Here is a 230686-nt window from a genome sequence, read left to right on the forward strand (position 1 = left end):
ATCTTAACGGTGACCGGGCAGGATTTCATTGAAGCGGCCAAAGCATGCGGCACTCCGGACCGGTATATTATCCTGAAGCATATTCTGCCCAATGCTATTGGTCCCGTGATTGTGCAGACCACAATGTCGGTGGGCAGCATGATCATTTGGGCAGCGGCCATGAGCTTTCTGGGCATGGGCATCCAGCCCCCCACTCCTGAATGGGGCTCCATGCTTTCCGAGGGCAAAGACTATATGCTCTATTCACCTCATCTCGTCATATTTCCCGGCATGGCCATTGTTTTGACCGCGCTTTCCATTAACCTGATGGGCGACGGGCTGAGAGACGCCCTGGACCCCAGACTAAAGGATTGAGGTGGATAGGATGGATGACAAGCTTTTAGAGATAAAAAACCTCAGTGTAATTTATAAAACCGATGAAGCCATTGTGCATGCGGTCAATAGAATCAATTTCGAGATCGGCACGAAGGAGACGATCGGACTGGTCGGTGAAACCGGAGCAGGAAAGACCACAACTGCCCTGGCGGTCATGCAGCTTCTTCCGGAGCGGACCGGAAGCATTTCCGAAGGCGAGATATTCTTTAAAGGAGAGAACCTCTTAAAAAAATCCAAAAACGAAATGAGACTGACGCGGGGGGCCAGAATGTCTATGATTTTCCAGGATCCCATGACATCCCTGAATCCCATTGTCCCCGTAGGGGAGCAGATCAAAGAATCCCTGGAGATCCACAATCATGATAGAAAGAATAAAAAAGAGCTGGAAGCCCGGGTGGATGAACTGCTTACCCTGGTGGGGATCCAGCCCAGGAGAAAAGGGGAGTTTCCCCATCAATTCTCCGGGGGCATGAAACAGCGGGTGGTGATAGCCATTGCCCTGGCATGCAATCCCGAGCTACTCATCGCCGATGAGCCCACCACTGCTCTTGACGTTACCATCCAGGCCCAGGTACTGGCGCTAATGGCAGAACTTAAAGAAAAGCTGAATACTTCCATGATTATGATTACCCACGACTTGGGTGTCGTAGCGGAGACCTGCGACAAAGTAGCGATCATGTATGCGGGAGAGATTGTAGAAAGAGGGACGGTACAAGATATATTTGAAGGAGAGCAGCATCACCCCTATACCCTGGGCCTTTTTGGCTCCATCCCTGATCTTGAGATCGAAACGCCCAGGTTGAGCCCCATAGACGGATTGATGCCCGACCCGACCAATCTGCCCACCGGCTGCAAATTCCATCCCAGATGCAAATCATGTATGGAGATCTGTAAACAAAGGCAACCCGAGGCATATTCCTTTGATGCGCATGTCATCGCCTGTCATCTCTATGCTAAGGAGGTATAAGCAGTGGAGCCATTACTCAAAACCAAAGATCTAAAAAAATATTTCAAAGTAAACAGCGGCCTTCTTCATGCGGTAGATGGGGTGAATATTGAGATCAAAGAAGGGCAAACCTTAGGTGTCGTCGGTGAGTCGGGCTGCGGCAAATCCACACTGGGGAGAGTAGTGCTGCGGCTTTTAGAAGCGACTTCCGGCGAGGTGCTTTTTCAAGGCGAAAACATCCTCAAATATGACCGGCAGGAAATGCAGAACATCCGCCGGCAAATGCAAATCATCTTTCAGGACCCTTTCTCCAGCCTGAATCCCCGCATGTCGGTATTTGACCTGATTGCCGAACCCCTGGTCATGAACCATATCTATAAAAATAGCCGGGAAATGACGGAAAAAATACTTAGCCTCATGGAGACGGTGGGACTGGCGGAACGCTTTGTCAATACCTATCCCCACGAGATGGACGGGGGACGCCGGCAGCGGGTAGGCGTGGCCCGGGCCCTGGCCTTAAGCCCCAAATTCATTGTTTGCGATGAGCCCGTATCTGCCCTTGATGTGTCGATACAGGCCCAAATTCTAAATCTGCTCATGGACTTGCAGGAAGAAATGAAACTGACCTACATGTTCATTACCCATGACCTTTCCGTAGTCAAGCACATTTCCAATGAAATCGCCGTGATGTACCTGGGACAATGTGTAGAACGGGCAGAATCAAAAGAATTATTTAAAAACCCCATGCATCCATATACCAAAGCACTGCTTTCGGCCATACCGGTGCCCAGGCTGACGGGCAAGAAAGAGAGAAAAATTATCCGTGGTGAGGTATCGGATCCCATTAATCCCAAGCCGGGCTGCCGATTCGCTTCCCGGTGCGATTATTGCACAGACAACTGTCTGGGACAGGATATTCCGCTGAAAGACCAGGGCAACGGTCATTTTGTGGCATGCCGTCTTTATCCGTGATCCAAACAGCCTTCAGGCTGGGGATATAAAAAAGAGGGGGTTAAAAATTTATGAGAAGAAAAATGGCATTGCTATTGGTTGCTTTCATGATTGCCGCATTCTTCACAGGATGTGGTCAGAAAACAAATGAACCGGCGGCGACGGCAGATCAAGGGAAAGCGGATAAAGAGTTAGTCGTCGGGGTGGTAAAAGCCAATTCCAATTTTGATCCCTATGGTTCCTACGGAGACGAAACTTATGGCCATATGCAGGTTTACGACACCCTGGTGCTCAAAGACAAAGATGGAAAAATGGTGCCCTCCCTGGCAGAAAAGTATGAGGTTTCTCCGGATGGCAAGACCATTACCTTCTATCTCAGAAAGGGCGTCAAGTTTTCCAATGGCACAGAGTTTAAGGCATCAGATGCCAAGTTTTCTATTGATCAAGGAATTAAATCTTCCTACACCAGTTGGGCGATGGTGAGCGCTGCGGGCTGCGATGTGGTTGATGATTATACCATCAAAGTCTACTTGAAGAAACCGGATGTCAGTTTCCTGGAAAGATTGACCTGGATTTACTTAGTCAGTGAAAGCGCATATCAGCAATACGGTGACCAATATGGCAAAACGGTAGAATCCACGATTGGAACCGGCCCATATATCCTGAAAGGGTGGCAGCCTGGAACGGAATGTGACTTTGAAGCGAACTCCAGCTATTTCCGGGGTGCGCCTGGGATCAATAAGGTCATATTCAAGACCATATCTGATCCCAATGCCGCCGTAATTGCCTTGCAAACAGGCGAGATCGGATTGTATTTGAAGGATGTTCCCGGTATGGCTGTGGAGACCCTTTCCAATAACGATAAAGTAACGCTTACGCCTTTTTCGTCCTATGTCTTTATGGACGTCCTGATGAATTGCAAAACCGGTCCCTTTGCCGATGTGAAGCTGCGCCAGGCGGTAGCTTATGCGGTTGATCGGGAAAAGATGCTCCAGGTGGGCACCGAGGGTCAAGGGACGATTGTGGATTACCCCGGCGGTCCGGATTATATCGGCAATCCCAACCTGAAAACATGGTATCAAATGGATCTGGAGAAAGCAAAGCAGCTGGTTAAGGAGGCGGGCATGGAAGGAAAAACCGTGACGATTAAAACCATGGACACAGACCCGTGGCCGAAACTTGCGACCGCATTGCAGGATGATTTGAGCAAGATCGGTTTGAATGCAAAAGTGGAGCAATTAGAGATCAATGCTTACAGCGATAAAATATGGCAGAAAAAAGACTATGAAATCGCCATTTCCCGGTACTGGTCCGGTACCAAGGATATGAGCGAAACCATGGGATTGCTGGAAACGGGTGGGAGCATGAACCATTGCCAATACTCCAACCCTGCGATTGACCCATATTTGACGAAGGCTTCCGCGGAAATGGACACAGAGGTCAGAAAGCAGCTTTATACCGAGGCCATCAAGATATTTACCCAGGACATTCCCCTGATTCCCCTCTATTATACGCAAGGGACCAGAGCATATACCAAGGGCTTGACGGTTGATGCAGGTAATGTCCAATATGATCATATTTATGACTATCGGTGGAACGACTAAAGCGGATCATGTTAAACCTATGTAAATTGTGTGCTTCAAGGCGGAAGGAGGGAAAAATGGCTCGGATACGCATCGTAACCGAAGTCGGCGATATCGTTGCCGATCTATATGAAAATCAGGCACCTAAAACCGTAGGCCATTTCCTGTGCTACGTAGATGAAGGCTACTATAACGGTGCAACCTTTTACCGGACAGTGCGGTCGGCGGACAATCAGCCGAATAATGAGGTTAAAATTGACGTGATTGAAGGCGGGTATTACAACGATTATTATGATCAGGCCATGAGGGTAGATATGATTGAAGGTAGGCCTTATGACGACAGTAAAGGAAGAAAGGGCCCTCATCCCCCGATTATGCTGGAATCAACAAAGGAAACAGGGATTAAACATGTTGACGGTGCCATTTCTTTAGGACGTACCACGCCGGACTGTGTAGACGACAATATCGTGATTTGCGTGGGCGACCAACCGGCACTGGATGCAGGGGGAATGCGCCATCCGGACGGCTTGGGGTTTCCTGCTTTCGGCAAAGTAGTAGGGGGCATGGAAGTGGTCCGAAACATCCACGCCATGAAGGCGGAAGGGCAAAAGATTATCTCCGAGGTTAGGATTTTGTCTATCGTCCGTGAATAACGGCATCCCGTTTTTAACCTGACTAACTTGGCGTAAGTCTCCCGCCATCAGCGGTCAGGGGACACAGTAATTGGGGACATTCCTCTGTAAGAGGTGTGTCCCCTGACCGCTGCAGGAATGCCCCCAAATATGCGGGAGTCAAACGCCAACTAAGTCATGCATTTGCAGTTCTAAAATTCAGATGGAGTAAAAGAATCTCCATCTGAATTAAGAACTTGCTTCAATCAGAACCCAGCTTAGCCTGAAGTAAAGGTTAGGAGTCAGCAGGGAGGAACGTTGGCTTCTTCTGTACGAGGGCGGTAAGTTGCTTGCACCCATCCCGGAGCATTCCGGATTCTGACTACTCGAGCAGTAGCTATGATCTAGGCGGCGTCAAGCTGTTAGATAAAAATGAGGAGGAGAAGAATATGAAGAGAAAAATGGTATTGCTATTGGCAGCTCTTATGATTGCTTTATTTGCTGCAGGGTGCGGCGGCAATCAGGATAGCGGTTCCACAAGTGAGCAGACTCAGTCCGCTGCGGACAAAGAGATGGTTGTGGGTATTCCCAAAGTTACGGATAGTTTTGATTACTACAATACTGCCAACGGTTTTGAAAGCATCAGTATGCTCCAAGTTTATGACACTCTTGTGATCAAAGACAGCGACGGCAAAACAGTTCCTTCCCTGGCAGAAAAATATGAAATTTCTCCTGATGGCAAGACCATTACTTTCTATTTACGAAAAGGCGTTAAGTTTTCCGACGGTACCGAGTTTAAAGCATCCGACGCCAAATACTCCATCGACCAAGCCATGGCATCATCCTGGACTTCCTGGTGCTATGTGTCTGTTCAAGACTGTCAGATTGTTGATGACTATACCATTAAAATCAATATGAAAACACCCAATGTAGGCTTCCTGGAATATTTGGCCAACTGCATGTACAGTGCTATGCTCAGTGAAAATGCCGTTAAAAAATATGGTGCGGACTATGGGAAGTCGGTCGAGGCGATCGTGGGGACCGGGCCCTATATCCTGAAAGAGTGGAAGCCGGGTCAAGAGTGCGTCTATGAGGCCAACCCCAACTATTTTAAAGGCGCACCGGCGGTCAAAAAAGCCAGGCTCAAGACCATTACCGATGTGAATGCCGCCATTATTGCTCTGCAAACCGGCGAGATCAATGCCTACTTTAACGACATTCCCGGCATTAATTATGATGCCGTTGCCCAGACGGATAAGCTGAATATGGTCACCTACCCGTCCACCATTTTATTTCAATGTATGATGAACACGAAAACCGGATTATTTACCGACGTTCGTTTGCGCCAAGCCGTGGCTTATGCGGTTGACCGCCAGCAAATGCTGACTGTTGGCGTAGAAGGCAAGGGTGCGGTAGCGGACTACCCGGGTAACCGCCAAGGCTATACGGAAGGAGACCCGGTTCTTAAAGATACCTGGTATCCGGTGGATTTGGAAAAAGCGAAACAATTGGTAAAAGAAGCCGGCATGGAAGGCAAGCCGGTCACCATTAAGACCTATGCTACCGATCCCTATCCCAAGCTTGCTACCATCCTTCAGGATGCCCTTACCAAGATTGGTTTAAAGGCGGAAGTGCTGCAGATGGAGCGAAGTGCCTTTATCGACGACGTAACAGTGAAAGGAAACTTTGAAATAGCTGTTTGCCGCTGGGCGGCTGGTACAAAAGACATGGACGAGATCATGTTTGGCAGTTTCGCTACTGCCAGTATTGGCCCTGCCGGCAACTGGAGCTTATACTCCAATCCTAAGGTGGATGAACTTCTCGTGCAGGCGCAAGGGGAAACAGATCCCGAAGCGAGAAAACAACTTTATGCTGAGGTTATTAAAATTTTAGACCAGGATGTACCGGAGATTCCCCTCTATTATCCAAACGGCAGCCGTGCTTATTCCAAGGAATTGGTTGCTGATCAGGGAAGTGTAGAATACGACAGGCTCTTCGACTATTCTTGGAGCAACTAAACCTAAGCATGCGAACCAGTATGATAGAGACCCAATAACCCCCCTCTTGATGATAGATAACGTCGCATGGGATATTGCGGCGTTATCTATCAATTAAACTAACTTCTGAGTCGGTTTTATCAACGAGGCCAAACATGGAACGACGGATACTTTCATGGCGAATTTTTTGAAAGGGGCAAAGGAATATGGTAAAGGCAGATACTAAATTCTTTCAGATCTTGCCGGACCAGGAAATTGATCAGATTCACCAGGCCAGCCTTTACATTTTAGAGAATTTTGGGGTACGCGTGGATGACCCCCAATTAAGGAATGAGCTGTATACAAGAGGCTGTGAGATTGAACGGGACCGGGTAAAATTTAAAGGGGACTTAATCCGGCAGGTGATTGACAATGTAACCCGGGAAATTACCTTTACCGGCCGGTCAGGAAAAAAATCGGAGGTGAAACCGGGCCATGTGATTGCCCATTCTACCGGGGGAATACCCGCCATGCTCGACGGGGAAACGGGCCGGAAAAGAAATGCCCGGCTGTCCGACTTTATCCAGGCGATGCGACTCGTGGATCATCTGGACCAGTTGGATATGCCCTGCGCCTTGTTGTATCCGGAAGATGTACCGGCCCAAATCAGCCAAATCAGACAATTGGAACATATGCTGAAATATTCTACGAAGCCGATCTATGGACCTGGCGTATCCTCCGCCGGGGAAGCCAAATATATTGTGGAATTGTTCCGGGTCTTTGCCGGCACCGGTGCTTCATTGACAGAGAATCCCATCGGGTTAGTGGGCATCTCTCCGGAAAGCCCCTTGTATTTTCCTCAGGAAATCACCGATACCATGAAGTTTATTATTGCAGCGGGTATTCCCACCGTGATTTTGTCCGCTCCGGTAGCCGGCATTTCAGGTCCTCTGACCATTGCCGGAGGAATTGCCCAAATGAATGCGGAAATATTGGCCTTTGCTGCCATTGCCTATTTTATCAATCCCCAAACCCCTTTGATTTATGGTTCCCGGCTAAACTACCCCAACATGAAAAACGGCACTTCCATTTGGGGCCTTCCTGAAGTGGGGATCGGCAATGTGGCTGTGGCCCAGCTTGCCCGCCGGTACGGATTTCTAACAGATGTCTATGGCTTGTCCTGCACCTCCTGTACCTTCGATAATCAAACGGGATATGAAAAGGCGATTAACGCTATTTTACCTCTGATCGCAGGAGCGCATATGTTTTCCGGTTTTGGCAGCATGGCCAATTTAATCGTGGCCTCTTACGAACAATTGGTCATCGATAACGAAACCTTTGCCATGCTCCGCAAAGTGAAGCGAGGAATGGAAGTGAATCCGGATACCTTGGCATTAGATGTGATTTCCAGCGTTTTGCACGGGGGTACTTTCCTGGAACAGGAGCATACGGTACGCCATTTAAGAGCCGGAGAGATATTTATGCCCAAACTGGGTTTTGATCACGCATGGAGCGAATGGGAAGCCACCGGGAAAAAAGATATTCGCATCAAGGCGAGAGAAGCCGTAAAAGAAATCTTAGTCAATGACCGGTTTGAACCTCTTCCGGGAGAAATAGAAAAGGAAATAGATAAAATTGTGCAACATGCTTTTCAAGAACTGGTAACCAGATAGTGTTCTTTCCGTTAACCCCCCATAACTAGATAAACTGAAAAAAGCGGCAGAAGTGCCGCTTTTTTCAGTTGTTTTGGCACGGTTTCAAACTGAATAAAAAGGACTGCGGGGATAACCGAAGGTTTTTCAATAAAGAATATAAAAGGAAATGTGGGAACCTAGTAGAATATAAATGGGATGTCTTAAAATAATATGGCTTAAAAAACAACTAAGGTCATTGGTATACACGGAGGACGATCTATGCAGGAACTAATTTTTGGGTTGATTGGCGGCACGGCTTTGCTTATGTATGGGGTTGACAAAATGGGCGATGGCTTGGAAAAGGCTTCCGGCCGGATGATGAAGAAAATTTTGGCTGTTCTTACCGGCAATGTCTGGAGTGCTTTTTTTGTGGGCACCTTTTTGACCGCCCTGGTTCAGAGCAGCACGGCCATTACCGTCTTAACCGTGGGCTTTGTCAATGCCGGATTAATGAAGCTTCCCCAGGCTATCGGCATTATTTACGGTGCCAACATCGGCACGACGATTACGGCTCAGTTGATGGCCTTTAGTTTCCATTTTAAATTGACGGATATCGCACTGCCTATTCTGGGATTTGGGTTTGCCCTATCTTACTTTGCCCGGCGGGATTTTACCCGGCATTTGGGGGATGCCTTGATGGGGTTCGGGATGATGTTTTTAGGTCTGAAAATCCTCAATTCCGGGGTTCCTTTCATGAGAGACAGTGAAACCTTGAAGTTTTTCTTCACCCATTATGCCTCCATCCCGCTTGTAGGGATTGCTTTGGGCGCCCTGGCAACTGCCCTGGTGCACAGCAGCAGTGCCACCGTCGGTTTGGTGATGGTCTTGGGCATTGCGGGCTTGCTGGATATCAAGACGGCGATCTTAATTATGCTGGGGGACAATATCGGCACCTGTATTACCGCCCAACTGGCCAGTATCACCGGAAATATACATGCCCGCCGTACGGCTTGGGCCCACACCATCTATAACATTTTCGGCGTAGTGGTGGTCGCTTTGTTCCTGCCCTGGTTTATCGACATCGTGCTGAGCTTCACGAATTATCTCCAGCCCGGCGCAAACATCAGCGCTCAAATCGCGAACTCCCACACCATTTTTAATATCTTGAGCGCAGTGGTGTTTCTACCCCTGAGCAAGTATTACGTAAAATTCCTGGAAACCGTGATCCGGGGGAAAGATGCCCGGTCTCCCAAGTCTCTCGATAAACTGCTGCTGGATACGCCGGTAGCCGCGATTAAAGCCGCCCAGTCCGAGATTGTTCGGGCAGCAGAAATTGCCCGGGACATGGTCGCCAGTGTGATGGACGGTTTGTACAACAATGATACCCACAAGTTTGCGCGGGTAGCGAAAGATGAAGAAACCCTCAACAAACTGCAACGAGATATTACGTCCTATACGGTGGACTTATCTAAACGCCCCATGTTAGAGACCCAATCTGTAATGATACCGGCCTTGATCAACAGTATCAACCATTTGGAGCGGGTGGGGGATCACGCGGAGAGTCTTGTCGACCAATCCAAAGTTAAAATGGATCACAACCTGCAATTCAGTGATGTGGCCGTTCGGGATTTAAAAGAACTGGAAGCAAGTATCATTGAGATGTTCAATAAATCGATCATTGCCGTTCAGGAGTACAACCCGGTCGCAGTGCGGGAAGTCTACGAGCTGGAAGAAAAAGTGGACGCCATCTCCGCTAATCTGGTGGAAGGGCATATTAAGCGGCTGGAAGCGGGCAATTGCACGGTAGAGGCCGGTGTCATCTTTATTGATATTGTTAACTATCTGGAGAGAATTGCTGACCATGTCTATAAATTCAGCAAAGAAATTTCTGTAGATTTTGTGGAACAGAAAAAGGTTGTCTAGTTCTTTTACTTTCTTTAATTTAAAACCCTTTTTTAAAAATTCTCCAGGTAATGGCAATTAACAAGATGAAACAGACAAGACCAAAAAAGGGATAAAGAACAAAAATGAGTTTGGCAAACCGGATTTGTCCTCCTAAAAATATGACCACCCAGAAGAGGATCAAAAATCTTGGGGATATCAACTTTGTGATGCGGTTTCTCACGGCAAATACCGTACTGACTAGGGTTGAAAAAATTTCCCCCCACAATATTACCGAAAAAAAGAGGTTTAATAAGCGATACTGCTGAATGGTGGCCAAAAGAGGGATCTCGGCATGAAGGCTGCCGGCCGACATAGATTGTAAGGAAAAAAATATGCCCAATAATAAAATACCAAGAATCATCGCTCCTCCGGCAGCTCCTTGGATACATGTACTTGGATGCAAGGCCTTTTTTCCTACCGGGAGCAAGACCCCCAGAGATAAGCCAATATTATAGGAGGCGTAAAAAAATGTGGATGTTAACCAACTGGAGGGGCTGGGAGGATCTATCGGCATGGAGGTGGGGAAACTAGAGGGAAAATGGATGGTAAGGCAGGACACAGACAGGATAAACAGAATCAGACCCGGAACAATCAGCTGATTCGCCCGGGTAATCCCCTTCAGTCCGAAAATGATCACCAGCCAGGTGAGAAATATAGTCAGGCAGGAGCCAAGGGCAGGTTGGATCTGAAAAGTGTTTTTCAAGACAGCACCGGAACCGGCTACCATGATAGCGGAAACACCTATGAGAAATAAGGTGAAAATCATATCAAAGATGAAAGATATTCGTCTGCTAAAGAGATGAGAGAATAATTCATTATAGGTATCCCACTGTTTCCGATGGCCAATGACCATCACAAAGGATCCGTAAACAAAAAATAATACTGAAGAAATAAAAATCCCGTAGACACCCTGCTCTTCATAGATACCAAAGAACCTTAATACTTCCTGCCCTGAAGCAAAGCCCGATCCCACCACTGTGCCCACAAATGTCAAGGCGATTGACCAGCCGGCGATGTTTTGTTTTGATTCCATTTGAGACTTTTCCTCTCTTTTAATCTTCTTCCCATATCCTTTTGTTAAGGCTGCCTCATGCCGCTACCTTCCCATATAGCTAAATCTTTTTCTTGCATTTTTCCAATTTATTCTTAAGATAAATGTTGTATTAAATATTTTAGAAAGATAATTCTTAGCGAAAAGCTCGCGGGGAAGGTAGAAAAAACGTGAGAAAAACTTTAAAATCCTTGTTTCTGGGTGAGAAACTGGCTTCCAGCCAATTAACGGGAGAAAAATTCAATGTCTTCTGGGGACTCCCCATGCTGGCAAGTGATGCCATTTCTTCCGTAGCATATGCTTCAGAAGAAATATTGTGGGCCTTTATTCCGGTGATCGGTGTCGCTTCCTATTTTTGGATGACAAAAGTGGCGGGCGCGATTATTGTCTTGCTGATCATTCTAACCATTTCCTATCGCCAAATCGTCGATGCCTATCCTTGCGGAGGAGGCGCCTATATTGTCGCGAAAGATAATTTAAGAGTGATTTTTGGTCTGATTGTAGGGGCTTCTCTTTCCGTAGATTACATTCTCACAGTTGCCGTGAGTATTTCCGTCGGAACGGCTGCCATCACATCCGCCTTTCCGCTCTTATATACGCATAAAGTAGCTATAGCAATTATCATTATCCTATTCATGACAGTGGGAAATTTGCGCGGTGTAAAAGAATCATCTAAGCTATTCAGTATCCCTACCTACGCCTTTCTGTTTTCCATTGTGGTCTTAATCGCTGTAGGGATCTGGAAATCCCTGAACGAAGCCGTTCACCCCGGCCCGGTTACCATCGCATCTCATGTTAGCTTTGGAACCCAGGCAGTCACCTTGTTTTTGATTCTCAAAGCTTTTTCCTCAGGATGTGCCGCTGTAACCGGTGTAGAAGTTATTTGCGATGCGGTACCCAACTTTAAGGAGCCTTCGGCAAAAAATGCCAAACGGGCCTATGTTTTGCTGGCGGGCGCCGTATTGATTACTTTCGGCGGCATTACCTATCTGGCTGAACTTTATCGGGCCGTGCCGAATGAACACCAAACGGTGATTGCGCAGCTAGCCACCCTCATATTTGGACCGGGACTGATGTTCTATTTTATTCAAATTACGACGGCCATCATTCTGGCCATGGCAGCAAATACCGCCTTTGCCGGTTTCCCTACATTGATATCGATTATTTCCAGAGATGGTTATGCGCCAAGACAATTAGCCAGCAGAGGGCATCGATTGAACTATTCCAATGGCATCTTGCTCTTGGCATTAGCCGCGGCTCTCTTGGTAGTTATTTTTCAGAGTGATACCCATGCCCTGATTCCCCTCTATGCCATCGGTGTTTTTACCTCATTTACCCTTGCGCAAGCCGGTATGTTTATCCGTTGGAAGACCTTAAAGCCAAAGGGCTGGCACTACACTATAAGGCTTTGATCAATGGACTCGGATGCGTGGTAACCTTTGTTACCGTTGTGATCATTGGTGTGACGAAATTTATGGGGGGAGCCTGGATTGTTTTCATTATTATTACAGTACTAATATATGTGATGTTGAGAATCAAAAGTCATTATAATACTGTCGTCAAACAATTGGACCTGCCCAATGAGGCGATTGGAAAAGTAAAATTAAAGGAAAAACAATCGACTTTTGTCATGATTCCCATTGACACCTTAAATAAAATGGTGATTAAATCATTGAATTATGCCAAGAGCATATCCCCCAACGTGGAAGCTTTTCACGTAGAAACCTACGAAGGGGAGGCAGATAAGCTCCGTGATAAATGGAAAATGCTGAAGACAGATGTTCCCCTTGTGATTAAGCAATCCCCTTTTCGGGAAATAGTGAAATCTCTTGTTGAACATATTGAATCTGAAGAACATTCATCCAAACCAGGAGATATTATTACCGTACTCTTACCCCAATTTGTTGTTTCCAAACGATGGGAGATGGCCTTACACAATAATACAAGCCTTTTTATTACCGGTGCACTTTTAAAAGAGAAAGATATTGTCGGTTCCATCCTGCCGTTTCAATTTGAGAAGGATCAGGGAGGGACTGAAAATAGTAATTCTTAATAGGGAGGAAATCGAACAGAAACCGATAACAACCTGGCCGGCTTAGGAATCACACAGGCCCAATACCATGTGTTGCGTATTCTGGATGATTTGGGTACCATTAACATGGGCGAAATCAGCAAGCTTCTTTTCAAGGGAAGAGCAACCTGACCACCCTGATTGACCGCATGGAACGAGCAGGCCTGGTGGAGCGCGTCTCTGACGAAGAAGACAGGCGGATCAACAATATTTCCACGCTGGGCGCGCTGACCCATGTGGATTAGCCGGTGATTTCGACAGAAGGGTATCAAGTGTTTAGGGAGTGGTAGAGATTGGATCAGGACATCATGAAGCAAATCAAGGACATTGTAGGTGCTGAAAATGTGTTGGAAAGCCGGGAAGAAAGAATCTGTTATTCCTATGACGGCACATTTCAGAGAGGGGTTCCGGACTTAGTAGTTTTTCCCGGTGATACCCGGGCAGTCGCCCGCATTGTCCAGCTGGCGAACGAGAAAAAATTTCCCGTCTTCCCCCGGGGAGCGGGCACCGGTTTGAGCGGCGGTTCCATCCCTATAGGTACCGGTGTCGCCTTGGTTTTAACCCGCATGAATCAAATCAAAGAAATTAGCCTGGAAGATATGCTGGCAGTGGTAGAACCGGGTGTGGTGACAGGTGTTTTCCATCAAGAGGTAGAGAAACTGGGCCTGTTTTATCCCCCGGATCCGGCCAGCCTTGCCACATGTACCATGGGCGGCAATGTGGCGGAAAATGCCGGGGGCCCCAGGGCCTTTAAGTACGGGGTCACGAAGGATTACGTGCTGGGACTGGAGGTTGTGACCCCCCGGGGAGAAATTATGCGTACCGGAGGCCGCACAGTAAAAAATGTCACAGGCTATGATTTGACCCGTTTGCTCACAGGAAGCGAAGGCACTTTAGGCATCATCACAGAAATCACCCTGCGCTTGCTGCCGAAACCGAAAGAAAAAAGAACGGCCCTGGTGGTCTTCGACCGTTTGGCGGAGGCTGCGGCGGCGATTACCGCCATTATTGCTCATGGGGTGATTCCGGGCACCCTGGAGTTGATGGATAATATCACCATCCGCTGTGTGGAAAAACACCATCCCATGGGACTGCCCCTGGATGCGGAAGCTATTTTGCTTATCGAAGTGGATGGGGGAAAAAGCCAGGTAGAGGAAGACATTCAAGCAATTGAAAGAATTTGCCGGGAAGAAAACTGCCGGGAGATTCAGGTAGCCTCTTTGGCCCAGGACAGGGAGAAGCTCTGGAAGGCTAGGAGAGCGGTGTCTTCGGCGGTTGTCCAGTTGAATCCGACCAAGATTTCCGAGGATGCCACGGTGCCCCGGAGCAAAATACCGGAAATGGTCAGGCGGCTGCGGGAAATTGCCGCCAAGTACAACCTGCATATGCCGGTATTCGGACACGCGGGAGACGGCAATTTGCACCCAAATATTCTAACGGATAAAAATAACCAGGAAGAAATGGAACGGGTGGAAAAGGCTGTGGCTGAGATCTTTCAGGCCGCCTTGGATTTACGGGGCACCCTGTCCGGGGAACACGGCATCGGCATCATGAAAAAACCTTATCTAGCCTGGGAACTGGGGGATGCCGGCCTGAACTATCTTCAAGTGATCAAGCAGGCGGTTGACCCCAACAACATTCTAAATCCGGGAAAGATCTTCTAGGTGGCAACTATGGACGAAAAATATTTGGACAACTTAAAAAAATGCAGCAGGTGCGGGGGATGTCAGGCCCATTGTCCTCTTTTTTCGGCAACCGGCCGGGAACCCTATGTGGCCCGGGGAAAAGTGGAGCTTCTGGATCATGTGCGCTCCGGCAACCTGCAGTGGAATGACAAACTGGCCGAGATATTTTCCACCTGCTTGCTATGCGGTTCCTGCGCGGAAAACTGTCCCAACGGCGTGCAGGCGGACCGTCTGGTGATGATGTGCCGGAAAGAACTGGTGGCGGACCGGGGACTCCCCATTATTAAAAAGAATATTTTTCAGCACTTGTTAAAATATAACGGGCGCCTCAATGCCATGGGGATATTATTGTATTTGTACCAAAAAACCGGCGTGCAAAAGCTGGTCCGGACTAGTAAAGTCTTGGAATTAATGCCCATGGATTTGGCCCGGATCGAAACCTTGCTTCCCCCGGTTGCCGGCCGCTCTTTTCGCAAAACGGTTCCTTTCTTAAACCCGGTAGATCATCCCCGGCTGCGCGTGGCTTATTTTACCGGTTGTGTCACCAATTTGATCAGCCCTCATGTGGGCCTGAGTGTTTTGCGTGTGCTCCAGGCAAACCAAGTGGAGGTAGTGATTCCGGAGCAGTATTGCTGCGGGGTTCCCGCCTTTGCCAGCGGAGATTTTGCCACGGGAAGCTTCCTGGGCCAAGCGAATGTGCGGGAGTTCAGCCGGTATCCCGTGGATTATATCGTCACAGATTGTGCCAGCTGCCTCTCCACCTGGCTGGCCTATCCGGAATGGCTGGAAAGCCAGGGAGCGGATCAGTTAGTGCCCAAAATCATGGATATCAACCGGTTCTTGGTGGAGGTGCTGGATATCAAACTAAATCCCCAGGAACTAGGCATCAAGGTCACCTATCATGATCCCTGCCATCTCAAAAGGACGACCGGGGGCAAATCAGCGCCGAGGGAATTGTTAAAACGGTTAAGCCCGGCTTACGAATTTGTGGAAATGGGTTTGGCGGACCGGTGCTGTGGTTCGGCAGGCTCCTTTAATCTGAGCCATTACCGCCTGTCTCAAAAAGTTGTGGCCCCGAAAGTAAAATCCATTGAGGAAAGCGGCGCCGGACTAGTAGCCTCTGCCTGCCCCTCCTGCCTGATGCAGCTAAACCATGCCTTGCGCAACAATGAAAGCCCGGTTCAGGCCAAGCATGTGGTGGAGCTGGTGGCAAATGTCATGTAAGTAAATTCAGGGACGGTTCTTGAATTTACTGCTGATGTTATAGAAAAGCTCCTATTGACATCCATCCCGGGTTTTGGTAGTCTAGTTTTAGAAAAGGTGGGGGATAATCCTTCATACATAGATATTGATTCGGTTTAGGGAACCGGGTGCAAGTCCCGGACGATCCCGTCACTGTAACCGGGAGCGACCTTCAAAGCATAGCCACTGGACGAAAGTTAGGGAAGGCTGAAGGAAGCGATGAACCGGAAGTCAGGAAACCTGCCAATCAATGGGGAGTGCTCCTGCGCAGAAAAGGGGCAGTCAACCAGGAATGATGGTAAAGTTCTCGGTCAATTTTTTATTGATCGGGAGCTTTTATTTTTTCTCCCTAATATTCTTACAAAAAATGAGGAGGTCGTATGTGATGACAAAAAAAGAGGCAGGGGGAAGTCCAAACACGAATGTACGGAGGTTAGTAAGAATTGCTTTGTTGGTAGCCTTAAGTGTGGTGGGGGCTAACATTAAAATCCCCAGCATTTTGGGGACGCCGGCCCTTGATTCCATGCCCGGTTATTTTGCGGCTGCCGTACTGGGCGGGAAAGAAGGAGCCTTAATTGCCGCTTTAGGTCATATGTTCACAGCGCTGACGGCAGGCTTTCCTTTAACGGTACCGGTTCACCTGTTGACCGCGGCGGAAATGGGGATCTGCGCCTTTGTGTTCGGATTTCTTTTTAGAAAAACTAATCCGCTCATTGCCGTGATCATTGCTACTGTGCTAAATGGGGTAGGCGCACCTGCTTCGATGATTCCCATTATGGGCGTGGGTGTTTTTTATGCGCTGTTGGCTCCTTTGCTGATTGCCTCCGGATTGAACATAGTGCTGGCGGCAGTTTTGGCTAAAATACCCGGAATCAAGATGGTGGTGCGGGGACATGAAAATGCCTGATACGTGGCGAGTACGGGATTTGAGTTTAGTGGCCCTGCCCGGGGAGATGTTTTTAGTTACGTCCTGTGATTCTCTCGGCGCTATTGGGGCCAAAGAGCTGGATGTGGTGAAGGTAACGGGAGAATTTGTCGGGAGGGGAATAACCCGCGTTCCCCTAATGGAGATTCTCGCCACAGGCGCGGAACCGGTAGCCGTATACAATACCCTGGCGGTGGAAATGACGCCCTATGGGGAGGAAATCATCCGGGGCATGACTGCTGAAATCGCCGGGGCGGGAATAGATCCCGGCCTGGTATTAAACGGCAGCACCGAGGAGAATGTCCCTACCCGGCAAACCGGTGTCGGTGTGGTCGTATTAGGTTTAGCCGCCAAAAAGGATCTTTTATTAGGAACCGCAGTTCGAGATGATCTGATCGTGGTTTTTGGCCTCCCCAAGGTTGGTCATGAAGTAGCAGAAGGTGGTCCGGATGATCCGGAGGTGGCTCATCCATCCCTGATCAGGGATTTGATGCAAAAGGGATATGTCCATGAACTTTTGCCTGTGGGTTCGAAAGGAATCCTTTATGAATGCGGGGAATTAGCCCGCACGGCCCGGCTGTACTTTCAACTTCAGGCAGGGGTGACTTTGGATGTACACAAATCTGCCGGCCCGGCAACCTGCCTCTTGGCTGCTATCCCCAGGGAAGTACTTCCCGTGCTGCAGAAGGAAAAATGGCAGGTTCCCTGGCAAGTAATCGGTTCTTTAGATTGAGTAAATTCAGGGACGGTTCTTGAATTTACTCAAAATAATATTCGTTCTAAGCCATAGCCTGAGAGCTATGGTTTTTTCTTGTGGCGATTTTAGATCCCGGAGAGGAGTTTGTAGCATTTTGTGGAAATATCAAAAGAATGAAATGGGGACTGTTCTCTTACCCTAATTATATAGAAATATAAACGGAAAAATGGAGTCAAACATGAGAAGACTATTACCCTATCTGTCCGCAACAGGAATGGCGCTAATCTTTGGATTTTCCTTTCTGTTCACCAAAAATGCCCTGGAGACTCTGGACACATTTCAATTGCTTTTCTTAAGATTTTTGATGGCATTCATTGTCATGTCCTTGCTGGTTTTATTTAAGATCATCAAAATAAACTTTCAGGGTAAGAATCTGAAGCCCTTATTGCTGGTGGCTATATTGCAGCCGGTAATATATTTCATTATGGAAACCTTTGGGCTGAAACATGCCACTTCTTCTGAAGCAGGGGTGATGATGGCCTTTATCCCGGTGATTGTTGCCGTAGTCGGCATGATCATACTGAAGGAAAAAATCACTCAAAAGCAGGCCCTCTCCATCGTCTTATCTTTTATGGGTGTGATCATCCTTGTGGTGATGAGCGGAAAAGAGGAAACGGGCGGAGAGTTTAAGGGAATCATGTTTCTCTTAGGTGCTGTTGCCACTGCTGCATTTTATAATATTTACTCAAGAAAAGCTTCTTTTCAATTTACTCCTTATGAGATAACTTATTTCATGATGTTGTGCGGCACCGTATTTTTCGGGTTGGCAGCTGCTGTTGCCGGCCTGATCAACGGTAATATCAGCAATTTATTTGTGGTTGATTCCACAGCCTTTGCATCACTGCTTTATCTTGGGCTATTATCTTCTGTGGGAGCCTTTTTTATGGTAAATTATACACTGTCAAAAATACCTGCGTCACAGTCAGCCATTTTTTCTAACCTGATTTCGGTGGTATCGGTCTTTGCCGGTGTCATGTTTAGACATGAAGCCTTTGAATTATATAAAATGTTTGGAGCGGTGCTGATCATTGCCGGCGTGTTTGGAACAAATTATTTTGGCAGCAAAGACTCAGAGAAATGTTTAGAGGAGTCCTTTTCCTAAGTGGGATCAGGACAGAGGGAGGAAAAGATGATATGGACAAGGGAATGAAGATTGTTTTAGCAATATTAGCAGTAAGCCTGCTGCTGAATATTCGTACCTATATGGAGGTAAGTGACTTGAACTACCGGTTGAACGACCTTACCCAGAACCGGACTACCATAATAGACGAAATGAACGATATGAGAGAGATGATCAATGAAATCAAAGAGCAGCAACAGTGGATTACCCCTGTTCAAATCGAGCCAGGAGCTTTGGTGGACGGAAAACAAAATGTACGGTTTTCCTGGCAGATAAAAGACTATCCTTTGGGATCACCGGTTTCGTTTTGCTATCGTCAAGTAGGTAACCAGGAATTTCAGGAAATAGCAGCGATCTCCCAAACCGGGGGAAATTTTGAAGTGGAAGTAGGAATTGAGCAGGAAGACCAGCCTTCCTGGTCTGTAGAGTACAAGGATAAAGTTCTTAGTAAATATGGCGAACAATCTGCCTCCTCTACCTATGAATATTACATCACTTTAAAAGAGGGAGCCCGGCTTAAAAGCAGTGAGATGGACCGCGTTAACCTGGAAAAGCTGGGAAAGAAATACGCATCTTTAGAAGTAACCGTAGTGCCTGAAAGAACAAACAATGAGTTTGAAATTATGCTGTATCTTGAGAAGCATGGAATGATGCCGGAAAAAACATATTTGGAAGTGTACAAGGGCAACCAACTGGTAGAAACGAAGGAACTGAAGGATCGGGAAGAAGAGGCGAATGAAAAGATAATTTCTTGGCAAGGGGGAGAAAAACAGTTTGACCGCCTTTTACTGTCTGTAGAATACGAAAATCATAAAGTGTTTAAAAAGGAAATCTGGAATAAAGAGATAAGTGAGCGCAGCTAGCGTTTTAAAACATACACAACGAAGGAAAGGGGATTGGTCATGCCTGTAAAGATCAAGGATTTGGTTGATGAAATGGAAGGGCAGATGGATGAGTACAATAAATATTTGAATAAGGAGACCGGTCAAATTATCATGGTCAGTGTGGAAGACTTGTCCGTCGCAGAGGAGTCGGAAGAGGAAGACGATTTTTCACAATATCCCGAGTGGCAGAGAGAAGCCCTGCAGGAAGCCTTGGATGTCATTATAAGCGGGGAGAAGTATGTTGAGCTGCCCGATAAATGGGAGATACACGAATACAGCATCATGGAGAGATTCTGTGCCTCCATTGAAAATGACAGTATTTCAGATGCACTATTTTCCGCAATTAGGGGCAAAGGAGCGTTCAGGCGTTTCAAGGATACCTTGCATCGATACGGGATTGAGCAAGAGTGGTATCGTTTTTATAAAGAGGCACTGACTGTGATTGCAATCCAATGGTGTGAAGAAAATGGTATTGTTTATGAGCCAGAGGCATGAAAAACAATTGGCGGGACTATTTGTCCCGCTTGTCATTTTAGCTATTAAATGCCTTGTTTCAATGGAGTCCAATGCTGCTAAGGAAATGGATGTTAGCAAGGAATGTCAGGTAATTTGGCAAACTTGTTTATATAATATATGGTGAGAATGAGTTGAGGAGGAATCTCATGGACAATAAGCTAAAAATCCAAAATTCCATTGACTATATTGAAAAGCATTTAGGAGAAAAAATTAAACTGGACCAAATTGCTAAGCAATCGTATTTCTCGGAATTTCATTTCCACAGACTTTTCCGTGAAGCCATAGGGACTACGGTAATGAATTACATAAGAACCAGGCGGCTCTCCGAGGCGGCGCGGGAACTGGTGAAAACGGATGCGAAAATTACGGATATCGCTTTTAAATATCAATTCAGCTCAGAAGAGTCGTTTTCCAGGGCGTTTAAAAAATTATACGGTACAACCCCCAGAAATTTTAGGAAGACAGAAAGAGAAATCTACTGCAGTAAAAAATCCAATACCATTACTAAAGGCCCAAAGATTTTCTCTTCAAATACTACCCTATTGTCCAGAGCGGCTTAAAAAGTCCTTTGCCAAAAAATGATGCAACTCAACGTTGAAGGAGTGATATGATGAGCACGGTTCCATTTGTGATTGAACAGACAAATCGTGGAGAGCGTTCTTATGATATTTTTTCCAGGTTATTAAACGACCGGATTATCGTATTAAGTGACACAATTAATGACAGTACAGCCAGCGTGATCATTGCCCAAATGCTGTTCCTGGAGGGGTCGGACCCTGATAAAGATATCCATTTCTACATTAATAGCCCCGGCGGATCCATTACTGCGGGTTTTGCCATCTATGATACCATGCAGCATATCAAGCCGGATGTATCAACCATCTGTATGGGCATGGCGGCAAGCGCCGGATCCTTTTTACTGGCGTCCGGAGCAAAAGGAAAAAGATTTGCTTTACCCAACAGTGAGATCTTAATTCATCAGCCATGGATGGAAGGCGGAATCAAGGGACAGGCGACCGATATCAAAATACATTCCGACTGGCTGCAGAGAACAAAAGCAAAACTTAATAGCATCTATAGTGAATTAACAGGGCAACCGCTGGAAAGAATTGAGAGAGACATGGAAAGGGACTATTATATGACGGCGGAAGAAGCAAAAGAATATGGGCTTATTGACGCTGTGTTGACAAAGAAGTAAAGAGGGCGGTGAAGAGATTATTGTCCGGTTCGATGTAAACTTTGCTTTCTCATATAGCCTTCTCGGCCAGGTCAGGCAATAGTAAAAAGACCTTAATACCACTGGCCACTTTGCCCGAAAGGAATTGCTTGGCGCGAGAACAGTATGGTCAAAGAGGCATTGCATACATAATGACTTCTGGCTTCATTGGTGTCACTCCTTAATGATCTTTTTTTCTTTAATGTACCACAATTTAATTTCCCTGTCATGTAATTCCAATTTTGGGGGTGTCGGGGATGGGGTTGTTGCTATTGTTTAGTATCCCAAAAAATTTCTGTCAATAACCCTGTCCCCCGACATCTTAATATTAGTATATTATATGATGGAATTGAAGCAAAACAAGCAGGAATGAAGCTTAATGCTTAGAAAAGTAAGAGAAAAAAGTAAAAGCGTGATATACATATAATGATGAGAGGCATTAACAAACAGGAAATCTTTCATGATGACGAGGATTGGAAGCGAAAGAACCGTTCCGTTGCTTCCCGTAAAAGGAATGACTTGGAGTGATGATATGAATGACCAAATAATGTTCGAAAATAGGGAACGCTTCAGAAAATGGCTGTCAGAGAACCATAATAGCAATAAAGGTATATGGCTATTATTCAGCAAGACAAGTAAAGTTAAAACCATTAAACCAGATGAAGCCTTGGAAGAGGCGCTATGCTTTGGGTGGATTGATGGTCAGGTCAAAAGTATTAATGAAGACAAATATGTAAAGAAATTTAGCCCCAGAAGAAAAGAAAGCCGATGGTCAGAGAAAAATAGAAATTTAGCAAATGTTCTTATAGAGACAGGTAAAATGACTGAACATGGTTTGGCAGCAATTACTGAGGCGAGACGCAGAGGTACTTGGGACATACCTAGAAATGAACCAATTAATGAGAAAGAGATCGAAATATTAATTAAGGCCTTATCGGGTACAGAGAAAGCATTATTTAACTTTCTAAATATGCCAATGTCTGTAAAAAAGACGTATACGGGATTTTATTTAGATGCTAAAAAGGAAGAAACAAGAATTAAGAGACTCGAAAAGATTATAGAAAGACTTAATGAAAATAAAAAACCTATGTGAGACAATCAAAAGTTTAAGAGTGCGACATCCGGGCGTATTCTGGCTCCGGGGGCCTCATAGATCCGGAAGCTGCAGCGGCAGCTTCGTCCGATAATGAACCCATTTCTTGCGAACGAACTAAGTGGCCTCTTACTGATAAGCCATTTTATGAGCTTGGGGCTTGGCTAAATCTAGAACTAATGAAGAATGCTGCAGAGATCGGTTATTGTCGCTTCCTTTATGCAACTCGGAAATAGTAGTTGTCAGGGGAAAACTCTTCCCCTGACACCATAGTAGTCTTGATTAATTCCCGTGACATTCCGGAGATAAATACATTGTTTTGTACAGGAGTGATTTTTATTATAATGATTCCAGATGACAAAGTTTTAAAAGGTAAGGTTGCAGTTGTTACCGGGGCAGGACGTGGGATTGGAAAGGCAATAGCTATTGCTTATGCAAAGGCGGGAGCTAATACTGTCTGTGCGGCACGGACAGCTGCGGAAATTAGGGAAACCGTAACTGAAATATCAAAAATGGACGGAAGGGCTTTGGCACTAGAAACAGATGTTACCTGTATTGAATCGGTTAATAACATGTTTGCAAGAGCCGTTGAGCATTTTGGAGGTATTGACATCCTGGTTATCAATGCAGGAGCAAACTATGATCGTGAAACTGTTGAAAATAGTAATCCGGACAATTGGAAAAGAACGCTGGACGTAAATCTGTTCGGAGCCTATTATTGTGCCCATTCGGCTATACCATTTTTGAAGCAGCGGGGTGCCGGAAAAATAATAACTATTGGGTCAGGGCTTGGACACCGCGGATATGCAGGGGGATCAGCATATTCCTGCTCAAAAGCTGGCTTATGGATGTTAACACGTATCTTGGCTCAAGAGCTCATGGAATATAAAATTAGTGTAAACGAGCTGATTCCGGGACCAGTTCAGACATCAATAGATGATAATGCCAAAACGGGTATAAGCAAAGGGAATGTTTCATATTTCGTGTAATTAGTTATCCCTAACAAGGTTTAAGACCTTGCAATAATGGGTAAAATTGTAGTACAGCCAGAGGGACAAGGCTCTGCCGGAGGGCAACCTGAGGATCTGACTGTGGAACTCAAGCAATGGAAAATGCAGTCTTAAAAGGGGCTGCTTTTTCATTGCTTAGATTCCCAACCCGAAAAACTCCGGAGGTTTCGGGGGCAGAGCCCCCGAAGAGCTATGCGCTTTTGTTGCCCGACAGACGTTCCTCAAAGAAAATAGACATCTGTCCCATTATTATTCCCCAATCGCGCATGGGTAATCCCCATTTTTTCTCAATTTCCATAATAGATAGGTAAACTGATTTCTTGAGCGCCTCATCGCCGGGGAAGGTGGTCTTGGTTTTGGTAAATTTCCGGAGCATTCGATGAAATCCTTCTACGGCATTTGTCGTATAAATCAGCCTTCTGACATTCTCCGGATACTTAAAATATACCGAAAGCTCGCTCCAGTTATCTCGCCATGACTTTGAGATTTGAGGATATTTTTTGCCCCATTTCTCCCCAAATTCCTCAAGATGATAAAGGGCGTCCTCCTCACAGGGAGCCTGATAGACTGTCTTTAAATCCGCCATAATAGGTTTTAAATCTTTATAGGAAACATACTTTGTTGAGTTTCTGATTTGGTGGATGATACAAAGCTGTTGCTCAGTCTTCGGGAACACGCTGTTTATCGCCGTCGATAATCCGTTTAAATTGTCATGACACGCAATGAAAATGTCGTTGATGCCCCGGTTTTTCATCTCATTGACCACCGTTGCCCAAAAGCTTGCACTCTCATTTTCGCTGATCCAAATACCTAATATCTCTTTCCTGCCTTCCATGTTAATCCCTAATACTGTATAGGCACACTTGTTGATGATCTTGGTGTCCTTACGCACTTTGAAGACAATTCCATCAAAGAAAGTTACAGGATATATGCTCTCCAACGGTCTTGACTGCCACTCCATCAGCTGCGGCATGATTTTGTCTGTAATGCGACTGATCAGGGCCGGTGATGCGTCTACCCCATATATATCACGAAGGTGTGCCTCTATATCACGGGTAGACATCCCTTTTTGGTACATGGCTATCACTTGCTGCTCCAGATTGTTAGATTTTGTCTGATATTTCTCTATAAGCTGCGGTTCAAATTCTCCGTTTCGGTCTCGCGGAACCTTGATTTCCGTCTTTCCCATTTGCGTTTGAATCGTTTTTTGGTTGTAGCCGTTCCGGCTGTTTCCGCTCAGATCTCCTGCCGGACTGTGCTTATCGTATCCTAAATGCTCATCCATTTCTGCTTCCAGCATCTGCTCAATGGTTCCGCTGAACAGATTTTTCAGCATTGTATGGATGTCCTCCATGCTGCTGCATTCCTGCGCCAATAGTTTTACTAGTTCATTTGCTCTTTCGTTCATTGATAACATCTCCTTTGTGGTTATTATTACCAATTACACGAAAGTTTAAACGTCCTCTAAGCAAAGTTAAAGCCATAGAAGGCGAGTGGCTAAAGCAACCTGAAGACGTTATACCTCTGGCTTTATTCCTGGCAAGCCAGCCTGATATTGGGCCTACAGCTCAAAGCTTTAGCTTAATGCGCAGAGATAATTAGCTTCCTACGCAAATCCAGAGGACAGGTACCTCAATTCTTTTATCTACATTCGACTAAACTATAATATCAATCCTATTTTTTTCGTCAAACTGCACATTGATAGATTTAGAAAAGCGCTTAACGATTAACAAGGACATGTCATCCTCGGCCGCGGCTTCAAAGGGATCAAAACGTTCCCCATCAAAAGAAATCGTGATTTCGCATTGATCATCAACCTCTGAATAGGCAACATTAAAATCCAGCTCAAATCCCCGTTGCGGCATCTTCTTTAAGATATGCCCGATACACAGCTCCTCCAGCACCAACTGGATGGCTGTAACCTGTCGCGGGGATAACAACTGCTTTCTGCCAAACTCCTCGATTTCCGTATTCAATCCAAATAGATCGAAATTATTTGAGATAAGCCTTTTGGGAAAAAGCTTCATCCGTTTTACAAAGGAACTGGTTTTCTCCTTTTGCGGGTGATCAAAAATCTGCTCGGGAGTACCGTTTTCATAAATAATGTCCTCCTGATAATATCGCTCATTTTTGTCAAGTCCTTGATCGCGATGTAGCCCACCACCGATGTCATCTTGACCATGGAGATGAATTCACCCTTTAGTACCGGAAGAAAATGCCTTGCCGCCTGGGGGAAAATAGTTCATTGGTTCGTTAAGTCCACTTGTGCCCATAACCAGCTTCATGGTTGGATTCTTCGGTTTTTCAATCTCCGGCATGGTAAGATCGCCGCCTCTGATCCAGCGGTCGTACATATCCTTATATAGGCCTGATGACTTGTAATCCGCAATAAAAGCGTTAATTTCCTTCATCAGTGCCTCCTTGCCGAAAGGCGAACCAATGACGATGGGCTCATCCGCAATTTTGTCATCCAGCTATGATTCGGTGCTTGTTGGTCTGTTTAAGTCAGCGCCGTCCTTGGCGTCCTCTGTATATGGGGGTGCAAGGTTCGTATAACAACAGCCCCCAAAATCTGGTATAATATGAATGTAGTAACCAGACTTCGGGACCGGCGAGACGTCCACTTGTCGTTTATACTTTTTCGGGTCATATAGATAAACTAATTCTTTCATAATAATAAGGATCAGGGGAAAGGGGTGTGGTAATATGCCGCGGATATTTGGAGACAACATCATGCTGAGAGAATACCAAAAAGAAGATCTGTCCGAGATGAGAGAGTGGGTAAATGATCCTGAAATTGTTGACAACTTATCTGATATTTTTATTCATCCTCATACCCTAAATGAGACTGAGAATTACTTGAATAGCATTCTGGAAAGAAAACTGGAGAAAGAGGAACACTTTGTTATTGCCGAAAAGCAAACCGGAAATTATATGGGACAAATTGGTTTGATTAACATTGATACAAGAAACCGAGTGGCGGAAATTGGGATCGTAATTGGCAAAAAGCAGCTAATGGGGAAAGGAATTGGAATGCAAGCATTACGCTTAATCCAAAGATATGCATTCGATAGCTTGAATTTAAATAGGTTAGAACTGCGGGTATATGCTTGCAATACAAGAGCCTACAGATGCTATGTGAAAAGCGGGTTCCAAGAGGAAGGAAAACTGAGAGAGAGATTTTATATTCACGGACGATATGAAGATGTTATCCTATTGGGAATGTTAAAAAAAGATTACGAGGAACTAAAAAATTAGTGATTGCGGAGTGTCAGAAACCGCAGGGTGTCTAGGTCTCCAAGCTAGAGACTGCTGAAAAAAAGGGTACTTTTTCAAAGGTAGGCTTTGATTACGAGGATGCTCAGGCTGATGTGATCAGGGCAGTGACGAAACTCCAATTTCGTTGCTGCCCCTATTCTTGCCTGGTTAAAATAATCATAAAAAAGCCTGTAATGAAAGCGCTTTTTTTTCGTATAACAGGTGAAGGATAAAACATTGCGCAATGTTCAATTCATTGTCCGAAAGGAGGAAGCCATGGAGTCTGCCGTGTTGGTTGCAGAAAATGCGCCAAAAGAACAAAAGTGCAGGATGGATATTGATGCCGGTACATTTAAAGAAATATACGAAACCCATTATAAACGTGTGTATAACTATATCAGCTATAGAATCAATAACCATCACGATACTGCGGATCTTGTAAGCCAGGTTTTTGAGCGGGTGATCCAAAAGTATCGTACCTACGAGCCGAAATGCGCGGTATTTGAAGCTTGGCTGATTGGCATTGCCCGTAACACCGTAACGGATTATTTGCGTAAGCAGAAAAAGAATTTTAGTATATCCCTGGATTACGTGATTGATTTTATTTCCGGAAGCAGTCAGCCGGAAGAAGTCATTGTCATCAATGAAAACAATAAAAGCCTGGTAAAAGCCCTGGCAAAACTCAGCGATAAGGAGAGGAATATTGTAGCATTGAAGTTTGCCGCTGAATTGAAAAATAGAGATATCGCGGAACTTATGGGGATCTCGGACTCTAATGTGGGCGTGATTCTTTTTAGAAGCTTGAAAAAGCTGCGCAAGGAATTAGAAAAGGAGGTTTAGTTATAATGGGTAAAACCGACAATAACCTGCCGATAGAGGAATTATTAAAAACGGATTTTAGTTCGGAAGACAGTGCTAAAGAAAAAATACTAAATCAATTGCTGTTGAAAATTAGCAGCCAAGAGTATTTTGATCATAGAAAGGAGAATTTTACCATGAGAAAATTATTGATAAAGCCGGTTTTTATTGTTGGGTTGGTAGCCGTATTCCTGATGGGATTTACCATGACTTCTTACGGTCAGGATTTCTATAGGGTTATTAAAGAAGTAATCGTAGGAGAGCATGCTAAATATGTCGTGACCGAGCAAACAGGTGCGCCGGATTTAACGATTCCTGATGAACTGAAAGGCAAATTATACGACAAAGACGGCAATGTACTTGACCAATTCCCCCAAAATGGAGAAATCTATAACCAAAAGGGTGAAGAATTGATCATCTCGGCGGTAGCTACCGAGGATGGCACCGGGGGTGTTAGCACAAAATTGGAAGCACTAACCAAAGAAGAGCATGATGCGCGGCAAAACAGTAAAATGACGACTACGACCGATCCGGAAGAAGCCAAGTCCTACCTGGCATTTGACTTTTCATTGCCTGGCTATATGCCGAAGGGCTATGCATTTGACAGAATGCAACTGTTTAACGATGAAAACGGAAAGCCTGTGGAAAATTGCGAATATGCTGAAGTTTATTTTAGCAACGGCGACCACGCCAAGGATATCTATTTGCAGCTCAGGTTAATGAATGAGGAAACGGCCTATGAAGCAGGTATCGGCGATGTTGAAGAAATTGAGATTAACGGTAATCAAGGAGTTATTGGTGAAGGCGGTCTTGATGTAGAAATTGACGGCGTCATGTACATGTTTAGGGCCGGTACTTCCGAAATCAGCAATGATCAATTGATTAAAATGGTAGAGTCTATTCAACGATAGTGATCATCCCATTTCATTGCAGTCCATGAATGGAGGACATCAGGGGGACGGAGGTTATGCCAATAACCCCGTCCCCCTGACATTGTCCCCCTGACATTTAATGAACACTGTTATGTTTTGATTCAATGTACTCGTTTAATTTTAAATAACCCCAGGTCGCATAAGAAAACCATAAGGTGAAATTAGCCAATCTTAGTAAGAACCCAGGCTCAATAAACATCCCTAAATTGACTAATACTCTGGAGTATATCATGCTCATTACTATCCCTAATACAGGAAATATATAAACTAATGGCTTATGTTTGGGCAAAAGATAGAAATACATAATAAAAAATGCGCACCAAGATACTGGTGAGTCTATTGGTAAATAACCATAGCCAAAGGGACCAAAGTTAATCCACCTAAAAAGGTTTGTTAGATGTCCAATTGTAAGTCCTATTATATCATACATGCTACCAAATATGATTCCGTATACCGCGAGACGTCGAATCTCAGTTCTTGGAACAAGTGCCACAAGTAAGAGAAGAAATATTGCTAATTTTATTAGATGCAGAAAGTAAATCGGCATCTATTTTAAACCTCCTTAGTATGGAACTTCATATATTCTGAGGTAGGTTTTAATTATTCCTGGAAAGAAATATGCTAAAACCTTTATTTTTTACTCTAATAACCTAATATAGGGTTATTGTTCCCAGTATTTATGAAATGATGTAAAAGGGGTAATGAAGACGGTCTATGCTAACAGACCATCCCCTTAACATTGTTAGAGGGCTCACCGAAGTGAAGCCCTCTTAAGAATTGCATGATACATTGTCTGGTTTGCTGACGCATCATCGTATCCTCAAACTTTGATTACAATGGTGCGTTCCCGTCTACGGGCAGTTAAAGTAGGAGATGTTTAGTCAGCTTCAATCTGAAATTACTTTTACCCACACAGGATCAGAGATCGCCATTTTACCTGCCGTGTTGGTGACCACAATGTTGTACCAGGTACTGGTGGCAGGGGTAAAGGTGAAGGAGAAGCTTTCCTTATTCATGCTGGCATCAGTAAATAATTTAGAGTCGGCTACTACTTTGCCCGCAGTATAGATCTCCACCTTGGTAATCCCCTGGACATCCTGGGCGTCGAAAGTTAAGGTAAATTGTTTACCCTTATTGATGGTATAAGTTTGGCCCAGTCCATCCGCCCAAAGAACGGGACCCATTGTCACATAGGCATGACCACTTCGAAGCGCATTCAAGTAGCTTTCCCTGTTGAGGTCTCCCGGGATATTAACGAAAGTCCGGCAGTTGCCGCTAAAAACTGCTGTTGTCATATCCGGTACCAGTACATCATGGGTGTCGCTACCGCCTGTCAAATAATATATCTTTGAGTCTCCCGCGAGGCTGTCCGTCCAGAAATCCATAGCACTATTAAGGGCTTTTAAGTTCAGAGCCGTTGAAACACTCCCATTGATTTCAATAAAATCAAAATCAGCATCATAACCCCCGGGAATAGCATTTGCCGCTTGTGCCGTAAACAACCCATAAGCAATCCACGGGTGATTGGCCACCATTAAAGCTTCGGAATCATGCACTTTTTTAACCATATCCGGGAAGTTCATATAAGGATCAATACTGAAGTTGTCGCTCTTCATATTGTCGTAAGTTAATTGGGCCACTGGCAGAATGTTGAAGTGAGCCCAGCTGGGGGATACCTCCAGAGAAGGAGTATAAGCCACATCTCTGACTTCCGCATATCCCGCAATTTCTTTATTATTTCCAATCGAATCATGGTCGCTGGTAAAGACCATATTTAAGTCACTGGCTAGCTGAGATTTAACAAGGTTTTCCGGTATCGTGCTTCCGTCCGACTTGTTGGAATGATGATGCAAATCAGCCGAATACCAGTTGTCCCTTGACGGATCAATTAATTTGTTAATTGTTACTGCCAGATCATTATTGGTTGCGGCATTGCCTTCGACAGTCACGGGGAGGGATTCAAAATATGCCCCGTTGCTTATTTGAATTTTATAATCGCCCTCTGCAACAGGAATTTTTGCCACCCCAATATTATGCAAATCCGAATAAAATACGGTTTGGGCCACATAGCGAACGGCGGGGTTCGTTACACCCAAAAGTTCAAGTCTGGCGTCAACCGGTTTACCTTTATTGTCTTTTACATGAACGGTAATTTCCCGGGTCTTAGTTAGCCCTATGGATCCAGTATTATATCCGCCTCCGGCCAAGGTTAGCCCAGTCTTGGCGCTGGGTGAATAAAGTTCCTTCAGGGCATATACCTGATAAGCATTCATATCATCGAGAGCCGGCAAGGAAAAGCTGAATGTTCCGTCATCTGCCCCGATGATCCAAGTAAAAGTCTTTTGCCCTTTTTCTACGACGATAATGGGATTTTTTACCGGCTGATTAGTGGCGGTATCAACTACCGTACCGGCGACAGTCGCTTTTTTTGCCCCAGCTTCGTCCATTAATTGATTGAGCGTTCCTTCCAGACTGCCTTCATCATCTATTCTGAAAATTGCGCCAAACTGGTATTCATGACCAGGCTGGTAAACAGTAGGTTTTACGGTATCTTTGTATCCGGAGCTTCCCCACATGTCGTTAATCTCACAGCCTAAGTCAATCAGGCTCACATTGTAGTCATTATTATAGGTAGTTACGTACTTGTTATATGGATCCCCTACGCTTTTGTCCGGAGCAAACATGTAGGCTCCCTTATTTCCTAAGGAATAACCTGTTTCTAAGCCGGGTTCGCTAAGGCTTCCGTCCGCTGATGTATCATAGACGCTTCCATTTGTCAGGTTAGTCACAATGGTGTTGATCCGGACATAATTGTCCTCGTTCCCCAAAACGTAATAGGTAACTACATCCATAGGGGTCTTATTGGATTGACCATATTTTCTGGTGGATACGATTCCCTGCAGCCCGTCTTTGGTTCCATTTCCATCGAAGTCAATATTATCATCAACCGTGATATCTCTTGGTTTGGAATTTGACGGGCTCCAACTATCCCAATTGTCCATCAGAAATTCCATATCCCAGATGGTATCTTTTCCTGCCTTTAGAGATCCGTCTTTTACTCTTTCCCAAAGGCTTTCATTGACGTTTTTTGGAGGTTGGGATGCGCTGTTGTCAATCATTAAGGAGGCATCCAGGATACTGCTGGGCGGATATCCCCAGGGGTTGGGTGTCCCCACGGAGACGGCGATAGCGATTTTTTTATTAAACATTACTAAATCCTGGTCATTTAGTGCTTCCCCGTTTTCGATAAAGGTTCCCTGAATGGGTACTCCGGCAGCCTTTAATTCTCCCACGGTTTTAATTACAACCTGGTCATTGGTGGCGGCAAAAGCTTGTACTAGAAAAGCAAAAGACATACATCCCATAACGAAACATAAAAATAGAACCTTGCGCACGAATCCTGTCTTCTTCAAATTACTACCCCTCCCATAAATAGATTTTTCAACACGGACAAATAAGATTAAATGATAATCCCCCCTTAAAAGATATTTTTTTGGTACGGTTTCCAGACACTTTTGCTGAATAAGAGATGTTGTTTTTTAAAATCGGAACAATAGGGATAAGACTGTTAAATTTATGATTGCTTTCTAACAAAAATTACAGGGAAGTTTTCGAGGAAGAATATGGAGATGGAGTAATGTGAAGAAAGTTTGAAATAACTAGAATATCCACAGATGGAATTTTATTCTTTAACTATAGCAATAAATCTTTTTTTAATTAATGTGTAAAATTAACTTTTTTTATCAAGAATTAACCAATAAAATTTAAGCATAATCTCAGTTGCACTTTAGATTTTTGCACGATATAGGGGAGTGATCTTTGTATGAGCTTTAACATACATAAAAGGGGACATTAATCGTAGTAAGTATTAAGGGAGAACAATTATCCAATGGAGGATGAATTCAGAATGATTGCATATAAAGAAACAAAAGATTTTACAGCAGCAGAACTGCAAGAGTTATTTTTGTCTGTGAGCTGGTTATCCGGCAATTATCCAAAGAGATTGGAAAAAGCAATTAACAATTCCGACACAGTGATTTCTGCTTGGGATGGCGAGCAGTTAGCAGGATTGGTAAATGCTTTAGATGATGGAGAAATGACAGCGTATGCACACTACCTTCTTATTAATCCGAAGTATCATGGAATGGGGATTGGCAGAGAACTTGTAGGCAGATTAAAGAAAAAATATCAGGGATACCTGTATTTGATTCTGATTCCGGAAGATAAGAAAAATGTGGCATTTTATGAACAATACGGGTTTGAAGTGATTGAAGGCGGGACACCGATGCAAATAAAAACACTTTAGTCGTCTTTTCTTTTTCCTGCTGATGTAGTAAAATAATAAAAAAAGATGGGAGTTGAAAAGATGCGTAATTTTTCTTGCTAAAAATAAAAAAAGCATTATGAAAATACGGTAACGGTCCGGTTGCCGCTGGTTTTCTTATGCTTCATGCAAGAAAGTTACTATTTCTTTTCACTCGAATAATACAATCCTCGCCATCCCTGTCAGGGACGGGTTTTGCTGTGTATTTGCGAGCTGCAAGAATGTGCTTTCTTGCAGCTTATTATTTTTACACAGGAGGACAAAATGATGTCGCTCGTCAATGTTACAAATCTAACCTTTTCCTATGAGGGGACTTACGATAATATCTTTGAGAATGTATCCTTTCAAATTGACACCGACTGGAAATTGGGATTTACAGGAAGAAACGGCAGAGGGAAGACGACCTTCCTTCATCTGTTGCTTGGCAAATACCAATACAGCGGCAACATTTCCGCCGGTATCAGCTTCGAATATTTTCCCTTCGAAGTACAAAACAAGAAAGACAATACCATCCACGTAATCGACAGCATCTGCGGGGATTATCTTCATTGGCAACTGATGCGAGAGTTGAATCTCCTTGATATTGCCGAAGAAGTTTTGTATCGGCCCTTTGATACACTCAGCAACGGGGAACAAACGAAAGTGCTGCTGGCAGCCTTGTTTTTAAAAGAAAACAGTTTTTTGCTGATCGATGAGCCAACCAACCACCTGGATATGAACGCAAGAAAGCTGGTCAGCGATTATTTAAAGTCGAAGCAGGGTTTTATTTTGGTCTCCCATGACAGGACTTTCCTGGACAATTGTATTGACCACATCCTTTCCATCAACAAAATGAATATCGAAATTCAAAAGGGCAATTTTTCTTCCTGGTGGCGGAATAAAGAAATGCAAGATAATTTTGAGCTTGCGGAAAACAGGATGCTGCAAAAGGATATCAAGCATTTGACACAGGCGGCAAGACAGGCTTCCGACTGGTCGGATAAAACGGAAAAAACGAAAATTGGAGGCAAGCAATCGTCCGGAGTCAAGGGCGACAAGGGTTATATCGGTCATAAAGCCGCGAAAATGATGACGCGGGCAAAAGCCATCGAAGCGAGACAGCACACGGCAATTGAAAAAAAATCACAGCTGCTTAAAAATATCGAAAGGGTGGACGACTTAAAAATATCTCCCCTTCCGTATCACACCGAAAGACTGGCAGAACTTGAAAACATCTCCATCTCCTATGGCAACAAGGCCGTTTGCACCGGCGTAAACCTGACCATTGAACGGGGAGACCGGATTGCCCTTTGCGGTAAAAACGGTTCGGGGAAATCAAGCGTCCTGAAACTAATTTGCGGAGAGCAAATAACCTATGCAGGTTCTTTCAGAAAAGGCAGCCAGCTGAAAATATCCTATGTTGCACAGGATACAGGTTTTCTGCGCGGAAAATTAACTGAATATGCCTATGCCATGGGGATCGATGAAAGTCTTTTCAAGGCGATACTTCGAAAGCTGGACTTTTCCAGACTTCAATTTGAAAAAGATCTATCGGATTTCAGCAGAGGTCAACAGAAAAAAGTGCTTATTGCCAAAAGTTTATGCGAACAAGCAAATCTCTTTATTTGGGATGAGCCGCTGAACTATATTGATGTACTTTCCCGTATCCAGATCGAAGAACTGCTGTTCAAATACCAGCCGACTATTTTATTTGTTGAGCATGACAGAACATTCAGCCAGAATATTGCCACCAAGTTGGTAAACATCTGATTGCTGTTTTTGAAAATAGGCTTAGTTTAGACCGGTGATAAGATTTTAATTTATCGGTTAATCAGCTTCCCGGTGTTTTTCAGAAGAAAGCCAGCAGCCCTGAAGCTGCCGGCTTTTTCGTGCATGTGCGCCACGCATGACGCGTAACTAGGCGGTGAAAGTCCGCTATGGGGGCTGGCAGTTGCCAACCATTAGCCAATGGCAAGGGTGTCCTTCGCGAGGAGGAATCTGAAGGAAGCCTACGGCAAAGTTCCGACCCGAGGAACACGAATCGTATCAGGCATCCGAAGTGGGATGAGTCTGCATGACAAGACAAATCCAATAAACTGCACGGACACGGGGATGTAAATACGGCGGGTACATGGGATGAAAGTTACGTGTCTTACCGTGGGAGGTCTCACGGACGCATGGAACGAGTTAGCGAAATGCGGTTGAAACAAGATTTACCGTGAGAAGTCAGCAGATACCATAGTAGTAACGCAGTCGACGGCGTTATGAAGGGTTGAACCTAAGGAGGTGTTAGTCAATGAATGTTACCAAGGTCGGGATAAAAGAAAGCAGAATACCTTGCTGTGGCAAGGGCTGCTCGCAAAGAGATAGTGCGGAACACGAAGGGTATGCGGGAGCGCTCACCGACAGGAGGATAACTGAAAACAACAACACCAATGCCGACAGTGAAGAGAACGGACTTTTAGAGAGAATTTTAAACCGAGACAACCTCAACAAAGCATACAAGCAGGTTAAGAGAAACAAAGGCGCACACGGAGTCGATGGGATGGAAGTGGAGCATATTTCGCAATATCTCAAAGACAATGGAGAGGAACTCGTAAAGTTGGTTCTGGACGGAAAATATCGTCCTAATCCAGTCCGAAGAGTAGAAATACCCAAGGACAAGGGAAAAATGCGGACGTTGGGGATACCAACAGCAGTAGACAGAGTGCTGCAGCAGGCAATCGCACAAGTACTGTTACCCATCTTCGAACCCCAATTTGCAGAAACTAGCTACGGCTTCAGGCCGAAGAGAAGTGCTCATGACGCGCTGAGGAAGTGTAAGGAATACGCGAACGAAGGGTATACCTACGTTGTAGAGATGGACCTAGAGAAGTTTTTCGATACGGTAAACCAATCGAAAATGATTGAGATACTGTCAAGGACAATCAGAGATGGTAGAGTCATATCCCTAATACATAAGTATCTCACGGCAGGAGCAGTAAACAGAGGGAGATTCGAGGAGACAGAACTTGGTCTCGTTCAGGGCGGAAACGTCAGTCCCTTATGTAGTAACATCATGCTGAATGGACTTGACCATGAACTGGAACGTAGAGGAATCAGATTTGTCAGATATGCGGATGATGTGCAACTCTTTGCAAAGACGAAAAGGTCAGCGCAAAGGATGCTGGAGCACATCCTACCTTTCATTGAGGACAAACTGCTTCTAAGGGTGAACAGAGAGAAAACGGTGGTTGCCTATATCGGCAAAGTTAAATTCCTAGGATACGGATTCTATCCATCAAAAGATGGAATCAAACTTCGTGTCCATGCTAAGAGCATCAGTAAGATGAAAGCAAAAGTAAAAGAGATCACGTCTAGAAGTAACGGACTCGGATACGAACTACTGAAACTTAAATTAAAACAATTCATAACGGGGTGGGTAAATTATTTCAAACTCGCGGATATGAAGAAGATGCTTGGGGCAACCGATAAATGGCTGAGAAGGAGAATTCGCATGTATATCTGGAAACAGTGGAAGAAAATCCGCACCAGATATGCAATGCTGAAGAAACTCGGACTCAACCATGACAATGCCATTAAGTTTGCGTGCACAAGAAAAGGCTACTGGCGGATCGCCAATAGCCACATTCTAAATGTCACCGTAACCGATGCCCGCCTCAGACAGGCAGGTTACGTATTTTTCTCGGATTACTTAAAATCTGTCCAGGTGTAAACTTGGGAACCGCCACTTGCGGAACCGCTTGAGTGGTGGTGTGAGAGGTCGGCTACTCAAATAATGGGTAGCCTCCTACTCGATTCGGTATACGGCATATGGGGACCGTTCCGGTGCTTATTCATGTAACAGATAAGGTTTTCTATAAAGATCCTTTTTCTTCAGACCGTTTTTGCGGGCGGCCGAAAACCATCCTCTGTTGCCCATGAAAAAGTAAAGGCGCTTGGGAAAATTCATACGAATATAGATCTCATCCGTGCCTGCCTTATCCTTGTTTTGCAGGTCTTTGGCAATTGCCGAAAAGGCATTGTCCAGTTTGCCCAGAGTCTTTTTCATAAAAGGAGCGTCCTTGGCTCCAAGTATCATGCCGCCGCCCCCGATAAGCACACCGAAACGAAAATCGGCGTTAATATGACGGCAAAAGCTCCGGATTACTCTAACCGCCTCCCGGTTGATCTCCGGCTCAGGAAAACCGCAGTTGACAATGGCATATACCTTGGCAGGGCTATTTACCTTTCCTTTTTCCGTAAAAAATTGATAGTAGTCTTCCAAAAAACGCATCAGGATGCCGGGCAGGCAAAAAACATAAAGCGGGAAGGCAATGATTACGGCATCGGCCTGGGAGAGGGCCTCAAAATCATCCAGGGTTTTACGCTTGGATATGCTTTGCCGGACGTCGATGAATGTTTTATGGGCGTCTTCTGTCTCCATATGCCGCTTGGCCATCTGAATCAAAAATTCTGAGACGGATTTTTCATTAATTTTGGGGCTGCCGCTGATGAAAACGATATTTTTCATAATTGCCCACCTACCATTCCGGGGTTTATTCTTTTTAATCTCTCGTTGATCTGCTGATCATCGCCCTGATAAATAAGAACCTCTACATTTCTGCGATGTTTTTTGATAATATCGATGAAAAGCTGTTTATCCTCTTCTGCAAGTTCATTGCCATAACCGATGACAAATTGCCCGGGATATCTGTCGTATCTGGGCGGGTGTATCGTGGAACCGTCGGGCCTGGTTTCAAAGAAGGGCAGCATATTAGGAATCCATCTGTCCAAGGAATTTTTTATATTTGCGCTGAACTGTCCGAAGATGATGGGGCTGAGATAAATGACCACAGTGCTGTTGATAAAATTGCGGTTAATTTGGGTCATCCTGTCATTGATAACACATTCTCCGGGCTTTTTGACCCAGCAGCCAAAACAGCCCATGCAAAAGGTAAGGTCTTCCTTTCCCACTTCAATAAGCTCTGCTTCAAAGCCCTTTTCTTTCAGAAATGAGCAAATCAAATCTTTCAGACGGCGGTAGGTTTCGGTTTGATAATCCTTATCCGAAATTAATAAGGCATTCATGTTTTCACCTCTCATGTTTACATTGTCAACATGATTATAATCCACCATGTTTACACTGTCAACATAGTGTGCTATAATTATTTTTATAAAAAAGTCAAATTAGGATCAGACAATTACCTCTGAGAAAGGATGAACATCCGGTTGACACAAAAGAATAGTTACCATCACGATGATCTGAAATCCGAATTAATTGCCAAGGGCTTGAAGCTTTTGGATGAAGAAGGATATGAAGGCTTCTCCCTCCGCAAGGTGGCGAAAGCTTGTCATGTGAGCCATACGGCTCCCTACAGGCATTATAAGAATAAGGACGACCTGATCATGGCCATTGCCTTTGAAACCATGGATAAGTTTAACCGAAGCCTGCAGGAAGCTGTTGATCAATATCCCGATGACCCGAAAAGCCAGCTAAAGGAAATGGGGTGCGCCTATATCAAGTTTTTTGCGGAAAACCCGGAATATTTCCGGTTGATCTTTTTAAGTGACATCAATAAAAAAATCAATCATTACCAGGCCAATCCTGATCAGGGGCATTATTTTACGGATCAGTACAGCAGCGGGCACCCCTTTGGCACGCTCTATCGAGCGGTTGAGCGCTACTTAGGAGAAAGGCAAAGCGCAGGAAATTGTACGATGGATCAAGATGCGCTGACACTGTATTGCTGGGGACTGGTGCACGGCATTTCCATCCTCATTGCCAGAAAGGAATTTTCGTATCAGGGCGATTATTTGGCCCTTACCCGAAGAATACTTTGGAACCACGAATTTTTAGACTGAGGTTGTTGAGGAGTTACCATATCGATTGATTGTGGGAAGCAAAGATGAAAGATAAACTTAAAATGATGAAGGAGGTAAATGAACCATGTTAATTCTACCGGAACTATTGTTATTAATTGCCTTACATGATGAAAAGGGAACCATCCTGTCACCGGCTGCCACGTCCATTAATTATGGTCTGGCCGGCGCTGTCATTATGGAGCTTGCGCTCCGAAAAAAAGTTGAACTCCGGGATAAAAAAATAACAGTAGTTGATGACTCTTCGACGGGGGATAGTGTTCTAGACCAGGCATTATACAATATGAAAAGTCAAGGAAAGAGCAAAAAGCCAGGATACTGGGTCAATAAACTTTCCGGCCAGATGACAATAAAGGATTTCATGACTGACAGGCTGGTGGAGAAGGGAATCATACGCGTGGAGGAACATAAGATCCTCTGGATATTTGATTCTCCCCGTTATCCCATGAAAGATCCACTAGAGGAACGGGAAATAAGAGAGCAAATCCGCAAAATCGTATTACATGGGGACAGTGCGGAACCCAGAACAGCGGTTCTGATCGGGTTGGTCAACGCATGCCGATTGACAAATGAAATATTCTCAAAGGAAGAAAGAAAGGAAGCGCAGATAAGAATTAAGGAAATAATCAAGAAGGACATATTATCCAAAGCTGTGGCCGACACAGTAGCAGCAATAGAGGCAGCGGTTATGGTGGCGATTTTCAGCGCTGCAGCGGCATCTCCCACAAATTCATAGAACAAAAAGATGCCTAGAAGGGGTAACAGGGCAGGGTTTTTCTCTGCCCTGGCCAATATCGGAAAGTCCAGGAAGCAAAGATCAATTTATGCTTCCTTTATTTTTTTGTGGTCATAGTTTTATTAATTGGGGTTCTGGGGGTTAATGACCTGAAAGGCAGAAAAGAAGAAAGACAAAATTAGAAAATGTATACATGTATGCAGGAATATGTAAATATTTGCCGAAAGTTAAGAAAAGAATGCATATTTAACCAAAATTTAACCGAGAATCTTCCGGATAATGGGAAAAGAAGAAATTAAGATATTGTATACATGTATTCATATTAATCATTAGCGAAAGATCCTAAAGAGTAACAAAAAAGGAGAGTCTGTTTAACATGAACGTGAAGCCTAAGGGATCCAAGAAGATCCGAGATCCTCACTGCCTGCGGAAAAACACGATAGATCTGTTTTCGGACGGAGGCGACAGCAGTTTTGCACTTCCGCCCTGATCGGGTATGACGGGATTTTAAGCCGACATTGTCTGCATATACGCTGGCCCAGAAATGTGGAGAAAAAAGGTTCTGAAAAAATATGTGTTTTGGAAGAAAGGAAGGCACATTTCATCATGATTAATTTAAAAAAGGTTCGTCAAATCTTCCAAGGTATAAGGACTATTGGCACGCAACTTATCCGTAAAAGAAAGGGAAAGAACCTGGTTAATTTCATCAAGGTCGGCCGGATATCACAAAGCATCAGAGCTAAACTGATGGTATTAATTTTTCTTTTGTCCCTATTTGTTTGTTTGGGATTGGGACTGATCTCATATCTTCAATCTTCTCAGACCTTAATTGACAATAATTATGAAGCATTGAGAGGAAAGGCGGAAGATGCCGCTAAGCTGGTCGCCAGCAATGTTCAAGGAGACTTAACGGCCCTAGAGGGTGTGGCTCAGATGGAGAGTGTAAGGGCAATGGATTTTTCTAAAGTGAATTCCCTGCTCAAGGAACAGGAAAACCGCCTGGAGTATATCTTCATGGGAGTAGCCACATCAGATGGGACCCTGCATATGACTGATGGCAATGTAACCAATATTTCTGATGAGGAATGTTTTCAAGAGGCTCTGGCAGGCCGCGCAATCGTCACGGACCCAATAATGAGTGAGCATACCGGAGGTCTTGTGGTAATGGAAGCGGTGCCTATCACGGATACCGAGGGCAATACCAAAGGAGTACTGGTGGCGGAACTCAGAGCTACTCATTTAAATTCAATTATTGAAGATAGTATGTACGGTAGGGGCGGTTATGCCTATATGATCAATAAGGAAGGAGATACCATTGCCCATCCCAACTATAATCTTGTGCTGCAACAGGAAAATAGGATCAAGAACAGCAAAGACCCTGAACTGGCAAAGCTTGTTGCCCTCGAGAAGCAGATGATTAAAGGTCAGAAAGGGGTAGGGGAATACACATCGGCAGGAACAGAAAATTATATGGCTTTCACACCGGTGCCCGATACCAACTGGTCTGTTGCTGTTACTGTTCCTAAAAGCACTGTAATGTCGGGCGTACATCGCTTATTTATGCAAATTTGTCTTGCCACGCTGATCTTTTTGCTGATTTCTTTGATCCTAAGTGCTCTTATTGGCAGGAGCATTGCTAAACCGATTACTCTGGTTGCAGCCCATGCCGGTGTTGTTGCCCAAGGAGATTTCAGTCAGGATATTCCTTCCCAGTATCAGGCACGGAAAGATGAAACAGGCTTATTGGCCCGTTCCTTTGAGCAGGTTAACTTAAATTTGTCCCAGTTGGTGAACCAAATTCAGGATAGTGCGGAAAGTTTAGCAGCAACGGCCCAACAACTGTCGGCCAGTACCCAGCAAATTTCCGCCGGGGCCCAAGAACAATCCAGTCAACTGCAGCAGGTAACCTCCTCTACCAATAATCTTGCCACATCAAATAATAAAGTAACGGACCGCGCTGAAGCAGCTATGTCAGTAGCTGATAAAGTAAAAAATACGGCAAAAAATGGTGAGACAGTTGTTTTAGGTGTGGACCAGGGGATGAAGTCCATTACGGAAAATATGCAGAAGTTAAGTGAAAGCACGGAAAAAATAAGTGAGATTATCTCTGTTATTGATGAGATTGCCGATCAGACCAATTTGCTTGCTTTAAACGCGGCGATCGAGGCGGCCCGAGCCGGGGAACATGGACGGGGGTTTGCCGTGGTGGCCGATGAAGTAAGAAAATTGGCCGAAAGATCCGGCAGTGCCACAAAAGAAATCTCCAAAATTATTGCCATGATCAAAATAGATAGCAAGCAGGCGGTGGGAGCCGTTCAACAAGGGGGCAGTATGACGGGGGAGGCAAAGAAAGCTTTTTCGGCCATTTCCGAATTGGCAAATGAAAACGCCGATACGGTCCAGGAAATTGTCGCCGTAGCAAAAGAAGCGTTAGGGAGTACCGATGAAGTGGCTCAAGCGGCAGAAAACATGTCCGCGGTAGTTGAGGAATCAGCAGCAGGTGTACAGGAAATCGCTTCCGCAGCGGAAGAAATGGCAGGTATGGCGGAGAATTTGCTATCAAAGCTAAATCAGTTCAAAGTAAAGAAATAGTGAAATAAATTTTTTCATCGGGTACAAACAAAATATCAAGACCAGCTATGTAGACGTGAAGGTTTTTATGGAGGCACCGAAAATGATCACTCAGGCTTGCGCCGTCACCGAAGGTTTGGCGCAAGCCTAGTTTTTTAAAAAATTTTTTCTGGCACGCGTAGTACATTCCCGTACCGGGCCCTGATGAAGGACAGCTTTCTGAATAAAAACCATTCGGTGACATCAAAATATTCGGCCAGGTCATAACAGGTATGCAGTCCCATTTTATAGGCCTGAAAGAGACTCTTATCTGAGATTAAAAAGTTGGTCGCCCATTTTAATGCTTTTCGTTCATCCTGGTCCATAATGATGTTAATGTAAGCGCTGGTATGTACTTGGATGATGCTGGTTCTGGGAGCGGTATAATAGTGACCCAATTCTTCCGCCAGCACACATTTATGCAGCCTGGGATATTTAGGCAAGGACTTATCAAGAAAAATCATGGGGCCGCCCAAATAGTCGAAAAGATACAGCCCGTAAAGGGTGCTGTTTTCCTTTAACAGGTCGAAATAGCGTACTTTTATTTTCTCTCTCTCAATAATGCGCCACAGTCTCACCATATTTTGGCCTCCTAAAAAACGACAATTTTCGAAAATCTCAATAAGATACGAAAAACTACTGCCGCAGCAATAGTTTTTCTTTAAAATAATGATGGAGAGATCCTGCCTATTTTTTGGGTTCTTTTTCTAGGCGCCTTTCCTCCCTGATTTCCAGAATGGCTTCTTTAATCAGGTTCTTTAAACCTGGGGTAATTTTTAAGGATCCGCTCTCGTCGTGGGCGGCAATGATGATGTTTTCCAGGTCAATATCACCGGGGGATGCCTTTTTTTCCTGGTATAACCCAGGGCTTTCTTGAACAGTTGCCGATGGGGTATGTTTGATATTGGTCCGTCCCAAAAGATAGTCGGTACTGACATCAAAATAATCCGCCATTTTTTTCAGCGTCTCTATATCAGGGACCCGTTGGTTCACTTCGTACATACCGACCGTACTGGGAGAAATATTAAGTTGTTCAGCCAGTTCCCGCTGGCTGATTTTTTTTTCTTTGCGCAAGGATTTTATTTGGGCAGATAATTTCATACTTCTCTCTCTTCCGTTGGTTTCCTGATCTAATATTATCACATACTGTGAGAGAAATAAAGAAATAATTTACAAAAAGTGAAAATAATTATTGACAAAATCACGTTACGTGAATAAAATAAAATCACATTAATCACGATGCGTGAATAAAAGATGCCGGTTTCTCCAGAGCAAGAGTTAGAGCCCCAACCTATCTTGTTTTCATTTTCTGAAGATGGCGATCAGAGTAGAAAAGATCAGATTCAGATCAGGAGGGGTATTCATGGAGACGTTAATGAAGGAGTATCAAGACAGCCTCAAGAGGGTTCTTCAGGCAAAAGAAAGAGCCATCCTGGAAGGGCGCCAAGATGATCAGCTATTATTACAGGATTGCATTACCAGCCTTTCTTGGACTGTGGAATATATGAAATTAGGCCGGGAGCCTCAGAATCGACGGCCTATTTCCCGATATTCTTATATGCAAAGAGAAGTACCCTTTGATCCCCATAGCGGTTTTTTTCTCAGGCGGTCCGCGGCACATGATACGTCCGGACGGACAGAATTATCCCGTGACCGAAGGGATTTGTTGAAAAAAGTGCTGGACAAGCTAACCACCCGGGAACGGGAAGCCTTTATCCTGGTGAGAGGAGGCGGCTATTCCTTCAGCCAGGGGGCAGAGGCGATGGGCATAAAAAAGACATCCTTGCAGAACTTGCTCGCCAGGGCGGACAAAAAATTAAATGTTGTGGTACGAAAGCCACCTAAGGATAGAGGCACTATTTACGAGCTTCTGCAAAAGGTGATGTTGGGGCCATAACCTCTTGCTCCGGGTGGGGAGAATGATACCATTTTTGGATCCGGACAAAAGCAAAGAAATAAGGGAGATGCTGGAACAGGGCAAGATCAGTCCGGATCAATCGGAAGAAAGAAAAGGGGGTGCTCATATGAGAAGGTAAGGAAGAAAAGGAAAACCTGCCTTGGAAAAGAAGGCGGGAGTATGAAAAAGGCGGTGAGGTAGTTGCGTATTGAGGACGCATTGTACACACATCTGAGCAGCTATGCAGGTCTTTCCGCTTTGGTAAGCAGCCGGATTCATCCGGTGATTGTACCCCAGGAGGGAATCTTGCCGGCTGTGACTTACCATAAGGTAAGCGGGCAACGGGTGCATACTTTTCAGGCTGACCCCGGAGTTGCCCAGCCCCGTTTCAGGATATCCTCTTGGGCAAGCGGTTACTCTGAGGCGAAGGATGTGGCGGACCAGATCCGAAATGCCCTCCAGGATTTTTCCGGTGTGATGGGAGGAACGGGGGGAGTGCCTGTGCCCAGTGTACGGTTGGAAAATGAGAGGGACAAGTATGAATGTGAAACCGGTCGTTATCATGTGGACGTTGATTTTACCATTTTTCATGAAGAATAAGGAGAGGAGTTGTTTATTATGGCATTAGCAGGAAAAAGCGCAGTAGTCAAAAGCGGGGCAAACATTATTAATGGGTTGAAAGAGGTTAAGTTCACCGCCAATGGGGAAAACATCGAGGTCACCACTTTTCAAAGTGCGGGATGGCGGGAAAAACTCCAGGGATTAAAAGACGTGGCCCTTTCTCTCACCGGATTTTACCTGCCCGCCGATACCAACGGACAGGTAGCGATCCGAACCGCTTGGCTGAACGGGACTACCATTAGTTTAACTTACCTGGTTGACGGCACGGTAGGATTTACAGGCACTTATCTGGTAACCAGTTTTGAGATCGGCAGTGTGGTTGAAGGAGAGCTTTCCGTGGCCATTGAACTGGAGAGCACCGGCGCTCTAACCCTTGTTTAATAAGGGAGGAGAAAAAAATGGCGTATGCAGGAAAAAAGGCTTTGGTGAAGATTCCCGGAACGGCAGTGGCTTTTACCGACGAGGCCACGACCACCAGCGACAATAAGTCTTACCAGATTACCAATACTACAAAGCGGGTTTGGCATAAAACCGCCGCTGTTACCGTCGAGGTAAACGGCACAGTCACCGGGGAGCAATACACTTTAAACCGTTTGAACGGTACGGTGACTTTCAGTGTGGCCAACGGTTCCCGGGGGACCGTAACGGTAACAGGGCAGTATTTGCCCATGAGCGCTGCTGCCGAGGCTCACGAATGGAAATTGACCATGGAAGCAGAAAATTTGGAGGTCACTCCTTTTCAGGCGGTTTATCGCACCAAGATCCAGGGCTTAAAAGGCGCTTCGGGCAGCATCAGCCAGTGGAATGTGATCGACCGTTATTATTACAACGCCCTTGTAGGGGGAAATCCCCTGGTGCTGGAGCTTTATCCCCAGGATACTTTGACCCCGTTAAAAATTTGGGCGGTTCTGAACAGCGATGAATTGAGCGCAGCCCTTGATGCCGCTCAGGATGAAGCGGTAAGTTTTGAAAGTACGGAGGATTTACTGATATGAAACTGAGAGACAAAATTTTAAATGTTCAGGATATCAGAGCGGAAAAGCTTGAAGTGCCGGAATGGGGCGTTGAAGTACTGGTGAAAGCGTTGAAAGGCAGCCAAAGGGCGGAACTACTCCAAAATAACATCAATGCCAAAACCGGAGAGATGAATTTAAAAACCTTATATACGGAACTGGTCATTGCCAGTACTTGCGATCCGGAAACCCAGGAACCGGTTTTTGCCTCTTCCGATCGTGATACCTTAGCCGAAAAGTCCGGCGCAGTTCTGGAACGAATTGCCCAGCTGGCGATGCGGCTTTCCGGCCTCACCCAAAATGCCGTGGATGGTATGGCAAAAAACTAGCGCAGCATCCTGAGCGCCGCTACTATTTTATTTTAGCGGAGCGCTTGGGGTGTACCGTGCAGGAACTGCTGGGGCGGATCAGCAGTTATGAGCTGACGGAATGGATGGCCTTTGACCGGTATAGTGAACAGGAGAGGAAGAGGGCGGAAAGGGAAGCCCAGGCCAAGAAGCGGGTACTGGGAAGATGATATGATTCGTTCTGTAGTAGAGTACAAGTTCCTGCAAATATCTTTTTGCAGGAACTCTACTATGGATCTAAATCAAGGCTCCGGTAAATTTAAGACAGGCAGGTGATGAACAATGGCAGATCCGTTAAGTGGATTTCCAAAAACTCTAACAAACCTTGCTGGAAATATGAAAAGTTTTAGTACTACGACTACTGAAACCTTTACTGCATTTACCACCCTGGGACAAGATCTTAGCGGTTTGTTGAATAATTTAGGTGTCAGTACGAATGAATTTCTTGCTACCATGAATAATTCTCTTGCTTCTCTGGCGCCATTTATACAGTCAATTACTTCAATTATCAATCAGGTTGCTACCTTAATCGAAATGTTCGCAAAAATAAATCCTACTGTGTTGCTGGTGATGGCAGCAATCGCCGCATTGGCAGCCGTATTTGCATATTTGTGGCAGAATAATGAGGATTTCCGTACTGCAGTGCTGGCAGCCTGGGGCGAAATTCAAGCTGCCGCTGTGGAGATTTTCGGTATACTCCAGACGGTAATGGCAGAGGAGTGGGGTAAAATCAAAGAAGTTGCAATGACCGTTTTAGGGGAACTGCAGGAATTTTGGGATCAATGGGGACAAGCCATTTTGGCTTTAGTGCAAGGAGTATGGGATCAAATCAAAATTGCCATAGAAACCGCCATTTATTTAATCAAAGGTGTAATTGATCTTGTTTTGGCCCTCATACAGGGGGATTGGGAAGGGGTTTGGAACAGTCTTGTGTATATCTTCCAGTCCATTTGGGATGGGTTAGTCAAGACTTTTGAGAATATAAAAAATACATTGGCGGGAGTCTGGGCTTCTGTACAAGACGATGTAACGGCGGTTTGGGACCGCATCATGCAGAAGTTCGAGAATGTAAAAAAAACGTTGGAGGAAGTTTGGCTTTCGATTAAAAGCAAAATCGTTGAGGTTTGGGACGGCATAGTCGAGAAGTTTGAGAATGTAAAAAATATGTTGGAGGAAGTTTGGATCTCAATTAAAAACAAAGTCGTCGAGGTTTGGGGCGGGATAGTCGAAAAGTTTGAGAGTGTAAAAAATACATTGGCGGAAATTTGGGCGGGAATAAAAAGTACAATTACAGGATTTGTGGATGGAGCAATTCAAAGTTTCAATAATTTAAAGAATACCATGGCTGACATTTGGGAAGGAATCAAGAGCACGATTGCAGGGGTCTGGAATGGTATTGTGAGCACCATTAAAGGATCTATTAACTCTGTAATTGGGGCGATCAATGGATTCATTAAAGGGATTAATAACATTACCATTCGTGTACCGTCAATAAATATTCCTCTTGTTGGCACAGTAGGCGGATGGAGTATTAGTTTACCCAAGATTCCCTTAATTCCCTTGCTGGGGATGGGTGGTATTGTAACTGGACCAACCTTAGCTATGATTGGGGAAAGAGGGCCGGAAGCGGTGGTGCCTTTAAACCGGGGTAGCTATATGGGAGGTACCATAAATATCTATATTACGGGAAATTATGATATTGAAACTGTAGGAGAAAGATTGGTTAGCATCCTCCGGAGGAAGGGGGTTTTTGCATAATGGCTTTAACCTTAAAACTTGGGGGTGTTGACAAAACCGATTTGCTCCGGCGGGGGGACTTAAAAATCACTGATGAGTTAAATACAAGATCTACGGCCGATTTTACTTTGACGGATGGATCAGGCCTCTACCGGTCGGAGCCCGGAACCCCTGTAGAAATTTGGGATGGCGCGACCCTGGTTTTTGCTGGAACAGTAGATGAACTGGAGGAGACAAAATTTCTAGGTATACCTTCTTTGGAGGAACAGGTTCCCTGTGTGGATTATTGCCAGGTCTGTGACCGTTTCCTAGTAGCGGAAACTTATCAGAATGTGGTTGCCGGAGCTATCGTTCGGGATATTTTGGTTAAGTATCTCCAGACTGACGGTATTGGAGCAGGAACCATCCAGGATGGCCCGGTGATTCAAAAGGCTATTTTTCCCTATATGACTGTTACCCAGTGTTTTAATGAAATCTGTGAGCTAACGGGGTACCAGTGGAATATTAATCCGGACAAAACCTTAAGATTTTTTGAGCGTACTACTTATTCCGCACCGTGGAGCATCGATTCGACCAACCCCAATTGCGATTTCCGGGAAGTAAAAGTGCGCCGGCACCGGGACAACTACCGGAACCGGCAGTACCTGCGGGGAGGCACCGATATTTCTCTTCCCCAAACCAGAACCTTCAAAGGCAATGGGGAAACCACTGTATTTTCTGTGGATCTACCTATTGCTACTACTCCCACAGTTTTGGTAAATGGCGTATCAAAGACGGTAGGGATCCGGAATGTGGATCAAAACAAGGAATGGTACTGGCAAAAAGGAGATAAGGAGATTTCCCAGGCTCAAGGCGGTGCTAAGCTTTCTGCATCGGAAACTTTAACCGTGACTTATCAAGGATTTTACCCCATTGTGATTGTGTCGGAGAATCCGGGTGCCATTGGGGAAAGAAAAACGGTGGAAGGGGGTTCCGGTATTTATGAAGCCATGGAATACCAGGCAAAAATTGAGACCAAAGATGCCGCTTTTCAGTATTCCGATGGGCTGCTGCGAAAGTATGCCTCCATCGGCAGGGTGCTAAATTACGCTACCTTTACCCCGGGTCTTCGGGCAGGGCAACTACAATCGATTAATATTCCTGAGCATAACATTCACAATGAGTTGTTTTTGATTAGCAAGGTAACCATTTCGGATCCGGGCAGTTGGGACCAGAGACTGGCATATGAGGTCGAGGCTTTAGATGGGGAAACCGTGGGAGGGTGGACCAATTTTTTCCGGAAACTGACGGAAAATAAGGCGGAATATGTGATCCGGGAAAATGAGATCTTGGTGAAGCTGCTTACTTTCCGGGACAGCGTCATGTTACCCAAGGTAGAGGATGATATAACCTATAATTTGCACCAGTACCTGATTTGCGGAAATGGTACTATTTGCGGAACGGGAGTGATGATATGAGTGTAACATCGGAAGTCAATACGATAATTTTGAACTGGGCCATTATAAACAGTATTGATAATATCAATGTAATCAGTCTTAAGACAGCAAGTGGAGAGTTATTCCGTAAAGGCTACCAAAGTATGGAGAATACCAGTGGCACGGAGCGAAAATATACTTTCTACCTAACCGAGTCTGAAGGTAACGGAACCCTGACAGGGATGTCTTTGTTTGGCAACGGGGCGACCACGACTTTAGGCACAGGCATGGAAATAGTAACACAATCAGTTAACATTACCAAAAATAACACGCAGAGCTTACTAATATATTGGAATGTGAGGGTGATGAGCTAATGGCATATACAAAAACTACATGGGTCGATAATACAACACCGTTAAGTGCTCAAAATCTTAATAAAATCGAACAGGGGATTTATTTAACAAATAGTATTTTTGATAACACTTCAGGGACAGATTCTTATACTATAACAATACCCGGAATAGCTAGTTATACCGAATTAATTGGAATCCCTTTAAACATTAAATGCACCATAGCTAATACTACTAGCGCGACATTAAATGTCAATTCATTAGGAGCGATCAATATAGTTAGAGGTACCTCAACAGCTTTGTTAACTGGAGAGATAATAGCTAACAAGATTATAGTCGTTGTTTACGATGGTGCAAATTTTCAGTTGCTATCTCAAGGTGTAGATGTTTCACAAGCGTCAAAAACAGAAACTCTAACAAATAAAACTCTCACTGCCCCCAAAATAACTAGCGGCTCATATTTAGCCGACCCAAATGGTAATGAACTAATTAAGTTCCCCACTACGGTTGCGAGTGCCGTGAATGAAATAACTGTAAGTAATGCAGCGGCTGGATCATCTCCAAGCATATCTGCTTCAGGGGGTGATACGAATATTGGTATTAATCTAGTACCTAAAGGTACCGGCAAAGTTCTTGTAAATGGAACTGAAGTTTCCGTAGTTGGACATGCCCATCAGGCAGCTATTATTGCTATCGCTGATGCGGGTGGTTTAATTACCGCAACGGATGTAGAAGGGGCTATTCAAGAGCTTTTTATATCTGCCAGTAATGGAAAGAGTAGTATCGCTTCCGCTATTACTGGCATGGGACAGAGCGCATCGGGAAGCGACTCCTTTAGTACTTTAGCTTCTAAAATTAGTGCCATATCCTCAGACGCCAACGCTGCAGCAGGAAATGTTCTTTCGGGTAAAACTGCCTATGTAGGTGGAAGTAAAATTACTGGAACAATGCCTAACAGAGCAGGAGACAATGTAAACATATCTTCGTCTGTAGTAGGGACTACACTTAAGTTAAGATCTCCGGCAGGTTATTATGACGGAATAGACGATACGGTATATATCACTGATGCAGATTTTGTAGCCTCAAATATAAAAAACGGTATAAACATTTTTGGCCTTACCGGAACTTTAGGCGCTAGCCAAAGCTTAGTCTGGAGTACCTCCGGGACGTATTCTTGGACTTCTCCAGCTACCCCAACTACAGTGTATGTTAATGTAATTAGTGCTACTGGAGGTTCTGGTGGCGGTGGTGGAAGTTGGGGATATAACCATGACGGTAAATGTAACGACAATTACTATTCGGGTAATTCGGGTAATCCAGGTAACGCAGGAGGGGTAACTAGTTTTGGTGGTTACCTATCAATCTCTGCATCAGCCCCAGGTCAAGGTGGAACAGGTGGGGGCTCTCCAGGCGGAATAGGAGGCGCTGGGAGTCCTCCCGGAAGTAACCACAATGGCAGGTACGGTGGTGCAGGAGGAGGTAATGGTGGAGCTGGGGGCACCTTTGCTAATGGTTCCGGCGGGGGTGGCGGGGGTGGCGGTAACTTTTATCCACAACAAACAGTTAATAATACTTTTGTCATTCCTCCATCTACGGCTATTACTATTACTGTAGGTGCTGCTGGAACAGGAGGTGCAGGAGGAACTAAAGGATCAGATAGTTATGGATATGGTAGTAATGGTTCAAATGGGGGAAGTGGCTTATCCGGGCGAGTAGAGATAAGTTGGTAAAGGAGACTGTTGATAATGAAAAAATTTGCTCAGATTATTGACAATAAAGCGTATTGGATTTTCGATGCCGAGGAAGCTCCGACTTTTGCTCCTAATATTGTTTTGTTAGATATCACTGAAAAAGGAGAAGTCCATGAAGGAGATTTTTATGATACTACAACTGATACTTTTTCAGAAATACCGAAAATTGCTGATTTATCATTAAAAGAACTGCAAAATAACCAATTAATTATTATGGACGCTATTTCAGATATCTACATCTTATTAGTATCACTGACTCAACCAGATTAAGGAGGTGTAATCAATGGTACGTTTATTTTGCAAACTGATATTTACAAAATTAAAAACTTTCGATCAGGTCCCGGTTTCGTTACAGCCTTTAGTTTATATAGAGCTATCTAAACTTGGCTATGACAAAAATGGAGATATTCTGCCTACGGCTTAGGAGGCTAAACTATGATTACGGATGCTGTATATATTATAAGTAACTGGTGCAATTTAATCTGTCCGCATTGTTTTAAAGATGCAAGCAAAGCTAACAATAATGAAGCTCCAATAGAGGATGTTATAAAATTTCTAGATACTTTTCCTCATATGTCTGGGTTAAAAATTACAGGAGGGGAGCCATTAGGTTCCCCTATTTATGATAAAACCCATAAGCTTACGCAACATGCAGTAAATAAAGGATGGAATATTCAAATAAATACTAATGGTACTTTTGGAATTCCGGATTTTGGTTTATCCACAAAGAATATTACTTTTCAAGTAAGCTTAGACGGTCTAAAAAAATCACATGACGCTATTAGAGGCAGCGGAGTTTTTGATAAAGCCATTAATTTTATACAAACTCAAAAGAGTAAAGGATATAAGGTTATTGTGATGAGCGTAATTATGGGACAATATACATTTAAAAGTCTCGAGAACTTCATTGACTTTGTTACGATACTTTTGGGTGTTCAGTTAGAAATGCAATTTGTAGCGCCAATAGGCAGAGGGTTGGTATTAAAGAATAATCTAAATGAAAAAGAGATAGCCAGGATAATAGGGAGTCGTAAGCCAAACGCCCAAGTATCAAAATGCTCAATTAGAACTAAGTCAACTTATTGTGAGACACTTCATAGAATCGCAGATAGAGTGGGAATAGATGAGTGCGGGAATATCATTCCATGTCCATTCCTTAATAAATATAAGTTTGGTACGATTTATGATTATAACGAAGACAGAGTTAAGCAAGAAATGAGGAATAAAATACTAAATTGTACATGCGCTTATCCAGATGGTTATGGAGGCATTCAATGATTATTGAAACGAAAAGAAATCTAACTCAGTTGAAAAAATTGGTAGACAATAAAAAACTTCCTGATAACTTTATTCATTTGGATATACCAATGGAGTTTTATGATAATAAACTTGGTAGAGAAATGTTATCCAAAACTGGTTTCTGTTTATTGTATTGGGATTGGTTAAAGCACCTAGTAAAATTTCTAAAGAATAAAAAGTGTCTAGAAATTATGGCAGGATGCGGAGCATTATCATACTTTTTACAAAGGTCAGGGATAAACATCAAACCGACAGATAACTTTTGCTATACTGGCGACTGGAATATAGGAAAAAACTACTGGACAGATATCGAGGATATTGATTGTCTTGATGCAATAGTAAAATATGGTAAAAACATTGATGTTATTGTTCTATCATGGCCGAGCGTCAGAAATATTACTTATTTCTCATTAGAACTAATGCGATTAGTCAACCCAAATTGTGTTATGGTCGTTATTTGGGAAGCCAAAGGTGAATTCTCAAACAAGTTATTTCGTGATGCTTTGATTGAAATTGATAATGAGCTAATAAAAAAGGCAAATAAAAATTATAAAGGTTGGTATAACGACAGAATCATGTTAATTAAATGAAAATTTAAGGATTGAGGTAAAAAATGACTACCGATGTTTTAATTAAATTAGGTATTAATATTTTACTGATGCTATCTTTGACAACTTTAGTGCTCTCCGGAGAGAAATCTGGTCTATTAAGTATTATAACAAGGCCACTAAATAAAATTATTGATAATAAAATTATCATGATAGCATGGTTTCTAATATCGACAGTCCTTAGCGCGTTTACTTTAGACACAACATTAGCCATGATTCTGATCCCGATAGCACTTGTTTACGCTACATCACGAAAACTTAATAAAGGGGAAATACTAATCGCAGTTACATGGGGTAATATGGTCGGCAGCGAATGGACATATTTTGGTGGCGGCGACACTATCGTCTCCTGGACGTTACTTACGCAATATCTAAACAGACCACTTGATATGATAATATGGGCAAAGCTATTTTGGGCTCCAACATTATTAGCTTGTATTTTAACACTAGTATGGCTCTATTTTAAAGTCCTATCACCTGTTATAGTTAAACCGTTATTACAAGAAAAGCTAAACGTCAATTGGGCCAATGTATTAACTTGGATTGTAGTCATAGTAGGCATGGCTACAATTTTTTATACTCAACTGCAATGGTATACCGTAGGATTAGCAGTTTTAAGTATTTTGTTATCAAGACTTAGTCTTGATGATTTTAAAAAGCTTCCTTTTAAAGCTATTTACATTTGGACTGCCTCAGTTATACTTGGAGTACTTGTCAACCAGTATGTAGCATCCCATTTCCAATTCGTAATTCCTACTTATGTTTATTCATTATTAGGTATTATTACTGTATTTGTAGTAATTTCTATAATACATTTGGGGATAACCGACAGTGGTATGTCTCTTATATTTCTGCCCATAGTTATGGCAAGTCAATTTACTGATATAATTTGGCTGTATGTGTTAATGACTAAAGCGATCAGCTTATCTTATCTAACGATATTTTCTAATGGTGGATTAGCTGTTTCCGCGAGTTATGGCCTGAGCCAACGCGAAATGCTTAAAAAAGGTATTCCTATTGTTATTCTTCAAACTATATTATTTGCTCTCTACTTTTATTTTATGAGAGGACACATTGCCATTTAAAAGTCGTTAATAATGGAGTAACATCTAGGAAACGGACAAAAGAAGAGGTGCGGAACAATTGCCAAACAGTAAAATACTTGCGTGCCGTACCTTAGTAAATCCGGCGGCACGGTATTAACGGATACCAAGTATAAAAGAAGAAAACGGGGCGTTTTAATTACCGGTTCTTTTTCCCATACTGGGGAAAAACTTTTACACTATTTTTCTCTAAAATGGATGTTATGAGAAACTTCAAGGCTCTTTTTATTCTTAAAAGAGGGAGGGGGCGGCAATGGGTATCGATGAGGTATGCAAGGACCATAGCGGCTTCTGTTCCGACATTAGGGCCCTGGACAAAAAGATTGAGGAGAATGCCCGGGAAAACAGGGAAAGTCATGCGGAAATGTGGAAAACGATCAATGATCTGCGCAACAGGTTGCCCACTTGGACAACCTTGTTTATTTCTTTTTTGACGCTCTGCCTAGGATGGGCTCTTAGTGAGGCATTTAAATAATTTTGAGGAGGGAAGCATGATGCCGGAAAATTTAAAAAAAAGATTGAAGAATAAATACTTCTGGCTGGCGGCAGCAGGTTTTGCCTATCAAATTCTTAACAGATACGGGTATGCTCCGGAACTGGGTACCTGGCAGGCGGGAATAGATTTAATCAGTTATTTGGCCATAGGATCCGGAATTTACAGTACTTTTGAAGGGTAACATTTTTAAAAAACAAAAGGTGGCTGGTCTGGTTAAGACAAGCCACCTTTTTACAACTTAACATCATTTCAAATTTTAGAGAGAGTATTCCCAGGGCAGCAAGCTGAGCCTTTTCCTCCCTAAATCAGTAATTTTATAATATTGCACCAGTTTCCCCGTCTCATCTAATGCTGGATCAGCGTCTTCCAGCAAACAGTTTGCCCGAAAAGAATGCAAATGGTTCTTGATAATGGAGGTGTTGCATTGTTGTTCACTGCCGTATTCTTTTTTGATCCTGCTAAAAACATCTGAGTCTGAAATGGTTTCGCCCTGCGCAAAAAAAGTAAGGATCCGAAATTTCATAGGAAGTTTCATTTGATCATCTCCTTAAATTTTTAATTATTTTATAAAAGCAAATTCTGTGCCACTCTTGCATAAAACCCCAAAAGCCTTGTGAGCACGGACTTTGAAGGGTGTAACCTTTTGAAAAGCATAAAAAAACAGCCTGTTAACTGAAAAATTATTTTACGGTTAACAGGCTGTTTCAATGAAATAACCTGTAATTATTTTTTTCATGAAAAATTTGTTTACAGTTGAATTCCTTTTATAAGGATATATTGCCGGAAATACCCAAGGCTTTCAGTTTATAATGCAGGTTTTGCCTGGAAATGCCTAGTTCTTGCGCTGTTTTCGTAATATTTCCTTTGTTTTGTGTGAGAGCCGTTTTGATTAACTGTTTTTCCGTTTCCAGCAAAGTGTTTTGTAGGGTACCTTTGAGGGTGAGGGTGCTCGGAACCTCTTTTTTAGGAAACAGCCTTTCCCTGAAATATTCCGGCAAATGATGCAGTCCGAGGATCCTGTCCTCATTTTGCACGAAATTCATCGCCCCTTCGATAAAGTTCTCTAATTCCCGGACATTGCCCGGCCAGTGGTATTGTTCAAAAAAATGAAGCAGTTCCGCAGAAATGTCATTAATGAATAAGCCGAATTGTACACTGTATTTTTTGATGAAATACCTGGCCAGGATTCTGATATCTTCATTTCTGTCCCGGAGAGGAGGAATATTGATGGTGACGGTTGCCAGCCGGAAATATAAGTCGGAACGAAGGATCTGCTCTTTCACCGCAGTAACAGGATCGATATTTGTAGCGCTGATTATCCTGCACTCAAGCGGTATCTCGGTTTTGCTTCCCAACCTTCGGACCGATTTGTCCTGCAGGACTCTTAACAGTTTGCCCTGAAGAGAAAATGACATGGAATTAATTTCATCCAAAAAAACGGTCCCATCTTCTGCCTGCTCAAATAGACCGGGGATATCCGTAGCACCGGTAAAAGCGCCTTTAACCGTTCCAAAGAGTACGCTTTCCAAAAGTGTATCTGGAATAGCGGCACAATTAATGGGAATAAAGGGTCCTTTAGAATGGAGGCTGGCATTATGGATCCCTTGCGCAAACAGCTCTTTTCCAGTTCCCGTTTCTCCTACAATCAGGACAGGGGAGTTGCGGCTAGCGATCCTGCGCGCTTCTATCACGATCCGGTTTAATTTGCTGTTGATTCCTATCACATCGTCGAGAAGATAGGGTGCCCTGGTTTGCTGATCTTTTTCTTCCCGGATAAATTTTTTTTGCATCTCTAAGGTAAGGGCGATAAAATCCCCAATCTGGTTCATATTGCGAAATATCACGTAAACGGCGGCGATTTCCCCCTGGTAATAGAAGGGAAAGGCACTAAAAATCATATTAATTTTTCTGCCGTCATTTAAGTTATACCAATAGGGTTGCTCAATCATGGGTTTGCCTGTTTGAAGGATCTTCTTTGTTACTTCCGCCGAAAAGTAGTAAGGCTGGGCATACACATCATCCTCTTTTTTCCCTAAAATATCCTTTCTCTTTAGCCCCTCCATTTTTTCCGATTCCGTATTATACAAAATAATTTCATCTTTTTCGTTTACCACAAAGATGGATTCGTGAATGGCATCAAGAATGGTTCTCAACAATTGATTCTCTTTCTTAAGTGTGTCATTTCCCCGCTCGAGCTCTTCCATGCGGATATGATCTGCTCTTTCCATAAAAATGCCTCCGTAAAACAGGTTCATCTTTTATTAATATTCTCTTGTTTTCCCCTACCTCCTGCTCCATGAAATTTTTCCCGATCAAGGTAAAGAAATTAAAAAAGTGTCATAAATGCATATTCAGGTATTTTCTGTAGAAATTTAGGCAGGAAAATGTAAATATTTGTGGAAAATGTAATTTATTAAACTGCTGTAAAAGGAGAACGTCAGCCATGCATGTCAACCCTACAGGGTCTATAGAAACCCATGATGTCCAGAAAGTACAAAAAAATATATCTGAAGGAAAGGCATTTCATCAGACCCTGGGTCCACTGGTTGACGGGAGTGATACCAGGTTTGACTCTTTATTTCTTCAAGCAGGGGAACAGTGGAACGTGCCTCCCCGACTATTGAAAGCCATGGCCAGAGCCGAATCCAATTTTAATCCTCGGGCCGTGTCCCATGCGGGAGCCCAGGGTATGATGCAGTTGATGCCGGAGACCGGCCGTTCGTTAGGGGTTCGGGATCCCTTCGACCCGGAGGAAAACATTGGTGCAGCAGCTAAATATATGCGCTCTCTTCTGGATCGCTATGACGGAGATGTTAAGCTGGCGCTGGCGGCGTATAACGCCGGTCCTGGAAATGTGGAGAAATATCAAGGGATTCCCCCTTTCAAGGAAACGCAAAAATATGTAGCGAAGATATTAGGCAGCTTAGACGGGGATAGGGTACAGATGAGGAACGACTCTGCCCCTGATTCCATGCGGCCGGACCTGGCCCAGGAAGCATTTGGGGATAAAATGAAAGCGGTAGGGATTGTATCACCGGAATTATTAAAATTTTGGGTAGACCTGAAGCTGATGAGGGCCGTATTAAGCGCCGAAGAGAAAAGGAATCAGGAAGTATAGTGGGTTTTGGATCGAAGGGAGGACGAAAATAACATGGTTCACTTAAGAAATTTTTTTCGGATCTCGCAAAGTATCAAAACGAAACTCATGGTATTGATTTTTTTCTTATTATTATTTGTTTGTCTGGGATTGGGACTGATATCCTATCTTCAATCTTCTAAGGCCTTAGTTGATAACATTTACGAGGCCCTGAGAGGAAAGGCGGATGATGCCAGCAAGCTAGTCGCAAACAAGGTTCAAAGGGATTTAGCCGTTTTAGAGGGTGTCACTCAAATGGAAGCTGTAAAAACAATGGATTTTTCTAAACTGGCTGTGCTGCTGAAGGACCAGGAAAAGCGCCTGGGATATGCCTCTATGGGTGTAGCCGCACTAGATGGCATCCTCCGCATGAGCGATGGGAATATTAGCAATATTTCTGATCAGGAGTGTTTTTTGAAGGCTGTAGCAGGCCAGGAAACGGTTACGGACCCTGTGATGAGCGACCATACCAGCGCTCTTGTGGTCATGGAAGCAGTACCTATCTTTGGTGAGGACAAAAATGTGCGCGGCGTTTTAGTAGCGGAGCTAAGTGCTACCCATTTAAATTCCATTACTTCCGAGATCCGATACGGGAAGAACGGTTACGCATATATGATTAATAAGGAGGGCACAACCGTTGCGCACCCCGATTATAATCTGGTGCTGAACCGGGAAAATCGCATTAAAAACGGAAAGGATCCGGAGCTTGCAAAGCTGATCGATTTGGAAAAACGGATGATTAAGGGTGAGAAAAGTGCAGGCGAATACAGGTACAAAGGGATCGAAAAATACATGGCTTTTTCACCGGTGCCCAATACCGGTTGGTTTGTGGCTGTTACGGTGCCTAAAAGCGACGTTATGGCCCGGGTAGACCAATTATTTTTTCAAATTTGCCTTCTCATGGCAATATTTTTAATTATTTCCCTTGTGATCAGCGCTTTTATTGGGAAGAGTATTGCTCGCCCCATTAGTTTGGCGGCGGCCCATGCCAGTATTGTGGCCCAAGGAGATTTGAGTCAGGATGTGCCTCGGGAATTTTTGGCGCGCAAAGATGAAATAGGCATATTGGCCCATTCCTTTCATCAGCTTAACCTGAATTTGTCCCAGTTGGTGAACCAAATTCAGGATAGTGCGGAAAACTTGGCGGCCACGGCGCAACAACTGTCCGCCAGCACCCAGCAGATTTCTGCCGGGGCCCAGGAACAATCCGGCCAACTCCAGCAGGTAACCCACTCCAGCCACAAACTTGCCACAGCAAATAATAAAGTGGTGGATCGTGCTGAAGCGGCTGTTTCCGTGGCCGATAAAGTAAAAGATACGGCTAAAAACGGGGAAACCGTGGTATTAGGCGTAGACCAGGGGATGCAATCCATAACGGAAAATATGCAGAAGCTGAATGAAAGTACACAAAAGATCAGTGAGATTATTGCCGTAATTGATGAGATTGCCGATCAGACCAATTTGCTTGCTTTGAATGCCGCGATTGAGGCAGCCCGGGCCGGGGAACACGGACGGGGATTTGCCGTGGTGGCCGATGAAGTGCGAAAATTGGCTGAGCGATCCGGCAGTGCCACAAAAGAAATTTCCCAGATTATTGCCATGATCAAAGGAGATACCAAGTATGCGGTAGAGGCCGTCCGCCAGGGGGGTAGCATGACGGGGGAAGCAAAGCAAGCCTTTGGGGCAATTTCTGATTTGGCAAATGAAAACGCAGATACGGTTCAGGAAATTGTGGGTGTAGCGAAAGAAGCCTTAGGGAGTACCGATGAAGTAGCCCATGCGGCGGAAAACATGTCCGCAGTGGTTGAGGAATCCGCCGCTGGTGTACAGAAAATTGCTGCCTCGGCGGAAGAAATGGCAGCTATGGGGGAAAAGCTTTTATCCATGCTCCATCAGTTCAAAGTAAAAAAGTAGGGAGCGAACCGGTATTTTTAATCAGGGCATAGATCAAAGACAAAGGGGCTGTCTGCACAGCCCTTTTACTTTACCAGAAAGTTTTTGGAATCAGGCAGGTATCGGCAAGTAAGGTGATGTTGATGAATTGGTTTACCCGGTAACCGGTAACGGATACCCGGATCCCGAAAAGCCCTTTGGGCTTTTTTAAGTTATAAGTGACTGATTTTAAGTCTGAGCCGACTCGACTGATGGAGGGAATATACGATCACATCTTGTCGAAGAAAGAGATAATCAGACCTGGAATTCGTGCAATTCCTTTCACGCCGGTCATTTGCAATTTTGATTTTTTTTCTTGCAAAGGGACCAATTCCGGCATGAAAATTGCTTAATAATATTCTAGATTTTTAGGAGACATTGAAGCAATGTGATCTGTTGAAAAATGAGCCCAAGGCTTAATTACTCAGTTTAATATTGGAGCACAAGGGAGGCGGATAGAGAAGTAATACAGGTTGCTGACGGATGATCTATTCTTTAAGTTTTTTGCCGTAGGATTAAGCAGGGTCAAAAATTTGCATAAGAAATGGAGAGGAAATCATGGAGAACAAAATTGTCGTAGATTCTTCCGTAAGTTTGGAGCATATTGGAAGCATATTTGAAATTCTCAGCAAGGTTCCGGAATTTGCGGAAAAGAATGCCCAGGTTACTGGGATTGAAGTATTGCCCGGTGGATTAACAAATTACAACTTTAAGGTTACTGTTGATGGGGTAACTTATGCGGTGCGTGTCGCCGGCCCTGGCACCAACGAATATCTGGATCGTCCGGCCGAAAAATACAACGCCCAGATTATGTCCGATATCGGTATCAACGCCCCAATCATTTACTATGATGAAGTATACGGCCACCAGGTTTGCAAATATATTGACGACTGTAAGACTCTGCACATCCCTGATTTTAAAGAAAATGCCGAATACCTTTCCAAGGCAGCGAAAGTGTTTAGAAAATACCATACTTGCGGCAGATCATTTAAAGCGGATTTCAATCCTTTAAAAGAAACCTATGTTTATATTAACTATCTCAAGGAAAAGAATTTTGCGGTCTATGAAGGCGCAGACAAGATGTTGGAAAAGGTGGAAGAGATTAAAGCGGCCTTCGACAAATATCCCCAAGAATTGGCTCCTTGCCATAACGATCCTCTCTGCGAAAACTGGCTGGACGATAACAAAGGGTTCTATCTGATCGACTGGGAATATGCGGGAAACAATCAGCCCATGTTCGATTTGGGCGCCCTGGCTATTGAAGCTGAGTTAAGCCCGGACCAAGAAAGGTTCTTATTAAAAGAGTACTTTGGCAGAGACATTACCGAGAAAGAATACGGGCTTTTAATTATTAATCGCTTCCTCTGTGACGCTCTCTGGACTTATTGGGCAGTTCTGCAGATTGCTACGGGAAAATCCCATGACGATTACTGGCCTTATGGATTAAACAGGTTCAACAGGGCTATGGAACTGGTTCATAACGGAGCTTTGGGCAAAGCACTTGCGGAATTTAAATAATCGGGTTTGCCCCAAGGACTTTGGTAAGCAATGTTTTTTATGGGCTGAATTTTGCATTGCTGATACAGAAGTGAATAGCTTTTAAAAATGTAGTCCGGATTCGTCCGGACTGTTTTTTTATTGCTCTGGCAAAAGAAATGATGCCGCACATTAGACAGAGCGAAACCGATAGCGCATTTCGCCCTCCACCGGCTGAAACCCAAATTTACTGTAGAGTCTTTTGCCTTCTTCGGTAGCAGTAAGAGTTACTCTTAGATAACCGAGGCTTTGGGTATGAGACATGATTTTTTCCAATAATTTGAATCCGACACCTTTTTGACGATACGCCGGTAAAATATACATGCCTGTTAATACGGCAGATCTACCTGTGGGATTGTGAGGGGTTGGACAATCGTAATAACAAGAAACAACGGCTGTTCCAACAGCTGTTTCATCATCTAGGGCAATAAAGCTGTAGCAAGAGCCATTTGGAAAATTCGATGCATAATAGTTTCTCAATGCATTCTCAAATTCATCCCAATCATAATACCCCGCGGTATGCGCATACTCTTTATGCAGCCGCATGGTTAAGGCAGTAATGTTATTGATATCATCTGTACCGGCTTGTTTTATCAAAACATTCATTTTTCTTCTCCTATTCGTTTCCCTGTATGATCTGGCTCCAACTTCAGAAAGGGCAGATTCTCTTTTCTTTTCCTATAAGATATCATATTTATATTTCTTTTTTAAAGGAATTTCGCCATGAGCAGGGAATAAAATACAAGCCTTGGTACCAAAATACCCAAGTCCATGAAATATTCATAAAAAATTTTTAAAATAGTATTGACAAAGGTTCGTAAAAAGAGGTATATATTGTGTATAAATATAATAGAGTTACTAGGGATTGATGCTTTCTCTTGGCGATTGTGAGGTGAAAAAGTGAACATATCCACAAAAGGCCGCTATGGGTTAAGAGCTATTTTAGATATGGCGATTAACCAGGAAAATCAGCCCATTTCCTTGAACAGCATTGCTGAACGGCAAGGCTTGTCCGAAGGTTATTTGGAACAATTAATGATCCCTTTGAAAAGGGCGGGATTGGTCAGAAGCGTTCGAGGCGCTCAAGGTGGGTATATTTTGGTAAAGCATCCTAAAGACATCACCGTTGGTGATGTGGTTCGGGCGCTGGAGGGGCCCATCGCTCCGGTAGCATGTGTCAGTGAACACTATCCCGAAGAATGTGAACGGGCCGACTCTTGCGTGACGAGAGTTGTTTGGGAGAAAGTGAGAGACTCGATGGCAGAGGCCCTGGATTCCTTTACCTTAGAAGACCTGGTAAATGAATCACTGAAAATGAGAGCAAAAACATAAAATCCCAAATTTAACACTAGTCTTACAGAAATGAATGGATATTTAATAGCTGCATGGGAGGAAACATAAAAATGCCGGTAGTTATTCCAAATGATTTGCCCGCTCGGGACACTTTAACACGGGAACATATATTTTTTATGGATGAAAGCCAAGCTTCACATCAGGATATTCGCCCTTTGGAAATTGCCATCGTTAATTTGATGCCGACGAAAATTGTTACGGAAACCCAGCTGATTCGACTGTTGGGAAATACCCCGCTGCAAGTAAAGATCAAACTGATCAGTACCGAAACCTATAAATCGAAAAATACCCCGGAAGAACACCTACTTAGTTTTTACAACAGTCTCAGCGATATTCGGGATCTCACCTTCGACGGCATGATTATCACCGGTGCGCCGGTAGAAACAATGAACTTCGAAGAGGTTGATTATTGGGAAGAACTAACCCAGATCATGGAATATTCCAAATCCCATGTGACATCAACTTTACACATTTGCTGGGGAGCCCAGGCCGGGCTTTATTACCACTATGGCATACCGAAATACCTGCTGCCGGAAAAAATATTCGGTGTGTTTCCCCATCGGGTCTGTATCCAGGGAAGCTACTTATTAAGAGGATTTGATGATATTTTTTATGTTCCTCAATCCCGGCATACGGAAGTAAGGCGGGAGGACATCGAGAAAGTTCCCGGACTGGAGATTTTAGCGGAGTCGGATCAGGCAGGGGTCTTTCTAGTGGAGGCCAAAGAGGGACGGCAGATTTTTGCCACCGGTCATGCGGAATATGATCCCCTCACGCTAAAGATGGAATATATGAGGGATGTAAACCTGGGGTTGAAGATTAAAATGCCGGAAAACTATTTTACGGAAAATGACTCGAAGGGAGAACCTATCGTAAGGTGGCGGGGGCACGCCAACCTGTTGTATTATAACTGGTTGAATTATGTCTATCAGGCAACCCCCTATGATCTTAATGAGATAAAAGGATGGTAAGATAGAGAGGCTGAGCAGACCTGGCTTTTATCATCTATAGAAGGGAGCGATGTAAGCTTGAACCCGGACAAATCCCTGGATTTAAGAGGTGTGTCCTGTCCAGTGAACTATGTGAAAGCAAAACTGGCTCTTGAGGATTTGGAGGAAGGCCAAGTATTGGAAGTAATTTTGGATCAAGGTGAACCGATCATGAGTGTTCCGGAAAGTATCAAAGAAGAGGGCCATAAAATCTTAAATATCGAGCCGGAAGATCATTGGTTTCGATTATTTATTCAAAAAATAGAGTAGTTTAAATAGGATGGTTGTTTTACAGGTGTATTGTAACAGGAGAAGTGGCAAAATAAACGTTAAGGAGTGAAAGCAATGAAACGAATATACATGGATCATGGAGCAACGACCCCCCTTCATCCTGAAGTGATATCCGTGATGTCTGATGTGATGAAAGAAGTTTTTGGAAATCCGTCCAGTTTACATTATTTTGGCCGGGAAGCGAAAAAGTATGTGGATGAGGCCCGGCAAAAAGTAGCCGATTTAATTGGGGCGAAGTTTGAGGAAATCTATTTTACCGGGGGGGGAACGGAGGCGGATAATATTGCTGTCTTTGGCACCCTTTACGCAAACAGCAAAAAAGGCCGGCACATTATTACCTCTTCCGTGGAGCACCATGCGGTTCTGGACAGCTGCATCCAACTGGCCAAAGCGGGATATGATGTTACTTTTTTGCCGGTAGATCAGTATGGTATGGTTGACCCGGACCAGGTGAAAAAAGAAATTCGCAAAGACACCGTCTTAATCAGCGTGATGCATGCCAATAATGAAAACGGGACCATTGAACCTGTGGAAGAAATCAGCGAGATCGCCAAAGAACATGGGGTTTTCTTCCATACGGACTGTGTCCAAACGGTGGGAAAAATACCGGTAAATGTAGATGACTTAGGTGCCGACCTGCTTACTCTTTCCGCGCATAAGATTTATGGGCCGAAAGGAATTGGCGCCCTTTACAAGCGAAAAGGCGTCCGGGTGTCACCACTGATCCATGGTGGGGGTCAGGAGAAAAAGCTGCGCTCCGGCACGGAAAATACCTTGGGCATTATCGGTTTTGGGAAAGCGGCTGAGCTGGCCGCCCGGGATTTGGAAACCGACAATATTCGGGTTAAGCAATTAAGAGACAAGTTGATCCAGGGGGTTATGGAAAAGATTTCCGACGTCAGGCTAAACGGACATCCGGAAAAACGCCTGCCCCATAATGCCCATTTTAGCTTTGCCTATGTGGAAGGAGAATCTTTGTTATTGAGCCTGGACATGAAAGGAGTTGCCATTTCCTCCGGGTCAGCGTGCAGTTCCCGTTCCCTCCAGCCTTCCCATGTACTGGTGGCGACAGGTCTGCCCCAGGAACTGGTTCATGGATCCATCCGTATTACCTTAGGCAGGGACAATACGGAAGAGGACATTGATTATGTTTTAAATGTACTGCCGGAAATTGTGGCCCGTTTCCGCAGTTTCTCTCCTTTAGCGCAAAAGAAAACGGTTTGATCCCATATTTTTAATGAGAGGAGTAAAGTGTTATGTATAATCAAACGGTGATGGACCACTTCGAAAACCCCCGGAACGTAGGGGAAATTCCTGATGCTAGTGGAGTAGGTGAAGTAGGTAATATAACCTGCGGGGATATTCTCCGGGTATATATTAAAGTGAATGAAGGAAAACTGGAAGATGTCAAATATATGACTTTTGGCTGCGGAGCCGCCGTGGCCAGCGGCAGCATGATGACGGAACTGGCCAAAGGCAAAACGATTGACGAGGCCATGGAGATTACCAATAATTCTGTTGCCGAAGCGCTGAATGGCCTGCCTCCCCAGAAAAAACACTGCTCTAATTTGGCGGCGGATGCCCTGCATAAAGCCATTGAAGATTGGCAGAAAAAAAGCGCCGATAAAGAATAAGGTATCCGAATAAATTGCAGAAAAGCCCGGGAATCGCTCCCCGGGCTTTTTTCACGCACCAACAAAACCTTCTCCGCATATATTAAATCGAACTAAAGATTTAAGGGCAAGGGCGTCCTGTTCGCAAGCAAATTCTCTCAGGGCGCCTTATTATTGGGGAGGGTGAAAAATTCATGTGCGGAATTGTTGGGTGGATGGATTTTACAAGGGATCTTTCTGATCAGTATCAGGTGATTAGCTCCATGGCGGACACACTCATCCCCCGAGGGCCGGATGCCTCAGGATACTGGTTGTCTAAACACGTGGCCTTTGGGCACCGGCGGTTGGTTGTTGTTGACCCGGAAGGGGGAAAACAGCCCATGTCCCGCCAAAGAGGAGAATTCCTGTATGTCCTTGTTTATAACGGAGAATTGTATAATACGGAAGATATTCGCCAGGAGTTATTGTCCCGGGGTTATACCTTTCAGGGCTGGTCGGATACGGAAGTGCTCTTATGCTCCTATCTGGAGTGGGGAGAAACATGCGTGGAAAAATTTAACGGCATTTTTGCCTTTGCCATCTGGGATGAAAACAAGCAGCATTTGTTTTTGGCCCGGGACCGGATCGGGGTAAAACCCTTATTTTACAGTGAACAGGGCCCGTCCTTTTTCTTTGCCTCGGAAATAAAAGCTATTTTAGCCCACCCGAAAGTTTTTCCTAAAATAAACCGGGAAGGGCTGGCGGAAATATTCGTCATGGGGCCGGCAAGGACGCCGGGGCACGGTGTGTTCAGCGGCATATCGGAATTAAAGCCGGGATACAGCATGATCGTAAACCGCCAGGGGATCCGGGTGAACCAATACTGGTCTCTGGAAAGCCGCCCCCATGAAGAAGATGTAGACACAACAGTAGCCACTGTCCGGGAACTGGTCTTCGACGCCATCAAACGCCAGTTGGTGTCTGATGTGCCCCTTTGTACCCTGCTTTCCGGCGGATTGGATTCCAGTGCCATTACCATGGTGGCGGCAGAAGTATATCGAAAGGAAGGGAAAGATCCCATCAGAACCTTCTCCATCGATTATGTGGGGAATGATAAATATTTTTCTGTGAACGAGTTTCAGCCCAATGCCGATGCTCCCTGGGTAAAAGTCGTTTCCGACTTTTTAGGGACCAATCATTCCTATTGTTTTATCGATACCCCCCAGTTAGCGAACTCTTTGATTCCCGCTGTGCTGGCCCGGGATTTGCCCGGGATGACGGATGTTGACTCTTCTCTCTACCTCTTTAGCTGTGAGGTAAAAAAACTGGCTACCGTGGGACTGTCGGGAGAATGTGCCGATGAAGTGTTTGGAGGATATCCCTGGTTTTTCCGGCGGGATGAAACTAATCTAGATACATTTCCCTGGGTGCGCAGGTTAGCGGAGCGTACCCGCCTTTTTTCGGGGGAATTGCTGAACTTGATCAAACCCCAAGAATATATGGCGGAACGCTACCGGGAGGCATTAAACGAGGTTCCCCGTTTCGCCGGAGATGCTGCGGAGGAGGCCCGGATGCGGGAAATGTTTTACTTAAACCTGACCCGGTGGATGCCCACCCTGTTGGACCGTAAGGACCGCATGAGTATGGCTACCGGATTGGAATTGCGGGTGCCCTTTTGTGATCATCGCTTAGTGGAATATGTCTGGAATATTCCCTGGGAAATGAAAACTTACGGAAATCGGGAAAAGGGTTTGCTCAGGCAGGCTTTAAAGGGCACTCTTCCCGAAGATGTACTGTGGAGAAAAAAGAGTCCTTTTCCGAAAACCCATAACCCCGCCTATTTGGAGGTAATGCGCGCCTGGATGCTCCGGGTTTTGGAGGATAAATCCTCGCCTCTACTCCCCTTGATCAATACCCAGGCGGTAAGAGATTTGGCTTTGTCTGCCCGGACAGACATGAATATGCCCTGGTTCGGTCAATTGATGAATGTGCCTCAATTATTCGCTTTTTTGATTCAGGTGGATTACTGGTTAAGGGAATATAAAGTCAGTATTGAAGCGTAAAAATTATCCAGCTTGATATTAATTTAGGGAACCGGAGAGGTTCCCTTTTTATATAAAAATTAAATATTTTTCTGTTCGTAATTTTTATTGCTCAATCGGTATGCACTGGGGCTTACACCTAACCGGTTCTTAAAAAGCCGGCTAAATGAATTTACCTCTGCATAGCCTATTTTTTTTGCAATTGATGCCACGGTATCGTTGCTGGTCAGTAAAGCCAGACGGGCTTTTTCCAGGCGCAGTTCAATGAGATAGTCGACAAAATTAACACTTGTCTTTTCTTTGAAAAGCCGGCTGAAATAAAAAGGGCTTAAATGGATTTCTTTTGCCACGGTTTCCAGGGTAATGTTTTTATGAGAATTTTTTTCCATAAAATCTTTCGCCCGGGAAATTAACTCATATCCCGGATCAAAGGAATAGTGACAAAAAACTTTTAAACAATTTTCGATAAATTCTTTTAGGCATGCTTCCATATTGTTTAAGGTTTGAGCCGCAGTCATACCGTTGATAAAAGAACGGTGGGCCAGGGCCAAGGCCTCGGGGGTATTACATTCTATAGTTGGTGAATGGAGAATGGCTGTTGCTAATTCCATGGAACAGGAACGGGTGAGATGTATATTACCCTTCGTTGCCGTTTTCAGTTCTTGCCAAAAATTAGCCAGGGATTCACGTGCCGTTTCGATTTCGCCGGACTGTACTTGCTGAGTAAGCTTTTCATATGGCAGCTCATTTCTTTCTCCAGCTGAGACAAAGAATGGAGCATTCTGCGCTATTTCATGATCCTTGGATGAGGAGGAACTTTTTTGGAGATCTTCACAGAGCTTGTCTATCACATGAAGGATTTCTTGGGGCCGGGCCGGTTTAAGCAGGTAGTCGCTTGCCCCCATTTTTAATGCCTTAAGCACAAAATCGAACTCATCAAATGCTGTGATGATCACGATCTTCAGGGCAGGATCCATCTCCTTTAAGAGCTTGGTCGTCAATAGCCCGTCGATTCCAGGCATTTTAATGTCCACAAAAGCGATATGGGGTTTTGTTTTTTGGGCCAGTTCGATCCCCATATGTCCGGATAAGCCTTGGCCGATATACTGTACTTTCGGCCGTTCTTTGGCAAATAAAAAGTGAATGGTTTCCCCTTCCAAGGGGTCGTCGTCTACCACCATAACCTTAATCATTTGTATCCCACCTTTTGAGGCTGAGCAGGCAAAGAAAGAAAAATCCGGGTTCCTTTGCCCAGTTTGCTTTTTAAATCCCATTGGAAATCAGCGCCAAAATAATAGTGCAATCGCTTAAAAACGTTGCCCATACCCAATCCTGTGAGATTATTACGCCTGGAAGTGGGAGATTTTAAGTTTAAGATTTCCTCCACCACTTCGGGAGGAATGCCCAGGCCGTCGTCGATGATTTCCAAATGGATGACATTATTCTGTTTGGTCGCTTTGATGGTGAGAGAACCTCCTTCTTCTTTCGGTTCCAGGCCGTGCACAAGGGCATTTTCCACCAGGGGCTGCAGCGTGAAAAGGGGAATCGCCGTGTCAAGACAGCTTTTGTCTACATCAATCTTGATTTTAATGCGGTCACGCATATAGTTTTCCTTGATGAACAGGTAGTTTTTGATGTAGGCCAGTTCTTCCGCTAAGGTGGCAGACTGGCCGATTTTATGCAGGCTCCCCCGTAAAAGCTCCGCCAGGGCAAAAACAATTTCCGAGGTTTTCGTGGCCCCTTCCAAAAGAGCCTGCCGGCTAATCGTGTTCAGGGTATTGAAAAGGAAGTGGGGGTTAATTTGTGATTGCAGGGCTTTCAGTTCTGCTTCTTTTAAGGCTTTCTCCAGATCTGCTCTCGCCCTTGTTTCCTCCAAAAGGCGCATATTTTGGCTATTTAGTTGTTGCTGCACGATGCTCATCACACCTTTTTCCGCAATATAGTTGGCGATGACAAAGAGGAGTTGAGCGGAGGCCTCTACTTTTTTCAGGGAGATTAATTTAATGTTGTTGTACAGTTCTTCTAATTCGGGATAATCTTTCATGTTTATTTTCGGTTTGGTGATCCACTCCAGCCTATCCAGTATTTCTTCTTCTACCAAAACCTGTCCGGTCATAATACATCCCAGGTATTGAGAGTTAACGACAATAGGTGCCGTCACATCTATCAACCCCATGTGGCAGCGATAAATAAATGGTTGGCCGGAACGTACGGCCTCAATCCCCGCATAGGCATCGGATTTTTCGCATCCGGAACAGCCGGCGACAATCTGTCGCACCCTGCTGCAAAAAGCGTTGAAATTACTATATTGCGTCACCGGTTTACCTTGGTAGTCAACGATAATAGCAGCTAATCCCGTGGCCTCCGAGAAACGGTCTTGAATCTCTTGGAGCATATTGATGTCAACTACTTCCTTCAGGTGAAAAATATGCTTGGTGGTCATGTCACATTTTCCCCCTCTATTCATTTTTTATCAGGTAAAAAACGGATCAGCCAAAAAAGAATAAGAAAATTCAGAGCAATAAATGATTCCCCATATTTTTATAAATTCCTGCCACCGACAAAAGAAGTGCAATAAATGATAGGAAGTGCGCAAGGAAAGACCACCCTATTCCATTTTTACTTTCCGGGAGCAATAAATGCTTGTATAGGTAAAAAAATGAGGAGTCTTGATCATTCTGCAGCGTTGAATTAATAGCAAAAGGTGCTGCGGTTAGAGCAATTCTTACCACAGGGCTACGGTACATTTTGCCGAAAAATTAAGGCATTCAAGAAAACTACTCCGGAACGAGAAAGATATCATTTTCGTAAATGGGTATTCATTCAAATTATGGGACAGGAGGAAGGGGCCTTGGCTGAGGATAAACCACGCGTGATTCAAGAGTATGTGCCGGGGAAACAGGTGACGCTGTGCCATCTGATTTCCCATCCGGATGGGAAGCTTTCCGAAAAATTAGGCCTGACGGAGAAGGCGCCTATTGGTGTGATGACCATTACGCCCAGTGAAGCGGCCATTATTGCGGCAGACTGCACGGTCAAAGCAGCCCCGGTAGACATCGTTTTTGTGGACCGGTTTACCGGATCTCTGGTGGTTACCGGCCCGGTCAGTGCTCTGGAAGTTGCCTTGAAGGAAGCCAATACTTATTTAGCCCTTTCATTAGGTTTCCAAAAGGCCGAGATTACCCGTTCCTAACATGCGACTAATGCTGATTGGCCCGACCGGAGCAGGTAAAACCACCCTTTCTCATGCTTTAACCGGGAGCACTGATCAAGCCCGGAAGACCCAGATGATTCATTTTGTAGGCGATTTCATGGACACACCCGGTGAATATTTAGAGATACCCCGTTTTTACCGGGCCCTGTTAGTAAGTGCCCAACAAGCCGACAGGATCCTGCTGGTTGTGGCAGCCGATAAACCGGAGCTCCAGTTACCGCATGGTTTTGCCCAGGCCTTTTCCCGCCCGGTGATCGGAGTAATTAACAAGATCGATCGGGTAGGTTGCGATCTCCCATCTGCTTATACGATATTGGGGGAAACAGGAGTAAAAGAACCCTATTTTCCTGTGTCGGCCGCTACGGGCCAAGGGCTGACCGGGTTGAAGATTTATTTAGGCCTTTAGAGCCTGGAGCAATGGAAGAATGGTAAGGAGGTGAAAAATTAAAAGGAGTATTCAGCGTGGTACCGGTGGAAAGTGGTATGTCGAGTTACGATGGGGTCGACAAACATTAAAAGGAGGAAAAGAAAATGTCTCAAGAAGCCTTAGGATTAGTGGAAACTCGTGGTTTGGTAGGAGCAATTGAGGCAGCGGATGCTATGGCAAAAGCTGCCAATGTAACGCTGACCGGATATGAGAAGATCGGGTCAGGGCTGGTCACGGTAATGGTGCGGGGAGATGTGGGTGCGGTGAAAGCGGCTACGGACGCCGGTGCCGCTGCCGCCCAAAAGGTTGGTGAGGTCGTATCCATTCATGTGATTCCCCGGCCTCATACAGATACGGAAAAAATACTTCCGAAAACCACCTAAACAAATGGAAACACGTGAATCCCGGTTTTGAAAATAATGGAGGTGGATATTGTGCAAGAGGAACAGATCATTAAAAGAGTGATGGATGAGGTGCAAAAGAAAATGCAGGGCAATGATGCCCCCGTTCCTGATTTAAGTACCTTTAAATGCGGCATGACGGAATTTGTGGGCACTGCCTTTGGAGATACCATCGGCCTGGTGATCGCCAATGTGGATGATGTGCTCCGGGAGCGGCTGGGCATTGATCCGAAGTTCCGGTCTTTGGGCATTATTGGGTCCAGAACCGGCGCCGGGCCCCAGATCATGGCGGCGGACGAGGCCGTGAAAGCGAGCAATACGGAACTGTTGAAGTTTGAGCTGCCCCGGGATACCAAGGGACATGCAGGACACGGCACCTTAGCCATATTTGGGGCGGAGGAAGTCTCCGATGCCCGGCGGGCCGTGGAGATTACCTTAAACGCTTTAAGCTGGACTTTCGGGGACATTCACATGAATGATGCGGGTAACTTCTGTGAATTACAGTATACCGCCCGGGCCAGTTATGCCCTGAATAAATTCTTCTGTGCTCCCTTGGGTAAAGCCTGGGGGCTGATTGTGGGGTGCCCGGCAGGCTTGGGCGTGGTGATGGCGGATACGGCCGTTAAAGCTGCTAACGTGGAAATTGTTATGCATGCCTCCCCGGCCTATAATACCTCCCACTCCAATGAATTTATGATTATGATTACCGGTGACTCGGGCGCGGTGAAACAAGCGGTGATTGCGGGCAGGGAAACGGCTTTGAAATTGCTCCCCGCCCTGGGTGGTATCCCCAAGTCACTGCAGACGCCTTATATTCGTTAACAATACGAGAAAGGATGTGATTCTACGTGGCATATGAAGGAAAAGCTTTTAAAACCAAGAGATTCCAGGCCCTGGCGGAGAGGGAAGTGAATAAGCACACCTATTTAAAGGAATGGCCGGAAAAAGGGATCACGGCCAACAAGGGGATCAATGATCCGAAACCCAGCATTAAAATAGAAAACGGCCTAGTCGTAGAAATGGACGGCATGAAACGCCAAGATTTTGACATGATTGATCAGTTTATTGCCGACTATTACATCGACAAGTCGGTGGTTGAGGAAGCCATGGCCATGGACTCCTTAAAAATTGCCCGCATGATCGTGGACATTTGTGTACCACGCCAAGCCGTCATTAGACTTGCCAAGGGGTTCACCCCCGCTAAATTTGTCGAGGTGGCCAATTATCTTGATGAATGCGAAATTATCATGGGCATTCACAAAATGCGCGCGCGCAGACGTCCGGGGATTCAATGCCATACCACCAATGAAAAGGATAATCCGGTGCAAATGGCGGCGGACACTGCGGAAAACCGGCTGCGGGGATTTGATGAATCAGAAACCACCACCGGTGTGGCGCCGATCGCTCCTTTAAATGCCATCGCCTGCCTGATCGGCGGCCAGACGCCGAAGGTGGGTTTGTTGACCCAGTGCGCCGTGGAAGAAGCTTTGGAACTGGATCTGGGCATGCGCGGTTTAACAACTTATGCGGAAACGGTTTCCGTGTACGGGACGGAAAGAGTATTCGCGGACGGGGATGATACACCCTGGTCCAAGGCCTTCCTTGCGGCCGGTTATGCCTCCCGGGGCATCAAGCTGCGCTTTACCTCCGGATCCGGCTCCGAAGTGCAGATGGGCTATGCGGAAGGCAGATCCATGCTTTACCTGGAAACGAAGTGCATCATGATTACCAAAGCCTGCGGGGTACAGGGACTGCAGAACGGATCGATCAGCTGCAACGGTATCGCCATGTGTGTACCGGGCGGGATGCGTTCCGTACATTCCGAGAACTTAATTACGGCCCTGTGCGATCTGGAGAACGCTTCCGGGTGCGATCAGATTTTCTCCCCGTCGGATCTGCGCCGGGCTGCCCGCACCTATCCTTTAATGTGGGCAGGAACGGATTTTATCTTTTCCGGTTATGGCGGGGTGCCCAATTATGATAATATGTTTGCCGGTGCAAACTTTGATGCCAATGACTTTGACGACTATTTAGTGGTGCAAAGAGACCTGATTGTCAACGGCGGACTCGTACCTGTAACAGAGGAAGAAACGATTGCCGTACGGAACAGGGCGGCCCGGGCCGTGCAAGCCGTGTTTACGGAAATGGGCTGGCCGGAAATTACCGATGGGGAAGTGGAAGCAGCCACCTATGCACACGGCAGCAAGAACATGCCGGAACGCAATATCCGGGAGGACATTAATGCCGCACAGGATTTAATGAAAAAAGGCGTGACAGGGGTAGATCTGATCAAGGCTTTAGCGAAACACGGATTTGAAGATATTGCGGAAAATGTTTTAACCATGATGAAACATAAAGTGGCGGGAGATTTTCTCCATACCTCCGCCATTGTCACCGGGGAAAATCAGGTTTTGGCCGCAGTGAATAATCTGAATGATTATGAAGGCCCGGGAACAGGATACCGCCTGGAAGAGGATCCGGAAACCTGGGAAAAGGTGCAAAGGATTCCCCAAGAAGTGGATCCCAAGACCTATGAGTCTTAATGAAATACTGATCGAAAGGGGTGTCGTGAAGTGGATATCAGCCCAAAATTAATAGAAGAAATTGTCGCCCAGGTGTTGGCGCAAATGGGCAATGGGGCGGCAGCCGGAAAAAATGGGGCCGGCCCGGACAGCGCCCAAGGAATGTCTCTTACTGACGTAGGAACAGCGAAACAAGGAACCAATCCCAAAGAAGTTGTCATCGGCATTGCTCCCGCTTTTGGGAAAAACATGCATTATACCATTAAAAGAATCCCCCATGCGATAGTCCTCCGGGAAATTATTGCGGGAATTGAGGAGGAAGGCTGCGTGGCGAGAGTCGTACGGGTGGAGCGCACCAGTGATGTCGGTTTTATCAGCAATTATGCCGCGAAACTGTCCGGCTCCGGAATTGGCATTGGTGTCCAATCCAAAGGAACAACAGTAATTACGCAAAAAGATTTGAACCCGTTAACCAATCTGGAATTGTTCCCTTTAGCGCCGCTGATCACGGAAGACCGCTACCGGGCCATCGGCCGCAATGCTGCCAAATACGCCAAAGGAGACAGTCCCATACCTGTCCCGGTTCAGCTTGATCAGACGGTTCTTCCTATCTATCAGCCCATTGCTGTGCTGCTCCATAATCGGGAAACAAGTGAGGTTTTAATCGATGGCGCGCATCGTGAGATCGCGTATAAATTTGCCAAATAAATTGGGGGTGATGATCCGTGGATGAGAAAAACATAGAATTATTAGTTCGTGAAGTTTTGCAGTCCCTGGGGGGGAATGCCCTGGCTCCATCGGCAGGAGAAAAAACAGGAGGGGATGGTCAAAAGCTGTCCGTAGAGGACTTCCCCCTTCAAGAAAAAAGACCTGAACTGATCAGGAGCAAGACCGGTAAAAAGATGGAGGAATTGACCCTGGAGGCGCTCATGAAGGGGCAGATCAATTTTGAGGATTTTCGCACAGACCCGGGTATTTTGGAATATCAGGCCCAAATCGCCGAGGCGGCGGGAAGACCCCAGTTGGCGCAAAATTTAAGGCGGGCCATGGAATTGACGGCTCTTCCCGATGAAGAAGTGCTTTCCCTGTACAATTCCCTCCGGCCTTACCGTTCTTCGAAAGCGCAATTATTAGGCTATGCGGAACATCTGGAAAAAACCTATCAGGCCATAGCCTGTGCTAAGTTATTCCGCGAGGCTGCTGAAGTCTATGAAAAACGCGGTATGCTGGCTTAGTGCTGTGATACGGAATGGTGCCCAGAGCAAGGCTTCAACCTTGCTCCGGGCCATTGATGAAGAGGTGAGAAGATGTTATTGGTGGCTGGCGTGGATATTGGCAACTCCACTACTGAGGTTGCCATCGCCCAAATTAACGGATCTAAACTGGAGTTTTATACCAGTGGGATAGAAAAGACCACCGGGGTGAAAGGAACCAAACGAAATATCCGGGGTATTGTCAATGCGTTAAATAACGCCTTAGAAAATACTCCCTACCAGATTAAAGACATTTCCCTGATTTTGCTCAACGAAGCAACACCGGTCATCGGTGATATCGCCATGGAGACGATCACGGAAACCGTGATTACCGAGTCTACCATCATCGGCCATAACCCATCCACACCGGGTGGCGTCGGCTTTGGGGTGGGGACCACTATTTCCTTTCAAGAATTGATGAGCCACCGGGGAAAGGAACCGGTGATTCCACTGATCAACGCCGGCTACGATTTCGCGGATGTGGCGGCGGAAATCAACCACAAGCTGGATCAGGGGATCAGAATTGTCGGCGTGATTGTCCAGAATGATGATGGAGTGTTGATCAGCAACCGTTTGAAAACCTCCATGCCCATCGTTGATGAAGTTAAATATATCGATAAAGTTCCCGTCCATATGCCGGCAGCGGTGGAAGTAGCGGAAAGCGGCAGGACGATTGAAACCTTGTCCAACCCCTTCGGTATCGCCACGGTATTTAACCTGGATCCGGAGGAAACCAAGCTGGTGGTGCCCCTATCACGGGCTTTGATCGGCAATCGATCGGCCGTCGTGATTAAGACGCCGCAAGGAGATGTGCACGCGCGCCGGATTCCGGCCGGAAAATTAATGATTCTGGGACAGCATCATAAAGCGGAAATCAATATCGAAGCCGGCGCGGATGAGATTATGTCTTCCGTAGAAAAAGTAAAGCCGGTCTTGGATGTGCGGGGTGAGCCGGGGACCAATGTAGGCGGCATGCTGGAGCGGGTCCGTGCCGTGATGAGCAAACTGACGGATCAGCCCATCGAAACCATGGCCATTCAGGATATCTTAGCCGTAGACACCTTTGCCCCTAAAGAAGTGCTGGGCGGGGTGGCGGGAGAATCCGCTTTGGAGAACGCCGTCGGCCTGGCTGCTATGGTGAAAACGAGCCGGCTGCCTATGCAGCAAATCGCGGCAGCATTAGAAAAAGAAATCGGCGTCAAAGTGCAAATTGAAGGCGTGGAAGCGAATATGGCTATTTTAGGCGCCTTAACCACACCGGGCAGCGCCAAACCTCTGGCGATCGTGGATATTGGCGGCGGTTCCAGCGATGCGGCCATTATCAACAGCCAGGATCAGGTCTTTTATACCCACTTGGCCGGTGCAGGGGATATGGTGACCATGTTGATCAAGGCCGAACTGGGGCTGGACAGCACCTTACTGGCCGAAGCCATTAAGTGTTCGCCTTTGGCTAAAGTGGAAAGCCTGTTTCATATGCGCATGGAAGATGGTTCGGTGAAGTTCTTTGATCAGCCCCTGGATCCCCATTTGTTCTCCCGGGTGGTGGTGCTGAATGGGAACACTATGGAACCGATCGAGACCGACCACTCTATGGAAAGAATCAGGACCGTGCGCCGGGAGGCGAAACGGCGGGTTTTTGTGACCAATGTGCTCCGGGCCTTAACCCGGATTGCGCCCAATGGAAATATCCGCCTCCTCGATTTTGTGGTCATCGTGGGTGGATCGGCGCTGGATTTTGAAATACCGGAAATGATCACGGAGGCGCTGGCGGAGTATAAAATCGTAGCGGGTCGGGCCAATGTGCGGGGAATGATGGGACCGAGAAATGCTGTGGCCACCGGCCTGGTACTTTCGTATTACCAGAATTTAAAAAATGGGAGTAATGGATGATGGCGGATTTAAACCAACAGGAAACCTTAAGCATCATTATTTGCCGGGAATTAGGAGATAACACCGGCGTGACGGTGGAACAGGTGCGGCAGGGCGTGGAGGAAGAACAAATGCCCTCCTGTGTGATCAGCGGTATCGGCAACAGTATGAATTTGGCCAGATTAGCTGCGGAGTCCTCCTCATTAGGGATCGGTGTAGGCATTGACAAGGATGGGATGATTACGCTTACCCATCACCGCATGCCCTTCAACCAGCCTGTGATGCAGGTTTCCACCCGGAACGATCCCGGTGTGGCCAGAATCATTGGCACCAATGCCGCACGGTTATTCAAGGGGCGGCCCTTTATGGACTGGCCTCATATCAAAACTTCTTTTCCGGAAGGGTTTTGGGAGTATTAGCGCGAGCCGGAGGCTTTTTGGCTAGTGATTAATCTTTGCTTAAATCAGGCAGTTTTTTGCATATAGGAGGTAAAATACCGGTGGATTTAGATCAAGCTGTGATTGTGCGGGAAATTGTGCGGAAGGTTCTGGAAAAGCAAAATCAAAAAAATCCAGTCTGGATACCTGTCGGTATTTCCAACCGGCATGTCCATTTATCAGAACAGGATGTGGAAACTCTGTTCGGAAAGGGCCATCAACTTCATGTCGGTCGGGAACTGTCCCAACCGGGCTATTATGCGGCAGAAGAGACCGTGACCCTGGTTGGTCCGAAAGGAGTATTAAGCAAGGTCCGGGTTTTGGGTCCGCCCAGACCCCATACCCAGGTGGAAATTTTGCTTTCCGACGGATATACCCTGGGGATTCAGCCCCCCATTCAAGAATCAGGCCTGGTGGCCGGGACGCCCTGCTTAACCATTGTGGGACCGCAAGGAGCCGTGACGCAATGCCGGGGTGTGATGGCGGCTTGGCGGCATATTCATATGAACAGCCGGCAGGCCCGGGTGCTGGGGATTCAAGACGGAGATTTCGTAAAGGTGCAAACCCAGGGGGACAGGTCTGTGACGCTGCATCAGGTGAAAGTCCGGGTCGATGAAAAATTTGTCACGGAAGTTCATCTGGATGTAGAGGAGGGAAATGCGGCCGGTTTAAAAAACGGGGATCAAGTGGAATTATTTTTATAACCCTTTGGGTGGCAGTGCCAAAGGGAATGTTGATCAAGAGACAAATGACGGAGGTGCCTGTATTGTGGCTACAGAAGATGTAGTGAGAATTGTAACGGAAAAGGTGCTGGAACATCTAAAGCAAAAGAATCCTGCTCCCACAAACGGTCCGGGAGGCGGTCCGGGGAACGGTATCTTCGATGAGGTGAATGAAGCCGTGGAAGCAGCCTGGCTTGCCCAAAAACATTTGATCGCCCTGGGGTTGGAAAAGCGGGAAAGGATCATTGAGGCGATGCGTCAGGCAGGCATGGCAAACGTAGAAATGCTGGCCAGAATGGAAGTAGAAGAGACCGGGATGGGGCGCTATGAAGATAAGGTGCTGAAACATCACCTGGCTATTTTAAGAACCCCCGGAGTGGAGGACATTCGCCCGGAAGTCTTTTCCGGCGATCATGGGCTGACCCTGGTGGAAAGATTGCCCTTCGGTGTTGCCGGCTGTATTACTCCTTCCACGGCTCCTTCAGAAACCGTATTCCATAACACCATCTGTATGATTGCCGCCGGCAACAGTGCCGTGATCAGTCCCCACCCTGCCGCGAAAAATGTCACCTTAAAAGCGGTGGAAATCCTGAATCTAGCCGTGCAATCTGCAGGTGGGCCGGTTAATTTAGTGGTCTGCCTGCGTGAGGCCACCCTGCAAAAGGCCTCGGAAATCATGAAGCACCCGAAAATTAATTTATTGCTTGCTACGGGTGGGCCTGGTGTGGTCGAAGCCGTCTTGTCCTCCGGAAAGAAGGCCATTGGTGCCGGACCGGGAAACCCCCCTGCCCTAGTGGACGAAACTGCAGATTTACCCAAAGCGGCCCGGGATATTGTGGCCGGAGCGGGTTTTGAAAATGATATCCAGTGTATTGGGGAAAAAGAGGTGCTCGTCGTGGAACAGGTGGCCGACCGGCTCATTGCCGAGATGGCCAAGAGCGGGGCTTATCTCCTGAAAGATGAAAAGGAGGTAGATCGCTTGACAAAATTGGTGACCACGCCGGAAGGCCAAGTCAATAAGGATTATATCGGCAAGGATGCTCAGGTGATTTTGCATGCCATGGGCATTCCGGCACCGGATCACATCCGGGTGATTATCTATGAAGTACCGGCAAACCACATCACGGTAAGGGAAGAATTTTTGATGCCCCTTCTGCCGATTGTCCGGGTCAAGGACGTTGATGAAGGTATTGAGCTGGCCGTATGTATTGAAGGAGGGTGCCGTCATACCGCAACCATGCATTCCAAGAACGTTGACAATATGACGCGGTTTGCCCGGGCTATTCAAACCACCATTTTTGTGAAAAATGGACCTTCTTACAATGGTGTGGGTCTGGGCGGAGAGGGTTACGGCACTATGACTATCGCCGGGCCCACCGGGGAAGGGTTGACTTCGCCGCGTAGCTTCACCAGAGTGCAGCGCTGTACTTTAGTGGAGGGCTTTAATCTCCGGTCCTAAATACCAAATGATAGGTGTGATGAATTCTTGTGGAAAATATTCGTAATTAACCCGGGCTCTACCTCGACGAAAATTGCCGTTTACGGAGAGGGAAAAAGTCCCCTTGAGGAAACCATCCGCCATAAGCCCGGCATCATCTGGACCTTCCCTAGCGTCACCGACCAGCTGAACTATCGACTGGACATGATCAGGTCCTGGTTAAGGGAATTGGGTGAAACCATCGTCAGTTTTAGTGCCGTTGCAGTGCGCGGCGGTTTATTAAAACCCCTGCCGGGAGGAACTTATCTGGTCAATGAACCCATGCTGGATGATCTGGTGCACAACCGGTATGGGGAACATGCATCCAACTTAGGCGCCTTGATGGGCCATGACCTGGTCCAAGGGTATGCGGTTCCCTGTTATATGGTTGACCCGGTGGTGGTCGATGAAATGGAACCCGTGGCGCGTTTGTCCGGACACCCCTTGCTTCCGCGCAAAAGCATCTTTCATGCCCTCAATCAAAGAGCGATTGCGCGCAAAGCCGCCCGGGTCTTGGGCAAGAATTACCAGGATTGTAGATTTGTTGTGGCCCACCTGGGGGGAGGAATCTCTGTAGCTGCCCATGATCAGGGACGTGTGGTGGACGTGAACAACGCGTTAGATGGAGAAGGCCCTTTTTCGCCGGAGCGGTCCGGCACCTTGCCCGCCGGTCAACTGGTGGAGTTATGTTTCAGCGGAAAATACTCCAAGCAGGAAGTGCTGAGGATGGTGAAAGGGAACGGCGGAGTGACCGCCTATTTAGGTACGGCCGATCTGCGGGAGGTGGAAGTCCGGAGTGCCAACGGTGATTCTGGTGCTGGTCAAGTGCTGGAAGCCATGGTGTACCAAATTATTAAAGAAATTGGCGCCTATGCCGCGGTCCTTGGGGGCAGTATAGACGCTATTGTGATTACGGGCGGCATTGCTTATTCAAGCAGGCTGACTGATTTGATTAGGGCAGGTGTCAAGGCCTTTGCTCCCGTCCTGATTTATCCGGGGGAAGATGAGAACGGGGCCTTGGCGGAGGGTGTGATCCGGGTCCTGACAGGGGAAGAAAAAGCCAGAATTTATGGTTAGATATAATTTCCATGCGCAACGAGGAGGTGAATGCACCGTGGCATGTTTAGATTCCATCGGAGTCATCGAGCTGGTCGGTCTGGCCACTGCGATTGAATGTGCGGACGCAGCGGTGAAAGCCGCCCATGTGAGACTCCTGGGATACGAGTTGTCCAAAGGCGGAGGTATGGTCACCATTAAGATCAGCGGTAACGTGGGCGCGGTTCAAGCTGCCGTAGCGGCAGGGACGGCGGCCTCGGCCAGGGTGGGCACCGTGGTAAGTAAAATCATTATCCCCCGGCCTCACCGGGATCTGGATCAGTTTATTCTGAGCAAAGAAACTGTGCCAGCCTTTGAGGCCAAGGAAGAGGAAAGAGAAAATGGAGGGTTGGCATGGGGGCCGGGGCAAGAAAGTGAGGAATTTGATGAGGGAGATGCGACACCGGTTAATCCGGGTTGGGTTGATGAAGAGGAAATAACGGAGCCTGCGGAGCGCCTGGAGGAGGATGGTGCATCGGATGCTCCATTGGACCAAAACAATCCCGGCGACCCAAGTGCCCGGAATGAGATGGAGAACTCCCGGAAAGCGACCTGTAATATCTGCAATGATCCTCAATGTCCCCGCCAAAAGGGTGAACCCCATGTGAATTGCCTTCATTTTAAGAGTGAAAAGAGATGAAGACAGTGGATCAACTGGAGCAGGCCAATGCTTTAATCAATAGTTTAGCCAGCCGCATGGCCCCTCATCCGGTGCCGGCCCCAAAGGGCCCCGTTTATGTAGGGGTAGATGTGGGAACGGCAAATGTGGTCAGCGTGGCCATCGATGGGGAGGGTATACCTCTGGCGGGAGAAATGACCCCGGCCCGTGTTGTGAAAGAAGGAATCATCGTCAATTATTTGGAGGCCGTTCAGATTGTGCGCAGTCAAATCCAGTCCTTGGGCCGGCGGCTGGACACGGAGCTGAAAATAGGCGCCTCCGCCATACCCCCGGGGACCGAGTCAGGAAATGCCAGGGTTACCCGTAATATTCTGGAAGCGGCTGATTTGGAGGTGTGCGCCATCATCGACGAGCCTACGGCCGCATCCCTGGTGCTGGGTACCCAAGAAGGGGTGGTGGTGGATGTGGGGGGCGGCACCACCGGAATTTCCGTGCTGGACCAGGGAAAGGTGATTTATACGGCAGATGAGCCGACGGGAGGTTTTCAATTCGACCTGGTCATCGCCGGCCACTTCAAGATATCTACCGAGGAAGCGGAAGCTATGAAGCGGGATCCCATCCACCAGAGGGTGCTTTTTCCGGTGATTAGGCCGGTACTGGAAAAAATCGCTTTTATTGTACGCCGGCACTTGGTGGGTTATCATGCACCGGCTCTGTATCTGGTCGGGGGTACGTGCAGTTTTCCCGGCTTCGACCGCTTTATGGAGCAGGAAACAGGCATTCCCACCTATCTTCCCGCTTTACCGCTGATGGTGACACCGCTGGGTATTGCTTTATCATGCAAGGAGGGATAAAGAATGGAAGCCGATATTTTAGTAGAGAAAATTGTCCAGGAAGTGCTGAAAAAACTTCAGCCGGGTGGGGGAAAGAAGATTCTGGCCCTTTTTTGCGGGGGCACCATTGGGTCCAAAGAAGGGCGGGCAGAGCTAAAAAAACTCATGGGCGAAGGGTACGATTGCCAAGTTGCCCTTTCTCCTGCGGCGGAAAGAGTGCTTGGGTTAGATTGGGTACGATCGGAACTGGGGGATGTTCCGGTCTTTACCGAGGCGGCGGGTAAGAATCCGGGGGCGATCCTGAAAGAGACAGATATCCTGCTCGTGCCTGTGTTAACCTTTAATTCCGCTGCGAAAGTGGCCGGGGGAATTTGCGATACGTTGGTAACCAATTTAATCATGCAAGGACTGTTTCTCGGCAAACCGGTGATTGCCGCCCGTAACGCTTGTGACCTCCAGAATCCGGTACGGGTGAAACTCGGGATGACCCGGGCCAATCAAAGATACCAGGATTTATTTTCCGCCCACCTAAAATGCCTCGAGGAGTATGGCATCAACCTGGCCGCAGCAGAGGATCTTGGCGCCGCCGTGAAAGGGGAGAAAAAGGAAAACAGGTGCCCCTCCGGCGAGATAAAAAAGGAAGCCTATTTCCATGGACGGGTGTTAAGCGCTACGGATGTAGCGTTATGGACCGGGCAGGTTCTTTGCGTGGAAAAAAATACCTTGATTACACCGGCGGCACGGGATTTGGCCAGTGACCGAGGCATCCAGATTAAGGCAGACGGCAGCATTTCCCGTTAGATTAAGCCCATGAGGAAGGTGGCTAAGTAAGATGCAGATCGCCAAGGTTGTAGGGACGGTGGTCTCGACAAAAAAAGATGCTAATTTGATCGGATATAAACTCCTCATGATTAGTCCTTTAGAGCGAAATGGCCGGCCCAAGGATTCAGTGGTGGTGGCAGTTGACGCGGTTGGGGCCGGTATTGGGGAAGTTGTTCTGGTCGTGACGGGAAGTACGGCCCGGCAAGCCGTCAGTGCCGTTGCCGCCCCGATCGATGCGGCCATCATTGGCATTGTTGACACGATGGAAGGTGGTTCTCATGAAAATTTATACTAAAAAAGGCGATCAAGGGGAAACCAGCCTGTGGGGCGGAAAGCGGGTATTAAAAACAGACCTCCAGGTGGACTGTTACGGTACGGTGGACGAAGCAAATTCCTGTCTCGGTCTGGCCAGAGGTTTGGCCAAAAGCCCCGCGATCAAAGAGTCCATCCTGGGCGTGCAAAGGATGCTGCAAATAGTAGCGGCAGAATTGGCCAGTACGCCGGAAGGAAGGGAAAAATTAAAGGAAAAAGTGGAGGCGGCAGATATTCACCGCATGGAAAACGAAATTGACCGTTTCATGGAGGGGAGGCCCAAACAGTCAGGATTTGTTCTTCCTGGAGGAACAGGGGGAAGCGGTGCCCTGGATCTGGCCCGGACTGTGGTGCGTCGGGCGGAAAGGCTGGTCGTAGGCTTAAAGCAACAACAAGAAGTGCGGGACGAGGTGACTGTTTTTTTAAACAGGATGTCTGATTTGCTCTTTGCCTTAGCCCGGGCGGAAGCGGACCGGGAATTGGTCCAGCTCGTGAAAGACAAGGTGATGGAAAAGCTGGGCACACCGCCGGGTAAAACGCTTACTCTGGACCTGGCCAGGAAACTGGTCACTGCGGCAGAGGCCAAGGCCCAGGAAATAAACCTGCCTATTGTTACTGCAGTAGTCGACAGCACCGGAAACCTTCTTGTCTTGGAACGGCAGGATGAAGCACTGCTCACCAGTATTCAGATTGCCTGGAAGAAAGCCTATACTGCCGCATCCCTTAGAATGCCGACCCATACCCTGGGGGCTCTTGCCCAACCGGGCCAACCCCTCTATGGCATTGAGACGACAAATAGCGGGCAAATTGTCATCTTCGGCGGTGGGTTTCCCTTAGCAAAAGAACAGAAGGTCTTCGGTGCCGTTGGCGTGAGCGGCGGCACCGTGGAACAGGATATGGAAATTGCTTTGGCGGCTGTTTCAGCCTGGGAGCAATACAGCGCGTGAACCGGCGCGAAGGATCTGGGGAGGATGTGAATCATGGGTAACAAAGTGGCTGAATTAGCCCGGAATGCCGGGATTGTTGGTGCCGGAGGAGCCGGTTTCCCCACCCACGTGAAGTTAGATACACAGGTGGAGTATGTGATCCTGAACGGGGCGGAGTGTGAACCGCTGATCACAGTGGACCAAACCCTTCTGTGGACAGAGGCCGCCTGCCTTTGCGGAATGTTGGAAGAGGTACGTCAGGCTTTGGGAGCCAAGGAAGGGATCATCGGCATCAAGGCCAAGCATCAAAAAGTCATTGATGAGGTGGAACGGCACCTGGGCCCCTACCCCAGAATCCGGGTGGAACGGTTAGGGGATTTTTATCCGGCGGGAGATGAGGTGGTTTTGGTCTATGAAACCACAGGAAGACAGGTGCCCCAGGGAGGGATTCCTCTGGAGGTAGGGGTGGTGGTGCTGAATGTGGAGACGTTGTGGAATTTGGCAGAAGCGAGGGAAGGGCAGCCTGTGACCCGCAAGTGGGTAACGGTTTCCGGTGCCGTCGCCGCCCCGGGTACCTTTCAGGTCCCTTTGGGTGTAAGCGTGGAACAAATGATCGCATTGGCGGGGGGAACCAACCTGGCTGATTTCGCGGTGATCAATGGCGGGCCGATGATGGGAAAGCTGGTCACAAATTTTAGGGAACCGGTGACGAAAACCACCAAAGCCTTGTTAGTATTGCCCAAAACCAACCCGGTGGTCCAGATCAGTTCCCGGCCCCTCGCCGCAGTCTTGCGCCAGGCCCAGGCCATCTGCTGCCAATGCCGGTTCTGCACGGATCTCTGCCCGAGAAACCTTTTAGGATACGCCATTCATCCCCATCAGATGATCTTGGCGGCTAGCTATCAGGGCCGGATGCAAGGCTCTCCCCTCACCGAGGCTTATTCCTGTTCCGAGTGCGGGGCTTGCGACCTTTTTGCCTGTCCCATGGGGCTTTCCCCCCGGCGGGTCAACCAAGCTGTGAAAGGGGAACTGGGGCGCCTGAACGTAAAAAATCCCTACAAAGGGAGCCAAGCAATGGTGCAGTCCTGGCGTGACTACCGGCGTATTCCCACTAAACGTCTGGTATCCCGTTTAGGGCTCAATCACTACGAAAGTTCTCCTCCTTTACGCATTGTCGATCTCTTCCCCAACCAGGTCGTCATACCCTTGAAGCAGCATATCGGCATCCCGGCCCGGCCGGTCGTAAAAAAAGGTGACCGGGTGGAAAACGGCCAATTGATCGCGGTGATTCCTGAAGAAGGAAAGCTGAGCTGCAATTACCATTCCAGCATGGCAGGCTGGGTAGGGGAAATAAACGAGGCATTCATCGTAATTCAGGCGGCACAGGTTCAGGAAAGAGGTGAATGTTAGGTGAAACTGGCCTTAGGTTTTATCGAATATCGCAGTATCGCCCGGGGACTGATGGCAACAGACGTAATGTTAAAACAGGGGAATGTGGAATTGCTTCAGGCGACGGTTCTTTGTCCGGGAAAATTTATTGCCCTTGTCTCCGGGGATGTGGGGGCGGTAAGGGAATCGGTGGAAAACGGGTATGATTTTGATGCTCCCTTTGCCATTTCCAAGTTTATCCTGCCTAATGCCCATCCGTCTATTTTACCGGCGCTCACGGCTACTACCACTACCGAGGTGAAAGGTTCTTTGGGTCTCATTGAAACGGTGGATGCGGCGTCCGCGGTCATTGCCGGGGATGTGGCGGCCAAAGCTGCCCCGATCCACTTAATTGAAATCCGGCTGGCCCGGGGCATGGGTGGGAAGGCCTTTGTGTTTCTGTGCGGTGAATTGCCGGCGGTGGAGATGGCCCTAAATACGGCGTCTCATCATTTGGCCGGGGAAGGCGTGATCATCGCCACGTCTGTGATCTCCTCACCCCATCCCCGGCTTAAATTCTAGCAATCAAAAAGGAGGCGGCCCCTGTGATCAATACGCGGATCATCCGTGCTCCCCGGCCTGGAACAATCGCCTTGTTGTTCAGGCGGATGGCGCCGGATCCCAGGAAGGAATTAGAGCATAAACGGTTTGATGCCATTGGCTTGATTCAAACAGACTTGCCCAATTTATTTTATTTAGCGGATGTAGGTCAAAAAGCCGGAGCCGTGTTTGCGGTTGAAATCACCGGCAATTGTCCGCAGCATATCAATACGGTGGCGTTTTTTGGCGACACCGCGGCGGTCAATGCCGCGATGTCAGCGGCCAAAAGTGCTTACGGGGAAAAAGAATAAACAGGAGGGAATAAGAATGTTCGATTGGATGTTTCTGATCATTGCATTTTGCGGGGGAGTTTTCGGATCAGCGGTAGGCGTACTGCCCGCATTTATCTGTACCGGTCTCGTGGGATTGCCGGGGATTGCCGCAGGGATCGCCGGGTCTACTTTTAACTGGCATGGTTTATTGACCTTCGGCCCTTTCTTTGGCCCCCATATTTCCTTTGCCAGCGCCTGTGTTGCTACTGCCTATGCGCGAAAGAGAGGGTATCTTAAATCAGGAAAAGAGGTCACAGTATCTTTAATGGGATTAAATAAACCGGACATTTTACTGGTAGGTGGGATTTTCGGGGTACTGGGCTACCTGATTCAGATGGGTGTGGCATCTTTTGCGGGACAGGGGCAAACGGATACGGTGGCTTTAACCGTAGTTATCGTTGCATTAACAGGGAAGGTAGTTTTTGGGGAACATGGCCTGAAGGAAATATTCGGCGTTCTTTCTGAGGAAGCCAAAGCCCGGGGCAGGTTCGCTTTAGGCGGCAGCAACCGGTGGCTTGCTTTTCAGGAGACCATGGGGCAGAAGGTGATGATTGCCATCGGGGCAGGGGGGCTTTCCGCTTATGTCACGAAGGTGATGCTGGCGGATCCGGCAACCGCTTCCAATGCTTTATTTGTAGGGTTTTGTATTTCGGCAGCTTCTTTGATTTTCTTGCAGGCCGGGCAGGGGACGCCCATTACGCACCATCTGACCATTGGTGCAGCATATGCGGTGGCAGCCAGCGGAAATATTTTCTGGGGCGTTGCCATGGCAGTGATTGCTTCCCAGTTGTGTGATATTGGATCAAGATTATTTTATAACCATGGGGACGCTCACGTGGATCCGCCTGCCTTTGCCATTTGTACGGGCGCCACGCTAACCTATTTGCTGAACAGTGCCGGGGTATTCAAAATGGGCGGCAGTATCTTTCCCTTATTGATTATCCTGCTGTTTGTGGTTTGGGGGTTGTATGATCAAAAACAGAGCAAAATATCTCAAAGTGCGGAAACGAGTGCTTGAACGCTGCAGGTCCTTTAGGAAAAGGCCTGGACCCTGACCGCAGGGCCAAGCCATTGTTTTATCCAATGCGTAAAAGAATAAGGTTCTCACCTCAGGGAGAAAATAAACCTGAGGTGAGATTATGCAAAGGACGCTGATTCTGGGCGGGGGAGCGGGAGGGATTGTTGCTTCCTCTGTTTTGAAAAAAGCCATGGGTTCGGCCATGCAGGTAACGGTAGTGGACCGGCAACCAAACCATTATTATCCCGCATCTTTTCCGCTCCTGATGATCGGGGAAAGAAAACCGGCCGACATTACCAGAGAGCTAAAGCGGTTGGAAAGAAAAAAGATTGAGACCTTACTGGACGAAGTTGTAGAGATAGATACTGCCGGACATCGCGTCATCACGAAACAAAGGTGCTTAGATTATGATTATCTGATCATCGCCCTGGGCGTGGAGTATCACCCGGAAACGGTGCCGGGGTTCCGGGAATTTGTTTTGAATGCCTATCAATTTGAAGAGGTTGTGGAAATAAACCGCAGGTTAACCGATTTTTCTTCCGGACAGATCGTGTTCTTCATTTCCAGTTTACCTTACAAGTGCCCGCCCGCCCCTTACGAAATTATGTTCCTGCTGGATCAATTCTTTCGCCAGCGGGGACTGCGCCATCAGGTCAAACTAACCATCGTCACCCCGGATTTTTCCCCGGAACCTTTAGCCGGTCCCAAGGTAGGGCAAAGCGTGCGAAAAATGCTTGCGGAAAGAGGCATGGAATTAATTACGGAAGCAAAAATCTTGGCGGTAGAAAAGCACGCCTTGATTTTAGATCATGGCACAAAAATCCCTGCTGATTTGTTATTGGGCATTGCCCCTCATTGGACACCGGAAGTGCTGCGACATACGGACCTGGTGGACAGCAGCGGATATATCGAGGTGGACCAGCATACTATGGAGACAAGACATCCCGGCATTTATGCCATCGGCGACGCAGCTGCGGTAAAACTTCCCGTGATGGGAGCCTATGCGCCTAAAGCAGCCATTTTTGCCCATTACCAGGCGGAAGTGGTGGCACGCAATATCGCCCGTTTAGCCCGGGGCTTGAGTCCCGGATTTCGCTACGCGGGAAACGGCGCCTGAATTATGCTCACCGGGTTCGGGCGAGCCCGCTATTCCACAGTTCGTTACTATCATCAACCGGGTCCCTTTATCACCTTGCTGCGGCCCACCATTCCCGCTTATTTGGCAAAGATAGCTTATGAAAAATACTGGTTGAACCGCTGGATATAGGAGACAGGGAAACCTGGAAGCATGGGTGCCTGTTCAATCCTGTGCCGGCGTTGGGCCGGCGGTTTTCACAAAGCGTATCACGACGCCAATCCCTAGTAAGCAAATAATTAAAGTAAACAAGTAAGTAAACCGGATGCCGCCATATTGGCCTAAAAGTCCGGACAATGCGGTTTGAGCAACCATGCCCACCGACCCGGCAAATTCCATGGCCCCCATGGCAAACCCCTTATAGCCCGGGGATGATGCGTCCGCTACTATTACTACGGATAAGGTGAACAAGATCCCCGTACCGATTCCGCCCAGGATCGCCGCCACCATGAGAAACCAAATATTCACCGCCAGGATAAAGAGAGCGGCCGCTGCACTTAAGAATACCACGCCACCGATTAAAAGCACCTTGCGGGAGCAAATTTTTTCCGCGCTGCCGGCTCCCCAAAAGGAAATGATCCGGCAAAACCAAAAAAGAGCAAAAATTACACCGATACCTAAATAATCAACTTGATAATAGGAGGCAACGATGGAGAGCAGCCCCCAGACGGAATAGAGGAATCCGGTATAGGTAAAAAACACATAACAAATCGGCAAAATAGCTTTGACTTCTTTAAATAGGTCCGTTCTATGGGCGGACAATTGGTGATGTTCATGGCTTACCGGTATCTCATTGATCCCTTTTAGAGCTACGCCGATAGAGATGAAACAGAAAACAGGGTAAAAGGGGAACACGGCTTTGAAATCAATAAATTGCATCAGGAAACCTCCACTCAGGCAACCAATCATGGCCCCCAGTCCATAGGCTACGGTAAACCGTCCTGTAGCCCTGCTCCTATTTTCCACGGAGGTATTATCGGCCAAGATGGCTTCGGCGATAACCCAAAGGGCTCCTTTGCCCATCCCTTCCATGGTTCGGAAAAAAAGCAAGCTGCCCCCGGTTTGGGCCAGGCAATAACCGAGGGACGAGAAGAAACAGAGGATGATACTAGAGATAAGGATCCATTTCCGCCCCCAGTAGTCCGACAACCTTCCGGACACAAGTGTCATGGCCCCATAAGCAAAAGAAAACCCTGTCATGAAGAAGCCAATGAAGCTGTAGGATGCGCCTAAGCTTTCTCCCAGCAAGGGAATGGCCGGGGCGGTCATTCCCTCGCCTACAGATAGCACAAATATGAGCAGCTCAATAGTGCGCAACGTCCTTTTCTGGGTGGCACCCATTAATAATGACGGAGAATTTGTCATGGAAAACCTATTTCCTCCTTTTCAAGCCGGGTTCACTATGACTTCATGATACAAAAGAACCAAAGCAATTACATGAACCCAAAGGACAAAAGTTTATTTTACATTTTGGTTTCCAAAATAAAAAAAACGGGATCCGGGTACCGGTTACCGGGATCCGGGAAAAACAATTAAATCCATACTGCTTACTTACTAATACCCAACGTCACCCTAGACCTTCGTGGAGCAGGAACGGACTCCCATTCGGCCTTCAGCGGGCACAGGTTAAATTTGCGACATCCGTGTCTCAGTTGCCGACGCACTGCGTCCTGCAGTGCGACCCGCTGTCGACCTCATGCTCGTCTCGTTCTGCTTGCCGCTTGGTCTGAAGGGTTCCTTATGGGTATGAGCAAGTGAGCAATTGATTTTCCCAGTACCCGGTTAACCGGATCCCGAAAAGCCCTTTGGGCTTTTTAACCGTTTACGTATTCATAAGCACAAATGGCCAGTTCAATAGCCAGTCGTTTCTCACGACTGACAAAATCATCCCCCAGAATATCTTTGATCTTTTGCAGCCGGAAATACAATGTTTGCCTGGTAATATGGAGGGATTTTGCAGTTTTTTGGCTGGAACAATTGTAGCTGTAAAATGTTTTCAGGGTTTTGATCAACTCCCCTTGATGCTCGGCGTCATGCTCGATGATGGGGCCAAGATAATCGGCAATATAACCGGTGAGATTGATAGCCTGATCTAACCGGGACACAACACGATATATATGAAGCAATTCATAGACCGGTTCGTCGATCTTAAATCTCTTTTGGACCGCAACCGCTTCCTGGGCTGTGACAAGGCTCTCCTTTAATTCACTAGGCTGATTAACAGGCTTGCCAATCCCAGTCATAATTTGGCTTTTCTGGGCGAATGAGCCGATGCTCTCTTTAATACGGCCAACCGCCTGCTTCACCCTGCTCTGCCAAGTCCGGGGCATATTTTTATCTAAAAGGATGCACGTGAGTCGGCTGTCCCCGACGCTGTTTAAAAAGTAGAAACCGTGGTGTTCAAAGGCGGACCGGGACACCATGGAGACAGCCAAAATTAATTCCTTTAGAAATCTACTATCCTCTGTCATGGCACTAAATTCAAATAGGCATACGGCGTATCCTGATATTTTTGACCGGGTATCAAGAGCTTTTAATTGTTTGTATACTTCACCTTCGGCCAGTTTTCCGTTCAACCATTTCTCCAACCAAATATTCTCCTCCTGATGCCCCTTTTCTTGGATGTATAGTTCACGCATCATCTCCTGTGCGACCATTTGAGCCACTTTTCCTAAAATCTGTTCGTCTAACCCGGATAATTCCCGGCTAAAGGAAAAAAAGCATAATTCTCCCCACCGGTTATTTAAAGCGTGCACCGGTTTGGTCATCAGCCGGCCAAAGTGGTAGTTTTCTTCTTGATTCGCGGTCCGGGTAGAAGATAGTCTTTGTTTGCAGATTTTATTCATGTCCAGAGAGGAAATTTCGGGAACAAACTGGGGGTTCCCATGTTCCGGGAAATAAGCTACGTTAACCCCTAAATACCGGTGAGAAAACATCAGGATATCCCTTAGGCCGTGGGGAGAAAGCAGGACAGGACCGATCTGATCTAGAAAGTCTTCAATATAGGGAAACATATTTTTCGTCTTGCTCACAATAATCGTGTGTAAAAAACGGGTGATCTCGATATATCGGATAAACTTGGGAAATCCAATCAAGGGAAAATTGTATTGATCCGCCATGCGGATCATTTCTTCGGGAAGCTCCGTAATGTAGCTGATCAGTTCTATGCCAAGGCCGGACACATTTTTGTGAATCAATTTTTCCAGAAATGATAAGGCCACGTCTTTTCCTGTAAAATCAACGCCGGTGGTAAGGATCAGCTCCATCCCGTTCACACTTTCCGAAACATATTCCCGCCCTTCCAGAATATGAACCCACTTCACGACCCGATTCACGCCCCCGGCACCGGCCAGTAATTTCGCTTCCTTAAAATGGGGCGTTTTTAAAATATCGCCGATGGTTAGATTAAAATTCTCCGACATTTATGACACCCCGTTTTACCCAATTTTTTGCCGTGGTAATAAATATTTTTGTTGCAGGGGCGGCTGATTGGGCCGAGCGTACTCCCAACCCGATTTTTCTAAACAATTTAGGCTTTAGACTGGCAGTAAACACACCCGGTGGTTGGAAAATCAGCTCCGGTACGATGGAAATCCCCAAGCCGTTTTTTACCATGGCCAAAATGGTATTACTGTGCTCAACCTCGAATAATACATTGGGTTTTGCTTTGATTTGTTTAAAGGCCTTGTTGACGAACATCTCACAACCGGCTAGAGGCATAATAAATGGTTCATGCGCAATTTCATCGATTTGAATAAAGGATCTGCCCTTTAAACGATGGTTTTCCGGTAGCAAAACCACGTATTCATCTTGGATTAAGGGTGTTACCTCCAACTCCTTATTTGGGAGCAGGACAAAACCTAAATCTACAATCCCGGACGCAATCCATTTTTCCATTTCAGTATAGCTGCCTTCCAAAAGCTGAATTTGAACGGCGGGGTAATTTGAACTAAATTGTTTTAGTATTCCCGGTAACAGTTTGGCTGCTACAGTCGAAAAACATCCGATTCGGATTGTACCGGTAATGATACCCTGCATCTCGGATACTTTTTGCTTAATCTGTTCAGCGTGGTTGAGGATTTCTCTGATATTAAAGAGTAATTTTTCTCCGGTTTCGGTTAAAAAAATGCCCGTCCGGTTTCTATTTAAGAGAGATAGTCCAAATTCCGATTCCAATGCGGCAATTGCATGACTGACTGCTGATTGGGTCAACCCAAGAATCTCTCCGGCTTTAGTAAAACTTCCTGTTTCAACAACCGCTTGGAAAATTTCAAACTGTAAAAGAGTCATGAGTAACCTTTCCTTAATTAAAATTATTCATGTATTTAATGATAAACATTCATTGGACTAATGTAAAGCCGCCTTTTATAATAGGCATATACAAGAAGTTCAAGGAATAGTTCTTTCATGTTGTCCTGTACAGAAGTTATATGGGGAAAGGAGCAGGAGATTATGTCCAAATATGAGCAGTTAGCCCTGGACTTAGGGGCGATAAATGTGAGGACGATTTCAGCAGAGGAACTTGTTTTTGATCCCAGAGTAAGGCTAAAATGTATTGGCTGTTCCGAATACGGTACTTGGCGGTGCCATCCTAATCTTCCCAGTTATCAAGAGGCGATAGAGATGCTGGGTAAATACCAAGAAATATTGGTGATTCACGATCAGGACAGAGATCGCTTAAGTTATGTGGCCCGGACAGTGGAAAAAGAGGCCTTTTTGGACGGCAATTTTTTTGCCTATGCTTTATGCGGTTGCTATTATTGCAAGCAGTGCCATCTGTCCAGCAAAGGGCCGTGTACAAATCCGGACTACCGGAGGCCCTACTGTTATTCTTTAGGCATTAATGTTTTTGATACCGTAAGACCCCTGGGCCTTCCCATCCAGGTCTTACAGTCAAAAGATGAAGTGCCCAACAGATATGCTTTTGTCCTGATCAAGTAGTTTTTCCAGAGAATCTGCCCCTAATTTTTTTGTTGATTTCACCAATCTTTTCCTTTATAATTTCTATAGACTAACTAGCGATAGGTAGGATATTTGGAGCTTCTGACGAAAGCCCTATGATATTGGTAGGAGGTGAAGAGATATGACGCGAGATAAGATCAAGAAGGCCGCCCTTTCCTTATTTGTCAAAAATGGTTACGAGGGAGCCCATGTGGCAGAGATCGCCAAGGCGGTCAATATCAAAACAGCATCCCTTTATTTCCATTTTGAAAGTAAGGAAAAACTCTTTCTGGAAATTTTTTATGATCTTTTGCATGAAAAGTTAAAAAGTATTGAAGCAGCCAACGAATTCATCAATCAAATGGACTCTGTTCAAGAGCAGCTATTTTTTCTCTACACGGATTATTACAAGTGGGTAGATGGCTATCAAGACGAAATGGTGTTTTGGAAAAGAACGGCCTTATTTCCTCCCAGCTTTTTAGAAGATCAGATCAGGAAAGAACTGATCACATACGAACAGAGATATGTGGCGGTATTACTGGAGCCTGTTTTTTTAAAAGGAATGGCCTTGCATGTCTTAAAGGATCAAGACGTGAACCGGTTAATTGTGGGATTCTTGGGGCTGATGGCGGCTGTCTTTTCGGAAATACATTACTCAGAGCCGGCTGTTTATCAAAAAAAGTTAGAGATCCTATGGGAAAATTTTTGGGACTCCATCAAGAAATAACTGGATGGGCACATTTTTACCAACAAGCGTGCCCCTTGACTTAACAAGCGCTCGTTGGAATAAACGAAAAATATGAGGTGGTAAAATGGATTTTGTCGGGAAATTGGTACTCTATATTATTATGATTTGTTGTTTCAGCGGAGCCGTGGCTTCCGTGCTGAAAGAGGAATCAGGGCTGGGAAAAGCTTTCGAAGAAGGGCTGCAAACCGTAGGCTCCTTATTTCTCCCCTTAGTGGGACTGATGGTATCCGTCCCTTATCTGACCCTGTTGATTCAGAAGGTCTTTGGGGCGCTATACCATAAAATCGGCGCCGACCCTGCCATTGCCGCTACTACCTTCATACCGACCGATGTGGGCGGATATTTGCTCGCCCATCAAATGGCCCAAACCCCGGAAAACTGGATTATGGCCATGATGGTAGGAATTATGGCGGCGCCCGTGATTTCCTTCAATATCCCTGTCGGTTTGTCCATGCTGGAAAAGAAGGATCACCGTTATTTGGCCCTGGGCGCTATGTCCGGGATTATTGCCATTCCCTTTGGCGTTTTGACCACCTGTATCATCCTTTATTTTACCAAAGTACCCATCCGAACAGCTTTTTCTACCACCGGTGCGGCTACCTATCATCTTTCTTTCCAGCTCACCGATATTTTTCTAAACCTGGCCCCTCTGACGGTTTTTTGCCTGCTCCTTGCCTTAGGGCTCAAGTATATACCGGATAAAATGATTAAAGGGTTTATGTATTATGGGAAAATTCTCATGTCCGCGTTAAAATTGATTGTCGCCGTTTCCATTGTGGAATATTATACTGGCTTTTTCAGCGCCACCTTTGGCGGCTGGGGATTCAGTCCTATTTTAGCCGATGATCAAGAAAAGTTCCGGGCCGTAGAGCTTTTAGGCGCCATCGGTATGATGCTGGCGGGGGCTTTCCCCATGGTCTACCTGATTCAGAAATACCTGCAAAAACCTTTACGGTCCATGGGGAAAATGATCGGATTAACCCCCACAGGCAGTGCCGGGTTATTAGCTGCTTCGGCCAATGCCATTGCCATGTTTAAAATGGTGCGGGAGATGCCTGCCGGTGATAAAGTGATGTGTATGGCCTATAGTGTCTGCGGAGGTTATGTAATAGGGGACTTTCTCGCCTATACCACAAACTTCCAGCCCACGTTGATGCTTCCGGTTTTGATCGGCCAACTCACAGGGGGGATATTAGGGATTCTGATCGCGAAAAAAATTTCTGTACCCCAGGCGGAAAAAATAGCCCAAACCCAGGGGTTGCCAAATAGTCAGTTAATCCAATAAAGAGAAACCGGAAGGGGAAAAATAATACGGAAAATACAGCTGACTTCGGAAAGGGGCAAGCTGAATGGAGGAGCATAAATGGTTACAGCTTTAGGAATTGATACAGGCGGCACTTTTACAGATGGGGTATTAATCGATATTCGGACAAGAACCATTCTGGCTAAGGCCAAGGCCCGCACGACCAAGGAGGACCTATCTAAAGGGATTGAAGAATGTATCAGGCAGTTAATCCATTCCCGGACCGGGGAGATCAAAATGGTAGCCCTGTCCACAACCTTAGCCACGAATGCCGTTGTCGAGGGAAGAGGCTGTGAAGTAGGCGCTATCCTGATCGGGAAGCAGCCTCCGGAAAAGCTCCCGGTGCATCATTATTTTGTGGTTGACGGTGGGCATGACATTAACGGCTTTGTGGCCCAGGATCTGGATGAGGAGGCGATTGGGGAGGCGGCACAGAGCTTGCGGGGAAAAGTTGACGCCGTTGCCGTGTCCAGCTTTTTGAGCATCCGCAATCCCGAGCATGAGCTGCGCGCCAGAGAAATCATCAAAGAACATTCCGGACTGCCTGTTGTCTGCGCCCATGAATTATCCAATTCCCTGGGCTTTCAGGAGCGCACGGTTACCGCCATCCTCAACGCCAAACTGCTGCCCATTATCGCGGAACTGGTGGAATCGGTAAAAAATGTCTTGACAAAACTGGACATCCTTGCTCCCATGATGATTGTGAAAAGCGACGGCAGCCTAGCCGGGATTGATGTGATCCAAGAAAGACCCATTGAAACGATTCTTTCCGGACCCTCGGCCAGTATCGTGGGGGCTTCCGGCCTGTTAAACCTGGACCAAGCCCTGATTTTGGATATGGGGGGCACCACCACCGATATTGCTCTCATAAAAAATAAAGAGCCCCTGATCAATCAGGAAGGGGCCATGGTGGGGGGATGGCGGACAAGGGTGAAGACGACGGAAGTGTGCACCTATGGGATTGGGGGAGACAGCTATATTCAGATTAATCCGAAACAGAAAAAGGTGACGGTGGGACCGAAACGGGTCTTGCCTTTATGCTACGCTGCCCACATCCATCCCCATTTGATCAACGAACTGGAGCAGGTGAAGAATGATACCGTCGCTCTGGCCATTCATCAAAAAACTGATTGCTTTTTGCTGCTGAAAGGGGAAAAAAGCATCAAAAACGCTTCTCCTGTGGAGAAGGAAATACTGGATTTATTAACGGGTGGGCCCCATTCCTTATTTTTATTAGCGCGTCAACTACACATAGATCCGAACTTTTTTCCCTTTCAAAACCTGGTCGACGCGGGAGCCATCGGCCACATCTCCCTTACCCCCACAGATATCCTTCACGTGACCCGGGAATTGGATATTTGGAATCGGGAGGCTGCCCTTTTAGGGGTAGAATTGCTGGCAGAGCAATATGACATGGATGAGAAAGAACTGACCCGGACCATCATCGACGAAACCGTAAACCGCATGGTGACGGCGATCATCCAGTCTTTAATCATTTTTGAAGATAAAAAATATCCTATCGGACATTGCCTGGACAACATCCTTGGGGAAAAAATATTGAAATTAAAGGAAAAAAATCTTTTTCGTTGTTCCATTGAGATTACAGATCCTCTGATTGGGATTGGAGCCCCGGTGCACGCCTGGCTCACCAAGGTAAAAGAAAAACTGCATATGGAGCTGATCATTCCCTCTCATGCGGAGGTGGCCAATGCCTATGGGGCGGCCATCGGCAAAATCATTGAACGAAGTGAGATTATCATTAGGCCCAATGGATCCATCGGGGGATTTGGGGTTTATCTGCCCTGGGAATATACAGTCTTTGATGAACTGGACAGGGCCAAGGAATATGCCCTCGCATCCATGATCGATTGGGTAAAAAATAATGCGCTCAAAGCAGGTGCCCATGACCCCAAGGTAGAATATAAAATAGATGATATTTATGCAAAAGTATTAAATGCCGATCTGTTTGTGGAAACAAGAATTACCTGTTCCGCCACAGGGGCCCCGGAGGCGATCATAAATTAAAACACGTTTGGGAGGGGTATGATGAATAAGACCAAGATCTTGGCCTGCCGCACCTTAGAAGATGAAATCCTGGCAATTCTGCCGGAAAACCTAGACCATGAATTTTTGGAATATGGACTCCATAATACACCGGATAAGCTTCGTCAGGAATTGCAAAAGAGAATTGAGGAAGCGCAGGAATATGAGACCCTGCTGTTTGGTTACGGTTTATGTTCCAACGGGGTGGCCGGTTTGAAATCCCCCAAACATACCATCGTAGTTCCCCGGGTTCATGACTGCATCAGCCTGTTATTAGGATCCAGAAAACAGTATGATACGGAATTTGAACAATTCCCAGCCACTTATTATTTGAGCAAGGGCTGGATCAAACAAAAGGGAGATCCTTTGTCAGGTTATTACAGGTATCTTGAGAAGTATGGGGAAGAAAATGCCCGCTGGGTGATGCATGAAGAGTATAAAAATTATCAACGGGTAGTATTTATCCATACCGTAGGAGACTGTGATGAGTATGTCAAATACAGTCAGGAAGTGGCGGATTTTTTAAAGGTTAAGTTCTGTGAGATTCAGGGGTCTTTGAGTTATTTTGAAAAGCTGGTCAAGGGGGAGTGGGACAAGGAATTTCTCATTATTCCTCCCGGCAGAGTTATTTCTTTAAATAACTTTATGTAAGAACATTAAAGAGTCTAAGATTGTGATCACCACTCAAAAATTATCAGAAGGTTTTATTGAACCATAGGCTGTTTCGACAAGATTGCTAGATTGTTAAGATCCTTGCATCCATACGGAGGCAAGGATCTTTTTGTGCATTTCTGGATGATCATGTGTACTTAGGCCGACTTGCGCATTTTTAAGTATTTCGGCTGCTTTTGACCTATGGATATTTCTGAAGAACGGTTAAAAAAGGATAAAGGTATAAGGGAGGGAAAATGAAGGGGGATGCTTGCCTAAATAAAGTAGGAAGTTTTCATATTTACATGCGTACCCTGATATAAAACTGGTATTGCCGCTGCTATAAGGATCATACCCATAAAAGCGGGTGCGGCATGACCAAGTGATACATAGATTTGACCTCCAATAATAGGCCCAATTATTCTTGCTAAAGATTGAATAGATTGGCTACCTCCTTGAATCCTTCCTTGTTCACTAGAATCAACAGACTTGGAGACCATCCCATTGAATGAAGGCCCGAAGATCGAATCACCAAAACCAAATATAAACATTCCTGCGATAAGAAGAGGATAGAATGAGAACAAAGCCGATGCTGCAATAAGACTGTAGCCTATAATTTCCGAGACCATTCCAAGAATTGCTATCTGTGCATCACTAAGTTTTATCAAAAGCTTTGGCATTATGAAGCCTTGTGAAATGATGTCTTGAACGCCCATAATGGAAAACATAAGTCCGATTAGTGCAGGCTCCCAATTGAAAGTATCTATTGTAAATTGGGAAAAAACTGCCTGCAAAGATCCGTTGGGTATCCAAAGTAAGAACGCTGAGACAAGTAGCCTTTTTAAGTTTTTCATGGAGAGTACATTTACCAGCTGTGTGAATGGATTCAGTCTTACAAAGGTAATCTTTTTTAGTCTGTTATTCTCGTCAAGGCTCTCAGGCATATATAAGATTCCATAAACAACATTCAATAAAGTTATGATTGCTCCAAAATACATGGGTGCAGAATAACCAAACTTGGCAAGTAATCCACCTAGAGTAGGTCCAATGACGACGCCCACACCTGAAACCGCACTCACCCACCCAAAGTATTTGGTGCGCTGCTCTCTAGGAGTGATGTCTGCAAAATATGCGAAGATAGTGCTGATGGTCCCGCCTGTGATACCATCTATTATGCGCCCGGCAAATAGTACCCATAGAGCTCCTCCTATGCCAAAAACTAAGTATCCGATTGCGGAACCCCAAAGGCATACTAAGAGTAATGGACGACGGCCATATCTGTCGCTCAAAGCTCCAAGTCCGGGGGCCGCAAAAAACACACAGACTGCATAAACAGAGGTCAGCAGCGTAACAACTATAGCTTGCTCTCCCGGATTGCTTGTATAAGGCTGCACTAAGAATGGAACGACAGGTGCTATGATACTGAAGCCCATTCCGCAAAGAAACACAGACATAAGACCGAATATTAAAGCCTTTTTATCTACGGTTTGTTCTGTGTTCTGTTCATTGTGTGATCTAAATTTGAACATTTAAATTCTCCCTTCAAAAGCCATGGTTTTGCTTCCTTGGAAACATATTTATCGTACAATTATTTTGTTTCCTTGTCAACAAAATAATAGCAATAAAAATGCAGCCTGTGCTCAATAGAGTTGGGCTGCCTGTGGTTTCATTTTCATTATTCAATTTTATTCCGACTTAATATCTACACCCAATTTCTTTATTTCTGCATCCAAATGCCTACGATACTTTTCCACGAGGCTAAGCATACTGTCAAATTGTTCCTCGGTTACCTGCTCAAATACGGCTTTATCCCGCTCTTGAAACTCTTTGTGCAGTTCCTCATGGATTTTATAAATTACTTTCCCTTGCGGAGTCAAGCGAAAATAGATTTCTTTCTTGTTATCCGGCTTCTGGTAGCTTTCGATAATACCTTTTTTTATAAGCTTCTTAGTTATTTTGGTTATGGCCCCCCTGGTCATGTAAAAGGACTCCGCAAGTTTTGTCACGTTGGAATCTACATTTCTTCCAATATATTCGATGCAATGTACTTCAGAAGACTTATAACCTTTAAGACTGTCTTCCATCTTAAACTTATTAAGAAAAACCATCTTGTTGTATACGTCCCTGAAACCCCTTATGACCTGTTCTGCTTTGTTCATGACCTGTCCTCCCACCCGTTGGTGCATTAACCATAATATATTAAATTTTTGTTTCTATTTCAACAATATCAAAATAATTATTTTAGAAATTGAGCTATACGTGAAAAAAGAGGCTGTTATAGAAGAAAAATGCAGGGATACTTTCTTTCATAGGACAGTAATATCGATAAGAAAAAAAGTTTACTTAAACAATAACCTGGATTTAGCAATCAGGCTAAAACCAGGTTTTATATTTTTAAGGAAACGATTATTTACTTTCAACAGGATGCTTTTTTTCTTCATTAATCTCGTTTAAATAGTTGTAAATAGTATAACGGGATACATTCAAGGTTTCCGCCACAATCTGCACACCCTTTTGAATGACTAAGGCTCCCCTCTCATCAAGGTATTTCACTACTTTGATCCGGTCCTCTTTGTTCATTAATGAAGCCGGTTTGCCCACCAGTTTAAAGGCATCGGAAATCATGCCTTCCAATATTTCATTGGGGTTTGCATAAAACTCGTCTTTCATGGATTCTTCTACTTTGAAAAGATTTTCTAAGGTAGCATGGGCCATGGCTAAATTGGTATAATCATAATTTATGCCCAAACAGAGCCAGTGCTTACCGGATTTGATGTGAAAGGTGGAGCACTTGATCAGTCTGCCGTCTTTTGTCTTGGCGTGGTAATTGATCAAATCATGTTCCACATGTTTTTCTTTCATGGCTTTTAAACCCAATTCGGAAAGAGAATCACCGACCTTTCTTCCCGTAACATGGCCGTTGTATATGGAAATGATAGAATTGTCAGGGTTGTTGAGATCAGAAATCAATACTTCACAGTCATTGCCAAAGGTTTGAGAAATCCCTGCGGCAATCCTTTCTAATATTTCGATGATTTCTTTCTTATTCATGGGGGAAAACTCCTTTGTCTGATATAAAAAATCTTAATACAATACCTAAAGTTTAACAAAGTAATGATCATTTTTCCAGCTTCAGCGGTAAATTTCCTGATCGTACGCATGATTAATTTCCTTGCAAAGATAAAAATTTAAAAAATTTATAAATGATAGAAGGATATTTAAACAATATGTATAATATTTAAACAAATATTTTAATATTTTTTCTAAACGATCTTGCCGAAAATCTCAGTAATGGAAAAAAATCAAACTATTTCCGGGGGTGGACAAATGGGGTATAAATGTTTTCAGGAGATTTTAGATATTATTCATCAGCAAGCAAGTAAAAAGTTTACCATCAGTGTGGCCTCTGCTTGCGATGGGGAAGTTTTAGAAACAGTGAAATATGCTGATGAGATTGGTTTAGCTTCAGCAATTTTGGTCGGCGATAAAAAGGAATTAGAAAAAATGGCTGGAGAACGCAACATCCATTTGGATAGGTTTCAGGTCATTGATGAACCGGACCCGATTAAAGCCTCCATGGAGGCGGTGCGACAAATCAGAGCTGGCAACGCCAATTGCCTGATGAAAGGAATGGTTAACACCAGTGACTTTATGCGTGCGGTCTTGGACAAAATTGAGGGGCTAAGAACCGGAAGAGTCCTAAGCCATCTGGCCTCCTTTGAAGTTCCCGGTTTTGAACGGCTTATTTTTATTACTGACGGGGGGCTAAATATCCATCCCAGCCTCGAAGAAAAGAAAGAAATTCTGCAAAATGCGGTGGATTACCTGATTCGGATTGGATATCAGATGCCCAAGGTTGCGGTATTATCCGCCAATGAAGCAGTCAATCCCAAACAGCCGGTAACTATGGAAGCGGCTGCCCTGAAACAAATGGCGGAACACGGTGAAATCACAGGAGCCTTGGTAGATGGTCCTATGTCCCTGGATTTGGCGTTAGATCAGGAGGCGGCTGTGCACAAAAAAATTGTCAGCCCGGTGGCGGGGCAAGCCGATTTATTCTTGGTTCCCACCATTGAGGTAGGCAACATCTTGGGCAAGTCCTTGATTTACTGTGGCAAAGCAGTCATGGCGGGGATTATCCTGGGAGCACAAGTGCCGATTATTCTTACATCCCGGGCGGCTACCATGGAAATGAAAATAGCTTCCCTGGCTTTGGCGGCACTGCCCGGTACCCAATCAACCAAAGCCTCATTTAAACCACAATAAAGAGTTGTTATCAATAAAAACGATGAAGGTGTAGGAGGAGAACCATGAAAAAACTGATGTCGGGTAATGAGGCGATTGCCCGGGGGGCTTTTGAGGCAGGGTGCTCCGTTGCGGCAGCTTACCCGGGAACCCCAAGTACGGAAATTTTAGAAAACCTTTCTCTGTACAAGGAAATTTACGCTGAATGGTCACCTAATGAAAAGGTAGCTTTGGAGGTAGCTTGCGGGGCTTCCATTTCCGGTGCCCGGTCTTTGGCTGCCATGAAGCATGTGGGTTTAAATGTGGCGGCTGACCCCTTCTTTACCATGGCCTACGAGGGAGTAAACGGAGGATTGGTGATTGTATCGGCAGATGATCCGGGCATGCACAGTTCCCAGAATGAACAGGATAACCGGCTTTATGCCCCTTTTGCCAAAGTCGCCATGATGGAGCCCGCCGATAGTCAGGAATGTAAGGGTTTTATTAAAGAGGCTTTTGAGGTCAGTGAAAAATATGATATTCCGGTATTATTCAGGGTCACTACCCGGATCTGCCACAGCAAAGGCCTGGTAGAAACGGGAGATCCCGTGGAACGGGTGGTGAAAGACTACAAAAAAGACGTGAAAAAGTATGTGATGACACCGGCTCATGCCCGGATCATTCATTATGAGGTAGAAAAGAGGCTGGCCAGACTCAAGAATTATGCCAATCACTGTCCGCTAAACAAAATTGAATGGGGCAGCAAGGAAATCGGTATTGTTACCAGCGGCATTTCCTACCAGCATGCCCGAGAAGTATTTGGAAACAATGCGTCTTACCTGAAAATCGGTTTCAGTCATCCCCTGCCGGATGAAATGATTCGAAAATTTGCCCAAGTGGTAGGTAAATTATATGTGATAGAAGAGAATGAACCCTATTTGGAGCATCACATTAAATCTCTTGGGTTCGCGTGCGTGGGAAAGGAATATCTCCCCATTTGCGAAGAATTGAATCCGGACATTATTCGAAAGGCCTTTTTGCCGAAAGAGGATAAAAAACTCCATCAGGTCGATATTCAGGCCCCCCATCGGCCTCCGGTCCTGTGTCCCGGCTGCCCCCATCGGGGCGTCTATTACGCGCTGAGCAAATATAAAGATGTGGTGGTCACAGGTGACATAGGGTGTTATACCTTAGGAATGATGCCTCCGCTTAATGTCACGGATGTAGTGATCTGTATGGGAGCCTCCGTATCAGCAGGCATTGGCTTTAAACGAGGGTCGATGCAAGGGAACAGAAATGAAAAGGTATTTGGCTCTATGGGAGACTCCACCTTTTTCCATTCGGGGATTACCGGATTAATTGACGTAGTCTACAATAAAACCCCCATGGTATTGGTGATTCTGGACAACAGTATTACGGCCATGACCGGGCACCAGGAGAACCCGGGGACAGGCAAGACTATTAAGGGTGAGATCACCACAAAAGTTGATATTGCGCAGATCGTCAGAGCGGTAGGGATCAAAGGAGAAAATATCCGGATCATTGATCCTTACGATCTCACGGCTACAAACAATGCAGTCAAGGATGCTTATCATTCTGAAGAACCTTTTGTCATTATTACCAAGCAGCCCTGTGCCTTAATTAAAGAAGTGCAAAAGAAAAGAGCCGGACTCCATTGTGTCGTGGATCAGGAGAAATGCACCAAATGCAAAGCCTGTATCAGGACCGGCTGCCCTGCCATTGCCCTGAAGCATGACCGGGTGGAAATTGATTCTTCCATGTGCAATGGATGTACCTTGTGTGTTCAGGTGTGCAAATTTGATTCTATCACAAAGGCGGGTGAATAATGTGGGTACGAATGTATTGTTTGTGGGAGTGGGCGGCCAGGGGATCATTCTGGCATCGAAACTATTGGCGGCAGGATTGGTGCAATTGGGCTACGATGTCAAAATGTCGGAAATCCACGGCATGGCTCAACGGGGGGGAAGTGTTACCACCCAGGTGAGATTTGGGGAAAAAGTATATTCACCTTGCATTGGCACCGGTGAGGCAGATGTCGTTGTGACCTTTGAAAAGGTTGAGGCCGTCCGGTACCTGGGCCAGTTAAAACCGGAAGGCACCTTAATCGTAAACGACTGCGAAATTTATTCACTGCCTGTGGTGATTGGACAGGAAAAGTATCCGGAAAATATTATCGAAAAGTTAAAAGAAGAGGTTAAAGAACTAAAGGTGGTTGATGCAGCAAATATCGCTCTAGATTTAGGAAATATCAAGGCCCAAAACATTGTCATTTTAGGTGTCTTGGTCAAGGCTTTGGGTCTGGAAAGGGTAAACTGGAAAGAAATTTTAGAAACCTATTTCCGGGGAGACATTTTGGATTTGAATGTGAAGGCTTTGGACGCGGGAATTAACCTTTAGAGATGGGAGGTAAACCATGAGCGAAGCAACCTATTCTATTTTGGCGATTAATCCTGGATCCACCTCAACCAAGATTGCCTTATATGAAAACGGGCAACAAATATATAAAGGGACCATCGAACACCCGAAAGGGGAGACAGATCAGTTTAAAACCGTGGCAGACCAGTTTGAGATGCGCAAGGAGGCTATCATCAAAGCCTTACAGGGAAGAAACTTTGACTTAAAAACATTATCTGCGGTGGTGGGACGAGGGGGGATCCTTCCCCCCATGAAATCAGGCGCCTATGAAGTTAACCAAGCCATGATGGACCGGCTGATGCACAATCCTCTGGTGGGACATGCCTCAAATCTAGGGGCCCTGATTGCCCATGAAATTGCCCGGCCTTTGGGAATAAAGGCCTACATCTATGATCCGGTAACAGTAGATGAGTATGAGGATGTGGCCAGAATCTCCGGATTACCGGAAATCAGCAGGCGTTCTGAGTGCCATGCCCTTAATTCCCGGGCCGTCGCCAGGGAAGCGGCCCGTAAATTAAATAAACCCTATGATCAATTAAATATCATTGTCACCCATCTCGGCGGCGGTATTTCCACCAGCCTGCATAAAAAGGGCCGGATGGTGGATGTGATTCCTGACGATGAAGGTCCTTTCTCGCCGGAACGGGCCGGGCGAGTTCCCTGCCGGCAACTGGTGGAATTGTGTTATTCGGGTAAATATGAGAGAGGGACCATGCTGAAACGATTGAGAGGTCAGGGCGGTTTAACTGCCTATTTGGGTATCAACAATGCACGGGAGGTTGAGGCACGGATCAAAAATGGGGATGAATATGCCAGATTAATCTATTATGCCATGGCCTATCAGGTGGCGAAAGGGATTGGGGAATTAGCGACTGTAGTTAACGGCCAAGTGGACCGGATTGTGATGACAGGAAGCATGGCCTATTCTGAAATGATCACCGGGTGGATTAAGGAAAAAGTAGCATTTATTGCTCCCGTAGAAGTAATTCCAGGGGAACATGAGTTAGAGGCTTTGGCAGCAGGGGCCCTGAGAGTGGTCAAAGGGGAAGAGACCGCCCACGAGTATGTAGAAAAAGATGAATAGAAACAGTAATTAGACCAGAAGGAGTGGATAACGTGAAAAAAGGAGATGTGGTGTGGGGAGGCCTTTTTCTCTGCTGGGTACTGATTTTGGCCATTCCCGAATCAAGGCAGGTTTTTATTGATATCACCAAAGCCCATCCCTATTTCATCGGTTTTATCAAGTTCGCCATGTTGGCTACAATGGGGGAGTTTTTGACTTTGCGCATTTTAAACGGGAAATGGGTTGTACCTGCCTTGCCCCTAGCGAGGGCCGTAATTTGGGGGTTCCTAGGTGCGGTGATCGTACTTGTTTTTGACGTATTCTCTACCGGAGTTAATGGGGCACTGGAAAAGGGGTTGCTGCTGGTTCCCGCTTCCAAATTTGCCGGGGCGTTTTGCACCAGTGCCGTCATGAATATCACCTTTGCTCCCACGATGATGGGCTTTCATCGGTTAACAGACACCTATCTGGATCTGCTGGCAAAATCGAATCAGGCAAAACCGAAGTTGGCAGAGGTGGTCCGAAATGTCAACTGGCACAATTATATCTCCTTTGTTTGTCTCAAAACCATCCCTATTTTTTGGATACCCGCCCATACGGTGACGTTTTTACTTCCCCCGGTATTCAGAGTTATCGCGGCGGCCTTTTTGTCCATCGTCTTAGGGCTGATGCTCACTTTTGCGAAAAGACGATGCCACTTAGGGCCAAAAGCCGTTGCCGCTTAAATCGTTTCTCAACTACCAGAATGAGAAGAAAGGATGAGATGAAATGAGCATTCAAAGTATCGAATCAAATTTTTTAGGGAATCAAACGCTTCAGTTTCGGGTATTGTCTGAAGGGCAAATTAAAAAGATTTTGTCGGCGGCTTGGGAAATTTTAGAGCGGACCGGGGTGGAAGTTCATAGTGAGGAAGCGGTTTCTTTGCTGAAAAAGGCGGGATGTTATGTTGACGGAACAAGGATCAGAATTCCTTCCTTTGTAGTCAAGAAGGCTTTAGGTACGGTCCCTTCCCGGGTTGTCCTTTGTGACCGGGACGGCCGCCGGAAGATGTTTTTAGAAGGGCATAACAGTTATTTCGGCCCGGGCCCTACCTGCCCTAATTTCCTGGATGTGGAAACCGGAGCAAGAAGAAAGGCTGTAAAGCAGGACGTGGTTAATACCGCCAAAGTGTCGGACGCGCTGCCCAATATTGACTTTGTCATGTCCTTATCCATGATTTCCGATTGTGCGCCCGTATTGGCCGATGTCCATGAAGTCCATGCCATGCTGCAAAATACCACAAAGCCTATTGTAAGCTGGGCGTTTAATACGGCTGGCCTGCAAGATATTATTGATATGTGTGCTTTTGTGGCCGGAGGGCTGGAACAGCTTCAGCGCAATCCCTTTCTTGTCATCTACTCTGAACCGACCACGCCGTTAAGTCATTCCAAGGAAGCGCTGGAAAAGCTGATGCTGATGAATGAGAATAATTTACCGGCTCTCTATACCCCCGGCATGTTGATGGGAGGAACTGCCCCTGTGACGATTGCCGGAACACTGGTGGTGGGAGTCGCCGACAACCTGGTGGGGCTTGTGGTAAGCCAATTAAAAAGAGAAGGTGCCCCTTTTATTGCCGGTATTCCGGGGGGTCCCATGGATATGAATACCATGCAGCATTGTTATGGCGCTCCGGAATTTGTGCTTGAACAGGCGGCATCGACGGAAATATACCGCTATCTAAAGATTCCCACCTGGGGAACAGCCGGCGCGGCGGATGCCAAGATTACGGATCAACAGGCGGCAATCGAATCTACCCTGCAGATTCTCACCGGGGCTTTAAGCGGAGCTAATTTGATTCACGATGTGGGTTTTACGGACCTGGGCATGACCGGATCTCTGGATCAGCTGGTAATGTGTGATGAGATCATTGGTATGGTCAGAAGGATGATGGTCGGGGTAGAGGTGAATAAGGAAACACTGGCTGTTGATGTACTAGATCAAGTGGGTCCCGGAGGCCAATTTTTGGGCGTTGCGCATACTTTCCAACACTTTAGGGAACGGGTTTGGTATCCTACTCTGGTAGACAGGCGGTCCCACAGCGATTGGGAACGTGACGGCAAAAAGACCATGGGAGAGAGAGTAAGAGAAAAAGTAAAAAATATTTTAAATACCCATAGTCCTCAATTATTACCGAAAAAAACGATAGAAGGACTTAATGACATCGTGGAAAGAGCGGAAGCACGTGTGCAAGGATCATGAAACAAAATAGATCATAAATAAATAAAAAATATTCCAGGAGTATTTCGGTAAGGAATTAACCTCAATTTTAAATGAAGAGAAGGAGTGTGCTTGATGAAAGTTTGTCGCCCGACAATCGGCATGAATGTGATGACCCAGAATGAAAAGGAACGTCTCCATAGTGCTGCCCTGGAGATATTAGCGAATGTAGGGGTAGAAGTCTATGATGACGAGGCCTTGGCTTTATTGAAAAAAAACGGGGCTTCCGTAAGCGGAATCACCGCGAAAATACCTGCCAGGATGATTGAGGCAGCAATCAAAAGCTCACCCGGGTCCATTAAGATTTATGACCGGGAAGGCAAAGTCAAAATGGATTTGACAAAGGGGAATATCTATTTCGGTACCGGTTCAGATACCCCCTTGGTGTTGGATTGGGAAACCCGGAAACACAGAAAGAATGTGCTGAATGATACAGTCCAAGCATCCATTGTGTCCGATGCGCTGCCCAACATTGATTTTGTGATGTCCATGGGCTTGGCCTCAGACGCGGAGATCAGAGTATCCGATATTTATCAGGTTAAAGCGATGTTGTTAAATACCGTGAAGCCCTTTATTTTTACCGCCCATAATGAGCGTAACATGGATATCATGATTCAAATCAGTGAAATGGCAAAAGGATCCCCAGTGATGGAGAAGCCCAATATGATTCTTTATGCGGAGCCCATTTCGCCGCTGCGCCATCCCATGGAGTCAGCACAAAAACTGCTTCTGGCAGCGGAAAAAGGCGTACCTGTGGCCTACGTTCCTGCCTGTCTGATTGGGGGAGGCTCCCCGGTAACATTAGCGGGTGCTTTAGCCGTAGTAAATAGTGAATTGTTGAGTGCGCTGGTCATTCATCAGTTAAAACGTCCGGGTGCCCCTTTTATTTATGGAGGAGCAACCCCCACCATGGACATGAGAAACGGTTCCTGTACTTACGCGGCGCCGGAGATCTTTTTGAATTATGCTTGCCTTGCGGATATGGCAAGATACTATGATCTTCCCGTGTTTGATGCCGCAGGGTGTTCGGAATCCAATGACTATGACGCTCAGGCAGGGATTGAGATGGGGTATACCATCCTTGCTGTGGCCCTGAGCGGAGGCAATTTGATCCATGATGTTGGTTTTATCGGCTGCGGGATGATCGCTTCCCTTGAGGCCTTGGTTGCGGGAAATGAGACGATCGGCTGTATTAAACGCATGATCAAAGGAGTTAACCTGAGCCAAGAAAAGTTTGCTCTCGATGAAATCGCCCGTGTTGGTATTGGCGGAACCTATATGAATACGGAACATACGGCCATGAACTTTAGAGAGGAAATATGGATTCCGGAGTTGTTTAACCGGGATGGCTATTATTCTTGGGAAGGAACGGGAAGTGTCAGCTTTCGAGACAAACTGAAGAAAAAGATCAGCCGGATCTTATTGGAGAACAAAGTTGCCCGGCTGCCAAAAGATGTGGAAGGAAGAATCGAAGAAACTGTTAAAAACGCTTAAAAAACAAACTATTTATGACTAAGAAAAAGAGAACCTAGAAGCGGGCGGATAAGTTTCCCCCGCTTTTTGTTGTACCCCATGTGTCCCATGACCAATGAAAGTAATGTGATTTTGATATGTTATGTGACTACTTCTTTTTTGAACAAGAATTTAAACAATATATAAAAATATTCAACATAAAGTTTAAAATTGGCAGGAATATTAAACAAATAGTAGAATATATAAACAAATATTTAGGTAAGCCTCCATAGACCGCGGATTTATTCAAGATTCCATTTGAAAAATATTTATACGGGATCAGTGAATCGGGTGAAATTATTCTATCCAATCATGAGCAGTACAGGTGGCAGGATGTTCATAAATACTCTGGGGCATATGGAGGTGGTGCTATGTCTTAAGTGAAATGGGTTCAGGCAGATAAAAAAGGATAAAAGTATAAGGGAGGGTTAATATGTTTGGTATTAAGTCTGAACGTAAGCCGTTTAAGCCAATTGTCTTTTTTCCGCCGTTTGTTTTATTGTTAGCGATTGTTCTTTTCAGTTTTATCAATTACGACGGTTTTACAAAAGTCATGACTACTGCTCAGGACTGGGCTTTTAAGAGCATGGGTCCCATTTATAGTTTTACCACTTTAGTGATGGTCATCCTCTGTGTGGTTGTTTGCGTATCTCCATTGGGAAAAGTGAAAATCGGGGGATCAAAGGCTGTACCCATTCTTACGCCTTTCAAATGGTGGGCCGTCACTCTTTGTACCGGAATTGCCATCGGCATATTATTCTGGGGGACTGCGGAGCCGATTTTACATTATGCCGCCCCCCCGGAATCTCTGGGTATTGCACCTAGCAGCAAGGATGCTATTATCTTTGCCATGTCCACCGTGCTTTTGCACTGGACGATTGGCCCCTATGCAATTTATACGGTGCCCACCGTAATGTTTGCCTTTGCTTATTATAATATGCGCAAGCCTTATTCTTTCGGATCCACCCTTGTTCCCCTGTTTGGCGACAGAGTAAACGGTGTATGGGGACAAGTGATAGATGCTTTTGTTGCTTTTTCTTTGATCTCCGGAATGGCCACATCCTTAGGTCAGGGCATTATGTCCGTTTCCAGCGGGCTTGAGACCTTATTCGGCATCACCGCAAATCCTTTTGTTTGGCTGCTGGTGGACGCAGTGATTGTGGGAACATTTATTGCCTCCGCCATCACCGGGATTACCAACGGGATTAAATGGTTGTGCGATGCCAACGCCAAACTGTTTATCGGCATGGCTATTTTTGCTTTCGTTTTTGGCCCGATCGGGTACAGTCTAGGAATCGGCATGGACGGGCTCGGCAATTATTTAACTCATTTTTTTGAAAGGACTTTAATTCAGGGGACTGCGGCGGGTGATCCCTGGCCCCAGTGGTGGACCATCTTCTACTGGGCGATATATTTTGCCTGGGCTCCCATTACGGCGGTTTTCCTTGGACAAATCAGTGTGGGCTACAGTATCCGTTCCTGTGTCCTTTGTAACCTGGTAACTCCTGCTTTCTTTGCCGGCCTGTGGATGATCATTTATGGCGGGGGCACCCTTCATATGGAAGTGGTAGAACACCTGGGTTTTGCGAAAATTGTACTGGAACAAGGGCCTCAAGCGGCGGCATACTTCTTTTTCCAGCATTATCCTCTGGCCTTTTTGATGATTCCCATATTTACTTTTGCCATGTACCTTTCCTTTGTAACAGGATCGGATGCCATGTGTACGGCGATTGGCGGCCTATGTTCCGGGGGCATTTCCCCGGAAAGTCCGGAACCGCCCATTTGGTTAAAAGTAATTTGGGGATTACTTTTGGGTGCCGTAGCCTGGGTGATGATTTCTTTCAGCGGTATTAATGGAGCGAAGTCTGCCAGTAATGTGGGGGGTGTGCCGGCGCTAATTGTGTGCATTGGCACAACCATTTCCCTCTTTATGGTGTGTGCCAATCCGAAAAAATATGATGTGCATAAAGAAGATTATGACGCGGTGGGAAATTATATCGGCATTCCTCAGACTGATTCGGCAAGTGAAACACTAAATAAAACAAGTGTAGGGCAAGTCGTATAAAAAATGGTTGAGTGGGGTTGTCCAACAAATTAGAGAGATAAATTTCTCTGGCCGTGAAAATGAGAATATTTTCTATACCCATTGACAACATAAATGAAATACTTTAATATATAGTAAATAGATAGGATAAGTATATATTGCTCGACGATCCTGCAGAGATATAGTTGACCAGAGAGACTGGAGGCTAGGTTTTCGACCTTAGAGAAGGTTGTTTAACTTGGCCTTTTGTTTTGCAGAGGAGATGTTTTTATGGAAAGCTGCTTTCCGGCAAAAATAGACCATCAATTTGACCATCTGGTGAAAAAGCACCCCTGCTTCAATGGGGAGGCCCATTTTAAATACGGACGCATTCACCTGCCGATAAGTCCGGCATGCAATATCCAATGCAAATTTTGCCGGCGCAGCTTTAATAAATGGGAAAAAAGACCGGGCGTAGCCGGGTCCCTATTGACTCCGGAAAAAGCATTGGCTGTGGTCACCCGCGCTTTAGAGCTGTGTCCGGAGATCACGGTAGTAGGGATTGCCGGACCCGGCGATACCCTTGCCACCCCCCATGCTCTTGATACCTTCGATCTGATCCATGAAAAATATCCTCATCTAATGAAGTGCCTGAGCACCAATGGGCTGATGCTGGAGGAAAAGGCGGAGCGGATCATGAAAGTTGGCGTAAAAACTGTTACGGTGACTGTTAATGCGGTCCATGCCGATATTCTGCAGCAGATATGCTCCCATATTGTTTATAACGGCCGGTATATGACCGGGAAGGAAGCTGCTCTATGGCTGCTGCCCGCTCAATTAGTCGGCATTCAAAAAATAAGTCGGTTAGGTGCGGTGGTAAAAATAAATACCGTGCTTATTCCCGGAATTAATGAGGGGCATATCGGAGAGATCGCCAGAATGACTGCCGCAGTGGGGGCATCTCTTATCAACATAATTCCCTTAATCCCCCAGCATGAAATGAAAAACTTCCGTGCGCCTAATTGCCATGAATTGAATAAGGCCCGGGAAGCGGCGGAAAAATACCTGCCCGTGTTCAGACATTGCCAGCACTGCCGGGCGGATGCTTGCGGCATCCCGGGGAAAGGGGGTGACTTAGGAGATCTCCTTTATGAACACCGGGCAGATACCTTCTCCCATGGTTGATTGAAACGTTGGGCTTATCGCCGCTGGCGCAGTAAATTCAGGGACGGTTCTTGAATTTATTCAATTCAAGAACCGTCCCTGAATTTACTAGGTAATGCGCTGGAAGAATAAAGAAGGCCAAGTTCCTTTTCACGAGAAACTTAGCCTTCCATTAACTCCATCGTTTGGTATTATACTTCCTGGAAAAGCGGGGTGGACAAATATCTTTCCCCGGTATCGGGAAGCAAGACGACGATAGTCTTGCCCGCATTTTCCGGCCTTTTGGCAATTTGGGTGGCGGCAAAAGCGGCCGCCCCGGAGGAGATACCGACCAGAAGTCCTTCGCTTTTGGAAAGGCTCCGGGCCATTTCAAAAGCCTCTTCATTTTTTACCTTGAAGATCTCGTCAACAACGTCCAGGTTCAGAATCTCCGGCACAAATCCGGCCCCGATTCCTTGGATTTTATGCGGGCCGGGATTTCCCCCGGATAAAACGGGGGAGTCGTTTGGTTCAACAGCGATAATTTTTACGGAAGGTTTTCTCTGTTTCAAGATTTCCCCTACCCCCGTAATCGTTCCGCCGGTACCGACCCCACCGATAAAGATATCAACTGCACCGTCTGTATCCTGCCAGATTTCTTCCGCTGTTGTCGTCCTGTGAATTTCCGGATTGGCCGGGTTTTTAAACTGCTGGGGAATAAAGGAGTGGGGTGTTTCGGCAGCCAACTCTTCCGCTTTTCTAATAGCTCCTTTCATTCCTTCTGCTCCAGGGGTCAGCACCAATTCTGCGCCCAGGGCCTTTAACAGGTTTCTTCTTTCAATGCTCATGGTATCGGGCATCGTGAGGATCAACCGATATCCTTTTGCCGCGGAAACAAAGGCAAGACCGATACCGGTATTGCCGCTGGTAGGCTCAATAATGACCGAATCCTGTTTGATCAAGCCTTTTTCTTCCGCATCCTTAATCATAGCGTAACCGATGCGGTCCTTGACGCTTCCCGCCGGATTGAAGTATTCCAGTTTGGCAATTAACCGGGCATTGAGATTGTATTTCTTACTGTAGTTTGTCAGTTCCAGTAATGGGGTGTTGCCAATTAGATCCGTAAGATTCTTGGCAATCTTAGACATGCTATCGACCTCCTTATAAAGTTAGGGGACACACCTTTATTTTAGGCATTCCTCTCCTGGCGAAGGAATGTCCCCAATTAAAGTTAGGGGACATTCCTCTATTTCAGGCATTCCTCTCCCGTCGGAGGAATGTCCCTAATTATTTTATATGGTTAGTGCTCTTTTAAAATCTGCTATTAAGTCGTCGATCTCTTCCAATCCCACCGACACTCTGATTAAGTTGTCCGTGATGCCTAGCCTTTCTCTTTCCTGAACGGGCATAGAGGCGTGGGACATTTTTACCGGGTATGAAACAATCGTTTCCACTCCCCCCAGGCTCACGGCAACGGCCGCCAATTGAACCGTCTTCATGAATTTCTTTGCTCTTTCCCGATCCCTTGTAGTAAAAGAGAGTACGGCGCCCGGTCCGTCTGCCTGGGCAAAATGAATATCTCTTCCCGGGTGGTTTTCTAAACCCGGGTAGTAGACGTGGCTTACTTCTTCTTGGCGGGTCAACCATTCGGCCAGTTTGACCGCATTTTTTTGCTGGTAATCCATTCTTACCTTTAAGGTTTTCATTCCTCTTAACAAAAGCCAACAGTCCTGAGGCCCTAAAATAGCGCCAAACCCATTCTGCACGGCATACACTCTTTTAGCCAGGGCCATGTCTTTCACCACCACCAGCCCGCCGATGATATCGCTGTGTCCCCCTAAAAATTTAGAGGCGCTGTGAATGACGGCGTCGACACCCAGCTCCAGCGGCCTTTGCAAGTAGGGTGACATAAAGGTATTGTCGATAAATACCAGCAAACCGTGTTCCTGGGCAAGTTTGACGACACTTTTGATATCGGTAATTTTAAGCAAAGGATTCGACGGAGTTTCCAGGAAAATAGCTTTGGTAGTACTTTTGATCTGATTTTTAACTTCATCTAAATCGGTGGCGTTGATAAACGTAATATCCATATGGAAGCGGCGGAAATAGTTGTTGCTGATCCGGTAGGTTCCTCCATAGACATCTTCGCAGACCAGAATATGATCTCCCGCAGAGAGAATGGAGAGAACGGAGGAAGTAGCCGCCATTCCTGAGGAAAAGGCATAGCCATGATCCCCCCCTTCCAATAAAGCGATGGTTTCCTCCAGGGCCTTCCGGGTCGGGTTCCCGGACCGGGCATAATCATATTCCCGGGGTTGGTCAATATCTTCCTGGTGAAAAGTAGATCCATGGTAAATGGGGAAGCTCAGCGACCCGGTGCTTTTGTCCATTTCATGACCGGTATGAATTAATTTTGTGCCAAATTTCATTTTTTTTACCTCATTGCCTGATCAAGGTCATCAATTAAGTCTTGCACAGCTTCGATGCCTACCGATAACCTTAACAGTTTTTCGTTTACACCTAATCTTTCTCTTATTTCCTGGGGTATCGACCCGTGTGTTTGCACCATGGGGTAGGTGATCAGGCTCTCGACACCGCCTAGACTTTCTGCGAAAGCGATGATTTTTACGTCTCTTAATATTTTTTCCACAAATTCAGCCTTTTTTATCGTAAATGAGATCATGCCGCCAAATCCTGCGCACTGCTTTTGGGAAATGGCAAAGCCTTCGTGTTCCGGCAGGCCGACATAATAAACCTTTTCCACAAGAGGGTGTCCTTTGAGCCAATTTGCGATCCGGATCGCATTGTGCTGCTGCTTTTCCAGCCTAAGTCCCAGGGTTTTCATTCCCCGTAAGACCAACCAGCTGTCAAAAGGGGATAATACGGCGCCAATGGATTTCTGGATTAATTTTAGTTTTTCTTCGAAGGTGCCGTCTTTGATCACAATGAACCCGGAGAGAACATCATTATGTCCCCCCAGATACTTTGTTCCGCTGTGCACCACTATATCCGCGCCCAGTTCTAAAGGTCGTTGAAAATAGGGGGTGAGGAAAGTATTATCGACAATGGTGATCAGATCCAAAGATTTAGCAATCCGGACCAGCTCTTGAATGTCGGTAACCTTCATCATGGGATTGGACGGGGTTTCAATGAATAATGCCCGGGTATTTTTTTTGAGGCTGGCATTTAAATTTCCCAGATTGCTGGTATCAATATAAGTAAATTCCAAACCGTGCCTTTGGCAGATTTCTTCAAACAGCCGGTAGGTCCCCCCGTAAAGGTCATCGGAAACGACAATATGATCTCCCGGAGAGAACAATTCTGTGATGGTCGCAATAGCAGCCATGCCACTGGAGAAGGCAAATCCTGCTTTGCCGTTTTCCAGCCGGGCGAGCGTTTTTTCCAGTTCTTCCCGGGTGGGGTTTGTTTCCCGGGAATAATCATAACCGGTGGACTGGTTCAGGCCCGGATGCCGGAAGGTGGCACTTTGGTAGATGGGAAAACTAATTGATCCGGTATGGGGATCAAAACTCTTACAGCCGTGAACGACTTTTGTTTCTATATGTAATTGTTTCATCGAATCATCATCCTTGTTCGTTCTCTCATTGGGGGAGGGTAGCATTCATGCTTCCTGTCCGGTAACCTTTTAAATCTAAACACACAAAGATAAAACCGATCTTTTTAAATTCCTGGTAGACCTGATCCATTAATTCCTGACTAAAAAATTTGCTGCGTGCCTCGATGGCGACTTCAATCCGGGCCAGGGTTCCGTGACAGCGCACTCTCACCAGGTTAAAGCCCAGATCAATCAAATACTGCTCCGCTTGATCCACCATAGCCAGTTTTTCTTTGGTGATTTTTTCCCCATAAGGGAACCTGGAGGACAGACAGGCAAAAGCCGGTTTATTCCAGGTGGGGAGGTCCATCTCTCTGGATAAAATCCTAATATCCTCTTTGGTCAAGCCGGCATCCCTTAAAGGGCTGATAATGCCCAGTTCCTGCAAAGCCTGTCGGCCCGGCCGGTAATCCTTTAAATCATCTAGGTTGGAACCGTCTGCGATGTGTTCTATTTTTTGTTCATCCGCTATTTTCCTGATTTTGGAGAACAGCTCTTTTTTGCACAAATAACACCGGTTGGGTGGATTATCTGAAAAGCCGTTAATCTCTAATTCCTCTGAAAGAACCACCAGGTGTTTGATTCCTAGTTTTTGAATAAAGTCGGTTGCCTCGTGAAACTCTCTTTCCGGAAAAGTTGCGGAACGGGCCGTCACGGCCGTCACGGCATTCCCCAGCACATCATGGGCGGCTTTCAAAAGGAAAGTACTGTCGACGCCGCCGGAGAAAGCAATCATTACATGGCCCAGAGATTGAAGGTTGCTTTTTAACAAGGCCAATTTTTCCTGTGCTGTCATCATCGTTATTGCTCCACCGCTTTTTTCAAAGCCTGGTCCAAATCCCAAATCAGATCATCCACATCTTCAATGCCGATGGAGAGTCGGACCATGTCCGGAGCTACCCCAGCGAGTTTTTGCTCTTCTTCGGAGAGCTGGGAGTGGGTGGTGCTGGCCGGATGAATCACCAGGGATTTGGCATCGGCCACATTTGCCAGGAGAGAGAAAATTTCCAGGCTGTCAATGAATTTCCTGCCTGCCTCAATACCCCCTTTGATACCGAAGGTAAAGATGGATCCTGCGCCTTTGGGCAGGTATTTCTGAGCCAGGTGATAATACTTATTTCCTTCTAGGCTGGGGTAGTTTACCCAGGAAACAAGGGGATGGTCCTGCAAAAATTGGGCGATTTTTTTTGTGTTTGCCACATGCCTTTCCACCCGGAGAGACAAGGTTTCCAGCCCTTGCAGGAACAGGAAAGAATTAAAGGGACTGACGGCAGCTCCGGTATCCCGCAAAAGCTGAACTCTGGCCTTCATGATATAGGCTAAAGGACCCAGAACTTCTACGTATTTTACGCCATGATAGCTGGGGTCCGGTTCGGTTAAGCCGGGAAATCTGCCGCTCCCGGTCCAGTCAAATTTACCTGAGTCCACGATCACGCCGCCGATAGAGGTGCCGTGACCGCCGATAAACTTGGTGGCGGAATGGACGACAATATCTGCGCCGAATTCAATGGGACGGATGAGATAAGGAGTACCGAAAGTATTATCGATAATTAAAGGCAACCCGTTGTCGTGAGCAATCTTTGCCACTGCTTCAATATCAACCAGATTCGTCTGGGGGTTGCCAATGGTTTCCACATAGAGGGCTTTGGTCTTTTCGGTAATGGCATGGCGGAAATTTTCCGGATCATCGGAATCGACAAAGACGGTTTTAACCCCCAGTCTGGGCAGGGTTGCGGAAAACAAGTTATAAGTGCCGCCGTACAAAGTGCTGGCGGAGACAATCTCATCCCCGGCCCCGGCAATGTTTAAAATGGCGTATGTGATGGCGGCCGAACCTGAGGCAACAGCCAAAGCACCCACGCCGCCTTCCAGAGCGGCGATTCTCTGCTCAAAAACATCATTGGTGGGGTTCATGATTCTGGTGTAAATATTGCCAGGTTCTTTCAAGGCAAAAAGATTGGCGGCATGCTCCGCATTTTTAAATACATAAGAGGTGGTTTGATAAATGGGAACCGCCCGGGAACCGGTCGTGGGATCCGGATTTTGGCCGGCATGCACCTGTAAGGTGTCAAATTTCCATTGTCTTTCACTCATGATGAAATCTCTCCCTTTGATTATTTTTTCCATTATTTTAGTAGGATATAAAATAAAAAAATAAAATTGAACATACATAATAAATGAGGGGCCAATCCTTAAATATGATACATTAAGGTAAAACTTTGGTTTAGTTTTCTATATTCCTGGGCCAGATCTTCTAAAGTAATGGCATCGACCACGGCATTGATACTTTCATTTAATTTATCCCAAACCTTCGTTCTAATGCAGTATTCAATGGAATTATTTTGGTGCAGTTCTTCCACCTTCTTATCGATGAGAGATAAATCTCCCTCCAGGGTTCTTAATACGGCACCAACCGTAATATTGGATGGTCTGTCGGCCAGAATGTATCCCCCCTGGGCCCCTTTCACACTCTTGACCAGGCCCGCTTTACGCAAGGTAGAAAATACCTGCTCCAAGTAATTTTCCGATATTTCTTCTCTTTCCGCAATGCTGTTCAGAGAAACGTGGCCCCCGGTGGAATGAACAGTTAAATCCACCATTGCCCTTAGGCCATATCTACCCTTTGTAGATAATTTCATACATGACACCTCATTTTAAATGGTTAGTAGACCTATATGAATAATATAATACTGCCGATTGACCTCTCTGTCAAGGATTATTTACATTTTTGCCATAAAAAATGAAAAATATTACAAGGAAAAAACACTTAAACCTTAGAGATATATTAGCCATGATCAGGCAAATTCCTGTTGGAAAATGTAAAAATGAAGAAATTTAACAGCAGCTAGCTTATTCTACTAAACCGATAGGAAAAATTAAAAATATTTTGTTTAAGATATTGACAAGGAGAACACCGGGGGCATAAAATAAAAGTAAACAAAAAACCAATAAAACATATAAGAATAATAATTATTGAGGAGGAGAAATTATGTCTAAGATTGCCAAGAATCTCACGGACCTAATCGGAAACACCCCCTTGCTGGAATTGTCGAACTACAATGACAGTCAAGGCCTGAATGCAAAGCTGGTGGCTAAACTGGAGTATTTTAATCCTGCGGGAAGTGTGAAAGACAGGATCGGCTACGCCATGATTAAGGATGCCGAAGAAAAAGGGCTCATTAACAAGGATACGGTAATCATTGAACCTACCAGCGGGAATACCGGTATTGCCCTGGCCTTTGTGGCAGCAGCGCGGGGTTATAAACTGGTGCTGACGATGCCGGAAACAATGAGCATTGAACGAAGAAACCTGTTAAGCGCTTTAGGTGCGGAATTGGTGTTGACCCCTGGCTCCGAAGGAATGAAAGGGGCCATTAGAAAGGCGGAAGAACTGGTAAGCCAAACGCCTCACTCCTTTATTCCTCAACAATTTAAAAATCCGGCCAACCCGGAAATTCACCGTATCACTACAGCGGAAGAAGTTTGGCAAGATACCGATGGAGCGGTAGATATCTTTGTGGGCGGTGTCGGTACGGGAGGAACGATTACGGGGGTAGGAGAAATCTTGAAACAGAGAAAACCCTCCGCAAAAATTATTGCTGTCGAGCCATTTGATTCACCGGTTCTTTCCGGGGGAAATCCCGGCCCCCATAAAATCCAAGGCATTGGCGCCGGATTTGTGCCTGAGATTTTGAATCTGGATGTGGTTGATGAGATCTTTAAGGTAAAAAATGAAGAGGCTTTTGAAACGGCCAGACTTTTAGCAAAAACAGAAGGCTTGCTGGTCGGCATCTCATCAGGAGCCGCAGCTTTCGCAGCAACCCAGATTGCCAAAAGGCCGGAAAACGCGGGCAAAACCATCGTCGTCTTGCTTCCCGATACCGGAGAAAGGTATCTGTCCACGGTTCTTTTCCAGGAAGCATAAATAAATCCGGCGTGTTGGGTACCAAGACGGAGACTGCTTAAAAAGTACGTGATTGCCGAGACTGCTCAAAAACCCGAAAGTCAAGGCGTGCTGGAATCGAGAACGGCACGGGCTAAGATAGATGATCTATCCTTGTGCGGGGAATGTTCCCCTATCCTGTAGGGGAGCATGCGCCATGGAAGCAGGTACGCAAAGATGCAGGACTTTTTAAGCAGTCTCAACCGCATGTGCAAAAATTTTACGGCGATTTCCTTAGCGATCATTTTTATTTGTTTCAGAAATTAATCGCATACCCCAAATCATATTAAACAGATCGGATAAATTATAAATGGGGGAGTAAACATGTCGAACGGAAACTTGGGTATCACAAACGGGAAGAAACCGTACGGAAAGGAGTTGGAGCAAGTTATTCTGGAAATCATTCAAAACGTGAAAAATGGTTTGGTGACCGTTGTGAAACAGGACTACCGGGTGGTCCAAATAAATACCAGCGAAAGGTTCGACCTGGAAAATGAATAGAAATAATGTGCTTGGGGAGGGGAAAAAATGGCAGAACCGAAGGAAAACATCAAAAAAACCAATCATACTGTTTCGGAGGAAGATTTTAAAAAAATATTTGAAATTGTCAAAGGTGTCGGATATGGTTCGATTACCTTGATTATACATGAGGGAAAAATAGTGCAAATCGAAAAAAATATTAAGATGAGACTGACATAACCGGTCCCAATAATTCGGTATTAAAGAAAGGGACTAAGTCAGAAGAAAAGTAGCGCCACTAAATTTTTTTCCAACATTGACAAATGAGTTAACAAAAGTTAAAATAATAAATAAAACATATCAGAATAGTATACAATATTTTTTGAGGTGAGGAGGAAGCCTTTCCGCGACTAGTTTTAGAAAGTAATTAGTTTTTTAGTTGACCAGAAACACTGGAGACTAAGTTTTCTGTTTGCATGTTTTAGGCATGTTAAAAACGTTAAACTTGGTTTTTTTATTTTTACACGCTAATGGGGGGAAAGATTTCATGTCATTTAGGGTCGCGGCGGCCAGCAGCGATGGAAAGTTTATCAATCAGCATTTTGGGCGGGCCAGTCAGTTTTATATTTTTGAAATTAGGGACGATCAATATCACTTTGTGGAGCTCCGGAAGAACGTCCCTCCTTGCGGGGGAGGAGAACATGATGAGGATACCCTGAGAAAATCAGTAAACTTAATTGGGGATTGCCGGGTGGTTCTGGTGAACCAGATCGGTCCGGGCGCTGCAAGCGTGTTAAATTCGAGGGGAATTCAATCTTTCCGGGTGCAAAACTTTATTGAGGAAGCCCTGGAGAAATTGATTTCCTATCGGAACTAGATTTCAATAGAGTTAGGAGTGTCACCATTGGTCAAGAAGAAAATCAAGCAAATTGCCATTTATGGTAAAGGAGGAATCGGCAAATCAACCACCACTTCCAATCTCAGTGCCGCCCTGGTTCAGGCCGGGTATAAAGTGATGCAGTTCGGTTGCGACCCCAAAAGTGATTCTACCAATACCTTGCGGGGTGGGAAGTATATCCCTACCGTGCTCGACACCTTACGGGAAAAAAATGTGGTGAAAGCGGAAGAAGTGGTTTTCGAAGGATTCCATGGCGTCTATTGTGTAGAGGCCGGGGGACCTGCTCCGGGTGTAGGGTGCGCCGGCCGGGGAATTATCACGGCGGTCCAGCTCATGAAGCAGCAGAAGGTTTTCGATGAATTGGATCTGGATTTTGTGATTTATGATGTGCTGGGTGATGTGGTTTGCGGGGGGTTTGCCGTTCCCATCCGGGAAGGAATTGCCGAACATGTATTTACCGTTTCTTCCGCGGATTTTATGGCTATTTACGCGGCAAATAACCTGTTTAAAGGCATTCAGAAATATTCCCATGCGGGAGGAGCGCTCCTGGGCGGTGTGATTGCCAACTCCATCAATGCGCCCTACGCCCGGGAAATCATTGATGATTTTGTGCAACGGACCCATACAAAAGTGATTGAATATGTACCCCGGTCAGTTACGGTGACCCAAAGTGAGTTGCAAGGGAAAACCACCATTGAAGCAGCGCCCAATTCGGAACAAGCCAAGGTTTATTCCAGTCTGGCCCAAAAGATCGCAGAACATGTGGAATCAAGCACACCATCCCCCCTTGAATTGAAGGAGCTGAGGGAATGGGCAGCTAAATGGGGCAATCACCTTTTGGCTTTGGAAACGGGAGAAATTCGCACAGAGGCAGCGGGTATTTAGAACCTTATCTCATCCATACAAACACATTCATGGGAAGAAAATATTGACATTAAATTCTCTTCGTGCTAAAGTTAGTATAAACATACTAAATTGATAGGAAAATACGGAAATATGGTTGAGGAGGGGATTGTAATGTCAAAAATTGCAGAAAATTTAACAGACCTGATCGGCAATACACCGCTGTTGAAGCTTTCAAACTTTACGAAAAGTATTGATTTGGAAGCGAAAATCATAGCCAAGCTGGAATACTTTAATCCTGCCGGAAGTGTCAAGGACCGGATCGGTTATGCCATGATCAAAGACGCGCAGGATAAAGGGTTACTTAACAAGGACTCGGTGATTATTGAACCTACCAGCGGCAATACTGGGATTGCACTTGCTTTTGTTGCGGCTGCATTGGGTTATAAACTAATTATCACATTGCCGGAGACCTTTAGTGTTGAGCGGAGACAACTTCTTAAAGCCCTGGGGGCGGATTTGGTCCTCACCCCGGGTGCGGAGGGGATGCCGGGTGCCATTAGAAAAGCACAGGAATTAGCTGCCCAGACACCGAATTCTTTTATCCCGCAGCAATTTGAAAATCCGGCCAACCCGGAAATTCACCGTACCACAACGGCAGAAGAAATTTGGCAAGATACCGATGGAGAGGTGGATATCTTTGTGGGCGGTGCCGGAACTGGGGGGACCGTTACCGGAGTAGGCGAAGCATTAAAAGAGAAAAAACCTTCCGTAAAGATTGTTGCTGTAGAGCCATTTGATTCACCGGTTCTTTCGGGCGGAAAACCGGGGCCCCATCGGATCCAGGGCCTTGGTCCTGGTTTTGTGCCCGGTGTCTTCAACAAGTCCGTGGTGGATGAAATTTTTACCGTGAAAAACGAAGAGGCATTTGAAACTGCCCGGAAGCTTGCCAAAAGTGAAGGATTACTGGTAGGTATTTCTTCCGGTGCTGCGGCATACGCGGCAGCCCAAATCGCCAAAAGACCTGAGAACAAAGGCAAGACCATCGTGGTGATTCTACCCGACACGGGAGAACGCTACCTGTCTACACCTCTTTTCGATGAAGCCTAATGAACAATTTTATCTAAAAGTTAGGGGGTCTACTCCTCCTAACTTTATTGTTTGTCAAAACATACTAAATATATATGAATAATATAAATATAAAAATTGTTTAACTCTTTTTAGATTTAACCTGTTTATGATCCAAGACAATAAGAGGGAGGATTCAACCATGTTAGAAGCAGTAAGAATATTTAACGCTACGGAATTTCAGTATCTTTCCCAAGAACAGTTGCAGGAAATCCATTCCGCCAGCTTGTCCATTTTAGAAGACGTAGGCTCCCTTGTTTATCACGAAGAGGCTCTTGAGCTGTTAAAAAAAGCAGGGGCTTATGTGGAAAATGGCAATCGGGTCTATATTCCCGGCTTTTTAGCGGAGTGGGCCATCCGTACCGCCCCTTCCCGGGTGGCTATTTATGACAGGAACGGTAAAGAAGCCATGTTTCTAGAGGGCCGTAAGGTCTATTACGGTACCGGCTCTGACTGCCCGAACATTTTAGACAGTTTTACGGGGGAAAAACGGAAATTTCTTTACAAAGACGTGGAGGATGCGGTTAAGATATGTGATTATTTATCAAACATTGATTTTATAATGTCTATGGGCATTGTTTCAAATGTACAGAAGGAGTTAACTTACCAGCATGAATATGCCATTATGCTGCGTAATTCCATCAAACCTCAGACGATTACTGCTGCGGACAGGGCGTCCTTAGTCGATATTGTGGAGATGGCTGGTGCGGCTGTAGGGGGAAAAGATATTTTACGTAAAAAGCCCATTTTTGTCCTTTATGTTGAGCCCAGTTCTCCTCTGCAGCATTCCGCAACTGCTGTGGAGAAACTGCTCTATGCGGCGGAACACAGGCTTCCGGTTAACTATTCTCCCGGACTGATGGCAGGGGCAACGGGCCCCATCACCATGGCAGGGGCGATGGCCCAGGCGAATGCGGAAATACTGGCTGGTTTAGTGATTCATCAACTGAAATCTCCCGGTGCTCCCTTCGTATTTGGCGCCGGCATGTCTCCCATGGATCTGGTCAGCATGCAGCCAACCTACTGCGCACCGGAAGCCATGATGGAAACGGCCGGGATTTGCCAACTGGCCCGCTACTATCATTTGCCCTCCTGGGGATTTGCCGGGTGCAGCTCGTCCAAATTGCCGGATGAACATGCGGTCTATGAGGCATCTATTTATATTTTAATGGCAGCGTTGACCGGGTCAAACCTGACCCATGATGTGGGGTACCTGGAATTTGGCCTGACCTACTCTTTTGATTTGCTCGTGATGTGCAACGAAATCATTGGTCAAGTGAAAAGACTGATGCAAGGAATTCCTGTGGACAAAGAACATCTGGCCGTTGATGCCATCCGCCGGGTAGGACCGGGAGGACATTTCTTGGGGGATGAACATACCTACCGTCATTTCCGGGATCAATGGCAGCCGGATCTTACCGACAGAACCACGTATGAAACATGGCTGGCCCATGGAGGTACGAGTATGGGCCAGCGCACCCAAAAGAGAATCCGAGATATCCTGGAAAACCATCATCCGGCACCATTAGCACCGGAGGTGAATAGGGAGATCGATCGTATTATTGCCCGGGCTGAGGAAAGAACGAAATAGAGGAAAATCCCCGGGGGAAATTTTTCCCCGGGAAGAAAAAAATGATTGACATAATCCTATCGGAATGGTATGTTATAGATGACGCAAAACATACTTTTCCTATCGGATATATTATAAAAGAGGTGAGCGAACATGAGTTATATTTCTTTGGTGGAGTATGATCAATCCCCTGACGAAATTAAACATGAATTTGATGATCAGATTTCCAAGCATGGAAAAATTACCAATATGAAGCGGACCCTTCTGCATTCCCTGCCGGCTTTTAAAGCCTATATGGAATGGTATACGCTGAAGGATGAAATTGAGCCGTTTATCGGCAAAAGGGGTGTGATCATCTTCTCCCATGCCATCTCCACGCAAAATGATTGCCTGATTTGCTCCACCTTTTTCCGCAAAATATTAATCGATCAGGGTGAAAAACCGGAGGACCTGGTGTTATCTGAGCAAGAGCAGGTTTTGGCGGAGTTCGGCAAGCAGGTGGTAAAAAATCCTGACCAGATTCCCCAGGAAATATATTTACGATTAAAGGATCTTTTTAGTGAAAAAGAAATCGTGCTTTTAACGGCTTTTGCCGGACTGATGATGGCGACGAACCTCATTAATACCGTTTTAAAGGTGCCTTTGGACGATTACCTGGACGCTTACAAAAAATAGGGGACGGAGGAGAACCATGGGAAAGGAATTCTTGCATCAAACGATTTTTATCACGGGGGCGGCACATGGACAGGGCAGGGCAACGGCTTTGGCCTTTGCCAAGGAAGGGGCCAATATTGCTGCTTTTGACGTAGCAAAACAAATTGAATATCCTGCTTATCAATTTGGCACCTCCCATGAGCTGGAGACATTAAAAAATGAAGTAGAAGCAGAGGGGGTAAAATGCCTGATTTTTGCGGGCGATGTGCGGGATGATGCCGCGGTACAGAACGCTGTCCATGAAACAATCCAAACTTTGGGCCGGATTGACGTCCTGTTTAATAACGCCGGAATTTGCGCCTATGGGCGGGCCCACGAACTGAGCGAAGCGGAATGGGATGCTATGATTGACATCAACCTGAAAGGGGCGTGGCTGGTCGTCCGCCGGATTATTCCCTATTTGATCGCACAAAAGTCGGGGGTGATCATCAATAACTCTTCCATCGCAGGGCTGAGAGGGATGAACCGGCTTTCCCATTACGCGGCGTCAAAGTGGGGGCTGATCGGCCTAACCAAATCTTGGGCCCTGGAATTGGCACCTTACAATATCAGGGTCTTAAGCATCCATGCCACAGGGGTGAATACGCCGATGAATGATGGCCTGGCCTTTTTGGAGGGGGCTACGCCCCGGGAAATTGCGGAGCGTTCCGCGGGAAATCTATTGCCGGTCCCTTGGATTGAGCCGGAGGATGTCGCCTATGCCGTGTTATTCCTGTCCAGTGAAAAGTCCCGATATGCCACAGGCTCCCAGTATGTTTTGGACGCCGGACTTCTCACAAGATAAAAATAAAAAGGAGTGTTGATGCGTAATGAAACTGAAGTGCCAAATGAAATCCTTGTTAGCGCTGGTAATCTTAACCGTTCTGATGGTTTCCCTGAGTGGATGCGGTGCCCAGCAAAGTAGTGACACGGATACCACGGGGGATGCAGAGAAGGAAGTACAGAAAATTCTTGTCGGCACCATGGGTACATATCCTCCTTTCTCCTTCCAGGATGAAAGCGGCAAATTGACGGGATATGATATTGAAGTCGTGCGAGAAGTAGATAAACGGTTGGATGATGTGGAATTTGAGTTCGTGCCCACTCCTTGGGACAGCATGTTTCTAGGTTTGGAATCCAACAAATACCAGGTGGTGGCGAATCAGATTGTGCGCAATCCGGAACGGGAAGAAAAATACTATTTCTCCAATACCAACTATTTTAACAGTATCTCCGCCATTATCGTGAAAAAGGGAAGAACAGGTATTTCCACTTTGGACGATTTAAAAGGACTAAAAGTGGGCACGGCGGTGGGAGATTCCTTTACGAGAATCCTGGAAGAATATAATAAACAAAACAACAATGCGCTGATTTTAAAATATTATGACGGCACAAATCCTACGGTAACCCTGCAGGATATTGAAGCAGGCCGGATCGATGCTTATTTGAATGATCCCATTATGGTGAACGAAAATGTGAAAAAACTGGGCCTGCAAGTGGAGCCTACCGGGGAACCGGTGACGGTAGAGCCGGTCTACTTAGTGTTCCGGAAAGATGAACAGGGCGCGGCCTTAAGGGATAAAATCGACCAGGTGCTTTCGGAAATGAAAGAGGACGGCACTTTAGGGAATTTGTCCAAACAATGGTTTGACACGGATTACATTACCGTGGAACGCACCAATTAAATAATAAGTTCACTCTACACCCCCTTCTTTTAATACTACAGTAATACGAAAGCGAGTACCCTGTTTGAAGCGTATTGCTGTAGTATTATTATTCATCACAAGTTTACGGGGGCAGAAGATATGTTGATGGAAAAGGAATGAAGAATATGGGTACTATTTTTGACTGGGGATATATTTGGAAATCCTTACCCGAAATATTGGTTTACCTGCCGGTTACTTTGGAAATTGCCCTTTCTTCCATGTTTTTTGGCTTGATTCTTGGCTTGATCACAGCGCTGGTGAAGATTTACCGTATTCCAGTTTTAAAGCAATTTGCCGCCCTCTATATCTCCTTTATCAGGGGAACGCCCCTGCTGGTGCAGATCTATTTAGCCTATTACGGCATTCCAAAGGTCTTGGAATATATGGAAATCGCCTATCATTGGCATTTAAGCGTGAACAATGTGGCGCCCATTGTCTTTGTGGTTTTTGCCTGCGCTGTCAATTTAGGCGCCTATTTATCCGAAACCATTCGGGCTTCCATTGAGTCTGTAGACCGGGGCCAGGTGGAGGCAGCCTATTCCATCGGCATGACCACCCTTCAGACCATGAAACGGATTATCCTGCCTCAGGCCTTGGTAGTAGCTTTGCCTAATTTTGGGAACATTTTTTTAAGCATTATTAAAGATACCTCTTTGGCTTTTATTGTCTCTGTGGTGGAAATCATGGGGCAGGCAAAGATCATTGGGTCCCGGGGGTTAAGGTTTTTTGAAGTCTATATCGCCGTTTCTTTAATCTATTGGGTTGTTTGCGTTGTGTTTGGAAAAGGGATCAGCCTTTTGGAGGAACGGCTGAGGAAGTATGAAAGAAGGGCGATTGGATGATTAAATTAGAGCAGGTGCATAAATATTTTCACAAAAATCATGTTTTAAAAGGGATCAGCCTTACCGTGGCCAAGGGGGAGGTGGTGGTGATTTTAGGACCTAGCGGTTCCGGAAAATCCACCTTGCTGCGCTGCATCAACTTTCTGGAAAGACCAACCAGCGGGATCATCCAAATTGACGATCTATGCGTCGATGCGGAAAAAGCCCACAAAAGGGATATTGTTTCCCTGCGCAAGTATACCGGCATGGTCTTTCAGCATTACTATCTTTTTAAAAATCGGACCGCATTGGCAAATGTGATGGAAGGGCTGGTCGTAGTACAAAAACTGGACCGGAAACAAGCGGAGCAAAAAAGCCGGCAGTTATTGGAGAAAGTGGGTTTGGGCGACCGGCTGGATTACTATCCTTCCCAATTATCCGGCGGTCAGCAGCAGCGTGTGGCGATTGCCCGGGCCTTGGCCATCAATCCCAAGGTGCTTTTGTTTGATGAGCCCACATCGGCCTTGGACCCGGAGCTTGTGGGGGAGGTATTATCTGTGATCAAACAGGTGGCGGAGGAAGGCAACACGATGATTGTGGTGACCCATGAAATGAATTTTGCCCAGGAAGTGGCGGATCATGTGATATTTATGGACGACGGCGTGATTATGGAGGAGGGTACGGTGGAGGACATCTTCCATCATCCGAAGGAAGAAAGGACGAAACAGTTCCTGCAAAGAGTAAATCCTGCCGCCATGTATTATATTTAAGAGACAACGAGAGCTGCCTGCCCGTAGCATCAAGTCTGCCTGATCTATTTTCGATAAATTATTTGTTGACAAAAGGGAGCGTTTCCGATATTATAGTTATTAAACAAATAGGTATACTAATAAAAATGACTGACTGGTAAACTAGAGGTCGTATCTCATGAAACATGGGATGCGGCCTTTTTATTATTCTCTAAAGGAGGGATATTCTGCCTTCAGAAGATTAAGAAATGTCGATTAACCAAAATGATTTAACTGAAAAAAATGATAGGAGGATGTAAAAAAATGAAGAGGTTTAAATGCCTGGGTGTGCTGATCTTTTTTCTGGTGATACTGATGGGAGCATTTAGCGGTTGTTCTCAAAATACCGCATCTGATGCAGATTCAAAGGAAAAGTCGGATACGGAAGGAGCGGAATCCGGCACGGCGCCGAAAACGATTTACGTGGGGACCCAACCGGATTATCCCCCCTTTGATTACGCGGATGAATCCGGCGCGCTTACCGGATACGATATTGAGCTGGTGCGGGAAATATTTAAGCGCTTACCGGAATATAAACTGGAATTTCTGCCCACGGCCTGGGATGGCATCACCCTAGGACTGGATTCCAACCGGACCCAAATGATTGCCGATCAAATGACGGTAAATGAAGAACGGGAAAAGAAATATTACTTATCTGAACCGTATTTTTCTAATGAAGTTTATCTCGTGGTAAAGAAAGGGCGGACCGATATCAAGTCCCTGGAGGATTTGAAAGGTAAAACATTGGAACTTGTGGTGGGCACCACACCGGCGACAGCGATCGAAGAATGGAATGAGGCAAATGGTAATCAGATTAAAATTCAGTACACCAAAGCCACCAATTATACCGATCCCTTGAACGATGTGGCCAACGGCAGGGTCGATGCTTATGTAGAATTTAAAATCAATGCGGATGCCGTGATCAAGGAACAAGGGTTGCAGATAGAAACTGTGGGTGAACCGGTTTTCGAACTGCCGGTAGCCTTTGTCTATCGCCGCGATGAATTGGGAAAAGAACTCAAGGAAAAAATTGATGCCGTGATGCAAGAACTAAAAGCCGACGGGACCATGGGGGATCTGTCCGTGAAATGGACCGGAGGAGATTATATTCCCGACTAATTGGTATGCCTGAAATGATCGGGAGATGGCGGGAACTGCCGGTGCAAATTTTGCCGGAGCAGTTTCTTCCTTGCTGAAAATAATTGCCTGAAGTGGCCCCATTCCCATGAAGGCATCAAAATGAATGGTGGTATTCTGATGAAATTTTTTGATGTGCGCGCGATGTTCGAAAGCATACCCCAAATCGTGCAATATTTGCCTACCACAATAGGCGTGACCTTCATAGCCATGTTTATAGCGACCATGATCGGTCTTTTTACGGCATTGATCAGGATCTATCGGGTACCGGTTTTGAAGCGCATCGCCGGGTTCTATGTCTCTTTTATTCGCGGCACGCCGTTATTGGTCCAGCTGTACCTGACCTATTATGGCGCGCCCAAGGTTTTGGATTTGCTAAAAGTGAAATATGGCTTATTTGAAAATACGGATGTCAATGTGATTCCCCCGGTGTACTATGCCGTAATGGCATTTGCCGTTAACCTGGGCGCTTATTTGTCGGAAACCATCCGTTCCGCTATTGAGTCGGTGGACCGGGGCCAGTTTGAAGCCGCTAACTCCATTGGCATGAGTCAAACCCAGGTGCTGCTCAAAATTGTCTTGCCCCAGGCTTTACTGGTGGCATTGCCCAATTTTGGCAATACGCTGATCGGTACCATCAAAGATACCTCCCTGGTTTTTATGATCTCGGTGGTGGATGTGATGGGCAAAGCGCAAATCATCGGCGCCAGAACGTTGAATTTTTTTGAGGTCTATATTGCCGTATCCTTGATTTATTGGGCTACCTGCATCATCCTGGAAAAATGCCTGAACCTTTTGGAAAAACGCTTAAAAATATCGGAAAGAAGTTGTGTGGAATGATTAAGTTGCACAAAATCAACAAATATTTTTCCCAGCACCATGTCTTGAAAGGCATCGATCTTTCTGTGAAAAAAGGTGAAGTGGTTGCTATTCTCGGACCAAGCGGGTCGGGCAAGTCCACCCTGTTGCGCAGCATTAATTTTTTGGAACGCCCCTCCAGCGGCAGCGTAGAAATTGGTGCCTTAAAGGTAAACGCGGATACGGCCAGCAAAAAAGATATTCATGCCCTTAGAATGGCAACGGCCATGGTGTTTCAGCAGTTTAACCTTTTTAAAAATTTGAATGTGCTCCAAAATGTGATGATCGGTCTTACTTCTGTGAAAAAGATGGACCGTAAAAAGGCCAAAGAAATTAGCGCGCAAATTCTCGAAAAAGTGGGTTTGAGCGATCGGATCTCTTACTATCCCTCCCGGCTGTCCGGCGGCCAGCAGCAAAGGGTGGCCATCGCCCGGGCCTTGGCTTTGAATCCGGAAGTGCTGCTTTTTGACGAGCCTACCTCCGCCCTGGATCCCGAGCTGGTGGACGAGGTGTTATCCACCATTAAAAAGGTAGCCCAGGAAGGAAATACCATGATTATTGTCACCCATGAGCTGGGGTTTGCCCGGGAGGTTGCCGACAAGGTGGTGTTTATGGACAACGGTTTGGTCGTAGAGGAGGGGCCGGTAGAGAAAATTTTTACCGACCCGGGGGAAGAACGGACAAAGCAGTTTTTAGGCAAAGCCCTGCAGCGCTTTATTTATGAAATCTAACCTGACTAACTTGGCAAGGAGATAGAAATACCACATGTTGCATCCGGAAGAAATGAACAAACGTCTGAACAGGCATCTCACCTTCTGGGGAGAGGGATTTAAAGGCGAAGGAGCCTATATCGCCGTACAGGCGCCTGACGAAACCGTGTCAGACCAATATCCTGAGATAGAAGCGCCTCTTTCGTTGGAAGAAAGATGGTTTAATATTGATTATCGCTTGGAAAAATTTCAGCACAGACTGCAGGCCACCTATTTTGCCGGGGATGCGGTGCCCTCCGTCTTTGTGGATTTTGGATCGGGCAACCTGGCGGCCATGCTGGGTGCGGCATACAAGCTGGCTGAAGATACCATCTGGTTTGATGTCGATCCGCCCATTAAGGACTGGAATCAACTGCCTGCATTCCGCCTGCACAGGGATGAAAAAATCTATCAGGCTGTCATGGAAACAACCCACAGGCTTTGTGCGGAATCAAAGGGCCGATATTTGGTGGGTGTGACGGATATCGGCGCCAATATTGACATTCTGGCCGCCTTAAGAAATCGGCAAAACCTGCTCATGGATTTTATCGAGGAAACTGATGCGGTAAAAGAGATGGTAGGCAAAATTAATGGTTTTTGGCGGGAAGTCTTTTTAGCGAGCTGTCACATCATCAACCGGTATTTGCCGGGGATCACCTCGTTCACGCCCATTTTCAATCCCCGGAAATGGTATAAGCTGATGAGCGAAGTTTCCGTGATGATTTCTCCGGCCATGTTTGAAGAGATTGTCTGCCCGGCCTTGCAGGAGCAGATTGATTTCCTAAATGGTCAGGCTTTGTTTAATTTAGACGGCCAGGATCAAATCAGGCATCTCCCTTTCGTCCTCCGGTTAAAAGGTCTTCACGCCATAGAATGGAATCCGGTGCCCAAGTACCAGGCCGGGCATAAGTGTGCTTTCAAGGATTTTACTGATCCGGGTTCCCTCAAAGTATGCCGGGAGATTCAAGCCGCCGGCAAGAAACTGGTGCTCTGTGGCATCCGGCCGGAGCAGGTGGAGACTGTTTTCCGTTATATCGCACCGGACGGGGTCTTCCTTTTTGTGCATGGTACCAACCGGAAGGATGCGGATGAATTTTTGCTTTATGCCCAAAAATGGAGGAAATGTAATGAGTAAATTTATTGATCGCCCCAGGTATCTTTGCGCCCTGGGCGGCGCTTTAGGAACCCTGAAAAATTTACCCCGGGTGATCCCGATTCTGCACGCAGCGGCAGGCTGCGGCGGGAACCTATCGGGGGCGCTGAACAACGGGGCAGGATATGTGGAAAGCGGATATTGTTCCGGCCAGTTATTATCCAGTTCCAATGTCTACGAAAAGGATATTGTTTTTGGGGGAGAAGACCGGCTAAGGGAGCAAGTAGAAAATACCTTAAAAATCATGGACGGGGATCTCTATTTTATTATCACCGGATGCATGGTAGAGATGATTGGCGACGACGTGCGCAGTATCGCGCGCGAGTATCAAGATCATGAGAAAAAAATACTGACTGCGGAGACAGGCGGTTTTCACGGAAATTCTTTCCAAGGCTATGAAATTGTCTTAAAAACCTTATTTCGGGATTTTGTCGAAGAAAAGCTTGTGAAAGAAGCCCATCTGGTCAATCTGTGGGGCATTGTACCGGTGCAGGATGTTTTTTGGCGCGGTAATCTGGCTGTATTAAAAAACCTTATGCAAAAATTGGGCTATCAGGTAAATACCTTTTTTGGAGAAGGTGAAACATTAGACAACCTAAAAAATGCGGCGTCTGCCGCCCTGAATATTGTCGTGTCCCATACTTTTGGCCTGGAAGCGGCGGACGTTTTTCAGGAGGTGCACGGAGTCCCCTATATTACAGTGCCTTTTCCCATCGGTGACCATGGTACGGAAATATTCTTACAGACAGTAGGAAAAGCGCTAGAAGTAGAAAACTCCGTTCTAGATAAGGTGATCCGGGAAGAAAAGGCACGATACTACGGCTATTTGAGCAGTCTGGCAGATGCCTACAATGACCTTGACCTGCAGCGATATGCTGTGGTGATCGGAGATGCCAATTACACCCAGGCCTTGACCCGATTTTTGGCGGATGATTTGGGATGGCTGCCGGAATTGGTGATTGTGACGGATATTTTAAGGGAAGAACAACAAGAAAAAGTAAAAGGTAATTTTACAAACTACCGGTCCGGCCTTAAGCCGGAGGTGATTTTTGATACCGACGCCACCAACATCAAGTACCATATGAATAAGCACTGGCCCCAAAGCGCGGGACAAAAATATTATGACGGATTTAATCCCGGCTTTATTATCGGCAGTACCTTCGAAAGAGACCTGGCGGACAGCTTTGCCGTACCCCAGTTGACCGTGACTTACCCCATCTCCAACCGGGTTGTTTTGGACAGGAGCTACGCAGGTTATCAAGGGGCTTTGCGCTTGACGGAAGATATTTTCAGCACGCTGGTGGGAACGAGATAGGGAGGAATACTTTGTGGATTTTATCAAAGAAAAAACCCCGCCGACCCGGGAAGACAGACTGGCCGCCTGCCAGGCATTTGGCGGCTTCTGCCCGGAGCTCTCCCGGGCAGCCAAAAAAGGATGCCTGTTTCAGGCGAAAAGGACCTTTGCCCAGGCCCAGCAAGGTTGTCAATTAACCTTAAGCCTGGCTATCTTAATGACCATGCGGGATGTGGTCTTGATTGTCCACGGCCCCGTCGGCTGCGGGGGCAGTCTGGTCGGTCAGACGGGAGTAACCAAGAATTTTCAAAAACTACGGGATGAGCAGGCGACGGGGCTCCGTTGGATGAACACAAATCTTGATGAAACCGATGTGATCAAAGGGGGAGAAGAGAAACTAAGGTCGGCTGTGCTGCACGCGGAAAAGGAATTCCGGCCGGCGGCAATTTTTGTGCTGAACAGCTGCGTACCTTCCTTGATCGGCGATGATGTGGACAGTATTTTGGACGAGGTGCAGAAACAAGTAGCCGCTAAAATTGTCCCCATCCACTGCGAAGGATTTAGGACAAAAATTCAAGCGACGGCCTACGATGCTGTTTATCACGGCATTCTGCGCAACCTTATGGAGAAAAAATATCCGGAAGCGGACCTGATCCGGGCGGAGGAAGAGGAATTGATGCGCCAATACCGGCTAAGCCGGACCGTCAATTTAATCAATGTTTCTTCCATGAGCAGAATTGATGAGGTGGAATTGGTCCGGCTCCTCAAAGCCCTGGATTTAAATGTGCGCATCCTTCCTTGTTATGCCCACCCGGACGACTTTGAAACTGTTGACGAAACGGCATTAAATGTGAGTATTTGTTCCACCCATGACGATTATTTTGTGGAACACGTGAAAACAAAATACGGTATTCCTTTTGTTTTAAGGACCATTCCTATCGGCATAGCCAATACCAATAAATGGGTGATGGATATCGCCAAATTTTTTGGCCTGGAGGAGCGGGCCCGGAAGTTCATTGATGCCGAAGTCGCCGAACTAAACGGTGCTCTTGCTTCTTACCGGGAAGCCTTAAAAGGAAAACGCGCTTTTTTAACGGGAGGAGAGATCCGCATTCTTGCCACGGCAGAATTGCTGCACAGTTTGGGCATGGAAATCATGGGGCTAAAAGGATATCATTTTGACCGGTTTGGCGCAAGGCTGTTGGATGAGGTCCTTGAGGAAGTGCCGGAAAGTGAAAGAGCCATTTTCAGTATTGGTTCCGGTCAGCCCTTTGAACAAGCCAATCTTTTTTCCAAACACAAGCCGGACCTCTATGTCGGTCATACGTCCGGGAATGGGTCGGCCGCCCGGCAAGGGATCCCTGTCTTTCCTTTGTTTGGGCAGCAGTACAATTACATGGGCTATCTGGGCGTATTCGAGGTGGCCAAAAGAGTAACCCGCATCTTAAAAAATACCCGTTTCAATGAAAATATCTCCCGGCATGTCAAGCTGCCCTATACCTCAGACTGGTACCGACAAGAGCCTTTCTCTTATATTGATGATCAGGGAGCAAGCAAAACTACCGGGGAGGAGGAGCATCATGGCGATTAATTTACAGACACCGGAAGTGGAGATCCGGGAGAACAGGCTGAATTCCGTTTTATCCTATCAGGGCAGTGCCAAAGATCTGTGCGCAAAGTCTGCCCAACGGCTCTTGCCCTGCCGGGATAATTCCTTTAACCAATGTGGTGATTGTTCCGCCCAACGGGCCTTTCTCCATATTGCCCAGATCAGGGATACGGCGGTGGTGAACCATGGTCCCATCGGCTGCGCCGGAGATTTTGCCATTTTTAATGCCCAGTTCCGGGGCGGGTGCCGGAGCAAAGGGTATCCGGTTGAAAATATCAGAGCTTTAAGCACCAACCTCCAAGAGCGGGATACGGTTTATGGCGGCGGGGAAAAACTGGCCGAAACGATTCGGGAAGCTTACCGGCGCTTTCACCCCAAGGCCATTTTTGTCAACACTTCCTGCGCCTCGGGCATCATCGGCGATGATATCGACGGAGTGGTGGACGCGGCGGAAAAAGAACTGGGCATTCCCATTGTGCCCATTTATTGCGAAGGATTCAAATCACAGGTGTGGACAACGGGATTTGATGCGGCCTTCCACGGCATCCTCCGGAAAATAGTGAAGCCGCCCAAAGAAAAAAGAGCAGATCTGATCACTATCTTCAACTTCGTCAATGAAGACGTTTTTACTCCCTTGCTGGCTAAAATAGGGCTGAAGGCGAAGTGCCTGGTTGTCCATTCTTCTATTGAAGAATTGGAAAGGATTTCCGAGGCGGCCGCCACCTCTCATATTTGTGAGACGTTGGGCACGTATATCGCCAAAGGGTTGGAACAAGAGTACGGGGTGCCGGAAATTAAATCTCCCCCGCCTTTTGGTTTTGCCTGGACGGATGCCTGGCTGAGAGAAATCGGCAAGATCACCCATAAGGAAAAAGAAGTGGAAGCGTTGATCCAATCCGAGCGAGAACATGTGGAGCAGGAATTGGCGGAATTAAGGAAAAAACTTGAAGGGAAAACAGCTTATATTGTGGCGGGAGCCTCTTTTGGACACAGTATCTTATCGATGGCCCGGGATTTAGGGATAGAAGTGGTCGGCATCACCGGCTTTCACCATGACCAGCGTTTTGATAATGAGGATGATAGAATTAACAGTTTGAAAAATGCCATCACATGCGCCGGTGATATTCAGAATTATCATGTGTGCAATAAACAGCCTTATCAGTTGATTAATATTATCAGAGCGCTGAAGCCTGATTTATTGCTGGCCAGGCACGACAATATGGTGATTCTAGGCACCAAATTAGGCATCCCATCGGTTTATGTTGATGACGCGAATCTGGCCGTGGGATACGCCGGGGTGATCAATACGGGCAGAAAAATTATTCAGGTGATGCAAACCAAGAATTTTATCAAGAATATTGCGAAACATGTGAAATTTCCCTATACCGATTGGTGGTATCAACAAGATCCATTTGCATTTCAGAGGGGTGAACTAGGTGAGTAGGATCATTGAACAACCCAGGTACGTGTGCCCTCTTGGGGCCCAGCAAACGGTTCTGGGTATCAAGAGAGCAATTCCCATCGTCCATGCCGGGCCGGGATGCAGCTCCAAAATATTTGAAGCCTTATGCTATAACTCCGGGTTTCAAGGGGAAGGTTATGCCGGAGGAAGCGCGATTCCCGCCACAAATTCCAGTGAAAAAGATATCGTTTTTGGGGGAGAAGAAAAACTGCGCAGCACCATTGAGGGAACGCTCAAAGTGATGGCGGGAGATTTATTTGTGGTATTAACCGGTTGTACGGCAGAAATCGTGGGAGACGATGTGGCACAGGTAGCGGCGGAATACCGAAGGAAAGGGATCCCCATTGTCAATGCCGAAACCGGGGGATTTAAAGGCAATAATTACAAAGGCCATGAACTGGTGATCCAGGCTATCATCAACCAATTCATCGGAGAGGTGAGACCGGAAGTAAAAAAAGGGTTAGTGAATGTTTTTTCCGTTTTACCCTTTCAAGATACTTATTGGCGAGCAGATTTGGAAGAAATAAAACACTTGCTGGAGAAAATAGGCCTGGAAGCAAACATTTTATTTGGTTATGGGTCAAAAGGGATTGAGGAATGGAGAAATATTCCCCATGCGGAATTTAATCTGGTCCTATCCCCCTGGGTAGGGTTAGATACGGCAAAGCTGCTGGAAAATAAATATGGCACCCCCTATTTGCATTATCCGGTGCTCCCCATGGGTGCCGTGGAAACGAGCAAGTTTTTAGAGACGGTAGGGGCTTTCGGGGCCATTGACAAAAAGAAAATTGATGAAGTGATCCAAAAAGAAGAAGAAAGGTTTTATGAATATCTCCAAGGAGCAACAGATTTTTTAACGGAAAGCCGGAATACCCTGCCCCATCAATTTTATACCATTGCCGACTCCACCTATGCCTTAGGGGTCAGCCGGTTTTTAGTCAATGAATTAGGTATGGTGCCCGGGGTCCAATATGTGATTGATGATCCCGCCGACTCCTATATCGACCTGATTCAAAAAGAGTTTCATCAGATCTCGGCAGATTTTGACACCAAAGTGGTGCTGGAAAATGATGGGGGGAAAATTCATGAATTAATAAGAAAAAAGGGTCACCGGGCAAAAGAAACCTTAATCTTGGGAAGTTCCTGGGAAAAGGATTTGGCAAGAGATGTCAAAGGATTTCTGATTTATTTAAGTGTACCGATCACGTATCAGTTGGTTTTAAATAAAACTTACGTGGGGTATCAGGGGGGATTAAACCTGACGGAAGACGTTTATTCTCAGGTGCTGGAAGGAAATGCCTAAGGGCAGAAGGGGACATGACGCCATCCGTAGGCGCAGGACTTCCCCTGTTCGGCGGGAGAAAACATGGTTTTCCCTGGGGGCACTTGGGCAATAACCTGTTTGACGAAAACAGGTTATTGCTTTTATTTTTTTTAGGGAAAGGCTTGACAAAATGGGTTACAAAATATAATATATAAAACAAATAGGACTAGTCGGATTTAAATACAAAATGATATAAGGAGATGTTAAAATGAGTGAAAGAGCATGGAAATTTGACACTCTACAAGTTCATGCCGGCCAAAAACCAGACCCTACCACAGGTTCCAGAGCCGTACCCATTTATCAAACCACATCCTATGTCTTTAACAATGCGGAACACGCCGCCAATCTTTTTGCCTTAAAAGAGTTCGGGAATATTTATACCCGGATCATGAATCCCACCAATGATGTTTTTGAGCAGAGAATCGCCGCTCTGGAAGGAGGCGTGGGTGCATTAGCCGTAGCGTCGGGTTCCGCAGCCATTACATATGCCATTCTGAACATTGCCGGAGCAGGCGATGAAATCGTTTCTGCCAGCACCCTTTACGGCGGTACCTATAATCTCTTTTCTGTGACCCTGCCCAAGCTGGGCATTAAAACCACCTTTGTGGATCCTGACGATCCGGAAAATTTCCGTGCCGCGATCAATGAAAAAACCAAGGCGGTATTTATCGAGACCATCGGAAATCCGGGCATTAACCTGATCGATATTGAACAAGTGGCCCGGATCGCCCACGACAGCGGGCTCCCCCTGATCATTGACAACACCTTTGGCACGCCCCATCTGATTAGACCGATTGAGTTTGGCGCGGACATTGTGGTCCATTCTGCCACTAAATTTATTGGCGGGCATGGATCCTCAATCGGCGGCGTAATCGTGGATTCAGGTAAATTTGACTGGGCCGGGAGCGGCAGATTCCCCGGCTTAACAGAACCGGACCCCAGCTATCATGGGGTAAAATACGTAGAAGCGCTGGGTCCTTTGGCATACATCATCAAAGCCAGGGTGCAACTGCTGCGGGATACCGGAGCCGCCGTCAGTCCCTTTAACTCTTTTCTTTTCTTGCAGGGATTGGAGACCCTGTCTCTCCGGGTGGAGAAGCATGTGGCGAATACAAAGAAAGTAGCGGAATTTTTACAGAGCCATCCCAAGGTTTCCTGGGTCAGCTATCCCAGCTTAGAGGGGAATAAATACTATGCCCTGGCCCAAAAATATCTCCCCAAAGGGGCCGGCTCCATCTTTACTTTCGGCATTAAGGGCGGAGTGGAAGCAGGCAAGAAATTTATCGACAGTTTGGAAATTTTCTCCCTGCTGGCTAATGTGGGCGATGCTAAATCCCTGGTGATTCATCCGGCTAGTACCACCCATTCCCAACTGTCCGAAGAAGAGCTAAGGGATGCCGGTGTCACGCCCGATATGGTCAGGTTATCCATTGGGATTGAAGACGCTGATGACTTGATCTATGATCTTGACCAGGCACTGAACAAAGCTGTTGACCAGGAGGGATAGAGATGAGTAAAGAAGCTGTTTCCACATCAAAGGCACCAAAAGCCATTGGACCCTATTCCCAGGCTATTCTGACGGGAAACCACATCTATACATCGGGGCAGATTCCCATTGACCCAGCGACAGGAAATATTGCGGGAACCGATATAGAGACACAAGGGAGGCAGGTGCTGGAAAACCTGAAAAATATTCTGGAAGCGTCCGGAAGCGGGCTGGGGAAAGTAATCAAAACGGTGGTATTTATCAAAGACTTAAATGATTTTGCCTTAATCAATGAGATTTACGCGGCATATTTTTCGGAACCCTATCCTGCCAGGTCTTGCGTGGAAGTGTCCCGGCTTCCCAAAGACGTCCTGGTGGAAATTGAGGCAGTGGCCATAAAAGAATAGGGGCCCCTGGGATGACTTGAATCAGAATGTCAAACCGGCAGAGTATCTTATGCAGAAAATAAGATACTCTGCTTAGGTTTTGATGGTTTCAGGAGAGCAGAGTTTGCACTGAGAGATATCTTTGGAGGAAAAACATGAGCGAACGAGATGAACTAAACAAAAACCTGGCCCAAATGCTCAAAGGCGGGGTGATCATGGATGTCACCAATGCCCATGAGGCGGAGACTGCCCAAGCGGCAGGGGCTGTGGCCGTAATGGCACTGGAAAGAGTTCCTGCCGATATTCGGAAGCAGGGCAGCGTGGCCAGGATGTCTGACCCTAAAATTATCAAAGAAATAAAAAGGGCGGTGACAATTCCGGTTATGGCAAAGGCCCGGATCGGCCATATTGTGGAGGCTCAAATACTGGAGGCTCTTGGGATTGACTATATTGACGAGAGCGAAGTACTGACTCCCGCTGATGACCGTTACCACATCGATAAGCATGCTTTTAAAATCCCTTTTGTCTGCGGAGCTAGAGGTTTGGGAGAAGCCTTAAGACGAATTGGGGAAGGGGCGTCCATGATCCGGACAAAAGGGGAGGCCGGAACGGGGAATGTGGTGGAGGCAGTCCGGCATATCCGGACAATTTGGGCGGAAATCAGGAAACTTTCCGGATTGCCAACGGATGAACTGATGGCCGGGGCGAAAGAAATGGCCGCCCCATATGATCTTGTCGTTCAGGTGGCAAGAGAAGGAAAGCTCCCCGTCGTGAATTTTGCCGCCGGCGGGGTTGCCACACCTGCAGACGCAGCCTTGATGATGCAGCTGGGCAGTGAAGGGGTCTTTGTCGGTTCGGGCATATTCAAATCTTCCCATCCGGAAAAAATGGCCCGGGCCATTGTTAAAGCCACGACCTACTATGATAAGCCGGAGATCATCGCCGAAGTCTCCGAGGATTTGGGAGAAGCCATGACCGGCGTGGAAATCTCCCAGATTGCCCCGGAAAACATATTATCCACCCGGGGGTGGTAAATCGTGGTGGAAATCGGTGTGCTGGCTCTGCAAGGTTCCGTGGCGGAGCATCTCCGGATGCTTTCCCGGCTTCCCGGCGTGAAACCGGTGGAAGTGAAGTCAAAAAATGAGCTGGAAAGGGTTTCCGGGTTGATTCTCCCCGGTGGGGAAAGTACCACCATTGGTAAACTAATGAGAGATTTTCAGCTTGATCGCGCCATCGGGGAAAGAATCGAAAAGGGACTGCCTGTTTGGGGGACCTGTGCCGGGATGATCTTGCTGGCAAAGGAAATCGTAGAGGAACCAAATACTTACCTGGGCGCAATGGATATCCGGGTGAGAAGGAATGCCTATGGGAGCCAGTTGGATAGTTTCACATCTTCCCTGCGTATAGACCCGGTTTCAAATCTACCCATTCCTCTTGTATTTATCAGGGCCCCCTGGGTGGAAAGAGTCTACGGAAGCGCAGAAGTTCTCGCTGCTTTGGACGGGAAGATTATCGCCGTGCGTCAGGGTCAGATGCTTGCCACATCCTTTCACCCGGAGCTTACCGGTGATACGGCCTTTCACAGGTTCTTTGCAGAAATGGTGTTTAGAACCCAGGGATGTTAACCGGATAATTGGAGGGCTGATCAGCAAAATATTTCAGGGGTCATTTGCTTTAAATCCTATAAAGATAATGGAAATACTCTAGAATAAGCCTGCCAGGAGCATGGCATCAGGTTGGTAAGATAGGTCGGCAAGGAGATAGTTTTATGATCAAGATTTCCGGATTAAAAAAGGTTTATCAAAGCGATATCGGCGATGTGACTGCCCTGGAGGATGTGAACCTGGATATTCGTCGGGGAGAGGTTTTCGGCATCATTGGGTCCAGCGGTGCGGGAAAAAGCACCCTGATCCGCTGCATCAATCTATTAGAAAAACCTTCGGCCGGGAAAATAGAAATTGCCGGGCAGGATATCACGGAACTTAGCGGGAAGGAACTGATCTTGCTGCGCCGCTCCTTGGGCATGATTTTTCAGCACTTTAACCTCTTGATGCAGCAGACGGTAGCGGATAATGTGGCTTTCCCCCTGGAAATTGCCCGGGTACCCAGAACAGAAATCGCAACCCGGGTTCAAGAGCTCCTGAAACTTGTGGGACTCTCGGAAAAAGCCGGGGCCTATCCGGCCCAACTGAGCGGCGGACAGAAACAGCGTGTGGCCATCGCCCGGGCTCTTGCCAACAATCCGAAAGTGCTTTTGTGCGATGAAGCTACCTCGGCCCTTGATGCCCTGACGACGAAATCTATCCTGGCCTTGCTCAAGGACATCAACGAAAAGCTGGGCTTAACCATTGTTCTGATTACACACCAGATTGAAGTAGTAAAGGAGATCTGTGACAGAGTCGCCGTAATTGAAAAGAATAGAATTGTGGAAACCGGGCGAGTAGTTGATATTCTCACCAAACCGAAAACCGCATGCACTAAGAATTTGGTGGGGGGAGACTTATTCGAGAAAATCCCCAAAGAGAGAATTCTCTTTGACGGGCCCCAGGATGATAAAAGGCGCCTCAAGGTTACCTTTACCGGGGAGGCGGCGATGAAACCTTTGATTTCATACATGATTTTAGAGTTCCGTATCTACGCCAATATTTTATTTGCCGATATTAATTATTTGAAGGAGGCGGTTGTGGGCGAATTAGTGCTGGAGTTAACCGGGGCAAGAGATGCTGTGGATGATGCGGTACGGTATCTGAAAGGCCAGAATTTGATTGTTGAGGAGTTAGAACGATGATTACCGGGGATGTTTTGCTGGATTATCTGAAAATGTTAGGGCAGGGAACAGGGGAAACCCTTTATATGGTGGGATCGGCAACCTTGTTTTCCTACCTCTTTGGACTCCCCTTAGGGGTGGTTTCGGTGGTCACGGAAACCAACGGTATTCTCCCCAACAGCAAATTACACAGCTGCTTGGATAAGGTGATCAATATTGGGCGCTCCATCCCTTTCATCATTTTGCTCATTGCCATGATTCCTTTGACCAGGCTGATTGTGGGTACGTCCATCGGTTCTACCGCTTCCGTCGTTCCTTTGGTGATTGCGGCCGTGCCCTTTGTGGCCAGAATGGTGGAAACTGCCCTGAAAGAAATTGATCAGGGAATGATTGAAGCGGCTCAATCCATGGGCGCTTCCCCCTGGCAAATCATCAAAAAGGTCATGATCCCGGAAACAATGCCTTCATTAATACTAGGTGCTTCCATTACTACCATCACGTTGATCGGATATTCCGCGATGGCGGGAGTTGTTGGAGGAGGTGGGCTGGGGGATTTAGCGATCCGGTACGGGTATTACCGGTATCAAAAGGACATCATGTTTTTGACCATTGTGTTATTGGTGGTGTTTGTCCAAGTTGTACAGAGTTTGGGGAATTACTTATCGCGTAAAATGGATAAAAAAAACAAATAAAAGGGAGAGATGATTCATGAAAAATAGAAAGAGTATTTTTGTGTTACTGGCATTGATCTTTTCTTTATCGTTGCTATTATTTGGTTGCGGGCAACAGTCAAACGGCAGTGACCAAAATGCCTCGGATAATTCAGATACGAATGAGGCAGCCGATACCCAGCCTGTGGTACTGACCGTGGGCGCAACACCGGTTCCCCATGCCGAGATTCTCAAGTTTATTCAACCGATTTTACAGGAAAAAGGGATCGAATTAAAAATTGTGGAGTTTACGGATTATGTGCTGCCGAATACGGCTTTGGAAAACAAAGAATTGGATGCCAACTACTTTCAGCATGTACCGTACTTAGATGACTTTAACCAGAAAAACAATACCCACCTGAGCGCCACCGTTCCGGTACATTTTGAGCCCCTGGGCCTTTATCCCGGCAAAACCAAATCCTTAGATGAGATCAAGCAGGGTGATAGTATCGCTGTGCCCAACGACACCACCAATGAAGCCCGGGCTTTGCTGCTTCTGGAGTCGGCTGGCCTGATCAAAATTAAAGAAGGGTCCGGATTAAATGCTACCGTCAAGGATATTGTGGAAAATCCCCATGAGATTCAAATAAAAGAACTGGAAGCAGCCCAGATTTCCCGGTCCCTGCCGGACGTGAATTTGGCCGTGATCAATGGAAACTATGCGGTGGAAGCAGGATTAGACGTAACCAAGGATGCTTTAAAGTCGGAAAATAAAGACTCTCTGGCGGCTCAGACTTTTGCCAATATTGTTGTTGTCCGTACGGGAGATGAAAACCGCCCCGAAATAAAGACGCTGAATGAGGTGATTACTTCACCGGAAGTGCGGGATTTTATCAACGAAAAATATCAAGGCACCGTAATTCCTGTCTTCTAACTCTTCTAAAAAGCGCAAAACATCAGGACAATCATGGCCGGGCGTGATGTACACATCGCTTCCGGCTTTTTTGATCCCTTTTCCTTGACAAAGGGAGATAAATGCGCTAATATAAAATAAATCCGATAGGAATAATATATTTTAGGATGAGCATATCCGGTAAAATTGACAAGGATGGAAAATATCCTGAAAAGGGGAGGGAGAAACGTGGTTGTTTTGATTGTAGGGGCGGATCGGCTGGGGAACATTTGTGAAAAGTTGCGGGAGGAAGGGGCGCAAGATATCATTCATTGGAGCGGACGTTGCAAATCATGCACCAAAAAATGTATCCCTGCCCATGTCCAAAAGATTATTGTGTTCTGCGATTTTATTAATCATCCTTTAATGGGAAACATCAAGAAGCAGGCGAAGAAATACGGCATCCCCGTCATTTATAGCAAGCGTGCTATTTCTTTTAAGGAAGATCTTCTGCCGGCCTGATGAAAAGAGGAAACCCGGGGTGATTACATATAAATCATAAAAGTGAAGAAAATTTTACGAAAACCACTTGAAAGTCAAGATCTTGCGGCAGCATTCAGGCGGGGCGGAAGAATCCCCACCTGAATGAACAATTTGCTTAAATCGGTTCAATGAAAGCGTCGATGGTTCCTCCGCAGGCCATGCCTTCTTCACCGGCCAGGTCATTGGTTAAATCCACATGATATAATAAGGGATTCCCTTCATGGATGGCCAATAATGCTTGGCTGCGTACCTCGGCTTCCACACATCCTCCTCCGATGCTTCCAAAACAACGGCCATCTTCCAATACCAGCATTTTTGCGCCTACGCCCCGGGGTACAGAGCCCCTGCGACGCACGATGGTCACCAGAACCTTTTTCATGTTTTGAAAAAAGGGCTCCGTGATCACCTTTAAAATGTCCTTATTCAGAGTTTCCGGTCCCCGTCGCACAGAAATAATTTGGGCGATAATGCTCACGGCGATTTCTTCCGGGGTGTCGGCATGAATGTCCAGACCGATGGGTGCGTACACAGCATCGATGGCTTCTTGGGAAATACCGTCAGACGCCAGCTCATGCATCATCTTTTTCACCCGGCTTCTGCTGCCGATCATGCCGATATAGGCGGGAGATTTGTCAATCACCCCCCGTAAACAGGTTTGATCATGGCGGTGGCCCCGGGTAACGATGGTAATAAAAGTACCCAAACCAATTTTTATTTTTTCTAAGGCCTGGGCAAAGGGAAGACAGATCACCCGATCCGCTTGGGGAAACCGGTCTTTGTTGGCGAAATCGGGACGATCATCCACTACTGTGACGTGAAAGCCAATCATTTTTCCCAGTTGAACCAGGGGCAAGGAAATATGGCCCCCTCCAAACACGATCAACTCCGGAGCAGGGGCAATCCCTTCCCAGTAGACATCCAACCAGGCGGTCGAGTCGCTTAAAGGTAAATAATGCCGGATTAGTTGGGGTTTGGTCAGGGTAATTTCCGCATGAATAAGTTCTAATGATGCTACTAAATCATTGCTGAGGCGAAAGGAGGCCGCCATTTTCCCCCGGCAAAAAAGAATTTTGCCTCCCGCAGATTCTTGAGGCAGCCCTCCCACAGCTACGACCGTACCTAAAATTGCCTCTCCGCTTTGGTCAATTATTTCTTTTAAACTGGTATAAATATCTGTTCCCAAATCTAGACTCTTCCCTTCCAAAGTTATTCTCCTAGAATATCATATAACTTGAAGAAAACCTATGCAAGATAGAAGAAGTCTTCATAAATACTACAAATGTTTTTTTTATAATCATTCTCATAAAAAAGTGCCAACATTTTTTGACTATGCTGATCGGTCGTCGTTATCCGGGGGACGGGTAAAAATTTGTCATTAGGAGGGGAAAAAATCACAAATATTTCGAATTGACGGAATAGAATTTTTCCATGGTATACTTACTTTAACTTACGCTAAAGAAGAAAGGAGGTTGAGGATATGCTTTCGCAAAGCGGTGCCATTGGTTATTACTTATTGGTGGGTTTGATTCTGCCGGTTGTAATCATTATTTTCGTGAAGCTGATTACACCGAAACGTCCCACAAAAGCAAAGCTGGAAACTTATGAATGCGGCCTTGAAACACAAGGGGAAACCTGGGTACAGTTTAAGACTCATTATTTTTTATACGCACTGGTTTTTGTAGTATTTGATGTAGAGACCATTTTCTTATACCCTTGGGCGGCTAAATTTAAACATTTAGGCTTGTTTGCTTTCGTGGAAATGGTTATTTTCATCGCCATTTTAGTGGCAGGGTTTTGGTATGCATGGAAGGAGGGAGCATTAGAATGGGATTAGACGAGGAAAAAATTCAGGAACTGGAAAAACAAGGCATTATCCTGACAACGGTGAATAAGCTCATGAATTATGCCCGGGTCAATTCTTTTTGGCCGGTTACCTTTGGATTAGCCTGCTGTGCCATCGAAATGATGTCTGCCGGAGCCGCCCGCTATGATTTGTCCCGTTTTGGCTATGAAGTGTTTCGGGCCACACCCCGTCATGCGGATCTAATGATTGTGGCTGGTACGGTCACCAAAAAGATGGCTCCTCTGGTGAAACGGATTTATGAACAAATGCCGGAGCCAAAATGGGTGATTGCCATGGGAAGCTGTGCTACTTCCGGCGGTCCCTTTGTGGATTCCTATCATGTCGTTCCGGGGGTGGACACGTTGATTCCCGTCGATGTTTATATCCAGGGCTGCCCGCCCCGTCCGGAAGCTTTAATCTATGGGATGCTCCAGTTAAAGAAAAAAGTGATCCATCCGGAAATTGCGAGGTTGAAAAATCATGGAAATTAATATCTTTAACGAATTAATGGCATCGCTGCGGGCGAAATTCCCGGATCTGGACGTGGCGGAGAATCAAGAGATTTTTGTGCCCCGGGAAAGTTTACTTCAGGTGGCTTCAGAACTAAAGCATCATCCCCAATATCGCTTTGACCTTTTAACGAATCTTACCGCCGTGGATGAGGAAGAACATTTTACCGTGGTCTACCACCTGGTGTCGGTGGAGAAGAATGTTATGCTGACTTTAAAAGTTCATGTCACAGACAAAAAAAGCCCTAAGCTGCCCTCGGTATTTTCGGTTTGGCCCGCGGCAGACTGGCAGGAGAGAGAAGTGTATGATTTATTCGGCATCATTTTCCAAGGTCATCCGAACATGAAAAGAATCCTTTTATCCGATGATTTTGTAGGCCATCCTCTCCGAAAAGATTATCAGCTGGAAAAGAATAGATAGACTTTCCCTTCTCAATAATGGGTAGAAGAGGTGTAGCAAATGATCAAAACCCAAGAAATCACAGTCAATATGGGACCTCAACATCCATCTACACACGGGGTATTCCGATTTATTTTAAAGGTGGATGGCGAGATCATCAAAGAAGCCCAATCCGTCGTAGGATATCTGCATCGAGGCATCGAAAAGCTGGCCGAAGACCGTACTTATACCCAATTCATCCCTTATACGGACCGCTTGGATTACTTGGCCGGCATGCTCAACAATTTGGGCTATGTGCAAACAGTGGAAAAATTGATGGAAATCGAAGTGCCGGAAAGGGCCGAATATATTCGCGTCATTACCGCCGAATTGTCGAGAATTGCCAGCCATATGGTGGCCATTGCTTCCTGGATTCTTGACTTAGGCGGTTTTACCGGTTTTATGTATCCCTTTCGCGACCGGGAAAAAATCTTTGATTTATTTGAGATGCTGTGCGGATCCCGCATGACTTACAGCTATATGAGAATCGGCGGTGTATCCCAGGATTTGCCCGATGAGTTTCTGCCCGCCCTGAAAAAATTATTGAAAGAATTTCCCGCCATGTTCCGTGAATACGACGACCTGATTACCGGCAACGAAATCTTTCAATCGAGAACAAAAGGGATCGGCATCCTGCCCGCGGAAAAAGCGATCGAATGGGGTATTACCGGTCCGATTTTACGCGCTTCCGGTGTTCCTTATGATTTAAGAAAAGTGAGACCCTACGGCATCTATGATCGTTTTGATTTTGAAGTTCCCGTAGGCACCACCGGAGATAATTTTGACCGCTGGTTGATGCGGGGCGCGGAAATGCGGCAAGCGGTGCGCATTATCGAGCAGGCTGTGGAAGGATTACCGGAAGGTCCCATCATGGCAAAAGTGCCCAAGGTGATCAAACCCCCAGTGGGAGATGCCTACCATGAAATTGAGGGAGCCAAAGGAATCGTCGGCTATTATGTCGTCAGCGACGGCAGTCCGAAACCATACCGCATTCACGTAAGACGTCCTTCCTTCATCAACCTGGGGAATATCAGCGAGATGGTCAAAGGCTGGAAAATTGCCGATTTGGTAGCGATTTTTGCAAGTTACGATATTGTTTTAGGTGAGGTTGATTGTTAATTCAAATCCTGAATAGGGGAGAAGAGGTATGGAAAATATTTTTGTTAATCTTGCCGCCTGGACAAGATCATTTTTAGAAGGCCTGAATATTGATTCCTACTTTACCGACCTATCGGTTTTATTCGTCCATATCATAGGAATTATTGCCTTTATTTTCGCCAATGCCTTAGTTCTAGTGCTGATGGAAAGAAAGGTGGCGGCCTATTTCCAAGAAAGGTTAGGACCGAACCGGATCGGTCCCTGGGGTATTTTTCAAACGGTGATTGATACCGTCAAGCTCATGGGTAAAGAATTAATTTTACCCAAACATGTGGACAAATGGACCTTTTTGCTGGCGCCGATTCTCATTTTTGTACCGCCGGTCCTGCTGTTTGCCGTGGTGCCCTTTGGGAAAAATATGGTTTCGGTGGATCTCAACATTGGCATTTTTTACATTTTAGCGGTGGCCTCTTTGAGCACCATTCCCATCCTCATGGCCGGCTGGTCTTCCAACAACAAGTATTCCTTAATCGGCGGCATGCGGGCCGTGGCCCAAATGATCAGCTATGAAATGCCCATGGTATTGGGGATCCTGGGTGTGGTGATGATTACCGGTTCCTTGAAAATGTCGGATATTGTTTCCGCCCAGTCCCATGTTTGGTTTATTTTTCTTCAACCTGTGGCTTTTTTAATCTATTTTATTGCGGCCACTGCCGAGACCAACAGGGCTCCGTTTGATTTAGTGGAGGCCGAGCAGGAACTTGTGGCAGGTGCATTTACCGAATACAGCGGCATGTACTTTGCCTTATTTTTCTTAGCGGAATATGCCAACCTGGTGGTCGTTTCCTCTGTGGCCGCGACGCTGTTTCTCGGCGGCTGGCAGGCGCCCTTCGGGTTAACATTTATCCCGTCCTGGATTTGGTTTGTGGGAAAAGTTTACTTCATGATTTTCCTCTTTATGTGGATCAGATGGACCTATCCCCGGTTAAGAGTGGATAATCTGATGCATTTGGGTTGGAAAGTGCTTTTTCCCCTTTCTTTAGCAAATATTTTTGTCACCGGTGTGGGTGTTTACCTTTACCGGATGTTAGGATGGTGATGAGATGTTCGGACAGGGTTTAATTACAGGACTAGGCGTGACGATCAAAAAGTTTTTTGGCAAAAAGATAACGCAACAATATCCTGAAGAAATGCCGAATCTGCCACCCCGTTCCCATGGCTTTTTTACATTTCACAAAGATAAATGTACCGCGTGCACCTTATGTGCCAACGCCTGCCCCAACCGGGTGATTCGCATTTCCACGGAGCGGGATGAGAACAAAAAGAAGTATTTGACCGAATATACCATGGATCTATGTTACTGCCTGTTCTGCGGCCTTTGTGTGGAAACTTGTCCCACCCAGGCCCTGACTTGGAACCAAAATTTTGAACTGGCCCAGTTCCACAGGAAAGATACCAGCTATACCCTGTATGACCGGTCCCAGGATCCACAACCGCACCAAGACGCGGAAAATAACGGGATGAAGGGGTGAGAAGAGGATGGACACGAGTATCATCGCCGTGTTGGGATTTTTAGCCTTAGCTGCCTTGGCTGTTTTCTCCGCCTTAGCGGTTGTCCTGTCCAAAAACATTGTGCACAGTACCTTATTCCTGGCGGCGTCATTTATTGGTGTGGCAGGATTATATATGCTGTTGAACGCCGACTTTTTGGCCGCCGTGCAAATCATTGTCTACGCCGGAGCGGTGCCGATTATGATTGTTTTTGGGGTGATGCTGATTCATCGGGGCAGTATGAAGCAAAGCAACCTGTTTAATAGTAAACCGGTTATTTCCGTACTGGTTGCCCTGGCTACTTTTGCCTTGATAACCCTGATGATTTTCAAAACCAACTGGCAGACAACTGCTCAAGCTGTTCCGGAAAAAACGGCGGAGCATATTGCAGAGCTATTATTAGGGAAATATGTGATTCCTTTTGAAGTGGTGGCTTTATTATTATTGGTGGCTCTGATCGGCGCCATTGTCATTGCCAAGGAGGTGAAATCACATGATCGGCCTTAGTCATTATTTAATCGTGGGGGCAGCTTTGTTTTCCATCGGTCTGTTCGGAGCTCTGGCGAAGAAAAATGCCATCATGGTGCTTATCTGTGTGGAGTTAATGCTAAACGCGGTGAACATAAACTTAATTGCTTTTAATAAGTTTGTCACGCCGGCAGAATTTATCGGCCAGATTTTTGCAGTTTTTACGATTGCCGTGGCGGCAGCAGAAATTGGCGTGGGGTTAGCCATTGTCATTGCCATTTACCGGAATCGGCTATCGGTTGACTTGGAAGATTTTAACTTGCTGAAAAGGTAGTTTTGGCCTTTGAGTGTTTATCTACTTATGAAGGTGGGTGTGAAAAGAAATGGTTGAGTTTGCGATGCAACATGCATGGTTGATTCCACTCCTTCCCGCTATTGGTTTTGCCCTGATCGGACTGGTGACCAGGCCTTGGCAAAAGCTTAGCGCCTTCATTTCCATTGCTTTGATGCTGTCTTCTTTTGTACTTGCTTTAGGGGCAGTGTATGGCGTTTTCTCAAATCCTGATTTGATTGAAAAGCCATTAGAGTATAGTGTCAGATGGTTTGGTATGGAAGGACTAAATATTAATGTGGGCATCCTTTTGGATCCTACGTCCGCGATGATGCTTTTTGTGGTCACGCTGGTCGCTTCATTGGTGCAAATTTACTCCCTGGGCTATATGCACGGTGACCCCGGATTTTCCAGATTTTTTGCTTACTTGTCTTTATTTGCCGCCTCGATGCTGGGGCTGGTGCTGTCCAGCAACTTGCTGCAGATGTTTGTGTGCTGGGAACTGGTAGGTTTATGCTCCTATCTTTTGATCGGTTTCTGGTACCACAAAGATTCCGCCCGGGAAGCGGCGAAGAAAGCGTTCATGACCACGAGAATCGGCGACTTTGGTCTTCTCTTGGGCATGTTATTCCTGCAAATATTATTTGGAACCCTGGATTTAAGCGAACTGGCTCAGCTGATTCCGGGATTTGAAAATACGGCCCTATTGACGATGGTGGCCATCCTGCTCTTCATCGGGCCCATCGGCAAATCAGGCCAATTTCCTCTCCACGTTTGGCTGCCGGATGCCATGGAAGGCCCTACTCCCGTCAGTGCCTTGATTCACGCAGCAACCATGGTGGTGGCCGGTGTTTACTTGGTGGGAAGAACCCTTTTCCTATTCGCTTCTGTGCCTACCGCCATGGAGGTGGTGGCCTGGGTGGGCGGTTTCACGGCCATTTTTGCCGCTACCATCGCCATTACCCAGCGGGAAATGAAAAGAATTCTTGCTTATTCTACCGTGAGCCAATTAGGGTATATGATGCTGGCATTGGGAGTAGGCAGCTTAACCGCCAGCATGTTCCACCTGATGACCCACGCTTTCTTTAAAGCCCTCATGTTCCTGGGCGCAGGCAGTGTCCTGCACGCTCTCCACGACAAGGCAGATGTTTGGGAAATGGGCGGCCTGAGAAAGAAAATGCCTGTTACGGCCTGGACCTTTGTCATCGGCGGCCTGGCCATTGCCGGGATTCCTCCTTTTGCCGGTTTTTGGAGCAAGGATGAAATCTTAACGGTCACCTTAGAGAGCGGACATGTAGCCCTCTATGCCATCGCTGCGGTAACCGCTTTGCTCACGGCATTTTATATGTGGCGCATGATTTTCTTAGCCTTCTTTGGCGAAGAAAAGCCGGAAAACCATCCCCACGAATCCCCCTTTAGTATGTTGCTGCCCTTGGTTGTACTGGCTTTCCTCTCCATCGTAGGAGGATTGGTGGGCACGCCCTGGACGGAAAACGGTTTTGGCTACTGGATTCATTTTGGCGGGCATCACGAGGCGGAAGTAAATTGGATGGTGATGATTTCTTCTACTCTATTGGGTGTGGTGGGCATTTTGGGCGCGTATTTCTTATATGGCCGGAAAACCGATTTGCCCCACAAATTGGCGGAAAGTTTTAGACCGGTTTACCAGTTGCTCTATCACAAGTATTACATCGACGAAATTTATCAGTGGTTTAACCATACCATCGTAGATGGCCTGGGGAAACTACTCTACTACTTTGATATCTATGTGGTGGATAATATTGTGAACGGAATCGCCGGCTTTACCAGGCTTGCCGGAGGATTCCTGCGCTACTTCCAGACAGGAATGGTCCAGACCTATGCCTTAATCATTTTTATCGGCATTATTGTGATCGTTTTAGCCCTGACCTTTATGGATCCTGCCGCAGCCAATTTGGTATTAGGAGGTGTAAGATAAATGAACTTTCCTCTATTGACGCTAACCTTGCTCGCACCGATAATTGGCGCATTGGTCATTGTTTTTATTCCCAAGGATGAGCACAAGCTCATCAAAATGATCGCGGCAGCTGCCACCTTTGCTTCGCTGTGTATCAGTTTGTTCGCTTACTTTAGCTATAATCAATCTGTGGGCGGCATGCAGTTTGTAGAAAGCATCCCCTGGATTTCCGACCTGGGCGTCACTTATTTAATGGGCGTGGACGGCATTAGCCTGCCCATGCTGCTTTTAACAAACCTGATTGGCTTTTGTGCCGTCTATGCCTCCTGGAATGTGGATAAGAGGCCCAAAGAGTTCTTTATTCTCTTATTGATTTTAATTGCCGGAGTCATGGGTACCTTTATTGCCCAGGATTTGTTTATTTTCTTCCTGTTCTATGAGGTGGTGGTCATCCCCATTTATATCATGGTGATCATCTGGGGGAGCAGCAAAAGGGTGACCAAAGAATATGCCGGCATGAAATTAACCATTTACCTCTTAATCGGAAGCGCTTTTCTCTTAGTGGGGTTGGTTGCTTTATTTGTCCAGGCGAAGAATATGACCGGTGTGCCCACTTTCAACATCGAAGCCCTGTCCCAGGTCCCCTTCAGCGACCAGTTCCAGATTTTTATCTTTTTCTTTATGGCCTTAGGCTTTGGCTCCTTGCTTTCCATGTGGCCTTTCCACTCCTGGTCGCCGGACGGTTATGCCGGGGCGCCTACGGCCGTAAGTATGATCCACGCCGGGGTGCTGAAAAAGATCGGGGGGTATGGTTTAATTCGGGTAGGTCTCTTTATTTTGCCGGTGGGAGCAAAATTCTGGGCTCCTTACATTGCGGTCCTGGCCGTGGCCGGTGTGGCTTACGCGGCATTTATCGCCCTGGCCCAAAAGGATTTGAAGTATGTGGTAGGGTACTCCAGCGTCAGCCATATGGGCTACGTGTTGATCGGCTTTGCTTCCCTCAATGTGATTGGGATCAACGGGGCCGTAGCAGGGATGTTTGCCCACGGCGTCATGGCCGCCTTATTCTTCTCCATGATCGGTTTTGTCTATGAAAAGTCCCATACCCGTTATATTCCGGATTTAGGGGGTCTAGCCCATCAACTGCCCCGGGTTTCCGTAGGCTTTATGTTAGCCGGCTTAGCTTCCCTGGGACTTCCCGGACTGGTGAATTTTATCCCGGAATTTACCACTTTTATCGGCGCTTTTCGCGTTTATCCGGTATTAACCGTGATCGCTGTTTCCGGGGTCATTATCACTGCTTTATATGTGCTGAGGGCCCTGGCCAACGTGCTTTTCGGGCCGAAAAAAAAGGAATGGGATGCTTTGCCTGACGCTAAAGGGCCGGAAATGGTACCGATTATCGTCTTAGGCACCGTGCTGATTGTGGCCGGGATCTTCCCCTCCTTGCTGATGGATATGGTGAATAACGGCGTCGCCCCGTTAATGGCCAAAGTGAGTAATCTGATCCAAGTAGGGGGGGTGTTCTAAATGACAATTGATTTCTCCCTGTTAACGATTGAAATACTGACGGCAGGATTAGGCTTGTTCCTTCTGGTACTGGCCATCATCATCCCCCATCAGGCCAGAAAAGGCCTGGGCTATGTGACGATGCTGGGTTTGCTGGGCATCCTGATTGCGGCTTTTAATTTCCAGGGCCTAAATACCTCCCTGTTGAACGGATTCTATCTGGTAGACGATTTCTCCGCCTATCTAAAAATTCTTTTCCTCACGGCCGGTATTTTGGTGGTCTTGGGTTCTATGAAATATATCGAAAGCATCGGCCATTTAGGAGAATTTTATGTCACATTGGTTTTTGCCCTGTTAGGCATGATGATTATGGCCGGGGCGGGAGAATTCATCACCCTATACGTGGGCCTGGAATTGATGACGATTTCTTTTGCCATCATGGTCGCCTATCGAAAAACCGATTCCCGTTGTATTGAAGCCGGCATCAAGTATATCATCCTGGCCGCCTTCTCCTCAGCCGTATTGTTGTATGGTCTGAGCCTGGTATACGGATTGACCGGAACCACCCTCATTCCGGAGATCGGCACTCTTTTAACCGGTGATCAGTGGTCTCCCGCGTTAATTCTGGGGCTGGTGATGGTCCTGGCAGGCTTTGGCTTCAAAATTTCCGCCGTTCCTTTTCATATGTGGTCACCGGATGTCTATGAAGGGGCGCCCACACCAGTGACATCATTTTTGGCCGTGGGTTCCAAAGCGGCTTCCTTTGCCATCCTGGCCCGGGTATTCCTGCTGGCTTTCCCGGGGTTAACCGATCACTGGACCATGCTGGTGGCAGTGCTTGCCGCGATTACCATCGTCGCCGGCAACCTGATTGCCATTCCTCAAACGAATGTGAAAAGAATGCTGGCCTATTCCAGCATTGCCCAAGCCGGATATATTTTAGTGGGCCTGGTGGCGGCAACGGAGTCGGGGCTGAAAGGGATGCTCTTTTATTCCATGCTGTATGTTTTTGCCACCATCGGCGCCTTTACCGTGGCCACCAACTTTTACAATGAAACCGGCAGCGATGATCTTCAGGATTATGCGGGCTTAAGTCAAAGGTCCCCCTTAATGGCCGCCGTGATGGTGGTGGCCATGCTGTCCATGGCCGGGATTCCCCCGCTGGCAGGTTTTGTGGGGAAATTATATCTCTTTTCCAGCATCATCGAAAACTACCTGTGGCTGGCTGTGATCGCCTTTATCATGAGCATGGTTTCTGTGTATTACTATTTAAGAGTTGCTTTGGTGATGTACCGGGATGAACCGGTAAATCCATCGGCGATTCCTGTTTCCAGCCCTGTGGCGGCTACTTTGCTCATCACAATGGTGGTGACCTTTATTTTGGGTATTTATCCGGAACCCTTGTCCCATTTGGCCAATCTGGCCGCCAAGTCATTTTTCCTGCACTAAAGCAGGAACATGCTAAATACATCCTTTTTCATGCAGGAGAGCCCGCTTTTTGCGGGCTCTATTTTTTTTTATTCTTCATTAAAACTTCAGATGTAACCTTTATACTGGTGCCAGATCGAAAAAATTTTGAAGGACATAAAAAGAAGGGGGAATTTTAGCGTGCATTTTGGCAAGGGTTTAAATCAGTTACTGGTGATCTCTTTAGGGGTTTTTTTATTGGTGCTGGTCCAACCTGACGTTGGTCAGGCCGCGTCGTCTCATACCTCAGGGTCAGCTGATGACATGCCGCAAAATATGACGATGGATCGGGGAGATCAGGAACAGGGTATGCCTGAAACAAGCGATGTCCATGAGGAACAGGGTATGCCCGGGATGGCCCAAGAGCCCCACGGGCAAGACATGCCTGGGGAGAAAGAGGGACATGGTGAGGATGTCGATAATGGCGTTAACTGGCCGGTAATTTTCAGTTTTGCCGGGATCAATGGGGCAGCATTGCTTAGTGCGGCAGTTTTGAGACGAAAAAGATTAAAAACGATAGCGGAGGGCAAGTAATGGCAAAAAATAACCAGACTAAAGCAAACCACAATTTGTTAAGGATTTCTTTTCTCAGTTCTTTTATCAAAAGTAAATGGTTCCCGGGCCTTTTTCAATGGCCCATCCTCATCATTTTCTCCTTCATTGTTTATGAACTGATGGCAGGGCCTGGTACTGCCCATGACAATTTCGGTACCGCCGGCACCTGGGTTTTGTGGTGGCCGCTGATACCTCTTATTTTCCTTGTCTTTGGCCGCTTCTGGTGCGGTGTTTGCCCCTTTGCCACCCTTAATGATTTAGTGCAAAAGTATGTGGGTGTGAATTACCAGGTGCCGAAGTTTCTAAAGAAATATGGCATTTGGTTGATTGATATCTTTTTCATTTTGATTACCTGGAGTGATCATGTTTTTGGCATCGTAGAATCGCCCAGGGGATCCGGGGTTTTACTTTTGATGATCATTACCGGCGTAATTATTTCCGGCGCCTTTTTTGAGCGGAGAACCTGGTGCCGCTATCTCTGCTTTTTAGGAGGGTTGTCCAGCAACTATGCCCGGGCAGGAAGTTTTGAATTGAAAGCCACTCCGGAAAAATGCGCAAAATGCACAACCCTGTCCTGTTATAAAGGGGGGGAGAAAGCGCCGGGCTGCCCCATGTTTGAAGTGCCCAGAACCATGGACAGTATGTCAAAATGCAATTTCTGCGGACATTGTATCAAGAACTGTCCCAATGACTCCATTCAATTATCGCCTCGGGTGCCTACCAGGGAGTTGTGGTTTATTAAAAACCCTAAGTTTGAAGAGTCTTTCTTAGCCATTGTGATCATGGGGATCGTTTTTGTGCAAAATATTACCATGCTGGATATTTGGCAAGAGATGCTCAACCGGTTGGAATCTTTTGTGGGGACAGACAGTTATTTTGTTACTTTTACCATCACTTTTGTGATCGCTATGGCCTTGCCCGTTTTCGCGTTATTATTGACTAGCTGGGCAGCAAAGCAAGGAAATAAAGAATCGGCGGCGGGAAATTTTGCCAGGTTCGGTTATGCGCTAATTCCTCTGGATCTGGCCGCCCATATGGCCCACAATCTCTTTCACCTGCTGGCGGAAGGGAAATCGGTTTTCTACACGTTGATGGGAGCTTTGGGATATTCCTCCCATGGGGCATCTGCTGCTCTGGTAAGTAATGGAACGATCCAGCTATTACAGTTTGGCTTGATTGGCTTGGGTGTTGCCGGCTCTATATATACTGTTTATCGCATCGCCAAGAATCATTTTAAAGACCCCCAATTGGAGTGGAAAACCTTTCTCCCCTTTGCCATATTAATTTTAATTTTGGGCGCAATTAATATCTACTTGTTTATGCTGCCCATGGCCATGAGAATGTAGTAAAAATAAATGAAGAAAAGAAGGAGTGAAAGTGATGGATCATAAAAAAGGGTTCTTGCACAGTCTTTTGATGATGGCTTGCTGTATCCTGCCCATGCTAGGTTTAATTTTACTTGCACCTCAATTAAAGGCAGCCGCGACAAAATTTGACTATTCCTGGCTTTTCCTTTTGGCCTGTCCTTTAGTGCATCTATTTATGATGAGGGGCATGAGAGGGAAGGGAGAAAGCTGCCATGGCGAGGGAAAACAGGATAAAGTGCAGGGGCAATAAAATTTGAAGGATAAAAAATCTTCATAAGATCTTCACAAATAATCATTATGATGAGATTAGAAAAATGAGAGAGGTGTGAAGAATATGGGCAAGTCGATGAGGGCCCTGTTTTTACTAGCAGGGATCATGGCGGTACTAATCATCTATAACTTTATGATTAAGGGAAGTATGGTGGGCGTAGGTAAAACGGAAACAGACGGTATTGCGCCAGGTGAAGACCTAGTCATCACCAAAAACGAAATAACCGAAATAGCAAAGTTCTATCCGTATCAGTTTGGCAATACTAAAATGGAAATTGTAGCGGTGAAAGCGAATGACGGCACAATTCGCACCGCATTAAACACCTGCCAGGTCTGTTATGATTCCGGCCGGGGTTACTATGTCCAGGAGGGAAATGAATTAGTATGCCAAAATTGTAGAAACAGATTTCAAATTGAACAGGTAGAGAAAATAAAGGGTGGATGCAACCCTGTGCCTATTTTACAGGAAAATAAGACGGAAGACGATAGCAATATTGTGATCTCCGGGAAGTTCCTCGCGTCAAGTGCCGAATTGTTTTCCAATTGGCATAAAGAATAATATAGACAGAATGTTAATTTATAGTTGTTAGTAGGGGGGGAGTATGATGGAGCAGAAATTGGTGCATACATTTTTTTATATTGAAGGAATGAGCTGTACCGGCTGCGAAATGAGAATAGAAAAGGCAGTAAAAATGGTTGAAGGAGTTATTGAGGCCGCCGCTAGTTTTAGTAAGGCGATGCTGGATGTGACTTATGATGCGAATAGAACAGGTGTAAAAAATATTATTACCGCTATAGAGAAACTTGATTACCGGGTCGTAAAGGAACCGGGCATGGAAAAAGCAGATGACATCTTTGGTTCCCCGCACCGTCCCGAAAAAACCAATATCAATCAATTGCTGGGTATAGGAATTATCCTTTTGGCCCTCTATATCGTGATCAAAAACACGGTAGGCTTTAATTTCATCCCCCAGGTGAACCAATCCATGGGCTACGGGATCCTCTTTGTGGTAGGATTGCTCACTTCCTTGCATTGTATTGCTATGTGCGGGGGGATCAATCTTTCCCAGTGCGTTTCAGGTAAATTTATCGGTGAAAGATCCAAACTGGCTAAATTCAAACCTAGTTTCCTATATAACGCAGGTAGAGTGCTGTCCTATACCCTAATTGGCGGTGCCGTGGGCGCATTAGGTTCTGTGGTTAGTTTTTCCGGTTCATCCAAAGGGATTGTGGCGATTATTTCAGGGGCTTTTATGATTGTCATGGGGTTGAATATGCTGAACGTTTTTCCCTGGTTAAAGCGCTTTCAGCCCAGAATGCCCAAGATCTTCGGAAATAGAATCTATGGAAGTGTAGAAAAATACGGGCCTTTTTATGTCGGTTTATTGAATGGATTTATGCCCTGCGGACCTCTCCAGGCGATGCAGCTTTATGCTTTGGGGACAGGAAGCCTTGGAGCGGGAGCACTGTCCATGTTTTATTTTAGCTTGGGTACGGTTCCTTTGGCATTTGGATTAGGCGCTGTCAGTTCTTTTTTAAGCAGCAGGTTTACCCGCAGGATGTTAAAAGTAAGTATGATCTTGGTGGTGGTGCTGGGAGTCTTGATGGTAAATCGGGGATTGAACCTGTCCGGTTTGTCCGTATCGCTGGCTTCATCGGGGACGGGAAATATTGCCCAAATCACCGGCGATGTGCAGGTGGTAACAACTAAGATGGAATCGGGCCAATATACGCCCATCATTGTGCAAAAAGGGATCCCGGTAAAATGGACGATCAAAGCGGACAGCAGTGACTTGAACGGATGCAATAACCCGTTGACCATACCGGAATTTAATATTGAGAAAAAGCTGGTTCCGGGAGATAATATAATTGAATTTACGCCGGAAAAAGAGGGAGATATTGTATACACTTGCTGGATGGGGATGATCAGCAGCAAAATTACGGTCGTACCGGATGTGACACAGGTGTCGGAAAAAGATCTCCCGAGCGCTGATCCTTATTCCGCAGGTGGATCAGGGGGCGGATGCTGTGCCGCAGGGTCAAAAGCAACAAAATTCGCCGGAGGCAACATCCCCACGGATGAAATAGCGGTAGGCGAGATCAAAGACGGTGTCCAGTACGTGACCATGAATGTGAATGATTACGGATATGCTCCGGCAGTATTGGTGGTGCAGAAGGGTGTAAAAACCCGTTGGACGATAAATGGAGAACAGTTGAATAACTGTAATGCCAGTATTCAAATCCCGGAATATAATTCTCAGGTAGATCTTCATGAAGGGGAGAACATGGTAGAGTTTGTTCCTGAGCAGGATTTCTCTTTTAGCTGCTGGATGGGAATGCTGAATGGATACGTCAAAACGGTAGATGATATTAATAAAGTTAACCTTGAAGAGGTTAAGCAGCAAGTAGCTGCCTTTCAGCCTGCAGGAGGGTCAGGGGGCTGCTGCGGAGGAGGAGGAAGTTTTTAACTATGGATACCAAAAAAACTTACACCATAGCGGGAATGTCGTGCGCGGCCTGTGCCGCCCGTATTGAAAAAGGACTTAACAAAGTGTCGGGTGTAAAGCAGGCCAACGTGAACTTTGCCGTAGAAAAAGCAACTGTAGAATTTGATGCTGAACTAGTCAGTGAAGAAATTCTTGAGGAGACAGTAAAAAACTTAGGCTATGAAGTGATTCACGAAAAAGCTCCTACGGAAAGCAGGGTCACCTTAAAATTAAGCGGGATGAGTTGTGCGGCTTGCGCGGCTCGCATCGAGAAGGGACTGAACAAGATTGACGGGGTGGCAAAAGCAGCGGTGAATTTTGCCGCAGAAACGGCTACCGTGGAATATAACAGTACGCAGGTCAAGGTGTCCGATCTGTTGGCCGCGGTGGAAAACCTGGGCTATCATGCCGAGCGGGCGGAAGAAGTTAGTCAGGACCGGGAGAAGGAACAACGGGAAAAAGAGATTAAAAGATTAAGAATGGAATTGATTGCATCTGCTGTTCTAAGTTCCCCTTTAATCCTGGCGATGTTGTTGACCCTATTTCGAATTGATGCTGCTTTTCTCCATAATGAATATTTTCAATTGCTGATTGCGACCCCGGTTCAGTTTTTCATCGGATTCCGGTTCTATCGAAACGCCTTTTACGCCTTAAGGGCGAAAAGCGCCAACATGGACGTGCTCATCGCCATGGGTACTTCTGCGGCCTATTTTTTCAGCTTATATAATGTATTTTTTCAGCCCATAATGCCTGGGATGGCCATGAAAGACCTGTATTTTGAAGCTGCCGCCGTGATCATTACTCTGGTCCTGCTCGGGAAATACCTGGAAGCGGTAGCCAAAGGCAAAACTTCGGAAGCGATCAAGAAGCTGATGGGGTTGCAGGCGAAAACGGCCCGGATAATCCGGAACGGTCAGGAAACGGACATTCCGGTGGAAGAGGTGGAAGTGGGAGATATTATTGTGGTTCGGCCCGGGGAAAAGGTGCCTGTGGACGGAAAGATCACGGAAGGAAACTCTTCCCTTGATGAGTCCATGCTGACCGGGGAAAGCCTGCCCGTGGAGAAAAAGGCCGGGGACACTGTGATCGGGGCCACTATTAACAAGTTTGGTACCTTTAAGTTCCAGGCCACTAAAGTAGGCAAGGATACCGCCTTGGCCCAGATTATCAAAATGGTGGAAGATGCCCAGGGTTCTAAAGCGCCGATTCAAAAAATAGCTGACCAGGTCTCAGGTATTTTTGTTCCTGCCGTATTGGGCATTGCCATCTTGACTTTTTTAATCCGTTATTTTGGCATTGAGCATGGACAAAATATTACCCCTGCCATCGTCAGCGCTGTTTCTGTTCTGGTGATTGCCTGCCCCTGCGCCCTGGGGCTGGCCACCCCCACGGCAATCATGGTAGGAACCGGAAAAGGGGCAGAGAACGGGATCTTGATCAAGGGCGGAGAGCATTTGGAAATGGCCTACAAAATCAATGCCGTCATATTGGATAAGACCGGTACCATCACGAAAGGGCAGCCGGCGGTGACGGATATTATTTCCCTGGATGGGGCGGAAAACGACGAGATTCTTCTATTGGCTGCTGTAGCGGAAAAAAGTTCCGAGCATCCTTTGGGTGTAGCTATTTATGAGAAAGGAAAAACCGAATTGACGTCGGTTCCTGATCCGGAAAAATTTACGGCCATTCCCGGGCGAGGGGTATCTGCCGTGGTGGATGGGAAAACGGTTTATTTAGGGACCAGAAAACTAATGAGGGAAAAGGGGATTCCTATTACAGACGCGGAAGAAGTTGTGGCCCGACTGGAGGAAGAAGGCAAGACTGCCATGCTCATGGCGGTAAACAACATGATGCGGGCCGTTATTGCCGTGGCAGATACGGTAAAAGAACATTCCCAAGAAGCCATTGCAGATCTTCAGCACATGGGAATCAAAGTCTATATGATTACCGGGGATAACAAAAGGACCGCTCTTGCTATTGCCAAACAGGTGGGCATTGAAAATGTCCTGGCAGAAGTCCTCCCGGAAAAAAAGGCGGAAGAAGTGGAAAAGCTTAAACAATCAGGCATAATCGTGGCCATGGTGGGTGACGGCATCAATGATGCGCCTGCCCTGGCTACCGCAGATGTCGGTATGGCGATCGGTACCGGAACGGATGTGGCCATGGAGGCGGCGGATATTACACTCATGAGAGGGGATCTCCGGGCCATTCCTGCGGCGATTAAGCTTTCCCGGAAGACGATCCGCAAAATCAGGCAAAACCTGTTCTGGGCCTTTATTTACAATATTATCGGCATTCCTTTTGCGGCTTTTGGCTTATTGAACCCGGTAATTGCAGGAGGAGCCATGGCCTTTAGCTCCGTATCGGTGGTGACAAATTCGTTGAGCCTGAAAAGAGCCAAAATATAGGGTGTCAGGGGGACGGGGTTGTTGACACCACCGTGTCAACAACCCCGTCCCCCTGACAACACGTAAAAGCTTTCTTTTGGGGGGAAGACAATATGGCCGGAGAAAAAAAAATACTGGTCGTTGATGATGAAGAAAAAATTGTGGAAGTGGTAAAATCATATCTTGAGCATAATGGGTATACTGTTTATCCGGCTTTTTCCGGAAAAGAAGCGCTGATATTGTTTGAGAAGGAAGCCCCTTCATTATTGGTACTGGATCTGATGCTGCCTGATATTTCCGGAGAAGAGATCTGCCGGATGTTAAGAAAAAAGTCCCGGGTACCGATTATTATGCTCACGGCTAAAGTGGAGGAAGAAGACGTTCTCAAAGGGCTGGGCATCGGAGCAGACGATTATGTGACAAAACCTTTCAGTCCCAGGGAACTGGTGGCCAGAGTGGCCGCCTTGCTGCGGCGCACCGGGGAAGAACCTGTTCCCCTGGCCAGCGTGCTCTCCTACCATGATGAGGATTTGGTCATTGACAGTTTGAAGCATGAGGTGAGGAAAGAAGGAAGGATTGTGGGGCTTACCCCCAATGAGTATAAACTCCTGATGACCTTGGTCAAATATCCGGCCAAGGCGTTTACCAGAGATGAATTAATTTCCATCGCGCTGGGAGGAGATTTTGCAGGGTTTGACCGGACCATTGATACGCATATCAAGAATTTGAGGCACAAGATTGAGACGGATCCCAAAAACCCGCAATATATCTTGACGGTATACGGAGTGGGTTATAGATTTGGCGGTGAATAGCAATGAAATACAGTCTGAAGGCAAAATTATCGTTTTCCTATGTGATGGTGGCTTTAATCAGCATTCTGCTCATTAGTGTGCTGACTAATCAATTCCTGGAAAAGCAGTTCCGAGAATATGTTCAACAGAATCAGGAACAAAAAAACCATACCGTAGCCGTATCCATCCGCCAACAATACCTGGGCGAGGAAAAGTGGAATTACGCTGCTGTGGAAAGCATTGGCATCAATGCCCTGGAAAACGGCTTAATCATAAAGGTCACGGATGCATCCGGGGAGGTAATTTGGGATGCCAAAATTCATAATAATGGGATGTGCCAGCGCATTATCCGTCAGATGTCCCAGAATATGAATACCCACTATCCTAATCTTAAAGGAGGATATGTGGAAAAACCCTATCCCATTATCGTCGATGATAAAGAAGTGGGTCTGCTAAACATTGGTTATTACGGACCCTTTTATTTAACGGAGAATGATTTAGCTTTTATTAATACCCTCAACAAGCTGAATGTAGCGGCAGGGCTTTTGGCCATGCTTTTTGCCCTTCTATTGGGACTGGTGATGGCGAAAAGGTTGAGCACCCCTATTTCCCGGGTGATTGACGCCGCCCAAATGATTTCCCGGGGTTATTTTGGGGGCAGAATTAGTGAAAAATCCAGTACCCAAGAAATCTGCCAGCTTACGGAGAGCGTGAACCACATGGCCCAGAATCTGGAGAACCAGGAGATTCTGCGCAAAAGGCTTACTGCCGATGTGGCCCATGAATTGCGTACGCCTTTGGCTACTCTGCGCAGCCATTTGGAGGCCATGATCGATGGGATCTGGCAAGCGGACTGCGACCGGCTGCAGAGCTGTCATGAAGAGATTATGCGCATTACCCGGATGGTGGGAGATCTGGAGATGCTGGCCAGATATGACAATGAGAATCTTACCTTAAATAAAACACAATTTGATCTTTCCGGGCTTGCTAAGCAGGTGGTGCAAAATTTTGAGAGCGCTTATGTAAAGAAAGGAGTAACCTTAAATTATTCGGGTGGGGAAGAAGGGATCCGGGCCGACAAGGACAAAATGAACCAGGTGCTTTCCAATCTTCTTTCTAATGCCCTGAAGTATACCCCGGCCGGTGGGCAGGTGGATGTATCCGTAAAAGGAACGCTTCATACGGTGGAAGTTATTGTTAAAGACAACGGAACCGGAATCGCAGAAGATGATTTGCCCTTTATCTATGAACGTTTTTACAGGGCGGATAAATCCCGAACCCGTTTGACGGGAGGCTCTGGTATCGGCTTAACTATTACCAGGTCCATCGTAGAAGCCCATAAGGGAAAAATCGAGGTAGGAAGCAAGCTAAATGAGGGAAGCGAATTTAGGGTAATCTTACCAAGGCAGGCGGATGAATAATCCGCCTGTTTCTTAAAAGTCAGAAATATTTGGGAAGAGCAGTATTCGGAAACTTCATATTTTCTTCATAAGTTATTATTACAATAAACAGGCACAGGATGGTGTAAAACTCTTAATGAAATGGAGGAATTTATGATGAAGAAACAGGTATCTCGTTTAAGCTTCCTTGTGTGCCTCATGATTATGTTTACCATGCTCTTTTCAACGATGGCTTTTGCTGCGCCCAGTTCTGCAAAAGCCGCCACCCCATCTAAGAACGTCAATCAATCAACGGTTGTAAGCAAGGTCCAATCCTTGCTTAACAACAATTCTGGAAGTGCTGAAATATCGAATTTGTTGGCAGGAAAAGGCGCTTCCGCCGCCCAACCTGAACAAAAAACTGTACCAACTACTACTCAAACAGCTCCGGATCCTGCCGCTTCCGGACAGACTACTAGTCCCGTAGCTGGATTAACTGCTGACGAGCAGAAAATGGTAGACCTGGTTAATAAAGAAAGGACTGCCAATGGCCTGAAACCGCTTCAGGTGGATATGAGGCTGGTAAATACAGCCCGGATGAAGAGTCAGGATATGATCAATAAAGGATATTTTGATCATAATTCTCCCACGTACGGTTCTCCATTTGACCAGATGAAGAGCCAGGGAATCACCTATAAGACCGCAGGGGAAAATCTGGCGGGCAACAGTACAGTGGAAAAAGCCCACACTGCTTTAATGAACAGTGCAGGGCACCGGGCAAATATCCTTAATGCCAACTACACGCATATCGGCATTGGTATTATTGACGGGGGACCTTACGGTAAAATGTTCACACAGCATTTCATCGGGTAGTATCTTTCTGATTGGAACAAGAGGCTCAGCGTTTGGCTGGGTCTCTTGGTTATTTCTTATGCATAGGACGCGTATTGGTTGGCTATTGCTTTTATAGATTAATTTGGCGGCTACACATGGAATCTTGTATAAAATTCTATCGTATTTTGCTATAATGTTAGTAATGAAAGTGTTGATGAAATATAAATCTTTATCTAATCTCAAGGGTTGGCCTGAGAGAGAGGAGACAGGTAGAGGGTATGCATGCCTTTTTCCGCTCATCAGGAAAAGGTGTTTTTTTATTTCAGGGGAAAGGGGTTTATGACCGATGATGAACAGCGGGGAAACCCAGGTTAGAATGGAAAAGGATGCGTTGGGGGAAAAAGGGATTCCTGCTCATGCCTATTATGGCATTCACACCGCCAGAGCCGTGGAAAATTTTCCTGTCAGCGGAAGAAAAACCAACCGGCACCTGATTGAGGCTTTGGTCCTGGTGAAAAAGGCGGCAGCGATGGCCCACCGGAAACTGGATCATATACCCCAAGCAGTGGTAGAAGCAATCATTACTGCCTGTGATGAGATTCTGGCGGGGAACTGTGCTGACCAGTTTGTGGTTGACGCTTTCCAGGGCGGTGCCGGTACTTCTACTCACATGAATGTCAATGAAGTAGTGGCCAACCGGGCCATCGAAATTTTGGGCGGAGAAAAGGGGGATTACACCCTGGTGCATCCCTTGCATCACGTCAACTGCTGTCAATCCACCAACGATGTGTATCCTACCGCCCTGCGCATTGCTGCCATCAGACTTTTACGTCCCCTTAGCGAAGCTTTTGCTTCCCTGCAACAGGCGCTGCAGGAAAAGGAGCATGAGCTGGCTGATGTGATCAGGCTGGGGAGAACCCAATTGATGGATGCTCTTCCCATGATGGCAGGTCAGGGGTTCGGAGCCTATGCCAAAGCAGTGGCCCGGGACCGGTGGCGTTTGTATAAGGTAGAGGAAAGGCTCCGGGAAGTGAATATCGGCGGCACGGCCATCGGCACAGGGATGAATGCCTCCCTTAAATACACTTTTTTGATCACAGATAACCTGCAGGAAATTACCGGTTTGGGCATTGCCCGCAGTGAGTATCCCATGGATATCACGCAAAATATGGATGTTTTTGTGGAGGTGTCGGGGCTGTTAAAGGCAGCGGCAGTCAACCTGACGAAAATTTCCCACGACCTCCGGCTCCTTGCCTCCGGTCCCGCAGGCGGGATGGGGGAAGTGAAACTGCCCCCGGTACAGGCCGGTTCATCGATTATGCCCGGCAAAGTGAACCCGGTGATTCCGGAAATGGTGGCCCAGGTGTCCCTGCGGGTAACGGCCAATGATGCCGCCATTACCGGGGCGGCCATGAACGGACAGCTGGAGCTGAACGCCTTCACTCCCCTGATTGCGGAATGTCTGCTGGAATCCTTGGAATTGATGACCCGGGCCGTACAAATTTTTGAGGAAAGATGCATCCGGGGGATTGAGGCAGACCCAACGAGGTGCCGGGAGCACGTGGAGAAATCTTCTGCTTTAGCCACCGCCCTGGTCCATCATATTGGATATGAGAAAGCGGCGGAGATTGCTAAGAAGGCTCAGAAATCCGGGAAAACCGTGCGCCAGGTGGCGCGGGAAGAAGGGATTCTGCCCCTGGAGGTTCTGGATCAAATTCTGGAGCCCCTTCAGGTTACGAAACCGGGCATCCCGGGAAAATAAACGTTCCATCCAAGGAGGAGAATGGGTATGGGAATGAACGATACGCCAAGATCCGAAAGGATTCATCTGGCGATTTTCGGCAGGAGGAACGCGGGAAAATCCAGTTTAATCAATGCCCTGACGGGACAGGACATTGCCCTGGTCTCTCCTGTCAAGGGCACTACCACCGATCCGGTATATAAAGCTATGGAACTCTTGCCGGTAGGACCGGTGGTCTTTGTGGACACGGCAGGCCTGGATGATGAGGGAGAACTGGGTGAACTGCGCAAGAAAAAAACCATGGAGGTATTACATAAAACGGATTTGGCCATCCTTGTGCTGGACAGGGAAGTTTCGGAACTGGAGCAAACCCTGGTCAGGGAGATCAAGGAAAAAAATATTCCCCTCATAGGCGCCCTCAATAAGATTGATCAAGGTGAAGTGACCCAGGAACAGATCAAGGCTTGGGAAAAAATGCTGGGCATAGGGCTCTGCCCGGTTTCTGCCTTAAATAAAAAAGGTATAGAGGAACTGAAAAGACTGATCATTCAGGCTTTGCCGGACGAAGAAGACAAGTTCGGCATTGTAGGAGGGCTGGTCTCGGCGGGGGATTTTGTCGTCCTGGTGGTACCGATCGACAAGGCGGCTCCCAAGGGGAGACTGATTCTGCCCCAACAGCAGACGATCCGGGATATCTTGGAGAGCGACGCCATGGCGGTGGTGACGAAGGAGCACGAACTCAAGGAAACCCTGGAGAATTTGGGCAAAAGACCCCGGCTGGTGATTACCGATTCCCAGGTGTTCCTAAAGGTGGCGGCAGATACGTCCAAAGATATTGCCATGACCTCTTTTTCCATTTTGTTTGCCCGGTATAAAGGGAACCTGCCTGAACTGGTGCGGGGAGCCCGGACTGTGGAAAGGCTGAAAGACGGGGATCGCATCCTGATTTCCGAAGCCTGTACCCATCATCATCAGGCAGATGATATCGGCCGGGTAAAAATACCCCGCTGGCTGCGCCAGAGAACAGGAAAATTACTTCAGTTTGAATATGCTGCCGGGTATGGGTTCCCCGACAATCTGAGGGATTATGCCCTGATCGTCCATTGCGGCGGTTGCATGCTGAACAGGAGAGCCATGGGATATAGGATTCAGCAGGCCATAGAGGCCAATGTTCCCATTGTCAATTACGGCGTGTTGATCGCTTATGTCCAGGGCGTTTTGGAGCGGGCGATCAAACCTTTTCCCGGAGCAGTTCTGGCCTGGGAAGAAGGAGAAGGCTAATTTCATAAATCTCCATAAAATCTCCATAATTCTTTGATAAGATGCCGCTGGAAGCAAAATTATTAAAGAGAGAAAGGAGGAAATGGTATGGAGATGACAATGACGCATTACATGGAACTTTTGGCCACCAATCAACCATGGAACCTGCTTATTTTTATGGCAGTACCGGTAATCCTGGCCGAGACCATTGCGGTGACGGAATTGTTTATTCTTTTTGGGCGGAACCTTTCCGGCGGCCTGAGAAAACTGAACAAATTTGCGGGTATTATTGCAGGTTTTTATTTTCTAGGTATCTTTGTCTATCTTTTTATAAACGCAGTGATTCCTTTGACCGTGAGTGGTCAGTGGCGGGGGATTGCTGACGTGATTGCGGTAGGGTTTTACCTGTCCGGGGTTATCCCTCTATTAGGGATGAGTTTACTGGAAATCGGCCTGCTGGGACGGCATAAAACGGAGGAAGGAAAGCTTAAACTGCATGCCACTTTTGTGGCGATCTTTCTCGTGGTAGCCCATGTGGCGATGATTTTCGGTATGCTGAGCCCCAGTGTTTTTCAGTTGAGTCATATGCAAATGTAATCCTAAATTCGATTAGTGACCCCTTAAAATGGCACGAGTTCAATAGGAAAATTTGCTCAACCATACCTTAAACCGATAGGGAAAGCAATAAGAGAGATATTATTTCAACGATAGTGTCTCTCTTAAATTTTGTGCGCTCGGCATGGGTGCAGTCAAGATTTATTAAAAAATATTTTAAAGTTCAGAAGGAGATCGGGATGTTATGGAGAATAATGAATACGTATTCACAAGAAATTAAAAATTTAGATAAGGATAGGTCAACTGATTATGAAAATAGGAGAAAAAGATGAAAATTTGACCACAAAAGATATTGCACGCATGGCCGGAGTATCCCAACCTACTGTGTCACGGGTATTAAATGACAGTCCCAATGTAAAGCCGGGAACTAAGAAAAAGGTTATGGACATTATTAACAAATTAGGCTATACCCCTAATCAACTGGCAAGAAGTATGGTGTTAGGAAAAACATTTAACATAGGTCTTGTGCTTGCGGATATCACTAATCCATTTTATAGTGAGCTAGCCAAAAGTGTAATTGATCGGGCTAAACAATCACGGTATAATGTTCTTTTATGTAATACTGATAATAACGAAGATACCATGGAAATGTATTTGAATTATTTGATGCAAAAAAGGGTAGATGGAATTATTTTTGCTTCAGTGTCTACTAAATCAATTCGGGTACAGCATTTGGTGGAAAGTCAATTTCCCTGTATATTATGCAATCGGCGATTAGAGAGTGAAAAGGAAAATTTTATTGTATCGGAAAACACAAAAGGAGCATATATCGCTGTTAAACATCTAATTAATTTGGGCCATAAAGAAATTGCTTATATTTCTGGATCTTCAGATTTTTCTACTGCGGTCGAACGAAGAGAAGGCTATTGTAAAGCTTTAGAGGAAGCGGGTTATGCTATTGACCGCTCACTGGTGCTGCAAGGCCGTTTTAAGGAGGAGAATGCCTATACTGCAGCTAAGCAATTAATTGCTTTAAAAAAGCGACCGTCCGCAATTTTTTGCTCAAACGATTTAATGGCATTAGCGGCCATAAATGCAATTTTTGACTCTGGTTTAAAAGTACCTGATGATATTGCTATTGTAGGATATGATGATATTAATGTTGCATCCTATCGTACAGTTAATTTAACAACAGTTGCCCAAAGGAAAGAAGAAATGGGAATCAAGGCAGTAGACCATTTATTAAGCATCATTGAAAAAGGTCAACCGACTATACCAATTCAGGAATACCTGGAACCCAAGCTAATAATTCGAAAAACGTGTGGATTTTATTTAAAAAGATAACGTCAGATATAGGAAAGGAGGAAATAAACATCTGAAAGGAACGTCTTAATTAATAGGTTCAAGCAGAGTATTTTTTTTAGTGAAAAATGAATACGTATACATGGAAGAACAAAAAAAGAATGGAGGCATTCCTATCCAAGAGAAAGCCAATCTTTTTTAAGGATACATAAATTGGATAGGAAGAAACGGAGATGCCAACAAGAGAAATTTACTGGAATATTAGTGGTTACCACTGGATGTATTTATTGTTTCTCGTGTGTCTGGCGGTTTTTGTCAGGGGTTTTTACGGTAGATATAAGTTGTGGCGCATAGGAAAGCCGGAGAAAAGAACAGATCAGTTGGGACGAAGACTGGCTAACCTGATATATTTTGGTTTCGGCCACAGGCGGATACTAGGGGAGGTGATGCCTGGAGCCATGCACCTGTTACTATTCTGGGGATTTGTAGTATTTGCGATAGGAACCTTTTTTGTGGCCCTTGATGCGGATTTAGGCTTTTCTTTTATGGAAGGCAGACTCTATTTAATATTAACTTTATTGTTGGATATTTGCGGTTTGCTGGCTGTATTGGCGATTGTAGTGTTTATTTGGCGGCGGTATTATCTTAAACCGGCGAGACTCGATAACAAGCCGGAAGATTTAATTTCCTTACTACTTTTATTATTTATCTTGGTAACGGGTTTTATTTTGGAAGGAATTCGGATTGCAAACACGGGTGATCCATGGGCCTTATGGTCACCCGGAGGAATGATGATCGCGAGCGTGCTGGGAGGAGTAGATCGGGAAACCTTAAATGTTATACACCGCTCCTTATGGTGGTTTCATCTCGTCCTCGCCCTCGGGTTTATTGCTTATTTACCATATTCAAAATTGATCCATATCTTGGTATCTCCTTTGAACCAGTTCTTTGCCTCATTAAAACCAAAGGGTGCCCTGGACCTGTTGGATATGGAGGATGAAGAAGCAGAAACCTACGGTTTAGAAAAACTGGAGGATCTCACCTGGAAACAACTATTTGATACAGATGCCTGTACGAGGTGCGGCAGGTGCCAGGACAACTGTCCGGCATATTATACCGGGAAGCCCTTATCTCCTAAAAATTTTATTCAGGATCTCAAAAAGCATCTGGAAGAAAAAGGCCGGCTGCTTGCGGGGACAAAACAGCGTATCGGGAATTCTTCTTCCCGTGAAGATACAGCAATCGTGGATACAAAGTTGGCAGGGAATGTGTTTTCGGAAGAAAGCCTTTGGTCCTGTACTACCTGCCGTTCCTGTCAAGAACAATGTCCTTCTTTTGTCGAACATTTGGATAAATTGATCGGACTGCGTCGTAACTTAGTACTGATGGAAAGCTCCTTCCCGCCGGAAATCCAAACATTATTTAAGAATTTAGAAAATAACGGAAATCCATGGGGGGCGGGATGGGCCTCACGAGCAGATTGGGCTGAAGGACATCAGGTAAGGACGCTTGCTGAAGACAATGATGTGGAATATTTATACTGGGTAGGGTGTGCCGGGGCCTTTGACGAGAGGAATAAGAAGGTGGTGGAAGCGGTAGTAAAATTGCTGCAAAAAGCAAAGGTATCATTCGGCATTTTAGGTACGGAAGAAAAATGCTGTGGTGATTCAGTACGCAGAATCGGCAACGAATACCTCTATCAGATGATGGCGGCAGAAAACATTGCAATAATGAATAACTATGGGGTAAAAAAAATTATTGCCCATTGTCCGCACTGCTTTAACACCTTAAAAAATGAGTATTCTCAATTGGGTGGTAATTATGAGGTGATACATCATACAGAATTACTTGCCACATTACTTAAAACGGGTCAAATTAAACTTCAAAAACCGGTGATAGTTCAGTCTACATATCATGATTCATGCTATTTAGGCAGGTATAATCATATTTTTTCCGCACCTCGCGCTGTATTGCAGTCTGTTCCAGGTCTTACGCTTAGCGAAATGCCCCGTAATATGAAAAAAAGTTTTTGTTGCGGGGCAGGCGGCGGGAGAATGTGGATGGAAGAAAATGGGGGCAGGATTAATGACATAAGAGCAGACGAAGCTGTTGCTACAGGAGTTTCCCTGATTGTGAGTAATTGTCCATACTGTTTGACGATGCTTGAGGACAGTTTAAAGAATAAGGAAAAAGCAGATGAAATTAAGGTGATGGATATCGCTGAATTAGTTCAAAAATGTATCTAAAAAATAAACGATTTCAATAGTTGTTCAATTAATTATAAGGAGGAAAAATCATGCAAAAAGAATTCATGTCACCAAGAAGCAGAATCCTTTCAGCAATCTATGGGGGGAGGGTTGATCGTGTTCCTGTGGGATGTATTACCTCTGTTGTCACACATGAGCAAATGGATAAAATTGGTGTCTCTTTTCCCGAAGCACATGTTGACCCTGAAGCAATGGCTAAACTGGCAGCCGCAAGTTATGAGATTTTAGGCTGGGATACCATTAAAGTACCCTTCAGTGTATGGAATCTTTCTGCTGCTCTAGGCGCTCCTATGGACTGGGGCAACAGAAATAAGTGGCCGGATGGATTAAGGCCGATTTATCATGGCCCTGATCATATAAACGTTCCTTCCGATCTTTTAGATCAGGAATCAACAAAAGCAGTAATTGAAGCGATAAAAATTTTGCGGAAGAAATACCCCCATGTGGCGATAGTAGGAACGGTAATGGGAACGATTACCCAGTCTTTTAATTTAATTGGGGTCGAAAAAGTAATGAAGATGATTGCCACCGAACCGGACCAAGTAAAGAAAATATGCCATATCTTAAAAGAACCCGTGATTGATTATGCTAATGCGCAAATTGAAGCCGGGATTGATGTGCTGGATTTTGCGGACCATGCCACCGGAGGCCTGGTTAGCGCAAAGACTTATAAAGACTTGGTTATGCCAGTGCATAAGGAAATATTATCAAGGGTTAAGTGCCCGGTTGTGCTGCATATTTGCGGCAATACATATGATCGTTTGGAACATATTATCGAAGCGGGATTTCCTTGTTTTAACATTGATATGGCAGTTGACCCATTTAAAGCAAAGCTGCAGGTAAAGGACAAACTTTCTTTATGGGGCGGGGTTCCCAACATTAATTCCGTATTGCAGGGCACCCCTGAAATGGTGAAGCAGGAAGCAAAAAAATCTTTAGCGGCGGGATATGAAATTCTTGGTAATGAATGCAGCGTCCCTTTGCAGGCAAAAGATATTAATCTAATCGCCTTTTTAGAAGCGGCTCAAGAATTTGCCGTTCCATTAACTGATGAGGAAAAATTAGCTCAATTTGGCAGAGGACTTGCAAGAATGGATTATAAGAGTGGACAAAAGAATTTTGAGAATCTGCTAAGGAATGTATCCAACTTTGACTCAAAGGGGGAAGTGGAATAATGAGTAGGGAAAAATTTTTGGGTAACCTGGTATCTGAATTATATGACAAAGACCCGGTAAAAACTTTGCAGATATTGAAAAAGTCGTATGATGACGAATGGGAGCAACTAAACCTGGCGGAAGAAATAGATGAAAGCCAATCAGAGATGGAAAGTTTAATCGCTGATATTATTCCGGAAGAAGAACCTTTTTGCAGCATTGCGAAGGCAACCTTAAAAGGTGAAGTAACAAAGACAGTTCAGCTGGTAGAAGATGCTTTATTTAAAAGAATACCTTCCCAAGAACTGGTAATGAAAGGGCTGCTGCCGGGGGTACAAGCTGCCGTGTCATTGTACGATGCCCGATGGTTTTTTGCTCCCGAATTATTAATGGCAGGTGATGCCATTCGTGAAGCTACTAAGGTTGCTTTAAAAGGGCTTGAAAAGATGGACAAGCGCGGTTTAATTTTAATGCATGCACCTGCGGGAGATGTTCATGATATTGGCAAAAATATTGTCAAGATTGTTTTGGAAGCAAATTTCTTTGAAGTGATAGATATGGGAATAGATGTTTCAACAGATAAAGTTGTTCAGGCGGTGAAAGAGCTTAAACCAGTAATGATAACAGGAAGCGCTTTGATGACAACAACGATGGCGCCATTTATCCAAACCGGCAAAGCATTGGTTGAAGAGGGCCTTACTATTCCTTTTGCCATGGGGGGAGCGCCGGTGACCAAAAAATGGGTGGAGGGAATAGAGTTGGGGATCTATGGGAAAGGGCCGAAACAGGCTGTTGAGATGGCAATGCTGGCAGCCAGCGGATTAAGTTGGCGAGAAATACGGGAAAGATTGCATGCTTAGCTGATATGGTAAACATCTCATGAATGGGAGGGTAAAAAAATGCTTCTGATTGGAGAATCAATAAATGGAACAATTCCGGAGGTTGGCGCCGCTATCTTGGCCCATGATGAAAGATATCTTCTTGAATTAGCAAAAGTGCAAATCGATAGCGGGGCAAATATGTTAGACATTAATGCAGGCGTGGCCGGCGGTAACGAAGAAGAAAATCTTTCATGGATCGTTGAGCTGATACAAAGTCAATATCGTGTTCCATTAATGTTGGACAGCGATGACCCTGCCGTATTGAAAAAAGCGTTTACAGTATTGAGAGATCCTGAGAAAGCAATTATCAATTCTGTAAATGGCGATGAGTATAAATTAAACGTCATCCTGCCCTTGGTTGCGGAAAATAAATGCAGTGTGGTAGCGTTGTGCTTAAATGAAAAAGGAATCCCTCATGATGTGCCGGGAAGGATTGCAATTGGTAACATGATTGTCAATAAAGTTAAGGAATATGAGATTCCTGTGGAAAAAATCTATCTGGACCCATTGGTTTTTTCTATGTCGACGGCCTATACTGCAGCGATGACGACAATTAATACTCTTCTGAAAATAAAAGAAACGTTTTCCGGCATTAAAACCGTTTGCGGGTTAAGTAATGTAAGCCATGGATTACCCGTAAGAAAGCTGATCAACAGGACATTTTTAATCATGAATTTAGTCTGTGGCATGGATGCATTTATTGTTGATGTACGGGATCGAGAATTAATGGCATCGGCAATAGCTGGAAAGGCTCTCGTGGGGCAGGATGAACGATGCAAAGAATACATTACTGCTTTTAGAAAAGGAAAACTCAAATAAATTTAAAAAACAAGAGAATAGCAGGACGATGGGCGCCGGTAATTTAGATAACAGGGAGGGAGCATCATGGGGGGAAAGTATTTTAACGAATGGTCGGTAGGGGAGACATTCAGGACTCCGTCCAGGACCATTACGGAGACGGATGTGGTCATGTTTGCCGCGATGAGCGGAGACTATAATGAAATTCATACCAGTGAACAATTTTGTAAAGACAGCGTTTTCGGCAAAAGAATTGTGCATGGCCTCTTAGGGTTGTCTATATCTCACGGTTTGCTGTTTAGAAGCGGTTATTTGGAGGGTACGGCCATTGCCTTTTTGGGAATAGAATCATGGAGCTTTAAAGCGCCGGTTTTCTTTGGGGATTCCGTATCCGTGACAGTAAAGGTATTAGATAAAAAAGAAAGTATCAGTAAACCTGACCGAGGCATTGTTAAGCTGTTTTTACAAATCATGAACCAGGATGATCAAATCGTCCAGGAAGGCGTAAAAGTGGTTATGATCAGAAATCACGGTATTTAGGCTTAAACAGAGGGTAAATTTCACAAATTTAAAAGGGGGATATTTGTGTGGACTTTCATCTTGGCGAAGAAGAAAAGATGATCCAAGAAATGGTAAGAGATTTCGTGGAAAAGGAGGTCAAGCCGGTTGCGGAAAAACTTGATGAGACCGGAGAATTTCCTTATGAGATCATGAAGAAGCTGGGTGAATTAGGGCTATTAGGAACGGTGATTCCCGAAGAGTATGGGGGAAGCGGAGCAAGCTTTCTTAGTTATATTGTAGCCATTGAAGAATTGTCCCGGGGCTGCGCGTCAACGGGAGTAATTGTGGAAACCCATACTTCCTTAGCGGTGGAACCGATTTTAGCCTGGGGGACGGAAGAACAGAAAAGAAAGTATTTGCCGAAGCTTGCCACCGGGGAGATTATCGGTTCTTTTGGGTTAACGGAGCCCAATGCCGGGTCGGACGCCGGCGGCATGCAGACCACCGCTGTTTTAGACGGAGATGCATATGTGATTAATGGATCCAAGATGTTTATCTCTAATGCCGGTGTGGCCGGAATTACGATTTTATTAACTAAAACAGATAAAAATTTGGGCTATAAGGGAATGACGGAATTCATCGTAGAAAGGGATACCCCGGGATATAGCGTCAGTGCGCCGATTCATAAATTAGGCATTAAGGCGTCCCAAACTTGCGAGCTGTCTTTTGACAATATGAGGGTTCCTAAAGAAAGTGTTTTAGGCAAGCCGGGACAAGGTTTTAAAATTGCTATGCATACCCTGGACGGCGGCAGGATCGCCATTGCCGCTCAGGCTCTGGGGATTGCTCAAGCGGCCTTTGAAGAGTCTGTAGCATATGCCAAACAACGGTGCCAATTTGGCCAGCCCATAGGAAAATTTCAAGGGGTCCAGTGGATGATCGCCGATATGGCTACGGATATCCAGGCCGCTCGTTTATTGGTCTATCATGCGGCATGGTTGAAGGACCAAAGACTCCCCTACTCTAAAGAGGCGGCGATGGCAAAACTTTATGCTTCGGAAGCTGCCATGCGTCACACGGTTAAAGCTGTCCAAGTCCATGGCGGCTATGGTTACACGATGGAATATCCGGTGCAGCGCCATATGCGTGACGCAAAAATTACTGAGATTTATGAGGGTACTTCCGAGGTGCAAAGAATGGTCATTGCGAATCATGTTCTGAAATAGTCAAGTAATACCCTGAGAATTGAAAAACTACGCTACGGGGGGCGATAATAGATGCAAATTATAGTTTTCATAAAACAGACTTTTGATACAGAGGCCAAAATTTCTTTAGATGCTTCAGGGAAAATTGATGCTAAGGGAATTAAGTATATTACAAATCCTTATGATGAGTTTGCTGTAGAAGAAGCACTAAGGATTAAAGAAAGATTGGGCACGGGTGAAGTAATTGTGGTGTCTCTTGGGGGAGACAATGTTCAGGAACAATTGCGTCAGGCTCTGGCGATGGGAGCAGACGAGGCAATTTTAGTAGCAAGCGGAGAAATCAAAACACTTGATGAGCATATTAGGGCAGTTATTTTAGCAGCTGTAGCCAAAAAAATAGGTTTTGATTTGATTATCGGCGGAAATATGGCGATTGACGACGGGTCAGCTCAGGTAATGACGCGCGTGGCGGAACGGCTTGATTTGCCCCAAGTCAACCAGGTGACAAAATTAAATCTGGAAAAAGAAAAAATGGAATGTTGGCGTGAAGTAGATGGAAATAGAGAAATTTTATTAACGAAGCTTCCCTGCCTTGTTACTACTCAAAAAGGGATTAATGAGCCCCGTTATCCGTCCATGAAAGGAATCATGCAAGCGAAAAAGAAAGTGATCCGAAAGATAAAGGCAGCGGAATTAGAATTAGACCTGGAACAATTAAACGGGGATGAAGTAAAAAGTGTTTGGGAAACCATATTTCTTCCCGCTGGCCGTAAGCAAGGAAAAATAATTGGGGGAGAATTTCCCGCTACTGCTTTTGAACTTGTGCGTATATTGCATGAAGAGGCCAAAGTAGTTTAATTTTTGGTGCGCATTTTATCATCTAGCTGGAGGGATAGAAAGATGTCCGGTGGAATATGGATATTTGGAGAACAGAGAGAGGGAAGTTTAAGTAAGACTACTTTAGAATTATTGACGATGGGGCGGGATTTGGCCAACAAACTTCAAGAAGATTGTTCGCTCGTACTTTTTGGTCATCATATGAACGGCTTAGCGGAAAAAGTAAGCTCCTTTGGGCTGGATACTGTTTACCTAGCAGATCGTGCGGTATTCGCTCAGTATACGACAGAAGCGTTTTCTAGCGTTCTAACGGATTTAGTGAAAAACAATGATCCCAGGGCTGTGTTTTGGGGGAATACGGCGATGGGAAGAGATTTAGCACCAAGAGTTGCGGAAAGAATTGGTGCAGGGCTGGTTTCAGATTGTACAGGGGTGGAAATAAAAAACAACCAACTGATTTTTACCAAACCAATCTATGCCGGCAAGGCATTTTGTCAGGTTGTCACTACCGGGAAAGTGGCCATGGCCACTTTCCGGGCAAATTCGTTTAGTACTAATTTTGATACAGGATACAAAATGCCTAATATTGTACAGGTTGAAACAAATCTCCCTAGTGATTCCTTGCGTGTTTTCGTGAAAGACATCGTGATGAAAGCAGCGGGAAAGGTACCACTGTCAGAAGCGGAAATCATTGTTTCCGGTGGCAGAGGCATGAAAGGTCCGGAAAATTTTAAACTGCTGGAAGATTTGGCCCAGGTTCTTGGCGCTGCTGTCGGTGCTTCACGGGCTGCCGTGGATGCCGGCTGGCGGGAGCACTCGGATCAGGTAGGTCAAACCGGTAAAACCGTATCCCCTAAATTATATATTGCTTGCGGTATTTCCGGAGCTATTCAACATTTAGCCGGGATGGGAACGTCAAAAACGATTGTGGCGATCAATAAAGATCCGGAGGCAAATATTTTTAAAGTAGCTGATTATGGAATTGTTGATGATTTATTTAAAGCAGTACCCGTTTTAACCGAAGAGTTTAAAAAAGTTCTGAAATAAGTTCTGCCGCTGTGCGATGATTAAAATACCTATATCAAGAGTCAAAAGGCACAATAGCGTAGTAGGCTAAGTATCTGGGGCAGACCCGGATATTTAGCCTAATTTCATGTTCCAGTATATATTGCCTAGGGATCGATACGGAAGGGGTCCCTTTTATGCGTACAACCCCCTCCGGTGGGCGGTTAAATACTTCATACAGAATTTGTCTTCGCCAAGTAAAGCCTGGGAAGCATAAACAAATCCCATCATGCTCTGATCCAAAGGATCAAGAATATATCCGTCCATCCCCATGGTCATGGTCTGGATCATAAATACCTGATTCAATATTTTCCGGTTGGGAAGACCGTAAGACACGTTGCTCAGTCCGCAGATCCCGTGTACTTTGGGATATTTTTGCTTGATTCCATAAATGGTCTTTAACACTTCTAAACCGGCTTGTCCAGCGGCACTCACCGGTTGTACCAGGGGGTCCAGGTAAATATCGTCTTCCGGCACTCCCGCCTCAACCATGTCCCCGACCATTTTGACGGCAATTTTTAATCTGTCCGCAGCAGTTTTCGGGATCCCGGAATCGTCCATACAGAGGCAGACAATCTTGGCTTTGAATCTTAAGACTAAAGGCAGGACCTTGGTAAAACGCTCCTTCTCGGCCGTAATAGAGTTAATCATGGGCTGCCCGTTTTTAATCAGGGACAGACCCGTGTTCAGAACCTCGGGATTGGGGCTGTCTAAACATAATGGAGCATTTATATGTGATTGTATTGTTTCTACCAACCAGGCCATAGTTTCTGCTTCATTAGATACCACTGTGCCGCAATTTACGTCCACATAATCCGCACCGGCATCTACCTGATTCTGAGCGATTTCTTTAATAAATGTGGCGTCCCGGCTTTCTACAGCAGGTTTGATTGCCGCCCGGCTGGTATTGATCAGTTCTCCCACTATTAACATTGATTGATCTCTCCTTCTGAATACATTAGAGGTACTTTTTCGACAACTTAGCTCAACTAAACGATTGGTTAGTTGAGCTAGAAAAAACTTTCTTTGGGGAATAATCGTTTGCCGCTATCCTGTGTCAATACTGATAGAATCCTCTACCGGATTTTTTGCCATACCAGCCCGCTTTCACATATTGGCGGAGAAGCGGACAGGGACGATACTTACAATCGCCATAACCGTGATAGAGCGTTTCCATGATGGCCAATACCGTATCTAAGCCGATAAAGTCGGCCAATTCCAATGGTCCCATGGGGTTATTCATACCTAACTTCATCACGGTGTCGATCCCTTGGGGAGTGGCCACGCCTTCGTATAGACAATAGATTGCTTCATTGATCATCAGCTGGAGAACACGGTTAGAGACAAAGCCGGGGACATCTCTCACTTCGACGGGAACCTTGGCAATATCTTTGGCCAGTTGTTTAATCACTTCATAAGTCTCATCGCTGGTAGCAAGGCCGCGAATGATTTCGACCAGTTTCATAACGGGCACAGGGTTCATGAAGTGCATACCAATCACACGGTCAGGCCGATTGGTACAGGCGGCAATCTCGGTCAATGGTAACGAAGAGGTATTGGAGGCAAAAATACAGGAAGGCTTGCAAATCAGATCCAACTTCGAGAAAATAGATGCTTTGGCTTCCATATTCTCAACTATGGCTTCAATAATGAGATCACAATCGGCGGCATCATCCAAACTGATGGTAGGCAATATTCTGGAGAGTGTTTCCATCCTCTGATCCGGGCTGATTTTGCCTTTATCCACATTCTTCTGCAAAATCGCACCGATAAAGTCAACCCGCTTATGAATCAACTCCATACTAATGTCGTTCAGATAGGTTACATGATTATTTGCCGCCATGACCTGCGCGATACCACCGCCCATTTGACCGGCACCAATTACCATTATTTTCATAAAAATACCTCCTGCTATAAGCTTGCGCAGAGCCTTTGGTGATGATATTTCCGGAAAAGGAAGGCGAGGAGCCCCCAAAGCCATTGGTTGTTGATCAATTCTTGACCATTGGCGGCTCCCCATTCCATCCGCACCCGCATTACAGACTTAAATTGATCGGATATTTGCCATACTTTTCACACGCGGTTCTGAAAGCTTGGATATTCTTCAAAGACATACCCCAACCGACGATGCATTGCGGACTGGCAATAAAGTAACTCTTCGGTCCCAAAGCCTGAATGTTTTCTTTGACCTTAAGCTCAACATCCTGAGGCGTACCAAGAAGGAGCTCATCATTCACATAGATATTGGCCCCAATGATGGTAATATCCGGGTACCTTTCGCGGAACTTGACCCAATAATTGATATCCTTGGGGCGAGTAGTTTCGATGGCGATAACCTTGATACCTTCTTCGGCAAACCGATCGATCATTTGTTCCCAATACGGTTCAAAACCGCAATTATGCACTTGGAGCGGCAGGCCATACTTTTTACAAGCACGGGCAGCAAACTGGCCCTCAAATTTCCAGGCATCCTCAAAGCTGAGCATCATACTGTTAAACGCATACTGGGTGTTGCGCAGCAATGCCGGTTTACCGAGTTTTTCGATGTAGGTATCCATCAGGTCGATCTGAGATTCATAGATCTTTTCACAAAGTTTGAGCAGAAGATCAGGGTTGCGGCGAATATCCTGGAAGCACTTGGACCCACGAAGCTGCTGCACATTTTGCCAGGTTATCCCCAAGCTGACGACCGGCATGTAATTGTATCTCTCCCGCAAAATACAGGCAGCATCAAACAAGATCGGCCACATACCATCTTTGCGATGGTTGGGAATAATCAGGTTGTTGATGTCATCTTCCGTAGCTGCGATGATACCTTGTTTGATAAAACGGGAGGCGTAGTCATGGCAAACAATGGCGTCCGCTTTACCGTTCACACGAGCAACGGCATCAATTTCCATAGGGCCGCCATAGAAAGGAGTTGCAAGGCCCAAGTTATCTCCCCCAAGGAATTCCGCACATTCTACGCTCTTTTCCGCCAACAGCTTGGCGTTACTCAGCAAAACTCTTGCGGTTAACCCGGTAATTCTGGAAGCCAATGATTCATCACAAGTAATGGAACAGGGGACGCGGTCCGGGAATTCGCCCTTTCTCACAGCAGCCGTTCTCTCAAACGCAGCTGCCCAGTATTTCTTGCTTTCTGCGGTATTCATAGTCCTATCCTCCTCGTTTTTATTTACGCCAAAAGTTCATTGATGGCAACTTGAGCAGCCCAAGCATCCAGGGCATAGGCATCAGCACCCACGGCATCAGCGGCAGCCTGGGTAAATGCGGCGCCGCCAACGATGACCTTTGCCGTCAAACCGGCGGTTTTAAAGTCGCTAATGGCTTCGGCAACTTTTCCCACAACCGTGGACAGCAACGCGGAAATCGCGATAATGTCGGCGTTGACTTCTTGGGCCTTGGCAATAAAAGCGCTGGAAGGAACATCTACCCCCACGTCGTATACTTCGAAACCGTTTGCTTCCAGGGTCAGAGCCACGATATTTTTGCCAATGTCATGGATGTCTTCTTTGGCGCTGCCGATCACGACAACCGCCTTCTTAGCTTCTTCGCCTTCACCCTTCACGTAGGGTTTTACGATCTCGGCAAGGTTTTTCATGATTTCGGCGCTCATAATCAGCTCGGGCAAGAAATACTTACGGCTGGCGAACCGGTCGCCAATGACTTTCATGCCTCCCTGAAGGCCTTCCACGATGATGTCCTGCGCAGGCACCCCCGCTTCGAGTGCTTCCTTCACATGCAATACGGCGGCATCCTCTTCAAGCTCTACCAATGCATCCTTAATCTTCACCAGTAATTCAGACATTCTTACAACCTCCTTAGAATTTTTTATAGTTTTGGTGAAAAATCATCACAAACCTTTCCATAATCTCCTACCAGTAATTCAGACATTCTTACAACCTCCTTAGATTTTTTATAGTTTTTGGTGAAAAATAACCAGAAACTTTCCATAAGCAACCCAGTTACAATTTTTCATGCGGACAGGATTCTTGTTGCCAAATCGTCAGTAAACGCTCTCTATTTAGCGCGTTACCGATGAATACTAGGCGTCCGTCTGTCTCCTGGTCAAAATCTCTCACCAGGAGTTTGCCGGTTACATAATCAAACTGAATACGCTCGTTATTACCAACAATGATAAATCCCTTGGCGCGCACGATTTTGCCACATAAATCATCCGCAATACTGCGGGCAAACCGCTCTTCAAATTCCTCTTTCGGCATAGGATCAGTCTGTTGCCAACTCCAAGAGCCAATCAAATCAAGTCCGTGATGACGGTGCTGATGGTTAAGTTGATGGTCATGCTGATTCCTTTCTTCCGGATGTAGATATTCATTGGGCGGGCTCACGGATTGGCAGAGCTCCACAAAATCTGAAGCGGACAGATCGTTCCACGGCGCCGCCAGGATCATGGCGCTTGGATTGCGCTTCCTAAGATCGATACAGACCATTTCTTTTTCGCTTTCACTAAGTTCTTGGATGCGGGAGATAACGATTGTAGAAGCCGTGGAAATCTGATTGCCAAAAAAGGCGCCAAACATGCCAGAATTGAAATGATAATTGACACCGTCCACAATCGTAACCAGCATATCGATATCAAATGGCCACAGCTTAGCAGCAGCGTGGCAGGCGTCAAGGATATCGCTGAGCATTCCTACACCGGTCGGCTCCACAATAATCCTCTCCGGCCCATGGGAATCAACCAGGGACATCAACCCAGACACAAAGTCTCCGTACAATGAGCAACAGATGCAACCTTGATTCATTTCTTTGATCTGAACTCCGGAAGATGGAATCAGGTCCGCATCCACATTGACATCTCCATATTCGTTTTCAATAATTGCGATGCCTTTCCGGGGATCAAAGGCAGGGAGAATTTTATTTATGAAGGTTGTCTTTCCCGCACCCAAAAACCCGGATATGAGGGCAATTCTGGTACGCATATTTTGCTTCTCCTTTTCTGCACCTATTCGATCAATAATAGATACTATTGTATTACATATCATATTTGTATAGATTCTCTGCACAGACTTCTATCCCTCTGGTAATTATGAATAACCGCAAAGCCATTTGTTTTATTTAATAAGCAAGAACCGTGCCAAACAAATATAACGCGAATTCCATGTAAGTCCCCTCCATTGGCAGTATTCATGTATCTTGTCACCAGATTTGCCCTTGGAAGCTAAGGCAAATATATGCTATACTATATTTAAGTACAGAAATCGGAATAGTTCGTAATTTGCCACAATACTGGAACACAGCACAATCAACCGATCGCAAAGCTATCATTCTTAAAAATAATCACAAATATATCGTGCAAAAACCATGCCAGACGATTGTATTTTACCGGAAGCGAATCAGAATTTCTTTTGGAAGACCGCGGAACAGAGCAATCCGGTTGGATATGGCTGTCACTCTTGTGCATATAAGGGAATTGTCCACTTCAAGGGCCAAAGATTCCCTCGTCACTTCATCTTGGAGCAAGAAAACTGTAGACAATATTTGGTCCTAACGCGAAGGCAGACGAAAGAGGTGGAGGATCATGCCCCAAGAACTGAGAAGAATTTTGGTGCAATTCCTTGAGAATATACAGGAGGCCTTCTGTATCATTGATCAAGAGGAGAGCATCGTTTGGTGTAATACTTTTGCCAAACAATACCTATCGCCTAACGGTACGAATATTTGCGGGTTACAATGGTCATCAATCGTTTCAGGATTACCCTTGGGAGAGGTCTTACAGAATGGTAAGACTTTTACCGGTGATCTCGCACTAGTGGGCAACACGCGCTGCTATTGCAATCGTATGCCTTTTCACCGCGAAAACAAAATTGTTTGCGCAATTGTGACCTTCCAACCGGCCCCACCCATCAAACATACGACTCTTGCTCTATCCCCCAACGACGATTATGATCTTCTGGAGATGGTCATGGAAACATCTTCGGACGGGATCTATATTACGGACGGCGAAGGTATCACATTACGCATCAACAAAGCTTATGAGGATATTACCGGTCTGAAGCGGACCGAAGTCATTGGCAGGCATATGAAAACGCTGGAAGAAGAGGGGATTATCTCTCAATCTGGAACGCTGATTGTGCTAAGGACAAAGGCACCCGTATCTTTGCTGCAGCGCATTAGAGATACCAAAACGATATTGGTGACCTCCAATCCCTATTGTGACGATACCGGCAAGATCATCGCGGTAATTACGAATGTTCGGGATATTACCAAGCTCAAAGAAATGGAAGTCGAATTGGCACAAACGCGGGGTTTGACCGAGCTTTACATGCACCGCTTGAAAGAGATAGAGGCCCAGGTCGGCCACGGTGAATTTGTCATGAAGAGCAAGGAAATGCTCGCGGTCTATGAAACAGCCCTGCGGGTAGCGCGTTTTGATGCCACTACTTTGATTACCGGGGAATGCGGTGTCGGTAAAGAAGTGATCGCTCGTATCATACACCAAAACAGTATGTATAAGGACGGCCCGTTTGTGAAAATCAATTGTGGCGCTATTCCAGAAAACCTGTTGGAGTCCGAGTTATTCGGTTACGCCGGCGGCGCGTTTACCGGCGCGAGAAAGGATGGGAAAGCAGGGGTCTTTGAAATTGCTAATAATGGCACTTTGTTGCTCGACGAAATTGGGGAAATGCCTCTAAATCTTCAGGTTAAGCTTTTGCAGGTACTGCAGGATAAACGTATCAAGCGTATTGGGGACACCAAAGAAAAAATGATTTCCGTGCGTTTATTAGCTGCGACCAATCGCAATTTAGAAGAAAGTATCGAAGAAGGTAATTTTCGCCGCGACCTTTATTATCGCATCAATGTTATCAGCATCTATATCCCTCCGTTGCGTCAACGCAAAGCCGATATACCCTTTTTAGCCACCTTTTTCCTAAAAAAGAATAGTGAGCGTTATCATATAGAAAAAACCTTTTCCCCTCAAGCCATGGACTTCTTATTGCGCTATAACTGGCCGGGCAATGTTCGTGAGTTATCAAATGTGATCGAGAGCGCCTATATCATGAGCGATACCGAACGTATTGAAACCGCGCATTTCCCCAATTTCGCAATCGACAATGAGCATACGGATGTGTTAACTATTCACAAGCTTATACCCCTTAATGAAGCGAAACACCTGTTAAAAACAAAGCTTATTACCATGGCGATGGAGCAATATGGCTCCACCCGAAAAGCGGCAGAGGCCTTGCAAATCGACCATTCCACGATTGTTAAAAACCGGGATTGCATGCAAAGCGATATTTGATCGTGTGATATGATCCAATTTATCATCAGTCTTTCTGGTGGTGAATTCAGGCATATTTATGGTGACGATTTTCACCATAGGAAAAATCCTGCATGATTCATCGCATCAGAGTGTCTTGTTAGACGAAAATAGCGCATTTCTTTAAGTTGCCGGTGATAAAAGTCACCGGCCGCTTTTGTCTATACTGCTCTCTGACCTGCCCCCAATTTTCGCACACCAAGAATATTAGTAAATACTTAAAAGTTTTATTGCATATTCCTTGGGGGTTAGCTACTCCAATAAAGAATAGGGCCTGACGTGGTTATATTCCTATTGGACCGACGATATAATTGCACCAGCCTTTCTGGTGGTGAATTCAGGCATATTTATGGTGACGGTTTTCACCATAGGAAAAATCCTGCATGATTCATCGCATCAGAGTGTCTTGTTAGACGAAAATATCGCATTCCTTTTAGTTACCGGTGATAAAAGTCACCGGTTGTTTTTTTGTCTATAGTGCTTTTTTAAAACTTTCTATGTAACCGTTCTGCGTGAGTCTGCCTGGGTCTGGAAAGACATGTTCCATGTGACGATCATTCCTGTTGTCCAAGTTTTCGGGGTTTAGGTCAACCGGTAAGAAGTGACTGCCGTAGATGGCGGCAAGTTGTACTTTTAAAGCAAATGCCAGGGCTGGCACAGAAATTGCTATAGCCACTTATCAAGCTGAAAGCCACTCCTATCACATATTTACACACCATTTTGCCTCAGTCTTGGGAGCATTACATTTAGGCGGGAATTAATTAAGTCAGTAGTTTATAGCAGGATGAAAAGGAGGAATTATTATGGCATTAAAAACAAGGGAGCAGTATTACGCAAGTCTCAGAGAAATGAAGACAGAGGTTTACCTATTTGGGGAAAAAGTGGACAATTACTTAGATCATCCCATTATCCGTCCTTCCACCAACTCGGTAGCGATGACCTATTACTTGGCGGAAAAAGAAGAATATGCAGACATCATGACAGCGACTTCCCATCTCACCGGCAACAAAATCAATCGCTTTACCCATATTCATCAGAACACGGATGACTTACGCAACAAAGTGAAGATGCTTCGACTGTTGGGGCAAAAAACCGCATCCTGTTTTCAGCGTTGTGTGGGCATGGACGCTTTCAATGCTGTTTACAGCACAACATTCGAGATTGATGAAAAGTACGGAACCGAGTATTTTGCGCGTTTTAAAAAGTATTTGGTTTATGTCCAGGATCACGATTTAGTGGTGGATGGAGCCATGACCGACCCTAAAGGAAATCGCAAATTGCCGCCGCATCAACAAGAAGATCCCGATCTCTTTTTAAGGGTTGTCGAGCGCAGAGAAGACGGTATTGTCGTCAGAGGAGCCAAGGCCCACCAGACCGGAATTATTAATTCTCATGAAGTGCTTGTGATGCCCACCATTGCGATGGGGGAAGAAGACAAGGACTGGGCGGTTTCCTTTGCCCTTCCTGTTGACACCAAAGGAATTTTTATCATTTATGGCAGACAGTCCTGTGATACTCGGAAACTGGAGGAAAACGCGGAAATTGATCTGGGAAACCCTACTTTTGGCGGCCATGAAGGTCTTGTCATCTTTGAAGATGTTTTTGTGCCCAATGAGCGTATTTTCTTAAACGGCGAAACGGAATTTGCGGGGATGCTGGTAGAGCGCTTCGCCGGCTTCCATCGTCAAAGCTATGGCGGTTGCAAAGTGGGCGTGGGAGATGTTCTGATCGGCGCAACAGCTTTGGCTGCAGAGCATAATGGCGTCGCCTCCGTGTCTCACATCAAAGATAAACTGATTGAAATGACCCATCTGAATGAAACCTTATATGCTTGCGGTATCGCTTGTTCCGCCGAAGGTGCGGTTACTAAGGCGGGGAGTTATCAAATCAATCTACTCTTGGCGAATATTTGTAAACTGAATGTTACGCGCTTCCCCTATGAAATTACGCGCATGGCCGAAGATATTGCCGGCGGTTTGATGGTTACGATGCCGTCGGAAAAGGATCTCAGGGACGAAAAGCTGGGGCCTTATGTCAGAAAGTATCTCCGGGGCAACGCCGCCTACAGTACGACGGACCGGTTGCGCATTTTGCGCCTCATTGAGAATATGACTTTGGGAACCGCCGCCGTCGGCTATCGCACGGAATCGCTTCATGGAGCTGGCTCCCCTCAGGCGCAAAAGATTGTCATCGCCCGCCAAGGGAATCTCAACCATAAGATCGCGCTAGCAAAAGAAATTGCCGGTATCAAAGATTCTACAGAGTAATGGGATGACACTGTTTTTTCGTTATTGCGGAGGATGTAACCCCTGTTATGACCGATGCAAAGCTGCCCAGCTCATACGAAATTCTTTGCCGGAGCAGTTTGATCAAGAAGCAAACAGTGTCGATGGCTGTATTCTGTTATGCGGCTGCTTCTCTGCCTGCGCAAAAATTCCCCCTGAATACAAGGACAAAAGAATTTGGCTTAGCAGGTCACAGGAAGATGTATTAAATATCATTAAAGAACTAAAAACCTTGAAACAGGAGGCACAACAATAGTGAACAGTAATAATAATGCCCGAGCCAAATTTGTATCTGCAGAGGAGGCAGTTCGACATATCCCTTCTCATAGCCGTGTTGTCGTGGGCCATGCAGCAGGAGAGCCTAGCGTGCTCTTAACAGCCATGGTAGAGAATTATGCCCAATACGAGGATGTGGAAATTGTCCACATGGTTTGTATCGGCAAAGGATTGTATACTGCGCCGGAATTGCGTAAGCATTTTCGCCATAATTCCGTTTTTGTGGGAAAAAACACGCAAGAGGCAATTGCTAGCGGACGAGGAGATTTTACGCCTGTCTATTTCTACTGTTTTCCCGCTCTTTTCTCCAACGGCCAAATGCCCGTAGACGTGGCTCTGATCCAGGTTTCCCCTCCCGATAGATTTGGCTTTTGCAGTTATGGAATTTCGAATGACTATACGCAGGCCGCAGCCCAAAATGCCCGGATTGTCATTGCCGAAATTAATGAACAAATGCCTCGCACATGGGGAGATAATTTCATTCATTTGACGGAAATCGATTATGCCGTCAAGACCAACCGGCCCTTATTGGAAGTTCCTCCTCTCCTGCCTAGTGCGATTGAAGAAGCAATCGGGGAACATTGCGCTTCATTAATCGAAGACGGAGCTACTTTGCAGCTGGGGATTGGCGGCATCCCCAATGCGCTTTTGAAATTCTTAAACAAGAAAAAAGACTTAGGAATCCACTCAGAGATGATTGCCGATGGTGTCGTCGATCTTATTGAAGACGGCGTTGTCACCAACAAAGCAAAGACCATTCATCCCGGGAAATCTATCGTTACCTTCCTCATGGGAACCAAAAAACTCTATGATTTTGCGCACAATAACCCCATGATCGAGTTATATCCCGTAGAGTATGTGAACGACCCTTACATTATCCGGCAGAATCACAAAATGGTTTCCATCAATTCTTGCGTTCAAGTTGACCTCATGGGTCAAGTCGCTTCCACAACGATTGGTTACAAGCAAATTAGCGGCGTAGGCGGTCAGGTTGATTTTGTGCGTGGAGCCGCTATGGGTAAAGAAGGCAAGTCCATTATCGCCATGCCTTCCACAAATAAAGGTAAAACATCTAAAATTGTCCCCATTCTGGATGAAGGGGCAGCAGTAACTACGAATCGTTACGATGTACAGTATATCATTACCGAATACGGCATTGCGGATTTGCGGGGCAAAACTTTGAACGACCGGGGCAAGGCATTGATTGAGATTGCCCATCCTGATTTCCGGGATCAGCTAAGGGAGGTTTGGGAAAGAAGATACATTTATAAAGAGACAAACAAAACGGAAGGTGCGTAATAGAGCAGCGTTCAACAGTGGTAAATATATCACAAATGAGGTAATACAAGTGAAAAATATTATTTTTGAAAAAAACGAAGGTTATTCTCTTTTAACAATCAACCGACCGGCGGTATTGAACACCTTGAATACCGAAGTGCTCCAAGAGCTTCAAGAGGTATTGTCTTCTTTATTGGCACTGGGCGACGGCACGCCTTTGATTGTAACAGGTGCCGGGGAAAAATCTTTTGTAGCGGGGGCGGATATTGAGGAAATGAGAAATAAAACCCCGGGGGAAGCACGTGAATTTGCGTCGCTGGGACATACCGTCATACGCTTGCTTGAAAAGCTTCCCCAACCGGTAATTGCCGCGGTAAATGGTTTTGCCCTAGGCGGCGGCTGTGAATTGGCCTTAGCTTGTGATATACGGTATTGTTCAGAAAATGCCCGGTTTGGTCAGCCGGAAGTTTCCTTGGGGATCACGCCTGGTTTCGGCGGCAGTCAGCTTCTCCCCAGAATTGTGGGTAAGGCAAAGGCTGCAGAGTTACTGTATACGGGGGCGGTCATTGATGCGCGGGAAGCTGCCCAAATCGGTTTGGTGAACCTGGTTTTACCCACAAATGAAGTCTTAATGGCCACGGCTATCAACACTGCTCAAGTCATTGCCAAAAACAGCTCTTACGCTGTATCCCTGTCAAAGAACGCAATGAACCGGGGCTTATCCTTGGAATTGAGTTCCGGATTAGCGATCGAAGCTGATTGCTTTGCACTTTGTTTTGGCCACGGAGAGCAACAGACACGGATGAATGCTTTTATCGCCAAAAAGAAGAAATAGGGGCTTCGCGCATCTGTGTAAATGCTTACACGATCGAGATGATAAGAAGAAAGGATATTGATTATGAAGGAAATTGTTATCGCTAGCGCGATTAGAAGTGCCATCGGCAGTTTTGGCGGCAGTTTGAAAGACGTAACCGCCGTGGACCTTGGGGCCGCGGTCATAAAGGAAGCAATCAACAGAGCGGGTATTCATGAATCCCAAGTTGCCGAAGTGATTATGGGTAATGTACTCCAAGCCGGGTTAGGGCAAAACCCGGCCCGCCAAGCAGCTCTCAAAGCGGGCTTGCCCAGGGAAACCGGGGCTTGGACAGTTAATAAGGTTTGCGGTTCCGGGCTAAAAGCCGTTGCCTTGGCTGCCCAGAGCATCATTGCGGAGGAAAACGAGATCGTCGTGGCCGGCGGCATGGAGAATATGTCCCGGGCCCCCTATGTCTCAGACAATATGCGCTGGGGGTCAAGGATGGGAGACACTACCGTGACCGACGCCATGATCAAAGATGGGCTTTGGTGCGCGATCAATCAATATCATATGGGCGTTACGGCGGAAAATGTAGCCGAGAAATACCATATTACCCGTGAACAGCAAGATGAGTTTTCCGTACAAAGCCAGAAAAGAGCAAATTCGGCCATTGAGGATGGCGTTTTTAAAGAGGAGATCGTCCCCATCGTGATTCCGCAAAGGAAGGGAGAGCCGATCATTTTTGATACCGATGAATTTCCCCGCAAAGGAACTACCATAGAAGTTCTGGCAAAACTCCGCCCGGCTTTTCAGAAAGCAGGCACCGTTACTGCGGGCAATGCTTCCGGAATCAACGACGGCGCCGCCGCCGTGGTACTTATGTCCAAAGAAAAGGCACAAGCGCTTGGCATCCAGCCTTTGGCAACGATCGTTGCCAGCGCTTTTGCCGGTGTGGATCCGGCAGTGATGGGCACAGGACCGATACCGTCGGTCCAAAAATGCTTGGAAAAGGCAGGCATGACTTTGGCGGATATTGATGTGATCGAAGCCAATGAAGCTTTTGCAGCGCAAAGTTTGGCAGTTGCCCAAGAACTGAATTTCCCACCAAACAAGGTCAATCATCATGGGGGCGCACTTGCCTTGGGGCATCCCATCGGTGCGAGCGGTGCCCGGATTTTAGTGACCCTTCTCTATGAAATGAAACGGATGGGAGCTCAAACGGGTCTCGCCACACTTTGTATTGGCGGTGGCCAAGGTATCGCGATGATCGTCAAGAGGGACTAAGCTTTTTCACAGAATACTCCGCAAGATCGCATCATTAGTCAACAAAGTATCCCAGGAAGGTAGTATCCCTATAGAGAAACAATAAAATTTTAAGGAAGGGAGGTATGTTGCCTAGTAAACATGACTGCAAACGAGAAAGAAAAAGGAGGTGTATGCTTTTATAGTATCGTGTAAATAACCACCGCTGCAGCAATGTTTTAGACTGAAAAAGGATTATTTACTATTTTGCCAGACCATTGATAACTTGGGAGCAGTAATCATGCTGAACAAAGAAAGAAGAAGAATGGAGGTATACTATGCATCCGGAAGAAAAACGAGACTGGCAAATCTTTGCAGGTCCCCTTTGTTACACCTTTGGATTCTATATTATTATGTATATCGTATTGAGCCTGATTCCGACTGATAGTTTTGGGTCTATGGGAGCGCTTGGCATTCCGGTGATGACTTGGCTCTGCGTGTTTTTGCCGTTTGCTATTTCTTGTGTGGCTCCGGTAATTATTTCCTGGCTCTGCGTAAGAGCGATGCCCGAAGAAGATGCGAAAAATTAATTTGCAGATTACAACACAGTTGGTTTTTCTTCGTTTTTTCTTAATTTAATGTAAGAAGGGACTGATGACATGTCAAATACTTCGATATACGTTGTTATGTTGGTTTTGTACGTAGCCGCGTTAATTGTGATTGGCTACGTAGCGCACCGGCAAACAAGACACGCGGGTGATTTCATGGTCGGCGGCCATCGGATGGGTTACGTTCTTACCCTTTGTGCCTTTGCCGCTACTTGGGTTAGCGCCAGTTCCATGATTGGTGGTCCCGGGTTTCTTTTCCGATACGGCTACTCCTATTTGATTTACTCTCCCTTTGCCTGGTTTGTCGGTTCGGCCGTCGTTCTGATTCCTATTGGTTACAAAATACGGCGTGTTCCGCTGACGACGATCCCGGAATTCTTTGTAAAGCGTTTCAATTCTCCCGCTTTGGAATTACTTATGGGCTGTATTATGCTGATCGTCTTCACTCTGTTCGCTGTGATTCAGATGAAAGGGTTTGCCATTATCATGGCGAACATGTTAGGCATTCCTTATTCAATGGGTGTTTTGTTCGTAGCATTAATGGTTCTTTATACAGCCATATTAGGTTTCCGCAGCGTTGCTTTGACAGACGTACTGAATTTCTCTCTTTTGACCATCGGTGTTTTGGTTGGCGCGTTCTGTATCCTGAAACTCACAGGTGGCTTTACAGCCATTAATGAAGCGGCCGCGTTGATTAGTACCGCTCCGTTGGCAGGTGGCGCCGAAACGGTGAAAGGTTCCTTGCTCCATCCCACGGCAATGAATACATTTACACCCTTCTTCCTGTTTGGTATCTTCCTGGCAAATGGAGTTGGCGGTGGGGCGAATCCGCAGTATGCCATCCGTGCTGTTGCCGCAAAGAACAATAAAACCGCAGTTATGATGGCGGGTTTTGCTGTTCTGATGATGTTCGTTGTTTATTTTTCCAGCGCCTTCGTGGGCATGGGCGCCCGCGTGCTCATCCCCACGCTGCCTGTCGGAACTGACCAAGACTGGATCTATCCGCTTCTGGCGGTTCAGTACTTCTCTCCTTTCCTCGGCAGTATTATCATGGTTGGGATAGCCGCTGCGGCAATTTCTTCGGCCAATGCCCAGATTCTCCTTGTGGCAACTGCTGCGATTTACGATGTTTATCGCGTCGCCACAAAGCGCACGCTGACCGGTAAGAAATTGGTGTTAGCTACTCGTATCGCTGCCCTGGTTGCAGGGGGTATCGCGATGATTATCAGCCTGAATCCGCCGGAACTGGTGATTGTTCTGTTGGCGTATATTTATGGCATCAACGCATCAACCATATTCGCGCCCTTATGGCTCGGTCTGTTCTGGAAACGTGCGACAAAAGAGGGGGCTTTTGCTGGGATGGTCACAGGCGGACTTGTCTACTTCTTTTGGGATTTTTTCATTGGCCAGAAACCTATCCATCCGGTTATCTTGGGTCTGGGCATTTCGGTTATCGTCATGATCGTGGTGTCTAAGCTGACCAAGCCCACAGAGCTCAAATACCTTTTGCCCTATTTCCCCTTCCTACGTGATACTGCAACGAAAGAAGAACTGGCAGAAGCTAAAGGTACACCTTTTATTGATGGCGCTACCGGCGAAGCGATTGGGGCTAGTGTACCGAATTAATGACGATAAATAGCAACTTGCTGTCTTTCTGAAAAATGCCCCTGTTTTTGTGTTGTCACCGGGGAGGGCATTCCAAGTATTGTCCGCCCCGGCGGCAACAATGTATTCAACAAGCGGTGCTTCGTTAGTTTGCACTGCCTCGGCCGTTACTCATGAGGTAATGGACATGGCAGGTATGGTGGACTACTTTGTCAAGACAATTTTTTGACCCTGTTTAAGGTGTATTCACACCACCTTTCGCTCCTTGATAATTGTATATAATTGTAAGTTTATTTAAAAACGTATTGGTAATTCCGTTAATTATTTCCACTGGATTAGATATTATGTCAAGGGTCGGCTTTGCCGACAGCGAAGCTGCTTGCCCTTGACATGTTGATCAGCAAGACCCTTTTGTTTCCGGTCTGTTCATAACAGACCGGTTGCCTCCCGGCGAGGGCGGGGTGGTTTGGAGGGGCAGAGCCCTTCCAGGGTTTTAAGAAGTCATTTTTTAAAGTAAACTTCTGCCGGAGTAAGTTCCTTCAATGCTTGGTGTGGCCGGTATGTGTTGTAGCTTTCAAGATATCTTCCAATACCATACCTGGCTTCTCTAGGGCTTGCATAATCATTAATATATATTTCTTGGTACTTAACAGATCTCCATAATCGTTCTGTGAAAATGTTATCTAATGCCCGGCCTCTTCCGTCCATGCTAATTTGGATGCTACTATTTATCAGCGTATCTATATATCGTCTGGATGTAAATTGGCTACCCTGATCGCTATTGGCAATTACAGGTTTTCCGATTTTTAGACCTGCTTCCAATGCGGAAAGAACAAAATCAACTTCAAGGTTATCACTTAATTCCCATGAAACCACGTAACGTGAATACCAGTCCAGAAATGCTACAAGGTAAAGCCAGCCGCGTCGTAAGCGGACATAGGTAATATCAGTTCCCCAAATATGGTTTGGATAACTGGCGGTAATATTTCTAAGTAGGTATGGATAAACCTTATGTTCATGGTTTCTTTTGCTGAGGTTAGGACCAGGATGTATTGCAACCAAGCCCATTTCACGCATATATTTTTGAACCGTTGACCGACTAACCAAGTGTCCCTCTCGTTTTAAGACCGTCGTAATACTTCTCGAACCGAAATAGGGTGATTTAGTATAAATTTCGTCAATGGCATGCTTAAGCCGAATTTCCTCTTCTGATGGTGGAACTGGTTTATAGTAAAGACTGCTCCGATTGAGAGAAAGCATTTGAGCTTGCACAAAAACGGACATTTCGGGATCGTCAAAATCTACAAGGGCAATCCGTTCACTTCTTGGCAGGGTCGATCCCAGATTTTTTTTTAAGCCAATTGAATTGGGCGGTGACCTCTCCAAGCTGGGTATACAGATCTTGCACTTGCTTTTTTAGATCTTCTTTTTCGTCATCCTTCCTGCGTCCATCTGCAAGTATCTGAGGGAGCCCTTCAATTGCTTCTTTCTTCCAACTAGACAGCTGATTTGGATGTACTTCATATTCGGCAGCAAGCTGGGATATGGATTTTTCTTCCTTTAGAATTTCCAGTACAACCTTGGCTTTAAATTCTCCTGTAAATGTTTTTCGCATACCTCATTATACACTTTAAATCAGGCTGTTTTGTTGTCTAGTTTTCTTAGTCCATTATAAGGAGTCGACTTTTCCGAGGCTGTTGCTGTCTTCCGGTAAATTCTTCAAGAATATCGAAGTAATAGGTGTAAATTATGGATAAAAGATTCTTTTTAGATAAACGAGTACGTATCCTTTTACCAGTGTTTTGTTTCGTCATGGGATGTATCATGATCGTCTTTCTCATGGACAAACGAAGCGGAGGAGAAGTTATTCCTGAAGAAACCGTTTCAGGGAGTATTGTTACAGAACCGTTTTCCGCAATAGAAATGCAAAATGATGTAGCCGATATTAACATCCTTTACGGGAATGAATACAGTGTTGGCTATACTACATATGAGCATCCTATTTGTACAATTAAGGAAGGAAAATTAGTAATTGCCAATACTGTAGAAGGTGGCTTCGTTGCTGATGTGGGGAAGATCCTATCTGACATTCACATCACGATTACCGTACCTCAAGATGTAATTTTGGACAGCATTGTCATTGATTCGAAAATCGGGAAAATTAAAGTGGATTCCATGAACGCACAGCAGATTACGGTTAATGGGGAAATGGGATTGATTCACATGCCAAATATAATTTGCACCGGCCTCAATGTAGAAAATAAGGCGGGCGATGTAGTGGTTAGCGGAGTTGTGGATGGCAATATTGATATTTGGCTGCAAACAGGAAACATCAGCTTAAATCTCCCGAAATCACAGGAGAAATATATTGCTACTCTCGGTTCGGGTTTAGGTAATGTGATATTAAATGATAAATCTGTTTCCGTCGTAAAAAGACAGGGTGACGGTCCTTATCAGATGATCGCCCAGGTAAATATTGGAGATGTTGTGATAAAGATGGATTAGTGATCCGCCTTTTGAATGAGTTGGTTTATAGAGACGGCGGCAGTGCACTGGCATAGATATGCCCTATGTATCATCGCAGAGCTACTTTCCTTTTCCTTAGCCGGATATCATACCGTATTCATCGGTGATAAAAACCGTATCGTAAAATCGGCATGGATCTAGTCAAAAGTAGTCAGAATAATAAGCATTTAAGCCTTGAAACCTGCGGATTACAACCATAGTAATTCCACAGGTTTCAATATGAAGTTACTGCTTCCCAGCCTTCTTATTTGCTTCGATTTTAGCCTGTGATGTATTTCTTTGTTTTCTATTGACAATTATTTTGGGGTGGCCTAAAATAAAACAGATAAAAACTATCAGAATAATAATGATTACTCGGGAGACTTCTTATTTTTTTACATCTAAACATACTAAAATGATAGGATTAATAAATAACATGCGAAAATAAAATCAAGGAGTTGATGCTTGGGTTGACGGTGTGTCTAGCTGTTTAACCGGAGCTGAGTCATAGATGAACTTTTGGGGATTTGGACAGCAGACAAAAAGTATTCAGTAGCTTGCGCTTTTTAGGGCATCCGGATGGAAACGAGGAAAACGTGGGTTGCCTGTAAATTTTAGAGATAAGGAGGTTTTTAACGGATGAAAATTTTGATAAACGGAAAAGAAGTGATCTTGGAAAAAGAAATCACGGTAGCGGAAATGCTCCATGCTCAGAATGTGGAAATGCAGGAGTATGTAACCGTGCAGATCAATGATGAAATAATCGATCGGGAGGACTTCGAAACACTCACTGTTCGGGAAAATGACATTGTGGAATTTCTCTATTTCATGGGAGGAGGCGCTTTATGAGCTTCACCAATGAACAGTTGGAACGGTACTCCCGGCATATCATCCTAAAAGAAGTGGGGGCAAAGGGGCAGAAAAGACTTCTCAATGGCAAAGTATTAATCATCGGCGCCGGAGGACTGGGCGCTCCTGCGGCCATGTTCCTTGCTGCTGCCGGAATCGGCACCATTGGCCTGGTTGACTTCGACGCCGTGGAGTTATCCAATCTCCAAAGGCAGATTATTCACTTCACAAAAGATGTGGGAAAGTATAAGGTGATTTCCGGAGAAGAGACCATCCATGAGATGAATCCGGATGTGGAAGTGGTGGGATACCGGGAATGGGTTAGTTCCAGCAATATCACCGGCATCATCAAAGACAGGGATTATGATTTCATTATCGATGGAACGGACAATTTTCCAGCCAAATTCCTCATTAATGATGCCTGTGTTCTCAACAAAAAGCCTTTTTCCCATGCGGGAATCATCCGGTTTTCCGGACAAACCATGACCTATGTCCCGGGCCAGGGACCCTGCTATCGCTGTATCTTTAAAAACCCTCCTCCTCCGGAGGCAGTACCTACGTGCAAGCAGGCGGGCGTTTTAGGTGTGATGGGGGGCGTCATGGGTACCATTCAGGCCACGGAAGCAATAAAATATCTGCTTGGCCTGGGAGAACTGCTTACGGGACACCTGCTCACTTATGATGCCCTGCACATGAATTTCCGCAAGGTGAAATTGTCCCATCACAAAAAATGTCAGGTTTGTGGGGAGAATCCCACGATTCGGGAACTGATTGATTATGAGCAGGCGGTTTGCGAAGTAAAAAAATAAGTAAAGCCTTGATAGGGCGATTTTCACAGAGACAGAAGGTGAGAAAAATGCTTGTTTTACGGAAAGGCCAGTTTGAAGAAATAGTGCATCATGCACGGAAAGCTTTACCCAATGAAGCCTGTGGGCTCCTGGCAGGTCAGTTGGCTGATGATAAAAGGGTAGTGGAAAAAGTCTATCTGCTGACGAATGTCGACAACAGTCCGGTGCATTTTTCCATGGACCCAAAAGAGCAGTTCCATGCCATAAAGGATATCCGCAGCAACGGCTGGGTGCTGTTGGGGAATTTTCACAGCCATCCTGAATCGCCGTCAAGGCCTTCTGATGAGGATAAACGCTTAGCCTTTGATCCGGTGGCCAGTTACCTGATCCTATCTCTGATGCATCAGGATCATCCTGTATTGAAAAGTTTCCGGATCCAAGACAGAGAAGTGAGCGAAGAAAAGATCGTTTTTGCCTAACAGGAAAAGGAAAGGGGAGAGAGCATAAAAAATGGTCCAAGTTGATTATCAAGAATTGAAAAAGGGCGGCTTTATGAAACAAGTGCAAAAAGACCGCTTTTCATTAAGGTTAAGAGTGGCAGGCGGGCAACTGCAGGCAGCCCAATTAAAAAAAGTTTATCAGGTCGCGGAAAAGTATGGACAGGGATATGTGCACATGACCTCAAGACAAAGTATGGAAATACCCTTTATTAAGTTAGCGGATGTGGAGACCGTTAAAAAGGAACTGGCAGAGGCCGGTTTGCAGCCGGGGGCTTGCGGACCGAGGGTGCGAACGATCACAGCCTGCCAGGGGTGCGCCATTTGCCCCAGCGGACTGATTGACACCACCGCATTGGCAAAAGAATGCGACCAAAGGTATTATGCCAGAGACCTGCCCCATAAGTTTAAGCTTGGCATCACCGGGTGCCGAAACAATTGCCTGAAAGCGGAAGAGAATGACCTGGGGATAAAAGGCGGTCTGATGCCGCAGTGGCTGGAAGATAAATGCACCTATTGCGGGTTGTGTGAAGCTGTTTGTCCCACCAAGGCGATAAAAATAGAGCATCAGGAGCAAACATTGGCTTTTGACGGGCAATTGTGCAATGCCTGCGGCAGGTGTGTTCAGTCTTGCCCGGGGGAAGCGTGGGAAGGCAGAAGGGGATTTATCCTCTATTTTGGGGGAGTGTTTGGAAATAGGATTGCCATCGGAAAACAGCGGCTTCCTATTCTATTTGATCAGGAAAAAGTACACACGGTCATCGAAACAACCCTCCAATTCGTCCGGAAACATGGAAAACCGGGGGAAAGATTTGCCGGTACTCTGGACAGGGTTGGCTGGGACCGGCTTGAGGATGAATTGAAAGAGGCAATAAAATAGACAATGGGCAATGTACAAAATGCCCAGGGTCGCCCAAATTGCCAAAGTATCAAGGGATAAAGGAGAATGAAGATGAGTGAAATGAAGGCAAACGCCTATGTAGATATCACCGATGTAGTCTGTCCGGTCACCTTTGTGAAAGCAAAAGTAGCCATTGAGGAGCTGGAGGATGGACAGATTCTGGAAATCAAAATGAATGAGGGCGAGCCCATCCGGAATGTGCCCAGAAGCTTTAAGGAGGAAAACCACCGGGTTTTACGGGTCGCCGACAATGGGGATGGCACCTTTACCGTTTTTGTAGAAAAGGGTGGATTGTCACACGGTATTTAATACTTAAAGATGCGGTCAAGCTCCACGGATAGTCCCGTGAAAATGTAGGATGGGGCGGTTTCGTGCTTCCGGTACGTAGTATGGTTACGGATGTCTTTATCTTCAAAAAGGTAAATGGTAACTTCCTTGTTGAGGGGGTTGACAATCCAGTACTCCCGCACACCGCAGGACATGTAAAGGTCCAGCTTTTTGATCAAATCCTTGCTTCGGGTACCCTCGGAGAGAATCTCCACCACCAGGGACGGCACGCCCTGGTAATAGTCGTTTTTGTCCAGCTTTTCCGCCAGATCGCAGATGACCATGATATCGGGCTGGACCACATTGATATTCTCTGCGTTTCTTTTCAGGGTAATATCATAAGGGGCGACCAGGGGCGTACAATCTTTCCCCTGAAACCAATTGTAAAAAATAACAAACAGTTCGGTCAATGCGATCTGATGGGCGGTTTTAGGTGAAGCCAGAAAGTATATTTCACCGTCAATGTATTCGTATCTTTCCTCGTTATCTTTTGTCAGCTCCAGAAACTCTTCATAGGAAGCTTTTCGGCCCCCGTAACCGTATGCTTCCGCTTTTTCCATCACCGTTCCGGGCGTTTCGCCGAAGTCTGAAAGGGGATCTTTTAGGGCCGATAGTCTTGCTATTTCCCTGCCGTTTCTGGTAATGATGATATCTTCCTGGGCTGCCAGCATCAGATATTTGCCAAAATTGTTCTGCACTTCCGTTGAGTTGACGATCATGGAAACACACACTCCTTTCTAGCTAATTTAGCTAAACTAGCTAAATTAATTATATTTCATGGTGTGATCGGCGTCAACAACGATCCTGCCCGGCAACCACTTAAAAAATGCGCATCAATGAGCAAGATCACAAAACAATGATGTTTATTTACTTAAAAAGCATCTGGAGGCCCAAACCGGGGAAATCAGATGTTTTTTGCTATTTGTTAAGTTCCGATGGGGAGAATATAATAAAATGTACTATTCAAGTACAAAAGTACAAAAATTTGTGCAATATTGGAAAGGTTGAAGGATATGGCAACCCAAAGTCAGAGGAAACTGGAAAGATTGCTGGAAAAAGCGGAGGCGTTATTTTGGAAATATGGTTATAATGGCGTATCGGTCGACCAAATTGCCCATGAGGCCGGTATCAGCAAGATGACCGTCTATAAACACTTTCCGTCCAAGGAAGACCTTTTTATCGAGGTTTTGATGAAGTATTCCATGGTCCATACAAATAAAATTATGGAAATAATTGGCCAAAATTATCACACCTTTGACAAAGTAGAATGTTTGTATACCTATATCTTGCAAATCTCAAGACAAACTCCGGCCATTCTTTCCAAAGATATTATGGAGCGGCCTAATGTACTGGCTAAGTTGATGCCCTTTAAGGAACAGAAGACACTGGAGATGTGGCGCTATATTTTAGAGGATGGGATCCGAAAAGGGGAAATCCGGCCTTTGGATGTGGAGTTTGTGTCAAACCTATTGCTGCACTTGCCCACCGCTTTTGCTGTGAAGAGAGATTATTACATGGACGAAAGCAAGAGATTGAAAATGTTAAATAGTTTCTTCGATTTTCTCAAATACGGTTTACTAGGAAGTATCGAGAGTCCTCAACAGCTAAAGAAAGAGGAGGGGGCGGAAGATGAAAAATAATATTCTGATGCTGATCGAAAATTTGAGTAAAAACTATCAAATGGGGGAAGTTTCTGTGCAGGCCCTGGAAGGCGCCAGCTTCGAATTATATGACGGAGAATTTGTGGTGATCCTTGGCCCCAGCGGTTCCGGAAAGAGTACCCTTCTAAATATTCTGGGGGGCATGGATTTGCCCTCAGAGGGACGGGTTTTGGTCAAGGGTGAGGAGATTACGAAATACAATGATCAAAAACTAACCGCATACAGGCGGGATAAGGTAGGTTTCGTCTTTCAGTTTTATAACCTGATGGCAAATCTGACTGCCCGGGAAAACGTAGAGCTGGCCACTGAACTGTGTCAAGAGGCCTTGAATATCGATGAAATCATGGAGGCGGTAGGGCTCAGCGACCGGAAGGACCATTTCCCTTCTCAAATGAGTGGCGGTGAACAGCAGCGGGTGGCCATTGCCCGGGCGGTGGCAAAAAATCCCCTTCTGCTTCTCTGTGACGAACCGACAGGTGCCCTGGATTATCAGACGGGAATTATGATTTTGGCATTGCTCCGTAAAATCAACCAGACCTTTCATAAAACGGTGGTGATCATCACCCATAATATGGCCATTGGAGATATGGCGGACCGGGTGATTAAAATGAGAAGCGGCAGGATCGTCGAAATCAGAGAAAACCAAAATCCCATTCCTCCGGAAAGGATTGAGTGGTAATGAAGAAGCTGGATATTCGTCTGATCCGGACGATCAGGCAATCCAAAGGTCAGTTTATTTCCGTTGCGGTGATCGTGGCCGTTGCTTTGTGCATTTATATGTTATTTAATATGTGCGCCGTTAACTTGAAGAATGCCATCAGTAATTATTACGACCTGACCAATTTTAATGACATTCATGTACAGCTGGTGAAAATTCCCCAAGGAGCCATCGATGCGCTGAAAGGAATCGATGGCATCAAAGAGGTGCAGGGACGGGTCAGCATAGATGTGCCTCTCCGGGTAAAGAATGCGGATGAAAAGGTCAATATCCGCATCATTTCTCTGCCCAAGGATGAAGAAAAGATTAATAGGCTCTATTGGCTGGGCAGCCATCGGGCCCAAATCGGCAATGACAATGTGGTTTTATTGGAGCAGTTTGCTAAAGCGAGAAATATTAAACCCGGCGACACGATTTCACCCTTTATTAACGGCCGGGTGCATCAATTGACTGTCTCCGGCATTGCCGCCAGTGCGGAATTTGTTTATTTAATGGAAAATGAACAGTCCCTTCTGCCTGCCCCGGAGAAATTTGGTGTGGCTTATGTAAGTGAGGAATTCGCCCAGTCGGTTTCCGGGTATCAGGGCAGCTATAATGAGCTGCTTATGACCGTGAATGATCCGGGTAAAATTGACGATATTGTAGACAGCGTGGAAAAGAAGCTGGATAAATATGGTGTGAAAAGAATTATTAAAAGGGAAGATCAATTAAGTAATCAAATGTTGACCCAAGAAGTGGACGGTATAGAGAAGATGGCTAAAACCATTCCGGTCTTATTTCTCCTGGTTGCCGCCCTCATTATTTTTATCATGCTTTCCAGGATTGTGCAAAACGACAGGATGGGGATCGGTGTTTTAAAAGCCCTCGGGTACGGCAACAGGAGCATTCTTTCCCACTATACCAAATATGCCCTGGCCATTGGCATCCTGGGGTCAATCGTAGGCATCGGGGGCGGCATCCTTCTTTCCGGACCGATGATCCAGGTCTATGCGCTGTATTTCAATATTCCGATCATGAAGAGTGAGATCTATTATTTTTATATGGTAAACGCCTTTTTATTGACGGCCATTTTTTGCATGACGGCAGGAATTTTGGGTGCCCGGCCCGTGCTGCGGATCATGCCGGCGGATTCCATGCGGCCGGAAGCGCCCAAATCGGGTAAACGCATTATGCTGGAAAAGATTGATATTATTTGGCGGCACCTTTCCTTCAGTTGGAAAATGGTGATTAGAAATGCCCTGAGAACGAAAGGGAGGTTTGCCTTTTTAGTCCTGGGACTCGCTTTGTCTTATGCGATCAATACCGTACCTCTCTTTGAGGCAGAGGTTTTCCCGCAAATGTTTACCGTGCAATACGGGGAATATCAAAAAATGGACTATAATATTGAATTCAACCAGCCTCTGAATAAGAGAGTGATCAATGAGATCAGTCACCTGATTCAGGCAAGTAAGGTCGAACCAAAATTAGAGTATCCTTTTGAATTAAAAAACGGATGGCGTAAGAAAACGGTCAGTATTATTGGGATACCCAGGAATACTTCCTTTTATAAATTTGAAGATGAAAATAATCGGGAAGTGAAGCTTCCAGAAAAGGGATTCTTTATTGGGGAGGGCTTGGCGAAAACGCTTAAGGTCAACCGGGGGGATAAGATTACCATTAAAAATTTTGTGCCGGGGAAAGAGGATCTGGAACTAAAAGTAAGCGGTATCGTCAAGCAGTATCTGGGTGCTAACGCTTATATGGACCTGGAGGCTATGGAAGAATTGTTGGTGGATAAAGAAATGATTACAGGCGTTTCCCTTGCCTCTCAGGATGATGTGAAAGAAAAGCTAAAGGATGTGAAAAATATTGGTTCGATCAATTCGCTCAACGATATGAAAAACGCATTCCTGGAGTATATGGATATGATGATTATCAGCACCAGGTTATATTTGCTGTTCGGAGGATTATTAGGTTTTGCCATCATCTATAATTCTACAGTGATCAGTATCTCTGAACGCAGTATGGAGTTTGCCTCCCTGCGGGTGATGGGTTTTGATAAAAAAGATGTTTACCGGCTGGTAAGCAAAGAAAATTTCCTGATGACAGGTTTTGCCCTGCTCTTGGGCGTTCCGCTCGGTATCGGCATGATTAAGGGTATTGTGAATTCCTTCAGTACAGACATGATGACCTTTCCCATGATGCTGACCCCTAAGACATTTATTTATGCCGCATTATCTACTTTTCTTTTTGTCATTATTGCCCAACTGGCTGCGCGGAAAAAGATTTACCGGCTAAACTTTATTGATGCCCTAAAAAGCCGTATTTCATAAGGAGGAAAGTAAAATGATCATGAAAAAGAAAAAAAGAATGATTTGGATCGGAACTGCCATATTATTAGCGGTGGTGGGATATTACGGGGTGATGTCCGGTAGTCAAGCCGTAAAGGTAGATACAGGCACGGTGAGCAGCGGTGATATTGACGAATATGTGGCAGAAACGGCAGTGGTGCAGATGGCGGACCATACTTCGGTATATGCAGAGGAAGGAGGCCGCATCATAGAAGTTATGGCTGAGGTAGGCGATACCGTCAAAAAGGGAGAGGTGCTGGCCCGATTGGATGACAGGGAAGTGGACCTGCAAATACAGGCTTTGGAGGCCAAAAAACAATCGGCCGTAGCCCAGTATCAGGAAGCAAAAGAGCCGGCGGACCAAGAAGAGATTAATAAGTTGAAGGCACAGCTGCAGTCTGCGCAGGTTTCCTATAACGAGGCCAAAAGGGTTGCGGAGAATAATAAGGCTTTATACGAAAGCGGCGCCATCAGTTTGGATGCTTATCAGGATTCACTTACTCAGCTTGCTGCGGAGAAATCCGGCCTGGAAACAGCAAGGAGCGATTTGGCCGTGGCGCAAAAAGGCGCTTCCGCAAACGTGAGGGAGCAATATGAGGGGCAAATTGGGGAGATTGAGGCCCAGATCGGTCTATTACAAAAGCAAAGCAATGATTTAACGATTAAAGCACCCATGGATGGTGTCGTGATGGCAAAAGAAATTGAACCGGGCAGCTTCGTCCAGCCGGGCACCCTGCTCTTTGAGATGGGCGATCAAAAGGGCATTTTCCTGGAAAGTGATATTTTAGCCGATGAAATCGCCGATGTGAAGCAAGGCGCAACAGTGTTCATGGAGAATGAAGATTTAGGCATCAAAGACGGCAAAGGCACGGTACGAAAAATCTATCCCAAAGCCTTTAGCAAAACGTCAGAGCTGGGTATTGAGCAAAAGAGGGTGAAGGTAGAAATTGCTTTTGCCAACAATATGGAAATTTTAAAGCCCGGATATGAATTAGATATTAAAATCATCACGCAAAGCAAGAAAGATACCTTACTCATTGATGAGAATGCCGTTTTTGAATATCAAGGCAAAGATCACGTTTTTGCGATAGAAAATGGCAGAGCAAAGCTCAGGGCCATCGAAAAGGGCATCGAGAGCGATGAAAAAGTTGAAGTACTCAAAGGACTAAAAGAGGGGGAAAAAATTATTCTCTCTCCGGATGAAAAAATCGAAGATGGCACAAAAGTGAAATAATATTTTTGTTTGAAGGTATGGTTCCACGTGCTTACTTACAGACACCCAACGTCACCCTAGACCTTCGTGGAGCAGGAACGGACTCCCATTCGGCCTCCAGCGGGCACAGGTTAAATTTGCGACATCCGTGTCTCAGTTGCCGACCCACTGCGTCCTGCAGTGGGACCCGCTGTCGACCTCATGCTCATCTCGTTCTGCTTGCCGCTTGGATTAGTCGGAAAGGGGACACACCTGCTGAAGCTGTGGTCTGACTTAAGAGACAGGAATGTCCCCAATAATGGTTCCTTATGGATATCAGCAAGTAAGCTCAAAAATAGTAAGCCAGATGCTGACTTCTTGAAAAAGCGAAACCCTGAATCCCGAAAAAAGCCCGCTAGGGCTTTTTTATCATATTTCATTTTATTTATGTAAAAAATAAATCTGGTCCGGAAACAAAATGCTGACGCCAGGGAGTTGTTTACATGGGAATTGACATTCAGGGAGTGTACAAAAGCTACAGGAACGGCGACCAGATCACAGAGGTATTGCAAGATGTGACACTGCAGGTTAAGGACGGGGAGTTTCTGGCTATGATCGGTCCATCCGGGTCGGGTAAATCTACCTTGATGAATATTATCGGCTGCCTCGACCGGCCGACAAAGGGCAATTACTACCTGGCCGGTGAGGATACGGGAAAATTAAACGACAGAAAACTGGCTGCCATCAGAAACCGGCACATTGGCTTTGTTTTTCAATCCTTTAACCTGCTGCCCCAATATACTGCGCTGGAAAATGTAGAACTGGCCGGACTTTACAGTAACGATTCTCCTAAAGCTGTACGGGAAAGGGCGAAACAGGCATTGATCGCACTAAGCATGGAAGACCGCATGAAATATAGGCCAAGCCAGTTATCCGGCGGTCAAAAACAGCGGGTTGCCATTGCCCGGGCGATCATCAATTCTCCTTCCATGATCCTGGCTGATGAGCCTACGGGAAGTTTGGATTCCAAAACCGGCAGGGAAGTTCTGGATATCTTCCGGCAACTGAATCAGGAGGGAAAAACAATTATGATCGTGACCCATGATTTAGGGATCGCCCACGAAGCAAAGAGGATCGTTAATATTAACGACGGCGTGGTCAGGGAGGCATAAAAAATGAGGGTGCGCGAGAGCTTCCGCAGTAGTTTTAAGTCTTTGTTTCATAACAAATTACGCAGTTTTTTAACCATGCTGGGCATTATTATCGGTATTTTTTCCGTCATCATGCTTACTTCCATCGGAGAAGGGATTAAGGCTCAAGTCACTTCACAGGTAGAGTCCTTGGGTGCCAACCTGTTATATGTCTTTCCGGGCAAAGTCGACATGGAAATGAAAACGGGGGAAAGCAAGCTGGGCGTTCGTCAAGGAAGTACCGGACAAGGGCAAAATACATTAACCTATGAGGATGTTCTGAGACTGAAGGGCAAAAAAGGAATTGCGGGAGTTACCTGCATCTATCCCGGAGTGGACTGGCTTGATGACCTGAAGATATATGTTTCTACCACCGGTGTTGATGAAGATCACAGCAAGATTCATCAATTCCGTTTCCAATTCGGCCGGTTTTTTACCAAGAGCGAACGGGAAAAAAAAGAGCGGGTAGCGGTGATCGGTGCGCAAGCGAATAAAGAACTGTTTCATGGGAAGAATTCTGTGGGCAAAACCTTTCAGCTCAATGGAAAGGATTATCAGGTCGTAGGGGTGCTGCGCTATGAAAAGCCGGAAAACATGGGACCCCAGGGAGAAGATTTAAATGTAAAAATATATCTTCCCGTGACAGAAATGCTGGACCGATCTAAAGAGAAAAAGGTCAGCCAGATCACGGTCAAAGCGGTATCCGCCGAGGAAGTGGGCAGAGCCGAAAAAACAGTGAAAGACATCCTGTTACAGCACCACCGGGAGATCGAGTTCACGGTGTTGAGACAACAGGATATGCTGAATACCATTAATAATATATTAAGCATATTAACTGCCGGTCTGGGCGGGATTGCGGCGATCTCCCTGCTGGTGGGAGGCATCGGCATCATGAATATTATGCTGGTTTCCGTCACCGAGCGGACACGGGAAATCGGGGTGCGCAAAGCCATTGGCGCGAACAACCGGGACATTTTAGTCCAGTTTCTCATTGAGGCCGTATTTATCAGCATCATCGGCGGGCTGCTGGGTCTGGGGGCAGGAATTGGCGGAGCACGTCTGCTTCCCGCCGCCTTTCCCGCCATTCATACGGCGATCTCATTAAGCGCCGTTCTGATCGCCTTGCTTTTTGCTCTTTTGGTAGGGGTATTTTTTGGTGTTTATCCGGCCGGAAAAGCAGCCAAACTTGATCCCATCGAAGCGCTGCGCAGTGAGTGATTCAGTCTTTGGAAGGGAGACTCCATTGTACCTGGGGATCGGAAAATTTAAAAAAACTGAATATTGACACATTGTAAAAATTTGATAAAATGATACTAGACGCAGCCAATTATTGCCATTGCTTAAATTTATAGCTATGGAGCGTGACGGCGCGTTCCAATTACGGAAGCGATGCAGCTTTCCGAGATACGGTATACCGTGCTTGGAAAGCTGTTGCTTTTTCGCTCTGATCCTTTTCTTTGCGCAAGTAATCCTTCAAAGCACGGGGCAGATATTTCCCTAATCTCTGCTACCGTATTTGAAGGGTTTTCTTTTTGGCGCTTAGCTGGCTACCTTACTAAGAAAAGGCGAAAGGAGGGAAGGAGAAGAGAGGTTTTCTGATGACACAGGGAAACGGAAAGAACAAAAAGCACTAAAAAGGGAGGAGAGCAAACAAATGGCAGAAGATTTAAGCAAAACACACGTAAGCCAAAAGCAAAAAGATGCGGAGCACTTAGCTCAATTTGGCTACAAACAAGAACTGTTGCGAGAAATGGGTGGGTTCTCAAATTTCGCCATATCCTTTTCCATTATTTCCATTTTAACAGGCCTTATTTCTATGTTCGGATATGGGATCAGTCTGGTAGGGGGAGCTGCTTACTGGACTTGGGTTGTGGTGGCCTTTTTCCAGCTTTTCAATGCCATGGCCATGGGTGAAATTGCCTCTAGTTTTCCTTTAGCAGGGGGTATTTACCAGTGGGCCCGCCATTTGGGCAATGCCCATTGGGGCTGGTGGGTCGGTTGGATTAACCTGATGGCCTGGTGGGCAGTTACGGTGGCGATTGATTTTTCCCTGGGCACATTACTGGCAGGTTCCGGCTGGTTTGGATTGCAGATGACCACGCCAACCATTGTGACGATTACTTTGATTATTATGACGATCCATATGGTGATGAATATCTTTGGCATTAAGCTGGTGGCCTGGTTTAATGATTTTAGTGTCTGGGTGCATATGATCGGTACGATTATGTTACTCACATTGCTTCTTTGGTGGGGGAAGGCCCATCCTTTCAGCTATATTTTAAGCACGACCACCCCCACTGGGGACATCGGCGGTTTAGCAAGTCCCGGCTTTTGGGTTGCTTTTCTGCCTGCTATTCTCATGTCAGCCTGGACTTTAACAGCATTTGACGCTTCGGCCGACGTGAGTGAAGAAACAGAGGACCCCCAGCATCATGTGCCCTGGGGCATGGTGATTGCCGTTGTCGCCTCTTTTATTTTCGGTTCCTTTGTCTTATTCGGATTAATCCTGGCGTTGCCGGAAATGGATCAGATTCCTAAGATTATGGAAACCACATCCTTGGCCACCTATATTATTCAAAAGGTAATGGGATCCACCTGGGGCTTGATCATGCTGGCCATTATCGCCCTGGCCCAGTTTGCCTGCGGTCTTTCCAGCATGACCGTTTATCAGAGGGTTATTTTTTCCTTGGCCCGGGACGGTAACCTGCCTTTTTCATCCAGGCTGAAGGCTGTGAATAAAAACGGCGCCCCTTATATGGCAACGATCGTGGGCACTATTTGTATGGCCGTGTTGACCATATGGGCCTCCGTCTTGTCCACGGTAACCTCCATTGCCACTTTGGGCTTCTATTTTGGCTATTTTATCGTCATTATTATCGCTGTGCGGGCCAAGCTAAAAGGGAAGTGGACGGAGTTGGGTCCCTGGAACCTGGGTAAACATGGAATTTGGATTGCCGTCGTCGCGATTCTGTGGAATCTGTATATCAGTATTGCCGTGGTCTTGCCGCCAAACTTTATTACATTCAAAATATTTGCCGGGATTATGGTGGCCTTAACGATTTACTATTTTACTTATATGCGGGGGAAATTACAGTTGCAGCATGAACTGCTTTCTGCGGATGAATTAGAAAAACTGGAGCGTGCCGCTAAGTTGGCCGCCGGCAAAACCAGAGGACCAAGCGCTTAAGTTATCTCCTATCAGAGGGAGTGCCCATAAATACTTTGGGCCACTCCCTTTTTTTACTTTTGGGAAATACCTTTATTCTCTTATCATTACATGCACTGTTTTGGGGTTAGATGCAATTGCTATTTAAAAACAAGAAAGTGCAAAAAAAAGAAATTGGAGGACCCGATAAAAATATCATCCTATGCTAAAATAAATACCATCATGGAAGGAGTTTTCTTTGCTTTTGAGGAAATTCTAGGAAACATAAAAACGAGGTGGGAATGATTGATGGTATCCTACCAGCTGTTTTTTCTTATTACTTTAATTAGTATTCTAGGTCCGGTAATTGGAATTTTATTAATTGTCTTTAACAGCATGCTGGAGCAGGAGATTCATGTTTTAGAGATTGAAAACAGAAGGATTTTCTTGGAAAGTGAATTGCAAAAAAGCGAGTACTTGCAGTTAACCCAACAAATTCAACCCCACTTTTTATTCAATACCTTAAATTCTCTTTTGAGCCTGGCCAGGTTCAAAAGATTAGACCAGCTCATTCCTTCCTTTGAACATTTAGTACTCTATCTGCGCTATAAATATCAAGTAAAATGTCAGCTAAATCCCTTAGATCAGGAAATAGACCATACCAAGCATTATTTGGCCATTCAACATTTGCGCTATGGGGATCGCCTTCAGATTGAATGGCAGGTTGAACCCGGCTTGGACAGAGCGATGATTCCATCTTATTTAATTCAGATTCTGGTGGAAAATGCGTTTAAACACGGATTGGAGCAGGTTGAAGAAAGAGCCTGCCTGTGGATCACCATCTGTAAAAAGGTAATCAACCAGGACAATTATGTTGAATTAGTGGTCCAGGATAATGGGCCGGGATTTCTTTATGACCCACTGGAGGAAAGGGAAGATGACCAGGATCAAAAAAAAGGCATTGGATTAACCAATATTGCCAAGAGAATCAACCTTTTGTTTTCCCATCAGGCCAAATTGGAAGTAGTGGTAAATTCATCTTTGCATCAAGGCGGAATGATCAAAGCTTGTTGGCCCTTGAAGCAAGTTCTTAATTCAGATGGAGATTCTTTTACTCCATCTGAATTTTGACGCGAGTTCTTAACTTGCTAAGTGGTTTCCTTAGCAAGTTTTAGAACCGCTAATACAGCGTGAGAACTGCAAATGCATGACTTAATTGGCGTTGGACTCCCGAGGCGGGAGACTGAAGCAAGTTCTTGGTTTGGTTGCTTTTTACCAAACCTTAGAACTGCGAATACAGAGTAAGCCAAGTTAGTCAGGTGAAAGTTAATCAGCGGAGGAAATTCTGATGAATATTCTATTGCTTGAAGATGAGCCTTTAGAACTGGAACAGCTGGAATTTATGATTCATTCCTGTTATCCGATGTTCAAGTTTGTGAAAGCTTCCAAAGAATCTCACGCCTTAGCCGCGGCTCAGATCGCCTTAAAAAAACAAGAATGTTTTGATTTGGCCTTTATCGATATTAAACTACCGGGAAAATCGGGACTGGAAGTGGCCGCAGAATTAAAGGAAAAGTTTCCCTTAATGGAGCTTGTGATTGTTACGGCCTATCAAGACTTTCAGTATGCTCAATATTCGATCAAATTGGGCGTCATGGATTATTTAGTAAAGCCCTTGGTGGAAGAAGAACTAGTCAAAGTTCTCAAAAAATTTCTCAAGAAGCACCCTGAAATGGAACATCATTCTGAGCTGGTCTGGCAAGTCCTCAATGTGATCAAAACCAGCTATAAGAATCAATTATTGCTGGCTGATGTAGCCCAGAGACTGCATATCAGCACATCTTCTCTCAGCCGTCATTTCAGTGAAGAAATGGGGATGCCTTTTTCCGAATATTTAATTCATTACCGGGTGGAGATGGCCAAGCTGTTTTTAAACATCAACAAAGACTGGTCTATTCAGCAGATTGCCGATGAAACCGGATTTAACAGCCAGCATTACTTTTGCAAAGCTTTCAAACGGATTACCGGTAAAGCTCCTAAAGAGTATCGGAAGCTAAATCGGGTAGGAGACGGATTCTTCCATGAGCAATAGTAAACCGTTACTCAGTGTGAAATATATTTTGGATGGATTGTCCGTAAGCCTGATTTTTTTGGCTGAGGAGGCGGTGTTTTTCTATGGTGTTTTCGGCGGCATCGGTTTGTTTTTTGCTATTTTGCTGGCTTTCCTTTTATTTCTTCTTTTGAATCAATCTCTTCAGCGCAGGAATACATCCGGCTTAAATCCCGAGACAACGTTTATTTCCAGTAAAAAGATCATCACCATCATCACAGGATTCATGTGGGCCGAATTCCTGATTTCCGAGGGTATCGTAGGAATGCTTCTTTTAGAAGAATTTTTTGGGATCAATAAACTAATTACGGTAACTGTTTTTTTGGCAGGCAGTATATTTTTATATCCCAGAGGAAGGCATGAAAACCCTAGGGAAAACAATATCAGACTAATGTGTTATCTGGGCTTAGCAGCTTATTTGCCTATTTATGCCTTCTTGCAAAAAGGGCTGGAAACTGTCTACAATGATCTGCTTCATTTTCATCCCAGAGTCCTGCATTTAAGCCAGAATGGCTGGATGCCCTTCCTTTTGGCAGCCACGATGATTATGTTTAGTAAATTGTTTTTAGGTGTCCATGATCGAAATTTTTTTCACAGCGACAAGAAAACGATGCGGGGCATTGGTCTGGCGGCGATCATTTGGTCTACGGTGGCCTTAGGTTTTTCCGCAGTGACCTTTGTGACGATTGCCAACAATTTAAAAAGTGATTATTATAATCACCAGATTCTCTTGCTCATTGAAAAAGACGCTTCTTTTGTGACTTTTTGCCTCTTTGTTTCCCTGCTCCTGATCATGGCATTCTTTACCTTTAGTTTTTATTTTTATCGATTAGAAAGAACGATGGGGCATAATTTTACCGACTTTACCTCGGATAATTACTTTTCTAAAACAGGAAACTACTTGTTTTTGGGGGTAATTTTAGGATTATATCTGGCTGCATTTTGCGATTGGAGTATCATGGATGTTTTTATTTCCTTTGGGATCATCCACGGGGCCACCTGTATTTTACTCATTTTTGCTTCCTTTTGGCGTAAACCGATTCCTGAAATCGTATGGCTTTTTCCCTTGATTGGATTTGTTGCTGCTTTGGTAGCGGAGCTATATTTTCCTAACTGCCGGGGTCCTTACGGGGTTTTAATCAGCAGCGCTTCAACCTGTGTCTTGTTATCCGTTTTTTGCCTGGCTAAGGGCAAAGGTGTTCGCTATTAGCAATAAGTTGGGTGAATATTACAAAAATTATGAATAAAAGTGCAAAATCTTCCAGGAAACAACTGCTATAATTCTCTTAGGGTTGTTTCTTTTTTTATAAAAAATGAGGAGGGAGAAAATGAAACGGGTATTATGGATTTTTCTGGTACTTATTCTTGCGTTGGGGGCAACTGGGTGCGGCAGTTCTTCCCCAAGTGCGGGAAGCGGAAAGCAGAGCGAGAAGACTGTGATCGTAGGTTTGCAGGCGGAACCAACTACTTTGGATGCCTCTCAGGTTGCGGATTATAATACCAGCCGTGCCGCAATAGATATTTATGATCAGCTGGTAGAGTTTAAGACGGAAAGTACGGAGATTGAACCGGGCCTGGCGGAAAAGTGGGATATGTCTGACGACGGCCTGGAATACACATTTTACTTGCGTAAAGATGTGAAATTTCATGACGGCACCCCCTTCAATGCCGAAGCGGTGAAATTTACCATTAACCGGCAGATTGACCCCAATCACCCTTACCATGATACGGGAGAGTTCGCTTATGCTGATTTAACTTTTGGTCCGGTGAAAGAAGTTCAAGTGGTGGATGATTACACGGTTAAGATCATTCTGAAAGAACCTTTTTCTCCTTTTCTCAGCAATATGGCGATGCATTCGGCAAGCATTGTCAGTCCTGCGGCAGTAGAAAAATACGGCAAGGATTTCACGAGAAATCCTGTGGGGACAGGTCCGTTGAAATTTGTCAGTTGGACCCCCGGGGTAGAAGTGATTTTAGAAAAAAACCCGGATTATTTTAAAGGATCTCCTAAGATTGACAAGGTTATTTTCAAGCCTATTGTGGAGGATCAGACCCGGGTCACCGAATTGGAAGCAGGTAATCTGGATCTCATCGTCAACGTGCCTCCTGATGATTTAATACGGATTCAAGAGGCAAAACAGTTCCCCATTGTGGAACAACCGGGCATGCACGTGTGGTTTACCACTTTTAATTGCCAGAAGAAACCTTTTAATGATGTCAAGGTGCGCCAGGCGATCAACTATGCCATTGATAAAGAAGCCATTGTGAAAAACATCCTTCAGGATACCGGAGAGATGGCGAATTCACCTCTTCCTTCCATTGTGTGGGGGCATAATTTTAATCTGAAGAACTATGAATACAATCCGGAAAAAGCGCAGCAGCTGCTGGATGAGGCAGGGTACCCCGATGGTTTTTCATGTAGTTATTGGATCCCTGAATCCGGCTCGGGCATGCAGCAGCCTACATTGATGGCTGCCGCAATTCAGGCTGATTTAGCCAAAGTAGGCATCCAAGTAGAGATTCAAAAGATGGAATGGGGCACCTATCTCGATAAAGTATATGTAGCTCCGGAGAAGAGTGAATTAGATATGCACCAGATGTCTTTTATCGGGGACAACGGGGATCCGGATAACTTTCTTTATGGACTGCTGAGTGGGGAACAAATTCCTCCGGTAGGGTTCAATGATTCCTATTATCAGAATCCGGAGGTCGACAAACTGTTAAAGGAAGCAAGAAAAACGGCAGATCACCAGGAGCGGGCACAAATGTATGAGCAGGTGCAGGAAATGATTATGGCGGATGCTCCCTGGGTTGCTGTTGATTATGAAAAACAGATTGTGGTCACCAGTCCCCGGTTAAAGAACTTTAAGCTCCAGCCCAACGGAGTATTCCGGTTTGCTCAGGTTGACCTTGAATAAACTCAATAAAAAAGGCAGGGGGGAAAAGGAGTGCTTTTCTATATTGGCAAAAGACTGATCGCTCTGATCCCTGTATTACTAGGCGTGAGCATTTTAACTTTTTCCATTATCCATCTTGCTCCCGGAGACCCGGCTCAGATTATTTTGGGGCCGAAGGCTACGGAAGAGGCTCTCCGCCAGATGAGAGAAGAATTGGGCCTTAATCTCCCCATCTACCAGCAATACCTGAATTGGATGGGAAATATCCTGCGCGGAGATTGGGGGCGGTCCATTCAGATGAAAATGGACGTATTGCCTCTCATTTGGGGGCACTTCGGCGCCACCATTATTTTGACGATGGTCAGTGCGGTCCTTGCTTCCCTGGGCGGGATTGTTTTTGGGGTGACCGCCGCCAGCAAAGGGTATACATTTGTGGACCGGTTTTTAATGGTGCTTTCTCTGGTGGGTTTTTGCATTCCTGTGTTTTGGCTGGGTGTGATGCTGCAGATTCTGTTTGGACTTCATTGGGAATGGCTGCCCATTTCCGGCATGAATTCCCCCGGACAAACCGGATTTTTTGACATGATCAGTCACTTGATCCTGCCCGCTGTCAGCCTGTCTGTGGGGTCCGGCGCCATCATTGCCCGGATGACCAGGTCCAGCATGCTGGAAGTTTTAGAGCAGGATTTTATTCGAACTGCAAAAGCCAAAGGCTTGAGAAGATGGAAGGTGGTATATCGGCATGCCCTCAAGAACGCCTTTATTCCCATCTTAACCGTGATCGGCATGGAGGTAGGGTTTCTTTTGGCCGGCGCAATTCTCGTGGAAACAGTTTTTTCCTGGCCGGGAATTGGAACTTTAATGGTAAAAGGAATTCTAGCCCGTGACTTTCCGCTGGTGCAAGGGATTGTGCTTTTTGTTGCCACGACTTATGTGCTGCTAAATTTGGTGGTCGATATTTTTTATGCCTACCTGGATCCCAGGATCAAATACAACTAGGAGGTGGGGCAGTGCGCCGGAAAGAAAATGTGGCGCCGGAGGCCCGGAAAGGCGGCCCTTGGGCGGATGCCTGGAAAAAGCTTCGTGGGGACAAAGCCGCTCTTGTGGGGGCATTTGTTCTGATCGTGATTATTGGGTTAGGTATTCTGGCCCCGGTGTTGCCGATCGCTGATCCTAATAAACCTGATCTTACCCTGCGGCTTTCCCCGGTGGGATTTTCGGGGCACTTCTTAGGTACCGACGAATTGGGCAGGGATCTGCTCAGCCGTTTAATCTGGGGAGGACGTGCTTCTGTGGCCGTGGGTTTCTTGGCCGTAGCGACGGCTTGCTTTTTCGGCACTATTTTGGGTTTGCTTGCCGGTTATTTTCAAGGTTATTTTGACACTTTGATCATGCGTTCGATGGATATTTTAATGGCTTTTCCCTACGTTTTACTGGCCATTGCCATTATTGCCGCACTGGGTCCGGGCCTCATGAACACCATGGTTGCCATCAGTATTGTCGGCATACCATATTATGCCAGGATCGTGAGAGGAACAACTTTAACTTTTCGGGAAATGGAGTTTGTCATGGCAGAAAGGGCGATGGGGGCAGGGCATTTCCACATTGTCTTGCGCCATATTTTACCCAATTGTCTTCCTCCCTTGATCGTGGCGGCCAGTTTGGACGTTGGCTGGATGATTCTGGCAGCCTCCGGCATGAGCTTCTTAGGACTTGGTGCCCAGCCCCCCCTGGCGGAATGGGGTGTGATGTTAAGTGAAGGGAGAAAATATATTCGGGTAGCCCTGCACACCAGTCTTTTTCCCGGCCTGGCCATTTTCTTGGTCGTGATGTCCCTGAATCTTTTAGGAGACGGTCTCCGGGATGCCCTGGATCCTAAGACAAATAAAGGAGTGGATTAGCGTGACATTTTCTATTGTCGGTTTTGACCCGGAATCGGGCGAATTGGGGGTAGCGGTGGCATCCAAATTCCTGGCGGTGGGAGCTTTTGTCCCTTTTGCCAGAGCAGGGGTGGGAGCGGTGGCCACCCAGTCCCTAACCAATTCGGATTATGGTTTATTAGGCCTCGAACTGCTTGCTTCCGGTGGGACACCGGAAGAAGTGCTGAGACAGATTCTGAAAAATGACCCTGATTTTGCCGTTCGCCAGGTGGGGATGGTGAATGCCCAGGGAAAAAGCGCCACGTTTACCGGGGAAAAGTGCTTTACCTGGGCCGGAGGCATTGCCGGACCTAACTTTGCTTGTCAGGGCAACATCCTTGTGGGGGAAGAAACAATAAAGGCGATGGTAGATTGTTTTCAGGCCGAAAAGGGACATTTGGCCCAGCGCCTGCTCCACGCTTTGCTGGCTGGTGACCGGGCCGGCGGAGACCGGCGGGGAAGGCAATCCGCCGCGATCCTTGTGGTAAAAGAAAAGGCGGGTTATGGAGGACATGACCGGGCGGTGGATTTGCGCATTGATGATCATCGGGATCCGATTCCGGCTTTAATAGGCTTATATCAACTGCATAAATTATATTTTGAGCCGCCCCGGCCGGAAGACATTTTAAGAATCGACGCCATACTGCGCCGGACGCTGGAAAACCATTTGCGGGATTTAGCGTATCTCCAGGAGGGGCCGGTTTCTGATGAAAAATTTTACGAGGCGCTGAACAGCTTTCAACTTATGGAAAATTTTGATGAACGGATCCTGGAAAATGGGTATATAGATGTTCAGGTGGTAAACTATCTGGAAAAAATGGTGCAGGGACAAAGGGGATAAACATGGAAGAACTGTTAGAGGTAAAGGATCTCACGGTGTCTTTTAAAAAAGGCAGGAGATTTGTCCCGGTGGTGGAAAACCTAGGTTTTGGGATGATCAAGGGAGAAACTTTGGGGATCGTGGGGGAGTCTGGATGCGGAAAAAGCGTCACGGCCTTATCCATCATGGGGCTTTTGCCAAAAGGGGCCGCCCGCGTAGAGGGTAAAATCAGATTTAACGGTAAGGATCTCCACCAGTTTCGGGAAGAAGAGTTCTCCCGCCTGAGGGGACAGGAGATAGCAATGATTTTCCAGGATCCCTTGACATCTCTGGATCCGGTCTTTTCCATCGGCAGTCAGTTGATGGAAGGGATTAGCGAACATACCCGGTGCCGGAAAAAGGAGGCGTTTTCCCAAAGCGTAGAGATGTTGAGAAAGGTGGGTATTCCCAGAGCGGAAGAAATCATGGATGAGTTTCCCCACCAATTGTCCGGAGGTATGCGCCAGCGTGTGATGATTGCCGGGGCCATGTGCTGTCATCCGGATCTTCTGATCGCGGATGAGCCTACGACAGCTTTGGATGTGACGATTCAGGCCCAGATTCTGGACTTGATGGGGAGTTTGCAGGACGAATTCAAAACGGCCATTATTTTAATTACCCATGATATGGGTGTCGTGGCAGAAATGTGTGACCGGGTCATGATTATGTATGCAGGAAAAATAATGGAAGAGGGAAGTGTGAAGGACATTTTCCGGGATCCGAAGCACCAGTATACCGTGGGGCTGATGAATTCTATTCCCAGCAAAGGAGAAGGAAAGAAATATCTCTTTTCTATTAAGGGAACAGTTCCTTTACCCGAGGAAATGCCTGCAGGATGCCGTTTTGCTCCCCGTTGTGAGGCAGCGCAGGCCCAGTGCCTGTATCATCAACCACCTAGAGTAGAAATAGGGCCGGGACATTTTACCAGCTGCTGGCTCTATTCTTAGAAGGGTAGGGAACTTTTATGGATGATAAGGTGAGAAAACCCGATCTCTTGATCGTAAAAAATTTGAAAAAATATTTTCCCGTAAAAAAAGGCTTTTTCCAAAGGATTGTGGGGGATGTAAAAGCCGTCGATGACGTTTCTTTTACGCTACAGGATGGCGAAACCTTTGGTTTAGTAGGAGAGAGCGGATGCGGAAAATCAACGACAGGGCGGACTGTGCTCCAATTGTTGCCGCCTACTTCCGGAGAAGTTTGGTATCAGGGCAAGGATTTGACGAAAATGAATTTTAACCAGCTGCGCCGGATCCGTGAGGATATTCAAATGATTTTTCAGGATCCCTATTCTTCCCTGAATCCGAGAATGACGATTCGGAAAATTCTCCTGGAACCTTTTGTGATTCATCATAAGTACAGCAAAAAGGAGCGGGAAGAACGGGTAGACCGGGTTCTTGAAGTGGTTGGTCTAACCAGGGCCCATGGGGATCGTTATCCCCATGAGTTTAGCGGGGGTCAGCGGCAAAGAATAGGGATTGCCCGGGCCCTGATCTTTCAGCCTAAAATTATTTTTGCCGATGAGCCTGTTTCCGCTTTGGATGTGTCCGTTCAGGCCCAGGTATTGAACTTGATGCGGGATTTGCAGGAGGAGTTTAAACTGACCTATCTCTTTATTGCCCATGATTTAAGTGTGGTCAAACATTTTTGCACTCGAATCGGGGTGATGTATTTGGGCAGGCTGGTAGAATTGGCGGCAAAAAGGGCAATTAGTGATCTCCCCCTGCACCCTTATACAAAGGCTTTGATGTCTGCTGTCCCGGTACCGGACCCGGAAGTGAAGCGGCACCGCATCATCCTAACGGGGGATGTACCTAACCCTCAGAATCCGCCTTCCGGTTGCAGTTTTCATCCCAGGTGCCAGAGCTGCTTTGACAGGTGTAAGGAGGCAAGGCCGGAGTTAAAGGAAATTGCTTCAGGTCACTATGTCGCGTGCCATCTGTACGGGTAATGATAAGCTGACGGATCGGGAGAGGAAGGCTATTGGGTTAGGAATATTTTTGGACGGTAAACAAAATTGAGGAGAATTGAAAATAAGAAAACCGGTACTTGGATGGAGTACCGGTTTTCTTTCTTATGTGCCCGGCATGGGCACGTATTTGGCACTAAAAGTCTGCTATGAGTTCAGGCTATTTTTCTGTTTTCAAATATTTGACCAGAATCGCGCAAGCTTCGCCTTTTAAGGCTTTCGTTTGGGGATTGAAGTTGGCGCCGTCCCCGCTCATGATACCCAGTCCGCTGACAATGGCCACGTAGCCTGCATAGCCTGGCGTAATCTTTGCCGCATCCTTAAAGTCAACCTTGTAAATATTTAATGTGGCATATTTGTCGCCTACCATAGTACGGGTGAGGTACTTAGCCAATTCTTCCCTGGTGACAGACGCGGAAGGATTCATTTCTTTTGCCGTGATCAGGCCGGATTGTTTTGCCTGCTGGTAATAGCTGTCATACCAGTTTCCTTCCGTAGAATCCGTGAGGTAGCTGTTTGTTGATTTCACTAAAGCTTTCATGATTTCGGCTTGAGTAATCTCCCCATTGGGTTGGAAAAGACCGTTCTCATAATGCAGTAAACCTAATTGGTTTAGCGTGTTGATCGCTTGTTCTGCCCAATGGCCTTTAATATCCGTAATCTCCGAAACATTGTGATCTTTGACCGGTTCTCCGTCAAAGCCGATCATTTCGCCGCTCTGGGCGTTGAAACGATAGCTTTCCAGAGGCGCAAGCTTATAAACCAGTCGTAAATTCTGATCCTTATCTTTGGAGTAGACTAAGATCATGTGATTTTCGGCAAAAAAGTCAGCAGTAAACTGGGTCTGATCCAACACCTGATCGGTTGCGGGAAAATCCAGGTCTAAAAAGCGGATCCGGAAACTGCTGATTTTCCCTGTGTAGCTGTCCACCGTAGCATTGACATAATTTTGGCTAAAAGGAATGCCGTCGACTAACCGTTCATAAGGGAAAAAATAATTGGGCTGATTGTTGTCGTCCTGAGCCGGATAAGGCCTGACATAATTGTCGGTTTGTGCTCGCAGGTTGCCCACAACTTCAGGATAATTGTCCTCCAAAAAACTGGTGACTAGTTTTTCTGCTGCGGATTTACTTTTGATTTTAAGAGACCTTTGATCCAATGGTACGCTGCTATCAATGGGATTGTTGTTTTCACTAAAATCAAAGGCCAGGACTTTTCCGGTTTTGGCATCAATCTCGGCACTGGCCCAGCCATAATGGTCTTTTTCTTCCCGGTTCCACTGGAAGGACCAGATTCTAAGTTCCGGAAAATCCCAATCTTTATTGAGACTGGCCCCGTTTAACTTGAAATTGTCCGGGACGCCGGCCGCTTTTTTGGCAATCTCTAAGGCGCTTTCTTTGGAAATCAAGCCTTTTAATTCATCGGCAATTCTTTGTTCAATGGGTGATAAGGCCGGTTTTTGGGCATCATTGGCTGCTTCGCCGCCCCCCATCATGCTCTTGCGGTCATAATAAGGGCCGTAATAGTCATCTTGCACAATTTCCCCGCTGGAAGCATCAATGGCGACCTGATAAGGGTTGTTGATTTCATAAATCGTCATAATGGGCTTGCTGGTGGTCCCGCTGGTTTGAGGCTTTAAATATTTTAATTCAAAACCGAATTTTTCTGTGAAGATCTTTTCTGCCTCCCCCAGGGTCAGCTTGGGCGTTTTAGCCGTAACATTGATTTTTTCCCAGCTCACATTGAAACTGCGTACCTGACCTGTTTGGCCGTTGACTTCCACGCTGATATTGTTGGCCGGATATTCCACTCCGTTAATCACGCGGTTAAAGCTGTACTGATGAAATACAGGTCCACCGTAGGATGTTTCGTTATTAGGTTTCAGAATAATTTGATTTGCTTTGGAAGGCGCAACCTTTTTGATGAAATTAAGGGCGATGCTTTCCCCCTCTTTCCGGGATATTTTTGGAATGCTGCTGTATTTTCCCGTATAATCCTGGGGGTCATAAGCGTTATACCCCGCTATTTCACCGCTATCCGCATCAACCCTTACATTGACCTCACCATCGCCTTTGTTGTTATACCAGCGCAGTGACCAGACATTGGCATATTCGTTCTGTTCATAAGTGGAGTCAAACTGGTCAAGGGACGAGGAAATTTGGAAAAGGCCTTTCGCAATCTCGATGGCTTTTTCCACTTGGATCGGGGCATTGCTCGGCTCTTGAGCAATAGAGGCCAGAGGCACGGTAGCCAGAATCAGTCCCATGATGATGAACAGGGCAAGAGTCTTTTTCATTAACTTTAATCCCTCCCGATATGATTTACTTATATAGACTAGTGGATGGGCACAAAAGTTTCCATCAAAATTATTTTTGTGAGAATATTATAAAGTTTCCTTTTACTTTTGGGCGGGATTCTATAGTATAATTTTTCTGTTATTGATCTTAAAATAGGACGAAAGGCAAATTTGTCCGGGAGGAAGTTATGTTAAAAGCAATCGTACTCTTTATTTTAGCCGGATTGGCTGAGATTGGCGGGGGTTACCTGGTTTGGCTATGGCTGAGGGAAGGCAAACCTCTCTGGTATGGTTTCATTGGCGGGCTGATCTTAATTGTTTATGGTGTGATCCCAACCTTACAGCAGTTTCCTAATTTTGGCAGGGTATACGCTGCTTATGGCGGCGTATTTATCCTGATGTCATTATTATGGGGATGGGGTGTGGACAATAAAGTACCGGATATTTACGATTGGATCGGCGCGCTGGTGTGCTTGGTCGGAATCTCCATTATTCTGTGGGTGCCGCGAAATTAGAAACCGCCCTGTTCTTCTGGCTGTGGGAGTCTTTTTCACAGTCAAAATTTTCGCTTTTCCCTGCTAAAATGGCCCCGGTTTGATGGAAAAAGCCCTCCCGGAGTAGTTTATTGATGCTACCAGAGGAGGGCTCTCTTATCTTTGGACCCGGAATCCGGGTCTTCCTTCAAAAGTTTTCGTACAGCTCCATCAGAATAATATTCATCTTATATCTGGGCCTGATAATCGATGGCCAATGTGGTAGGTTGGCCTGAAGCCAGGGACCGGTAAGCTACCCTTTTAAAGCCTGAATAGACCAAGGCAGGGAGTAGTATCACGGTGTTGGGAAATGATGCGTCAAAAAATTCCTGGGGGGTATAAGTGAGGCCGTCATTGCTATACTGAATTCCTACGATGGCGGTATTTCCACCTGTATTATGGATAGTGAAGCTGACCTCGGTCATTTGAGAGGTATCTCTGGCCACGGAATACTGAAACGAATCTGTCGTGGTCACATCTTCATGCCCGGATTCCACCGCATGCCCGACAATTGTTACCGCTGCAGGAAGGTCGGTCTCATACTTAATGGTCAGAACAGGTTTCTGGGCGGCGGCATTGCTGCTGACAAAACTTTTCGTTTCCAGGGAGGCACTTTCCCCTGTTCTCAATTCCAAGCCGTTATTGGCCAGACTTCCGGTAGACCATCCGTTTACCAGGCTTAAAACATTCCAGGAGTAAGGTCCGGTAACGGTAACATTTGCAGTCGTGCCGGCGATGGCCTGATTGATAGCCGGCTGGTTGTTCCAGGTTACGGTGGCGCCGCTCCAATTGTCTGCTACTGCATAAGGGGTAATAGAGGCGATGGTTCCTGCACCGCTATAATCGAAATTCATCTCAAGTGTTAACTGGGCAGATGTAATGGAAGCCCCGGATGGGATAGAAGCAAGATCAAATTTTAATAGGGAGCGGTACAGGATCCCGTCTGCCAGTTTTCCCACCAGCAGGACAGGGGAACTCCCATAATTAAGGGTAGGCTGAAATGAATCGACGAATGAATCATCGATGGCCGGCAAATTGATCGTAGCCATCATGATCATCTCCTTTCTCCTGAAAATCTGATAGCCCGTACTGCATCATATGCTTTGCCTATTTAAAATATGAACATAATACCGGCAATGATTCTTAATTTTACCTTAAAATTCATTTTGCCGGATGGGCTGCTGTTGCGGAAAGAACACAGTGCACCTAAAAAGAATTTTCTCTCTCATGGAGCGTATAGAAAGAGGGAAAATGGGGCTGTCTGAAAGGATTACTTTGAGACAGCCCCCGTTAAAAGAAGATTCCGCCTATGTCCGGGCCAGATAGTCGATGGACACTGTGGTAGGCTGGCCAGGATTTAAAGATTTGTAGGACAGACGTTTAAATCTTGAATAAAAAGAGTATTGCACGACTGTCGTAATATTTGGCGCTAATCCGAAGGTATACTCCGTCACAAAGTTGATACCGTCATTGCTATCTTCAGCCCCTATCGTTGCCGTGTTTGGACCTGTGTTGCTGACGACAAAGCTGACTGCAGTCATTTGGGAGGTATCTCTGGCCCCGGAGTACTGGAACGAATCTGTCGTGGTCACATCTTCATGCCCGGATTCCACCGTACGCCCGGCAATTGTTACCGCTGCAGGAAGAATATCGGTCTCATACGCAATGGTCAGAACGGGTCTCTGGGCGGCGGCATTGCTGCTGACAAAACTTTTTGTTTCCAGGGAGGTACTTTCCCCTGTTCTCAGTTCCAAGCCGTTATTGGCCAGACTTCCGGTGAACCATCCGTTTACCAGGTTTAAAACATTCCAGGAGTAAGGTCCGGTAACGGTAACATTTGCAGTCGTGCCGGCGATGGCCTGATTGATAGCCGGCTGGTTGTTCCAGGTTACGGTGGCGCCGCTCCAATTGTCTGCTACTGCATAAGGGGTAATAGAGGCGATGGTTCCTGCACCGCTATAATCGAAATTCATCTCAAGTGTTAACTGGGCAGATATAATGGAAGCCCCGGATGGGATGGAAGCAAGATCAAATTTCAATAGGGAGCGGTACAGGATCCCGTCTACCAGTTTTCCCACCAGTAGTACTGGGGAGTTCCCATAATTAAGGGTAGGCTGAAATGAATCGACGAATGAATCATCGATGGCCGGCAAATTGATCGTAGCCATCATGATCATCTCCTTTCTCCTGAAGATCCCATAGCCTGTACTGCATAATATGAGTGACATATTTAAACTGTGAATTATTCTTATCATTCTCATCGATTTTTTTATTTTATTTTGAACTGTCTGGACATTTTTTTTCGTGCCAGGTAAGAATCCGATCGCCGGGGATGATTCTTAAGCCAGGGAACCCTTAATTGACAGGAGCAGAAGTTATTTTTTGCGCATATGCTCCTGCCTCTTCGCCCAGCCCCATCTGACTTAACTCAGGCACACAAGGAAAATGACAGGAAACAGGCTCCTGTCATTTTTCTTCTTTTACTTTGTCTAAAGGGATCATTAAAACTCCGCATTTTTGGGGGTGCGCGGGAAGGAAATCACATCCCGAATATTGGTCATTCCGGTCAGATACATGAGCACCCTTTCAAACCCCAGGCCAAATCCGGCGTGTTTCGTCCCTCCATATCTTCTGATGTCAAGATACCACCAATAATCTTCTGTTTTCAACCCCAATTCTTCCATTCTCTTTACCAACACGTCCAGCCGTTCTTCTCTTTGGCTGCCCCCGATGATTTCACCCACTCCGGGAACCAGCAGGTCCATGGCAGCAACCGTTTTGTGATCGTCATTCAACCGCATATAAAAGGCTTTGATTTCTTTGGGGTAACCTGTGACAAACACAGGTTTTTTAAACACTTCTTCCGTCAAGTACCTTTCATGTTCGGTCTGCAGGTCTTTACCCCAGTCAACGGCATATTCAAAGGGCACACCGGATTTTTTTAAAATATCAACAGCCTCTGTATAGGTGATCTGGCCGAAATCCGAATTCACCACATTTTCCAGGCGTTCCAACAACGTCTTGTCAATAAAATTGTGGAAGAAGGCCATTTCTTCCGGGGCATTTTCCAAAACGTAGTTGATCACATATTTGATCATTTCTTCCGCCAGGTGCATGTCGTCGCTCAGGTCGGCAAAAGCGATTTCCGGTTCAATCATCCAAAATTCCGCAGCATGCCGGGGTGTATTGGATTTTTCCGCCCGAAATGTAGGGCCGAAGGTGTATACGTTTTTAAAAGCCATACTGTAGGTTTCTACCGCTAATTGGCCGCTTACCGTCAGACTGGTTTCTTTGCCGAAGAAGTCCTCGGCAAAATTCACATTTCCGGTCTCGTCTTTTGCCATGTTGCACAGGTCCAGCGTAGAGACCCGGAACATCTCGCCGGCGCCTTCGCAGTCACTGCTTGTAATGATGGGGGTGTGCACATAGACAAATCCTTTATCCTGGAAAAACTTGTGAATGGCATAGGCCAAAATTGATCTTACCCGGAAAACGGCAGAGAATGTATTGGTCCGGGGCCTTAAATGCGCGATGGTACGGAGAAATTCAAAGGTATGTCTTTTCTTCTGCAAGGGATAATCAGGCGCACACAAGCCCACAATTTCCACTTTTTCCGCTTTCAGCTCGAAAGGCTGTTTGGCCCTGGGAGATTCAACCAAAGTTCCTTCCACACAAATGGCGGAGCTGATGGTCAGTTTCGCTACATCAAGAAAATTATCCAGGCCTTCGTCAAAAACGATCTGCAGATTGCCAAAAAAAGTACCGTCATTGATTTCGATGAAACCGAATGATTTAGACACCCGTAATGTTCGTACCCAACCTTCAATTCTCACTTTCTTATCTAAAAAATGATTTGTCTCTCGAGACAACTTTTTTACTGACGTTGGTTCCATGGTAACAGATCCCTCCAGGTTATTTTTCACAAAGATTTTTCCTTAAATATAATTCCCTTTTTTCTGTTTTTTACCTGCTTGCTTTCCCCTGAAAAATAGAATGGGCCCAATAAAATCCCATGATAAAAGTATCATCAAGCCTTTTTGGAGCATGACGTATCAAAAAATAGTATTTTAGTGAAAAAGAACAAAAAATCTCTACAAAAAAGATTGAAATTTGTCTGTAATTGTATTATTATGCAGGTGTTAACATATCGCAAAAATCGAACGAGAAAGGCAAAATCACCGAAAGGTGATGACGCAAAGCTAGAGGGGCTAAGGAAATTTTCTATGCTTGCCAGCTGCCGAAAATGATTCTCCGGGGATTTTTGTGAAAAATCAAAGGAGGAAGTGATATGTTTTTTGTTGCACATTTTTGGGAAGGGGTCTTGGGCGTTCTTTTATTTATACGCACCCACATGAAACATAGGGCACATGTATACCTGGTTCTAAAAAGGGAGATTTGTAACCGTTTTGTCTGTTCCAGGCCTTTTTGCCTGGAATTAAGGATTTTTTCATGTGGGGAGGTTTCATGATGTTACATGATATTATCAAAAAGGTGGAAGAAATCAATTACAGAATTTCGGAAATTTCCAAAATTGACTACATGGGTTTAAAAGGCATCATTATTTTAAACGAGAATAACGAGTCTTCCGGAGTGATTCTGTTATCTGACCGGCGGGAGATACAATTTAATATTTTAGCTTCCGGACAATTAGCCGCCTATCATGAGTCAAATCAAAAGATCGTTTCCGGACTCCGTACGAAAATCCTGGATCTCATGAAGCTAAGAAAACAAAGAGATACCCTGTTTCGTGAGTTTATTTTGCAGACGGACGATCCGTCTATGAAGGACGATATTACCTATTCTTTAGAGCTTCTGTAGAAGATTTATTTAGGAAAAAGATGAAAATGGTATCATCACTTCGTCTGGCGAAATAGTTCTTAAGTATTCCTCCGACAAAATAAAATTACCCTAAAATCAAGAGTGATCCTCTTGATTTTTTTACGCTGCTATCATATAGTAGATTACAACAGTAATGCACTATATCACCCTAAAGGATAAAGGAGGTGAAGCCGTGATACTGGATACCGACGGGATGAAGCCAATATACGTGCAGATTGCCGAGTGGCTGGAAACGGAAATATTATCCGGAAATATTGGGAGCGATGAAAAAATCTATTCCCAATATCAACTGGCAGATATGTTTAATATTAATCCGGCAACCGCTGCCAAGGGGCTGAATATTTTGGCGGATGAAAATATTGTATATAAAAAGCGCGGTTTAGGTATGTTTGTATCACCAAATGGTAAAGCCATGATCCTGAAGAAACGCAAAAACCAAACCTTGAAGAAAATGATTTTCGAGCTGGTGAGGGAAGGAAAGCGTTTAGGTGTGAGCAGAGATGAATTAATCGATATGATTGAAACAGCCCCAAATCAATGGGAGGAGGAAGGATCGTGAATGTAATCGAGTGCCATGGGCTTACCAAGGCGTATGGAAATTTAAAAGCGGTAAATGACCTGTCTGTAAATATTCAAGAAAACAAAATAACCGGTTTGATTGGCAGGAACGGAGCAGGAAAAACAACGCTTCTAAAATTAATCGCCGGTTTTCTACATAAGACTTCAGGTGAGGTGTTTGTCTTTTCGGAAAGACCCTTTAACAGCATCAAAGTTTCGGCAAATATAATCTTTGTAGACGACCATATGATGTTTCCGCCCTCTTTAAATCTGGATGAGATCGTGGATTTT

General features: G+C 45.9%; 224 protein-coding genes and 2 riboswitches (2 of these 226 running past the window's edge). Of the genes, 186 read left to right on the forward strand and 38 right to left on the reverse strand.

The window, feature by feature from the left end; genetic code table 11:
• The 8 genes from DCMF_RS26925 to DCMF_RS26960 form a co-directional block, all read left to right on the forward strand.
• On the forward strand, positions 1-354 hold the 3' portion of the coding sequence (locus DCMF_RS26925; protein WP_148137304.1) for an ABC transporter permease. 543 nt of this gene lie to the left of the window's left edge; 354 of the gene's 897 nt are visible here — the last part of the coding sequence; its start codon lies off the left edge, out of view; it ends in the stop codon at positions 352-354.
• A 10-nt stretch (positions 355-364) separates the two neighbouring features.
• Positions 365-1342, forward strand: coding sequence for an ABC transporter ATP-binding protein (locus DCMF_RS26930; protein WP_148137305.1), 978 nt, complete (start codon positions 365-367; stop codon positions 1340-1342).
• 3 nt (positions 1343-1345) lie between these two features.
• On the forward strand, positions 1346-2293 hold the full coding sequence (locus DCMF_RS26935) for an ABC transporter ATP-binding protein (RefSeq protein WP_148137306.1): 948 nt from the start codon (positions 1346-1348) through the stop codon (positions 2291-2293).
• Between the two features lie 50 nt (positions 2294-2343).
• Positions 2344-3876, forward strand: a complete 1533-nt coding sequence (locus tag DCMF_RS26940; RefSeq protein WP_148137307.1) for an ABC transporter substrate-binding protein — start codon at positions 2344-2346, stop codon at positions 3874-3876.
• Between the two features lie 56 nt (positions 3877-3932).
• Positions 3933-4508, forward strand: a complete 576-nt coding sequence (locus tag DCMF_RS26945; protein ID WP_214658939.1) for a peptidylprolyl isomerase — start codon at positions 3933-3935, stop codon at positions 4506-4508.
• Between the two features lie 407 nt (positions 4509-4915).
• Complete coding sequence (locus DCMF_RS26950; RefSeq protein WP_148137308.1) at positions 4916-6484, forward strand: ABC transporter substrate-binding protein; 1569 nt, start codon at positions 4916-4918, stop codon at positions 6482-6484.
• Positions 6485-6669: 185 nt separating this feature from the next.
• The gene (locus DCMF_RS26955) at positions 6670-8115 is read left to right on the forward strand and encodes a trimethylamine methyltransferase family protein (RefSeq protein WP_148137309.1); all 1446 of its coding nucleotides are present in this window, start codon (positions 6670-6672) and stop codon (positions 8113-8115) included.
• A gap of 240 nt (positions 8116-8355) precedes the next feature.
• Complete coding sequence (locus DCMF_RS26960) at positions 8356-9999, forward strand: Na/Pi cotransporter family protein (protein ID WP_148137310.1); 1644 nt, start codon at positions 8356-8358, stop codon at positions 9997-9999.
• Between the two features lie 19 nt (positions 10000-10018).
• Here DCMF_RS26960 and DCMF_RS26965 read toward each other — a convergent pair whose 3' ends face one another.
• Complete coding sequence (locus DCMF_RS26965) at positions 10019-11053, reverse strand: YkvI family membrane protein (RefSeq protein WP_148137311.1); 1035 nt, start codon at positions 11051-11053, stop codon at positions 10019-10021.
• A 188-nt stretch (positions 11054-11241) separates the two neighbouring features.
• Between DCMF_RS26965 and DCMF_RS26970 the strand changes: the two genes are divergently transcribed.
• From DCMF_RS26970 to DCMF_RS27035, 14 genes are all read left to right on the forward strand, one after another.
• Positions 11242-12483: an APC family permease gene (locus tag DCMF_RS26970; protein WP_335582370.1), complete on the forward strand. Its 1242-nt coding sequence runs from the start codon at positions 11242-11244 to the stop codon at positions 12481-12483.
• The gene (locus DCMF_RS30390) at positions 12435-13124 is read left to right on the forward strand and encodes a hypothetical protein (protein WP_335582371.1); all 690 of its coding nucleotides are present in this window, start codon (positions 12435-12437) and stop codon (positions 13122-13124) included. Before DCMF_RS26970 ends, DCMF_RS30390 begins: the two co-directional genes overlap by 49 nt.
• Before the next feature lie 146 nt (positions 13125-13270).
• The gene (locus tag DCMF_RS30580) at positions 13271-13387 is read left to right on the forward strand and encodes a MarR family transcriptional regulator (protein WP_148137312.1); all 117 of its coding nucleotides are present in this window, start codon (positions 13271-13273) and stop codon (positions 13385-13387) included.
• A 48-nt stretch (positions 13388-13435) separates the two neighbouring features.
• Positions 13436-14806 carry an FAD-binding oxidoreductase gene (locus DCMF_RS26980; protein ID WP_236860132.1) on the forward strand — a complete coding sequence of 457 codons (1371 nt, stop codon included), beginning with the start codon at positions 13436-13438 and terminating at the stop codon, positions 14804-14806.
• A gap of 9 nt (positions 14807-14815) precedes the next feature.
• Positions 14816-16051: a (Fe-S)-binding protein gene (locus DCMF_RS26985; protein WP_148137313.1), complete on the forward strand. Its 1236-nt coding sequence runs from the start codon at positions 14816-14818 to the stop codon at positions 16049-16051.
• Between the two features lie 112 nt (positions 16052-16163).
• Positions 16164-16331, forward strand: a riboswitch (cobalamin riboswitch).
• Positions 16332-16454: 123 nt separating this feature from the next.
• Positions 16455-16976 carry an ECF transporter S component gene (locus DCMF_RS26990; RefSeq protein ID WP_148137314.1) on the forward strand — a complete coding sequence of 174 codons (522 nt, stop codon included), beginning with the start codon at positions 16455-16457 and terminating at the stop codon, positions 16974-16976.
• Positions 16969-17727 (forward strand): AIR synthase family protein, encoded by a 759-nt coding sequence (locus tag DCMF_RS26995; RefSeq protein WP_148137315.1) that lies wholly within the window; start codon positions 16969-16971, stop codon positions 17725-17727. Before DCMF_RS26990 ends, DCMF_RS26995 begins: the two co-directional genes overlap by 8 nt.
• 202 nt (positions 17728-17929) lie before the next feature.
• Positions 17930-18853 (forward strand): DMT family transporter, encoded by a 924-nt coding sequence (locus DCMF_RS27000; RefSeq protein ID WP_214658941.1) that lies wholly within the window; start codon positions 17930-17932, stop codon positions 18851-18853.
• A 32-nt stretch (positions 18854-18885) separates the two neighbouring features.
• Entirely contained in the window at positions 18886-19734 is an 849-nt protein-coding gene (locus DCMF_RS27005; protein WP_148137317.1) for a hypothetical protein, read from the forward strand.
• A 39-nt stretch (positions 19735-19773) separates the two neighbouring features.
• Positions 19774-20250: a UPF0158 family protein gene (locus DCMF_RS27010; protein ID WP_148137318.1), complete on the forward strand. Its 477-nt coding sequence runs from the start codon at positions 19774-19776 to the stop codon at positions 20248-20250.
• Positions 20251-20417: 167 nt separating this feature from the next.
• On the forward strand, positions 20418-20831 hold the full coding sequence (locus DCMF_RS27015; protein ID WP_148137319.1) for a helix-turn-helix transcriptional regulator: 414 nt from the start codon (positions 20418-20420) through the stop codon (positions 20829-20831).
• Positions 20832-20881: 50 nt separating this feature from the next.
• Complete coding sequence (locus DCMF_RS27020) at positions 20882-21469, forward strand: ATP-dependent Clp protease proteolytic subunit (protein ID WP_148138095.1); 588 nt, start codon at positions 20882-20884, stop codon at positions 21467-21469.
• A gap of 478 nt (positions 21470-21947) precedes the next feature.
• Positions 21948-22580, forward strand: coding sequence for a YdeI/OmpD-associated family protein (locus DCMF_RS27025; protein ID WP_335582372.1), 633 nt, complete (start codon positions 21948-21950; stop codon positions 22578-22580).
• A 344-nt stretch (positions 22581-22924) separates the two neighbouring features.
• A complete protein-coding gene (locus tag DCMF_RS27035; protein WP_214658942.1) occupies positions 22925-23569 on the forward strand; it encodes an SDR family NAD(P)-dependent oxidoreductase in 645 nt (214 codons plus the stop codon).
• Positions 23570-23780: 211 nt separating this feature from the next.
• On the opposite strand, the gene DCMF_RS27040 is transcribed toward DCMF_RS27035, so the two are convergent.
• The 3 genes from DCMF_RS27040 to DCMF_RS27060 form a co-directional block, all read right to left on the reverse strand.
• Positions 23781-24998 (reverse strand): IS256 family transposase, encoded by a 1218-nt coding sequence (locus tag DCMF_RS27040; RefSeq protein ID WP_148137321.1) that lies wholly within the window; start codon positions 24996-24998, stop codon positions 23781-23783.
• A gap of 247 nt (positions 24999-25245) precedes the next feature.
• Positions 25246-25530, reverse strand: coding sequence for an ATP-binding protein (locus DCMF_RS27050; RefSeq protein ID WP_214658943.1), 285 nt, complete (start codon positions 25528-25530; stop codon positions 25246-25248).
• A gap of 252 nt (positions 25531-25782) precedes the next feature.
• A complete protein-coding gene (locus DCMF_RS27060; RefSeq protein WP_148137323.1) occupies positions 25783-26001 on the reverse strand; it encodes a hypothetical protein in 219 nt (72 codons plus the stop codon).
• Between the two features lie 322 nt (positions 26002-26323).
• On the opposite strand from DCMF_RS27060, the gene DCMF_RS27065 reads away from it, so the two are divergent.
• The 3 genes from DCMF_RS27065 (at position 26324) to DCMF_RS27075 (ending at position 28617) form a co-directional block, all read left to right on the forward strand.
• The gene (locus DCMF_RS27065; protein ID WP_236860133.1) at positions 26324-26848 is read left to right on the forward strand and encodes a GNAT family N-acetyltransferase; all 525 of its coding nucleotides are present in this window, start codon (positions 26324-26326) and stop codon (positions 26846-26848) included.
• A 276-nt stretch (positions 26849-27124) separates the two neighbouring features.
• On the forward strand, positions 27125-27688 hold the full coding sequence (locus tag DCMF_RS27070) for a sigma-70 family RNA polymerase sigma factor (protein ID WP_148138097.1): 564 nt from the start codon (positions 27125-27127) through the stop codon (positions 27686-27688).
• Positions 27689-27693: 5 nt separating this feature from the next.
• Complete coding sequence (locus tag DCMF_RS27075) at positions 27694-28617, forward strand: DUF4367 domain-containing protein (RefSeq protein WP_148137325.1); 924 nt, start codon at positions 27694-27696, stop codon at positions 28615-28617.
• A 908-nt stretch (positions 28618-29525) separates the two neighbouring features.
• On the opposite strand, the gene DCMF_RS27085 is transcribed toward DCMF_RS27075, so the two are convergent.
• Positions 29526-32051 carry a CehA/McbA family metallohydrolase gene (locus tag DCMF_RS27085; protein WP_148137327.1) on the reverse strand — a complete coding sequence of 842 codons (2526 nt, stop codon included), beginning with the start codon at positions 32049-32051 and terminating at the stop codon, positions 29526-29528.
• Positions 32052-32545: 494 nt separating this feature from the next.
• Between DCMF_RS27085 and DCMF_RS27090 the strand changes: the two genes are divergently transcribed.
• The 3 genes from DCMF_RS27090 (at position 32546) to ltrA (ending at position 36656) form a co-directional block, all read left to right on the forward strand.
• Positions 32546-32944 carry a GNAT family N-acetyltransferase gene (locus DCMF_RS27090; protein ID WP_148138098.1) on the forward strand — a complete coding sequence of 133 codons (399 nt, stop codon included), beginning with the start codon at positions 32546-32548 and terminating at the stop codon, positions 32942-32944.
• 285 nt (positions 32945-33229) lie between these two features.
• Complete coding sequence (abc-f, locus tag DCMF_RS27095) at positions 33230-34711, forward strand: ribosomal protection-like ABC-F family protein (RefSeq protein WP_148138099.1); 1482 nt, start codon at positions 33230-33232, stop codon at positions 34709-34711.
• A gap of 526 nt (positions 34712-35237) precedes the next feature.
• Positions 35238-36656, forward strand: coding sequence for a group II intron reverse transcriptase/maturase (gene ltrA / locus DCMF_RS27105; RefSeq protein WP_148135307.1), 1419 nt, complete (start codon positions 35238-35240; stop codon positions 36654-36656).
• Between the two features lie 117 nt (positions 36657-36773).
• On the opposite strand, the gene DCMF_RS27110 is transcribed toward ltrA, so the two are convergent.
• Both DCMF_RS27110 and DCMF_RS27115 read right to left on the reverse strand, forming a co-directional pair.
• The gene (locus DCMF_RS27110; protein ID WP_148137328.1) at positions 36774-37454 is read right to left on the reverse strand and encodes an NAD(P)H-dependent oxidoreductase; all 681 of its coding nucleotides are present in this window, start codon (positions 37452-37454) and stop codon (positions 36774-36776) included.
• Entirely contained in the window at positions 37451-38011 is a 561-nt protein-coding gene (locus DCMF_RS27115) for a flavodoxin family protein (RefSeq protein ID WP_148137329.1), read from the reverse strand. The genes DCMF_RS27110 and DCMF_RS27115 overlap by 4 nt, the downstream gene beginning before the upstream one ends.
• A 141-nt stretch (positions 38012-38152) precedes the next feature.
• Here DCMF_RS27115 and DCMF_RS27120 point away from each other — a divergent pair, with 141 nt between their 5' ends.
• The 3 genes from DCMF_RS27120 to DCMF_RS27130 all read left to right on the forward strand — a co-directional run bounded on the left by DCMF_RS27120 (position 38153) and on the right by DCMF_RS27130 (position 42131).
• The gene (locus tag DCMF_RS27120; RefSeq protein ID WP_236860134.1) at positions 38153-38785 is read left to right on the forward strand and encodes a TetR/AcrR family transcriptional regulator; all 633 of its coding nucleotides are present in this window, start codon (positions 38153-38155) and stop codon (positions 38783-38785) included.
• Between the two features lie 85 nt (positions 38786-38870).
• The gene (locus tag DCMF_RS27125; RefSeq protein WP_148137331.1) at positions 38871-39539 is read left to right on the forward strand and encodes a GOLPH3/VPS74 family protein; all 669 of its coding nucleotides are present in this window, start codon (positions 38871-38873) and stop codon (positions 39537-39539) included.
• A gap of 606 nt (positions 39540-40145) precedes the next feature.
• Positions 40146-42131 carry a methyl-accepting chemotaxis protein gene (locus tag DCMF_RS27130; protein WP_148137332.1) on the forward strand — a complete coding sequence of 662 codons (1986 nt, stop codon included), beginning with the start codon at positions 40146-40148 and terminating at the stop codon, positions 42129-42131.
• 134 nt (positions 42132-42265) lie between these two features.
• Here the strand turns inward: DCMF_RS27130 and DCMF_RS27135 are convergent, their stop codons facing one another.
• Both DCMF_RS27135 and DCMF_RS27140 read right to left on the reverse strand, forming a co-directional pair.
• The gene (locus tag DCMF_RS27135) at positions 42266-42730 is read right to left on the reverse strand and encodes an ImmA/IrrE family metallo-endopeptidase (RefSeq protein WP_148137333.1); all 465 of its coding nucleotides are present in this window, start codon (positions 42728-42730) and stop codon (positions 42266-42268) included.
• Positions 42731-42836: 106 nt separating this feature from the next.
• Entirely contained in the window at positions 42837-43250 is a 414-nt protein-coding gene (locus DCMF_RS27140) for a helix-turn-helix domain-containing protein (protein ID WP_148137334.1), read from the reverse strand.
• Between the two features lie 262 nt (positions 43251-43512).
• On the opposite strand from DCMF_RS27140, the gene DCMF_RS27145 reads away from it, so the two are divergent.
• The 16 genes from DCMF_RS27145 (at position 43513) to DCMF_RS27215 (ending at position 54967) form a co-directional block, all read left to right on the forward strand.
• Positions 43513-44046 carry a sigma factor-like helix-turn-helix DNA-binding protein gene (locus DCMF_RS27145; protein WP_214658944.1) on the forward strand — a complete coding sequence of 178 codons (534 nt, stop codon included), beginning with the start codon at positions 43513-43515 and terminating at the stop codon, positions 44044-44046.
• A 201-nt stretch (positions 44047-44247) separates the two neighbouring features.
• Positions 44248-44646, forward strand: a complete 399-nt coding sequence (locus tag DCMF_RS27150) for a DUF3168 domain-containing protein (RefSeq protein ID WP_148137336.1) — start codon at positions 44248-44250, stop codon at positions 44644-44646.
• Between the two features lie 18 nt (positions 44647-44664).
• Entirely contained in the window at positions 44665-45048 is a 384-nt protein-coding gene (locus tag DCMF_RS27155; protein ID WP_148137337.1) for a phage tail tube protein, read from the forward strand.
• A gap of 17 nt (positions 45049-45065) precedes the next feature.
• Positions 45066-45662 (forward strand): hypothetical protein, encoded by a 597-nt coding sequence (locus DCMF_RS27160; RefSeq protein ID WP_148137338.1) that lies wholly within the window; start codon positions 45066-45068, stop codon positions 45660-45662.
• Entirely contained in the window at positions 45659-46009 is a 351-nt protein-coding gene (locus DCMF_RS27165; protein WP_148137339.1) for a hypothetical protein, read from the forward strand. Before DCMF_RS27160 ends, DCMF_RS27165 begins: the two co-directional genes overlap by 4 nt.
• A 56-nt stretch (positions 46010-46065) precedes the next feature.
• Positions 46066-46197, forward strand: a complete 132-nt coding sequence (locus DCMF_RS30180) for a hypothetical protein (RefSeq protein WP_257790936.1) — start codon at positions 46066-46068, stop codon at positions 46195-46197.
• 112 nt (positions 46198-46309) lie between these two features.
• Positions 46310-47785 carry a phage tail protein gene (locus DCMF_RS27170; protein ID WP_148137340.1) on the forward strand — a complete coding sequence of 492 codons (1476 nt, stop codon included), beginning with the start codon at positions 46310-46312 and terminating at the stop codon, positions 47783-47785.
• Positions 47785-49221, forward strand: coding sequence for a hypothetical protein (locus tag DCMF_RS27175; protein ID WP_148137341.1), 1437 nt, complete (start codon positions 47785-47787; stop codon positions 49219-49221). Before DCMF_RS27170 ends, DCMF_RS27175 begins: the two co-directional genes overlap by 1 nt.
• Positions 49218-49553 carry a hypothetical protein gene (locus tag DCMF_RS27180; RefSeq protein WP_148137342.1) on the forward strand — a complete coding sequence of 112 codons (336 nt, stop codon included), beginning with the start codon at positions 49218-49220 and terminating at the stop codon, positions 49551-49553. Before DCMF_RS27175 ends, DCMF_RS27180 begins: the two co-directional genes overlap by 4 nt.
• Positions 49553-51259, forward strand: a complete 1707-nt coding sequence (locus tag DCMF_RS27185; protein ID WP_148137343.1) for a hypothetical protein — start codon at positions 49553-49555, stop codon at positions 51257-51259. The genes DCMF_RS27180 and DCMF_RS27185 overlap by 1 nt, the downstream gene beginning before the upstream one ends.
• Positions 51260-51274: 15 nt before the next feature.
• On the forward strand, positions 51275-51550 hold the full coding sequence (locus DCMF_RS27190; RefSeq protein WP_148137344.1) for a hypothetical protein: 276 nt from the start codon (positions 51275-51277) through the stop codon (positions 51548-51550).
• A 165-nt stretch (positions 51551-51715) separates the two neighbouring features.
• Positions 51716-52558 carry a radical SAM protein gene (locus DCMF_RS27195; protein ID WP_148137345.1) on the forward strand — a complete coding sequence of 281 codons (843 nt, stop codon included), beginning with the start codon at positions 51716-51718 and terminating at the stop codon, positions 52556-52558.
• Positions 52555-53169 (forward strand): hypothetical protein, encoded by a 615-nt coding sequence (locus tag DCMF_RS27200; protein WP_148137346.1) that lies wholly within the window; start codon positions 52555-52557, stop codon positions 53167-53169. Before DCMF_RS27195 ends, DCMF_RS27200 begins: the two co-directional genes overlap by 4 nt.
• Before the next feature lie 23 nt (positions 53170-53192).
• Positions 53193-54272, forward strand: a complete 1080-nt coding sequence (locus DCMF_RS27205; RefSeq protein ID WP_148137347.1) for a transporter permease — start codon at positions 53193-53195, stop codon at positions 54270-54272.
• A 271-nt stretch (positions 54273-54543) separates the two neighbouring features.
• Positions 54544-54765, forward strand: coding sequence for a hypothetical protein (locus DCMF_RS27210; protein ID WP_148137348.1), 222 nt, complete (start codon positions 54544-54546; stop codon positions 54763-54765).
• 16 nt (positions 54766-54781) lie between these two features.
• Entirely contained in the window at positions 54782-54967 is a 186-nt protein-coding gene (locus DCMF_RS27215) for a phage holin family protein (protein ID WP_148137349.1), read from the forward strand.
• A 75-nt stretch (positions 54968-55042) separates the two neighbouring features.
• Here the strand turns inward: DCMF_RS27215 and DCMF_RS27220 are convergent, their stop codons facing one another.
• Together DCMF_RS27220 and DCMF_RS27225 are read right to left on the reverse strand one after the other, a co-directional pair.
• The gene (locus DCMF_RS27220) at positions 55043-55321 is read right to left on the reverse strand and encodes a DNA-binding protein (RefSeq protein ID WP_148137350.1); all 279 of its coding nucleotides are present in this window, start codon (positions 55319-55321) and stop codon (positions 55043-55045) included.
• A 229-nt stretch (positions 55322-55550) separates the two neighbouring features.
• Positions 55551-57014 carry a sigma-54 interaction domain-containing protein gene (locus DCMF_RS27225; RefSeq protein WP_148137351.1) on the reverse strand — a complete coding sequence of 488 codons (1464 nt, stop codon included), beginning with the start codon at positions 57012-57014 and terminating at the stop codon, positions 55551-55553.
• 215 nt (positions 57015-57229) lie between these two features.
• On the opposite strand from DCMF_RS27225, the gene DCMF_RS27230 reads away from it, so the two are divergent.
• The 3 genes from DCMF_RS27230 to DCMF_RS27240 all read left to right on the forward strand — a co-directional run bounded on the left by DCMF_RS27230 (position 57230) and on the right by DCMF_RS27240 (position 61372).
• On the forward strand, positions 57230-57904 hold the full coding sequence (locus DCMF_RS27230; protein ID WP_148137352.1) for a lytic transglycosylase domain-containing protein: 675 nt from the start codon (positions 57230-57232) through the stop codon (positions 57902-57904).
• A gap of 33 nt (positions 57905-57937) precedes the next feature.
• Positions 57938-59836 (forward strand): methyl-accepting chemotaxis protein, encoded by a 1899-nt coding sequence (locus DCMF_RS27235; RefSeq protein ID WP_148137353.1) that lies wholly within the window; start codon positions 57938-57940, stop codon positions 59834-59836.
• A gap of 576 nt (positions 59837-60412) precedes the next feature.
• Positions 60413-61372, forward strand: coding sequence for a choline kinase family protein (locus DCMF_RS27240; protein WP_148137354.1), 960 nt, complete (start codon positions 60413-60415; stop codon positions 61370-61372).
• Between the two features lie 150 nt (positions 61373-61522).
• Here the strand turns inward: DCMF_RS27240 and DCMF_RS27245 are convergent, their stop codons facing one another.
• Positions 61523-61996: a GNAT family N-acetyltransferase gene (locus DCMF_RS27245; RefSeq protein ID WP_148137355.1), complete on the reverse strand. Its 474-nt coding sequence runs from the start codon at positions 61994-61996 to the stop codon at positions 61523-61525.
• 294 nt (positions 61997-62290) lie between these two features.
• Between DCMF_RS27245 and DCMF_RS27250 the strand changes: the two genes are divergently transcribed.
• The 6 genes from DCMF_RS27250 to asnB all read left to right on the forward strand — a co-directional run bounded on the left by DCMF_RS27250 (position 62291) and on the right by asnB (position 67678).
• Positions 62291-62722: an RrF2 family transcriptional regulator gene (locus DCMF_RS27250; RefSeq protein WP_148137356.1), complete on the forward strand. Its 432-nt coding sequence runs from the start codon at positions 62291-62293 to the stop codon at positions 62720-62722.
• A gap of 71 nt (positions 62723-62793) precedes the next feature.
• Positions 62794-63714 (forward strand): homoserine O-acetyltransferase MetA, encoded by a 921-nt coding sequence (metA, locus tag DCMF_RS27255; protein ID WP_148137357.1) that lies wholly within the window; start codon positions 62794-62796, stop codon positions 63712-63714.
• Between the two features lie 57 nt (positions 63715-63771).
• Positions 63772-64002 (forward strand): sulfurtransferase TusA family protein, encoded by a 231-nt coding sequence (locus DCMF_RS27260; RefSeq protein WP_148137358.1) that lies wholly within the window; start codon positions 63772-63774, stop codon positions 64000-64002.
• 75 nt (positions 64003-64077) lie between these two features.
• A complete protein-coding gene (nifS, locus tag DCMF_RS27265; protein ID WP_148137359.1) occupies positions 64078-65247 on the forward strand; it encodes a cysteine desulfurase NifS in 1170 nt (389 codons plus the stop codon).
• Positions 65248-65279: 32 nt separating this feature from the next.
• Positions 65280-65657, forward strand: coding sequence for a Fe-S cluster assembly scaffold protein NifU (gene nifU / locus DCMF_RS27270; RefSeq protein ID WP_148137360.1), 378 nt, complete (start codon positions 65280-65282; stop codon positions 65655-65657).
• 173 nt (positions 65658-65830) lie between these two features.
• Entirely contained in the window at positions 65831-67678 is a 1848-nt protein-coding gene (gene asnB, locus DCMF_RS27275) for an asparagine synthase (glutamine-hydrolyzing) (protein ID WP_148137361.1), read from the forward strand.
• Positions 67679-67737: 59 nt separating this feature from the next.
• On the opposite strand, the gene DCMF_RS27280 is transcribed toward asnB, so the two are convergent.
• Both DCMF_RS27280 and DCMF_RS27285 read right to left on the reverse strand, forming a co-directional pair.
• Positions 67738-68850 (reverse strand): response regulator transcription factor, encoded by a 1113-nt coding sequence (locus tag DCMF_RS27280; RefSeq protein ID WP_214658945.1) that lies wholly within the window; start codon positions 68848-68850, stop codon positions 67738-67740.
• A complete protein-coding gene (locus DCMF_RS27285) occupies positions 68847-70100 on the reverse strand; it encodes a sensor histidine kinase (protein WP_214658946.1) in 1254 nt (417 codons plus the stop codon). Before DCMF_RS27285 ends, DCMF_RS27280 begins: the two co-directional genes overlap by 4 nt.
• Before the next feature lie 408 nt (positions 70101-70508).
• Here DCMF_RS27285 and DCMF_RS27290 point away from each other — a divergent pair, with 408 nt between their 5' ends.
• From DCMF_RS27290 to DCMF_RS27395, 22 genes are all read left to right on the forward strand, one after another.
• On the forward strand, positions 70509-70850 hold the full coding sequence (locus tag DCMF_RS27290) for a BMC domain-containing protein (RefSeq protein ID WP_148137364.1): 342 nt from the start codon (positions 70509-70511) through the stop codon (positions 70848-70850).
• A gap of 10 nt (positions 70851-70860) precedes the next feature.
• Positions 70861-71277, forward strand: coding sequence for a EutP/PduV family microcompartment system protein (locus DCMF_RS27295; protein ID WP_214658948.1), 417 nt, complete (start codon positions 70861-70863; stop codon positions 71275-71277).
• A 125-nt stretch (positions 71278-71402) separates the two neighbouring features.
• On the forward strand, positions 71403-71681 hold the full coding sequence (pduA, locus tag DCMF_RS27300; RefSeq protein WP_148137366.1) for a propanediol utilization microcompartment protein PduA: 279 nt from the start codon (positions 71403-71405) through the stop codon (positions 71679-71681).
• Between the two features lie 36 nt (positions 71682-71717).
• A complete protein-coding gene (pduB, locus tag DCMF_RS27305; protein ID WP_148137367.1) occupies positions 71718-72521 on the forward strand; it encodes a propanediol utilization microcompartment protein PduB in 804 nt (267 codons plus the stop codon).
• Between the two features lie 26 nt (positions 72522-72547).
• The gene (locus DCMF_RS27310; protein ID WP_148137368.1) at positions 72548-74242 is read left to right on the forward strand and encodes a propanediol/glycerol family dehydratase large subunit; all 1695 of its coding nucleotides are present in this window, start codon (positions 72548-72550) and stop codon (positions 74240-74242) included.
• Positions 74243-74272: 30 nt separating this feature from the next.
• Positions 74273-74929 (forward strand): propanediol/glycerol family dehydratase medium subunit, encoded by a 657-nt coding sequence (locus DCMF_RS27315; RefSeq protein ID WP_148137369.1) that lies wholly within the window; start codon positions 74273-74275, stop codon positions 74927-74929.
• A gap of 17 nt (positions 74930-74946) precedes the next feature.
• A complete protein-coding gene (locus tag DCMF_RS27320) occupies positions 74947-75456 on the forward strand; it encodes a diol dehydratase small subunit (RefSeq protein ID WP_148137370.1) in 510 nt (169 codons plus the stop codon).
• Between the two features lie 72 nt (positions 75457-75528).
• Entirely contained in the window at positions 75529-77364 is a 1836-nt protein-coding gene (locus tag DCMF_RS27325; RefSeq protein ID WP_148137371.1) for a diol dehydratase reactivase subunit alpha, read from the forward strand.
• Positions 77361-77762, forward strand: a complete 402-nt coding sequence (locus DCMF_RS27330) for a glycerol dehydratase reactivase beta/small subunit family protein (protein ID WP_148137372.1) — start codon at positions 77361-77363, stop codon at positions 77760-77762. The genes DCMF_RS27325 and DCMF_RS27330 overlap by 4 nt, the downstream gene beginning before the upstream one ends.
• A gap of 80 nt (positions 77763-77842) precedes the next feature.
• Positions 77843-78484, forward strand: a complete 642-nt coding sequence (locus DCMF_RS27335; protein WP_250645162.1) for a phosphate propanoyltransferase — start codon at positions 77843-77845, stop codon at positions 78482-78484.
• A 64-nt stretch (positions 78485-78548) separates the two neighbouring features.
• Positions 78549-79961, forward strand: coding sequence for an aldehyde dehydrogenase family protein (locus DCMF_RS27340; protein WP_148137373.1), 1413 nt, complete (start codon positions 78549-78551; stop codon positions 79959-79961).
• 27 nt (positions 79962-79988) lie between these two features.
• Positions 79989-81056 carry a butyrate kinase gene (gene buk / locus DCMF_RS27345; RefSeq protein WP_148137374.1) on the forward strand — a complete coding sequence of 356 codons (1068 nt, stop codon included), beginning with the start codon at positions 79989-79991 and terminating at the stop codon, positions 81054-81056.
• Positions 81057-81093: 37 nt separating this feature from the next.
• Complete coding sequence (locus DCMF_RS30285) at positions 81094-81714, forward strand: BMC domain-containing protein (protein WP_269467153.1); 621 nt, start codon at positions 81094-81096, stop codon at positions 81712-81714.
• Positions 81711-82547 carry an ethanolamine utilization protein EutJ gene (gene eutJ / locus DCMF_RS27355; protein ID WP_148137376.1) on the forward strand — a complete coding sequence of 279 codons (837 nt, stop codon included), beginning with the start codon at positions 81711-81713 and terminating at the stop codon, positions 82545-82547. The genes DCMF_RS30285 and eutJ overlap by 4 nt, the downstream gene beginning before the upstream one ends.
• Positions 82548-82550: 3 nt before the next feature.
• Positions 82551-83327 (forward strand): flavoprotein, encoded by a 777-nt coding sequence (locus DCMF_RS27360; protein ID WP_148137377.1) that lies wholly within the window; start codon positions 82551-82553, stop codon positions 83325-83327.
• Positions 83328-83358: 31 nt separating this feature from the next.
• Positions 83359-83643, forward strand: coding sequence for a EutN/CcmL family microcompartment protein (locus DCMF_RS27365; RefSeq protein WP_148137378.1), 285 nt, complete (start codon positions 83359-83361; stop codon positions 83641-83643).
• On the forward strand, positions 83627-84607 hold the full coding sequence (locus DCMF_RS27370) for a cob(I)yrinic acid a,c-diamide adenosyltransferase (RefSeq protein WP_214658949.1): 981 nt from the start codon (positions 83627-83629) through the stop codon (positions 84605-84607). The genes DCMF_RS27365 and DCMF_RS27370 overlap by 17 nt, the downstream gene beginning before the upstream one ends.
• A 33-nt stretch (positions 84608-84640) precedes the next feature.
• Positions 84641-85996 carry a 4Fe-4S dicluster domain-containing protein gene (locus tag DCMF_RS27375; protein WP_148137380.1) on the forward strand — a complete coding sequence of 452 codons (1356 nt, stop codon included), beginning with the start codon at positions 84641-84643 and terminating at the stop codon, positions 85994-85996.
• Entirely contained in the window at positions 85997-86536 is a 540-nt protein-coding gene (locus DCMF_RS27380; RefSeq protein ID WP_148137381.1) for a BMC domain-containing protein, read from the forward strand.
• A gap of 23 nt (positions 86537-86559) precedes the next feature.
• Positions 86560-86865: a BMC domain-containing protein gene (locus DCMF_RS27385; RefSeq protein WP_214658950.1), complete on the forward strand. Its 306-nt coding sequence runs from the start codon at positions 86560-86562 to the stop codon at positions 86863-86865.
• Positions 86866-86881: 16 nt separating this feature from the next.
• Positions 86882-87904, forward strand: a complete 1023-nt coding sequence (locus tag DCMF_RS27390; protein ID WP_148137382.1) for a DUF7973 family transport facilitator — start codon at positions 86882-86884, stop codon at positions 87902-87904.
• 121 nt (positions 87905-88025) lie between these two features.
• Positions 88026-89021: an NAD(P)/FAD-dependent oxidoreductase gene (locus tag DCMF_RS27395; protein ID WP_148137383.1), complete on the forward strand. Its 996-nt coding sequence runs from the start codon at positions 88026-88028 to the stop codon at positions 89019-89021.
• Positions 89022-89204: 183 nt separating this feature from the next.
• Here DCMF_RS27395 and DCMF_RS27400 read toward each other — a convergent pair whose 3' ends face one another.
• The 3 genes from DCMF_RS27400 to DCMF_RS27410 all read right to left on the reverse strand — a co-directional run bounded on the left by DCMF_RS27400 (position 89205) and on the right by DCMF_RS27410 (position 93329).
• Positions 89205-90404, reverse strand: coding sequence for an MFS transporter (locus DCMF_RS27400; RefSeq protein ID WP_148137384.1), 1200 nt, complete (start codon positions 90402-90404; stop codon positions 89205-89207).
• A 449-nt stretch (positions 90405-90853) separates the two neighbouring features.
• Positions 90854-92461 (reverse strand): PucR family transcriptional regulator, encoded by a 1608-nt coding sequence (locus DCMF_RS27405; protein WP_148137385.1) that lies wholly within the window; start codon positions 92459-92461, stop codon positions 90854-90856.
• Positions 92445-93329, reverse strand: coding sequence for a LysR family transcriptional regulator (locus DCMF_RS27410; protein WP_148137386.1), 885 nt, complete (start codon positions 93327-93329; stop codon positions 92445-92447). Before DCMF_RS27410 ends, DCMF_RS27405 begins: the two co-directional genes overlap by 17 nt.
• A 162-nt stretch (positions 93330-93491) precedes the next feature.
• On the opposite strand from DCMF_RS27410, the gene DCMF_RS27415 reads away from it, so the two are divergent.
• From DCMF_RS27415 to DCMF_RS27435, 5 genes are all read left to right on the forward strand, one after another.
• Positions 93492-93980, forward strand: a complete 489-nt coding sequence (locus DCMF_RS27415) for a DUF2284 domain-containing protein (RefSeq protein WP_214658951.1) — start codon at positions 93492-93494, stop codon at positions 93978-93980.
• A gap of 142 nt (positions 93981-94122) precedes the next feature.
• On the forward strand, positions 94123-94707 hold the full coding sequence (locus DCMF_RS27420; protein WP_148137388.1) for a TetR/AcrR family transcriptional regulator: 585 nt from the start codon (positions 94123-94125) through the stop codon (positions 94705-94707).
• 85 nt (positions 94708-94792) lie between these two features.
• A complete protein-coding gene (locus tag DCMF_RS27425; protein ID WP_148137389.1) occupies positions 94793-96013 on the forward strand; it encodes an ethanolamine utilization protein EutH in 1221 nt (406 codons plus the stop codon).
• A 78-nt stretch (positions 96014-96091) separates the two neighbouring features.
• Complete coding sequence (locus DCMF_RS27430; RefSeq protein ID WP_148137390.1) at positions 96092-98056, forward strand: hydantoinase/oxoprolinase family protein; 1965 nt, start codon at positions 96092-96094, stop codon at positions 98054-98056.
• Positions 98057-98074: 18 nt separating this feature from the next.
• A complete protein-coding gene (locus DCMF_RS27435; RefSeq protein WP_148137391.1) occupies positions 98075-98725 on the forward strand; it encodes a DUF1638 domain-containing protein in 651 nt (216 codons plus the stop codon).
• 275 nt (positions 98726-99000) lie between these two features.
• On the opposite strand, the gene DCMF_RS27440 is transcribed toward DCMF_RS27435, so the two are convergent.
• The 3 genes from DCMF_RS27440 to DCMF_RS27450 form a co-directional block, all read right to left on the reverse strand.
• Complete coding sequence (locus DCMF_RS27440) at positions 99001-100254, reverse strand: MFS transporter (RefSeq protein ID WP_148137392.1); 1254 nt, start codon at positions 100252-100254, stop codon at positions 99001-99003.
• Positions 100255-100410: 156 nt separating this feature from the next.
• Positions 100411-100884 (reverse strand): MarR family transcriptional regulator, encoded by a 474-nt coding sequence (locus tag DCMF_RS27445; protein ID WP_148137393.1) that lies wholly within the window; start codon positions 100882-100884, stop codon positions 100411-100413.
• Positions 100885-101131: 247 nt separating this feature from the next.
• Entirely contained in the window at positions 101132-101776 is a 645-nt protein-coding gene (locus DCMF_RS27450; protein WP_148137394.1) for a helix-turn-helix transcriptional regulator, read from the reverse strand.
• A 276-nt stretch (positions 101777-102052) separates the two neighbouring features.
• Here DCMF_RS27450 and DCMF_RS27455 point away from each other — a divergent pair, with 276 nt between their 5' ends.
• From DCMF_RS27455 to DCMF_RS27495, 9 genes are all read left to right on the forward strand, one after another.
• Positions 102053-102991, forward strand: a complete 939-nt coding sequence (locus DCMF_RS27455) for a bifunctional enoyl-CoA hydratase/phosphate acetyltransferase (RefSeq protein ID WP_148137395.1) — start codon at positions 102053-102055, stop codon at positions 102989-102991.
• A gap of 44 nt (positions 102992-103035) precedes the next feature.
• Positions 103036-104796 (forward strand): indolepyruvate ferredoxin oxidoreductase subunit alpha, encoded by a 1761-nt coding sequence (iorA, locus tag DCMF_RS27460; RefSeq protein WP_148137396.1) that lies wholly within the window; start codon positions 103036-103038, stop codon positions 104794-104796.
• Between the two features lies 1 nt (position 104797).
• A complete protein-coding gene (locus DCMF_RS27465; protein ID WP_335582374.1) occupies positions 104798-105367 on the forward strand; it encodes an indolepyruvate oxidoreductase subunit beta in 570 nt (189 codons plus the stop codon).
• A 16-nt stretch (positions 105368-105383) separates the two neighbouring features.
• Entirely contained in the window at positions 105384-106469 is a 1086-nt protein-coding gene (gene buk / locus DCMF_RS27470; RefSeq protein ID WP_148137398.1) for a butyrate kinase, read from the forward strand.
• A gap of 32 nt (positions 106470-106501) precedes the next feature.
• Entirely contained in the window at positions 106502-107173 is a 672-nt protein-coding gene (locus tag DCMF_RS27475; RefSeq protein ID WP_148137399.1) for a hypothetical protein, read from the forward strand.
• A 43-nt stretch (positions 107174-107216) separates the two neighbouring features.
• The gene (locus tag DCMF_RS27480; protein ID WP_148137400.1) at positions 107217-108686 is read left to right on the forward strand and encodes a trimethylamine methyltransferase family protein; all 1470 of its coding nucleotides are present in this window, start codon (positions 107217-107219) and stop codon (positions 108684-108686) included.
• Between the two features lie 93 nt (positions 108687-108779).
• Positions 108780-110198, forward strand: a complete 1419-nt coding sequence (locus DCMF_RS27485; RefSeq protein ID WP_148137401.1) for a trimethylamine methyltransferase family protein — start codon at positions 108780-108782, stop codon at positions 110196-110198.
• 451 nt (positions 110199-110649) lie between these two features.
• Entirely contained in the window at positions 110650-112281 is a 1632-nt protein-coding gene (locus DCMF_RS27490) for a BCCT family transporter (protein WP_148137402.1), read from the forward strand.
• A gap of 249 nt (positions 112282-112530) precedes the next feature.
• Positions 112531-113424 carry a radical SAM protein gene (locus tag DCMF_RS27495; protein WP_148137403.1) on the forward strand — a complete coding sequence of 298 codons (894 nt, stop codon included), beginning with the start codon at positions 112531-112533 and terminating at the stop codon, positions 113422-113424.
• A 170-nt stretch (positions 113425-113594) separates the two neighbouring features.
• On the opposite strand, the gene cysK (DCMF_RS27500) is transcribed toward DCMF_RS27495, so the two are convergent.
• The 6 genes from cysK (DCMF_RS27500) to DCMF_RS27525 all read right to left on the reverse strand — a co-directional run bounded on the left by cysK (DCMF_RS27500) (position 113595) and on the right by DCMF_RS27525 (position 119637).
• Positions 113595-114530: a cysteine synthase A gene (gene cysK, locus DCMF_RS27500; protein ID WP_148137404.1), complete on the reverse strand. Its 936-nt coding sequence runs from the start codon at positions 114528-114530 to the stop codon at positions 113595-113597.
• A gap of 144 nt (positions 114531-114674) precedes the next feature.
• Entirely contained in the window at positions 114675-115811 is a 1137-nt protein-coding gene (locus DCMF_RS27505; protein WP_148137405.1) for a trans-sulfuration enzyme family protein, read from the reverse strand.
• A gap of 5 nt (positions 115812-115816) precedes the next feature.
• Complete coding sequence (locus tag DCMF_RS27510; protein WP_148137406.1) at positions 115817-116959, reverse strand: trans-sulfuration enzyme family protein; 1143 nt, start codon at positions 116957-116959, stop codon at positions 115817-115819.
• 25 nt (positions 116960-116984) lie between these two features.
• Complete coding sequence (gene larE / locus DCMF_RS27515) at positions 116985-117794, reverse strand: ATP-dependent sacrificial sulfur transferase LarE (protein WP_148138102.1); 810 nt, start codon at positions 117792-117794, stop codon at positions 116985-116987.
• A gap of 5 nt (positions 117795-117799) precedes the next feature.
• On the reverse strand, positions 117800-119092 hold the full coding sequence (locus DCMF_RS27520) for a homocysteine synthase (protein ID WP_148137407.1): 1293 nt from the start codon (positions 119090-119092) through the stop codon (positions 117800-117802).
• A 98-nt stretch (positions 119093-119190) separates the two neighbouring features.
• Positions 119191-119637 (reverse strand): RrF2 family transcriptional regulator, encoded by a 447-nt coding sequence (locus tag DCMF_RS27525; RefSeq protein WP_148137408.1) that lies wholly within the window; start codon positions 119635-119637, stop codon positions 119191-119193.
• Between the two features lie 350 nt (positions 119638-119987).
• Here DCMF_RS27525 and cysK (DCMF_RS27530) point away from each other — a divergent pair, with 350 nt between their 5' ends.
• From cysK (DCMF_RS27530) to DCMF_RS27665, 28 genes are all read left to right on the forward strand, one after another.
• Positions 119988-120923, forward strand: coding sequence for a cysteine synthase A (gene cysK / locus DCMF_RS27530; RefSeq protein ID WP_148137409.1), 936 nt, complete (start codon positions 119988-119990; stop codon positions 120921-120923).
• A 342-nt stretch (positions 120924-121265) separates the two neighbouring features.
• The gene (locus tag DCMF_RS27535) at positions 121266-121442 is read left to right on the forward strand and encodes a DUF2292 domain-containing protein (protein WP_148137410.1); all 177 of its coding nucleotides are present in this window, start codon (positions 121266-121268) and stop codon (positions 121440-121442) included.
• 27 nt (positions 121443-121469) lie between these two features.
• Positions 121470-121640 carry a YezD family protein gene (locus DCMF_RS27540; protein ID WP_148137411.1) on the forward strand — a complete coding sequence of 57 codons (171 nt, stop codon included), beginning with the start codon at positions 121470-121472 and terminating at the stop codon, positions 121638-121640.
• Positions 121641-121947: 307 nt separating this feature from the next.
• The gene (locus DCMF_RS27545) at positions 121948-122277 is read left to right on the forward strand and encodes a NifB/NifX family molybdenum-iron cluster-binding protein (RefSeq protein ID WP_148137412.1); all 330 of its coding nucleotides are present in this window, start codon (positions 121948-121950) and stop codon (positions 122275-122277) included.
• Positions 122278-122304: 27 nt separating this feature from the next.
• Entirely contained in the window at positions 122305-123183 is an 879-nt protein-coding gene (nifH, locus tag DCMF_RS27550; RefSeq protein ID WP_148137413.1) for a nitrogenase iron protein, read from the forward strand.
• A 132-nt stretch (positions 123184-123315) separates the two neighbouring features.
• Complete coding sequence (gene cysK, locus DCMF_RS27555; RefSeq protein ID WP_148137414.1) at positions 123316-124251, forward strand: cysteine synthase A; 936 nt, start codon at positions 123316-123318, stop codon at positions 124249-124251.
• Positions 124252-124411: 160 nt separating this feature from the next.
• On the forward strand, positions 124412-125860 hold the full coding sequence (locus DCMF_RS27560) for a trimethylamine methyltransferase family protein (protein ID WP_148137415.1): 1449 nt from the start codon (positions 124412-124414) through the stop codon (positions 125858-125860).
• A 132-nt stretch (positions 125861-125992) separates the two neighbouring features.
• A complete protein-coding gene (locus DCMF_RS27565; RefSeq protein WP_148137416.1) occupies positions 125993-126514 on the forward strand; it encodes a carboxymuconolactone decarboxylase family protein in 522 nt (173 codons plus the stop codon).
• A 16-nt stretch (positions 126515-126530) separates the two neighbouring features.
• Positions 126531-127337, forward strand: a complete 807-nt coding sequence (locus DCMF_RS27570) for a mycofactocin-coupled SDR family oxidoreductase (protein WP_148137417.1) — start codon at positions 126531-126533, stop codon at positions 127335-127337.
• Between the two features lie 25 nt (positions 127338-127362).
• Complete coding sequence (locus DCMF_RS27575; protein WP_148137418.1) at positions 127363-128217, forward strand: transporter substrate-binding domain-containing protein; 855 nt, start codon at positions 127363-127365, stop codon at positions 128215-128217.
• A 137-nt stretch (positions 128218-128354) separates the two neighbouring features.
• Positions 128355-129080, forward strand: a complete 726-nt coding sequence (locus tag DCMF_RS27580) for an amino acid ABC transporter permease (protein ID WP_236860136.1) — start codon at positions 128355-128357, stop codon at positions 129078-129080.
• Positions 129077-129829 carry an amino acid ABC transporter ATP-binding protein gene (locus DCMF_RS27585; RefSeq protein ID WP_148137419.1) on the forward strand — a complete coding sequence of 251 codons (753 nt, stop codon included), beginning with the start codon at positions 129077-129079 and terminating at the stop codon, positions 129827-129829. The genes DCMF_RS27580 and DCMF_RS27585 overlap by 4 nt, the downstream gene beginning before the upstream one ends.
• Positions 129830-130111: 282 nt before the next feature.
• A complete protein-coding gene (locus DCMF_RS27590) occupies positions 130112-130966 on the forward strand; it encodes a transporter substrate-binding domain-containing protein (protein ID WP_214658952.1) in 855 nt (284 codons plus the stop codon).
• A 138-nt stretch (positions 130967-131104) separates the two neighbouring features.
• On the forward strand, positions 131105-131824 hold the full coding sequence (locus DCMF_RS27595) for an amino acid ABC transporter permease (RefSeq protein ID WP_214658953.1): 720 nt from the start codon (positions 131105-131107) through the stop codon (positions 131822-131824).
• The gene (locus DCMF_RS27600; RefSeq protein ID WP_148137421.1) at positions 131821-132573 is read left to right on the forward strand and encodes an amino acid ABC transporter ATP-binding protein; all 753 of its coding nucleotides are present in this window, start codon (positions 131821-131823) and stop codon (positions 132571-132573) included. The genes DCMF_RS27595 and DCMF_RS27600 overlap by 4 nt, the downstream gene beginning before the upstream one ends.
• 34 nt (positions 132574-132607) lie before the next feature.
• The gene (locus DCMF_RS27605; protein ID WP_214658954.1) at positions 132608-133726 is read left to right on the forward strand and encodes a uroporphyrinogen decarboxylase/cobalamine-independent methonine synthase family protein; all 1119 of its coding nucleotides are present in this window, start codon (positions 132608-132610) and stop codon (positions 133724-133726) included.
• Positions 133719-135059, forward strand: a complete 1341-nt coding sequence (locus DCMF_RS27610; RefSeq protein ID WP_148137423.1) for a nitrogenase component 1 — start codon at positions 133719-133721, stop codon at positions 135057-135059. Before DCMF_RS27605 ends, DCMF_RS27610 begins: the two co-directional genes overlap by 8 nt.
• Positions 135060-135072: 13 nt before the next feature.
• Positions 135073-136629 (forward strand): nitrogenase component 1, encoded by a 1557-nt coding sequence (locus DCMF_RS27615; RefSeq protein ID WP_148137424.1) that lies wholly within the window; start codon positions 135073-135075, stop codon positions 136627-136629.
• Positions 136619-138091, forward strand: coding sequence for a nitrogenase component 1 (locus tag DCMF_RS27620; protein ID WP_148137425.1), 1473 nt, complete (start codon positions 136619-136621; stop codon positions 138089-138091). The genes DCMF_RS27615 and DCMF_RS27620 overlap by 11 nt, the downstream gene beginning before the upstream one ends.
• Positions 138084-139412, forward strand: a complete 1329-nt coding sequence (locus DCMF_RS27625; protein WP_148137426.1) for a nitrogenase component 1 — start codon at positions 138084-138086, stop codon at positions 139410-139412. Before DCMF_RS27620 ends, DCMF_RS27625 begins: the two co-directional genes overlap by 8 nt.
• A gap of 229 nt (positions 139413-139641) precedes the next feature.
• The gene (locus DCMF_RS27630) at positions 139642-140940 is read left to right on the forward strand and encodes a homocysteine synthase (protein WP_148137427.1); all 1299 of its coding nucleotides are present in this window, start codon (positions 139642-139644) and stop codon (positions 140938-140940) included.
• Between the two features lie 2 nt (positions 140941-140942).
• Entirely contained in the window at positions 140943-141326 is a 384-nt protein-coding gene (locus DCMF_RS27635; RefSeq protein WP_148137428.1) for a RidA family protein, read from the forward strand.
• A gap of 134 nt (positions 141327-141460) precedes the next feature.
• Complete coding sequence (pdxS, locus tag DCMF_RS27640; protein WP_148137429.1) at positions 141461-142339, forward strand: pyridoxal 5'-phosphate synthase lyase subunit PdxS; 879 nt, start codon at positions 141461-141463, stop codon at positions 142337-142339.
• Positions 142340-142342: 3 nt separating this feature from the next.
• On the forward strand, positions 142343-142930 hold the full coding sequence (pdxT, locus tag DCMF_RS27645) for a pyridoxal 5'-phosphate synthase glutaminase subunit PdxT (RefSeq protein WP_148137430.1): 588 nt from the start codon (positions 142343-142345) through the stop codon (positions 142928-142930).
• 143 nt (positions 142931-143073) lie between these two features.
• Entirely contained in the window at positions 143074-144093 is a 1020-nt protein-coding gene (locus DCMF_RS27650; protein WP_148137431.1) for a methionine ABC transporter ATP-binding protein, read from the forward strand.
• On the forward strand, positions 144090-144764 hold the full coding sequence (locus DCMF_RS27655) for a methionine ABC transporter permease (protein WP_148137432.1): 675 nt from the start codon (positions 144090-144092) through the stop codon (positions 144762-144764). The genes DCMF_RS27650 and DCMF_RS27655 overlap by 4 nt, the downstream gene beginning before the upstream one ends.
• Positions 144765-144780: 16 nt before the next feature.
• Positions 144781-145656, forward strand: coding sequence for a MetQ/NlpA family ABC transporter substrate-binding protein (locus DCMF_RS27660; RefSeq protein WP_148137433.1), 876 nt, complete (start codon positions 144781-144783; stop codon positions 145654-145656).
• Between the two features lie 207 nt (positions 145657-145863).
• On the forward strand, positions 145864-146136 hold the full coding sequence (locus tag DCMF_RS27665; RefSeq protein ID WP_214658955.1) for a DUF2325 domain-containing protein: 273 nt from the start codon (positions 145864-145866) through the stop codon (positions 146134-146136).
• A 136-nt stretch (positions 146137-146272) separates the two neighbouring features.
• On the opposite strand, the gene DCMF_RS27670 is transcribed toward DCMF_RS27665, so the two are convergent.
• Positions 146273-147361: an XdhC family protein gene (locus DCMF_RS27670; RefSeq protein ID WP_148137435.1), complete on the reverse strand. Its 1089-nt coding sequence runs from the start codon at positions 147359-147361 to the stop codon at positions 146273-146275.
• A 273-nt stretch (positions 147362-147634) separates the two neighbouring features.
• On the opposite strand from DCMF_RS27670, the gene DCMF_RS27675 reads away from it, so the two are divergent.
• The 32 genes from DCMF_RS27675 to DCMF_RS27830 all read left to right on the forward strand — a co-directional run bounded on the left by DCMF_RS27675 (position 147635) and on the right by DCMF_RS27830 (position 180925).
• Positions 147635-147991, forward strand: coding sequence for an NADH-quinone oxidoreductase subunit A (locus DCMF_RS27675; RefSeq protein ID WP_148137436.1), 357 nt, complete (start codon positions 147635-147637; stop codon positions 147989-147991).
• Positions 147982-148491 carry an NADH-quinone oxidoreductase subunit B gene (locus tag DCMF_RS27680; RefSeq protein ID WP_148137437.1) on the forward strand — a complete coding sequence of 170 codons (510 nt, stop codon included), beginning with the start codon at positions 147982-147984 and terminating at the stop codon, positions 148489-148491. Before DCMF_RS27675 ends, DCMF_RS27680 begins: the two co-directional genes overlap by 10 nt.
• Complete coding sequence (locus DCMF_RS27685; RefSeq protein ID WP_148137438.1) at positions 148481-148930, forward strand: NADH-quinone oxidoreductase subunit C; 450 nt, start codon at positions 148481-148483, stop codon at positions 148928-148930. Before DCMF_RS27680 ends, DCMF_RS27685 begins: the two co-directional genes overlap by 11 nt.
• A 39-nt stretch (positions 148931-148969) precedes the next feature.
• The gene (locus DCMF_RS27690) at positions 148970-150067 is read left to right on the forward strand and encodes an NADH-quinone oxidoreductase subunit D (protein ID WP_148137439.1); all 1098 of its coding nucleotides are present in this window, start codon (positions 148970-148972) and stop codon (positions 150065-150067) included.
• A gap of 28 nt (positions 150068-150095) precedes the next feature.
• Entirely contained in the window at positions 150096-151145 is a 1050-nt protein-coding gene (gene nuoH / locus DCMF_RS27695) for an NADH-quinone oxidoreductase subunit NuoH (protein ID WP_148137440.1), read from the forward strand.
• Between the two features lie 4 nt (positions 151146-151149).
• Positions 151150-151578, forward strand: coding sequence for a NuoI/complex I 23 kDa subunit family protein (locus tag DCMF_RS27700; protein ID WP_148137441.1), 429 nt, complete (start codon positions 151150-151152; stop codon positions 151576-151578).
• 7 nt (positions 151579-151585) lie between these two features.
• Positions 151586-152104 carry an NADH-quinone oxidoreductase subunit J family protein gene (locus DCMF_RS27705; RefSeq protein ID WP_148137442.1) on the forward strand — a complete coding sequence of 173 codons (519 nt, stop codon included), beginning with the start codon at positions 151586-151588 and terminating at the stop codon, positions 152102-152104.
• On the forward strand, positions 152091-152399 hold the full coding sequence (nuoK, locus tag DCMF_RS27710; protein ID WP_148137443.1) for an NADH-quinone oxidoreductase subunit NuoK: 309 nt from the start codon (positions 152091-152093) through the stop codon (positions 152397-152399). The genes DCMF_RS27705 and nuoK overlap by 14 nt, the downstream gene beginning before the upstream one ends.
• Positions 152400-152448: 49 nt before the next feature.
• Positions 152449-154353, forward strand: coding sequence for an NADH-quinone oxidoreductase subunit L (gene nuoL / locus DCMF_RS27715; protein ID WP_148137444.1), 1905 nt, complete (start codon positions 152449-152451; stop codon positions 154351-154353).
• Entirely contained in the window at positions 154354-155862 is a 1509-nt protein-coding gene (locus DCMF_RS27720; RefSeq protein ID WP_148137445.1) for a complex I subunit 4 family protein, read from the forward strand.
• Positions 155863-157290, forward strand: a complete 1428-nt coding sequence (locus DCMF_RS27725) for an NADH-quinone oxidoreductase subunit N (protein ID WP_148137446.1) — start codon at positions 155863-155865, stop codon at positions 157288-157290. It begins immediately after the preceding gene.
• A gap of 159 nt (positions 157291-157449) precedes the next feature.
• The gene (locus DCMF_RS27730; protein ID WP_148137447.1) at positions 157450-157842 is read left to right on the forward strand and encodes a hypothetical protein; all 393 of its coding nucleotides are present in this window, start codon (positions 157450-157452) and stop codon (positions 157840-157842) included.
• On the forward strand, positions 157842-159209 hold the full coding sequence (locus DCMF_RS27735; RefSeq protein ID WP_148137448.1) for a 4Fe-4S binding protein: 1368 nt from the start codon (positions 157842-157844) through the stop codon (positions 159207-159209). Before DCMF_RS27730 ends, DCMF_RS27735 begins: the two co-directional genes overlap by 1 nt.
• A 34-nt stretch (positions 159210-159243) precedes the next feature.
• Positions 159244-159480, forward strand: coding sequence for a DUF2933 domain-containing protein (locus DCMF_RS27740; protein ID WP_148137449.1), 237 nt, complete (start codon positions 159244-159246; stop codon positions 159478-159480).
• An 84-nt stretch (positions 159481-159564) separates the two neighbouring features.
• On the forward strand, positions 159565-160059 hold the full coding sequence (locus DCMF_RS27745; protein WP_148137450.1) for a DUF2318 domain-containing protein: 495 nt from the start codon (positions 159565-159567) through the stop codon (positions 160057-160059).
• 43 nt (positions 160060-160102) lie between these two features.
• Positions 160103-161968 (forward strand): urease accessory protein UreH domain-containing protein, encoded by a 1866-nt coding sequence (locus DCMF_RS27750; RefSeq protein WP_236860137.1) that lies wholly within the window; start codon positions 160103-160105, stop codon positions 161966-161968.
• A gap of 2 nt (positions 161969-161970) precedes the next feature.
• Positions 161971-164394 carry a heavy metal translocating P-type ATPase gene (locus DCMF_RS27755; protein ID WP_148137451.1) on the forward strand — a complete coding sequence of 808 codons (2424 nt, stop codon included), beginning with the start codon at positions 161971-161973 and terminating at the stop codon, positions 164392-164394.
• 92 nt (positions 164395-164486) lie between these two features.
• Positions 164487-165185 carry a response regulator transcription factor gene (locus tag DCMF_RS27760; RefSeq protein ID WP_148137452.1) on the forward strand — a complete coding sequence of 233 codons (699 nt, stop codon included), beginning with the start codon at positions 164487-164489 and terminating at the stop codon, positions 165183-165185.
• A gap of 2 nt (positions 165186-165187) precedes the next feature.
• A complete protein-coding gene (locus tag DCMF_RS27765; protein ID WP_148137453.1) occupies positions 165188-166585 on the forward strand; it encodes a HAMP domain-containing sensor histidine kinase in 1398 nt (465 codons plus the stop codon).
• 132 nt (positions 166586-166717) lie between these two features.
• Complete coding sequence (locus DCMF_RS27770; RefSeq protein ID WP_148137454.1) at positions 166718-167416, forward strand: CAP domain-containing protein; 699 nt, start codon at positions 166718-166720, stop codon at positions 167414-167416.
• Positions 167417-167723: 307 nt separating this feature from the next.
• Positions 167724-169139 (forward strand): aspartate ammonia-lyase, encoded by a 1416-nt coding sequence (locus DCMF_RS27775; RefSeq protein ID WP_236860138.1) that lies wholly within the window; start codon positions 167724-167726, stop codon positions 169137-169139.
• A gap of 27 nt (positions 169140-169166) precedes the next feature.
• Positions 169167-170399, forward strand: a complete 1233-nt coding sequence (gene hydF, locus DCMF_RS27780; protein ID WP_214658956.1) for a [FeFe] hydrogenase H-cluster maturation GTPase HydF — start codon at positions 169167-169169, stop codon at positions 170397-170399.
• Between the two features lie 93 nt (positions 170400-170492).
• Positions 170493-170975, forward strand: a complete 483-nt coding sequence (locus tag DCMF_RS27785) for a DUF6803 family protein (RefSeq protein WP_214659438.1) — start codon at positions 170493-170495, stop codon at positions 170973-170975.
• A 267-nt stretch (positions 170976-171242) separates the two neighbouring features.
• Positions 171243-172277, forward strand: coding sequence for a LacI family DNA-binding transcriptional regulator (locus DCMF_RS27790; protein ID WP_148137456.1), 1035 nt, complete (start codon positions 171243-171245; stop codon positions 172275-172277).
• Positions 172278-172468: 191 nt separating this feature from the next.
• Entirely contained in the window at positions 172469-174481 is a 2013-nt protein-coding gene (locus DCMF_RS27795; protein WP_148137457.1) for a heterodisulfide reductase-related iron-sulfur binding cluster, read from the forward strand.
• 50 nt (positions 174482-174531) lie between these two features.
• Entirely contained in the window at positions 174532-175677 is a 1146-nt protein-coding gene (locus DCMF_RS27800) for an MtaA/CmuA family methyltransferase (protein WP_148137458.1), read from the forward strand.
• Complete coding sequence (locus tag DCMF_RS27805) at positions 175677-176516, forward strand: cobalamin-dependent protein (protein WP_148137459.1); 840 nt, start codon at positions 175677-175679, stop codon at positions 176514-176516. The genes DCMF_RS27800 and DCMF_RS27805 overlap by 1 nt, the downstream gene beginning before the upstream one ends.
• A 39-nt stretch (positions 176517-176555) precedes the next feature.
• Positions 176556-177356, forward strand: a complete 801-nt coding sequence (locus DCMF_RS27810) for a dihydropteroate synthase (protein WP_148137460.1) — start codon at positions 176556-176558, stop codon at positions 177354-177356.
• A gap of 66 nt (positions 177357-177422) precedes the next feature.
• On the forward strand, positions 177423-177875 hold the full coding sequence (locus tag DCMF_RS27815; RefSeq protein ID WP_148137461.1) for a MaoC/PaaZ C-terminal domain-containing protein: 453 nt from the start codon (positions 177423-177425) through the stop codon (positions 177873-177875).
• A gap of 47 nt (positions 177876-177922) precedes the next feature.
• The gene (locus DCMF_RS27820) at positions 177923-179062 is read left to right on the forward strand and encodes an acyl-CoA dehydrogenase (RefSeq protein WP_148137462.1); all 1140 of its coding nucleotides are present in this window, start codon (positions 177923-177925) and stop codon (positions 179060-179062) included.
• 51 nt (positions 179063-179113) lie between these two features.
• Positions 179114-179899, forward strand: a complete 786-nt coding sequence (locus DCMF_RS27825) for an electron transfer flavoprotein subunit beta/FixA family protein (protein WP_148137463.1) — start codon at positions 179114-179116, stop codon at positions 179897-179899.
• A 42-nt stretch (positions 179900-179941) separates the two neighbouring features.
• Positions 179942-180925, forward strand: coding sequence for an electron transfer flavoprotein subunit alpha/FixB family protein (locus DCMF_RS27830; protein WP_148137464.1), 984 nt, complete (start codon positions 179942-179944; stop codon positions 180923-180925).
• Positions 180926-181078: 153 nt separating this feature from the next.
• Here DCMF_RS27830 and DCMF_RS27835 read toward each other — a convergent pair whose 3' ends face one another.
• The 5 genes from DCMF_RS27835 to DCMF_RS27855 all read right to left on the reverse strand — a co-directional run bounded on the left by DCMF_RS27835 (position 181079) and on the right by DCMF_RS27855 (position 185886).
• Complete coding sequence (locus DCMF_RS27835) at positions 181079-181876, reverse strand: methyltetrahydrofolate cobalamin methyltransferase (protein WP_148137465.1); 798 nt, start codon at positions 181874-181876, stop codon at positions 181079-181081.
• A gap of 124 nt (positions 181877-182000) precedes the next feature.
• Positions 182001-182840: a 3-hydroxybutyryl-CoA dehydrogenase gene (locus DCMF_RS27840; protein WP_148137466.1), complete on the reverse strand. Its 840-nt coding sequence runs from the start codon at positions 182838-182840 to the stop codon at positions 182001-182003.
• Between the two features lie 139 nt (positions 182841-182979).
• Entirely contained in the window at positions 182980-184095 is a 1116-nt protein-coding gene (locus DCMF_RS27845; RefSeq protein ID WP_148137467.1) for a uroporphyrinogen decarboxylase family protein, read from the reverse strand.
• Between the two features lie 23 nt (positions 184096-184118).
• Entirely contained in the window at positions 184119-184751 is a 633-nt protein-coding gene (locus DCMF_RS27850) for a cobalamin B12-binding domain-containing protein (RefSeq protein WP_148137468.1), read from the reverse strand.
• A 157-nt stretch (positions 184752-184908) separates the two neighbouring features.
• Positions 184909-185886, reverse strand: coding sequence for a CobW family GTP-binding protein (locus DCMF_RS27855; RefSeq protein WP_214658957.1), 978 nt, complete (start codon positions 185884-185886; stop codon positions 184909-184911).
• 599 nt (positions 185887-186485) lie between these two features.
• Here DCMF_RS27855 and DCMF_RS27860 point away from each other — a divergent pair.
• From DCMF_RS27860 to DCMF_RS27895, 8 genes are all read left to right on the forward strand, one after another.
• Positions 186486-188207 (forward strand): sigma-54 interaction domain-containing protein, encoded by a 1722-nt coding sequence (locus tag DCMF_RS27860; RefSeq protein WP_148137470.1) that lies wholly within the window; start codon positions 186486-186488, stop codon positions 188205-188207.
• An 821-nt stretch (positions 188208-189028) separates the two neighbouring features.
• A complete protein-coding gene (locus DCMF_RS27865) occupies positions 189029-190492 on the forward strand; it encodes a 4-hydroxyphenylacetate 3-hydroxylase family protein (protein ID WP_148137471.1) in 1464 nt (487 codons plus the stop codon).
• Positions 190493-190539: 47 nt separating this feature from the next.
• Complete coding sequence (locus DCMF_RS27870; RefSeq protein ID WP_214658958.1) at positions 190540-190719, forward strand: hypothetical protein; 180 nt, start codon at positions 190540-190542, stop codon at positions 190717-190719.
• 46 nt (positions 190720-190765) lie between these two features.
• A complete protein-coding gene (locus DCMF_RS27875) occupies positions 190766-192085 on the forward strand; it encodes an acetyl-CoA hydrolase/transferase family protein (RefSeq protein WP_148137473.1) in 1320 nt (439 codons plus the stop codon).
• A 49-nt stretch (positions 192086-192134) separates the two neighbouring features.
• A complete protein-coding gene (locus DCMF_RS27880; protein ID WP_214658959.1) occupies positions 192135-192899 on the forward strand; it encodes an enoyl-CoA hydratase-related protein in 765 nt (254 codons plus the stop codon).
• Between the two features lie 63 nt (positions 192900-192962).
• Positions 192963-194144 (forward strand): acetyl-CoA C-acetyltransferase, encoded by a 1182-nt coding sequence (locus DCMF_RS27885; protein ID WP_148137474.1) that lies wholly within the window; start codon positions 192963-192965, stop codon positions 194142-194144.
• Between the two features lie 296 nt (positions 194145-194440).
• Positions 194441-194692, forward strand: a complete 252-nt coding sequence (locus DCMF_RS27890) for a hypothetical protein (RefSeq protein WP_148137475.1) — start codon at positions 194441-194443, stop codon at positions 194690-194692.
• A gap of 69 nt (positions 194693-194761) precedes the next feature.
• Positions 194762-196336, forward strand: a complete 1575-nt coding sequence (locus tag DCMF_RS27895) for a sodium:solute symporter family protein (RefSeq protein ID WP_148137476.1) — start codon at positions 194762-194764, stop codon at positions 196334-196336.
• Positions 196337-196816: 480 nt separating this feature from the next.
• On the opposite strand, the gene DCMF_RS27900 is transcribed toward DCMF_RS27895, so the two are convergent.
• Positions 196817-197930 (reverse strand): IS3 family transposase gene (locus DCMF_RS27900; protein ID WP_148133300.1). Its coding sequence is split into 2 segments (ribosomal slippage): positions 196817-197659 and positions 197661-197930, totalling 1113 coding nucleotides; the frame shifts between segments, so codons are not numbered across the junction.
• Between the two features lie 134 nt (positions 197931-198064).
• Between DCMF_RS27900 and DCMF_RS27905 the strand changes: the two genes are divergently transcribed.
• The 6 genes from DCMF_RS27905 (at position 198065) to DCMF_RS27930 (ending at position 202164) form a co-directional block, all read left to right on the forward strand.
• Entirely contained in the window at positions 198065-198820 is a 756-nt protein-coding gene (locus tag DCMF_RS27905) for a DUF4097 family beta strand repeat-containing protein (RefSeq protein WP_148137477.1), read from the forward strand.
• 639 nt (positions 198821-199459) lie between these two features.
• Positions 199460-199669, forward strand: a complete 210-nt coding sequence (gene thiS, locus DCMF_RS27910; RefSeq protein ID WP_148137478.1) for a sulfur carrier protein ThiS — start codon at positions 199460-199462, stop codon at positions 199667-199669.
• Positions 199666-200478, forward strand: a complete 813-nt coding sequence (locus DCMF_RS27915) for a HesA/MoeB/ThiF family protein (RefSeq protein WP_148137479.1) — start codon at positions 199666-199668, stop codon at positions 200476-200478. Before thiS ends, DCMF_RS27915 begins: the two co-directional genes overlap by 4 nt.
• A gap of 47 nt (positions 200479-200525) precedes the next feature.
• The gene (locus DCMF_RS27920) at positions 200526-200936 is read left to right on the forward strand and encodes a M67 family metallopeptidase (RefSeq protein ID WP_148137480.1); all 411 of its coding nucleotides are present in this window, start codon (positions 200526-200528) and stop codon (positions 200934-200936) included.
• Between the two features lie 31 nt (positions 200937-200967).
• Positions 200968-201834, forward strand: a complete 867-nt coding sequence (locus DCMF_RS27925) for a 4Fe-4S binding protein (RefSeq protein WP_148137481.1) — start codon at positions 200968-200970, stop codon at positions 201832-201834.
• Between the two features lie 72 nt (positions 201835-201906).
• Positions 201907-202164 carry a sulfurtransferase TusA family protein gene (locus DCMF_RS27930; RefSeq protein ID WP_148137482.1) on the forward strand — a complete coding sequence of 86 codons (258 nt, stop codon included), beginning with the start codon at positions 201907-201909 and terminating at the stop codon, positions 202162-202164.
• Here the strand turns inward: DCMF_RS27930 and DCMF_RS27935 are convergent.
• The gene (locus DCMF_RS27935; RefSeq protein WP_148137483.1) at positions 202161-202901 is read right to left on the reverse strand and encodes a type II toxin-antitoxin system Phd/YefM family antitoxin; all 741 of its coding nucleotides are present in this window, start codon (positions 202899-202901) and stop codon (positions 202161-202163) included. The two genes, DCMF_RS27930 and DCMF_RS27935, sit on opposite strands and share 4 nt — an antisense overlap.
• A 294-nt stretch (positions 202902-203195) precedes the next feature.
• Here DCMF_RS27935 and DCMF_RS27940 point away from each other — a divergent pair, with 294 nt between their 5' ends.
• From DCMF_RS27940 to DCMF_RS28015, 16 genes are all read left to right on the forward strand, one after another.
• Positions 203196-203822, forward strand: a complete 627-nt coding sequence (locus DCMF_RS27940) for a TetR/AcrR family transcriptional regulator (protein ID WP_148137484.1) — start codon at positions 203196-203198, stop codon at positions 203820-203822.
• Positions 203812-204522: an ABC transporter ATP-binding protein gene (locus DCMF_RS27945; protein WP_148137485.1), complete on the forward strand. Its 711-nt coding sequence runs from the start codon at positions 203812-203814 to the stop codon at positions 204520-204522. The genes DCMF_RS27940 and DCMF_RS27945 overlap by 11 nt, the downstream gene beginning before the upstream one ends.
• Positions 204522-206873, forward strand: coding sequence for an ABC transporter permease (locus DCMF_RS27950; protein WP_148137486.1), 2352 nt, complete (start codon positions 204522-204524; stop codon positions 206871-206873). The genes DCMF_RS27945 and DCMF_RS27950 overlap by 1 nt, the downstream gene beginning before the upstream one ends.
• A gap of 13 nt (positions 206874-206886) precedes the next feature.
• Positions 206887-208125, forward strand: a complete 1239-nt coding sequence (locus DCMF_RS27955) for an efflux RND transporter periplasmic adaptor subunit (RefSeq protein WP_148137487.1) — start codon at positions 206887-206889, stop codon at positions 208123-208125.
• Positions 208126-208586: 461 nt separating this feature from the next.
• Complete coding sequence (locus DCMF_RS27960; protein ID WP_148137488.1) at positions 208587-209255, forward strand: ABC transporter ATP-binding protein; 669 nt, start codon at positions 208587-208589, stop codon at positions 209253-209255.
• A 3-nt stretch (positions 209256-209258) separates the two neighbouring features.
• A complete protein-coding gene (locus tag DCMF_RS27965; RefSeq protein ID WP_148137489.1) occupies positions 209259-210491 on the forward strand; it encodes an ABC transporter permease in 1233 nt (410 codons plus the stop codon).
• A 436-nt stretch (positions 210492-210927) separates the two neighbouring features.
• Positions 210928-212460, forward strand: coding sequence for an amino acid permease (locus DCMF_RS27970; protein WP_148137490.1), 1533 nt, complete (start codon positions 210928-210930; stop codon positions 212458-212460).
• A 267-nt stretch (positions 212461-212727) separates the two neighbouring features.
• Entirely contained in the window at positions 212728-213549 is an 822-nt protein-coding gene (locus DCMF_RS27975; RefSeq protein WP_148137491.1) for a sensor histidine kinase, read from the forward strand.
• 217 nt (positions 213550-213766) lie between these two features.
• Entirely contained in the window at positions 213767-214510 is a 744-nt protein-coding gene (locus DCMF_RS27980) for a response regulator transcription factor (RefSeq protein WP_148137492.1), read from the forward strand.
• Positions 214500-215738 carry a hypothetical protein gene (locus DCMF_RS27985; protein WP_148137493.1) on the forward strand — a complete coding sequence of 413 codons (1239 nt, stop codon included), beginning with the start codon at positions 214500-214502 and terminating at the stop codon, positions 215736-215738. The genes DCMF_RS27980 and DCMF_RS27985 overlap by 11 nt, the downstream gene beginning before the upstream one ends.
• A 118-nt stretch (positions 215739-215856) precedes the next feature.
• The gene (locus DCMF_RS27990) at positions 215857-217446 is read left to right on the forward strand and encodes an ABC transporter substrate-binding protein (RefSeq protein WP_148137494.1); all 1590 of its coding nucleotides are present in this window, start codon (positions 215857-215859) and stop codon (positions 217444-217446) included.
• A 30-nt stretch (positions 217447-217476) separates the two neighbouring features.
• Positions 217477-218424 carry an ABC transporter permease gene (locus DCMF_RS27995; protein ID WP_148137495.1) on the forward strand — a complete coding sequence of 316 codons (948 nt, stop codon included), beginning with the start codon at positions 217477-217479 and terminating at the stop codon, positions 218422-218424.
• Positions 218425-218435: 11 nt separating this feature from the next.
• On the forward strand, positions 218436-219326 hold the full coding sequence (locus DCMF_RS28000) for an ABC transporter permease (RefSeq protein WP_236860139.1): 891 nt from the start codon (positions 218436-218438) through the stop codon (positions 219324-219326).
• Position 219327: 1 nt separating this feature from the next.
• Positions 219328-220185, forward strand: a complete 858-nt coding sequence (locus DCMF_RS28005; RefSeq protein WP_236860140.1) for a DUF1028 domain-containing protein — start codon at positions 219328-219330, stop codon at positions 220183-220185.
• A gap of 2 nt (positions 220186-220187) precedes the next feature.
• Positions 220188-221150: an ABC transporter ATP-binding protein gene (locus DCMF_RS28010; RefSeq protein ID WP_148137498.1), complete on the forward strand. Its 963-nt coding sequence runs from the start codon at positions 220188-220190 to the stop codon at positions 221148-221150.
• Between the two features lie 17 nt (positions 221151-221167).
• Positions 221168-222151 (forward strand): ABC transporter ATP-binding protein, encoded by a 984-nt coding sequence (locus tag DCMF_RS28015; protein WP_148137499.1) that lies wholly within the window; start codon positions 221168-221170, stop codon positions 222149-222151.
• A gap of 178 nt (positions 222152-222329) precedes the next feature.
• Here the strand turns inward: DCMF_RS28015 and DCMF_RS28020 are convergent, their stop codons facing one another.
• Positions 222330-224465 carry an S-layer homology domain-containing protein gene (locus DCMF_RS28020; protein WP_148137500.1) on the reverse strand — a complete coding sequence of 712 codons (2136 nt, stop codon included), beginning with the start codon at positions 224463-224465 and terminating at the stop codon, positions 222330-222332.
• 188 nt (positions 224466-224653) lie between these two features.
• Here DCMF_RS28020 and DCMF_RS28025 point away from each other — a divergent pair, with 188 nt between their 5' ends.
• Positions 224654-224980, forward strand: a complete 327-nt coding sequence (locus tag DCMF_RS28025) for a YnfA family protein (protein WP_148137501.1) — start codon at positions 224654-224656, stop codon at positions 224978-224980.
• Between the two features lie 206 nt (positions 224981-225186).
• Here the strand turns inward: DCMF_RS28025 and DCMF_RS28030 are convergent, their stop codons facing one another.
• The 3 genes from DCMF_RS28030 to asnS form a co-directional block, all read right to left on the reverse strand.
• The gene (locus DCMF_RS28030; RefSeq protein WP_214658960.1) at positions 225187-226050 is read right to left on the reverse strand and encodes a DNRLRE domain-containing protein; all 864 of its coding nucleotides are present in this window, start codon (positions 226048-226050) and stop codon (positions 225187-225189) included.
• Between the two features lie 255 nt (positions 226051-226305).
• On the reverse strand, positions 226306-227169 hold the full coding sequence (locus DCMF_RS28035; RefSeq protein ID WP_214658961.1) for a DNRLRE domain-containing protein: 864 nt from the start codon (positions 227167-227169) through the stop codon (positions 226306-226308).
• Positions 227170-227499: 330 nt separating this feature from the next.
• The gene (asnS, locus tag DCMF_RS28040) at positions 227500-228891 is read right to left on the reverse strand and encodes an asparagine--tRNA ligase (RefSeq protein ID WP_148138109.1); all 1392 of its coding nucleotides are present in this window, start codon (positions 228889-228891) and stop codon (positions 227500-227502) included.
• 265 nt (positions 228892-229156) lie between these two features.
• Positions 229157-229240: riboswitch (cyclic di-GMP riboswitch) on the forward strand.
• Positions 229241-229462: 222 nt separating this feature from the next.
• On the opposite strand from asnS, the gene DCMF_RS28045 reads away from it, so the two are divergent.
• The 3 genes from DCMF_RS28045 to DCMF_RS28055 all read left to right on the forward strand — a co-directional run.
• The gene (locus DCMF_RS28045) at positions 229463-229816 is read left to right on the forward strand and encodes a hypothetical protein (protein ID WP_148137504.1); all 354 of its coding nucleotides are present in this window, start codon (positions 229463-229465) and stop codon (positions 229814-229816) included.
• A 193-nt stretch (positions 229817-230009) separates the two neighbouring features.
• Complete coding sequence (locus DCMF_RS28050) at positions 230010-230396, forward strand: GntR family transcriptional regulator (protein WP_236860141.1); 387 nt, start codon at positions 230010-230012, stop codon at positions 230394-230396.
• On the forward strand, positions 230393-230686 hold the beginning of the coding sequence (locus DCMF_RS28055; RefSeq protein WP_148137506.1) for an ABC transporter ATP-binding protein. The gene runs 609 nt beyond the window's last position; the window shows 294 of its 903 coding nt (coding positions 1-294); the start codon lies at positions 230393-230395; the stop codon falls past the right edge of the window. Before DCMF_RS28050 ends, DCMF_RS28055 begins: the two co-directional genes overlap by 4 nt.

Origin of the sequence: Candidatus Formimonas warabiya (assembly GCF_002777255.1) — a bacterium.
In the GTDB taxonomy this organism is placed as follows: domain Bacteria; phylum Bacillota; class Dehalobacteriia; order Dehalobacteriales; family Dehalobacteriaceae; genus Formimonas; species Formimonas warabiya.

What these genes read in the sequence shown, in the direction of transcription:
- DCMF_RS26930 (WP_148137305.1), top strand. Translation starts at nt 365, where the DNA reads ATGGATGACAAGCTTTTAGAGATAAAAAACCTCAGTGTAATTTATAAA.
- DCMF_RS26940 (WP_148137307.1), top strand. Translation starts at nt 2,344, where the DNA reads ATGAGAAGAAAAATGGCATTGCTATTGGTTGCTTTCATGATTGCCGCA.
- DCMF_RS26945 (WP_214658939.1), top strand. Translation starts at nt 3,933, where the DNA reads ATGGCTCGGATACGCATCGTAACCGAAGTCGGCGATATCGTTGCCGAT.
- DCMF_RS26950 (WP_148137308.1), top strand. Translation starts at nt 4,916, where the DNA reads ATGAAGAGAAAAATGGTATTGCTATTGGCAGCTCTTATGATTGCTTTA.
- DCMF_RS26955 (WP_148137309.1), top strand. Translation starts at nt 6,670, where the DNA reads ATGGTAAAGGCAGATACTAAATTCTTTCAGATCTTGCCGGACCAGGAA.
- DCMF_RS26960 (WP_148137310.1), top strand. Translation starts at nt 8,356, where the DNA reads ATGCAGGAACTAATTTTTGGGTTGATTGGCGGCACGGCTTTGCTTATG.
- DCMF_RS26965 (WP_148137311.1), bottom strand. Translation starts at nt 11,053, where the DNA reads ATGGAATCAAAACAAAACATCGCCGGCTGGTCAATCGCCTTGACATTT.
- DCMF_RS26985 (WP_148137313.1), top strand. Translation starts at nt 14,816, where the DNA reads ATGGACGAAAAATATTTGGACAACTTAAAAAAATGCAGCAGGTGCGGG.
- DCMF_RS26990 (WP_148137314.1), top strand. Translation starts at nt 16,455, where the DNA reads ATGACAAAAAAAGAGGCAGGGGGAAGTCCAAACACGAATGTACGGAGG.
- DCMF_RS26995 (WP_148137315.1), top strand. Translation starts at nt 16,969, where the DNA reads ATGCCTGATACGTGGCGAGTACGGGATTTGAGTTTAGTGGCCCTGCCC.
- DCMF_RS27000 (WP_214658941.1), top strand. Translation starts at nt 17,930, where the DNA reads ATGAGAAGACTATTACCCTATCTGTCCGCAACAGGAATGGCGCTAATC.
- DCMF_RS27005 (WP_148137317.1), top strand. Translation starts at nt 18,886, where the DNA reads ATGGACAAGGGAATGAAGATTGTTTTAGCAATATTAGCAGTAAGCCTG.
- DCMF_RS27010 (WP_148137318.1), top strand. Translation starts at nt 19,774, where the DNA reads ATGCCTGTAAAGATCAAGGATTTGGTTGATGAAATGGAAGGGCAGATG.
- DCMF_RS27015 (WP_148137319.1), top strand. Translation starts at nt 20,418, where the DNA reads ATGGACAATAAGCTAAAAATCCAAAATTCCATTGACTATATTGAAAAG.
- DCMF_RS27020 (WP_148138095.1), top strand. Translation starts at nt 20,882, where the DNA reads ATGAGCACGGTTCCATTTGTGATTGAACAGACAAATCGTGGAGAGCGT.
- DCMF_RS27025 (WP_335582372.1), top strand. Translation starts at nt 21,948, where the DNA reads ATGATGACGAGGATTGGAAGCGAAAGAACCGTTCCGTTGCTTCCCGTA.
- DCMF_RS27035 (WP_214658942.1), top strand. Translation starts at nt 22,925, where the DNA reads ATGATTCCAGATGACAAAGTTTTAAAAGGTAAGGTTGCAGTTGTTACC.
- DCMF_RS27040 (WP_148137321.1), bottom strand. Translation starts at nt 24,998, where the DNA reads ATGAACGAAAGAGCAAATGAACTAGTAAAACTATTGGCGCAGGAATGC.
- DCMF_RS27060 (WP_148137323.1), bottom strand. Translation starts at nt 26,001, where the DNA reads ATGAAGGAAATTAACGCTTTTATTGCGGATTACAAGTCATCAGGCCTA.
- DCMF_RS27065 (WP_236860133.1), top strand. Translation starts at nt 26,324, where the DNA reads ATGCTGAGAGAATACCAAAAAGAAGATCTGTCCGAGATGAGAGAGTGG.
- DCMF_RS27070 (WP_148138097.1), top strand. Translation starts at nt 27,125, where the DNA reads ATGGAGTCTGCCGTGTTGGTTGCAGAAAATGCGCCAAAAGAACAAAAG.
- DCMF_RS27075 (WP_148137325.1), top strand. Translation starts at nt 27,694, where the DNA reads ATGGGTAAAACCGACAATAACCTGCCGATAGAGGAATTATTAAAAACG.
- DCMF_RS27090 (WP_148138098.1), top strand. Translation starts at nt 32,546, where the DNA reads ATGATTGCATATAAAGAAACAAAAGATTTTACAGCAGCAGAACTGCAA.
- abc-f (WP_148138099.1), top strand. Translation starts at nt 33,230, where the DNA reads ATGTCGCTCGTCAATGTTACAAATCTAACCTTTTCCTATGAGGGGACT.
- ltrA (WP_148135307.1), top strand. Translation starts at nt 35,238, where the DNA reads ATGAATGTTACCAAGGTCGGGATAAAAGAAAGCAGAATACCTTGCTGT.
- DCMF_RS27110 (WP_148137328.1), bottom strand. Translation starts at nt 37,454, where the DNA reads ATGAAAAATATCGTTTTCATCAGCGGCAGCCCCAAAATTAATGAAAAA.
- DCMF_RS27115 (WP_148137329.1), bottom strand. Translation starts at nt 38,011, where the DNA reads ATGAATGCCTTATTAATTTCGGATAAGGATTATCAAACCGAAACCTAC.
- DCMF_RS27125 (WP_148137331.1), top strand. Translation starts at nt 38,871, where the DNA reads ATGTTAATTCTACCGGAACTATTGTTATTAATTGCCTTACATGATGAA.
- DCMF_RS27130 (WP_148137332.1), top strand. Translation starts at nt 40,146, where the DNA reads ATGATTAATTTAAAAAAGGTTCGTCAAATCTTCCAAGGTATAAGGACT.
- DCMF_RS27135 (WP_148137333.1), bottom strand. Translation starts at nt 42,730, where the DNA reads ATGGTGAGACTGTGGCGCATTATTGAGAGAGAGAAAATAAAAGTACGC.
- DCMF_RS27140 (WP_148137334.1), bottom strand. Translation starts at nt 43,250, where the DNA reads ATGAAATTATCTGCCCAAATAAAATCCTTGCGCAAAGAAAAAAAAATC.
- DCMF_RS27145 (WP_214658944.1), top strand. Translation starts at nt 43,513, where the DNA reads ATGGAGACGTTAATGAAGGAGTATCAAGACAGCCTCAAGAGGGTTCTT.
- DCMF_RS27155 (WP_148137337.1), top strand. Translation starts at nt 44,665, where the DNA reads ATGGCATTAGCAGGAAAAAGCGCAGTAGTCAAAAGCGGGGCAAACATT.
- DCMF_RS27160 (WP_148137338.1), top strand. Translation starts at nt 45,066, where the DNA reads ATGGCGTATGCAGGAAAAAAGGCTTTGGTGAAGATTCCCGGAACGGCA.
- DCMF_RS27165 (WP_148137339.1), top strand. Translation starts at nt 45,659, where the DNA reads ATGAAACTGAGAGACAAAATTTTAAATGTTCAGGATATCAGAGCGGAA.
- DCMF_RS27170 (WP_148137340.1), top strand. Translation starts at nt 46,310, where the DNA reads ATGGCAGATCCGTTAAGTGGATTTCCAAAAACTCTAACAAACCTTGCT.
- DCMF_RS27175 (WP_148137341.1), top strand. Translation starts at nt 47,785, where the DNA reads ATGGCTTTAACCTTAAAACTTGGGGGTGTTGACAAAACCGATTTGCTC.
- DCMF_RS27180 (WP_148137342.1), top strand. Translation starts at nt 49,218, where the DNA reads ATGAGTGTAACATCGGAAGTCAATACGATAATTTTGAACTGGGCCATT.
- DCMF_RS27185 (WP_148137343.1), top strand. Translation starts at nt 49,553, where the DNA reads ATGGCATATACAAAAACTACATGGGTCGATAATACAACACCGTTAAGT.
- DCMF_RS27190 (WP_148137344.1), top strand. Translation starts at nt 51,275, where the DNA reads ATGAAAAAATTTGCTCAGATTATTGACAATAAAGCGTATTGGATTTTC.
- DCMF_RS27195 (WP_148137345.1), top strand. Translation starts at nt 51,716, where the DNA reads ATGATTACGGATGCTGTATATATTATAAGTAACTGGTGCAATTTAATC.
- DCMF_RS27200 (WP_148137346.1), top strand. Translation starts at nt 52,555, where the DNA reads ATGATTATTGAAACGAAAAGAAATCTAACTCAGTTGAAAAAATTGGTA.
- DCMF_RS27205 (WP_148137347.1), top strand. Translation starts at nt 53,193, where the DNA reads ATGACTACCGATGTTTTAATTAAATTAGGTATTAATATTTTACTGATG.
- DCMF_RS27210 (WP_148137348.1), top strand. Translation starts at nt 54,544, where the DNA reads ATGGGTATCGATGAGGTATGCAAGGACCATAGCGGCTTCTGTTCCGAC.
- DCMF_RS27215 (WP_148137349.1), top strand. Translation starts at nt 54,782, where the DNA reads ATGATGCCGGAAAATTTAAAAAAAAGATTGAAGAATAAATACTTCTGG.
- DCMF_RS27220 (WP_148137350.1), bottom strand. Translation starts at nt 55,321, where the DNA reads ATGAAACTTCCTATGAAATTTCGGATCCTTACTTTTTTTGCGCAGGGC.
- DCMF_RS27225 (WP_148137351.1), bottom strand. Translation starts at nt 57,014, where the DNA reads ATGGAAAGAGCAGATCATATCCGCATGGAAGAGCTCGAGCGGGGAAAT.
- DCMF_RS27230 (WP_148137352.1), top strand. Translation starts at nt 57,230, where the DNA reads ATGCATGTCAACCCTACAGGGTCTATAGAAACCCATGATGTCCAGAAA.
- DCMF_RS27235 (WP_148137353.1), top strand. Translation starts at nt 57,938, where the DNA reads ATGGTTCACTTAAGAAATTTTTTTCGGATCTCGCAAAGTATCAAAACG.
- DCMF_RS27240 (WP_148137354.1), top strand. Translation starts at nt 60,413, where the DNA reads ATGGAGAACAAAATTGTCGTAGATTCTTCCGTAAGTTTGGAGCATATT.
- DCMF_RS27245 (WP_148137355.1), bottom strand. Translation starts at nt 61,996, where the DNA reads ATGAATGTTTTGATAAAACAAGCCGGTACAGATGATATCAATAACATT.
- metA (WP_148137357.1), top strand. Translation starts at nt 62,794, where the DNA reads ATGCCGGTAGTTATTCCAAATGATTTGCCCGCTCGGGACACTTTAACA.
- nifS (WP_148137359.1), top strand. Translation starts at nt 64,078, where the DNA reads ATGAAACGAATATACATGGATCATGGAGCAACGACCCCCCTTCATCCT.
- nifU (WP_148137360.1), top strand. Translation starts at nt 65,280, where the DNA reads ATGTATAATCAAACGGTGATGGACCACTTCGAAAACCCCCGGAACGTA.
- asnB (WP_148137361.1), top strand. Translation starts at nt 65,831, where the DNA reads ATGTGCGGAATTGTTGGGTGGATGGATTTTACAAGGGATCTTTCTGAT.
- DCMF_RS27280 (WP_214658945.1), bottom strand. Translation starts at nt 68,850, where the DNA reads ATGATTAAGGTTATGGTGGTAGACGACGACCCCTTGGAAGGGGAAACC.
- DCMF_RS27285 (WP_214658946.1), bottom strand. Translation starts at nt 70,100, where the DNA reads ATGACCACCAAGCATATTTTTCACCTGAAGGAAGTAGTTGACATCAAT.
- DCMF_RS27295 (WP_214658948.1), top strand. Translation starts at nt 70,861, where the DNA reads ATGCTGATTGGCCCGACCGGAGCAGGTAAAACCACCCTTTCTCATGCT.
- pduA (WP_148137366.1), top strand. Translation starts at nt 71,403, where the DNA reads ATGTCTCAAGAAGCCTTAGGATTAGTGGAAACTCGTGGTTTGGTAGGA.
- pduB (WP_148137367.1), top strand. Translation starts at nt 71,718, where the DNA reads ATGGAGGTGGATATTGTGCAAGAGGAACAGATCATTAAAAGAGTGATG.
- DCMF_RS27325 (WP_148137371.1), top strand. Translation starts at nt 75,529, where the DNA reads ATGTTATTGGTGGCTGGCGTGGATATTGGCAACTCCACTACTGAGGTT.
- DCMF_RS27330 (WP_148137372.1), top strand. Translation starts at nt 77,361, where the DNA reads ATGATGGCGGATTTAAACCAACAGGAAACCTTAAGCATCATTATTTGC.
- eutJ (WP_148137376.1), top strand. Translation starts at nt 81,711, where the DNA reads ATGAAGACAGTGGATCAACTGGAGCAGGCCAATGCTTTAATCAATAGT.
- DCMF_RS27360 (WP_148137377.1), top strand. Translation starts at nt 82,551, where the DNA reads ATGGAAGCCGATATTTTAGTAGAGAAAATTGTCCAGGAAGTGCTGAAA.
- DCMF_RS27365 (WP_148137378.1), top strand. Translation starts at nt 83,359, where the DNA reads ATGCAGATCGCCAAGGTTGTAGGGACGGTGGTCTCGACAAAAAAAGAT.
- DCMF_RS27370 (WP_214658949.1), top strand. Translation starts at nt 83,627, where the DNA reads ATGAAAATTTATACTAAAAAAGGCGATCAAGGGGAAACCAGCCTGTGG.
- DCMF_RS27375 (WP_148137380.1), top strand. Translation starts at nt 84,641, where the DNA reads ATGGGTAACAAAGTGGCTGAATTAGCCCGGAATGCCGGGATTGTTGGT.
- DCMF_RS27390 (WP_148137382.1), top strand. Translation starts at nt 86,882, where the DNA reads ATGTTCGATTGGATGTTTCTGATCATTGCATTTTGCGGGGGAGTTTTC.
- DCMF_RS27395 (WP_148137383.1), top strand. Translation starts at nt 88,026, where the DNA reads ATGCAAAGGACGCTGATTCTGGGCGGGGGAGCGGGAGGGATTGTTGCT.
- DCMF_RS27400 (WP_148137384.1), bottom strand. Translation starts at nt 90,404, where the DNA reads ATGACAAATTCTCCGTCATTATTAATGGGTGCCACCCAGAAAAGGACG.
- DCMF_RS27405 (WP_148137385.1), bottom strand. Translation starts at nt 92,461, where the DNA reads ATGTCGGAGAATTTTAATCTAACCATCGGCGATATTTTAAAAACGCCC.
- DCMF_RS27410 (WP_148137386.1), bottom strand. Translation starts at nt 93,329, where the DNA reads ATGACTCTTTTACAGTTTGAAATTTTCCAAGCGGTTGTTGAAACAGGA.
- DCMF_RS27415 (WP_214658951.1), top strand. Translation starts at nt 93,492, where the DNA reads ATGTCCAAATATGAGCAGTTAGCCCTGGACTTAGGGGCGATAAATGTG.
- DCMF_RS27420 (WP_148137388.1), top strand. Translation starts at nt 94,123, where the DNA reads ATGACGCGAGATAAGATCAAGAAGGCCGCCCTTTCCTTATTTGTCAAA.
- DCMF_RS27425 (WP_148137389.1), top strand. Translation starts at nt 94,793, where the DNA reads ATGGATTTTGTCGGGAAATTGGTACTCTATATTATTATGATTTGTTGT.
- DCMF_RS27430 (WP_148137390.1), top strand. Translation starts at nt 96,092, where the DNA reads ATGGTTACAGCTTTAGGAATTGATACAGGCGGCACTTTTACAGATGGG.
- DCMF_RS27435 (WP_148137391.1), top strand. Translation starts at nt 98,075, where the DNA reads ATGATGAATAAGACCAAGATCTTGGCCTGCCGCACCTTAGAAGATGAA.
- DCMF_RS27440 (WP_148137392.1), bottom strand. Translation starts at nt 100,254, where the DNA reads ATGTTCAAATTTAGATCACACAATGAACAGAACACAGAACAAACCGTA.
- DCMF_RS27445 (WP_148137393.1), bottom strand. Translation starts at nt 100,884, where the DNA reads ATGAACAAAGCAGAACAGGTCATAAGGGGTTTCAGGGACGTATACAAC.
- DCMF_RS27450 (WP_148137394.1), bottom strand. Translation starts at nt 101,776, where the DNA reads ATGAATAAGAAAGAAATCATCGAAATATTAGAAAGGATTGCCGCAGGG.
- DCMF_RS27455 (WP_148137395.1), top strand. Translation starts at nt 102,053, where the DNA reads ATGGGGTATAAATGTTTTCAGGAGATTTTAGATATTATTCATCAGCAA.
- iorA (WP_148137396.1), top strand. Translation starts at nt 103,036, where the DNA reads ATGAAAAAACTGATGTCGGGTAATGAGGCGATTGCCCGGGGGGCTTTT.
- buk (WP_148137398.1), top strand. Translation starts at nt 105,384, where the DNA reads ATGAGCGAAGCAACCTATTCTATTTTGGCGATTAATCCTGGATCCACC.
- DCMF_RS27480 (WP_148137400.1), top strand. Translation starts at nt 107,217, where the DNA reads ATGAGCATTCAAAGTATCGAATCAAATTTTTTAGGGAATCAAACGCTT.
- DCMF_RS27485 (WP_148137401.1), top strand. Translation starts at nt 108,780, where the DNA reads ATGAAAGTTTGTCGCCCGACAATCGGCATGAATGTGATGACCCAGAAT.
- DCMF_RS27490 (WP_148137402.1), top strand. Translation starts at nt 110,650, where the DNA reads ATGTTTGGTATTAAGTCTGAACGTAAGCCGTTTAAGCCAATTGTCTTT.
- DCMF_RS27495 (WP_148137403.1), top strand. Translation starts at nt 112,531, where the DNA reads ATGGAAAGCTGCTTTCCGGCAAAAATAGACCATCAATTTGACCATCTG.
- cysK (WP_148137404.1), bottom strand. Translation starts at nt 114,530, where the DNA reads ATGTCTAAGATTGCCAAGAATCTTACGGATCTAATTGGCAACACCCCA.
- DCMF_RS27505 (WP_148137405.1), bottom strand. Translation starts at nt 115,811, where the DNA reads ATGAAATTTGGCACAAAATTAATTCATACCGGTCATGAAATGGACAAA.
- DCMF_RS27510 (WP_148137406.1), bottom strand. Translation starts at nt 116,959, where the DNA reads ATGAAACAATTACATATAGAAACAAAAGTCGTTCACGGCTGTAAGAGT.
- larE (WP_148138102.1), bottom strand. Translation starts at nt 117,794, where the DNA reads ATGACAGCACAGGAAAAATTGGCCTTGTTAAAAAGCAACCTTCAATCT.
- DCMF_RS27520 (WP_148137407.1), bottom strand. Translation starts at nt 119,092, where the DNA reads ATGAGTGAAAGACAATGGAAATTTGACACCTTACAGGTGCATGCCGGC.
- DCMF_RS27525 (WP_148137408.1), bottom strand. Translation starts at nt 119,637, where the DNA reads ATGAAATTATCTACAAAGGGTAGATATGGCCTAAGGGCAATGGTGGAT.
- cysK (WP_148137409.1), top strand. Translation starts at nt 119,988, where the DNA reads ATGTCTAAGATTGCCAAGAATCTCACGGACCTAATCGGAAACACCCCC.
- DCMF_RS27535 (WP_148137410.1), top strand. Translation starts at nt 121,266, where the DNA reads ATGTCGAACGGAAACTTGGGTATCACAAACGGGAAGAAACCGTACGGA.
- DCMF_RS27540 (WP_148137411.1), top strand. Translation starts at nt 121,470, where the DNA reads ATGGCAGAACCGAAGGAAAACATCAAAAAAACCAATCATACTGTTTCG.
- DCMF_RS27545 (WP_148137412.1), top strand. Translation starts at nt 121,948, where the DNA reads ATGTCATTTAGGGTCGCGGCGGCCAGCAGCGATGGAAAGTTTATCAAT.
- cysK (WP_148137414.1), top strand. Translation starts at nt 123,316, where the DNA reads ATGTCAAAAATTGCAGAAAATTTAACAGACCTGATCGGCAATACACCG.
- DCMF_RS27560 (WP_148137415.1), top strand. Translation starts at nt 124,412, where the DNA reads ATGTTAGAAGCAGTAAGAATATTTAACGCTACGGAATTTCAGTATCTT.
- DCMF_RS27565 (WP_148137416.1), top strand. Translation starts at nt 125,993, where the DNA reads ATGAGTTATATTTCTTTGGTGGAGTATGATCAATCCCCTGACGAAATT.
- DCMF_RS27570 (WP_148137417.1), top strand. Translation starts at nt 126,531, where the DNA reads ATGGGAAAGGAATTCTTGCATCAAACGATTTTTATCACGGGGGCGGCA.
- DCMF_RS27575 (WP_148137418.1), top strand. Translation starts at nt 127,363, where the DNA reads ATGAAACTGAAGTGCCAAATGAAATCCTTGTTAGCGCTGGTAATCTTA.
- DCMF_RS27580 (WP_236860136.1), top strand. Translation starts at nt 128,355, where the DNA reads ATGAAGAATATGGGTACTATTTTTGACTGGGGATATATTTGGAAATCC.
- DCMF_RS27585 (WP_148137419.1), top strand. Translation starts at nt 129,077, where the DNA reads ATGATTAAATTAGAGCAGGTGCATAAATATTTTCACAAAAATCATGTT.
- DCMF_RS27590 (WP_214658952.1), top strand. Translation starts at nt 130,112, where the DNA reads ATGAAGAGGTTTAAATGCCTGGGTGTGCTGATCTTTTTTCTGGTGATA.
- DCMF_RS27595 (WP_214658953.1), top strand. Translation starts at nt 131,105, where the DNA reads ATGAAATTTTTTGATGTGCGCGCGATGTTCGAAAGCATACCCCAAATC.
- DCMF_RS27600 (WP_148137421.1), top strand. Translation starts at nt 131,821, where the DNA reads ATGATTAAGTTGCACAAAATCAACAAATATTTTTCCCAGCACCATGTC.
- DCMF_RS27605 (WP_214658954.1), top strand. Translation starts at nt 132,608, where the DNA reads ATGTTGCATCCGGAAGAAATGAACAAACGTCTGAACAGGCATCTCACC.
- DCMF_RS27610 (WP_148137423.1), top strand. Translation starts at nt 133,719, where the DNA reads ATGAGTAAATTTATTGATCGCCCCAGGTATCTTTGCGCCCTGGGCGGC.
- DCMF_RS27620 (WP_148137425.1), top strand. Translation starts at nt 136,619, where the DNA reads ATGGCGATTAATTTACAGACACCGGAAGTGGAGATCCGGGAGAACAGG.
- DCMF_RS27630 (WP_148137427.1), top strand. Translation starts at nt 139,642, where the DNA reads ATGAGTGAAAGAGCATGGAAATTTGACACTCTACAAGTTCATGCCGGC.
- DCMF_RS27635 (WP_148137428.1), top strand. Translation starts at nt 140,943, where the DNA reads ATGAGTAAAGAAGCTGTTTCCACATCAAAGGCACCAAAAGCCATTGGA.
- pdxS (WP_148137429.1), top strand. Translation starts at nt 141,461, where the DNA reads ATGAGCGAACGAGATGAACTAAACAAAAACCTGGCCCAAATGCTCAAA.
- DCMF_RS27650 (WP_148137431.1), top strand. Translation starts at nt 143,074, where the DNA reads ATGATCAAGATTTCCGGATTAAAAAAGGTTTATCAAAGCGATATCGGC.
- DCMF_RS27655 (WP_148137432.1), top strand. Translation starts at nt 144,090, where the DNA reads ATGATTACCGGGGATGTTTTGCTGGATTATCTGAAAATGTTAGGGCAG.
- DCMF_RS27660 (WP_148137433.1), top strand. Translation starts at nt 144,781, where the DNA reads ATGAAAAATAGAAAGAGTATTTTTGTGTTACTGGCATTGATCTTTTCT.
- DCMF_RS27675 (WP_148137436.1), top strand. Translation starts at nt 147,635, where the DNA reads ATGCTTTCGCAAAGCGGTGCCATTGGTTATTACTTATTGGTGGGTTTG.
- DCMF_RS27680 (WP_148137437.1), top strand. Translation starts at nt 147,982, where the DNA reads ATGGGATTAGACGAGGAAAAAATTCAGGAACTGGAAAAACAAGGCATT.
- DCMF_RS27685 (WP_148137438.1), top strand. Translation starts at nt 148,481, where the DNA reads ATGGAAATTAATATCTTTAACGAATTAATGGCATCGCTGCGGGCGAAA.
- DCMF_RS27690 (WP_148137439.1), top strand. Translation starts at nt 148,970, where the DNA reads ATGATCAAAACCCAAGAAATCACAGTCAATATGGGACCTCAACATCCA.
- nuoH (WP_148137440.1), top strand. Translation starts at nt 150,096, where the DNA reads ATGGAAAATATTTTTGTTAATCTTGCCGCCTGGACAAGATCATTTTTA.
- DCMF_RS27700 (WP_148137441.1), top strand. Translation starts at nt 151,150, where the DNA reads ATGTTCGGACAGGGTTTAATTACAGGACTAGGCGTGACGATCAAAAAG.
- DCMF_RS27705 (WP_148137442.1), top strand. Translation starts at nt 151,586, where the DNA reads ATGGACACGAGTATCATCGCCGTGTTGGGATTTTTAGCCTTAGCTGCC.
- nuoK (WP_148137443.1), top strand. Translation starts at nt 152,091, where the DNA reads ATGATCGGCCTTAGTCATTATTTAATCGTGGGGGCAGCTTTGTTTTCC.
- nuoL (WP_148137444.1), top strand. Translation starts at nt 152,449, where the DNA reads ATGGTTGAGTTTGCGATGCAACATGCATGGTTGATTCCACTCCTTCCC.
- DCMF_RS27720 (WP_148137445.1), top strand. Translation starts at nt 154,354, where the DNA reads ATGAACTTTCCTCTATTGACGCTAACCTTGCTCGCACCGATAATTGGC.
- DCMF_RS27725 (WP_148137446.1), top strand. Translation starts at nt 155,863, where the DNA reads ATGACAATTGATTTCTCCCTGTTAACGATTGAAATACTGACGGCAGGA.
- DCMF_RS27735 (WP_148137448.1), top strand. Translation starts at nt 157,842, where the DNA reads ATGGCAAAAAATAACCAGACTAAAGCAAACCACAATTTGTTAAGGATT.
- DCMF_RS27740 (WP_148137449.1), top strand. Translation starts at nt 159,244, where the DNA reads ATGGATCATAAAAAAGGGTTCTTGCACAGTCTTTTGATGATGGCTTGC.
- DCMF_RS27745 (WP_148137450.1), top strand. Translation starts at nt 159,565, where the DNA reads ATGGGCAAGTCGATGAGGGCCCTGTTTTTACTAGCAGGGATCATGGCG.
- DCMF_RS27750 (WP_236860137.1), top strand. Translation starts at nt 160,103, where the DNA reads ATGATGGAGCAGAAATTGGTGCATACATTTTTTTATATTGAAGGAATG.
- DCMF_RS27755 (WP_148137451.1), top strand. Translation starts at nt 161,971, where the DNA reads ATGGATACCAAAAAAACTTACACCATAGCGGGAATGTCGTGCGCGGCC.
- DCMF_RS27760 (WP_148137452.1), top strand. Translation starts at nt 164,487, where the DNA reads ATGGCCGGAGAAAAAAAAATACTGGTCGTTGATGATGAAGAAAAAATT.
- DCMF_RS27765 (WP_148137453.1), top strand. Translation starts at nt 165,188, where the DNA reads ATGAAATACAGTCTGAAGGCAAAATTATCGTTTTCCTATGTGATGGTG.
- DCMF_RS27770 (WP_148137454.1), top strand. Translation starts at nt 166,718, where the DNA reads ATGATGAAGAAACAGGTATCTCGTTTAAGCTTCCTTGTGTGCCTCATG.
- DCMF_RS27775 (WP_236860138.1), top strand. Translation starts at nt 167,724, where the DNA reads ATGATGAACAGCGGGGAAACCCAGGTTAGAATGGAAAAGGATGCGTTG.
- hydF (WP_214658956.1), top strand. Translation starts at nt 169,167, where the DNA reads ATGGGAATGAACGATACGCCAAGATCCGAAAGGATTCATCTGGCGATT.
- DCMF_RS27785 (WP_214659438.1), top strand. Translation starts at nt 170,493, where the DNA reads ATGACAATGACGCATTACATGGAACTTTTGGCCACCAATCAACCATGG.
- DCMF_RS27790 (WP_148137456.1), top strand. Translation starts at nt 171,243, where the DNA reads ATGAAAATAGGAGAAAAAGATGAAAATTTGACCACAAAAGATATTGCA.
- DCMF_RS27795 (WP_148137457.1), top strand. Translation starts at nt 172,469, where the DNA reads ATGCCAACAAGAGAAATTTACTGGAATATTAGTGGTTACCACTGGATG.
- DCMF_RS27800 (WP_148137458.1), top strand. Translation starts at nt 174,532, where the DNA reads ATGCAAAAAGAATTCATGTCACCAAGAAGCAGAATCCTTTCAGCAATC.
- DCMF_RS27805 (WP_148137459.1), top strand. Translation starts at nt 175,677, where the DNA reads ATGAGTAGGGAAAAATTTTTGGGTAACCTGGTATCTGAATTATATGAC.
- DCMF_RS27810 (WP_148137460.1), top strand. Translation starts at nt 176,556, where the DNA reads ATGCTTCTGATTGGAGAATCAATAAATGGAACAATTCCGGAGGTTGGC.
- DCMF_RS27815 (WP_148137461.1), top strand. Translation starts at nt 177,423, where the DNA reads ATGGGGGGAAAGTATTTTAACGAATGGTCGGTAGGGGAGACATTCAGG.
- DCMF_RS27825 (WP_148137463.1), top strand. Translation starts at nt 179,114, where the DNA reads ATGCAAATTATAGTTTTCATAAAACAGACTTTTGATACAGAGGCCAAA.
- DCMF_RS27830 (WP_148137464.1), top strand. Translation starts at nt 179,942, where the DNA reads ATGTCCGGTGGAATATGGATATTTGGAGAACAGAGAGAGGGAAGTTTA.
- DCMF_RS27835 (WP_148137465.1), bottom strand. Translation starts at nt 181,876, where the DNA reads ATGTTAATAGTGGGAGAACTGATCAATACCAGCCGGGCGGCAATCAAA.
- DCMF_RS27840 (WP_148137466.1), bottom strand. Translation starts at nt 182,840, where the DNA reads ATGAAAATAATGGTAATTGGTGCCGGTCAAATGGGCGGTGGTATCGCG.
- DCMF_RS27845 (WP_148137467.1), bottom strand. Translation starts at nt 184,095, where the DNA reads ATGAATACCGCAGAAAGCAAGAAATACTGGGCAGCTGCGTTTGAGAGA.
- DCMF_RS27850 (WP_148137468.1), bottom strand. Translation starts at nt 184,751, where the DNA reads ATGTCTGAATTACTGGTGAAGATTAAGGATGCATTGGTAGAGCTTGAA.
- DCMF_RS27855 (WP_214658957.1), bottom strand. Translation starts at nt 185,886, where the DNA reads ATGCGTACCAGAATTGCCCTCATATCCGGGTTTTTGGGTGCGGGAAAG.
- DCMF_RS27860 (WP_148137470.1), top strand. Translation starts at nt 186,486, where the DNA reads ATGCCCCAAGAACTGAGAAGAATTTTGGTGCAATTCCTTGAGAATATA.
- DCMF_RS27865 (WP_148137471.1), top strand. Translation starts at nt 189,029, where the DNA reads ATGGCATTAAAAACAAGGGAGCAGTATTACGCAAGTCTCAGAGAAATG.
- DCMF_RS27870 (WP_214658958.1), top strand. Translation starts at nt 190,540, where the DNA reads ATGACCGATGCAAAGCTGCCCAGCTCATACGAAATTCTTTGCCGGAGC.
- DCMF_RS27885 (WP_148137474.1), top strand. Translation starts at nt 192,963, where the DNA reads ATGAAGGAAATTGTTATCGCTAGCGCGATTAGAAGTGCCATCGGCAGT.
- DCMF_RS27890 (WP_148137475.1), top strand. Translation starts at nt 194,441, where the DNA reads ATGCATCCGGAAGAAAAACGAGACTGGCAAATCTTTGCAGGTCCCCTT.
- DCMF_RS27895 (WP_148137476.1), top strand. Translation starts at nt 194,762, where the DNA reads ATGTCAAATACTTCGATATACGTTGTTATGTTGGTTTTGTACGTAGCC.
- DCMF_RS27905 (WP_148137477.1), top strand. Translation starts at nt 198,065, where the DNA reads ATGGATAAAAGATTCTTTTTAGATAAACGAGTACGTATCCTTTTACCA.
- thiS (WP_148137478.1), top strand. Translation starts at nt 199,460, where the DNA reads ATGAAAATTTTGATAAACGGAAAAGAAGTGATCTTGGAAAAAGAAATC.
- DCMF_RS27915 (WP_148137479.1), top strand. Translation starts at nt 199,666, where the DNA reads ATGAGCTTCACCAATGAACAGTTGGAACGGTACTCCCGGCATATCATC.
- DCMF_RS27920 (WP_148137480.1), top strand. Translation starts at nt 200,526, where the DNA reads ATGCTTGTTTTACGGAAAGGCCAGTTTGAAGAAATAGTGCATCATGCA.
- DCMF_RS27925 (WP_148137481.1), top strand. Translation starts at nt 200,968, where the DNA reads ATGGTCCAAGTTGATTATCAAGAATTGAAAAAGGGCGGCTTTATGAAA.
- DCMF_RS27930 (WP_148137482.1), top strand. Translation starts at nt 201,907, where the DNA reads ATGAGTGAAATGAAGGCAAACGCCTATGTAGATATCACCGATGTAGTC.
- DCMF_RS27935 (WP_148137483.1), bottom strand. Translation starts at nt 202,901, where the DNA reads ATGATCGTCAACTCAACGGAAGTGCAGAACAATTTTGGCAAATATCTG.
- DCMF_RS27940 (WP_148137484.1), top strand. Translation starts at nt 203,196, where the DNA reads ATGGCAACCCAAAGTCAGAGGAAACTGGAAAGATTGCTGGAAAAAGCG.
- DCMF_RS27945 (WP_148137485.1), top strand. Translation starts at nt 203,812, where the DNA reads ATGAAAAATAATATTCTGATGCTGATCGAAAATTTGAGTAAAAACTAT.
- DCMF_RS27950 (WP_148137486.1), top strand. Translation starts at nt 204,522, where the DNA reads ATGAAGAAGCTGGATATTCGTCTGATCCGGACGATCAGGCAATCCAAA.
- DCMF_RS27955 (WP_148137487.1), top strand. Translation starts at nt 206,887, where the DNA reads ATGATCATGAAAAAGAAAAAAAGAATGATTTGGATCGGAACTGCCATA.
- DCMF_RS27960 (WP_148137488.1), top strand. Translation starts at nt 208,587, where the DNA reads ATGGGAATTGACATTCAGGGAGTGTACAAAAGCTACAGGAACGGCGAC.
- DCMF_RS27965 (WP_148137489.1), top strand. Translation starts at nt 209,259, where the DNA reads ATGAGGGTGCGCGAGAGCTTCCGCAGTAGTTTTAAGTCTTTGTTTCAT.
- DCMF_RS27970 (WP_148137490.1), top strand. Translation starts at nt 210,928, where the DNA reads ATGGCAGAAGATTTAAGCAAAACACACGTAAGCCAAAAGCAAAAAGAT.
- DCMF_RS27975 (WP_148137491.1), top strand. Translation starts at nt 212,728, where the DNA reads ATGGTATCCTACCAGCTGTTTTTTCTTATTACTTTAATTAGTATTCTA.
- DCMF_RS27980 (WP_148137492.1), top strand. Translation starts at nt 213,767, where the DNA reads ATGAATATTCTATTGCTTGAAGATGAGCCTTTAGAACTGGAACAGCTG.
- DCMF_RS27985 (WP_148137493.1), top strand. Translation starts at nt 214,500, where the DNA reads ATGAGCAATAGTAAACCGTTACTCAGTGTGAAATATATTTTGGATGGA.
- DCMF_RS27990 (WP_148137494.1), top strand. Translation starts at nt 215,857, where the DNA reads ATGAAACGGGTATTATGGATTTTTCTGGTACTTATTCTTGCGTTGGGG.
- DCMF_RS28010 (WP_148137498.1), top strand. Translation starts at nt 220,188, where the DNA reads ATGGAAGAACTGTTAGAGGTAAAGGATCTCACGGTGTCTTTTAAAAAA.
- DCMF_RS28015 (WP_148137499.1), top strand. Translation starts at nt 221,168, where the DNA reads ATGGATGATAAGGTGAGAAAACCCGATCTCTTGATCGTAAAAAATTTG.
- DCMF_RS28020 (WP_148137500.1), bottom strand. Translation starts at nt 224,465, where the DNA reads ATGAAAAAGACTCTTGCCCTGTTCATCATCATGGGACTGATTCTGGCT.
- DCMF_RS28025 (WP_148137501.1), top strand. Translation starts at nt 224,654, where the DNA reads ATGTTAAAAGCAATCGTACTCTTTATTTTAGCCGGATTGGCTGAGATT.
- DCMF_RS28030 (WP_214658960.1), bottom strand. Translation starts at nt 226,050, where the DNA reads ATGATGGCTACGATCAATTTGCCGGCCATCGATGATTCATTCGTCGAT.
- DCMF_RS28035 (WP_214658961.1), bottom strand. Translation starts at nt 227,169, where the DNA reads ATGATGGCTACGATCAATTTGCCGGCCATCGATGATTCATTCGTCGAT.
- asnS (WP_148138109.1), bottom strand. Translation starts at nt 228,891, where the DNA reads ATGGAACCAACGTCAGTAAAAAAGTTGTCTCGAGAGACAAATCATTTT.
- DCMF_RS28045 (WP_148137504.1), top strand. Translation starts at nt 229,463, where the DNA reads ATGATGTTACATGATATTATCAAAAAGGTGGAAGAAATCAATTACAGA.